243 protein-coding genes, 4 pseudogenes and 1 other annotated feature (1 of these 248 cut by a window edge) are annotated in these 230,686 nt (G+C 43.0%); of the genes and pseudogenes, 13 read left to right on the forward strand and 234 right to left on the reverse strand.

The features are described 5' to 3' along the window. The 7 genes and pseudogenes from HNR63_RS08125 to HNR63_RS08155 form a co-directional block, all read right to left on the reverse strand. On the reverse strand, nt 1–99 hold a 99-nt coding region (locus HNR63_RS08125; protein WP_181520408.1), incomplete at its 3' end, for a helix-turn-helix domain-containing protein. Between the two features lie 5 nt (nt 100–104). Then, nucleotides 105–506 (reverse strand): IS200/IS605 family transposase, encoded by a 402-nt coding sequence (tnpA, locus tag HNR63_RS08130; RefSeq protein WP_181520409.1) that lies wholly within the window; start codon nt 504–506, stop codon nt 105–107. Nucleotides 507–625: 119 nt separating this feature from the next. Beyond that, nucleotides 626–931: pseudogene (locus HNR63_RS08135) on the reverse strand (DUF817 family protein); the annotation flags it as partial. A gap of 15 nt (nt 932–946) precedes the next feature. Then, on the reverse strand, nt 947–1,162 hold the full coding sequence (locus tag HNR63_RS08140; protein WP_181520410.1) for a helix-turn-helix domain-containing protein: 216 nt from the start codon (nt 1,160–1,162) through the stop codon (nt 947–949). 10 nt (nt 1,163–1,172) lie between these two features. Continuing rightward, nucleotides 1,173–1,592 (reverse strand): DUF2975 domain-containing protein, encoded by a 420-nt coding sequence (locus HNR63_RS08145; protein WP_220127470.1) that lies wholly within the window; start codon nt 1,590–1,592, stop codon nt 1,173–1,175. A gap of 429 nt (nt 1,593–2,021) precedes the next feature. Beyond that, nucleotides 2,022–2,411 carry a type II toxin-antitoxin system death-on-curing family toxin gene (locus HNR63_RS08150; RefSeq protein ID WP_181520412.1) on the reverse strand — a complete coding sequence of 130 codons (390 nt, stop codon included), beginning with the start codon at nt 2,409–2,411 and terminating at the stop codon, nt 2,022–2,024. Then, nucleotides 2,408–2,659 (reverse strand): AbrB/MazE/SpoVT family DNA-binding domain-containing protein, encoded by a 252-nt coding sequence (locus HNR63_RS08155; RefSeq protein WP_181520413.1) that lies wholly within the window; start codon nt 2,657–2,659, stop codon nt 2,408–2,410. Before HNR63_RS08155 ends, HNR63_RS08150 begins: the two co-directional genes overlap by 4 nt. 177 nt (nt 2,660–2,836) lie before the next feature. On the opposite strand from HNR63_RS08155, the gene HNR63_RS08160 reads away from it, so the two are divergent. Next, nucleotides 2,837–3,334 carry a ParA family protein gene (locus tag HNR63_RS08160; protein WP_281363187.1) on the forward strand — a complete coding sequence of 166 codons (498 nt, stop codon included), beginning with the start codon at nt 2,837–2,839 and terminating at the stop codon, nt 3,332–3,334. 119 nt (nt 3,335–3,453) lie between these two features. Here the strand turns inward: HNR63_RS08160 and HNR63_RS08165 are convergent, their stop codons facing one another. The 9 genes and pseudogenes from HNR63_RS08165 to HNR63_RS08200 form a co-directional block, all read right to left on the reverse strand. After that, nucleotides 3,454–4,437 carry a peroxiredoxin family protein gene (locus tag HNR63_RS08165; protein WP_181520414.1) on the reverse strand — a complete coding sequence of 328 codons (984 nt, stop codon included), beginning with the start codon at nt 4,435–4,437 and terminating at the stop codon, nt 3,454–3,456. A gap of 28 nt (nt 4,438–4,465) precedes the next feature. Then, complete coding sequence (locus HNR63_RS08170) at nt 4,466–4,894, reverse strand: thiol-disulfide oxidoreductase DCC family protein (protein ID WP_181520415.1); 429 nt, start codon at nt 4,892–4,894, stop codon at nt 4,466–4,468. Between the two features lie 73 nt (nt 4,895–4,967). Next, entirely contained in the window at nt 4,968–5,747 is a 780-nt protein-coding gene (locus tag HNR63_RS08175) for a GNAT family N-acetyltransferase (RefSeq protein WP_181520416.1), read from the reverse strand. A gap of 88 nt (nt 5,748–5,835) precedes the next feature. Further along, nucleotides 5,836–6,141, reverse strand: a complete 306-nt coding sequence (locus HNR63_RS08180) for an NUDIX domain-containing protein (RefSeq protein ID WP_255350580.1) — start codon at nt 6,139–6,141, stop codon at nt 5,836–5,838. Beyond that, nucleotides 6,095–6,271 (reverse strand): NUDIX hydrolase, encoded by a 177-nt coding sequence (locus HNR63_RS13930; RefSeq protein WP_255350581.1) that lies wholly within the window; start codon nt 6,269–6,271, stop codon nt 6,095–6,097. Before HNR63_RS13930 ends, HNR63_RS08180 begins: the two co-directional genes overlap by 47 nt. Nucleotides 6,272–6,344: 73 nt before the next feature. Further along, a complete protein-coding gene (locus HNR63_RS08185; protein ID WP_181520527.1) occupies nt 6,345–6,770 on the reverse strand; it encodes an NUDIX domain-containing protein in 426 nt (141 codons plus the stop codon). Between the two features lie 444 nt (nt 6,771–7,214). Next, nucleotides 7,215–7,586 carry a VOC family protein gene (locus tag HNR63_RS08190; RefSeq protein WP_181520417.1) on the reverse strand — a complete coding sequence of 124 codons (372 nt, stop codon included), beginning with the start codon at nt 7,584–7,586 and terminating at the stop codon, nt 7,215–7,217. Between the two features lie 44 nt (nt 7,587–7,630). Beyond that, on the reverse strand, nt 7,631–8,770 hold the full coding sequence (locus tag HNR63_RS08195; protein ID WP_181520418.1) for a conserved virulence factor C family protein: 1,140 nt from the start codon (nt 8,768–8,770) through the stop codon (nt 7,631–7,633). Between the two features lie 434 nt (nt 8,771–9,204). Then, nucleotides 9,205–10,071: pseudogene (locus HNR63_RS08200) on the reverse strand (Rpn family recombination-promoting nuclease/putative transposase). 274 nt (nt 10,072–10,345) lie between these two features. Here HNR63_RS08200 and HNR63_RS08205 point away from each other — a divergent pair. Further along, nucleotides 10,346–10,822 (forward strand): ribonucleoside-triphosphate reductase, encoded by a 477-nt coding sequence (locus HNR63_RS08205; RefSeq protein ID WP_181520419.1) that lies wholly within the window; start codon nt 10,346–10,348, stop codon nt 10,820–10,822. Between the two features lie 67 nt (nt 10,823–10,889). On the opposite strand, the gene HNR63_RS08210 is transcribed toward HNR63_RS08205, so the two are convergent. From HNR63_RS08210 to HNR63_RS08305, 21 genes and pseudogenes are all read right to left on the reverse strand, one after another. Then, nucleotides 10,890–11,642 carry a CPBP family intramembrane glutamic endopeptidase gene (locus tag HNR63_RS08210; protein ID WP_181520420.1) on the reverse strand — a complete coding sequence of 251 codons (753 nt, stop codon included), beginning with the start codon at nt 11,640–11,642 and terminating at the stop codon, nt 10,890–10,892. Between the two features lie 106 nt (nt 11,643–11,748). Next, entirely contained in the window at nt 11,749–12,684 is a 936-nt protein-coding gene (locus HNR63_RS08215) for an RNA-guided endonuclease InsQ/TnpB family protein (protein WP_246316772.1), read from the reverse strand. After that, nucleotides 12,681–12,959, reverse strand: coding sequence for a hypothetical protein (locus HNR63_RS13880; RefSeq protein ID WP_246316773.1), 279 nt, complete (start codon nt 12,957–12,959; stop codon nt 12,681–12,683). Before HNR63_RS13880 ends, HNR63_RS08215 begins: the two co-directional genes overlap by 4 nt. 331 nt (nt 12,960–13,290) lie before the next feature. Next, a complete protein-coding gene (locus tag HNR63_RS08220; protein ID WP_181520421.1) occupies nt 13,291–13,692 on the reverse strand; it encodes a gamma-glutamylcyclotransferase in 402 nt (133 codons plus the stop codon). A 166-nt stretch (nt 13,693–13,858) separates the two neighbouring features. Further along, nucleotides 13,859–14,617, reverse strand: coding sequence for a 5-oxoprolinase subunit PxpA (gene pxpA / locus HNR63_RS08225; protein ID WP_181520422.1), 759 nt, complete (start codon nt 14,615–14,617; stop codon nt 13,859–13,861). Between the two features lie 2 nt (nt 14,618–14,619). Then, entirely contained in the window at nt 14,620–15,624 is a 1,005-nt protein-coding gene (locus tag HNR63_RS08230; protein WP_181520423.1) for a 5-oxoprolinase subunit C family protein, read from the reverse strand. Next, nucleotides 15,602–16,348 (reverse strand): 5-oxoprolinase subunit PxpB, encoded by a 747-nt coding sequence (pxpB, locus tag HNR63_RS08235; protein WP_181520424.1) that lies wholly within the window; start codon nt 16,346–16,348, stop codon nt 15,602–15,604. The genes HNR63_RS08230 and pxpB overlap by 23 nt, the downstream gene beginning before the upstream one ends. Next, on the reverse strand, nt 16,335–17,096 hold the full coding sequence (locus tag HNR63_RS08240) for an IclR family transcriptional regulator (RefSeq protein WP_181520425.1): 762 nt from the start codon (nt 17,094–17,096) through the stop codon (nt 16,335–16,337). The genes pxpB and HNR63_RS08240 overlap by 14 nt, the downstream gene beginning before the upstream one ends. A gap of 283 nt (nt 17,097–17,379) precedes the next feature. Continuing rightward, nucleotides 17,380–18,271: pseudogene (locus HNR63_RS08245) on the reverse strand (Rpn family recombination-promoting nuclease/putative transposase). A gap of 136 nt (nt 18,272–18,407) precedes the next feature. Further along, nucleotides 18,408–20,105 carry a DUF262 domain-containing protein gene (locus HNR63_RS08250; protein ID WP_181520426.1) on the reverse strand — a complete coding sequence of 566 codons (1,698 nt, stop codon included), beginning with the start codon at nt 20,103–20,105 and terminating at the stop codon, nt 18,408–18,410. Between the two features lie 587 nt (nt 20,106–20,692). Continuing rightward, nucleotides 20,693–21,226 carry a hypothetical protein gene (locus HNR63_RS08255; protein WP_181520427.1) on the reverse strand — a complete coding sequence of 178 codons (534 nt, stop codon included), beginning with the start codon at nt 21,224–21,226 and terminating at the stop codon, nt 20,693–20,695. Nucleotides 21,227–21,319: 93 nt separating this feature from the next. Next, nucleotides 21,320–21,790 carry a DUF2357 domain-containing protein gene (locus HNR63_RS08260; protein WP_181520428.1) on the reverse strand — a complete coding sequence of 157 codons (471 nt, stop codon included), beginning with the start codon at nt 21,788–21,790 and terminating at the stop codon, nt 21,320–21,322. Nucleotides 21,791–22,195: 405 nt separating this feature from the next. Then, a complete protein-coding gene (locus HNR63_RS08265; protein WP_181520429.1) occupies nt 22,196–22,351 on the reverse strand; it encodes a hypothetical protein in 156 nt (51 codons plus the stop codon). Nucleotides 22,352–22,366: 15 nt separating this feature from the next. Continuing rightward, entirely contained in the window at nt 22,367–23,227 is an 861-nt protein-coding gene (locus HNR63_RS08270; protein WP_220127463.1) for a permease, read from the reverse strand. 67 nt (nt 23,228–23,294) lie between these two features. Further along, nucleotides 23,295–23,741 (reverse strand): MarR family winged helix-turn-helix transcriptional regulator, encoded by a 447-nt coding sequence (locus HNR63_RS08275; RefSeq protein ID WP_181520430.1) that lies wholly within the window; start codon nt 23,739–23,741, stop codon nt 23,295–23,297. Between the two features lie 400 nt (nt 23,742–24,141). Next, nucleotides 24,142–25,926: an oligopeptide ABC transporter substrate-binding protein gene (gene opp4A / locus HNR63_RS08280; RefSeq protein WP_181520431.1), complete on the reverse strand. Its 1,785-nt coding sequence runs from the start codon at nt 25,924–25,926 to the stop codon at nt 24,142–24,144. A 9-nt stretch (nt 25,927–25,935) separates the two neighbouring features. After that, nucleotides 25,936–26,805: an ABC transporter permease gene (locus HNR63_RS08285; protein WP_085789632.1), complete on the reverse strand. Its 870-nt coding sequence runs from the start codon at nt 26,803–26,805 to the stop codon at nt 25,936–25,938. 13 nt (nt 26,806–26,818) lie between these two features. Next, nucleotides 26,819–27,787 (reverse strand): oligopeptide ABC transporter permease, encoded by a 969-nt coding sequence (gene opp4B, locus HNR63_RS08290; RefSeq protein ID WP_021095396.1) that lies wholly within the window; start codon nt 27,785–27,787, stop codon nt 26,819–26,821. A gap of 17 nt (nt 27,788–27,804) precedes the next feature. Continuing rightward, nucleotides 27,805–28,731 (reverse strand): ABC transporter ATP-binding protein, encoded by a 927-nt coding sequence (locus HNR63_RS08295; protein WP_021095397.1) that lies wholly within the window; start codon nt 28,729–28,731, stop codon nt 27,805–27,807. Then, the gene (locus HNR63_RS08300) at nt 28,728–29,732 is read right to left on the reverse strand and encodes an ABC transporter ATP-binding protein (RefSeq protein ID WP_181520432.1); all 1,005 of its coding nucleotides are present in this window, start codon (nt 29,730–29,732) and stop codon (nt 28,728–28,730) included. The genes HNR63_RS08295 and HNR63_RS08300 overlap by 4 nt, the downstream gene beginning before the upstream one ends. A 305-nt stretch (nt 29,733–30,037) precedes the next feature. After that, complete coding sequence (locus HNR63_RS08305; protein ID WP_085789519.1) at nt 30,038–31,528, reverse strand: malate:quinone oxidoreductase; 1,491 nt, start codon at nt 31,526–31,528, stop codon at nt 30,038–30,040. Nucleotides 31,529–31,876: 348 nt separating this feature from the next. On the opposite strand from HNR63_RS08305, the gene HNR63_RS08310 reads away from it, so the two are divergent. Beyond that, on the forward strand, nt 31,877–32,974 hold the full coding sequence (locus tag HNR63_RS08310) for a GGDEF domain-containing protein (RefSeq protein ID WP_181520433.1): 1,098 nt from the start codon (nt 31,877–31,879) through the stop codon (nt 32,972–32,974). A gap of 29 nt (nt 32,975–33,003) precedes the next feature. Here HNR63_RS08310 and HNR63_RS08315 read toward each other — a convergent pair whose 3' ends face one another. Continuing rightward, entirely contained in the window at nt 33,004–33,666 is a 663-nt protein-coding gene (locus HNR63_RS08315; protein ID WP_181520434.1) for a DUF975 family protein, read from the reverse strand. Between the two features lie 159 nt (nt 33,667–33,825). Between HNR63_RS08315 and HNR63_RS08320 the strand changes: the two genes are divergently transcribed. Next, complete coding sequence (locus HNR63_RS08320) at nt 33,826–34,200, forward strand: zinc ribbon domain-containing protein (RefSeq protein WP_042894122.1); 375 nt, start codon at nt 33,826–33,828, stop codon at nt 34,198–34,200. Nucleotides 34,201–34,393: 193 nt separating this feature from the next. On the opposite strand, the gene HNR63_RS08325 is transcribed toward HNR63_RS08320, so the two are convergent. Then, complete coding sequence (locus tag HNR63_RS08325) at nt 34,394–35,389, reverse strand: CapA family protein (protein ID WP_425485170.1); 996 nt, start codon at nt 35,387–35,389, stop codon at nt 34,394–34,396. Nucleotides 35,390–35,755: 366 nt separating this feature from the next. Here HNR63_RS08325 and HNR63_RS08330 point away from each other — a divergent pair, with 366 nt between their 5' ends. After that, nucleotides 35,756–37,024 (forward strand): methyl-accepting chemotaxis protein, encoded by a 1,269-nt coding sequence (locus HNR63_RS08330; protein WP_181520436.1) that lies wholly within the window; start codon nt 35,756–35,758, stop codon nt 37,022–37,024. 28 nt (nt 37,025–37,052) lie between these two features. Here HNR63_RS08330 and putP read toward each other — a convergent pair whose 3' ends face one another. The 112 genes from putP to HNR63_RS08890 all read right to left on the reverse strand — a co-directional run bounded on the left by putP (nt 37,053) and on the right by HNR63_RS08890 (nt 145,371). After that, nucleotides 37,053–38,510: a sodium/proline symporter PutP gene (gene putP, locus HNR63_RS08335; protein WP_181520437.1), complete on the reverse strand. Its 1,458-nt coding sequence runs from the start codon at nt 38,508–38,510 to the stop codon at nt 37,053–37,055. A gap of 85 nt (nt 38,511–38,595) precedes the next feature. Further along, a complete protein-coding gene (locus tag HNR63_RS08340; RefSeq protein ID WP_181520438.1) occupies nt 38,596–39,510 on the reverse strand; it encodes a proline dehydrogenase family protein in 915 nt (304 codons plus the stop codon). A 14-nt stretch (nt 39,511–39,524) separates the two neighbouring features. After that, nucleotides 39,525–41,072: an L-glutamate gamma-semialdehyde dehydrogenase gene (gene pruA / locus HNR63_RS08345; protein WP_181520529.1), complete on the reverse strand. Its 1,548-nt coding sequence runs from the start codon at nt 41,070–41,072 to the stop codon at nt 39,525–39,527. A 98-nt stretch (nt 41,073–41,170) separates the two neighbouring features. Next, nucleotides 41,171–42,373: a PucR family transcriptional regulator gene (locus HNR63_RS08350; protein WP_181520439.1), complete on the reverse strand. Its 1,203-nt coding sequence runs from the start codon at nt 42,371–42,373 to the stop codon at nt 41,171–41,173. A gap of 81 nt (nt 42,374–42,454) precedes the next feature. Further along, entirely contained in the window at nt 42,455–43,408 is a 954-nt protein-coding gene (locus tag HNR63_RS08355; protein ID WP_181520440.1) for an ABC transporter permease, read from the reverse strand. Continuing rightward, entirely contained in the window at nt 43,409–44,455 is a 1,047-nt protein-coding gene (locus HNR63_RS08360) for an ABC transporter permease (protein WP_181520441.1), read from the reverse strand. Continuing rightward, nucleotides 44,452–45,981 carry an ABC transporter ATP-binding protein gene (locus HNR63_RS08365; RefSeq protein ID WP_043967723.1) on the reverse strand — a complete coding sequence of 510 codons (1,530 nt, stop codon included), beginning with the start codon at nt 45,979–45,981 and terminating at the stop codon, nt 44,452–44,454. The genes HNR63_RS08360 and HNR63_RS08365 overlap by 4 nt, the downstream gene beginning before the upstream one ends. A gap of 119 nt (nt 45,982–46,100) precedes the next feature. After that, nucleotides 46,101–47,174, reverse strand: coding sequence for a BMP family lipoprotein (locus HNR63_RS08370; protein ID WP_181520442.1), 1,074 nt, complete (start codon nt 47,172–47,174; stop codon nt 46,101–46,103). A 107-nt stretch (nt 47,175–47,281) separates the two neighbouring features. After that, entirely contained in the window at nt 47,282–48,007 is a 726-nt protein-coding gene (locus tag HNR63_RS08375) for a GntR family transcriptional regulator (RefSeq protein WP_021095412.1), read from the reverse strand. Between the two features lie 202 nt (nt 48,008–48,209). After that, nucleotides 48,210–50,450 carry a DNA translocase FtsK gene (locus HNR63_RS08380; RefSeq protein WP_181520443.1) on the reverse strand — a complete coding sequence of 747 codons (2,241 nt, stop codon included), beginning with the start codon at nt 50,448–50,450 and terminating at the stop codon, nt 48,210–48,212. Between the two features lie 64 nt (nt 50,451–50,514). Continuing rightward, nucleotides 50,515–50,739, reverse strand: coding sequence for a YlzJ-like family protein (locus HNR63_RS08385; RefSeq protein WP_021095414.1), 225 nt, complete (start codon nt 50,737–50,739; stop codon nt 50,515–50,517). Beyond that, nucleotides 50,736–51,449, reverse strand: a complete 714-nt coding sequence (locus HNR63_RS08390) for a ClpP family protease (protein WP_085788897.1) — start codon at nt 51,447–51,449, stop codon at nt 50,736–50,738. The genes HNR63_RS08385 and HNR63_RS08390 overlap by 4 nt, the downstream gene beginning before the upstream one ends. 110 nt (nt 51,450–51,559) lie before the next feature. Further along, on the reverse strand, nt 51,560–53,227 hold the full coding sequence (locus HNR63_RS08395; protein ID WP_042533911.1) for a ribonuclease J: 1,668 nt from the start codon (nt 53,225–53,227) through the stop codon (nt 51,560–51,562). 97 nt (nt 53,228–53,324) lie between these two features. Next, a complete protein-coding gene (gene dapA, locus HNR63_RS08400) occupies nt 53,325–54,194 on the reverse strand; it encodes a 4-hydroxy-tetrahydrodipicolinate synthase (protein ID WP_085788896.1) in 870 nt (289 codons plus the stop codon). 12 nt (nt 54,195–54,206) lie between these two features. After that, nucleotides 54,207–55,436 (reverse strand): aspartate kinase, encoded by a 1,230-nt coding sequence (gene dapG, locus HNR63_RS08405; protein WP_021095418.1) that lies wholly within the window; start codon nt 55,434–55,436, stop codon nt 54,207–54,209. A gap of 22 nt (nt 55,437–55,458) precedes the next feature. After that, nucleotides 55,459–56,508, reverse strand: a complete 1,050-nt coding sequence (gene asd, locus HNR63_RS08410) for an aspartate-semialdehyde dehydrogenase (RefSeq protein WP_181520444.1) — start codon at nt 56,506–56,508, stop codon at nt 55,459–55,461. 105 nt (nt 56,509–56,613) lie between these two features. Then, the gene (gene dpaB / locus HNR63_RS08415) at nt 56,614–57,207 is read right to left on the reverse strand and encodes a dipicolinate synthase subunit B (protein ID WP_042533907.1); all 594 of its coding nucleotides are present in this window, start codon (nt 57,205–57,207) and stop codon (nt 56,614–56,616) included. After that, the gene (gene dpaA / locus HNR63_RS08420; protein ID WP_223249792.1) at nt 57,204–58,106 is read right to left on the reverse strand and encodes a dipicolinic acid synthetase subunit A; all 903 of its coding nucleotides are present in this window, start codon (nt 58,104–58,106) and stop codon (nt 57,204–57,206) included. The genes dpaB and dpaA overlap by 4 nt, the downstream gene beginning before the upstream one ends. Nucleotides 58,107–58,221: 115 nt before the next feature. Then, nucleotides 58,222–58,458: a YlmC/YmxH family sporulation protein gene (locus tag HNR63_RS08425; protein ID WP_042533903.1), complete on the reverse strand. Its 237-nt coding sequence runs from the start codon at nt 58,456–58,458 to the stop codon at nt 58,222–58,224. A 60-nt stretch (nt 58,459–58,518) separates the two neighbouring features. Further along, nucleotides 58,519–59,760 carry a M16 family metallopeptidase gene (locus HNR63_RS08430; RefSeq protein WP_085788893.1) on the reverse strand — a complete coding sequence of 414 codons (1,242 nt, stop codon included), beginning with the start codon at nt 59,758–59,760 and terminating at the stop codon, nt 58,519–58,521. Continuing rightward, entirely contained in the window at nt 59,753–60,715 is a 963-nt protein-coding gene (locus tag HNR63_RS08435; RefSeq protein ID WP_085788892.1) for a polysaccharide deacetylase family protein, read from the reverse strand. The genes HNR63_RS08430 and HNR63_RS08435 overlap by 8 nt, the downstream gene beginning before the upstream one ends. Nucleotides 60,716–60,835: 120 nt before the next feature. After that, nucleotides 60,836–62,944, reverse strand: coding sequence for a polyribonucleotide nucleotidyltransferase (gene pnp, locus HNR63_RS08440; protein WP_009732932.1), 2,109 nt, complete (start codon nt 62,942–62,944; stop codon nt 60,836–60,838). 109 nt (nt 62,945–63,053) lie between these two features. Next, the gene (gene rpsO, locus HNR63_RS08445) at nt 63,054–63,323 is read right to left on the reverse strand and encodes a 30S ribosomal protein S15 (RefSeq protein ID WP_003394805.1); all 270 of its coding nucleotides are present in this window, start codon (nt 63,321–63,323) and stop codon (nt 63,054–63,056) included. Between the two features lie 82 nt (nt 63,324–63,405). Further along, nucleotides 63,406–64,377, reverse strand: coding sequence for a bifunctional riboflavin kinase/FAD synthetase (ribF, locus tag HNR63_RS08450; protein ID WP_181520445.1), 972 nt, complete (start codon nt 64,375–64,377; stop codon nt 63,406–63,408). Between the two features lie 9 nt (nt 64,378–64,386). Continuing rightward, the gene (gene truB, locus HNR63_RS08455) at nt 64,387–65,283 is read right to left on the reverse strand and encodes a tRNA pseudouridine(55) synthase TruB (protein ID WP_181520446.1); all 897 of its coding nucleotides are present in this window, start codon (nt 65,281–65,283) and stop codon (nt 64,387–64,389) included. Between the two features lie 47 nt (nt 65,284–65,330). After that, nucleotides 65,331–65,690, reverse strand: coding sequence for a 30S ribosome-binding factor RbfA (gene rbfA / locus HNR63_RS08460; RefSeq protein WP_003394813.1), 360 nt, complete (start codon nt 65,688–65,690; stop codon nt 65,331–65,333). Nucleotides 65,691–65,704: 14 nt separating this feature from the next. Then, nucleotides 65,705–65,983: a DUF503 domain-containing protein gene (locus tag HNR63_RS08465; protein WP_003394815.1), complete on the reverse strand. Its 279-nt coding sequence runs from the start codon at nt 65,981–65,983 to the stop codon at nt 65,705–65,707. After that, nucleotides 65,980–68,151 carry a translation initiation factor IF-2 gene (infB, locus tag HNR63_RS08470; RefSeq protein ID WP_181520447.1) on the reverse strand — a complete coding sequence of 724 codons (2,172 nt, stop codon included), beginning with the start codon at nt 68,149–68,151 and terminating at the stop codon, nt 65,980–65,982. Before infB ends, HNR63_RS08465 begins: the two co-directional genes overlap by 4 nt. Nucleotides 68,152–68,169: 18 nt before the next feature. Further along, nucleotides 68,170–68,469, reverse strand: a complete 300-nt coding sequence (locus tag HNR63_RS08475; RefSeq protein ID WP_021094175.1) for a YlxQ family RNA-binding protein — start codon at nt 68,467–68,469, stop codon at nt 68,170–68,172. Beyond that, a complete protein-coding gene (gene rnpM, locus HNR63_RS08480) occupies nt 68,459–68,749 on the reverse strand; it encodes an RNase P modulator RnpM (protein WP_181520530.1) in 291 nt (96 codons plus the stop codon). Before rnpM ends, HNR63_RS08475 begins: the two co-directional genes overlap by 11 nt. Continuing rightward, nucleotides 68,746–69,849 (reverse strand): transcription termination factor NusA, encoded by a 1,104-nt coding sequence (gene nusA, locus HNR63_RS08485; protein ID WP_006322329.1) that lies wholly within the window; start codon nt 69,847–69,849, stop codon nt 68,746–68,748. The genes rnpM and nusA overlap by 4 nt, the downstream gene beginning before the upstream one ends. Before the next feature lie 27 nt (nt 69,850–69,876). After that, entirely contained in the window at nt 69,877–70,347 is a 471-nt protein-coding gene (rimP, locus tag HNR63_RS08490) for a ribosome maturation factor RimP (RefSeq protein WP_021094177.1), read from the reverse strand. A gap of 149 nt (nt 70,348–70,496) precedes the next feature. After that, nucleotides 70,497–74,786: a PolC-type DNA polymerase III gene (locus tag HNR63_RS08495; protein ID WP_085788887.1), complete on the reverse strand. Its 4,290-nt coding sequence runs from the start codon at nt 74,784–74,786 to the stop codon at nt 70,497–70,499. Between the two features lie 101 nt (nt 74,787–74,887). Further along, complete coding sequence (locus HNR63_RS08500) at nt 74,888–76,582, reverse strand: proline--tRNA ligase (RefSeq protein ID WP_181520448.1); 1,695 nt, start codon at nt 76,580–76,582, stop codon at nt 74,888–74,890. A 28-nt stretch (nt 76,583–76,610) separates the two neighbouring features. Beyond that, the gene (gene rseP, locus HNR63_RS08505; RefSeq protein ID WP_042533887.1) at nt 76,611–77,867 is read right to left on the reverse strand and encodes an RIP metalloprotease RseP; all 1,257 of its coding nucleotides are present in this window, start codon (nt 77,865–77,867) and stop codon (nt 76,611–76,613) included. Between the two features lie 15 nt (nt 77,868–77,882). Continuing rightward, on the reverse strand, nt 77,883–79,028 hold the full coding sequence (dxr, locus tag HNR63_RS08510; RefSeq protein ID WP_220127464.1) for a 1-deoxy-D-xylulose-5-phosphate reductoisomerase: 1,146 nt from the start codon (nt 79,026–79,028) through the stop codon (nt 77,883–77,885). A 15-nt stretch (nt 79,029–79,043) separates the two neighbouring features. Continuing rightward, nucleotides 79,044–79,811 (reverse strand): phosphatidate cytidylyltransferase, encoded by a 768-nt coding sequence (locus tag HNR63_RS08515; RefSeq protein WP_181520450.1) that lies wholly within the window; start codon nt 79,809–79,811, stop codon nt 79,044–79,046. A 6-nt stretch (nt 79,812–79,817) separates the two neighbouring features. After that, nucleotides 79,818–80,582 (reverse strand): undecaprenyl pyrophosphate synthase, encoded by a 765-nt coding sequence (gene uppS, locus HNR63_RS08520; protein WP_181520451.1) that lies wholly within the window; start codon nt 80,580–80,582, stop codon nt 79,818–79,820. Between the two features lie 93 nt (nt 80,583–80,675). Further along, a complete protein-coding gene (gene frr, locus HNR63_RS08525) occupies nt 80,676–81,227 on the reverse strand; it encodes a ribosome recycling factor (protein ID WP_009732918.1) in 552 nt (183 codons plus the stop codon). Between the two features lies 1 nt (nt 81,228). Then, nucleotides 81,229–81,951 (reverse strand): UMP kinase, encoded by a 723-nt coding sequence (gene pyrH / locus HNR63_RS08530; protein ID WP_021094184.1) that lies wholly within the window; start codon nt 81,949–81,951, stop codon nt 81,229–81,231. A gap of 62 nt (nt 81,952–82,013) precedes the next feature. Beyond that, the gene (gene tsf, locus HNR63_RS08535; protein ID WP_021094185.1) at nt 82,014–82,895 is read right to left on the reverse strand and encodes a translation elongation factor Ts; all 882 of its coding nucleotides are present in this window, start codon (nt 82,893–82,895) and stop codon (nt 82,014–82,016) included. A gap of 130 nt (nt 82,896–83,025) precedes the next feature. Then, on the reverse strand, nt 83,026–83,733 hold the full coding sequence (gene rpsB, locus HNR63_RS08540) for a 30S ribosomal protein S2 (protein ID WP_021094186.1): 708 nt from the start codon (nt 83,731–83,733) through the stop codon (nt 83,026–83,028). Nucleotides 83,734–83,872: 139 nt separating this feature from the next. After that, nucleotides 83,873–84,328: a hypothetical protein gene (locus tag HNR63_RS08545; protein WP_021094187.1), complete on the reverse strand. Its 456-nt coding sequence runs from the start codon at nt 84,326–84,328 to the stop codon at nt 83,873–83,875. A 10-nt stretch (nt 84,329–84,338) separates the two neighbouring features. Continuing rightward, nucleotides 84,339–84,596 (reverse strand): hypothetical protein, encoded by a 258-nt coding sequence (locus tag HNR63_RS08550; protein WP_021094188.1) that lies wholly within the window; start codon nt 84,594–84,596, stop codon nt 84,339–84,341. Between the two features lie 34 nt (nt 84,597–84,630). Continuing rightward, nucleotides 84,631–85,371: a FliA/WhiG family RNA polymerase sigma factor gene (locus tag HNR63_RS08555; protein ID WP_042533880.1), complete on the reverse strand. Its 741-nt coding sequence runs from the start codon at nt 85,369–85,371 to the stop codon at nt 84,631–84,633. Nucleotides 85,372–85,399: 28 nt separating this feature from the next. Continuing rightward, nucleotides 85,400–85,714: a hypothetical protein gene (locus tag HNR63_RS08560; protein WP_021094190.1), complete on the reverse strand. Its 315-nt coding sequence runs from the start codon at nt 85,712–85,714 to the stop codon at nt 85,400–85,402. Further along, nucleotides 85,714–86,214, reverse strand: coding sequence for a chemotaxis protein CheD (locus HNR63_RS08565; RefSeq protein WP_035062979.1), 501 nt, complete (start codon nt 86,212–86,214; stop codon nt 85,714–85,716). The genes HNR63_RS08560 and HNR63_RS08565 overlap by 1 nt, the downstream gene beginning before the upstream one ends. Then, nucleotides 86,207–86,842 carry a chemotaxis protein CheC gene (locus HNR63_RS08570; protein WP_042894103.1) on the reverse strand — a complete coding sequence of 212 codons (636 nt, stop codon included), beginning with the start codon at nt 86,840–86,842 and terminating at the stop codon, nt 86,207–86,209. The genes HNR63_RS08565 and HNR63_RS08570 overlap by 8 nt, the downstream gene beginning before the upstream one ends. Nucleotides 86,843–86,849: 7 nt before the next feature. Continuing rightward, nucleotides 86,850–87,281: a chemotaxis protein CheW gene (locus HNR63_RS08575; RefSeq protein WP_085789629.1), complete on the reverse strand. Its 432-nt coding sequence runs from the start codon at nt 87,279–87,281 to the stop codon at nt 86,850–86,852. Nucleotides 87,282–87,306: 25 nt separating this feature from the next. Then, nucleotides 87,307–89,319: a chemotaxis protein CheA gene (locus HNR63_RS08580; RefSeq protein ID WP_042894100.1), complete on the reverse strand. Its 2,013-nt coding sequence runs from the start codon at nt 89,317–89,319 to the stop codon at nt 87,307–87,309. Nucleotides 89,320–89,333: 14 nt separating this feature from the next. Continuing rightward, complete coding sequence (locus HNR63_RS08585) at nt 89,334–90,404, reverse strand: protein-glutamate methylesterase/protein-glutamine glutaminase (RefSeq protein ID WP_085788787.1); 1,071 nt, start codon at nt 90,402–90,404, stop codon at nt 89,334–89,336. A gap of 12 nt (nt 90,405–90,416) precedes the next feature. Next, a complete protein-coding gene (locus HNR63_RS08590) occupies nt 90,417–91,286 on the reverse strand; it encodes a MinD/ParA family protein (RefSeq protein ID WP_181520452.1) in 870 nt (289 codons plus the stop codon). After that, complete coding sequence (gene flhF, locus HNR63_RS08595; protein WP_181520453.1) at nt 91,283–92,389, reverse strand: flagellar biosynthesis GTPase FlhF; 1,107 nt, start codon at nt 92,387–92,389, stop codon at nt 91,283–91,285. Before flhF ends, HNR63_RS08590 begins: the two co-directional genes overlap by 4 nt. Further along, nucleotides 92,386–94,422 (reverse strand): flagellar biosynthesis protein FlhA, encoded by a 2,037-nt coding sequence (gene flhA / locus HNR63_RS08600; protein WP_181520454.1) that lies wholly within the window; start codon nt 94,420–94,422, stop codon nt 92,386–92,388. Before flhA ends, flhF begins: the two co-directional genes overlap by 4 nt. A 31-nt stretch (nt 94,423–94,453) precedes the next feature. Then, nucleotides 94,454–95,536, reverse strand: a complete 1,083-nt coding sequence (gene flhB, locus HNR63_RS08605) for a flagellar biosynthesis protein FlhB (RefSeq protein WP_021094199.1) — start codon at nt 95,534–95,536, stop codon at nt 94,454–94,456. 1 nt (nt 95,537) lies between these two features. Then, nucleotides 95,538–96,317: a flagellar biosynthetic protein FliR gene (fliR, locus tag HNR63_RS08610; protein WP_081977232.1), complete on the reverse strand. Its 780-nt coding sequence runs from the start codon at nt 96,315–96,317 to the stop codon at nt 95,538–95,540. Then, nucleotides 96,314–96,583 (reverse strand): flagellar biosynthesis protein FliQ, encoded by a 270-nt coding sequence (gene fliQ, locus HNR63_RS08615; RefSeq protein WP_009732900.1) that lies wholly within the window; start codon nt 96,581–96,583, stop codon nt 96,314–96,316. The genes fliR and fliQ overlap by 4 nt, the downstream gene beginning before the upstream one ends. Before the next feature lie 14 nt (nt 96,584–96,597). Continuing rightward, nucleotides 96,598–97,263 carry a flagellar type III secretion system pore protein FliP gene (fliP, locus tag HNR63_RS08620; protein ID WP_021094202.1) on the reverse strand — a complete coding sequence of 222 codons (666 nt, stop codon included), beginning with the start codon at nt 97,261–97,263 and terminating at the stop codon, nt 96,598–96,600. Continuing rightward, entirely contained in the window at nt 97,256–97,882 is a 627-nt protein-coding gene (fliZ, locus tag HNR63_RS08625; RefSeq protein WP_181520455.1) for a flagella biosynthesis regulatory protein FliZ, read from the reverse strand. The genes fliP and fliZ overlap by 8 nt, the downstream gene beginning before the upstream one ends. A gap of 12 nt (nt 97,883–97,894) precedes the next feature. Continuing rightward, nucleotides 97,895–98,254, reverse strand: a complete 360-nt coding sequence (cheY, locus tag HNR63_RS08630) for a chemotaxis protein CheY (protein WP_003394872.1) — start codon at nt 98,252–98,254, stop codon at nt 97,895–97,897. Between the two features lie 19 nt (nt 98,255–98,273). Further along, nucleotides 98,274–99,425 (reverse strand): flagellar motor switch phosphatase FliY, encoded by a 1,152-nt coding sequence (gene fliY / locus HNR63_RS08635; protein ID WP_181520456.1) that lies wholly within the window; start codon nt 99,423–99,425, stop codon nt 98,274–98,276. Continuing rightward, the gene (fliM, locus tag HNR63_RS08640; RefSeq protein ID WP_009732896.1) at nt 99,415–100,413 is read right to left on the reverse strand and encodes a flagellar motor switch protein FliM; all 999 of its coding nucleotides are present in this window, start codon (nt 100,411–100,413) and stop codon (nt 99,415–99,417) included. The genes fliY and fliM overlap by 11 nt, the downstream gene beginning before the upstream one ends. A 31-nt stretch (nt 100,414–100,444) precedes the next feature. Next, nucleotides 100,445–100,858, reverse strand: coding sequence for a flagellar basal body-associated protein FliL (gene fliL / locus HNR63_RS08645; protein ID WP_181520457.1), 414 nt, complete (start codon nt 100,856–100,858; stop codon nt 100,445–100,447). Between the two features lies 1 nt (nt 100,859). After that, on the reverse strand, nt 100,860–101,087 hold the full coding sequence (locus tag HNR63_RS08650; protein ID WP_021094206.1) for a flagellar FlbD family protein: 228 nt from the start codon (nt 101,085–101,087) through the stop codon (nt 100,860–100,862). A gap of 40 nt (nt 101,088–101,127) precedes the next feature. After that, a complete protein-coding gene (locus tag HNR63_RS08655; RefSeq protein ID WP_181520458.1) occupies nt 101,128–102,447 on the reverse strand; it encodes a flagellar hook-basal body complex protein in 1,320 nt (439 codons plus the stop codon). A gap of 76 nt (nt 102,448–102,523) precedes the next feature. Further along, on the reverse strand, nt 102,524–102,886 hold the full coding sequence (locus HNR63_RS08660) for a TIGR02530 family flagellar biosynthesis protein (RefSeq protein WP_181520459.1): 363 nt from the start codon (nt 102,884–102,886) through the stop codon (nt 102,524–102,526). Nucleotides 102,887–102,899: 13 nt separating this feature from the next. Beyond that, on the reverse strand, nt 102,900–103,367 hold the full coding sequence (locus HNR63_RS08665) for a flagellar hook capping FlgD N-terminal domain-containing protein (protein WP_181520531.1): 468 nt from the start codon (nt 103,365–103,367) through the stop codon (nt 102,900–102,902). An 11-nt stretch (nt 103,368–103,378) separates the two neighbouring features. Further along, nucleotides 103,379–104,722 carry a flagellar hook-length control protein FliK gene (locus HNR63_RS08670; RefSeq protein WP_181520460.1) on the reverse strand — a complete coding sequence of 448 codons (1,344 nt, stop codon included), beginning with the start codon at nt 104,720–104,722 and terminating at the stop codon, nt 103,379–103,381. A 14-nt stretch (nt 104,723–104,736) separates the two neighbouring features. Further along, nucleotides 104,737–105,345, reverse strand: a complete 609-nt coding sequence (locus tag HNR63_RS08675) for a MotE family protein (RefSeq protein WP_181520461.1) — start codon at nt 105,343–105,345, stop codon at nt 104,737–104,739. 6 nt (nt 105,346–105,351) lie between these two features. Beyond that, nucleotides 105,352–105,795, reverse strand: a complete 444-nt coding sequence (gene fliJ / locus HNR63_RS08680; RefSeq protein ID WP_085788774.1) for a flagellar export protein FliJ — start codon at nt 105,793–105,795, stop codon at nt 105,352–105,354. A gap of 7 nt (nt 105,796–105,802) precedes the next feature. Continuing rightward, nucleotides 105,803–107,116 (reverse strand): flagellar protein export ATPase FliI, encoded by a 1,314-nt coding sequence (gene fliI / locus HNR63_RS08685; protein ID WP_085788773.1) that lies wholly within the window; start codon nt 107,114–107,116, stop codon nt 105,803–105,805. Then, a complete protein-coding gene (gene fliH, locus HNR63_RS08690) occupies nt 107,113–107,892 on the reverse strand; it encodes a flagellar assembly protein FliH (RefSeq protein ID WP_181520462.1) in 780 nt (259 codons plus the stop codon). Before fliH ends, fliI begins: the two co-directional genes overlap by 4 nt. Next, on the reverse strand, nt 107,876–108,892 hold the full coding sequence (gene fliG / locus HNR63_RS08695) for a flagellar motor switch protein FliG (RefSeq protein WP_009732885.1): 1,017 nt from the start codon (nt 108,890–108,892) through the stop codon (nt 107,876–107,878). Before fliG ends, fliH begins: the two co-directional genes overlap by 17 nt. A 13-nt stretch (nt 108,893–108,905) precedes the next feature. After that, nucleotides 108,906–110,492, reverse strand: coding sequence for a flagellar basal-body MS-ring/collar protein FliF (gene fliF / locus HNR63_RS08700; RefSeq protein ID WP_181520463.1), 1,587 nt, complete (start codon nt 110,490–110,492; stop codon nt 108,906–108,908). A 29-nt stretch (nt 110,493–110,521) separates the two neighbouring features. Next, complete coding sequence (gene fliE, locus HNR63_RS08705; RefSeq protein WP_021094216.1) at nt 110,522–110,812, reverse strand: flagellar hook-basal body complex protein FliE; 291 nt, start codon at nt 110,810–110,812, stop codon at nt 110,522–110,524. 11 nt (nt 110,813–110,823) lie between these two features. Beyond that, nucleotides 110,824–111,261 (reverse strand): flagellar basal body rod protein FlgC, encoded by a 438-nt coding sequence (gene flgC, locus HNR63_RS08710; RefSeq protein ID WP_009732882.1) that lies wholly within the window; start codon nt 111,259–111,261, stop codon nt 110,824–110,826. A 3-nt stretch (nt 111,262–111,264) separates the two neighbouring features. Beyond that, nucleotides 111,265–111,645 carry a flagellar basal body rod protein FlgB gene (gene flgB / locus HNR63_RS08715; RefSeq protein WP_009732881.1) on the reverse strand — a complete coding sequence of 127 codons (381 nt, stop codon included), beginning with the start codon at nt 111,643–111,645 and terminating at the stop codon, nt 111,265–111,267. Nucleotides 111,646–111,790: 145 nt separating this feature from the next. Beyond that, nucleotides 111,791–112,570: a GTP-sensing pleiotropic transcriptional regulator CodY gene (codY, locus tag HNR63_RS08720; RefSeq protein ID WP_021094217.1), complete on the reverse strand. Its 780-nt coding sequence runs from the start codon at nt 112,568–112,570 to the stop codon at nt 111,791–111,793. 12 nt (nt 112,571–112,582) lie between these two features. Then, nucleotides 112,583–113,965 (reverse strand): ATP-dependent protease ATPase subunit HslU, encoded by a 1,383-nt coding sequence (gene hslU, locus HNR63_RS08725; protein ID WP_021094218.1) that lies wholly within the window; start codon nt 113,963–113,965, stop codon nt 112,583–112,585. Nucleotides 113,966–113,978: 13 nt separating this feature from the next. Then, entirely contained in the window at nt 113,979–114,521 is a 543-nt protein-coding gene (hslV, locus tag HNR63_RS08730) for an ATP-dependent protease subunit HslV (RefSeq protein ID WP_021094219.1), read from the reverse strand. A 14-nt stretch (nt 114,522–114,535) separates the two neighbouring features. Further along, nucleotides 114,536–115,438 carry a tyrosine recombinase XerC gene (xerC, locus tag HNR63_RS08735; protein ID WP_085788771.1) on the reverse strand — a complete coding sequence of 301 codons (903 nt, stop codon included), beginning with the start codon at nt 115,436–115,438 and terminating at the stop codon, nt 114,536–114,538. A gap of 60 nt (nt 115,439–115,498) precedes the next feature. Continuing rightward, a complete protein-coding gene (gene trmFO / locus HNR63_RS08740) occupies nt 115,499–116,797 on the reverse strand; it encodes an FADH(2)-oxidizing methylenetetrahydrofolate--tRNA-(uracil(54)-C(5))-methyltransferase TrmFO (protein WP_181520464.1) in 1,299 nt (432 codons plus the stop codon). Nucleotides 116,798–116,842: 45 nt separating this feature from the next. Beyond that, complete coding sequence (gene topA / locus HNR63_RS08745; protein WP_181520532.1) at nt 116,843–118,912, reverse strand: type I DNA topoisomerase; 2,070 nt, start codon at nt 118,910–118,912, stop codon at nt 116,843–116,845. Between the two features lie 104 nt (nt 118,913–119,016). After that, nucleotides 119,017–119,904, reverse strand: a complete 888-nt coding sequence (dprA, locus tag HNR63_RS08750; RefSeq protein ID WP_085788768.1) for a DNA-processing protein DprA — start codon at nt 119,902–119,904, stop codon at nt 119,017–119,019. A 58-nt stretch (nt 119,905–119,962) separates the two neighbouring features. Next, nucleotides 119,963–120,865, reverse strand: a complete 903-nt coding sequence (sucD, locus tag HNR63_RS08755; RefSeq protein WP_009732873.1) for a succinate--CoA ligase subunit alpha — start codon at nt 120,863–120,865, stop codon at nt 119,963–119,965. Between the two features lie 19 nt (nt 120,866–120,884). Further along, a complete protein-coding gene (gene sucC / locus HNR63_RS08760) occupies nt 120,885–122,045 on the reverse strand; it encodes an ADP-forming succinate--CoA ligase subunit beta (RefSeq protein ID WP_021094224.1) in 1,161 nt (386 codons plus the stop codon). A 118-nt stretch (nt 122,046–122,163) separates the two neighbouring features. Beyond that, complete coding sequence (locus HNR63_RS08765) at nt 122,164–122,430, reverse strand: EscU/YscU/HrcU family type III secretion system export apparatus switch protein (RefSeq protein ID WP_042894093.1); 267 nt, start codon at nt 122,428–122,430, stop codon at nt 122,164–122,166. After that, complete coding sequence (locus tag HNR63_RS08770; protein WP_181520465.1) at nt 122,427–123,593, reverse strand: hypothetical protein; 1,167 nt, start codon at nt 123,591–123,593, stop codon at nt 122,427–122,429. The genes HNR63_RS08765 and HNR63_RS08770 overlap by 4 nt, the downstream gene beginning before the upstream one ends. Before the next feature lies 1 nt (nt 123,594). Continuing rightward, nucleotides 123,595–124,359 (reverse strand): ribonuclease HII, encoded by a 765-nt coding sequence (locus HNR63_RS08775; protein WP_181520533.1) that lies wholly within the window; start codon nt 124,357–124,359, stop codon nt 123,595–123,597. Between the two features lie 73 nt (nt 124,360–124,432). After that, a complete protein-coding gene (ylqF, locus tag HNR63_RS08780; RefSeq protein WP_181520466.1) occupies nt 124,433–125,287 on the reverse strand; it encodes a ribosome biogenesis GTPase YlqF in 855 nt (284 codons plus the stop codon). 15 nt (nt 125,288–125,302) lie between these two features. Continuing rightward, nucleotides 125,303–125,854 carry a signal peptidase I gene (lepB, locus tag HNR63_RS08785; RefSeq protein ID WP_021094229.1) on the reverse strand — a complete coding sequence of 184 codons (552 nt, stop codon included), beginning with the start codon at nt 125,852–125,854 and terminating at the stop codon, nt 125,303–125,305. A gap of 221 nt (nt 125,855–126,075) precedes the next feature. Beyond that, the gene (gene rplS / locus HNR63_RS08790; protein WP_003394943.1) at nt 126,076–126,420 is read right to left on the reverse strand and encodes a 50S ribosomal protein L19; all 345 of its coding nucleotides are present in this window, start codon (nt 126,418–126,420) and stop codon (nt 126,076–126,078) included. Nucleotides 126,421–126,545: 125 nt separating this feature from the next. After that, on the reverse strand, nt 126,546–127,283 hold the full coding sequence (trmD, locus tag HNR63_RS08795; RefSeq protein WP_181520467.1) for a tRNA (guanosine(37)-N1)-methyltransferase TrmD: 738 nt from the start codon (nt 127,281–127,283) through the stop codon (nt 126,546–126,548). Beyond that, nucleotides 127,280–127,801: a ribosome maturation factor RimM gene (gene rimM / locus HNR63_RS08800; protein ID WP_343047701.1), complete on the reverse strand. Its 522-nt coding sequence runs from the start codon at nt 127,799–127,801 to the stop codon at nt 127,280–127,282. Before rimM ends, trmD begins: the two co-directional genes overlap by 4 nt. Further along, complete coding sequence (locus tag HNR63_RS08805; RefSeq protein WP_021094232.1) at nt 127,801–128,184, reverse strand: YlqD family protein; 384 nt, start codon at nt 128,182–128,184, stop codon at nt 127,801–127,803. Before HNR63_RS08805 ends, rimM begins: the two co-directional genes overlap by 1 nt. A 48-nt stretch (nt 128,185–128,232) precedes the next feature. Continuing rightward, nucleotides 128,233–128,460, reverse strand: a complete 228-nt coding sequence (locus tag HNR63_RS08810; RefSeq protein ID WP_009732863.1) for a KH domain-containing protein — start codon at nt 128,458–128,460, stop codon at nt 128,233–128,235. A 3-nt stretch (nt 128,461–128,463) separates the two neighbouring features. Beyond that, a complete protein-coding gene (gene rpsP, locus HNR63_RS08815; protein WP_004891099.1) occupies nt 128,464–128,736 on the reverse strand; it encodes a 30S ribosomal protein S16 in 273 nt (90 codons plus the stop codon). Nucleotides 128,737–128,831: 95 nt separating this feature from the next. Beyond that, complete coding sequence (gene ffh, locus HNR63_RS08820; RefSeq protein ID WP_181520469.1) at nt 128,832–130,172, reverse strand: signal recognition particle protein; 1,341 nt, start codon at nt 130,170–130,172, stop codon at nt 128,832–128,834. Between the two features lie 12 nt (nt 130,173–130,184). Further along, entirely contained in the window at nt 130,185–130,517 is a 333-nt protein-coding gene (locus HNR63_RS08825) for a putative DNA-binding protein (protein WP_085788763.1), read from the reverse strand. A gap of 71 nt (nt 130,518–130,588) precedes the next feature. Beyond that, nucleotides 130,589–131,587: a signal recognition particle-docking protein FtsY gene (gene ftsY / locus HNR63_RS08830; protein ID WP_021094236.1), complete on the reverse strand. Its 999-nt coding sequence runs from the start codon at nt 131,585–131,587 to the stop codon at nt 130,589–130,591. A gap of 6 nt (nt 131,588–131,593) precedes the next feature. Then, nucleotides 131,594–135,154, reverse strand: a complete 3,561-nt coding sequence (smc, locus tag HNR63_RS08835) for a chromosome segregation protein SMC (RefSeq protein WP_181520470.1) — start codon at nt 135,152–135,154, stop codon at nt 131,594–131,596. Between the two features lie 59 nt (nt 135,155–135,213). Continuing rightward, nucleotides 135,214–135,930: a ribonuclease III gene (rnc, locus tag HNR63_RS08840; protein ID WP_075039029.1), complete on the reverse strand. Its 717-nt coding sequence runs from the start codon at nt 135,928–135,930 to the stop codon at nt 135,214–135,216. Nucleotides 135,931–135,999: 69 nt separating this feature from the next. Then, complete coding sequence (acpP, locus tag HNR63_RS08845; RefSeq protein ID WP_003394967.1) at nt 136,000–136,236, reverse strand: acyl carrier protein; 237 nt, start codon at nt 136,234–136,236, stop codon at nt 136,000–136,002. A gap of 58 nt (nt 136,237–136,294) precedes the next feature. Next, complete coding sequence (gene fabG, locus HNR63_RS08850) at nt 136,295–137,038, reverse strand: 3-oxoacyl-[acyl-carrier-protein] reductase (RefSeq protein WP_181520471.1); 744 nt, start codon at nt 137,036–137,038, stop codon at nt 136,295–136,297. Further along, on the reverse strand, nt 137,035–137,976 hold the full coding sequence (fabD, locus tag HNR63_RS08855) for an ACP S-malonyltransferase (protein ID WP_085788758.1): 942 nt from the start codon (nt 137,974–137,976) through the stop codon (nt 137,035–137,037). Before fabD ends, fabG begins: the two co-directional genes overlap by 4 nt. An 11-nt stretch (nt 137,977–137,987) precedes the next feature. Continuing rightward, nucleotides 137,988–138,977, reverse strand: a complete 990-nt coding sequence (gene plsX, locus HNR63_RS08860; RefSeq protein ID WP_181520472.1) for a phosphate acyltransferase PlsX — start codon at nt 138,975–138,977, stop codon at nt 137,988–137,990. Further along, nucleotides 138,974–139,558, reverse strand: coding sequence for a transcription factor FapR (gene fapR, locus HNR63_RS08865; RefSeq protein ID WP_042533842.1), 585 nt, complete (start codon nt 139,556–139,558; stop codon nt 138,974–138,976). Before fapR ends, plsX begins: the two co-directional genes overlap by 4 nt. A 75-nt stretch (nt 139,559–139,633) precedes the next feature. Continuing rightward, nucleotides 139,634–141,682 (reverse strand): ATP-dependent DNA helicase RecG, encoded by a 2,049-nt coding sequence (recG, locus tag HNR63_RS08870; protein ID WP_181520473.1) that lies wholly within the window; start codon nt 141,680–141,682, stop codon nt 139,634–139,636. Continuing rightward, nucleotides 141,675–142,562, reverse strand: coding sequence for an L-serine ammonia-lyase, iron-sulfur-dependent, subunit alpha (gene sdaAA / locus HNR63_RS08875; protein ID WP_085788754.1), 888 nt, complete (start codon nt 142,560–142,562; stop codon nt 141,675–141,677). The genes recG and sdaAA overlap by 8 nt, the downstream gene beginning before the upstream one ends. Nucleotides 142,563–142,585: 23 nt before the next feature. Beyond that, nucleotides 142,586–143,248, reverse strand: coding sequence for an L-serine ammonia-lyase, iron-sulfur-dependent subunit beta (gene sdaAB / locus HNR63_RS08880; protein WP_042533836.1), 663 nt, complete (start codon nt 143,246–143,248; stop codon nt 142,586–142,588). Between the two features lie 84 nt (nt 143,249–143,332). Then, the gene (locus tag HNR63_RS08885) at nt 143,333–144,991 is read right to left on the reverse strand and encodes a DAK2 domain-containing protein (RefSeq protein ID WP_181520474.1); all 1,659 of its coding nucleotides are present in this window, start codon (nt 144,989–144,991) and stop codon (nt 143,333–143,335) included. 17 nt (nt 144,992–145,008) lie between these two features. Further along, entirely contained in the window at nt 145,009–145,371 is a 363-nt protein-coding gene (locus tag HNR63_RS08890) for an Asp23/Gls24 family envelope stress response protein (protein ID WP_006323120.1), read from the reverse strand. Between the two features lie 220 nt (nt 145,372–145,591). Between HNR63_RS08890 and rpmB the strand changes: the two genes are divergently transcribed. Beyond that, complete coding sequence (rpmB, locus tag HNR63_RS08895) at nt 145,592–145,777, forward strand: 50S ribosomal protein L28 (protein WP_003394988.1); 186 nt, start codon at nt 145,592–145,594, stop codon at nt 145,775–145,777. A gap of 29 nt (nt 145,778–145,806) precedes the next feature. Here the strand turns inward: rpmB and spoVM are convergent, their stop codons facing one another. The 16 genes from spoVM to HNR63_RS08975 form a co-directional block, all read right to left on the reverse strand. Next, a complete protein-coding gene (gene spoVM, locus HNR63_RS08900; RefSeq protein ID WP_003394991.1) occupies nt 145,807–145,887 on the reverse strand; it encodes a stage V sporulation protein SpoVM in 81 nt (26 codons plus the stop codon). Between the two features lie 74 nt (nt 145,888–145,961). Beyond that, nucleotides 145,962–146,600, reverse strand: coding sequence for a thiamine diphosphokinase (locus HNR63_RS08905; RefSeq protein ID WP_181520475.1), 639 nt, complete (start codon nt 146,598–146,600; stop codon nt 145,962–145,964). A 33-nt stretch (nt 146,601–146,633) separates the two neighbouring features. Further along, nucleotides 146,634–147,290, reverse strand: coding sequence for a ribulose-phosphate 3-epimerase (gene rpe / locus HNR63_RS08910; protein WP_042533830.1), 657 nt, complete (start codon nt 147,288–147,290; stop codon nt 146,634–146,636). Between the two features lie 2 nt (nt 147,291–147,292). Further along, nucleotides 147,293–148,174 carry a ribosome small subunit-dependent GTPase A gene (gene rsgA, locus HNR63_RS08915; RefSeq protein ID WP_021094251.1) on the reverse strand — a complete coding sequence of 294 codons (882 nt, stop codon included), beginning with the start codon at nt 148,172–148,174 and terminating at the stop codon, nt 147,293–147,295. A 12-nt stretch (nt 148,175–148,186) separates the two neighbouring features. Further along, nucleotides 148,187–150,115, reverse strand: a complete 1,929-nt coding sequence (pknB, locus tag HNR63_RS08920) for a Stk1 family PASTA domain-containing Ser/Thr kinase (protein ID WP_085789434.1) — start codon at nt 150,113–150,115, stop codon at nt 148,187–148,189. A gap of 6 nt (nt 150,116–150,121) precedes the next feature. Next, a complete protein-coding gene (locus HNR63_RS08925) occupies nt 150,122–150,871 on the reverse strand; it encodes a Stp1/IreP family PP2C-type Ser/Thr phosphatase (protein WP_085789433.1) in 750 nt (249 codons plus the stop codon). 41 nt (nt 150,872–150,912) lie between these two features. Continuing rightward, nucleotides 150,913–151,962, reverse strand: coding sequence for a dual-specificity RNA methyltransferase RlmN (gene rlmN, locus HNR63_RS08930; protein ID WP_021094254.1), 1,050 nt, complete (start codon nt 151,960–151,962; stop codon nt 150,913–150,915). Further along, nucleotides 151,959–153,305 (reverse strand): 16S rRNA (cytosine(967)-C(5))-methyltransferase RsmB, encoded by a 1,347-nt coding sequence (gene rsmB, locus HNR63_RS08935; protein WP_085789432.1) that lies wholly within the window; start codon nt 153,303–153,305, stop codon nt 151,959–151,961. Before rsmB ends, rlmN begins: the two co-directional genes overlap by 4 nt. Next, nucleotides 153,298–154,242, reverse strand: a complete 945-nt coding sequence (gene fmt, locus HNR63_RS08940; protein ID WP_181520476.1) for a methionyl-tRNA formyltransferase — start codon at nt 154,240–154,242, stop codon at nt 153,298–153,300. Before fmt ends, rsmB begins: the two co-directional genes overlap by 8 nt. Continuing rightward, entirely contained in the window at nt 154,239–154,712 is a 474-nt protein-coding gene (gene def / locus HNR63_RS08945; protein ID WP_019418376.1) for a peptide deformylase, read from the reverse strand. Before def ends, fmt begins: the two co-directional genes overlap by 4 nt. Before the next feature lie 17 nt (nt 154,713–154,729). Next, nucleotides 154,730–157,144, reverse strand: coding sequence for a primosomal protein N' (priA, locus tag HNR63_RS08950; protein ID WP_181520477.1), 2,415 nt, complete (start codon nt 157,142–157,144; stop codon nt 154,730–154,732). Then, nucleotides 157,141–158,343, reverse strand: coding sequence for a bifunctional phosphopantothenoylcysteine decarboxylase/phosphopantothenate--cysteine ligase CoaBC (coaBC, locus tag HNR63_RS08955; RefSeq protein WP_181520478.1), 1,203 nt, complete (start codon nt 158,341–158,343; stop codon nt 157,141–157,143). The genes priA and coaBC overlap by 4 nt, the downstream gene beginning before the upstream one ends. A gap of 69 nt (nt 158,344–158,412) precedes the next feature. After that, nucleotides 158,413–158,622 carry a DNA-directed RNA polymerase subunit omega gene (rpoZ, locus tag HNR63_RS08960; protein WP_021094260.1) on the reverse strand — a complete coding sequence of 70 codons (210 nt, stop codon included), beginning with the start codon at nt 158,620–158,622 and terminating at the stop codon, nt 158,413–158,415. Between the two features lies 1 nt (nt 158,623). Then, entirely contained in the window at nt 158,624–159,244 is a 621-nt protein-coding gene (gene gmk / locus HNR63_RS08965) for a guanylate kinase (RefSeq protein WP_181520479.1), read from the reverse strand. A gap of 24 nt (nt 159,245–159,268) precedes the next feature. Next, entirely contained in the window at nt 159,269–160,147 is an 879-nt protein-coding gene (locus HNR63_RS08970) for a YicC/YloC family endoribonuclease (protein ID WP_181520480.1), read from the reverse strand. 102 nt (nt 160,148–160,249) lie between these two features. Then, entirely contained in the window at nt 160,250–162,919 is a 2,670-nt protein-coding gene (locus HNR63_RS08975) for a calcium-transporting P-type ATPase, PMR1-type (protein WP_181520481.1), read from the reverse strand. A gap of 101 nt (nt 162,920–163,020) precedes the next feature. On the opposite strand from HNR63_RS08975, the gene HNR63_RS08980 reads away from it, so the two are divergent. Together HNR63_RS08980 and HNR63_RS08985 are read left to right on the forward strand one after the other, a co-directional pair. After that, the gene (locus tag HNR63_RS08980) at nt 163,021–164,733 is read left to right on the forward strand and encodes an Rqc2 family fibronectin-binding protein (protein ID WP_181520482.1); all 1,713 of its coding nucleotides are present in this window, start codon (nt 163,021–163,023) and stop codon (nt 164,731–164,733) included. Between the two features lie 105 nt (nt 164,734–164,838). After that, nucleotides 164,839–165,312, forward strand: coding sequence for a hypothetical protein (locus HNR63_RS08985; protein WP_181520483.1), 474 nt, complete (start codon nt 164,839–164,841; stop codon nt 165,310–165,312). A gap of 78 nt (nt 165,313–165,390) precedes the next feature. On the opposite strand, the gene HNR63_RS08990 is transcribed toward HNR63_RS08985, so the two are convergent. The 47 genes from HNR63_RS08990 to HNR63_RS09220 all read right to left on the reverse strand — a co-directional run bounded on the left by HNR63_RS08990 (nt 165,391) and on the right by HNR63_RS09220 (nt 211,838). Then, nucleotides 165,391–165,534, reverse strand: coding sequence for a hypothetical protein (locus HNR63_RS08990; RefSeq protein ID WP_019418370.1), 144 nt, complete (start codon nt 165,532–165,534; stop codon nt 165,391–165,393). A gap of 63 nt (nt 165,535–165,597) precedes the next feature. After that, nucleotides 165,598–166,212, reverse strand: a complete 615-nt coding sequence (gene pyrE / locus HNR63_RS08995; RefSeq protein ID WP_181520484.1) for an orotate phosphoribosyltransferase — start codon at nt 166,210–166,212, stop codon at nt 165,598–165,600. Then, nucleotides 166,212–166,925, reverse strand: a complete 714-nt coding sequence (pyrF, locus tag HNR63_RS09000; protein WP_181520485.1) for an orotidine-5'-phosphate decarboxylase — start codon at nt 166,923–166,925, stop codon at nt 166,212–166,214. Before pyrF ends, pyrE begins: the two co-directional genes overlap by 1 nt. Continuing rightward, nucleotides 166,897–167,835: a dihydroorotate dehydrogenase gene (locus HNR63_RS09005; RefSeq protein WP_181520486.1), complete on the reverse strand. Its 939-nt coding sequence runs from the start codon at nt 167,833–167,835 to the stop codon at nt 166,897–166,899. Before HNR63_RS09005 ends, pyrF begins: the two co-directional genes overlap by 29 nt. Then, nucleotides 167,832–168,596 (reverse strand): dihydroorotate dehydrogenase electron transfer subunit, encoded by a 765-nt coding sequence (locus tag HNR63_RS09010; RefSeq protein WP_181520487.1) that lies wholly within the window; start codon nt 168,594–168,596, stop codon nt 167,832–167,834. Before HNR63_RS09010 ends, HNR63_RS09005 begins: the two co-directional genes overlap by 4 nt. After that, the gene (gene carB / locus HNR63_RS09015; protein WP_181520488.1) at nt 168,593–171,784 is read right to left on the reverse strand and encodes a carbamoyl-phosphate synthase large subunit; all 3,192 of its coding nucleotides are present in this window, start codon (nt 171,782–171,784) and stop codon (nt 168,593–168,595) included. The genes HNR63_RS09010 and carB overlap by 4 nt, the downstream gene beginning before the upstream one ends. Further along, entirely contained in the window at nt 171,777–172,871 is a 1,095-nt protein-coding gene (locus tag HNR63_RS09020) for a carbamoyl phosphate synthase small subunit (RefSeq protein ID WP_181520489.1), read from the reverse strand. Before HNR63_RS09020 ends, carB begins: the two co-directional genes overlap by 8 nt. After that, nucleotides 172,871–174,154 (reverse strand): dihydroorotase, encoded by a 1,284-nt coding sequence (locus tag HNR63_RS09025; protein WP_181520490.1) that lies wholly within the window; start codon nt 174,152–174,154, stop codon nt 172,871–172,873. Before HNR63_RS09025 ends, HNR63_RS09020 begins: the two co-directional genes overlap by 1 nt. After that, nucleotides 174,120–175,046 (reverse strand): aspartate carbamoyltransferase catalytic subunit, encoded by a 927-nt coding sequence (locus tag HNR63_RS09030; RefSeq protein WP_181520491.1) that lies wholly within the window; start codon nt 175,044–175,046, stop codon nt 174,120–174,122. Before HNR63_RS09030 ends, HNR63_RS09025 begins: the two co-directional genes overlap by 35 nt. A gap of 142 nt (nt 175,047–175,188) precedes the next feature. Beyond that, nucleotides 175,189–176,481, reverse strand: coding sequence for a solute carrier family 23 protein (locus HNR63_RS09035; protein WP_181520492.1), 1,293 nt, complete (start codon nt 176,479–176,481; stop codon nt 175,189–175,191). 119 nt (nt 176,482–176,600) lie between these two features. Next, a complete protein-coding gene (gene pyrR / locus HNR63_RS09040) occupies nt 176,601–177,137 on the reverse strand; it encodes a bifunctional pyr operon transcriptional regulator/uracil phosphoribosyltransferase PyrR (RefSeq protein WP_021094892.1) in 537 nt (178 codons plus the stop codon). 153 nt (nt 177,138–177,290) lie between these two features. Beyond that, nucleotides 177,291–178,202, reverse strand: a complete 912-nt coding sequence (locus tag HNR63_RS09045) for an RluA family pseudouridine synthase (protein ID WP_085788137.1) — start codon at nt 178,200–178,202, stop codon at nt 177,291–177,293. After that, on the reverse strand, nt 178,177–178,668 hold the full coding sequence (lspA, locus tag HNR63_RS09050; RefSeq protein WP_281363182.1) for a signal peptidase II: 492 nt from the start codon (nt 178,666–178,668) through the stop codon (nt 178,177–178,179). The genes HNR63_RS09045 and lspA overlap by 26 nt, the downstream gene beginning before the upstream one ends. Before the next feature lie 72 nt (nt 178,669–178,740). Then, nucleotides 178,741–181,494: an isoleucine--tRNA ligase gene (ileS, locus tag HNR63_RS09055; RefSeq protein ID WP_181520493.1), complete on the reverse strand. Its 2,754-nt coding sequence runs from the start codon at nt 181,492–181,494 to the stop codon at nt 178,741–178,743. A gap of 47 nt (nt 181,495–181,541) precedes the next feature. Further along, nucleotides 181,542–181,757 (reverse strand) — a binding site (T-box leader). 45 nt (nt 181,758–181,802) lie between these two features. Beyond that, a complete protein-coding gene (locus HNR63_RS09060; protein WP_009373553.1) occupies nt 181,803–182,306 on the reverse strand; it encodes a DivIVA domain-containing protein in 504 nt (167 codons plus the stop codon). A 62-nt stretch (nt 182,307–182,368) separates the two neighbouring features. Next, nucleotides 182,369–183,142 (reverse strand): YlmH family RNA-binding protein, encoded by a 774-nt coding sequence (locus HNR63_RS09065; RefSeq protein WP_181520494.1) that lies wholly within the window; start codon nt 183,140–183,142, stop codon nt 182,369–182,371. Next, a complete protein-coding gene (locus HNR63_RS09070) occupies nt 183,142–183,414 on the reverse strand; it encodes a YggT family protein (protein WP_181520495.1) in 273 nt (90 codons plus the stop codon). The genes HNR63_RS09065 and HNR63_RS09070 overlap by 1 nt, the downstream gene beginning before the upstream one ends. A gap of 2 nt (nt 183,415–183,416) precedes the next feature. Further along, the gene (locus tag HNR63_RS09075) at nt 183,417–183,839 is read right to left on the reverse strand and encodes a cell division protein SepF (protein ID WP_021094886.1); all 423 of its coding nucleotides are present in this window, start codon (nt 183,837–183,839) and stop codon (nt 183,417–183,419) included. Between the two features lies 1 nt (nt 183,840). After that, a complete protein-coding gene (locus tag HNR63_RS09080; protein WP_181520496.1) occupies nt 183,841–184,524 on the reverse strand; it encodes a YggS family pyridoxal phosphate-dependent enzyme in 684 nt (227 codons plus the stop codon). Between the two features lie 4 nt (nt 184,525–184,528). Continuing rightward, entirely contained in the window at nt 184,529–185,332 is an 804-nt protein-coding gene (gene pgeF / locus HNR63_RS09085) for a peptidoglycan editing factor PgeF (RefSeq protein WP_220127467.1), read from the reverse strand. 69 nt (nt 185,333–185,401) lie between these two features. After that, the gene (locus HNR63_RS09090) at nt 185,402–185,644 is read right to left on the reverse strand and encodes a YlmC/YmxH family sporulation protein (RefSeq protein ID WP_021094883.1); all 243 of its coding nucleotides are present in this window, start codon (nt 185,642–185,644) and stop codon (nt 185,402–185,404) included. Between the two features lie 374 nt (nt 185,645–186,018). Next, nucleotides 186,019–186,798: an RNA polymerase sporulation sigma factor SigG gene (gene sigG / locus HNR63_RS09095; RefSeq protein ID WP_021094882.1), complete on the reverse strand. Its 780-nt coding sequence runs from the start codon at nt 186,796–186,798 to the stop codon at nt 186,019–186,021. Between the two features lie 65 nt (nt 186,799–186,863). Continuing rightward, nucleotides 186,864–187,583 (reverse strand): RNA polymerase sporulation sigma factor SigE, encoded by a 720-nt coding sequence (sigE, locus tag HNR63_RS09100; protein ID WP_009373545.1) that lies wholly within the window; start codon nt 187,581–187,583, stop codon nt 186,864–186,866. Nucleotides 187,584–187,631: 48 nt separating this feature from the next. Beyond that, the gene (gene spoIIGA, locus HNR63_RS09105; protein WP_085788145.1) at nt 187,632–188,525 is read right to left on the reverse strand and encodes a sigma-E processing peptidase SpoIIGA; all 894 of its coding nucleotides are present in this window, start codon (nt 188,523–188,525) and stop codon (nt 187,632–187,634) included. A gap of 138 nt (nt 188,526–188,663) precedes the next feature. Beyond that, nucleotides 188,664–189,785: a cell division protein FtsZ gene (gene ftsZ / locus HNR63_RS09110; protein WP_043963600.1), complete on the reverse strand. Its 1,122-nt coding sequence runs from the start codon at nt 189,783–189,785 to the stop codon at nt 188,664–188,666. A 28-nt stretch (nt 189,786–189,813) separates the two neighbouring features. Continuing rightward, nucleotides 189,814–191,094, reverse strand: coding sequence for a cell division protein FtsA (gene ftsA, locus HNR63_RS09115; RefSeq protein WP_181520498.1), 1,281 nt, complete (start codon nt 191,092–191,094; stop codon nt 189,814–189,816). An 80-nt stretch (nt 191,095–191,174) separates the two neighbouring features. Then, nucleotides 191,175–191,534 carry a small basic family protein gene (locus HNR63_RS09120; protein ID WP_021094878.1) on the reverse strand — a complete coding sequence of 120 codons (360 nt, stop codon included), beginning with the start codon at nt 191,532–191,534 and terminating at the stop codon, nt 191,175–191,177. A gap of 5 nt (nt 191,535–191,539) precedes the next feature. Next, nucleotides 191,540–192,256, reverse strand: a complete 717-nt coding sequence (locus HNR63_RS09125; RefSeq protein WP_181520535.1) for a DUF881 domain-containing protein — start codon at nt 192,254–192,256, stop codon at nt 191,540–191,542. 11 nt (nt 192,257–192,267) lie between these two features. Next, the gene (locus HNR63_RS09130; RefSeq protein ID WP_246316774.1) at nt 192,268–192,960 is read right to left on the reverse strand and encodes a DUF881 domain-containing protein; all 693 of its coding nucleotides are present in this window, start codon (nt 192,958–192,960) and stop codon (nt 192,268–192,270) included. Further along, nucleotides 192,944–193,723, reverse strand: coding sequence for a cell division protein FtsQ/DivIB (locus tag HNR63_RS09135; protein ID WP_085788149.1), 780 nt, complete (start codon nt 193,721–193,723; stop codon nt 192,944–192,946). The genes HNR63_RS09130 and HNR63_RS09135 overlap by 17 nt, the downstream gene beginning before the upstream one ends. A 131-nt stretch (nt 193,724–193,854) precedes the next feature. Then, on the reverse strand, nt 193,855–194,763 hold the full coding sequence (gene murB, locus HNR63_RS09140) for a UDP-N-acetylmuramate dehydrogenase (RefSeq protein ID WP_042533800.1): 909 nt from the start codon (nt 194,761–194,763) through the stop codon (nt 193,855–193,857). Between the two features lie 40 nt (nt 194,764–194,803). Continuing rightward, nucleotides 194,804–195,895 carry an undecaprenyldiphospho-muramoylpentapeptide beta-N-acetylglucosaminyltransferase gene (gene murG / locus HNR63_RS09145; protein ID WP_181520500.1) on the reverse strand — a complete coding sequence of 364 codons (1,092 nt, stop codon included), beginning with the start codon at nt 195,893–195,895 and terminating at the stop codon, nt 194,804–194,806. Nucleotides 195,896–195,951: 56 nt separating this feature from the next. Next, nucleotides 195,952–197,052, reverse strand: a complete 1,101-nt coding sequence (spoVE, locus tag HNR63_RS09150; RefSeq protein ID WP_143249209.1) for a stage V sporulation protein E — start codon at nt 197,050–197,052, stop codon at nt 195,952–195,954. A 32-nt stretch (nt 197,053–197,084) separates the two neighbouring features. Beyond that, the gene (gene murD / locus HNR63_RS09155) at nt 197,085–198,419 is read right to left on the reverse strand and encodes a UDP-N-acetylmuramoyl-L-alanine--D-glutamate ligase (RefSeq protein WP_181520501.1); all 1,335 of its coding nucleotides are present in this window, start codon (nt 198,417–198,419) and stop codon (nt 197,085–197,087) included. Continuing rightward, entirely contained in the window at nt 198,419–199,393 is a 975-nt protein-coding gene (gene mraY, locus HNR63_RS09160; protein WP_085788152.1) for a phospho-N-acetylmuramoyl-pentapeptide-transferase, read from the reverse strand. Before mraY ends, murD begins: the two co-directional genes overlap by 1 nt. 23 nt (nt 199,394–199,416) lie before the next feature. Continuing rightward, complete coding sequence (locus HNR63_RS09165; RefSeq protein ID WP_181520502.1) at nt 199,417–200,883, reverse strand: UDP-N-acetylmuramoyl-L-alanyl-D-glutamate--2,6-diaminopimelate ligase; 1,467 nt, start codon at nt 200,881–200,883, stop codon at nt 199,417–199,419. Between the two features lie 69 nt (nt 200,884–200,952). Continuing rightward, nucleotides 200,953–202,869: a stage V sporulation protein D gene (locus tag HNR63_RS09170; protein ID WP_181520503.1), complete on the reverse strand. Its 1,917-nt coding sequence runs from the start codon at nt 202,867–202,869 to the stop codon at nt 200,953–200,955. Between the two features lie 64 nt (nt 202,870–202,933). Further along, entirely contained in the window at nt 202,934–205,108 is a 2,175-nt protein-coding gene (locus HNR63_RS09175) for a penicillin-binding protein (RefSeq protein WP_181520504.1), read from the reverse strand. A gap of 6 nt (nt 205,109–205,114) precedes the next feature. Then, nucleotides 205,115–205,477 (reverse strand): cell division protein FtsL, encoded by a 363-nt coding sequence (gene ftsL, locus HNR63_RS09180; RefSeq protein ID WP_181520505.1) that lies wholly within the window; start codon nt 205,475–205,477, stop codon nt 205,115–205,117. Nucleotides 205,478–205,494: 17 nt separating this feature from the next. After that, nucleotides 205,495–206,427 carry a 16S rRNA (cytosine(1402)-N(4))-methyltransferase RsmH gene (gene rsmH / locus HNR63_RS09185; protein ID WP_181520506.1) on the reverse strand — a complete coding sequence of 311 codons (933 nt, stop codon included), beginning with the start codon at nt 206,425–206,427 and terminating at the stop codon, nt 205,495–205,497. Between the two features lie 312 nt (nt 206,428–206,739). Further along, the gene (bshC, locus tag HNR63_RS09190; RefSeq protein WP_181520507.1) at nt 206,740–208,350 is read right to left on the reverse strand and encodes a bacillithiol biosynthesis cysteine-adding enzyme BshC; all 1,611 of its coding nucleotides are present in this window, start codon (nt 208,348–208,350) and stop codon (nt 206,740–206,742) included. Nucleotides 208,351–208,369: 19 nt separating this feature from the next. Continuing rightward, nucleotides 208,370–208,765 (reverse strand): DUF3397 domain-containing protein, encoded by a 396-nt coding sequence (locus tag HNR63_RS09195; RefSeq protein WP_021094865.1) that lies wholly within the window; start codon nt 208,763–208,765, stop codon nt 208,370–208,372. Continuing rightward, entirely contained in the window at nt 208,762–209,655 is an 894-nt protein-coding gene (locus tag HNR63_RS09200) for a 2-dehydropantoate 2-reductase (protein WP_021094864.1), read from the reverse strand. The genes HNR63_RS09195 and HNR63_RS09200 overlap by 4 nt, the downstream gene beginning before the upstream one ends. A 67-nt stretch (nt 209,656–209,722) precedes the next feature. Then, complete coding sequence (locus HNR63_RS09205; protein WP_021094863.1) at nt 209,723–210,169, reverse strand: RsfA family transcriptional regulator; 447 nt, start codon at nt 210,167–210,169, stop codon at nt 209,723–209,725. Nucleotides 210,170–210,229: 60 nt separating this feature from the next. Continuing rightward, nucleotides 210,230–210,982, reverse strand: coding sequence for an enoyl-CoA hydratase/isomerase family protein (locus HNR63_RS09210; RefSeq protein WP_181520508.1), 753 nt, complete (start codon nt 210,980–210,982; stop codon nt 210,230–210,232). Nucleotides 210,983–211,085: 103 nt separating this feature from the next. Further along, on the reverse strand, nt 211,086–211,259 hold the full coding sequence (gene rpmF / locus HNR63_RS09215) for a 50S ribosomal protein L32 (protein WP_003395111.1): 174 nt from the start codon (nt 211,257–211,259) through the stop codon (nt 211,086–211,088). 63 nt (nt 211,260–211,322) lie between these two features. Then, nucleotides 211,323–211,838 (reverse strand): YceD family protein, encoded by a 516-nt coding sequence (locus HNR63_RS09220; RefSeq protein ID WP_181520509.1) that lies wholly within the window; start codon nt 211,836–211,838, stop codon nt 211,323–211,325. Between the two features lie 141 nt (nt 211,839–211,979). Between HNR63_RS09220 and HNR63_RS09225 the strand changes: the two genes are divergently transcribed. Continuing rightward, nucleotides 211,980–213,185 (forward strand): nucleotidyltransferase, encoded by a 1,206-nt coding sequence (locus tag HNR63_RS09225; protein ID WP_181520510.1) that lies wholly within the window; start codon nt 211,980–211,982, stop codon nt 213,183–213,185. Here HNR63_RS09225 and HNR63_RS09230 read toward each other — a convergent pair. Both HNR63_RS09230 and HNR63_RS09235 read right to left on the reverse strand, forming a co-directional pair. Continuing rightward, nucleotides 213,177–214,190 carry a SepM family pheromone-processing serine protease gene (locus HNR63_RS09230; RefSeq protein WP_181520511.1) on the reverse strand — a complete coding sequence of 338 codons (1,014 nt, stop codon included), beginning with the start codon at nt 214,188–214,190 and terminating at the stop codon, nt 213,177–213,179. The two genes, HNR63_RS09225 and HNR63_RS09230, sit on opposite strands and share 9 nt — an antisense overlap. Further along, a complete protein-coding gene (locus HNR63_RS09235) occupies nt 214,187–214,963 on the reverse strand; it encodes a patatin-like phospholipase family protein (RefSeq protein WP_181520512.1) in 777 nt (258 codons plus the stop codon). The genes HNR63_RS09230 and HNR63_RS09235 overlap by 4 nt, the downstream gene beginning before the upstream one ends. 100 nt (nt 214,964–215,063) lie before the next feature. Here HNR63_RS09235 and ylbJ point away from each other — a divergent pair, with 100 nt between their 5' ends. Further along, a complete protein-coding gene (ylbJ, locus tag HNR63_RS09240) occupies nt 215,064–216,269 on the forward strand; it encodes a sporulation integral membrane protein YlbJ (protein WP_181520513.1) in 1,206 nt (401 codons plus the stop codon). On the opposite strand, the gene coaD is transcribed toward ylbJ, so the two are convergent. From coaD to HNR63_RS09255, 3 genes are all read right to left on the reverse strand, one after another. After that, nucleotides 216,266–216,763 carry a pantetheine-phosphate adenylyltransferase gene (gene coaD / locus HNR63_RS09245; protein WP_021094856.1) on the reverse strand — a complete coding sequence of 166 codons (498 nt, stop codon included), beginning with the start codon at nt 216,761–216,763 and terminating at the stop codon, nt 216,266–216,268. The genes ylbJ and coaD overlap by 4 nt on opposite strands. A gap of 2 nt (nt 216,764–216,765) precedes the next feature. Further along, entirely contained in the window at nt 216,766–217,332 is a 567-nt protein-coding gene (rsmD, locus tag HNR63_RS09250) for a 16S rRNA (guanine(966)-N(2))-methyltransferase RsmD (protein ID WP_181520536.1), read from the reverse strand. Nucleotides 217,333–217,607: 275 nt separating this feature from the next. Next, nucleotides 217,608–218,936, reverse strand: coding sequence for a hypothetical protein (locus HNR63_RS09255; protein ID WP_181520514.1), 1,329 nt, complete (start codon nt 218,934–218,936; stop codon nt 217,608–217,610). 143 nt (nt 218,937–219,079) lie between these two features. Here HNR63_RS09255 and HNR63_RS09260 point away from each other — a divergent pair, with 143 nt between their 5' ends. After that, nucleotides 219,080–219,469 carry a DUF7147 family protein gene (locus tag HNR63_RS09260; RefSeq protein ID WP_009373497.1) on the forward strand — a complete coding sequence of 130 codons (390 nt, stop codon included), beginning with the start codon at nt 219,080–219,082 and terminating at the stop codon, nt 219,467–219,469. 34 nt (nt 219,470–219,503) lie between these two features. On the opposite strand, the gene HNR63_RS09265 is transcribed toward HNR63_RS09260, so the two are convergent. From HNR63_RS09265 to HNR63_RS09295, 7 genes are all read right to left on the reverse strand, one after another. Further along, a complete protein-coding gene (locus HNR63_RS09265) occupies nt 219,504–219,770 on the reverse strand; it encodes a YlbG family protein (RefSeq protein WP_085788167.1) in 267 nt (88 codons plus the stop codon). An 18-nt stretch (nt 219,771–219,788) separates the two neighbouring features. Beyond that, a complete protein-coding gene (locus tag HNR63_RS09270) occupies nt 219,789–220,238 on the reverse strand; it encodes a YlbF family regulator (protein WP_181520515.1) in 450 nt (149 codons plus the stop codon). Between the two features lie 71 nt (nt 220,239–220,309). Then, nucleotides 220,310–220,675: a hypothetical protein gene (locus HNR63_RS09275; protein ID WP_220127469.1), complete on the reverse strand. Its 366-nt coding sequence runs from the start codon at nt 220,673–220,675 to the stop codon at nt 220,310–220,312. A 32-nt stretch (nt 220,676–220,707) separates the two neighbouring features. Next, a complete protein-coding gene (locus HNR63_RS09280) occupies nt 220,708–220,950 on the reverse strand; it encodes a YlbE-like family protein (protein WP_042533787.1) in 243 nt (80 codons plus the stop codon). 11 nt (nt 220,951–220,961) lie between these two features. Next, nucleotides 220,962–221,291, reverse strand: coding sequence for a YlbD family protein (locus HNR63_RS09285; RefSeq protein WP_021096017.1), 330 nt, complete (start codon nt 221,289–221,291; stop codon nt 220,962–220,964). Nucleotides 221,292–221,356: 65 nt separating this feature from the next. Next, nucleotides 221,357–222,367: a CAP domain-containing protein gene (locus tag HNR63_RS09290; protein WP_181520517.1), complete on the reverse strand. Its 1,011-nt coding sequence runs from the start codon at nt 222,365–222,367 to the stop codon at nt 221,357–221,359. Between the two features lie 108 nt (nt 222,368–222,475). Beyond that, nucleotides 222,476–222,892: a CBS domain-containing protein gene (locus HNR63_RS09295; protein ID WP_009373488.1), complete on the reverse strand. Its 417-nt coding sequence runs from the start codon at nt 222,890–222,892 to the stop codon at nt 222,476–222,478. 131 nt (nt 222,893–223,023) lie between these two features. On the opposite strand from HNR63_RS09295, the gene HNR63_RS09300 reads away from it, so the two are divergent. Next, the gene (locus HNR63_RS09300; RefSeq protein WP_181520518.1) at nt 223,024–223,383 is read left to right on the forward strand and encodes a YugN family protein; all 360 of its coding nucleotides are present in this window, start codon (nt 223,024–223,026) and stop codon (nt 223,381–223,383) included. A 6-nt stretch (nt 223,384–223,389) separates the two neighbouring features. On the opposite strand, the gene HNR63_RS09305 is transcribed toward HNR63_RS09300, so the two are convergent. Continuing rightward, complete coding sequence (locus HNR63_RS09305) at nt 223,390–223,650, reverse strand: hypothetical protein (protein WP_021094426.1); 261 nt, start codon at nt 223,648–223,650, stop codon at nt 223,390–223,392. On the opposite strand from HNR63_RS09305, the gene ytvI reads away from it, so the two are divergent. Continuing rightward, nucleotides 223,637–224,755 carry a sporulation integral membrane protein YtvI gene (gene ytvI, locus HNR63_RS09310; protein ID WP_181520519.1) on the forward strand — a complete coding sequence of 373 codons (1,119 nt, stop codon included), beginning with the start codon at nt 223,637–223,639 and terminating at the stop codon, nt 224,753–224,755. The genes HNR63_RS09305 and ytvI overlap by 14 nt on opposite strands. A gap of 24 nt (nt 224,756–224,779) precedes the next feature. Here ytvI and HNR63_RS09315 read toward each other — a convergent pair whose 3' ends face one another. The 7 genes and pseudogenes from HNR63_RS09315 to cyoE form a co-directional block, all read right to left on the reverse strand. Next, nucleotides 224,780–225,238, reverse strand: coding sequence for a DUF420 domain-containing protein (locus HNR63_RS09315; protein ID WP_181520520.1), 459 nt, complete (start codon nt 225,236–225,238; stop codon nt 224,780–224,782). 15 nt (nt 225,239–225,253) lie between these two features. Then, nucleotides 225,254–226,123 carry a cytochrome c oxidase assembly factor CtaG gene (ctaG, locus tag HNR63_RS09320; RefSeq protein ID WP_181520521.1) on the reverse strand — a complete coding sequence of 290 codons (870 nt, stop codon included), beginning with the start codon at nt 226,121–226,123 and terminating at the stop codon, nt 225,254–225,256. A gap of 83 nt (nt 226,124–226,206) precedes the next feature. Continuing rightward, nucleotides 226,207–226,539: a cytochrome c oxidase subunit IVB gene (gene ctaF, locus HNR63_RS09325; RefSeq protein ID WP_009373480.1), complete on the reverse strand. Its 333-nt coding sequence runs from the start codon at nt 226,537–226,539 to the stop codon at nt 226,207–226,209. Between the two features lie 4 nt (nt 226,540–226,543). Continuing rightward, nucleotides 226,544–227,164 carry a cytochrome c oxidase subunit III gene (gene ctaE / locus HNR63_RS09330; RefSeq protein ID WP_181520522.1) on the reverse strand — a complete coding sequence of 207 codons (621 nt, stop codon included), beginning with the start codon at nt 227,162–227,164 and terminating at the stop codon, nt 226,544–226,546. Beyond that, nucleotides 227,164–229,032: a cytochrome c oxidase subunit I gene (ctaD, locus tag HNR63_RS09335; protein WP_009373478.1), complete on the reverse strand. Its 1,869-nt coding sequence runs from the start codon at nt 229,030–229,032 to the stop codon at nt 227,164–227,166. Before ctaD ends, ctaE begins: the two co-directional genes overlap by 1 nt. A 29-nt stretch (nt 229,033–229,061) precedes the next feature. Next, nucleotides 229,062–230,126, reverse strand: a complete 1,065-nt coding sequence (gene coxB, locus HNR63_RS09340) for a cytochrome c oxidase subunit II (protein WP_181520523.1) — start codon at nt 230,124–230,126, stop codon at nt 229,062–229,064. 118 nt (nt 230,127–230,244) lie between these two features. Further along, nucleotides 230,245–230,686: pseudogene (gene cyoE, locus HNR63_RS09345) on the reverse strand (heme o synthase); its annotated part runs 410 nt beyond the window's last position; the annotation flags it as partial.

Below are 230,686 nucleotides of genomic sequence, written 5' to 3' on the forward strand. Positions count from 1 at the left end.
ATTGAATACAAAACGAGCACAACCGAATGTTTTGGCAATGAGGATTTCCTGTTGTTTGGTTGGATAAATCCGAAATTTATATGCTTTATGGACGAACATCGCTTTCACCTCGCTTTCTGATTTTGGATATACTGTCGTATTTGCGCTTCGGTGTGTTCACTTACGGTTGCAACAAAATAAGAAGGATTCCACAAATTCCCTCCCCCCAATTTCTCTTTTAGTTGGGGGAACTCTTTAAACAGCAACCTTGCACTCACACCTTTTAATGCTTTGATGATATTCGGAATAGAGTGTTGTGGCGTGCAGTCAATCAATAGATGGACATGGTCGCCATCACTTTCTACTTGTAAAATCGTAAAACCATGTTCTTCCGCAATTTGATGCAAGATTTCTTTTAGCCTTGTATCGATGTCGCCAATCAACACCTTGTGACGATATTTCACACACCATACCATATGATATTGAATGGAGTACACATATCCTCTGCCACGTTTCACTTCCGACATGTGGTTCACCTCAATGATAGGATAACATATGTCAGAGGATTTTTGGACTCATTTTAAATACGAGTATTTTAAATCAAATCATATATTGATATATGTCGAGTATTCAAACAAAAAACCTAGCCGAGAATTTTAGAATACCCTTCTTCTGGGTAAGCCCAAGACTCCATATGCACTTTAAACAATTCAAGCGCAAGCCCAATGAGGTGAAACATCGTAATCACTTTTAGTTCATCTCGCGTTTCTAGCCCCGTACGCACCATCCACCATTGCATCAAAAGGTAAATAATGAGCAGCCAATCATATCGCGGTAAGAAAGGAAGCGACACCATTTTTGTTACGGCTAACGAGGCAAAAATGACAACGGGAAACAAGCAAGATAACGCTTGTTCCCAACCAAAATGAACGAGTTGAATGAACGCTCTCATCTCTTTTGCCTCCCGTTACACTTCGTCATCGCTTCGATATTCTAAAATATCTCCCGGTTGGCATTCTAATGCTTTACAAATGGCATCTAACGTCGACAACCGAATCGCTTTTGCTTTACCGTTTTTTAAGATTGATAAATTCGCCATCGTTATTCCTACTTTTTCTGACAGCTCGGTCACGCTCATTTTCCTTTTCGCCAACATGACATCTAGATTCACAATAATCGCCATGTGATTCACCTCAAACGGTTAAGTCATTTTCCGACTTGATCTCGATTGCCTTTTGTAAAAGCTTCTGCAGCACTGCGGCAAAAACCGCGACGACCATCGCCCCAAACACAACCATCAATCCGATGATGATAATCCCTGGGGCGTCATCTAAATCAGCAGTAAGATAAAAAAACGGCATACCTGCGATATACAACAAACTAATGGCAGTTGCACAATTTTTTATATACTTTAACGCTTTTACTGATAAATCGGAAAACCCTTCGTTTTTGTCAATATAAGTTAAAATGTTGAACGCTTGATACAACGCAAAGAAAAACGGAATCGCGGTAACATAAAAAAAGATCGTGATCGGATAGCGCAAATACGCTAATTCCGGCAACCACTCGGCATAAAAGTTAGGAAACTTCGGCAAGACAAATACACATAACATAACAACGGGAGCACCGATAATAAAAATAGCGCTTTTTAAAAAAAGTGTCTCTCGTTTCACAACAAGCACCTCACTTCGATCATTTCCATTCCATTTTAATACGTTGTTTATCGTTTTACAATAAATAATTATTGTTTTAGTTTATTTTTTTGTTTTAAAACATAAAAAGCATTCCTCTTTTTGAGAAATGCTTATTTCCATTACTTTGGCGCGAAGGTGCACGAGAAACCCTTTTGTATGCAAGACACGACTTTAGTCGTTAGAAGATTCCGTTATTCAATCGAGCAAAAAAACTTCCGAAATAGCCCTATGTGTCTCCTAAATGCTTTAAAATGTGTGATGATTTTCTGCTAGCGGTAATAATACTTTAAAAATCCTATATGTTGTAAAGATAAAAACTCATTCATTTCACTTCGCAGAATACCAAAACTAGCACTTCAATGTGTATTCTTTAATTATAGCAACAATTTCGTTAAAGGAATATCGATGGTTCACTACATCAACAACAAATTCAATTGCCTCATCTTGTGGCATCACAAGTCGATAGTCGTTGTATTTCAAAAATTGAATAAGAGCAACAAAAGCTGTTCGTTTGTTTGCGTTATGGAAACAATGGTTTTTTGCCAAAGACTCGAACAATGCGGCTACTTTTTCAAAAATAGTGGGGTAAGCATCTTCACCAAACACGCTTTGTTGTGGACGATACACGGCAGATTCCAATAATGATTGTTCTTTTACACCTTTCATTTCACGAGGCGAGTATTTCTCAATAATGAAGAAGTTTATCGCAATGATTTCCTCCACTGTTAAATACCTCACCGATCAACAAGCCCCTTAATCGTTTCGTCATACTCCTCGAGCGTTTCATTTAACACGTCAAAAAAGTCTTTCGAAATGCCTTTTGGCAAGTTCACTTTGTTACTTTTCTTTATCACAATTTGGTTATCTTTAAACTCCATCTGTACTTCGTCACCTTGATGGATATCAAGCTTTTGAAGGAATTCCACAGGAAAAGTAACTCCTAGTGAGTTTCCTATTTTCAACACTTTCCGATCGGCATGTAGCATATGGCTCACCTCTTCGTTACAATTGTTATAACAATTATAACATAAAACAACCGTTCAAACTAGTTGGACAATATACAAATTTTCCATCAACAGCACGCACTTCCATCCCAACCTATCAATCATCATGACATTGCTATAGAAAAAATCCGTCATAACCTTTCCCTCTTTCTCATACAATTGAACCTCCCACGGCTGAAGCCACGAGATTCCTGCGCTGTCACTTCTAATGATGAGTATGATTTTATTTTTATCGATTGCCCGCCAAATTTAAATTACATTACGCAAAATGCCTTGTACGCAAGCGATTACTATTTAATTCCCGCGATTCCTGATCGTCTCTCTTCATATGGTATTTCAGCAATTAAAAATAAAGTAGATGAATTAAACGAAAGATTTCAATCGAGTTCAAAAGAATATAGCGATACAAAACTCATTGGCATCGTCCTCAATTTCATTCGAGAGTACGGAAACCAACCAAAACATACACAAACGAATATGATCAATACATTAAAACATACCCTTTCACCTGATATGATATTTAACAACTATTTACCATACGGTGATGCCATCACAAAAGCATCTGCGCTCAGCTATCCTGTATTTGCCGTTACTTCAGATCGGATTACAAATGAATATGAAATTACAAAAGAGAGACACGAAACAAATATTAATTGAATCAATTGTATCTCATTGCAGCTTTCCTGAACTATATGCTCAAATGGCAAATAGAAAATCGCAAAAGCAAATGAGCGAACAGATATAACAGCTGTTCGCCCATGTTTGATACCGCAACATCATTCCGACAACATCGCTCGTTTCATTGCATCGTATGAAAGTGGACCGACATGTTTGCTTCGAATGACCCCTTTTTCATCGATAATATACGAAGTCGGAATGGTGATAACTTTATATGTTTTACTAACTGTTCCTTTCTCATCAAGCATGATATCAAACGTCAATCCTTTTTTGTTCACGAACATTTCGACGACGTGACGATTTTTTTCTTTATTCGTCAAATTGACCGCTACAATCGCGACATGTTGTCCATACTGCTCATAAAATCGTTGCATCTCTGGCATTTCCGCGCGGCACGGAGGACACCATGATGCCCAGAAATTTAAAACTACTTTTTTTCCTCGAAACTGAGACAGCTTCATTTTTTCGCCCTGCAATGTCATCAACTCGAAATCAGGGGCAATCTCTCCTACATCAATTCCAATGTTCGAACTCGATTGCTGTGAAGTTGTTTCTTTTGTCATATCCGATATAGATGAGAAGATGAAGAAGAGAATATGGAACGAAACAAGCAGTTGCCATAGCTTTCTCGTCGTTTTTATACGTGAAGAGACGATGAAAAAAACAGCAGCGACGACAGCTTGTAGCCAAATGAAGCGATTTTCTGGAAATCCACTTCCCTTCCATACGAGAAATACAATCCAATATCCAAAATATATCGGGCTAGCTACACGTATATAAGCATCGAACGGAATTTGTTGTTTTTTCAACTGCCAATATGTATACACGACAATGAATACCCCAGCTAAAACAAGTCCAACAACGCCACCGTTAAAATAAAGAAGCGTTAACGGATTTGCTAGCACCATGTTCGGATGTACAATGCCGTAGCTTAATTTCCATATGATCAAACCATACAAGGAACTATTAAAAATCATATCCATCATGCGTCGATCTGCTTTTAAAACGAACACACCATAATAAAAAAACAAATATGTCATAACTAGACTTGCTACAAGCAACAAATTTTCTCCTTGAATCATTTCTTCCTCCTTCACTGACAACGTTTCCCTATAAAAAGCGCTTTTTTATATCCTCTGTCGGAACAAAGCAACAATTCGCCTTTCCGAACCAACGATACCTATTTTTCGCGATCCAATCATATATTCGATCGCGAATAGGAAAAGGAATAAGAATAAACCAATATAAGTACTTCCAAAACCCTTGCAAATGTTTGCATACACGTAACGCTGCAGTAGATTTAACATAGTATGTAGATTCATCGATGAATACAAAACTATCGAGTTGTTGAGGAATATGATATTTCTTAAGCAACGCTTGACCTGCTTCACTTTGCAACGAAGCAAAACGAAAATAAGCTTTTTCGTCTCTTTCAATAATAAACCGAACCGTTGCACTACAAAAATGACAAACGCCATCAAACAATATGATGTGCATGACCGACCAATCCTTCCCCTTCGGTTCATCTGACCTCTTCATTATAGCTCACCTATGCAACAAAAGAAAAACGTGAAGTCCGTCAACTTCACGTTTTCCATATTATATCCAAAAATTATCCGTACATCGTCCACATCCCGATATCATAAAAACCAAGTCTTTTATAAATACGGCCCGCATTCGGATTGTCATAAAACAAGCATAACGTTTTTTCAGCGCGAACGTAATCTTGAATGACGCGCTTCATGATTTCGCTTGCATATCCTTTGTGGCGACGATTCGGATCTGTACACACGCCGACAACCATCGCAGATAGCGTATTTTCCGCAGTTGTTGCAACAGACGACACCATGCGACCATCTTCCTCGATATAGTACACACGCCCTGTATTTGTTTCTAACGATTTGACAAGCATATCTCGCGATGACGGCAGTACCGAAAACTCCGTGATGCGGCGACGCAGTCCAAGTATGCGATCGACATCATCGATCGTTGCTTGCTTAATTTCATAACGATTTTGCTCTTCTGGAAATGTGATTTCGTTACATTCACAAAAATACGTGACTCGCTTTTTTCCGAGTGATAAAAGGGGTTCAAATTTTGCAACAAGCTCCGTTTTCCCCGAAAGACGAACAGGATGAGAAGCGTTTCGCATCACTTCCGCAAATCCGTCAATATCAAAATCCCCCGGAGCATAAGGAATATACGAATCATAAAATCGCAACAATACGGCTCTCAGTCTACCATTCTCATCAAAATCGCCCCACAGCTCTTGAAATTCCTGCTCATAACCGAACGCTTCAATATCACCAATAATAAAAAGATTCAATGAAGGCTCCTGCTTTAAAAAAGAAAACACAACATCATGATCTGCTTCGCCCAATTTACGAATCATCCCCATCCCCCTTGCCGATACATGTTCAAAAATACATGTGCCTTCCACGAACGATCGCAATAACAATGATTACGATGTGCTTTTTGTGCTAGCGCTTGTTTTCGTTGAACACTTTTTCTAAAAGAATGTATCGTATGTCATCATGAAGCGTTTCATACTTTGGATCGTTCAAATCTTCTTTCGCGACCCAAGCGAACTCGGAATGTTCATCGTTTAATGTGAGAGAAGAAATATCATCATTTTTTGGTTTGACGAGATACGTAAAAACAACGCAATATATATCTTCATCTCCACTTTTGCTTTTTAAGTTCCGAACAGACAGCTCTTCTAACAATTCTACATCTAAATTAATTTCCTCTTTCGCTTCTCGAAACAAACCTTGCAATTTCTTCATATTTAATTTTTCCTGCCGGAACGTTCCATACATTCGGAGCTACCTTACAATGCTCTGCGCGTTTCGTTAAAAGGACTTTTTCATCGTGCCATACAATGACTTCAACAGAAATTCGATAATTCGGATACATGCAATTTTTCCTCCACATTATTGAAAGGTAAAGTTCGTTACTTTTTTACAAGAGGTAGCTACTAATAATAAACTTAAAAATAGTTCAATATTTCACGTGGCGCAAAGTTTTCGAGTTTCTTCAACTGTGCTTTACTCCACCACTTTAAATCCATAAACGTATTTTTCTCTTTTTCAGTCATGTTCTCCATAGAAAATACAGTATTAGATTGAGTCGTTATCTTATAGTAAATCTCACGGCTTATAAAAGAACCGTTTTTTCCTTCAATGAGTATATCAATGTCAAATAATGGATCACCATGAATGTCAACAGCAATGTTAAGTTCTTCACGCAATTCTCTTTTTAAAGCTTCGATTGGAGTTTCATTTTCCTTGACGCCACCGCCAGGCGTTACCCATAACACGACGTTTCCTACGACATCCGAAAATTCAAATTTTTGAAGAAGAATTTCATGACATTCATTGACGATTACTGCTCTAGCGCATTTGCGTATTCGCATCATGTTTCTCTTTTTATTTTTGTTACGCAGTAAATCCATAATTAATGTATACGCCGATATGCTTTCCGACATTGTCGGCAATACTTCACTTTCTGAAATGTTGAACGATCTTCTGGATGTAAAACTTTAAACGCCTCTAACTCTCCGTCGGCAAACGCTCTTTGATTGCGATCAACATAAAAATCCAGTAGCTTTCCACCACATTTTGGACAATAGTCCCGTTCTCTCCGTATAACATAAATCAGTCCAAATGCACTTATTGTCATAATAAAAAGCAGGAATGAAAAAATTAATCCTCAACTAAAATGACTACCCTTATCTTACACAAAAACGAAGAAAAACAATGTCGAATTTTGTCACAAAAGCAAAAAAAGACAGAAGTTTTCTCCACTTCTGTCTCAATTTATTGTCAACAAAGTCAAACGAAGACTGTTGCCCACGCTTTTATTGCTGTTTCTCCAAAAATTCTATTCGGTTGTGAAACGGATCGTGAAAGGAGAAGCGAGTCACACCTGGAATGGTTTTTTCGTCTTGTGTCAATACTCCCTTTTCTTCCAAGTAGCGCCGCACTGCTTCGATATTTTCCACTTCAAACGCCGGATGGCTTTTGCTTCGATATCCTTCGCGGTTTTCAACACCGATATGCAATTCAATATCGCCAATTTTATACCAAAGCCCGCCGTTTGCTTTCAGCGTTTCCGGTTTTTCAATTTCGGTAAAACCGAGCACGCCCGTATAAAAAGCCCGCACTTCGTCCTCTGCACCGATTGGGATGCAAATTTGTATATGATCGAGCCGTTTGATAACAATGTTCATGCTGCTTCTCCTCTCTATCTTCTTTTCAACATTCTAAGGGTGGCTCAATATTTCCCTTCCTCTCTCTTTCTACTCTCCGTCATTTGCTTCCAAACAGATCCTTTCGCCTCTTCGCCACCTTCGATTCGTTCGATGGCCATTTTTACTTGCATGCTTACTTCAAATTCCGGATCGTTTTCGGCCGCTTTTAAAGCAGGCAGGACGGTTTCATCTCCATTTTCATATAAAAACATCGCTGCACGCCAGCGAACTAACTTGCTTGCATCTTTTAGTGCTTCGACCATAACAGGGATCGATTCAACGTCACCAATGTCAGATAAACAGTCACCAGCGGTACGCCGCACAGAAACGGCTGGATCTTTTAGTGCTTCATACAAATACGGAAGTACGCTTTTTCCACCAATCATTCCTAAGTAAGCAGTCGCTAAACGGCGAATCGCCACTTTCTCATCTTTTAACGCCTTTGCCAATACGGACAAATCGTTTTCCGTCGGCTCTACCATCTGTTCCAACGCTGCATATCGTTTCGTCCAATCTGGATCATCTAGCATTTGTTCGGTCACTTGAACGCTTGTTCGTTTTTGCGTTTTCGACTGCTCGCCTTGTTTAAACATGTGTACAAATCGCTCGAGCCGTTCTGGCGGATAAGCAGCAGACAACTCCTCGACAATTTCAGCGCCGATTTCTTCAAATGTTCCGTACCGAACGCCCTTTTCGACCCATTTCCGCTCCACGACAATATTCCCCGCATGTTTTTGCGCTTCTAGCACCGCATCGACAAACGGTTGCGGCAACCCCACTCGTCTCTCTTCGTGACCGTCCGTTAACTTCACTTGCATTGGTAAGCCATAAAGCATTTGCACATACACTTTTACTTCGCCGAAATGATCGGTGTGCACTGCCCTATTTTCTTGAAGCTGTTCCACCTGTTCACCAAACACTTCGCGAACCTTTGTTAAGATCGGTTTCCAATCATATTTCGCATGCCGTTCCACAGCTAAAAAGTCAGCGACATGGTAAATGCCTTTCACCCCTTCGATTTTCAATAACTGCTTAATGATTTCAGGAGCTTGTTCAGCCTGCGTTGGCTTATAGTTGTAGCTTGTTCCGAATGGAAGCTCTTCATCAAGCAACACTTTCATCGTATTGGGGCTTGGTGTCGGTTCAATTGATCGAATCTTCATCCGCTTCTCTCCTATTCACGATAACATCACGATAACATTCCAATATATTCATACGCCAAAAAATCATATAACTTTATTGAAAAGGAAGAAACAAAGAAAAGCAAACATTTCGCTGAATGAAAATGTGACAAGCATAAGCAAAAACGGATAGAGGCATAGAACAAATCATAGGCAAACGGTTAACAAATGCGGTTCATTTATTTGTTCGAACCACCAACAACAAAACACACTCGCCACGATCGCGACATTGACATTGCTTTCTCGAGCGATGAACGATTATTAGACTATCGCAACAATTGACAAATAGGCGGTGCGAACATGCACCGCCTAAGCTATTCCTCAAGCTTTTTCATCTCTCCTAATCTTCTTTCCACTCGTCTAAAAAAACAGAAATGCGCTGTGGATGAGAAATGGTAAAAATTTAAAACAGCATATCACTTCAGCTTCTCAATCTCCTCCAAAGACAACTCCGTCAGTTCATGAATCGTCTGTACATCGTAGCCTTTCGCTAGCATCTTTTTTGCAATCTGGCGTTTTTCTTGTTGCAACCCTCGTTCTACGCCTTCTTTCAAGCCTTTTTCTAACGCTTTTTTCTCATATGAAATAATTAACTCCAGCACTTTCTCCTTTTCTTTCGTTTCCATTTCATTCACCTCGTTTCGCAATTGTTGTTCTTCCTCATCCGACAGCTTCACATATGTTTCAAAAAAGCCGATTAACAATCGCTGCTTTGCTTCGTCTAATTCCATTCGTACGATCATGCGTAAAAACTGCTTTTTTAGTTCTACCCGTTCACTTTCAGTATACCCCATTTTACTTAACAACGCAGCGGCAATTGGGTTGTCGTGGCGAATGTAATCACGCCAGTTTTGTTTGCGTAACTCAACAGTAAGAAATTAAAAATGAAGCACATCGAAAAAAGGAAATTGGAGCGTAAACGATGAAGGCTCATGTCGAAGAGAATCATAGCTAAATACCGCAATCGGCAACATGCGCTTTCGGTATTTTTCAAACAAGCGGCTAAAGTAAATAAACATTCGTTCGGGAAACGATGGCTGCACGTAGCTTTGATTTTCGATATGGACGATAATAAGGCTATCCTCCCCTTTCAACTTCGTCTCAACAAGCAAATCGACGCGATACTTCTCCCCCGCCGTCACATCCGTAAACAGCTCCTCCGATAAAAACGACACGTGCTGAAAGTCGATATGCTCATGCACATGCGGGAAAAAGAGAAGAAGAAACTCTTCAAAAAATGTTGTAATCAACTCTTTAAACAACCGATCATGGTCAATGGACATATATACACCTCGCTTTCTGTTTTGTTGTGTATTTTCGATAAAAGCGAGGAGATTCCTGCTTTGGGAATGAAAAAAACAGAGAGGCGTGGCTCTCTGTTTTGGTGAAAATTCGATAACCTTTAGGCGTACAAAACTTCTTTCTATTTTACTGATTTAACTCTGAATAATCAGCGCATAAGTAAAAAAATTGTTCCAATAACAGAAAATATAGTGGTAATTAAACTCTACAGATAGGGCAGTAGCGAAAAAGTAAAAAGAGTTACGGAGGGTACACATGTCTATCAAAATTTTATTAGAAGACTGGGAAGATGACTGGAAAGAGACGCTCAAAAGTGAGAACCTCAATAGCTTTTTTAGTTGCGAAATGTATATGATTGTTCATAACGGTATTGAGCAAATGACGATCAATATTGCAACGCTTTACGGCACAGCTTTGTTAAGTATAGCTGCTAGTGTGATAGATATGATCGCTAATAAAGAGAATAAAACATTCCGTATCTCCGGCTTTGGTTCTGCCTATGATTACTTTTTCATCGTGAAAGGACGCGAAATCAAAATTGAAGCTGTAAATGTTACAAATGATCGTGTAGAGTTCTTTCTTTTTTATGATAAAACGAAATTCGCTCATGATTTTGTAAAAGCATTGAAAAAACATTTACAACAAATTACTCAAATGAACAATCGAATTAGAGAACAAGAAACATATAAGCTTCTAGAACAAAAACTGCACGCTCTCAACGCTATGATTTAGAGTTATTACTTCGAGGCGTGACAGACACTGTATCAAAAGAAATGGTTACATGGATGTAAGGGCAAAACTAGATGGGAAGAGTGTGACGGTTACTTTTATACATAATCAAACCATAAATAGCAAATAAAATGGTCAAGAATAAGAAAATTGTTAAAGTCATTGTTGAAAATTCAAGTTCATGTACACCATTTTCACCTGTTGCGAAATACTCTGTAGTATCTAATATAAAGTGAAACGCAATAGCAGGTAAAATGCTTTTGTTTCGAAGAACCAAAGCTGTATAGGCTATTCCTGCGGCTGTTGTCCAAAGGGCTTGAAATATACCGAATTTTATATCTCCGCCAACTAAAATATTCCCTAAATGAATAAGACCAAAAATGATAGAAGGTACAAAAAGCGTGATTTTTGTACCAAAGCGAAGGAAGCCTTTTATCAATACCCCCCTAAATACAATTTCTTCGTTTATCGCTACGCACAACGCCGAAATCATTAAAACGAAAATGCTTGAAAATCCATTTACATTAAAGCCAAGAATAATCAAAATGTAAATTGGAAGAACGAGCGGCGGTATCCATAATAACCATTCTTTTTTGGATACAGGCTTAGTTAAACCATTACCTTTCATGTCTCCTGACCAATAAACAAGTGCAACCGAAGTGGTAGCGAAAAGCATTTGGATAAGCCAACCAAGTTCTTTTATGATATCGATGTCTGGTTGAAACAATTTAATTAAGCTCACTACCCCCAAACCTACAATTCGCGATGCAATCAAAATAAAGATCGCAAATAGTATCGGATGATTCCTAAAAAAGTTTTTCATTTCTTATTCCCCCTATTGTAGATAGTTACTTATAGGTTATCAATTTTATTAAAACCTATAAAATATATGGTAAATTTTAATAAAGTTGTTTATCAGTCCACGTCGTTTAAGCGACATGTACTCGGATGGGGTGTAACCCCACACCCGCTATCCCATTGGCGAACGCCTTTGGGAATACTTTTCTCATGATGTTGTATGCTCCATTGACATCTGCGTGGATGAGCGTTCCGTTTTCAGATTGAAACAGTCCACGCTTGATTCGTTTTCCTTTGTATTGTTTTTGTTTCTTCATTTCTTCCATGTCTAAAAAACTGCATTTGGATGTATAGCTTTCTTCTGTCACGATGACACGAATCCCATGCTGTTTTGCTTTGTACTGCAACTGATGAAGAAACGTTTGATACGGAATGTGAACGAACGCTTGATTTGTGCGCTTTCTGAGATTAAATTCACGCTTCCAATCTTTATTCATCCCCACTACAATCGTATCGCAGTTCAAAGACAACGCATGTTTCATGACAAAGGCACTCGCTTGGTGCATAAAGTTTTCCACGATGCGGTTTCGTTTTTCTGTCATTTTGCTCATTCGTTTTGTCCAATCAAGTCCATTCATCTGTTTCGCTACTTTGCGATAGTGGCTCATCTGTTTGTTGTAGTATTGATTGACGGATTTTAGACCTTTACCATTGATGACGATCGGTTGTTTGTCCACATTGTTAACAATGGTTGCGAAGTTATCTAAACCTAAATCAATACTGATGTATCTGTTGTTATCCTGTTTTTGCGCTGGAACACGGATTTTGTAAACGACTTCGACGATGATATGGCGGTGTTTAGGAATAAATCGGACTTGTTGAAGCTTCCCTTTCATGTTTGTCCTTAACCGAAACCCTTGAAAACAGGCAGGAAACGTCATATGATCATCGACGACTTTGCATGATTGATTCATTAGCACAAGTACATACCGTCCGTCTTTTTTGAGATATTTGGGCGGTTTCGGTCTGCCTGTATATTTTTCTTTGTTTTTTGCCCAATCTTTCATCGAAATGACTTCCAATTTTGATGCAACATTCTTAACGTTTGTTGGGCGGATTGAGCCATTGGCATCGCCCGATAGTCTGCATCCATCCCTTCTGTTTTAAGCAGCTTGTCTAGCTCGTTGTAAGAAAGATACGTGCCGTATTGGAAAAACGTTTGCCTCACTTGATAGTTGGCGAAGTTGTACAAATTTTTTGATCGAAAACAATACTCGTCGAGCATCGGATAATAGGGATGAGCGGCGCAAATCATATGCCTTTCCACTCGATTCACCATCATGATGGTTGTTCCCCTCACTTTATGGATGATATTTCGAGCAACCGCCCTTTCCGAAATTTTAAGAAGCCTATCTCTGAACTTCATAAAGTTGTACTTGATTTTTTCATAACATGCTCTATTTATATTTCCAAGAGAAAACTATTTTTTTGCATATAATAGGCGTGATGAATTCACTTTTCTTGCGTCATAATTTGTTTGTTCGGATCAGATGACGGACGAAGGCGACAGCTATCAATAATTGGGAAGTAATTACGCAAAAACTTCCCTTCTGCACGCGCCGTTAACGCAATCGAGCTGCGTCGCGATAAAAAACACTGGACTTAAAACATGATCACTTGAAGCCACGCTCATATGACTGCTTGTATGCTCTCCACGAAGTGCCTATTCGTGGTAAATGTCTCGCCCGTTCGCTTGAGTATACGTACACAAATCCTGCCTTTTTTCCATCTACATCTGTCACAAATACTCGCTCATAATCATTACGTTTTCCCTCCCCATAATATCCTTCAAGCCGATCCATCGCCTGTAGTCCTTTTTCGTTTACCGTCAACCATTCGCCTTCTACTGGAGGGGCAGATGAATCGAGCACTAAAGCTGGATACAAGTCGGCAACGCTATGAAGCCAACCGCATACAGCACCTGTTTCTATATGTGTGACGTACGGAGCAACAACATGATGATTTTGCTCTCCTTGAAGCAATGTCCCGTACACAAACACTTGAAATAACGTCACGTTTTCTCCTCCTAACATTCGACGATATTATAAATATATCCCTTTCCTTTTTTCATGCACATGACCATAAAAAACTTACCGTCTTCACTGTTGACAAGATAATCGACGTAACAGCGTACACAATGATCTGAAACAAAGGAAGGAGTGGAAAACTCGTTACCTCGATTTAAAATAAAGATTTAATAACAATGCCTTCTTTTTTTAACGCTTCAAAAATTTTTTTAGCAAATGTTAACGCGTGTACCCCATCACCGTGAATACAAATCGTATCTGCCTTGATTTCCACATCAGTTCCTTGTTGTGACCGCAATTTTCCCTCTTTTACCATTCGAATCACTTGCTGTATAGCTTCTTGTTCGTCATGAATTAAGGCGTTAGGTTTATGTCGTGGTGTTAACGAACCATCCTGCTCATATGTCCGATCAGCAAACACTTCATTTGCTGTTTTTAAGCCTATACGATCTCCCGCCTTAATTAGTTCACTTCCTGCTAATCCAAACAATACTAATGATGGATCAATGTCATACACTGCTTTTGCAATCGCTTCTGAAAGTGCACAGTCTTTTGCAGCCATGTTGTACAAAGCTCCGTGCGGTTTCACATGTTGCATCTTTCCACCAGCAGCCTTTACAAAACCATATAACGCCCCCACTTGATAAACGACGAGATCATACACTTCTTCCGGAGTAATTGCCATATTTCTTCTTCCAAATCCAATTAAATCAGGCAACCCCGGGTGTGCACCAATACTCACCCCCTTTTCAAACGCCAACTGAACCGTCTTTCGCATCGTAGATGGATCTCCCGCATGAAACCCGCAAGCAATATTCGCTGATGTCACGTAATTCAAAATCTCCTCATCGTTTCCCATTCGATATACTCCAAAACTTTCTCCCATATCACAATTCAGATCGATGCGGTACATCTTTATCCTCCCATTTTCGACATCATTACTTTTTCGCATTGCTTCATGCTAAGCTCATGTTGAATATATAATCGTTGCGCTTCCTCAAATGAAATGTCGTGAAATACAATCTGCTCTCCTGGTTTGGTTTGTGCTAAAATGGGTAAATCAACGGCAATGACTTGCGCGATTTTCGGATACCCTCCTGTCGTTTGACGATCTGCCATTAATATAATTGGCTTTCCTTCGTTCGGCACTTGAATTGTGCCGAACGTAACCGCTTCCGAAACCATTTCTGCTGAATGTTTTCTTTGAAGCAAAGGTCCTTCTAAACGATAACCCATTCGATTCGATTGAGGGGTGACTTCATATGGTTGAGTGAAAAAACGTTTTTGGCTTTGTGTCGTAAAATGAGCAAATTGTGCCCCCTGAATGACGCGAATCGTTTTTGGAGATTTATAAAAATATGCACGAAACTGAAATGAAATTCCCCAACTCATCGTTATAAAAGGAAGGGATGTTTTTTTCTTATGTAATCGCAACAGCTCAAACTTTCGCCTCGATTCTCGAAGTAAAAGCACATCGTCTTTTTGTAACGCTCTTCCTTGAAAACCACCGATACGTGCAAGTAAATACGTTGATTGACTGTTCATTATCTTAGGAATATGAAAACCTCCAGACACAGCTAAATATGCTCGACATCCTGCACGACAATGACCGATCGTAAGTATACTCCCCTGTTTAACGAAAACAGGGCGCCATAGGGGCACTTCTTGCCCATCGATGCTCGCTTCAAACTCCCCGCCACATATCGCAACTAATGCATCTTCCTCAAAAGAAAGCGTTGGACCAATGAATGTCATCTCGAGCGTGCCTTCGGATTCCTCATTTCCGACAAGAATGTTAGCGATACGATGCGCAAATTGATCCATAGCGCCGCCCACAGTGACGCCATCCTTTTGAAAACCGAATCGACCTAAATCTTGAACCGTCGTTAGTAAACCACTACGAATCACACGAATACTCATTGTTCTCCTCCTGAAGCTGCTTATATTCTTCCCGCGTTATCGGTTGAAAGCGAACGCGATCCCCAACTTGTAATAAACTTGGTTGAGGATGGTGGGGGCGGAACAATTGGAGCGGTGTTCTCCCGATGAGTTGCCACCCCCCTGGGCTTTCAATCGGATATATTCCTGTTTGCATACCGGCGATGCCCACAGAACCTGCTGGAATACGCAATCGTGGCGATTGTTTTCGCGGCGTAGCAATCCTTTCTGACATACCACCTAAATAAGCAAATCCAGGCGCAAATCCAATCATATGCACAACGTAATGACCGTTCGTATGAATATTCACTACTTCTTCAAGTGTCAATTCATTTTTTTTAGCCACTTCTTCTAAATCAGGTCCAAACTCCCCTCCATAACAAACCGGAATCACAACTTCATTTCCTTGAGGAATATGGGTGGATTGTAGTGACGAAAGAACATTTTTTAATACGGTACAAACTCTTTCAAAAGGAAGAACCTCGATATGCGTTTTTCGGTTTAGATTCTTTACAAACTGGATCGGATCATAATAGACGGTAACCGTTGTATAAGCAGGAACAACTTCAATAATTCCTTCTATATGATGATCTGTAAAATAATTAATAAATTGACGAACTCGTCGATGAATGTCGTAATTAATTTGGTCGCCAAACTTAATAATTAGCGCATTCTCACTAAGCGGTATAAACTCATAATTCAACATTTTTTCCCCCAATAAAACCAAGTGCTTTTGAAATTTGTTCTGCAGCATACTTTAATTTTGGAACTAATTGTTGAATGTAAGAAGGCTGAAAGCGATTTTCCGGTCCGACGACACTTAATTCTGCTACAACCTTTCCTTCGTGATTAAAAATCTGAACAGCAACAGCAGAAGAATAGTCGGCTAATTCCGAATGACTCACCGTATATCCTTTTTTCTTTGCCTCATTTATCACAGTCTTTAATTGCTCACGATCAACAATCGTTTTTGAGGCAATTGGGATCAACTTGACACGATCAATATATTTCTTTTGCTCTTCACTTGGCATGAAAGCAAGTAACACGCGTGGACAAGCTCCAGCATAAAGAGGTGCCCTTCTTCCTACCCTTGTATACACTCGAATCGGCTCTGACGTTTCTACTTTTTCTACATAAATTGCCTCATCACCATCCTTAACAACTAAGTTCACTGCTTCATTCGTTTCTTCTTTTAATTTCTTCATAATCGGCAGTGCTACTTTTCGAACATCCAATCGCTCTGCAACTAAACATCCCAACTGCAATAAGGACAATCCAAGCTCATAGGCTTCCTCATCTTTTTTTAAAAAGCCGCTTATCTCCAACGACTGAACCATTCGAAAAACCGTTGTTTTTGGCAGTTTCATCAACTTTACCATTTCTTGTAGTGTCAACCATTCATATGTCATAAACAACTGCAATAGTTCGAGCGTTTTGATCACTGTTTTGTTCATAAAACATCTCCCTTTGTTCCGAATAACGGAATTTATATTCCGAATTTTCATATTTAAAATAATTATGTTTCTATACAGAAGCAAAATCAATAAAATTGTCTTTAAATTCAAAAATTTAAAAAATACTTATAATAAAAACATTCTCAAATAAAAAACGCTCAAGACACACCTGAGCGTTTCCTTAAATTATTCTTTTATCTCTTTTCCAACTATCTTCACTGGTATTTCTTCGTCCCCACGTTTTTGCTCTTTGTTCTACAGGCAACAGGCACAACACAAAATATCATTTTAGCTTCTCAATCTCTTTCAAAGGCAACTCCGTCAGTTCATGGATTGTCTGTACGTCGTAGCCTTTCGCGAGCATCTTTTTCGCGATCTGGCGTTTTTCTTGCTGCAGACCTTGTTGTAATCCTTGTTGTAACCCCTCGTTCCACTCCTTCTTTCAAGCCTTTTTCTAACGCTTTTTTCTCATATGAAATAATTAACTCTAACACTTGTTCTTTTTCTTTCGTTTCCATTTCATTCACCTCGTTTCGCAACTGTTGTTCTTCCTCATCCGACAGGTTCACATATGTTTCAAAAAAGCCGATTAATAATCGCTGCTTTGCTTCGTCTAATTCCATGCGCACAATCATTCGTAAAAACTGCTTCTTTAACTCTATTCGTTCACTTTCAGTATACCCCATTTTGCTTAACAACGCAGCGGCGATTGGGTTGTCGTGGCGAATGTAATCACGCCAGTTTTGTTTGCGCAACTCAACAGTAAGAAATCGAAATTGAAGCACATCGAAAAATGGAAATTGGAGCGTAAACGAGGAGGGCTCATTGCGAAGAGAGTCGTAGCTAAATACCGCAATCGGCAACATGCGCTTTCGGTATTTTTCAAACAAGCGGCTAAAGTAAATAAACATCCGTTCGGGAAACAATGGCTGCACGTAGCTTTGGTTTTCGATATGGACGATAATGAAGCTATCCTCTCCTTTCAAATTCGTCTGAACAAGCAGACCGACGCGATACTTCTCCCCTGCCGGCACATCGGTGAACAATTCCTCTGACAAAAACGACATGTGCTGAAAGTCAATATGCTCATGCACATGCGGGAAAAAGAGAAGAAGAAACTCTTCAAAAAACGTCGTAATCAGCTCCTTAAACAACCGATCATGGTCAACCGCCATATATGCACCTCGCTTTCTGTTTTGTTGCATATTTTCGACAAAAGTAGCGATGTTAAATGGAAAAGCAGAGAGAAAAACTATCACTCTCTGCTTCTACAAATCTCGACAATCCTTGGGGAATAACGGCATCGTACAATTACAAAGAAAGCCTTTCCTTAATTTTTGATACGATCAGTTCTTCCCGAGCTTTTAGAAAATCTCTGTAATTAGATGCTTCCCACAAAGTTTCATCGGCAGGTATTAAATGCCTGCGTAAATAAGCGTCTTTATCACTCACGTCATTCTTTATCCATTGAATTAAAGGTTTTCCGCTTTTCACAAATCTATTTGTCACGTTATCAAGTAGTTGATAATTTCCCACACGATTTATCTCGTATTCATCGTACCCATAAGATTTCAAGATATTCACAGGATGTATATGGTCTATATCATTCTCGCGAATATTCGGTAGTTCGTCATAAATCATATGGAACACAATCTCTTTGTCAAATTCGTTTAAATGGGCAGTATGAATTTCGTAAAAACGCAATGGATGATCCCTGTATATCTTAAACAACTCATCTGCAGGAAAATCTTTTAGTTTATGCTCTCTAACAACATTAGATATTTTTCGAACCCCTGTTTTATAAGGAATCCATCCACACCCTCTGCTAAATACGCCGTTTAATAAAGATTTGTACAACCACTCACGCATTTTTTTGAAATCACCATTATTTGTATCGAAAGTATCGAACATTTTTTCATCTAGCGGTTGCTCCAATGGAGTTCTATAAAAAATATTATAAGCGATGAAATACAAAGGGATAAAAGATCGGTTTTTCTCTTTTAAATAATAGTTATAAAGTCCAGCTGCTTTCAAAAAGTTCTTTAACAGCTTGATTGTTTGTTGTATTCTTGAAAAATGCTTAGTCGCAAATTCGGCATCTTCTATACTAATCTCGGTCATTTGCTTCATTGGCGTATCACGCAAAACGAACAGCAAATTAATTAACGTATCTTGTGTTAAACCAATGTCATCGTTTTCTTTTAAAATACCATCTAAAAATCTTTCCATTTTCCAGTCGAAACCTTTCAGAATGGAAGCCACTAAATCGTATGAAGATAGTTTTGTTCCACCATCGTTTAGTCTTCTAAATAGTTCGACCACTCTCTGCCGATTTTCGTTCAAATTTAAGGATTTATTGACCGTAATTTTTGACACGCCGATATTCGTAGCAGAAAAAATATTTTTATAAAACACTCGTACATTTCGAAATACATGGTTCTTTTCCGTTTCATCCACTATATTTTTCAAGCGTATAATCTCATCCGCTACTTGATCCTCATCTTGTGTTTCCTTCAACCTTTTAAAAAGATCCTTTGCACTATACCACATATGTTCTTTAATTCCTGCTTTTTCCCGATCGTATTTAGGTAATTTAGACTCGTCATTTTCAAATTTAAACGAGTATTCTAAGTTAGCAAAATCACTAAACAAATCAAAATACATTTGCCGCCCTTCATAGCTACCAAGCAAACCAATGTAAAAAGTTTGCAGCCTTTGCTGACCATCTATCACAAGCATATGACCTTTATTTAAAAGTTCCCGCTGTACTGAATCAAGAGGCTGACCATCTTTCGAAAAAGGTCGGAATGCAAAAAGCGGTTCAGATCCTTTTTCTTCCTCAATACAAATAATCCCTCCAAAAGAATTCCCTTTTAACAAAGTATCAAATAGCAGTTCCATTTTTTCTTCATTCCAAACCATCCTTCTTTGGATCACAGGTAATACAAACTCTTCATCTGAAATTTTTTTCACAACATCTGATACCCTAAAGGCTTCCCAATTAGCCATGAATTCCTACTCTCCTTCCTCTTCTATAGCATGTTCCCCCATATGGAATATATGAGCCATTCTAAAAAAATTGCCATTATTTTCGTGAAACTTTACTTACTTTCAAAAGCATTTGCAATGGGAAAAGATAAATTTTCTTTAGTCTATCACCCAATAAAGAGTTTCTCCATTCCGTGGATGTATTTGGTAAGTAAAAAATACACAATATGGCGGTGAATTTTTGCACAACCTTGCCTCAGGCATGACAGCCACAGCATCAAAAAAACTGTCGAGCTTGGGTTGCTTGTACCCATTGTACAACTTCTTCTTTAAGCATGTCATAACCAATTATATTTAGCTCATCGTCACTTAAAGAAGGAAAAAGTCTATAAAATTTTCCTCTTCTCCCCTTAGTTTCGAGTGGATCTTCTTTCGTACCTGAAAAAACACAGAGTACATGATTTACAGCAGAGCGCTCTCTTAAGTCTTGATTAGCATTTTCTCTTAAATATATAAGATATTTCGGTATTTGCCAAGCTGTGCTTCTGTACTCGAGTAACTGTTTGGAAGATACAAATCTCTCAACTTCCTATGTTTACATTCAATTATTAGAGAGCCCATAAATTCCTCATCTTTTTCATTTTTTTGTAGTAACCCACTCGAATATCAGGACAAACAACGCCACTACGATCATCTACCCAAAATGCTTCTCCTTGTTTTTCTGCAATTTCGATAATAGTTACTTGTTTCTCATACCAAATTTCAATAAACGATGTTTCATTTTCCAATACAAAGAATTCCCCGTCATCAAATGCACCAATAAATTCGCGTTTTGGTGTAAACTGATCTTGTAAATTTGTTTTCAGAGTATAACCGATTTCTTTAAATATTCTAATAACATTGAATAAAACATATAACTCGAATAACTGCCATGTTGGTTTTAAGACAGGCACAAGAGTATTCCCTTTATTTTCCAAACCTCTAAGTTTTATCTGTCCTTTCTCAAACAGATCTATGAAAAGATGAGCGGTATAATCTTTTATAACCGGACGCTTTGTTCCTCGTTCAATGAACCGGTAGTCTGTTTGCGTTAATACATATGAAAATTGGTAATATACTCTTTGGGCGATGTTAATAGACATATACAAATATTGTGCAAATTTCTCTGATTCTTTTTCTTTCGAGATAAATCTGTTATACGAGTCTGATAAGCTTCTTTTACTGATAAAGCAATATTACGTCGCTTCTTTATTTGCATTTTCCTCTTGCAGCAACTGTTCTAGTTTTGCAATATTATTTTTTTGTTCATTGTATTTCTGTTGCATTTGACGCACAGCTTCTTTAATTAACGAAGCCCATGAAACCATAGTGTTTTTAACCCATCGATTCTCAGCTGTATTAATATCTAATTCTTTTTGTTTGTTTAGGTAAAAAATCATTGGATGGTTTCCCTTATTCACAGAAATACCTTTTGTTGTGTATTGCCAACGTGTAGTTTTATGATCCTGCTTTCTTATCATCGGTTGTTCTAGGTATGTTGTTTTAGTATAACCTTTTACATTTCGGCACAATTGCATTAACAATTGATATATTAAATCTTCATGTCTTTTTAGCCATTTTGTATAAATAAAATACCATTCTGTGCGTTCATCTAAAAAATGATCAATCGATTGAGAATGATTAGAAAACACTAAATCGTAACACAAACTGTCTAGTTCCTATTTTAGGAAATTATGAATACGTGTAACTTGTTGCTTATTTAAATGTATAGGGTTCAAACCAAAAAATGTGTAATAGGTTGTCCCTTCGTAAATTAACGTCACTCGATAGATTCCAAGTCTCCACGGGAATTCTTCATTTCGATTATATTGGAATAACCACGTTATACAATTTTCAAATTGTATCAAGGTGTTAAGAAAGTATGTTACCAAGAAAAAGTTCACGAGAGAAGTGAACTTTTTCTCTGGGTTGTTAAACAAACCTCATCCCTTTTTTGACCGCTTATCTTCCAAATAAAAACACGATTTTCTCCCTTACTTCGTCATCCTCACTAAAAATCCTGTCACATGTATAACATGCAAAAAGCACCAGGCTCCCCTGGTGCTCTGGTGCTAGCAACATGTTTGTTTGTTCTCTTTCTCTTCGCAGCAATCTTCCTTTTCTTCACAACAATCTTCTTTCTCCTCGCAACATGCGTCGTCTTTGACCTCAATGATTTGCACATTGCAACAATCTTTTTCTTTTTGCTCAAATAATTTTTTAAACATATGAATCTCCTCCATTTATATGATGTAAAACAAAAATCCTGATAAGGTCGCCATCGAGATGACCGAGGCGATGAACGCCCAAACGAGTTTCTTATGAAAAATGCTATGCAGTAGTGTAATCTCTGGTAAGCTTGCGCCCGCGGAGCTAATCATAAGCGCCATCATCGGACCGAGCGCCATCCCTTTCGCAAGAAGCATTTGCGAAATAGGTATCATCGTAGAGAGACGGATGTATAGAGGAATGCCGATGATTGCCGCAAGCGGAACAAGCCACCATGTATCACCTCCCATATAGGTTGAAATCCATTCCGTCGGCACAACGCCATGGATGAATGCGCCAATTCCGGCTCCTAACAATAAATACGGATATACCGTTTTCATGAGATGAAGCGTCTCATGCCACGCTTCTTTGAACGTCCGTTTTTTCCCGATATCCACGTTTCCTTTCACAATCACGCGTTTGACTGCACGTTCAAATCCGAACACTTCTAGCATAAAACCGATGAGAATCGAAAGTATCGCCGTCAATAGTGTATATACGGCGGCTACTTTGATGCCAAGCAATGCGGTCATTATCGTTAAAATCGTCGGGTCAAGTACAGGAGAAGCGAACAAAAAAATCATGACAAGCCCGAACCGAACGTTTTTGTTTAAGAGCGACACGACGACCGGGATGGTCGAACATGAACAAAATGGAGTCACAAATGCAAACATGACAGCAATGATTGCGCCAATGAGCGGATGGCGCTCTGCCAACAGCTGTTGCATGCGATCGTAAGGAATGTATCCCTCAATGAATTGAATAAAAAACGAAATAGCGAGAAAAAGCAACGTAAGCTCTAACGCTAAAAAGAAAAACGATTGTATCGTTTCCAAACGAATTCTCCCCTTTATTTGCAAAATGCAAGTATTTGTTCAAGCAATAGGCAAGATTTCTCTTGCCTTAAAACAACGGTTTGCAACAGACTGTTGATTTCGCCATGCATTCGTTCAACAACCGAATGGAGCGAAGAACCGTTTCACGTTCAAACTCGCTCATATGCGAAAATACTTCACCTAAATATTCGTTCACTTCTGCGTCAATTTTTGCTGTGACGTATTTTCCTTCGGGCGTTAACGATAAAATATAGACGCGTCGGTCTTGGGAATAAGGTGTTTTTTTCACTAAGTTCATTTTGACAAGCGTTTGAATTTGCCGGCTAAATGTTGTAATATCGATCGCTAACGCATCAGCCACTTGTTGCATCGATGGTTCGTTCATTCGGTCAATTTCGTATAAAATATAGCTTTGCACAAGCGATAATTCAACCCCACCAACAGTGCAACAATTTCGGTCTAACAACCCGAGACGTTTTGTCATCGTGTGGAATAGTTCGCGAACATTTTCCATTTCCTCACCTCTTGGCTTTATTATACGTTATTATTTGCATTTTGCAAATAAAAATTAAAAAATATTTTTCTCTTCGTTCATAATCCACCAGTTCGAACTAACATAAAGAGAAAAATAAAATATAGATAAATAAGATTAACGGAATAATTAAATTTTTTTGTGAAAACAGTTATTTTTGATTTGACAATATGTTCTTAATCATATTGCGAAATGATGAGAAAGTATTCGCAAAGGCGTTTGGCATGGATCAGAGTACATGTCGCATAAATGGCATGGACTGATAAACAATTTTATGAAAATCTTTATCGTTATTTGATGATTTTAATAAAATTGATAACCTAGTGTCACACGCTAGATAAATGAACAGAGCGGTTCTTTTCTCGAACCGCCCCTTCATTTATTATTCTACTTCTGGTTTTTCTGCTGTCACACCGACATCTTTCCACGTCAACTGCGAGCTTGGATCGACCGTGAAGTTTTTCACCCGATTGTTTACTGCATAAAGCGCCGAACGGTATAGTGTCGGAATTACCGGGACTTCCTCGTTCATTAATGCTTGCCATTCGTTGTAAATCTTTTTCCGGTATTCTTTATCAAACGCTTGTTCCGAATGCCCTTTTTCGAGTAGCTCATCATTTTTCTCGTTCACCCAACGCGAGTAGTTGAACATGACGTTTCGTCCATACAGTCCGTATGGGTCAACATCTGTTCCTGTTCCCCAAGCAGCAGCAAACACATCGACTTTCGGGTCGTCTTTTTCAACCATATCATAGAACGAGTTAAACTCCGCTAAGCGTCCGTCGACTAATTGAACGTCCAATCCGACATCTTTCCAACATTGCATATAAAATTTCGCTAACGGTTCGGCCACATCGGAGCCGCTCATCGCAAGGAAATGAATCGTAAGTTTCTTTCCGTTTGGATCTTCGCGAAGCCCATCGCCATCTTTATCTTTATACCCTGCCTCATCTAACAGCTTTTTCGCTTTTTCTGGGTCATACGAATAGCCTTTTGCCTCTTTATTATGGTAGCCAGGAAACGATGGTGGAATGAGCGTTGTCGCAGGGAAGCGCAGCCCATGATAAAGTTTCTCGCCGACTGACTTGTTATCAATCGCATATGCCATCGCTTGGCGCAATCGTTTGTCTTGGAATTTTGGATTGTCCATGACGTTTTCTTGCTTTTTCGCATCCCAATGCCCGAGCTTGAAGCCGATATAGTTGTAAGCTAAGTCGATTTTGCCAACGAATTGAATATTTTTCGTTCCTTTCGCACCTACATACTGATCGGTTGGAAATTCTGCAATGTCAATTTCGCCTTTTTTCAACGACTGAAGAACGACTTTCGGGCTGACGACTTTTACAATGACCCCTTTTAAGTTCGGCTTTCCGCCATAATAGTCATCGTTGCGCACCATTTCCACCGATTCTCCTGGGACAATTTTCTTCACTTTGAACGGTCCGAAACCGATCGGATTTTTACGAATTTTGTCTGATTGAGCCAATTGGTCAATTGGAATATCTTTCAAGTAATGTTTCGGCAGCGGATATGCCCAAATTCCGGTTAACACGGATGGATTCGCCTGTTTCCACGTAATCGTAAGCGTTTTTTCATCGACTACTTTAATGCCAGAAATCGTTGACGCTTTTCCGCTATGGTACTCCTCCATGCCGACAATACCTTGTATAAGCGCATCGCCATAACGCACCCCTGTATAATCTTTATGTCCGATGACTAAATACGCATACTCTAAATCTTCTGCCTTTACTGGCTCCCCGTCATGCCACTTCACGTTGTCTTTAATTTTAATTGTCATCGTTTTTTTGTCTGCGGAAAGCTCGTACGTGGCTGCCCCATCATTCGTAATCTCATAGTCTCCGTTTGTACGAAATAGCGCTTCATCAAAAAACTGCAAAATTTCCGCATCTGGCTGCCCTGTGTAAAATGCATAGTTGAGCGTCCCCTCAAATGGTGTATCTGACACTAACCCATAAGTAAGTACGCCGTCGACAATTTCCCCATCGTTTTTGACCGTCATCGGAAAATTGCTGATGTCTTCTTTTGGTGCAGTTTGCTCCGTCGGTTTTTTTGGATCGCTACTTGTCGAGTCGGTGCATGCGGACAATACGAGTGCCAGTCCAGCGAGCACGCTAAAAAACTTCCAATACCTTTTTTTCAATTCCATCTCCCCCTTTTATCCTAATCGTTGTCTTGCATCAGCCGCACGTTTTAACGCTTGGCCGATAAAATTTATACACAACATCATTACTAAAATAAGTACTGATGCTGGTAACCAAACCCACCATTTGTTTTGCAATACATCCGGATTTGTCGCATAGCTGACTAATGTCCCTAAGCTTGGCGTGCTTTCTGGGAGACCAAATCCTAAATAGCTTAGTCCTGACTCAATTCCGATATTGCCTGCAAGATTCAATGTTAAATTCACGATAATGATCGAGCTTAAGTTCGGTAATATTTCCCGAATGATAATTTTCCAATCGGGCGTGCCGAGCGTTTTTGAGGCGCTCACATAGTCCAACTCTCGTTCCGCTAACGTCTTTGCCCGAATGAGCCGCGCTTTACCTGTCCATAGAAAGGCACTCATAATCAAAATAAACGTAAACACGTTATATTTCGGAACGATTGCCACGAAAACAATAACTAGCATTAAAAAAGGCAAAATAAGGATAAAATCAATAATACGCATAATGATGTTATCAATTACTCCACCAAAATAACCTGCAATTAATCCGATTGTTAATCCGATTAATCCTGTCAGCAACGTAATGGCTAAACCGATCGTAAAAGAATTTCTCGCCCCAATAATGAGTTGTCCTAAAATATCCCTTCCACCATAGTCTGTTCCTAGCCAATGCTCGGCAGACGGCGGGGAGTAGATGGACAAAAGATCGACTTTGACGATTTCTTCTTGATCTAGTACAATGGAAGCCCCGTATACAATGAATAGAATGAGTGAAAGAAGCAAAAGAGAGCTAAGCGCTAGTTTATCTTTCACTACTTCCCGCCACAGAACAGAAAAGGGTGAATATTCTGTCTTTTTCATTTTTCCCCCTCCTCTAATCGATTCTTATCCGCGGATCAACAACACTTAAAATGATGTCCGATAACAATGTCCCGATTAATGTTGCAAGTCCTGAAATCATCACAAGTGCTGTCACGACGCTATAATCCCGCTGCATAATCGACTGAAGAAAAAGCTGACCGATACCTGGATAACTAAAAATAGATTCTAAAAAAACAGATCCGCCAATTAATCCGGTAATTTCATAGCCTAAAAAAGCGGCAATCGGTAAAAATGAGTTACGCAAAATATGACGCGAATAAATTTTCGCTTCTGGCACTCCTTTTGCCCGTGCCGTGCGGACAAAATCTTTTACTTTTGTGTCAATAATTTCACTACGCAAATATTGAATGATTCCGACCGTACTAATTAACGCACCAGATAAAGACGGCAATAAAAGATGATTAAGCTTACTTATGTAATAATCAAATGTCCCTTCTTCTAGCTGAATATCAACGCTACCGCCCGTTGGAAACCATCCGAGCTTAAACCCGAACAAAAAAAGCATGATGAGCGCAAAAATAAATAACGGGGTGGCAAAGCTAACATAGCTATATCCGACAATCAACTTATCTGCCCACGAATCTTGCCAACGACCGGAAATTACTCCTAGGGGGACGGCAATGGCGTATGTTAGCACTAAAATACACAACGAAAGCAAAATCGTATTCCACATTCTCCCTGCTAACAAGTCTGTCACAGGCTGTTGATGAACATATGATAATCCTAAATCTCCATGGAGTAAATTTTTTATCCAACGCGTATATTGAACATACAGAGGGTCGTTTAGCCCTAGTTTTTCTCTCATCTCTGCTAACGTTTGCGCATCCATTTTTGGATTGTTCGCTAGCTGGCCTGTTAAAGCGTCACCAGGCATCGCTTTGGCAAGCAGAAAAATAAGCACACTTAAAACAAATAGTTGTGGAATCATCATCATGATACGTCGCAATATAAATTTGACCATCCTCTCGACTTCCTCTCTTACGGGATCGCAACCGAATGAGTTTCGGAAATGCGTTTCAGTGGATATACTCTTCCTTCCGCATCAAAATAACGAGAATACAATTGTTCATAGTCTTTTTCGATTTGTTGTCGTAGTTTTTGCTGCTCTTGCCGTCTTAACGGGTCGGCGTTAGGAATAGACGCCAATAACCTTTTTGTATAAATATGTTTCGGATCGTGAAATATTTCGTCCTTCGTCCCTTCTTCGACAAATTGCCCGCGGTACATAATACCAATGCGATCACACATATGGCGAATAATTCCTAAATCATGGCTGATGAACAAATACGTCAGCTGAAACTCTTTTTGAATATCTTTCATGAAATTCAATACTTGCGCTTGAACAGACACGTCAAGCGCCGATACCGGTTCGTCAGCAATGATTAGCTTTGGATTGAGCGTGAGGGCACGGGCAATGCCAATACGCTGCCGTTGTCCGCCGGAAAATTCATGAGGATATTTATAGACGGAGTCCGAATGCAGCCCTACTTTTTCAATGAGACCTTGTACTTTTCGTTTTTCTTCTTGCGGAGATAGTTTTTCAAAATTACGCAACGGCTCCGCAACAATATCTAATACTCGTTTTCTTGGGTTAAGCGAAGAGTACGGGTCTTGGAAAATCATTTGTATGTCTTTTCGATATTGGACAAATTCACGGCGACTTAGTTTCGTCAAATCTTTCCCATCAAACAAAATTTCTCCTGCTGTCGCTTTCACTAGGCCAATAATTGTTCGCCCCGTTGTCGTTTTCCCGCATCCCGACTCCCCGACTAGTCCGTACGTTTCCCCTTTTTTCAATTCAAAGCTAATCCCATCGACCGCTTTTACATGCCCGATGACCTTACGAAAAAACCCACCGCGCACCGGATAATGCACTTTTAGTTGATTGACTCGGAGAAATGTCATGCCTTTTCCCCCCCATCGGGAAAGTAAAAATGTTGGTAACACGTGCAACGAACCCAATGGTTTGGTTCGACTTCGCGCAATATAGGATGTGGCTCATGTTTTGATTCATGAATCCAACTAATTCTGGATCGAAATCTGCAGCCAGTTCTCGGAAGTTTCGTCAATGGTGGAACAATCCCCTGAATCACATGAAGCGTTTCTTTTGGAGTTTGCAAGGAAGGGATGGACTGCAGTAACGAACGGGTATACGGGTGCAACGGGCGGGTAAATAGCGTATGTACATCCGCAAGCTCGACAATTTCGCCTGCATACATGACGGCGACCCGATCTGCCATTTCGGCAACTACCCCTAAGTCATGAGTAATTAAAAGAATGCCTGTGTTGAGTTGTTGCTGTAAGTTTTTTAATAGGCGAATAATTTGTGCTTGAATCGTGACATCTAACGCCGTCGTCGGTTCATCGGCGATGAGTAGCGCGGGATTACAAGCAATCGCAATGGCAATGACTATACGTTGTCTCATTCCTCCTGATAATTCATGAGGATAACGGTCATACGTTTGTGACGGATTTGAAATGCCAACTTGTTCAAGCAACTCTAGCGTCCGATTTCGTTTCTCAGCAGTAGATAGTGTGGTGTGATAGTCCATGCTTTCTTCAATTTGTTTGCCAACAGTCATAAGCGGATTTAACGCCGTCAGCGGATCTTGAAAAATCATGCCGATATCTTTTCCACGAATTTGATTTAATGCTTGTACCGATTGTGTTAAAAGATTTTTTCCTTTAAATACTACAGTTCCTTCTAATTTCGTCCGTTCCGGCGGATGTAATCCGATAATCGAAAGAGCGAGCGCGCTTTTTCCACATCCGGACTCTCCGACAATGGCAAGCACCTCGTTTTCGTGAACAGTTAGCGAAACATCATCCACCGCTGCATAATACTCATCTTGAATCCTGAAAGAAACTCGCAAACTTTCTATTTGTAACACTGATCGTTTCAACAAGCAGTCACCTCCTATTAGATAAACTGAAAATTATGTATTTTTATATAAAAATATATTATTACAATCTTTTTGTTATTTCAACATTTTTTGGATTTCCACCATAAGTTGTACTTGATAAGTAAAAACGACCATGGTCATGAAACGAAAAACTCTACTTTACTTCCACATTACTTTTTTTATATTGTTAAAAAAGAAGTACATATTTTGATGATAAAACTAAAAACAGAACTCCTTTTTTCTCGTTACAACAAATGCATGATCGCTACGAAAAAAGACAGAAGTCCACCGACTTCTGCCTTTCGTATTTATGCAATTTGGAGCGGCATGTTTTCTTTTAGGCCAAGCGTTTGAGCAGCGAGTGTTTGTACGTCGCGTAAAAGTGTTTCGTTTTTCATCAGCGACACGCCGTATGAAGGAATCATTTCTTTAATTTTTGGTTCCCATTGTTTCATCTCATTTGGGAAGCATTTTTCAATGACTTCAAGCATGACATGAACAGCCGTTGAAGCGCCTGGCGATGCACCGAGTAAAGCGGCAACGGAGCCGTCATGTGCGGCAACAACTTCCGTACCGAATTGAAGTGTTCCTTTGCCACCTGCTTCTGTATCTTTAATGACTTGCACGCGCTGACCAGCGATAATAACATCCCAATCTTCGCTTTTCGCATTCGGGATAAATTCGCGCAATTCTTCCATGCGTTGTTCTTTTGATAACATGACTTGTTCGATTAAATATTTTGTAAGCGCCATATTTTTCGCCCCTGCTGCAAGCATTGTCAGCACGTTGTGCGGTTTGACAGACGTAATTAAGTCGAATATCGAACCGTTCTTTAAAAACTTCGGTGAAAACCCAGCGAACGGTCCAAATAATAGCATTTTCTCATTGCCTATGAATCTCGTATCTAAATGCGGGACAGACATCGGCGGTGCACCAACTTTCGCTTTTCCGTACACTTTCGCATGATGTTGGGCAATGATATCCGGATTGTTGCACACCATAAATAGCCCGCTTACCGGGAATCCACCGATTCCTTTTCCTTCAGGGATGCCGGATTTTTGTAGTAAATGTAAGCTTCCGCCACCTGCACCGATAAAGACGAACTTCGCTGTATGGACTTCGACTTCGCCGGATGTGAGATTGCGTACCTTCACTTCCCATAAATTGTCGCTTGTCCGTTTCATATCCTCAACGTGATGTTTATAATATAAATTGACATGCTTATGTTCTAAATGTTCAAATAACATGCGCGTTAAAGCGCCAAAGTTCACATCGGTCCCTGACTCTATGCGCGTGGCAGCAATCGGTTCTGTGACGATGCGGTCTTCCATCATCAGCGGAATCCACTCTTCTAATTTTTGCGGATCATCAGAAAACTCCATCCCTTTAAATAACGGATGATTAGCCATCTGTTCAAAGCGCTTTCTCAAAAACGCGACGTTTTCTTCCCCTTGTACGAAACTCATATGTGGAATAGGCATAATAAAGTCCTTCGGGTCGCGAATGCGCTTGTTTTGAACAAGATAAGACCAAAATTGTAGCGACTCTTGAAATTGTTCGTTAATTTTAATCGCTTTGCTTATATCAATTGATCCGTCCGCTTTTTCTACTGTGTAGTTTAGTTCACAAAGTGCGGCATGACCGGTTCCGGCATTGTTCCATTCGTTCGAACTTTCATCTGCTGGTTGGTCTAACCTTTCAAATACCGCAATATCCCACTCTGGTGCTAATTCTTTTAACAATGTCCCTAAAGTCGCACTCATAATCCCCGCACCAATTAAAATGACATCTGTTTTCATCACTGGACCCCCTAAATCCCATCAATTCGATCAAAAACTTCTCCGCATTTATTATAACACATTTCAATTATAGTATGTCACTATTATTGTTTATTTTACAAACGTGGTTATATCGTTAAATCAAAAAGACTCTGCACTTTTATCTGTTCGACGAAAAGAAACAATATTCTTTTTTTAATGATTTTACAAAACAATTTGATATTTTACTAGCTTTATTTTTAAATCAAGCAACATCTCGCCAAAAATTTTTTCAGAAAATAAAAACACGAACTCAATGTCTCGTGTTATAATGAGTGAACAATATATTCGACATCTCTCGACATATATCGCCATAAGGAGATGAAAGAGATGATTTTTAATGATCATTTACTCAAAGTCGCAAGCAAGACGAACATCGATCGCTTGTACAAATTAAGTTGGGCAATCACGATCATAACGATCATATATTTTTTCCTTTCATTCATTGGGAGACTTGAAAACAAGCTTGTTTACAGTTATAACTCACTTCTTTTCATCATCATAGCAAACATATGCTTTGGAATGTTGTTTCTTTATATAAGTAGACAAAAAGCTGAGGGAACAAAAAAAGCATATGTCATCCAAGCGGCTTACTTCATGCTCCATCTCTTCCTTGGTGTTTTACTGAGCATACATGATCAATATATGAATGTACTTTGGATCAGTTGCATTGGAATGGGCGTGCTATTTCTCATCCCTCCACTAGTCGGGGGAATTATGTATGTACTAACATTTGTCTTATCCTCCATTGTCCTCTCTTCTCATGACGCGCCTACACTACTTGAATGGATCACACATGTTCCAATCCATATCGTCATTCCAGAAGGATTAGGTTTTGGAGTCTCCCTTATCGTTTGGAGGAATTACACAAAAAACTACAAACAACAACTACTGACAAATATAGAACAACAACAACTAGCAGAAAAAAACGCATCCCTTCAAGCTTTAGCTATCCAAGATCGCCTGACGGGTTTATTTAACCGTACTCACTTTGTAGATCTCGTTAATGCCTACTTAAAGGAATCAGATCACGAAGAAGCAACCATCTTAATCATCGACATTGATTTTTTTAAACATGTCAACGACCATTTCGGTCACCCTGCAGGAGATCAAGTACTAAAAGCTCTATCTGTCATCATTAAACAATATTTTCAACATCCAAATCTTTCAGCACGACTTGGCGGGGAAGAATTTATTGTTTTTCTACCTGAAACAAGCACAGAAAAAGCCCGAGACCTTTCTGAAACGTTGCGCGAAAACATCGAAAAGTGTCCATTTCAATACAAAGAACATACGATTCATATCACGGCAAGCTTCGGTATTGCTCAAGCCATTCATTCTTTCCAACATTGTTATCCGAAAGCCGATCAAGCACTTTATCTAGCAAAACAACTCGGAAGAAATCGTGTCGTTGTTTCAGTAATATAATAAAACGAACAAGGGCGCCCTTGTTCGTTTTATTCAGCCGGTGCTTCTTGCGTACGAATAAATTGATCGTAAAACGCAGCAAGCGATGTGTAGATGTATGGGACGAGCCATAAAAATCCGATACCAAACGTGAGGATTGAGAGAAGTCCCCAACCGACAAAGCTCAAATATAGTAAAAATAGCTTTCCTTTATACCCTTTCATTCGTTTTTTACTTTCGCTAATCGCTTGAAGTGCACTGTACTCTGGATGATCTTTTAATAAAAAGAACGTTTGTGAGTAAGATAACGATTTAATAATTCCCGGGATGATGAGCAATAAACTCCATAAAAAGACGAAAAGCCCGAATAAAAGCGAAGTACCAATCAGCTTTAAAGCTAATTTTCCGTTTTGATAAACAGTAAATAGCGGAGCGATACGAATAGGCTCATTGCGATACGCATCTAAAAACACCCAATACAAGACGACACTAAGCGGAATGAGTGCAAACGAAACGAACATGCTTACAATCGAGGCTGATGCCGGTACAGTTTCTTGGTAAAGCCACGCTTCCCACCCTCCACTAAACACAACCTCAACACCGAAAGGAACAACCATCGTTACAAGGGCATAAACAAGTATGAGAAGCACCGCACTACCCCATTTTCCTTTCAATGCTTTCCTTGCCTCACGCCTTAATGATGATAATGACATATAATAAAACCCTCCTCCTGTTCCATGATGCTTACCATATATTTTATGGCATCAATACTCATTCTAGCATACCTTCTACTCCTTTTATTTAAAAACAACATGAACTTCCTCTATTTCTTGTATATAATGGATGTATCAAACAAATTGGAGGGAATACACATGAAAAGTATAAAGCCTGGCCGTGGACCGTCCATGCAAGGATTTATTGGCAGTATCGCCACCATTTTATTCGGCATATTTTGGACGTTTATGACTTTTTCCATTACAAAAGAATCTCCAATTGCAGGAACACAAATCTTTCCTTTTTTCGGATTGATCGTTATTGGTATCGGTATTTTTCAGGCGGTATATCATTATAAAAACGCTACAGGGAAAGAACGGATGTCCATCGTCGATATCGTTGACGAAAATGAAGAAAAAGATCCGCTAAATGCTCGCTTCGCCCATCATGAAGAGGGGAAGTTTTGCCCTTACTGCGGAACAAACGTACAAACCGATTTTCGCTTTTGTCCATCTTGCGGAAAGGCATTATAAAACCGAGCATATCGCTCGGTTTTAATCATCTAAAATAAAAATTTTACCCTCTTTTTCCCTTTATAGACCGCATCAACCATACAGCACCAAAAACGAATACAGCAAAAACCCCAAGCAACGTGCCGAGCATCACGAGTTGAAATACAATGTCTCCAATGTACATAAAATCAACTCCTTTTCTTTCTATTATATTTTATTTTTCATATACGAGCCATGTTGGTTTGTTAATTTTTGCTGATAAATTGACGATTTTTTCTTTTACGCGACTTGCTTCTTTTCCTTGAAGCGGAATCGGCTGATAGTTGTTTCGCGTCGTGACAGATGAGATGCGAAATGGAATGATGCGAACCGTTGTTTTCGGCTGTTTTTGGCCGTTAACAAAATAAAATGTTTGTTGATAAACGAACGTATCTTTATCGCTCGGATTTTTATTGCCTCCAAACATAAAATTGCCCAAGCTATAAACGATCATTTTTCCTTTATATTGCTCTATTCCTTGAATGACGTGCGGATGATGACCAACGACAAGATCTGCTCCGCTATCGATCGCAAATCTCCCTAACGCTTTTTGCGTGTTATTTGGCACATAGCTTCGCTCGTCACCCCAATGGAAATGAACGAGAATGATTTGGACTCCTTGTTTTCGTAGGGAATTTATGTCGTTTGCAATTTGCTTTCGTACCGCTTTCGTATCGCTCCATCCTTTATAGCCGAGCGCACCAATTTTTACTCCTTTAACGGTCTTCACAAGCTGTACTCCGTTCCCAAAATATCCGACATTCGCTCGTTTTAACGTAGCAATCGTATCTATATATCCTTTTTGTCCATAGTCTAACGTATGATTATTCGCAAGATTGACCCCTTCAATGCTCGCGCGCGTTAAAACGTTGACATACGACGGATCGCCTCGAAAACGAAACTTTTTCTCCGCTTTTTGCGTTGCGTTTGTTAACGTTGTTTCCAAATTGACGGTTGTAAAATCATCTTGCTTAAAAATCGGTTCAATATATTTTGTAAAAAAAGCAAGGCCATTTTTTTTCGCTTCATGATCAAACGAGTATGTATAGCCATAGTTTTCATCGCGACCAAGCGTCACATCGCCAGCGGCGCTTAATGTAATGCTCGTTTCTCCTTGCGCCCAAGCTGGTTGGGCAAATAAAAACAGATAGACACATACAAAAATATATATGTTTCTCACTTCCCCACTCCCCTTTCATGTATTTCTTTTCTACAAATAGACGAAAAATCCTTTTTTATTTTGTTTTTTGATGATTCAGAACATAGTTTTATGAAAAAACAATAGACGGAATCATTTCTTTTGCCCTATCCGTCATGAAACGAACTAAGCACCACTAAGTAAAGCGCCAATAAACGCCCCAAACATCCAATCTATAACCATATCATATGTCATGATATCGTCACTTTTTTGTAAATATATCATAAGAAAACATAAATACTGTGTAAAAAATTCAAAAAAATACATACACATGTATTGTCACACATACACAGTTATAGTATTTTTGTAATAGTCTTTTTGTCGGGGGTGACATATGTATTGTCAAGTGTAACAGGTCGTTTTTTACTTATTTCTATTGGAACAGGTATTGTGATGGGACTCGCTTTTCCGATCGTTGCTAGTTTTTTTACAGTATATAAACAGCCATCATACGCTACATATTTCACACTTCTTTGCGTCGGAGCAGGTATCATCGTTGGACTCATTAGTTTTTTTGTCGGAAAAGTGACATTAATTCGCGCAATGAAAGAAATGAACAAACAGTTTGAAACGATTGTACAACGTGGAGATTTAACTGCACGACTCACATTAAAAAGCAACGATGAAGTTGGTCGTATCGTTGATAACTTTAACAGTGTGTTGGATACGCTAGCAACGATGATTTGGCGCATTCAGCACGAGGCTCACGAGCTTGATGGAATCGTTTCCACCGTCTATAGTGATATTCGTCATTTAAGTGGTCATCTTGCACATATTTCATCGTCTACGAAAAACGTGTCTGGAAATGTCGAAGAAACTGCAGCGTTTGCGGAGCAAATGTCTGCAACATCAAAAGAAATTGGGCACGCTGTTCAGCGAATGATTCACAAAATGAATGAAGGCGAACAAAATGCTTCAGCTATTCGCCAACAAGCGATCCATACGGACCATATCGTCACGTCTTCATCGGAAAAAGCAAGTGAACTGTTAGCAGAAACGAAAAGAAAGCTGGAAAAAGCAATTGAGGCTTCACAAGTTGTAACGGATATTGAACTATTTACAAATACCATTATGAATATTGCAAAACAAACAAATTTATTAGCACTCAACGCTTCTATTGAAGCTTCACGGGTTGGAGAACAAGGAAAAGGGTTTGCGGTCGTTGCTGAAGAAATTCGTAAATTGGCTGAACAATCACAACAAGCAGTTGAAAATATTCAACACGTTGCGAAACAGTTAACATCCGCTGTAGAACAGTTGTCCATGAGCGCTTCAGCTGCAATATCATACATCTCAACAGACGTCCAACGCGATTACGAACAAATGAAAACGGTGACAAAACAATACGAACAAACGGCTTCGTTCATTGAAGAGGTTGTTGTTCAATTTAGCCAAACTGCTACCGAGTTAAATCGTGCTTTACATGAGATCATTCACTCCATTCATGAAGTATCTACAGCGACAGCAAACAGCGCTCAAGAAGTAAATGAATTATCTAGCCGATTAATTGAAACAAATGAAATTGTCGAGCAAATCGCAACATCTGCTTCAAAATCAGAACATATTTCAAATGAAATGAAACGGGCGATCCGACAGTTTTCAACGTAAAAAGGTGCCCTGTTCGGACACCTTTTTCTTATGATGAAATCGTACGTTTAAACGTATCAAATTGCTCTGTCACGCGCTTTTCAGGTGTAACTGTCAATAAGCTGACGATAATTACGGCAATAAAACTAGCGATAAAGCCCGGCACCATTTCGTACATGACGCTTGCATATGAAGAGTTTGCCCAGATGATGACTGTCGTTGCCCCTGCAATCATCCCCGCAAGCGCTCCCCATTTTGTCATACGGCGCCAGTATAAACTTAATATAATCACAGGACCGAATGAAGCCCCAAATCCTGCCCATGCATAACCGACAAGATTTAAAATTGTATTATTTTGCTCGTATGCGAGCAACAAGGCAACAATCGATACAAGTAGGACAGATAAGCGACCGACAAATACAAGCTCTTTATCAGACGCTGAGCGACGGAATAAAATTTTATATAAATCTTCCGTTAGTGAACTAGATGTCACTAGCAATTGAGATGAAATCGTACTCATAATTGCCGCTAAAATCGCTGCAAGTAAAAATCCTGTAATAAGCGGATGGAATAAAATTTCCCCGAGTTTAATAAATACTGTTTCTGGGTCTTCTAACGTCATGCCTGCTTGTTTAAAGTAAGCGATTCCAAAAAGACCTGTTAACATCGCACCGACAGACGAAAAGATCATCCAGCCCATTCCAATGCGGCGCGCTTGTTTCATTTCTTTCACCGAGGAGATCGCCATAAAACGAACAATAATGTGCGGCTGGCCGAAATAGCCAAGCCCCCATGCAAATAGCGAGATGATACCGACAACGCTCGTCCCTTTAAACAAATCAAGCAAGTTCGGATCTATATCGCGAATCGTTGTCGTTGTCTCCGTAATTCCCCCAATGTGCATAAGCGTCACAACCGGCACGAGAATAAGCGCAATAAACATAATGAGTCCTTGCACAAAGTCCGTCCAACTGACCGCTAAAAATCCCCCGAATAATGTGTACGCGACAACAACACCAGCTACAATCCATAATCCTGTATGATAATCTGTACCAAACGAATTTTTAAACATGACCCCACCAGAAACGAGACCAGAAGAAACGTAAAACGTAAAGAAAATCATAATGACGAATCCGGAAACGAGACGCAATAACTTCGATGTATCACCGAAACGGTTTTCTAAAAACGACGGAATCGTAATCGAATCGTTCGCTACTTCCGTATATACTCGTAAACGTGGAGCAACGTATAACCAGTTCGCGTACGCTCCAAGAGCTAATCCGATCACAATCCATGAAGCGCTCAACCCTTGCGCATACATCGCTCCCGGCAATCCGAGCAACAACCAACCGCTCATATCCGATGCTCCCGCGCTTAACGCGGTCACTGCTGGACCGAGCGTTCGTCCGCCTAACATATAATCAGACAAGTTCGATGTCCGTTTATACGCCCAATACCCGATCAATAACATCCCTACCATATACACAACGACAGATGTAATAACCAAAACAATCTCCCCTTCCTTTGTTGTCTATAAAAACCCCTTTGTACGTATCATTATACTAAAATATGTTCACAATTTGTACAAAAAATTATTTTCCAAAAAAGCCTTTTAATGCGAACGCCACGTTTTGTGGACGTTCTGCTAATCGGCGCATGAAATAGCCAAACCAATCGTTTCCGAATGGAACGTATACACGCATTGTATAGCCTTCTTTCGCAAGCTGTTGTTGCATATCTGTTCGAAAGCCATATAACATTTGAAACTCAAATTGATTACGCGGAATATTATTTTCCTTAGCAAACTTTTTTACTTTTTCAATAATATGATGATCGTGTGTAGCAATCGCTGTATAACTTCCGCTTAATAAATGAAGACGAATAATATTCATGTAGTTTTCATCAATTTGTTGTTTCTCTTGAAACGCCACTTCTGGCGGCTCTTTATACGCTCCTTTCACTAAACGAAGCGATACTCCTTTTAAATCTTTTACATCTTGTTCAGCGCGATATAAATATGCTTGAATGACAGTTCCAACGTTGTCGTACGTGCGGCGTAGTTCGTGTAATAAATCGAGCGTCGCTTGGCAATGCGCTGAATCTTCCATATCGATGCGCACGAAGTTGTTGTACCGTTTCGCCGTTTCAACAATTTGGCGCATATTGTTTAAACAAAAATCAAAGTCAATATCAAGCCCAAGCTGCGTCAATTTGACGGACAAGTTGCTTTGAACACCTGCGCGATGAATAGCTTCTAACGTGCGGATGTTATATTGTGTCGCTTCAATAGCTTCTTCGCGACTTGAAACGAACTCTCCTAAATGATCGAGCGTACAAACGAGCCCTTTTTCATTTAGTTCACGTACTTTTTTGATAGCGCTTTCAATCGTCTCCCCTGCAACAACTTGGGAAGCTCCGAAACGGAGCCCCCATTTTTTCGCCGCTTGATTTAACATTTTACTTTGTGAAGCGTATAAAAAAATGTTTTTCGATAGTTGTGCAAACATGGCCATTCCCCCTTTTAAAACATTTCACTGACTGTTTTTGCTTGCATATGAAGCAATAAATAGTCTGGACCACCTGCTTTAGAATCTGTTCCTGACATGTTAAACCCACCAAACGGATGATAGCCGACAATCGCTCCGGTACAACCGCGATTAAAATATAAATTCCCAACATGAAACTGTTCGCGCGCTTTTTCTAAATGAGCACGATTGTTTGAAATGACTGCCCCTGTTAATCCGTAATCTGTGTTGTTCGCCACGTCAAGCGCTTCATCAAACGTACGCACTTTCGTAAACGCAACGACCGGACCAAAAATTTCTTCTTGCATAATTCGCGCAGTTGGTGCGACATCTGCAAACACGGTTGGCTGAATAAAAAATCCTGTCGTATCGTCTCCTTCGCCCCCTGTCATGAGCTTCCCTTCCTGCTTGCCAATTTCGATATAGCCCATAATTTTATCGTACGATACTTGATCAATGACAGGTCCCATAAACGTGCTTTGCTCTTGTGGATTGCCGACCTTTAATTGCTTTGTTAACTCAACGACACGCGCAAGCACTTCGTCATATACATCTTCAAGAACGATGGCACGCGAGCATGCCGAGCATTTTTGTCCGGAAAAACCGAAGGCGGAAGCAACGATCGATTGCGCTGCTAATTCAAGATCCGCATCCCGATCAACGATAATCGCATCTTTTCCACCCATTTCTGCGATGACACGCTTCAACCATTTTTGTCCTGGTTGAACGATCGCTGCTCGTTCATAAATGCGACATCCAACGGCGCGCGATCCTGTAAAAGAAATGAAGCGCGTTTGTGGATGTTCAACAATATATTCTCCGACTTCTGCTTCCCCGCCCGGCAAATAGTTTAATACTCCTTGAGGGAGACCGGCCTCTTCCATGAGCTCAACAAACTTTGCTGCAACAATTGGTGCGCGATCGGATGGTCGCAAAATAACCGTGTTTCCTGTCACAATGGCAGCAACCGTCGTTCCAGCCATAATCGCAAGCGGGAAATTAAACGGTGAAATAATTAATCCGACACCAAGCGGCACATAAAAAAATCGGTTTGACTCTCCGGAACGGCTGAGCACAGGTACACCTTCCGCAAGAGAAATCATTTGTCTCGCGTAATATTCTAAAAAGTCAATCGCTTCCGCTGTATCGGCATCTGCTTCTTTCCACGGCTTGCCGACTTCTTTCACTAGCCATGCAGAAAATTCATGTTTTCTTCTTCTTAACATCGCTGCTGCGCGCAGCAACACATCGGCGCGCGCCTTTGGCGATACGCGCTTCCACGTTTCAAATGCAGAAAGTGCCGCTTGCATTGCTTCATCAGCAAGCGCTTTCGTCGCTTTTGATGCGACGCCAACCACTTGTTGTTTATTCGCTGGATTCACTGACACAACTTTCTCTTCCGTAACGATTCGTTTTCCTCCAATAATGATTGGATACGCTTGTCCAAGCTGTGTTTCAACATAAGCAAGCGCTTGACGAAACACATCTGCTTCTTGCTCAATTGCAAAGTTTGTAAACGGTTCATGTTTGTATGGTACAGTCACATGCATCGATCCTTTCACGATTTTGTCACATATTCTACGATTCATTATAATTTATACTTTCTGAAAATTGTTTGTCGTCAATATATAATCATTTCTACTTATTTTTGTTGCTCATCCACAATACTTTCCTTATATTTGTATAAAAGGAGATCGATATATAACATCATTCGTTGTTCAAAATCGTGCAGCGGGAGCGTGGTGATCGACTGCATGCGCTTTAATCGATAATGTAACGTATTCGGATGAATGTATAAACTTTCAGCTGTTTGTTTCATATTGCAGTCGTGTTGAATGTACGTACGAAGCGTATGTAAAAAATCGGTTCCATGTTGTTCATCGTGCTTTTTTAGTTTCATAATCGCTTCGTTTTTATAGCGACGTTGTTTGTATTGTTCGTATATGAATGGAACGATGCGATAAATACCTAAATCGCAATAAGCATGTGGTAACGGCTCATCCATATTCTTTTTCAAATGAATGACTTCCATCGCCTCTTTATAACTGTCGCGCAGTTTTTGCAGCCCGTTATATTCATTGCCAATGCCAACGAGAACATCGTGATCAATCCGACAATGAAAATCTTGTTGCAATTTTGTAATCATCATGTTCACTACATCGATCGGACGTTGCGTCGGTGTTTCCCCAACAATAAGCAAAAACGGATGATTGTGATAAATAAAAAAGATTGGGGCATGTGTTGCTTTTGTCATCCATGTCATATATTGCCGAATGTCATCTTTTCTCCTGTCATTTTCGACATAAACAACAACAACAGCAAATCGTGAAGGAAACGTTACCCCAAGCAACTGTAGTTCCATTTGAACGTCTCGTTCGCTCATATCACGATATTGAATAAAGCGAAGGAAAAGGTCATGAACTTCTTCTTGCCGTTTGTATGTTTTCCCCATTTGCTCGTGTAATATTTGAGCGGCCTCTTTTGCTACTTCTTCGATCCGTCTCCGTTGCTCGTCTGTTAAATCATGAAACGCAGCTTGTACCCAAAGATAGCCATATACTTTCCCAGCATGTTTTAAGCAAACGACAGCGCGTGCGCCAAGATCAATCTCAGGAAGTGGAGGAATGCTAACGACTCCGTCTGCTTGTTCAATTTTTTGCATCCATCCATGTTCATGCAAATAATGAAAAACGTGAGCGGATGCTCGTTTGCTTAAAATGGTGCGCATGCGCACTTCATCCGTTTCATCGTGATGACCGCTATATGCAAGCAATTCAAAATCGCGCGATTCAATCGTTACGGGACGTTGCAGTTCAAAAAATAATTGATCAACTAATTTATGCAATGAAATCGCCTCCTTGCTTTTATTATGCGTGATCAAAAGCGTGAAAAAAAGACTTCGGGCTGTCCCGAAGTCTTTTTCCTATTAACGTTTTCCTTTTACGTACGGCGTACCGAGCGCTTTTGGCGCATCTGCACGTCCGATAAACCCAGTTAACGCTAAAATGGTTAAAGCATATGGCAAAATGAGCAAGTAAACGGTTGGTACGTTTTTCAAAAACGGAATCGCCTGTCCAACGATACTTAAACTTTGCGCAAATCCGAAGAAAAGCGCTGCTCCCATCGCACCAAGCGGATGCCATTTTCCGAAAATCATCGCCGCAAGCGCCATAAACCCTTGTCCAGAAATCGTCGCATGGCTAAAATCGCGTGAAATAATCGTTGCATAAATCGAACCGCCAATCCCTGCAAGCGCACCGCTTAACATCACTGCAATATACCGCATTTTTGCGACGTTAATTCCCATCGTATCCGCCGCCATCGGATGTTCTCCAACAGCACGAAGACGAAGGCCAAACGGCGTTTTATAAATGACGTACCATACGACAAATGCTAATACAATCGCTAAGTAAGATGGGATATATCCGTTTGAAAATAAAATCGGACCGAGAATCGGAATTTTGCTTAAAATTGGAATATCGATTTTATCGAAACCGACTTGCACTTGGTCAGTTTGACCTTTTCCGTACCACATTTTTACAAGGAACAACGATAATCCTAACGCTAAAAAGTTGATCGCCACCCCGCTAACGACTTGGTCCGCGCGAAGTGAAATAGCCGCGACCGCATGCATAAGCGAGAAAATCGAAGCAACAACCATCGCGACAAGCATCGCAAGCCATGGTGTGAATTCACCAAATTGATCGGCAAACGTCAAGTTAAACACGACACCGGTAAATGCACCGATGACCATCAATCCTTCTAATCCGATATTGACAACGCCGGAACGTTCGCTAAATACGCCACCAAGCGCCGTAAAAATAAGAGGTGCCGCAAAGAAAATCGCGGAAGGAATAATAATTTCAAGGATGTGTAACATTTATTTTCCCTCCTTTTTGAAGCGCGTAAGCACAAGACGAATTAAGTAGCTTGAAGCAACGAAGAAAATAATCAACGCGATGACGATGTCAACAAGTTCTGTCGGCACGTCGGCTGCTGATGGCATTTCAAGCGCTCCGACTTTTAACGCTCCAAATAAGATCGCTGCTAAAATAATTCCGAATGCGTTATTTCCACCAAGGAGGGCAACCGCAATTCCATCGAATCCGACTCCAGTAAATCCAGCTTTGACCGAGACGTTTTCAAACGTTCCTAGCCCTTCCATCGCACCAGCAATCCCTGCAAATGCTCCTGAAATGACCATCGCTAATATAATATTGCGGTTGACATTCATCCCTGCATAATGAGACGCATGTTGGTTAAAACCGACGGCACGAAGCTCGTATCCTGTCGTCGTTTTTTCAAGCAAGAACCACATGACAACAGCCGCAATTAACGAAATAATAATACCGTAATGAAGCGTGGAGTAATCAGTTAAAGACTGTAAAAACTCTGAACGTAACGATGCTGACGGATGAATTTTTTCCGATTTAAAACCTTGATCGGATAAAACGGAACGAATGACCGCATTCGATACGTATAGCGCAATATAGTTCATCATAATCGTCACGATGACTTCATGGACGCGGAAACGTGCTTTTAAAAAGCCGGGAATAAATCCCCAAAGCGCGCCTGCAAGTGCTGCCGCAACAATTGCTAACGGCAAATGAATGACTTTTGGGAGCTCAAAGGAAACGCCAACCCAAACAGCTGCAAGCCAACCGACGATGAGTTGCCCTTCTACCCCGATGTTAAATAGCCCTGTACGAAACGCAAAGGCAACCGCTAACCCCGCTAAAATATATGGTGTCACTTGACGAATCGTTTCCCCAATATAATATCGATCACCAAAAGCCCCATACAACAAAGCAGAATATCCGGCAATTGGGTCATAACCACTGACAAGCATGACAATGGCGCCCGCAATAATTCCAAGAATAACTGCAAAAACAGGGACGAGAATGTTCGTTAAACGATTTTCACTCATGATGATACACCTGCTTCCTTCCGTTTGCTTCCTGCCATCAACAAGCCAAGCTCTTGTTCTGTCGTTTCTTTCGGATCGACAATAGCTACAATTTTTCCTTCATAAATAACGGCAATGCGGTCGCTGACGTTCATAATTTCATCTAATTCGAATGAAACGAGCAATACCGCTTTTCCTTTATCGCGCTGTTCGATGAGACGTTTATGAATGAATTCGATCGCTCCAACGTCAAGTCCGCGTGTCGGTTGGGCGGCGATGAGTAAATCTGGGTCGCGGTCTACTTCGCGTCCGATGATCGCTTTTTGTTGGTTTCCTCCTGATAAAGCCCGCGCTTTCGTATATTCGTCTGGCGTACGAACGTCAAATTCTTGAATAAGCTGACGTGCTTTATCGTAAATCGCTTTAAAGTTTAAAATGCCACGTTTTGAGTACGGCTCTTTATAATACGTTTGGAGCACCATGTTTTCCCCGATTGGGAAGTCTAGCACAAGACCATGTTTATGGCGGTCTTGTGGGATATGGCCTACACCCGTTTCTGTAATTTGTCTAGGTGTTAAATTGCGAATCTCTTTTCCATTTAAACGAATGGAACCCGATTCTGACTTCATTAAACCGGTAATCGCTTCAATTAACTCCGTCTGTCCGTTTCCGTCCACCCCTGCGATTCCGACAATTTCTCCTGCATGGACAGTTAAATGTAAATGGTCGACTGCCGTAATACCACGTGAATCTTTCACGACTAAATCTTCAATTTCAAGAACAGGTTTTCCGACTTTCGGAGGCTGTTTTTCTGTTTTGAAATGCACTTCACGTCCAACCATGAGTGCAGCGAGTTCGTTCGGATTTGTTTCCGATACGTTTAATGTGCCGATGCCTTTTCCGCGTCGAATGACGGTCACGCGATCGCACACTTCCATAATTTCTTTTAATTTGTGCGTAATTAAAATAATCGATTTTCCTTCACGTACAAGCGCTTTCATAATTTGGATAAGTTCTTGAATTTCTTGTGGCGTTAACACTGCTGTTGGTTCGTCAAAAATTAAAATATCTGCCCCACGATATAACGTTTTTAAAATTTCTACACGTTGCTGCATCCCGACAGAAATGTCTGCAATTTTTGCTTTCGGATCAACTGCCAAACCGTAACGTTCCGACAGCTCGCGCACTTCTTTTTCTGCGCGCTCAATATCGATTTGTCCACCTTTTTTCGGTTCGCTTCCTAAAATGATATTTTCCGTTACTGTAAATGTATCAACGAGCATAAAGTGTTGATGCACCATTCCGATCCCTAAGTCATTGGCGACGTTCGGATTGGCGATATTTACTTTTTTCCCTTTGACACGAATTTCCCCACCGTCCGGCTGATATAAACCGAATAGCACGTTCATTAACGTCGATTTTCCTGCGCCGTTTTCACCTAATAGCGCATGAATTTCCCCTTTTTTCAATTGCAACGTAATGTTATCGTTTGCCACAAAATTCCCGAAAACTTTGCGGATATTTAGCATCTCAATTACGTATTCCAAACGTGATCCACTCCTTATGTGAGCTTGTTAAAATCACTAAATGAAAAGCTGCAACATGTTGCAACCCTTCATTTAGTGGTTCTCCGAAGAAACGCATTCTTCGGAGAACAGTTATTTGCTTATTTCAACTCAGCGCGAGTTGTAGGTACTTTCACTTCGCCGTTAATAATTTTTTGTTTCCACTCATCCACTTTTTTCAATACGTCTTCAGGAACGTTGTTTTTCGTTGTTGGCGCAATACCTACACCATCTTCTTTTAAGCCGTACTCCACAGCTTGACCACCAGGGAAGTTGCCGTTTTTCGTTTTTGTTGCTAAGTCGTATACTGCAACGTCAACACGTTTTACCATTGATGTTAATGTTACGCTTTTATCTGTTCCAGGCACTTTTCCTTCTTCGTATTGGTCGCGGTCAACACCGATGACCCAAATTTCTTTGTTCGGATCTTGTTTTTTCAAGTCGATCGCTTCAGAAAATACACCGTTTCCTGTCGCACCAGCTGCATGATAAATGATGTCAATACCAGAAGCGTACATGCTTGAAGCAATGGCCTTTCCTTTATCCGCTTTATCAAACGCACCGGCATATTGCACTTCAACTGTCGCATTTGGGTTTACCGCTTTTACCCCTGCGATGAAGCCGCTTTCGAATTTTTCAATTAACGGAATTTCCATACCGCCAACGAAACCGATTTTGTTTGTTTTTGTCATTAAACCAGCGACAACACCGACAAGGAATGAACCTTCATGCTCTTTAAATGTAATGCTTGCGACATTCGGTTTTTCAACAACGCTGTCGACGATCGCAAACTTATTGTCCGGTTTTTGGTCTGCAATTTCTGAAACGGCATCTGTCATTAAGAAACCGATACCGTAAATGAGGTCAAAATCGTTACGTACAAGTTTATTTAAGTTTGTTGCGTAATCCGCATCGCTTTGTGACTGTAAATAGTCATAGCCACCTTTTCCTTTTTTCAAGCCGTTTTCTTCACCAAATTTTTGCAACCCTTCCCATGCTGATTGGTTGAACGACTTATCGTCAATTCCACCAACGTCTGTAACCATCGCTACGCTAAACTCAGACGCTTTTCCTTCTTCTTTTTTCGGCTCTTCTTTCGCCTGTCCGCAGCCGCCAAGAAGCATGCCGGCAGTCAATAATAAAGACATCGACAATCCAAAACGCTTTTTCTTCATCAATCATTACCCCCTTAAATGAAATATGGATTAGTAAAAAGTGAAATGCACAAAATATCCTTCTCCCTCCAACGTCACCTCCTTAACAGGGTAAGCGCTTTTATAAGCTACACGCGTTTTCTTAACACGTGGAAACTAAACTTATCTGATTTGAAGTAGTCGATTGAGTATAAAATCGGCTCGTCATTTTCGTCAAAATGCATTTGTTTTAAAACTAAAAGCGCTGTTTCCGGCTCGCATTGTAAAATCGGTGACACTTTTTCGTGATAGCCAAGCGGTTCAATGTGTGTAACAGCATATGCGATATACCGATTCGCTTCATTATGTAATATTTCTAATAACGACTCATTTTCATAAGCAATTCCTTTAGGTAAATATTTACACGGAACTTTATCAATACAATAAACGACCGGTTCGTTATTCGCTGTTCGTACCCGCTCAACAACAAGTAAATCTTCCTCTTTATGACATTGAAAGCGCTTTATATCATCTTCAGTCGGTTTTTGAATAGAAGAAGATAAAAAAATCGTCCCCGGTTTACGCCCGGCTTGGCGAATCATCTCCGTCACGCTACTTAGTTGTTCAATACCTGAGGTGAACATCGGGCGGGAACTAACGAACGTCCCGACACCGTGGCGGCGGATGATGACATTTTCTTCTTCTAATACGCGTAATGCTTCCCGCAATGTCGCTCGACTTACTCCTAACTGTCTTGCTAGCTCAAACTCAGAAGGGAGTTTTTCTTTTTCCTTATATACCCCTTTTTCAATATCTTTTTTAATACGATCAATCACTTGTAAATATAAGTGTCGATGATCAGATTTAACAGACATTCACCATCCCCCACCTTAGATATCAGACATCTGATGTTAGACAAATTTCTTATTAATAATATAACATTTTTTCGTTCATAAATAAATAGCGAATAAAAAAAATGTCGAAAAAAGTCGTATGAAATCATATGTAAGCGATTTTAATAATATATCATTATTATGCCCCATTTATACAAAAAAGAGGCTTGTTTTTCAGCCTCTTTCATGACGTTTTTGCTTGATCGTTTGACGATACGAGCACAGCGCGCGGTTTACTTCCTTCATAAGGTCCAACAATGCCGCGAGCTTCCATCGCATCAATTAAACGTGCTGCTCGGTTATAACCGATACGAAATCGTCGCTGCAACATCGAAACAGATGCACTTTGCATATCAATAACGAGCTGAACCGCTTCATCAAACAACTCATCATCAAACGCTTCTGTCGGTTCATCATCTTGCGCGATCATCGTTTCTTCGTATTGTGCTTTTTGTTGTGAAATGACATATTGTACGACATTTTCTACTTCTTGATCGGATACAAAAGCTCCTTGGACACGAACTGGTTTAGACGCACCGACAGGTAAAAAGAGCATGTCACCTCGCCCAAGCAATTTTTCAGCTCCACCCATGTCTAAAATCGTTCGGGAGTCCGTTTGTGATGATACGCTAAATGCGATGCGAGACGGGATGTTTGCTTTAATGACGCCCGTAATGACATCAACAGATGGACGCTGCGTGGCAATAATTAAATGAATGCCTGCTGCGCGCGCCATTTGAGCAAGACGAGTGATGGAATCTTCTACATCGCTTGAAGCAACCATCATTAAGTCGGCTAGTTCGTCAACGATGACGACAATGTACGGTAAAAGCGGTTGCTTGACTTCTGCTGTTTCATTATGACGATCGATATATTCGTTATATCCTTCAATATTGCGCGTGCCCGTATGCGAAAAGAGCTCATATCGTCGCTCCATTTCGCTCACTACTTTTTTTAACGCTTGAGACGCTTTTTTCGGATCGGTTACGACCGGAGAAAGCAAATGCGGAATGCCGTTATATACACTTAACTCCACCATTTTCGGATCAATCATCATCATTTTCACTTCATGCGGTTTCGTGCGCATAAGCAAGCTAACGATAATGGCGTTAATACATACACTTTTCCCGCTTCCCGTCGCACCAGCAACAAGTAAATGAGGCATTTTATTTAGTTCAGCAAGCACGGCTTGTCCCGATATATCGCGCCCAAGTCCGATTAACAGTTTCGCCTCTCGTTTATCGGCTTCTTTCGCTTCTAATACTTCGCGTAAAGAAACCATCGCAATTTCTTCATTTGGCACTTCAATGCCGATCGCTGATTTTCCGGGAATCGGTGCTTCAATGCGAATGTCTTTTGCCGCTAGAGCGAGCGCTAAATCGTCACTTAAACTAACGATTTTACTTACTTTCACACCGACATCTGGATATACTTCGTATCTTGTGACAGCTGGACCGATATGCACTTTCGTTACCTTTGCCTTTACACCGAAGCTTTGAAACGTTTTTTCAAGCTTGCGGGCATTTTCATAAATACTTTCTTTTTCCCGCGATTGATCAACCGCCTTCGGAGGAGAAAGTAAATCAATGGGTGGCAACGCGTAATCTGTTTCATGTGTTTGCGTAAATACGATCGGCTTTTCTTCTTCCGCTCCTTCATTGAAGTTGGAAATGACAGGACCTTCCACAACGATCGTTTCGTCTTCCTCTTCCTCTTTCTCTTTTTCCTCCAGCGCTGTCACTACTTCAATATGTGGCTGCTGTTGCTTTTCTTTTTTCGGACGATTGAAAAATGAACGAACATCGGAGATAACCGCTTTCGTTTGCTTCCGCATAAACGAAACAAACCATTCAATTCCTTTTCCTGCTGTATCACGTAACGTTTTTCCTGTCAAAAGCAACACGCCAAGTATCATCAACAGCGAAGCAATCCATTTTGTTCCTAATTGATCAAATAAATAATAGCTAATTGTGTACAATAAAGCGCCAAGCATACCTCCGCCTAAATCAGAAAAAGACCCGTTTTCCCCACGCACATCTTTCCAAAATAACTCCCACGTCGTTTGAATAATGCTCGGGTTCACCAATTTTCCATTTCTTGATAAAATATGAAATAGCGCCTCGTGACTAAACAACAATAACGAAAGAACGATCAAGTACAATCCAACGAGGACGCGTTGAAAAAACGGAGGCCATGCCCTTTTCCAAATCACGTATAGCGATATAACAAGCGCCCCTAATAATGCAACGATATACCACTCTCCCATAAAAAAGCGGGTGGCAAAAACGAGTGAACGCCCGACAGCTCCGACGTTCGCCATCGCAATGACTGTGCATGCTAGCATCGTTAATCCGATGAATTCAAAACGCAATGTTTTTTTCCATTGATCTTGTTTGTTTGTGCGACGCTTATTTTTCTTTCCCATTTCGCCCACTCCAACATATAAGATGAAAAAGCAGCCAACAGTGAAGCGTGGCTGCTTGTTCTTATTATACCATAAATTGTAGTGATGTCGCATAAAGTTTTGTGCCTGGTTCATACGTTAAATAATGTTGTGGATCGCTGCTTAGCACCCGCACAATTTCATACTCATTCGTTTCTGTTTGTTGCACAAGTAAAGACACCCCATTATATTGAACAGTGCGTTGTTTTTTATACTCCGCCTCATTCGTTTGAAAAACGATAAATTCCGGAACGATCGTATGTAAAATCATTGTAACATCGCCCCTTGTTGCTTAGAATGATCAATGAATTCCCGCAATTTGCACATCGCTTGCGATAGCCCTCCGACCTCGTCAATTAAACCGTACTTTACCGCATCGGTTCCCACCACATTCGTTCCGATATCGCGTGTTAAATTTCCTTTAGAAAACATGAGTTCTTTAAACTTTTCTTCACTAATGTTTGAATGTTTCACAACAAAATTGACGACACGCTCTTGCATTTTATCTAAATACTCAAACGTTTGCGGGACACCGATGACAAGACCCGTCAAACGAATCGGGTGAATCGTCATCGTCGCCGTTTCTGCGATAAACGAATAGTCGCACGATACCGCAATTGGCACTCCGATCGAATGTCCTCCACCAAGCACAATAGAAACAGTCGGCTTGGACATCGATGCTAACATTTCTGCAATGGCTAGCCCCGCTTCAACATCTCCCCCAACTGTATTTAATACGACAAGCAATCCTTCAATATTCGGATTTTGTTCGATTGCTACAATTTGCGGAATAATGTGTTCATATTTTGTCGTTTTGTTTTGCGGTGGTAATTGAATATGTCCTTCAATTTGTCCGACAATCGTTAAACAATGGACCGTTGAATCGGAAGAAAGCTGCGGGACATTTGTTTGACCGAGCTGAACAATATTTTCTGCCGGAGATGGTTTTGTTTCCTCTTGAGGTACATCTCGTTCTTCCATCATAATCCCCTTTCTGTTACATGATGTCGTTAGTATACGTGAACATCGTCTTGTTCATACAAAAAACACCTGCGAAATGCAGGTGTTTTCTTGACTTTGAGCATGTTGTTTTACACTTCCATAATAATTGGTAAAATCATTGGCTTTCGTTTTGTTTTCTCAAATAAATATTGGCTCAATGCGTCACGAATGTTTGTTTTTAATGAAGACCATTCAACAACATAATCTTCCATACTTTTTTCAACAATTTCTTTTACAATTTTAACAGATTCTTCAAAAAGCGTTTCTGATTCACGCACGTATACAAAACCGCGAGAAATCATTTCCGGACCGGCAACAACGCGCTTATCTTGTTTACTTAATGTAACAACAACAATCATAATTCCGTCTTGTGAAAGTAAGCGGCGATCGCGCAACACGATATTTCCTACATCGCCAACACCTAATCCGTCAATTAAAATTTGACCGCTCGGCACTTTTCCACCAAAACGGGCGTGACCGTTACGGAACTCAATCACTTCTCCTTTTTCAATTAAGAAGATTGCATCTTGGCGAATGCCGACCGCTTGGGCAATTTTCCCGTGCGCCTTTTGCATGCGAAATTCTCCATGTACCGGAATAAAATATTTTGGCTTCATGAAATTAATCATTAACTTTAATTCTTCTTGGTATCCGTGTCCAGACACATGCACTTGACGTTGACCGTACACGACATTCGCTCCTGCACGGTATAACGCATCAATCGTTCGAGCAATAAACAATTCATGTCCCGGCATTGGAGAAGAAGCGACAATCACTGTGTCTCCTTCTTTAATATTGATGTATTTGTGCGCCTGTTTCGCCATACGTGCAAGCGCCGCCATTGGTTCTCCTTGGTTGCCTGTCGTTAAAATGACTAAATCGCGATCATTGTAGCGACCTACTTCGTTCATCGGAATGATCATATTTTCATCAAATTTCAAATACCCTAGACGCACGGCAATATCAATCACTTTATGCATATGACGGCTCATAATAACGACTTTTCGTCTATGATCGCGTGCAGCATTTAACACTTGTTGAATGCGCGTAATGTTTGATGCAAAGCAAGCAACGATAATGCGTCCATCTGCATTGTAAATGACATCAGAAATTTCTTGTCCAACAACCGCTTCAGAACCCGTATATCCCGGTTTTTCCGCATTCGTGCTATCGGATAGTAAGCAAAGCACGCCTTGCGCTCCGATTTGTGCCATTTTACCAAAATCAGTACGACATATGCCAACAGGCGTTTGATCAAATTTAAAATCGCTCGTATATACAATGGCACCTTGTGACGTATGAATGCTTACACCGAGACAATCCGGAATGCTATGGTTTGTTTGAAAAAACGATACGACCGCCTTATCAAATACAATTTCACTATTCGCGTTTATTTCGATGCGCTTTGCTTTCGATGTAATCCCTTGCTCTTTTAATTTTTCTTCCACGAGCGCAAGCGTCAATTTTGCTCCGTACACAGGTACAGTAATTTTTCGTAACACATACGCAATTGCTCCAATATGATCGTCATGGCCGTGCGTTAAAAAAATGCCGCGAATGCGCTCTTGTTGCTCCACTAAATACGTAATATCAGGAATGACCATATCAATGCCGAACATTTCGTCCTCTGGAAACATGAGTCCCGCATCTAAGACAAAAATGTCTTCGTCCACCTCGACGACATACATATTTTTTCCTACCTCTCCCACGCCGCCGAGGGCAAATACACGAATTTTCTCTGCTTGTTTCATCTTCAAAGCCTCCTACAGTCAAACAAACTCACCCGCTCAAAGTCACTTACATCCATTATAACTGATTCAACAATAAAAAAGAAAGGGATGAATTCCCTTTCTTTTAACCTTGTAACACATGCATGAGCTGCAAACGTTCTTGCTCAGTTAGTGGCACAAGCGGAAGACGGACGGAACCGACATCTAACCCTTTCATCTGTAAAGCCGTTTTTACTGGGACAGGGCTTGGGGCGGCAAATAATGCTTTCATGATCGGCAATAGACGCTGATGCAACTTTGCTGCCTCCTTATTGTCTCCGCGCATAAAGGCTTGAATCATTTCTTTCATTTCGTTTCCGATAATGTGCGAGGCGACGGAAACGACACCGCTTCCTCCAATAGCTAATACAGGAAGTGTCAATCCGTCATCTCCGCTATACAACATAAAATCGTCACGCGTTTTTGCGATAATTTCTGTCATCGCGTCTAAATTGCCGCTTGCGTCTTTCACAGCGACAACGTTTGGAATTTGCGAGAGGCGGACAATCGTTTCAACAGAAATATTCACAACCGCCCGTCCCGGAATGTTATACACCATCACAGGCAATGACGTGCTCTCTGCAATAGCTTTATAATGTTGATAAATTCCTTCTTGATTTGGCTTATTGTAATAAGGTGCAACGATCATGACCGCATCGACACCAATTTCTTCTGCCTTTTTCGTCAATTCAATCGATGCGCGTGTGTTATTGCTTCCCGTTCCGGCAATGACCGGCACACGTCCGTCAACGACTTCGACCACGTGGCGAAAAAGTGCCAATTTTTCCTCCGTCGTTAACGTTGGAGATTCTCCAGTCGTGCCAGCAACAACGAGTGAATCCGTGCCGTTTTCAATTAAATAATTCACTAATTGCGTCGTTTTCGCAAAATCAATGTTCCCTTTATTGTCAAATGGGGTAACCATTGCTGTGGCAATTTGACCAAATTGAACCACAATGTTTCACTCCTAACTAAAGTCGTATTGTTTCTGTTCTGCAAGTTGAAACGCATCATGCAATGCATTGACCGCTTCTTTTAAATGTTCTTCCTTCACTAGCACCCAAATCGTTGTATGGCTATCAGCCGATTGCAAAATTTGAATGCCGCGTTCCGATAATGCTGTAACAATTTTTGCTGTCACACCCGGAACACCTGCGATCCCTGCACCAACAGTCGACACTTTTGCGCAACCGCGTGTGACGATTGGCTCATAACCGAGCTTTTGTAGCGTAGCAATCGCTCGATCCGCCATGTCGCTCGATACCGTATACACGACACCATTTGGCGAAATGTTAATGAAGTCGACACTAATTCCTTCATTCGCCATCGCCTTAAATACTTCCGCTTGTAAATCGTAATGTCCCTCTTTTGCTGGCACTTTAATTTGTGTAATATTTGAAACATGGGCAATCCCTGTCACTAACCGTTCTTTTACATCGCTTCCTTTTTTCGCAATCGATGTGACAAGCGTCCCTGGCGCATCAGAATACGTAGAGCGAATGCGGAGTGGGACTTTTGCTTGCATCGCAATCTCGACCGCACGTGGATGGATCACTTTCGCTCCTTGATACGCCATATTGCAAATTTCTGTATATGTCACGACATCAAGCGGTCGCGCGTTTTCTACAATGCGCGGGTCTGCAGTCATCACGCCTTCCACATCGGTAAAAATGTCGATCCATTCCGCACCGAGTGCGGCACCAAGCGCAGCCGCAGACGTGTCGCTTCCCCCGCGTCCAATTGTTGTCACATCTCCGTTTTCAGCAACGCCTTGAAAACCTGCGACAACGACAACATCGTGCTCTTTTAAGGCACGCAACAAACGCTCGCAACGCATATCAATAATTTTCGCGTTCGTATGGTCGTTGTTCGTACGAAAGCCTGCTTGCCCTCCGGTAAAGGCTGTCGCTTTTACCCCACACTTATTTAACATGTTTGTAAACACGACGCTTGAAATGATTTCACCACACGCCATCAATAAATCTTTTTCACGGTTTGTCACATGCGCATTCGCCCCGTCAATGAGGCTAAGGAGCGTATCCGTTGCATACGGATCTCCTTTTCGCCCCATGGCTGAAACGACGACAACCACTTTATAACCGTCTTGCAGCGCTTTTTCAATATGTTTGCGCGCTAAATTTCGGCCGTGTTCATCACGAACGGACGTGCCGCCAAACTTTTGAACGATTATTTTCAACGTCAACACCTCGATGATGATTTTACGCTTTTACAAGCCCTAATTTTAAAAGACTTTCAGCGATTTGAACAGAGTTCCACGCCGCGCCCTTTAACAAGTTATCAGAAACGATCCATAAATGGAACCCTGTGTCGCGATTTAAATCTTTACGAATACGACCGACAAATACGTCGTTTTGTCCCGTTGCATATAGCGGCATCGGATACAACTGTTCACTTGGGTCATCCTGCAATACGACGCCAGGCGCTTCTCTTAATGATGCTTTCAACTCATCAACCGTTACGCCCTCTTGTTCAACTTCAATATACACAGATTCGGAATGTCCCGTCATGACTGGAATGCGCACGCACGTTGCTGCTACTTCTAACTCAGGCATATGCATAATTTTTTTCGTTTCATTAATCATTTTCATTTCTTCAAATGTAAATCCGTTATCTTGAAACTTATCAATTTGTGGAATGGCGTTAAATGCGATCGGATAATGTTTACGATCCGATTTAACCGGTAAAATTTCCGGTGTGACTTCCTCACCATTTAACATGTTCGACGTTTGTGTTTTTAACTCTTCTACCGCTTGCGCTCCTGCTCCTGACACCGCTTGGTATGTTGAGACGATGACGCGCTTTAATCCGAACGCTTGGCGAATCGGTTCAAGCGCAACGACCATTTGAATCGTTGAGCAGTTTGGATTTGCGATAATTCCGTTGTGCCAATGTAAATCGGCTTCATTCACTTCAGGAACAACGAGCGGCACGTTTTCGTCCATACGAAACGCGCTCGTATTATCAACAACGATCGCTCCGCGTTTCACCGCTTCCGGAGCGAGCTGTTTAGATACTGCTCCCCCTGCGCTAAATAACGCGATATGCACCCCTTCAAAGCTTTCTGGCTTTGCTGCTTGCACTTCAATTTCTTCACCTTTAAACATCACTTTTTTCCCAGCTGAACGTTCCGATGAAAGTAAAGATAGTTTAGCAATTGGGAAATTTCTTTTTTCTAACGTTTGAATCATTTGTTGTCCGACAGCTCCCGTTGCACCGACAACTGCGACATGCAATCCTTTTTGCTCCATTTCTCCTTCTCCTTCCAACTCATAGACAATTTTAATATCATTTATTTTAGCACATTCATTCATAAAGGAGAGACGTTTTTTATAAATTTTCTTTCAACTGTTTATTTATGAACGGCGATATTCGACGATGACCGGTTGAATTTGCCGACCTTCTAGCGCGGCTTCTACCGTATCAAGCAACAATGGCATATGAGCGACCATCGAATTTGGCTTTTTAAACGGGTCGTCTTGACCGAACGGAATAAAGTAAATATTTTTTGCCGCCATTAATCGCATTAAATTCACGCCATTTAAACCGAGCGCGTCGTTTGTCGAAATGCCGACAACAACCGGACGATGATTGCGCATCGTCGCTTTCGCTGCCATTAATACAGGGGAATCTGTCATCGCATTCGCTAATTTGCTCATTGAATTTCCTGTTAACGGGGCAATAACCATACAATCAAGCGGCAATTTCGGTCCTAACGGCTCCGCCTTTACAATTGTATCAATGACTTGATGGCCTGTCATCTCTTCAAGCTTTTTTACCCATTCTTCTCCTTTGCCAAACCGCGTATTTGTCGATTGCACCGTATACGAAACGATCGGTATGACGTCTGCCCCTTTGGCAATTAATTTTTCAATTTCCGGCATGACCGCATCATATGTGCAATGTGAACCTGTTAAACCGAAGCCAATGCGCTTTCCTTGTACGTTCATTTTTTATTCTCCTTTCGTTTTTTCAAATCTGCAGAAAGAAGTTGCGACAATACGTTCGCGACAATTTGCCCCGCCGTTTTTGGAGCGACAATGCCAGGAAGCCCCGGCGCTAGTAATGCCTGAATGCCTCTTTTTTCAGCATATCGAAAGTCAGTGCCACCCGGTTTTGAAGCTAAATCAATAATGAGCGTGTGGGCAGGCATTTTCGCAATGACACTGGCGGTCACAATGAGATGAGGAATCGTATTAATGCAAACATCAATATCTTTCACGTGTTGTTCTAAATCGTTTAAATGAAACGGTTCTAGCGCCATCTCTGCAATGCGCGCTAAATGTTCAGAGCGGCGAGCCCCTACTTTTACTCGGGCACCTAAAGCCGCAAACGTCCGTGCTACCGTCATGCCTACACGTCCTAACCCTAAAACAGCGATGCGCGATCCATGAATCGTCACATCTGTATGTTGAATCACCATCATGACCGTTCCCTCTGCCGTTGGAATCGAGTTATAAATTGCCACATCATCCCGTTCAAATAGTTGAACATGTTTTCGCCCAACCGACTTGACGACACGATCTAAATAGTCATTTGTAATTCCTGAATAAACGGTGCAGTGCGCTGGTGTTTGGCGAAGCAACTCCTCTGTAAATGTCATTTTTTCATTTGAAAACACCGTTTGAATTTCACCGTCCATGTTCGTTCCGTGGACAGGTAAAACAATGGCGTCTACATCATGGAAATCGACTTCATGAATTTTCATTTTTGTTACTCCAGCAAAGCCATGGTCTAATTGATCGAAGCCAACGAGTGACAATTTCGCGTCAAGTTCCATCAATTTCCGAATGACTTCAAGCTGCCGAGCGTCCCCACCGATGATCGCAACGTGCATTCCTGTCAGCATGAGTTCATTCACCCTCTTATACATCTAGTTTTTTGCCCATCGTTACTTTCACATCTTATGATGCCGGTTATCAAACGGTGAGCGTAAAATGAAAAAAGACACCCGCTTGAGGTGTCTAGTCATCAATATCAATTAAAATCATATCAGAGCCAATTTTTTTTACGCGGCTCCACGGTACACGTATATCTGTCCCTTCTTTCCGAAAGCCAAACCATTTTGTTGTTGGAATAAGGAGCGCTTGAATTTGCCCTGTTCGCTCATTAATTTCTAAATCGGTCTGTCCTAAAATGCCGAGCCGCTCTGCCCTTTTCATATCGACAATTTCTTTTCCGCTCAGTTCACTTAGTCGCACATGTTGCCCCCCCTTTCTTTATCATTGTAGAAAAAAAGGCATAAAAAAATGCCTGCAAGTTTATTGTTGCAGGCTTTTTGGCAATGTTCCTTCTGGACTGATAAGGGCAACGGAGAAGTCGTCTGTAAAAATCGTTTGCGCCATCCGATCAACGCTTTCCTTCGTCACGCGATCGATGCTTTCAATGATTTCATCAAGCGAGCGATGACGACCTAACAACAACTCATTTTTTCCGTTTCGGCTCATGCGGCTATTTGTGCTTTCTAAACTTAACATTAAGTTCCCTTTCATTTGTTCCTTGCTATTTTCTAGCTCTTTTTCAGTAATGCCATCTTGTTTTAATTGTTCGATCGTTTGTTGAATCGTATCGAATAAAAGATCGAGCTGTTGGCTTCCTGTGCCTCCGTAAATCGTTACCATTCCTCCGTCGCGATATGCAGAATGGTAAGAGAAAATGGAATAAGCTAATCCACGTTGCTCACGTACTTCTTGGAAAAGGCGACTGCTCATACTTCCGCCTAAAATGTTGTTTAAAATAATTAAGCTATACACATCTTCATGACCAATTGGCAATCCGTTAAATCCGATACATACGTGCGCTTGCTCTGTCTCTTTTTTGCGCGCGATTTTATTTGGATAAAACGTTGGTGTGATATGCGCATCGTCACCTTTTTGTCTTGTAAATGATCCGAAATAAGCTTCTACTTGTTGAATAAACGAATCGTCAACATTACCCGCAACTGAGATGACAACTCGATCTGGCGTATACGTTTCATGCATATATTGTCGCAACGTCTCACCTGTAAATGTCGCTAACGTGTCCTCCGTTCCTAAAATCGGATAACCGAGCGGATGATTGCCATAACTTGCTTTGCTCAGTAAGTCGTGAACGAGGTCATCGGGTGTATCTTCATACATTTTAATTTCTTCAAATACGACATTTTTTTCTTTTTGTAATTCTTCATCTACAAACGTTGAATGGAAAAACATGTCCGCCAATATATCTAACGCAAATGATGCATGCGTATCTAATACTTTTGCGTAATAGCACGTATACTCTTTCGACGTAAACGCGTTCACTTGACCGCCGATGCGATCAAACGATTCTGCAATCTCCCGCGCTGTACGCGTCTTTGTTCCTTTGAAAAACATATGCTCAAGGAAGTGTGAAATGCCGTTATTTCGTTCGTTTTCATTGCGTGATCCTGTACCGATCCAAATTCCGATCGCCACAGATCGAACAGTTGGAATGTGCTCGAGTACAACTCTTACCCCATTTTGACATGTATATGTTTTAATCAATTCCCTTCCTCCTACTTTTTACAATTCTTTCCTCGCTTAATAATGTGGACACATTGTCAATGACATATTCTCGTTTTTGTAATGATTGAATTAACGGCTCTAACGCCTGTACCGTCGATACGGTTGGGTGCATTAAAATCATCGCCCCATTATGAACTTTAGACGTTACTCGTTCCACTATAACAGACGGGGACGGTTTTTGCCAATCAATTGTATCGACCGTCCATAAAATTGTGTACATCCCGAGCTCATGAGCGATATATACGACATCGTCGCGATAGCTACCGCTTGGCGGAGCGAATAAGCGAGGTTTCACTCCCGTCGCTGCTTCAATGGCATCGTTTGTTTTGACAATTTGTTCACGAATCGCTTGTTTACTCATCATTTTTAAATCTGGATGGTTGTATGAATGATTGCCAATTTCATGACCGGCGTCTGCAATCATTTTCGCGAGTTGTGGATGTTCTTTTACCCAGCGACCTTCCAAAAAAAATGTCGCGCGAACGTTGTATTTTTCAAGAATATGTAACATGTTTGGGATATGTTCGCTTCCCCATGCGACATTAATTAAAAAAGAGACTATCGGTTTATCTGGATGTCCCCGATAAATCGGTGATGGAGGCAAATCATGCAAGTGAATGGTCGGTGATACTTGTTTGTATACAAGCTGTTGTTCGGAAAATGTTCCGTTCTGTTTCATTTGTTTATATGATGCCTCAACGTCTACTTCTAATCCGTTGTAGCCAGGAATCGCCTTCCAAACGCGATCGACTTTTGCATTTTGTGCAGGAATATTGTATTGTTTTGCCCGTTCCATAATTTGAATGTATAACGGATCGCTTTGTTTCGCTGCTGTCATATGCCGTAATTCGTGAATATACGTCGTCGTCCACGGATTTTGCACGATGATCGCCGCCATACATATGATGATAATTAAAAAGAGCGCTCGCCGCATGCTTCGTCCCCTCCTTTTCTAATAAAGAGGGTATGTGCAAGACGGACAAGGTAGAACGGGCGCAAAAAAAATTTACACACAGCAAAGAAGCCAAGGGGATGTGAACCCAAGGCTCCGTTTTTATTGCTCGGCTTCTTTTTGATCGCGCAATACCGCTTTTCGCGATAAATTTACACGGCCTTGTTTATCGATTTCCGTTACTTTCACTAAAATTTCATCGCCGATAGAAACGACATCTTCCACTTTTCCGACGCGTTCCTCCGCCAATTCTGAAATGTGTACGAGACCGTCTTTTCCGCTAAACAATTCAACAAATGCACCAAATTTTTCAATTCGTTTCACTTTTCCTAAGTACACTTGTCCAACTTCTACTTCACGAACGATATCTTCAATGATCTTTTTCGCCTTTTGATTCATATCTTCGTTTACAGATGAAATGAAGATCGTTCCGTCTTGTTCAATATCAATTTTTACGCCAGTTTCTTCAATAATTTTGTTAATTTGTTTTCCGCTCGGACCGATGACGTCACGAATTTTATCCGGATTAATTTGCATCGTTAAAATTTTCGGTGCATATTTCGATAGCTCTTTGCGCGGTTCGCTAATCGTTTGCATCATATGTTTTAAAATTTCAAGGCGACCTTTGCGCGCTTGTTGCAACGCTTCTTCTAAAATTTCACGCGATAAACCTTTAATTTTAATATCCATCTGTAAAGCAGTGACTCCTTTTTCTGTCCCCGCTACTTTAAAGTCCATATCACCGAGATGATCTTCCATGCCTTGAATATCTGTTAAAATCGTATAGTGTTCACCGCTTTTCACAAGCCCCATCGCAATACCAGCCACTGGCGCTTTAATCGGCACCCCCGCATCCATCATCGCCAATGTGCTCGCACAAATGCTCGCTTGAGATGTCGAACCGTTTGATTCTAACACTTCTGATACGAGGCGAATCGTATATGGAAACTCTTTTTCAGATGGAATGACCGGTTCAAGCGCGCGTTCACCAAGCGCTCCGTGACCGATTTCGCGACGTCCTGGTCCGCGCATCGCTCCTGTTTCTCCGACTGAAAATGGCGGGAAGTTGTAATGATGCATAAACCGTTTTGTTTCTTCGATACCAAGTCCATCTAAAATTTGTACATCACCAAGTGCACCGAGTGTGCATACGCTAAGCGCTTGTGTTTGTCCTCGTGTAAACAAGCCTGATCCGTGCGTGCGTGGTAAAAGTCCAACCGCTGATGAAAGCGGACGAATTTCATCTACTTTTCGTCCGTCTGGACGCACTTTTTCTTCCGTAATTAAGCGACGCACTTCTTCTTTAACAAGTTTATGTAAAATTTCTTTTACTTGCTTTATTGTTTCTTCATCTGCTTCTTGTTGTTCGTACGCCGCTACAACTTCTGCTTTTAATTGTTCAATGGCTGCTTCGCGCGCTAATTTTTCAGGGACTTGAACCGCACGTTTCACTTCTCCTTCCACGCGAGCACGAATGTCCGCTTCAAGCTGGGCATCGAGTTCATACAGAACGACTTCCATCTTCTCTTTACCAACTTTTGCGGCAATGTCTTCTTGGAATGCGATAAGCCGCTTAATTTCTTCATGCCCAAACATAATCGCTTCAAGCATAACTTCTTCTGGTACTTCATTCGCCCCTGCTTCAACCATATTAATCGCATCTTTCGTTCCGGCAACGACAAGATGCATATCGCTTTGTTCCATTTGTGCGACAGACGGGTTAATCACAAATTCACCGTTCACACGGCCAACTGTTACCCCTGCGATCGGCCCTTCAAATGGGATATCAGAAATCGTTAACGCAAGCGAAGAGCCAAACATCGCCGCCATTTCTGGTGAGCAGTCTTGATCAACGCTCATCACCATGCTGACAACTTGCACTTCGTTTCGGAATCCCTCAGCAAATAATGGCCGAATCGGACGGTCGATGAGACGGCTAGCTAAAATAGCTTTTTCACTTGGACGCCCTTCACGTTTAATGAATCCCCCTGGAATTTTACCAACAGCGTATAAACGCTCTTCGTAATTGACTGTTAGTGGGAAAAAGTCGACGCTTTTTGGTTCTTTCGATGCTGTCGCTGTACTTAATACGACCGTATCACCGTATCGCACTAATACAGCGCCGTTTGCTTGTTTGGCTAATTCGCCAATTTCAACGGTCAACGGCCGACCTGCCCAGTCGATCGAAAACACATGTTTTTCTTGTTCCATATAAACCGAGTACCCCTCTCTATGTACAAATAAAAAATCGTATTTGTTTTAGTATAAGCAAATATCGGCGCAAATACTAATAAAAAGCGGGAATGCTCCCGCTTTTTACTTATCGGCGTAATCCGAGTTTGTTAATCAATTCACGATAACGGTTGATGTCTTTGTTACGTAAATACGTAAGTAAGTTACGACGACGACCAACCATTTTCAAAAGACCACGACGAGAATGATGGTCTTTACGATGAACACGTAAATGTTCGTTCAAGTTGTTAATTTGCTCTGTAAGGATAGCAACTTGTACTTCTGGAGAACCTGTGTCAGTTTCGTGAATTTTGAACTGGTTGATGATCTCGTTTTTACGCTCTTGTGTTAATGCCATCCTTGTTCACCTCCTCTTTTTTCAACCCCAGTTACCAAGCAAACGGCGGTGACTCGTTTTGCCCAGCAATGGTTAACATACATTAAATAGAATACATGTTTTTCCGATAAAATGCAAGGGGATTTTGAAAATATTCACGCGCCGCTTGAGCATCACGATGAATTTGTTCAACGAGCTCGTCAACGGAAGAAAATGCTCGTTCATCACGCAATCGTTTATGCCATTGAATACATACATGTGCACCGTAAATGTCTGATGAAAAGTCAAACAAATGCACTTCGATCGACGGATCTTTTTGTTGTTGGGCGTGGAATGTCGGCTTATACCCGACGTTGCATACTCCCGTCCACATGTTGTCGTCTATCGTTACCGTGACAGCATATACACCAATGCGCGGGATCATATAGTCATCGTCAAGCGCAACGTTTGCTGTTGGAAATCCGATCGTCCGTCCCCGTTTATCCCCATGAATGACTGTGCCTGTTACTTCATACCATCTTCCGAGTAAATGAGGTAACTGTTCAACGTCCCCTTCAGCTAATCGCTGCCGAATATATGTGGAGCTAATTTTTTCTTCCCCAAACGTCTGTTTTGGAATGACCGTTTGCGTAAATTGTTCACGAGAATGAAACGGCAATGTTTCCATCGTCCCTTTTCCTAAGCGGCCGTACGTAAAATCAAAGCCTGCCACGACATGCTTTACACCCAGTTCAATGATGTATTCGTCAACAAATTGTTGCGGCAACAAATAAGCAAATTCAGGCGTAAATTCAACAACGTATAAATAATCAACGCCAAGTTTTGCAATTTGTTTTTCTTTTTCTTTTAATGGTGTAATAAATCGAACATGTTGTTGTGAGCGTCCGAGCACGACCGACGGATGTGGATGGAACGTCATGACCGCGCTTTTGTATCCATATTGATCAGCGATTTGTTTTGCCGTTCGAATGACTTTTTGATGTCCAAGATGAACGCCGTCAAAATAACCGAGCGCCATAACAAGTGGTTCATCATTTTTTTTGTTGAACGGATGGGACAGCCAAATGGTTTTCATCGTTTTCACCTACAATACTTTTAAAGGTTTCATATAGCTTTGCTTTGTCGGATGAGGCATATAAATCGCTAACGCTTCACCTTGTTCATTAACCATTAACAGACGCTCTGGCATAGAGGATAGAATAGGCAAAAGCGCTCCATGTTTTACTTTTTCCTCTTCTTCCTTACTCATGACATACGTCGGGAAATGAACTAACGCTCGTTCAATCGGTAAAAGTAACGTATGCGCTGTACCAGATGCGACATGCTGTTCAATGTCAGCAAACGCCACGCATTGATCGAGCGTAAACGGTCCTGACGCTGTGCGAACAAGATGTGACATGTGCGCCGGATACCCAAGTCGCTCGCCGATTTGAACAACGAGTGTACGCACGTATGTCCCTTTACTACATGTCACACGAAAACGAAACGATATCCTTTCACCTGTAAATACTTGTCTATCATCTAGAAGGAGCAGTTCAAAAATGTGGACGTTTCGTTTCGGCCGTTCCACGTCAATACCTGCGCGTGCATACTCATATAGTTTTTTTCCATTTACTTTTACTGCGGAATACATCGGTGGAACTTGTTCAATGTCCCCTGTGAGATTAGCAAATACTCGCTCAATGTCATGTCGGAAAATCGGCTGTTCGATCGGTTTTACTGAAACGATGTCACCTGATGCATCTTCTGTTGTCGTCGCTATGCCTAACGTCACTTCCCCTTCATAAGTTTTTCTCTCCGCTGTTAATAGTTCAACGATTTTTGTTGCTTTGCCGATGCAAATGGGCAATACACCACTTACGTCAGGATCAAGCGTTCCTGTATGACCAACTTTTTTCGTTTGGAATAACTTACGAATGCGCATGACGCAGTCGTGTGACGTCATGCCTGCAGGTTTATGTAACAATAACACTCCGTCCATCGCTTCACCTCTAAAATAGCGGAAATGGATAGACGCACGTCTATCCATTATTCTTCTTTATGTTCTTTTTCTTCGGAAATTTGTTTAATTAAACTTTCAATTCGTTGACCGTAATCGATCGTTTCATCAATTTCAAAGTAAATTTCCGGCGTCTTGCGCAAACGAATACGCTGACCAATTTCTGAACGAATAAAGCCCGTTGCTTTCGCTAACCCTTTTAGCGTATTTTTCTTTTGTTCTTCGTCACCAAGAACAGAAATATACACTTTTGCTTGTTGCAAATCACCCGTTACACGAACATCTGTTACGGTAACGAAACCGATGCGTGGGTCTTTTAGTTTGCGTCCGATAATATCGCTTAATTCTTTTTTCATTTGTTCGCCTACACGTGTGGCTCGCAAACTCATTGTCATCACCTCGATTAAAACCACTCGAATGTTGTAACCGTTCGTTCGATTTCTGGAAACGAATCGATAAATTGTAACGCCCGATGTAGCTCTTGTTCCGTCGCCGTTCGCTCGGCTGTAATCGCTACAATCCCTAGCTTCGTTCGTTGCCATACGTTTTGATAATCTACTTCGGCTACTGATATATTATATTTTTGTTTAAGCCGTGTGACAACGCGTTGCAACACGGCTCTTTTTTCTTTCAATGATTGGACGTCGTAAATGATGCATTCACATTCGACGTATCCGATCATTTGCGCTCCACTTCTTGCATCATATATGCTTCAATGACGTCGCCTTCTTTAATGTCATTAAAGTTTTTAATCGTGATCCCGCACTCGTACCCTTGTGCGACTTCTTTTACATCGTCTTTGTAACGTTTTAACGTATCAATTTGTCCTTCGTAAACGACGATGCCTTGACGAATGAGACGGACGCTACTATCGCGCGTAATTTTTCCATCTGTCACATAGCATCCTGCAATTGTACCGACTTTTGATACTTTAAATGTTTGACGCACTTCCGCTTGACCGATCACTTTTTCTTCGTACTCTGGATCAAGCATCCCTTTCATCGCTGCTTCAATTTCTTCAATCACTTTGTAAATGATGCGATGGAGACGAATATCGACCTTTTCTGCTTCCGCGACACGTTTTGCGTTGGCATCTGGACGAACGTTAAAGCCGATGACAATCGCATTTGATGCAGATGCAAGCATAATGTCGTATTCTGTTACCGCGCCGACGCCAGAGTGAATAATCTTGACGCGCACTCCTTCAACTTCGATTTTTTGTAATGCCGCAACGAGCGCTTCTACGGAACCTTGTACGTCCGCTTTGACAATAATATTTAATTCTTTCATTTCGCCTTGCTTAATTTTTTCAAACAAGTCGTCTAAGCTAACGCGCGCTTTTACGCTTCGTTGTTGGGCAATTTGTTTTTGGGCGCGAGCTTCACCAATTTGACGTGCTTTTTTCTCGTCTTCAAACACCATGAAACGATCGCCTGCTTGCGGCACTTCGTTTAATCCAGTAATTTCAACTGGCGTCGATGGTCCCGCTTCTTTTACACGACGCCCAAGGTCGTTCGTCATCGCCCGTACGCGTCCGTACGTATAACCGACAACGATCGGATCACCAACGCGCAACGTTCCTGATTGAACGAGGAGAGTTGCCACCGGACCGCGACCTTTATCGAGCTTCGCTTCAATGACCGTTCCTGTCGCACGACGATTTGGATTTGCTTTTAACTCTTCCATTTCGCTCACAAGCAAAATCATTTCAAGCAAATTGTCAATCCCTTCGCCTGTTAACGCAGATAGTTTACAATAAATTGTATCGCCGCCCCATTCTTCTGGAACGAGCTCATATTCCATTAGCTCTTGCATGACGCGATCTGGATTCGCTGTTGGCTTATCGATTTTATTGACCGCAACAATAATTGGAACCTTTGCCGCTTTCGCATGGTTAATCGCTTCAACCGTTTGCGGCATCACTCCGTCATCTGCTGCGACAACGAGAATGACGATATCTGTCACTTGCGCACCGCGTGCACGCATCGTTGTAAACGCTTCGTGACCAGGTGTATCTAAAAATGTGATTTTTTTGCCGTTTACAACAACTTGATACGCACCGATATGTTGTGTAATACCGCCAGCTTCTTGTTCCGTTACTTTCGTATGGCGAATTGAGTCAAGCAACGTTGTTTTTCCGTGGTCAACGTGTCCCATAATCGTCACAACAGGCGGACGTTCAACTAAATCTTCTGGATGATCAACAATTTCGATCGTCTCAAATTCAGTTTCGTCAATCGTCACTTTTTCTTCTACTTCTACGCCGTAGTCAGAGCAAATGAGCTCGATCGCATCTTTGTCCAAATCTTTGTTAATTGTTGCAATGATGCCGAGCATAAATAGCTTTTTAATAATTTCAGAAGGCTCTTTCCCTAATTTTTTTGCTAACTCTGCGACCGTTAAAGAACCTTCAAATGTAATTTTTTTCGGAAGCTCTTTTTCTTTTTTCTTTTGCACTTCTTGTTGTGGAGCTTGCTGAGGTTTTTGTTTTTTATTTTTTTTGTTATTGAAAATTTTCTTTTCTTTTTGTTGAATTTGCAAGTCGTGTTTTTTCCCTTCGCGATTTTTTACTACTGCTTTTTTGATCGGCACTTTCGTTTGAATGACTTCATCCTCATCTTCTTCAAACTGTTCTAAAACAGGTTTTTTCACAGGTGCCGTCTTTTCTTCTTTTTTCGTTTCTTGTTTTTGTTCTTTTTTGAACGAACGATCTAGCTTTTCGACAACATCCGCTTCAATCATCGTCATATGGTTCGATACGTCGATGTTCATTTCTTTTAATTTATGGATGACATCTTTACTTGACACGTTATGTTTTTTGGCATATTCATATACACGCATTTTTGACATACATTCACCCCCAAAATGTTAGAGCATCGTTTTTAGCTTTTGTGCGAATCCTTCATCTGTAATTGCTACAACGACCCGTGCTCCTTTGCCAATCGCTCCACCTAATTCATAGCGATTGTCTACATAACAAAGCGGAACGCGATAAAACGTACATTTATCGGAAATTTTTTTTCTCGTATTTTCTGACGCATCTTCCGATAAAATGACAAGCTTCACGCGCTGACGCTGAATTTCTTTCACAACGAGCTCTTCTCCCGAAATAACTTTGCGCGCCCGATTCGCTAATCCGAGAAAAGAAGCCCACGGTTTATGATTCATTTGTTTCTCCATTCTCCTTCTCAGCGAGCTGTAATAGCTGTTCGTAAATCGAATCGTCAATAGTCGCTTTCAAATGATGCGCAAGCGTATTTTTCTTTTTCGCAAGCAAAATGCATTCTTTACTTAGCGTAATGTATGCACCGCGTCCCGCTTTTTTTCCTGTCGGGTCAATTGATACGTCGCCTTCTTTTGAACGAACGATGCGAATAAGCTCTTTTTTCGGCTTCATTTCCCCTGTGACAACACATTTGCGCATCGGAATTTTTTTTTGGCATATTATTCCACCTCACTAATCTCCTCTTCGTCAACTTGGAACGATGATGAAGAACGAGGGTAAATACCTAATTGCTCCGCTTCAGACTGACTTTTAATATCAATTTTCCAATTTGTTAATTTCGCTGCTAAACGAGCGTTTTGCCCACGTTTCCCAATGGCAAGCGAAAGTTGATAATCTGGTACGATGACCGTTGTTGCTTTTTCTTCTTCGTTGACGATGACATCAAGCACTTTAGATGGGCTTAACGCATTAGCGACAAATTCAACTGGATCCGCTGACCAACGAACGATGTCGATTTTTTCGCCTTTTAACTCGTTTACGATCGCTTGTACCCGTTGTCCTTTAGGTCCAACACACGCACCAACCGGATCGACTTCTGGGTTATCGGAATGAACAGAAATTTTTGAGCGATCTCCTGCTTCGCGTGCAACCGATTTAATTTCTACCGTACCGTCATAAATTTCTGGTACTTCTAATTCAAACAATCGCTTTAATAAACCTGGATGCGTGCGAGATACGTAAATTTGTGGACCTTTTGTCGTTTTTTCGACTTTTGTAATGTACACTTTAATGCGATCATGTGGCTTATACGTTTCATTCGGCATTTGTTCGCTTACCGGAAGCAACGCCTCAATTTTGCCGAGGCTGACGTAAATAAATTTCGAATCCGTCCGCTGAACAATACCTGTCATAATATCTTCTTCTCGGTCAACAAATTCGGCATAAATGACGCCGCGCTCTGCTTCGCGAACGCGTTGCGTGACGACTTGCTTTGCTGTTTGCGCAGCGATGCGTCCGAAGTTTTTCGGCGTCACTTCAATTTCAACGACATCGCCTACTTGATAATTTGGATTGATTCGCTTCGCTTCATCAAGCGAAATTTCTAAGCGTGAATCGTACACTTCATCGACTACTTCTTTCCGAGCAAATACGCGAATCGTTCCTGTCTCTTGATTAAAATCGACGCGAACGTTTTGCGCCTGATTAAAATTGCGTTTATAAGCGGACACAATAGCCGCCTCAATCGCTTCAATTAACACTTCTTTACTAATGCCTTTATCGCGCTCGAGCGCCGTTAGGGCATCCAACAACTCTGTATTCATGAACCGGTCGTCCCCCTTTAATGTGAATTAAGAGAAAATGACAGCTAGCCGTGCACTAGCTACTTTTTCGTATGGAATGGTCACCATTTTTTTCTTTGTTTTGACTTTTACTTCTACGGTCACCGTTTGACCATCAAATGCAGTTAATAGTCCTTCAAATTCTTTTTGGCCATCGATTGGCTCATACGTTTTCACATAAACGTTTTTCCCAACGGCGCGTTCAAAATCTTTCGCCTTTTTAAGCGGACGTTCTGCTCCCGGTGACGATACTTCTAAAAAATAATTGTGCGGAATCGGATCGATTTCATCAAGCTTTTCACTTAATCGTTCGCTTACGACACCGCATTGATCGATATCAATTCCAGTTGGTGAATCAATAAAGACGCGCAAAAACCAATTCTTTCCTTCTTTCACATATTCAATGTCGACAAGTTCTAACCCCATATCTGTCACGATCGGGGTAACGAGCTCCTCAACGATGTGCGTCACTTTTTTCATGTTGGTCCTCCTAACTGCAAGAAAATCCCTTGCGGTTGGCAAGGAATCTCGAATCAATACGAAAGAGTGGGTTTCCCCACTCTTTTTGTCCATTATCTTTACCATTTCCACTAGAACTATAACATATTGGCAAAAAAATTGCAACTCATTCAAAAGAGTGATAATTGATTGTGATCCGGTAGCGACTGCAAACATCCACGGCTTTCGAGATATTCTAAAATCGTTTTCGATACTTTGCCGCGTTGTTGCAAATCTTCTTTCGATAAAAACTCGCCTTCTTCACGTGCGCGTACAATGCTTTGAGCCACGTTTGTCCCTAGTCCAGGAATCGCATTAAACGGCGGAATAAGCGAATTTCCGTCAATAATAAACTCTGTTGCTTGTGAACGATACAAATCAATATTTTTGAACGAAAATCCTCGTTCGCACATTTCAAGGGCAATTTCAAGCACAGTCAACAAGCTTTTTTCTTTCGGGGACGCATCGAGACCTTTTGCTTGAATTTCTTCAATTCGTTTACGAATCGCAGCAGACCCTTGAATCATCGCATCTAAATCAAAATCTTCTGCACGCACAGTAAAATACGATGCGTAATAAAGAAGCGGATGGTGGACTTTAAAGTACGCGATGCGAACAGCCATGAGCACGTAAGCAGCAGCATGCGCTTTTGGGAACATGTATTTAATTTTTTTACATGATTCAATGTACCATTCTGGCACATCATGTTTGCGCATTTCTTCTTCAAACTCAGGCGTTAACCCTTTCCCTTTTCGAACGGACTCCATAATTTTAAATGCTAACGACGGCTCTAACCCACGATAAATTAAATACACCATAATGTCGTCGCGACATCCAATCACTTCAGATAGCGTACATGTCCCATTTTGAATAAGCTCTTGTGCATTGCCGAGCCAAACGTCCGTTCCATGCGATAACCCGGAAATTTGTACAAGTTCTGAAAATGTTTTCGGTTTTGTTTCTTCTAACATTTGACGAACAAATCTTGTACCGAACTCTGGAATACCAAGCGTTCCGGTGTTACACATAATTTGTTCCGGCGTCACGCCAAGCGATTCCGTGCTACTAAAAATTTTCATCACTTCCGGATCGTCTGTCGGTATCGTCTTCGGATCAATGCCACTTAAATCTTGTAACATCCGAATGACCGTTGGATCATCGTGTCCGAGAATATCGAGTTTTAATAAGTTATCATGAATAGAGTGGAAGTCAAAATGCGTCGTGCGCCATTCCGCGCTCGTATCGTCGGCTGGATATTGAATTGGTGTAAAGTCATAAATATCCATGTAATCTGGCACGACAATAATCCCACCTGGATGTTGCCCTGTCGTTCGTTTCACTCCTGTACATCCTGCAGCTAAACGATCAATTTCCGCCCCGCGCACATGAAGGTTGTGATCGTTTATATACCCTTTGACGAATCCGTATGCCGTTTTGTCAGCGACAGTTCCGATCGTTCCTGCACGATATACGTTATCTTCGCCGAATAACACTTTCGTATAGTTATGCGCTTGCGGTTGATACTCACCCGAAAAGTTTAAATCGATATCTGGCACTTTATCTCCTTTAAACCCTAAAAACGTCTCGAACGGAATATCGTGACCGTCTTTATTGTACCGCGCACCACATTTCGGGCAGTTTTTATCCGGTAGGTCAAATCCTGAGCCGACCGAACCGTCATCGAAAAACTCGGAATGTTTACAGTTCGGACAAACATAATGCGGTGGAAGCGGGTTCACTTCCGTAATCTCCGTCATCGTTGCGACAAACGATGAGCCAACCGAGCCGCGTGAACCGACAAGATATCCGTCATCAAGCGATTTCTTTACAAGTTTATGAGAAATTAAATAAATGACTGCAAACCCGTGACCAATAATGCTTTTTAATTCTTTTTCTAACCGTTTTTCAACGATGTCTGGAAGCGGGTCACCATAAATACTTTTCGCCCGTTCATAGCTCATCCGACGAATTTCTTCGTCCGCTCCTTCAATTTTCGGTGTGTACAATTCATCTTTAATCGGTTTCACTTCTTCGATTAAATGAGCGATTTTTTTCGTATTTGTCACAACAATTTCTTTTGCTTTTTGTTCACCAAGAAACGAAAACGCTTCTAACATTTCGTTTGTCGTACGAAAATGAACGTTTGGCAATTCGTGTCGATTTAACGAATTTCCACCAGATTGTGAATGAATTAAAATTTTGCGATATATTTTATCTTCTCGATTGATGTAATGCACATTTCCAGTCGCGACAACCGGAATGCCGAGCCGTTCGCCAAGTTGCACAATGTTTGTAATAATTTCTTTGAGTGCTGCTTCATCGCGTACGTATTCCATCTCAATAAGCGGCGCATATACTTCTGGCGGATGTACTTCAAGAAAGTCGTAAAACGGTGCAATCGCCTCCGCTTCTTCGATTCCTTTTTGCATCATCGCTTCAAACAGTTCACCTTTATCGCAACCTGATCCGACTAAAATGCCTTCGCGATGTTGTTGCAATACGGAACGTGGGATGCGTGGCACGCGATAAAAATAGTTCACATGTGAAAACGATACGAGTTTAAATAAATTTTTTAAACCGACTTCATTTTGTACAAGCAACGTTGCATGAAACGGTCGGGAACGTTGGAACGCCCCTTGTTCTTTCGATGCTTCGTTTAATTGATCGAGATATTGAATTCCTTTTTCATCAAGTTCTTTCACCAAATGAATAAGTAAATATCCTGTCGCCTCTGCGTCATAAATCGCGCGATGGTGCTGGGTTAATTCAATATTAAATTTTTTACAAAGCGTATTTAAACGATGGTTTTTTAACTCTGGATATAAATAGCGAGCAAGTTCAAGTGTATCAATAACCGGATTCGTTACTTTACCTCGATTCATCTTTTTAAATCCTGCATTTAAAAAACCGATGTCAAACGTCGCATTATGAGCAACGAGCACACAATCATCGATCCAATGATAAAACTTTTCTAACACTTCTTCGACATCTGGCGCATCTTTTAACATGTCATCTGTAATTTTCGTTAATTCGATTGTCGTTGCGGAAAGCGGGTGATGCGGATTCGCAAACGACTCAAAACGGTCGATAATTTCCCCGTTTTTTACTTTGACCGCTGCTAATTCAATAATTGTATCATATACAGCAGAAAGCCCTGTCGTTTCCACGTCAAATACGACAAACGTATCGTCCATTAGCCGCCGATGCGCCTCATTATAAGCGATTGGTACCCCGTCATCGACAATATTTGCTTCTAGTCCATATAAAATTTTTACACCATATTTTTTTCCCGCACTATATGCTTCCGGAAACGATTGAACGACCGCATGATCCGTGACAGCAATTGCTTCATGCCCCCATTTTTTCGCTTGTTCGACAAGCTTTGTAATGGAAGCGACCGCATCCATTTGGCTCATTTGAGTATGAACGTGCAATTCTACCCGTTTTTCTTCCGCTGTATCTTGACGTTCATTCGGTTTCACTTCATTCAAATCGTTCGCAATAAGCACAAGATCGCGCACGAATGTGTCATTTTGCACGCTGCCGCGCACTTTTACCCACATTCCTTTTTTTACACGCTGCATAAGCTCGGCGTCTTCTTTATCGCGTGAGAACATTTTGACAAGAATCGAATTTGTATAGTCCGTTATTTTTAACGTCAATAACGTACGTCCGCTTTTTAGTTCTTTTGCTTCAGCATCAAAAATGTATCCTTGCACAGCGACGCGACGTTCTTCCTCTACAATTTGATCGAGCGGACGAATATGTTCGTCATCTTTAATTTGATAGCCGATCACAAGCGGACCGCTTGTGTCACTTACAGTAGGATCTTCTTGTTTCGGCATTGCTTCCATAAACGCGGCTAACGCTCGTTCTTCATCTTCTTTTTGTTTTTGCGCTAAAAATTGTTCAAACTGCTGCTCGTCGTGTTTTACACTCGCTTCTAACTGCAAGTGCGGAAATCCGAAAGAAACATACGTCGCAGCGAACATTTCCGCAAATCGCTTTTTCAACGCGATCGCTTCTGCTTCATTGCGCGCTTGTACAGTGACTTTCGTCCCTTTTACTTCCGGTTGCTGCTGTGTAAGTAGTGAAAAAAGCGGTGATGTTTGTTGAATCGTGTCAACAAATATTGGCCAGTACGACACGACATCTTCAGCAGTAAACGTTTGATCTTCTACTTCTATCGTGCATTGCACATCGGCAATATGGCGAAATTGTTCGATTAGTCGTTTACGAAACTCGGCATATACGTGCGCTCGTAAAATCGCAGGAAATCGAAAATAAAAGTGCCAACATTTCATTCGTTTATCAACAACAACTTTTTCAATCCGTCCATGCAATAAGTCATCTGCCATATGTGAAGAAAGCTGTAGCTGTTGTAGTAAAATCGAAAATCGTTCTTTTTGTTCTTCTCTCATCGTTGTTCGTTACAAAAAATGTAACGGTACACCTCCCTTTCTTTTTTATACATCGTTTGGGAGCGATAGACGACAGAAAGAGGGGGGATCCCCCTCTCTGCCTATAAGTAACGGCGCAACGTTTCGACTAATTGCGACACGTGTACTTCTTCTGTTTCACCTGTTTTTCGTACTTTTACTTCAACGATTCCTTCATTTGCACGTTTTCCGACCGTCACACGCACAGGTAACCCAATTAAATCGCTGTCAGCAAATTTGACTCCTGGGCGCTCGGCACGATCGTCATACAGCACTTCAAATCCTTCTTGTTGCAAACGTACATACCATTCATCGGCAAGCTCTCGTTGCTCGTCCACTTTTGGATTTACGGAAATTAAGTGAATGTGGAAAGGAGCAACGGCAGTTGGCCATATGAGTCCATGCTCATCGTTATATTGCTCAGCAATTGCCGCAAGCGTACGCGATACACCGATACCATAACAACCCATAATCATCGGTTGCGTACGTCCGTTTTCATCTAAATACGTCGCATTCATCGCTTCGCTATAACGAGTCCCAAGTTTAAATACGTGTCCAACTTCAATTCCGCGCGCAAAACGAATCGTCCCTTTTCCATCTGGTGACGGATCTCCTTCTTGAATGAAACGAACATCTGCGTATTGTGCAGCAAAATCACGATCTGGATTGACCCCTTTATAATGGTAGTGCGCTTCATTCGCTCCACACACACCGTTGACAACCGCTTTTACCGCATGGTCAGCTAAAACGAGGACACCATCACGAACACCAATCGGGCCAAGTGAACCAATCTCACAGTTCATCACGTGCTTCGTTTCTTCTGGCGTTGCCAATTCTACAACAGTTGCTTCTAATATATTTTTTACTTTTACATCATTGACTTCATGATCACCACGCACAAGAACGAGGACATAGCGATCGTCTACTTTAAATAATAACGACTTGATACATTTTTCTTTTGGTACTTGAAGAAATTGGCTCACTTCTTCAATCGAACGTTGTTCTGGTGTATGCACTTTCTCAAGCGGTGCATGCGGTTCATCACTTCGCTCATAAGTCGTAATCACCGGCGCCATTTCAATGTTTGCCGCATAATCAGACGAATCTGAATATGCGATCGTGTCTTCACCAACATCGGATAAAACCATAAATTCATGCGTATCTTTGCCACCCATTGCACCAGAGTCCGCAATGACGGCACGGAAATTTAATCCGCAGCGTCGGAACACGTTCGCATATGCTTCGTACATTTTATTGTACACTTCGTCTAAACTTTCTTGTGAAGCGTGGAATGAATACGCATCTTTCATAATAAATTCGCGACCGCGAAGCAAACCGAAGCGCGGACGTTTTTCATCGCGAAACTTCGTTTGAATTTGATAAAGCGTAAGCGGTAACCGTTTATACGATTTCACTTCATCACGAACGAGCGCCGTAATGACTTCTTCATGTGTCGCACCGAGCGCAAAGTCGCGATCGTGACGATCTTTTAAACGCATTAATTCTGGTCCGTATGAATACCAACGACCTGATTCTTGCCATAATTCCGCTTGTTGAAGCGCTGGCATCAACAGTTCAATAGCACCAGCACGCTCCATTTCCTCGCGAATGATCGCTTCAATTTTTTGCAGCACGCGCTTACCAAGCGGCAAAAAGCTATATACTCCGCTTGCATTTTGGCGAATAAAGCCGGCGCGAAGCAGCAGTTGATGGCTTTTAATTTCCGCATCTGCCGGCACTTCACGTAATGTAGGAATAAACGACATACTTTGTTTCATCTTTTTTAGCACCTCTTACTTCATTTAATTATAAGAAAAATTTTTGAATGTCATTCCATGTAACAACAAGCATAAGCAACATAAGAAGGGCAAAACCGATAAAGTGTACAATGCCTTCTTTTTGACGATCAATCGGTTTTCCACGCAACGCTTCAATCGCAAAAAACGTTAACCGTCCTCCATCGAGCGCCGGAAGTGGAAGCAAGTTGATAATGCCTAAGTTAATGCTTAAAATCGCTCCCCATTTCATTAAGTAATACACGCCGGATTGAGCGACTTTATGAGTCGAAACAGCAATGCCAACAGGTCCGGACAACATATCAAAAGAAAATTTCCCCGTCAATAAATGACCTAATCCAACGATGATTTCTTTTGTCCAATAGTACGTCTCTAACGCCCCTTGTTTGATCGCTCCGACAAACGACTTTTCCATCGGTCCATACACACCGATGAGACCGATCGTCTCACCTTCGATCGTTTTCTTTTCTGGTGTGACGGTGAGATCAATGATTTGACCGTTGCGATTTACTTGAAATTGAAGCGGTTTTTCTGGGCTTTTTCGAATGATTGTCACAACATCTGTCCAAGAAGACATCGGCTGTCCATTAATCGACATGACGACATCCCCTTGTTGTAGCCCAGCTTGACGTGCAGCACCATCCTCTGTCAATTCACCAATCACTGGTTTATCAACCGGATAACCTTGCAACAGTCCGATAAGAATGAAAATGACAAGCGCTAAAATAAAATTCATCAACGGACCAGCAAAAATGGCCATCGCGCGCTGTCCGAGCGTTTTAGAACCAAATTGACGATCGTACGGCGCAATTTGCACTTCTTCTCGATCGATGACGATGTAAGCAGGATCGCTTAATTCAAAGCGTTGTAAACGCTCATCATCGCCTTCATATCCTTCAATATATAACTCATGTTCAAAATCAGCGCGTTCTACTTCAATGATTTTCGCATCGGGATATTCGTCTTTATGATTGACGATCACTTTTTTCACTTTCCCGTCTTCATGAAACAATAAGCCGACAACTTGACCGCGCTTCACGTCAATCATTTCTGGATCTTCACCGGCCATGCGCACAAAACCGCCAAGCGGGAGCAAACGAATCGTATATGTCGTTTCTCCTTTTTTCATCGAAAACACTTTCGGACCGAATCCAATCGCAAATTCGCGACATAAAATACCTGCTCGCTTTGCGAAAATGAAGTGCCCTAATTCATGAAAAAACACAAGCGCACCAAAAATGACAATAAAAGCAATAACCGTTTCCAACGTTTCAACCACCTTTTACATGTGTAGTGATTTTACATATTGTCTCGTTTCACGATCGACTTCGCGAATCGTCTCAAGATCTGGATGAGCAATCGGCACGTGCCGCTCCATCGCTTGTTCAATGCATTGTTCAATCGCTAAAAACGATATTCGTCCAGCTAAAAAGGCTGCCACCGCTTCTTCATTCGCTGCATTTAATACGGTCGGCATCGTTCCACCTATGTTTCCTGCCTCATAAGCAAATTGTAAACAACGGAACCGGTTCATGTCCACTTTTTGAAAATGCAACGTGGCTACTTGTGCTAAGTTCAGTCGTTCGATATGTAGCGGAAAACGATCCGGATACGTTAGCGCATATTGAATCGGTACGCGCATATCTGGCGTTCCAAGCTGAGCAATCACGCTTCCGTCATGAAATTGCACCATAGAATGAATGATGCTTTCTTTATGTAAAAGAACGTCAATTTGTTCGTACGGTAGGTGGAACAACCAATGTGCTTCGATCACTTCAAGCCCTTTATTCATCATCGTTGCGGAGTCGATCGTAATTTTTGCTCCCATCGACCAATTCGGATGTTTTAGCGCTTCTTCCACCGTGACATGTTCTAGCTGCTCGCGCGTGCGATCGCGAAAACTGCCGCCGGATGCCGTCAAAATAATACATTCGATATTTTTTTGTTGCTCTCCTTGTAAACATTGGAAAATAGCGGAATGTTCACTGTCCACAGGCAAAATCGACACACCGTAATCGATCGCGTGCTTCATAACGAGATGGCCTGCGGTAACTAACGTTTCTTTATTAGCTAGCGCAATTGTTTTTTTCGCCTCAATCGCTTTTAACGTAGGCACTAGTCCAACGCTTCCTACTACCGCATTGACGACAATGTCAGCTTCTTGAACGGTCGCCACTTCAATGAGCCCATCTTCACCTGAAACGATGCGCACTCGCCCAATATATTCGCTCTGCAACATGTCGGCATCTTCTTTTTGGGCAACACATACAACTTTTGGTGAAAATTGTTCAATGATCATTCTTGCCTGTTCTATATTTCGTCCAGCTGAAAAAGCAACGAGACGAAACGCATCGCGATGAGCACGAATGACTTCTAACGTTTGCATTCCAATCGAGCCCGTCGCACCTAATAAACTAATTGCTCGCAAGCTGTCCACTCCTTTTTAAACAATGAGGTAAAACAAATATAAAATTGGTAAAATAAACAACAAACTATCAAAGCGATCTAAAATGCCGCCATGCCCCGGCAAAATAGCACCTGAATCTTTTACTCCATAATGCCGTTTAAACGCCGACTCCACTAAGTCACCGAGTTGACCGAAAACGGACAAAACGACTGTCGCGATCAGTAACATCGGAAAAGATGGAGCAAACGGTGATAACCACTCATAAGCACTGACAACAAAAAGTGCACATAAAATGCCTCCAACAGCACCTTCAACTGTTTTGTTCGGGCTAATGTGCTCCCACAGTTTTCGTTTTCCAAGCGCTCGACCAATAAAGTACGCTCCGCTATCCGTTGCCCAAATTAAAAAGAGCGCATAAAAAATATACGACAACCCTGCTTCGCGCACGTGAAAAAACGAATAAAACCCAACCCCTACATATAGTAAAGAAGCAATCATAAACCCAACATCATCAAACGTAAACGCATTTTTGGATATGACCGTATAAATGAGCAACAAAAAGAGTCCGATGATGAGGATCCATATGTTTATCATATGTTCATACGGATATAAAAAGAGCCATAATACAAGAAAACTAACGATGCTTGGAAACGAAAAAAGCGACATTTTTTTCATGCGAATAAGTTCAAATAAACCAACCGTAGCGAGTATATACGTTAAGACTAAAAATGGCCATCCGCCATATATGACGATCGGTAAAAAGACTGAAGCTGCAATAATTGCTGTCACAATTCTTTGTTTCATATGAAATTATACGCCTCCAAATCGGCGGCTACGTTGCTGAAATTCATGTACCGCCTGTAAAAAGTGTTGTTCTGTGAAGTCTGGCCATAATACATCTGTAAACCAAAACTCTGTATATGCTAATTGCCAAAGCATAAAGTTACTTAAACGAATTTCCCCGCTTGTGCGAATAAGCAAATCAGGATCAGGCAAATCGTTTGTCATTAAATAAGAATGAAACAACTGTTCATCGACATCGTTTGCTTGAATCGCTCCGTTTTGTACATCGTCAACAAGTTTTTGAACCGCATGTACAATTTCTGCACGGCTTCCGTAGTTTAAGGCAAAGTTTAAAATTAAACCGGTATTTTGTTTCGTCTGTTCGATCGCCTGATCGACTGCACGTAACGTATGTAAAGGTAGTTGGTCTTTATGTCCCATGACGCGCACTTGTACATTTTCTGCAATTAACTCGGGCAAAAATGTCGTTAAAAACTGTTCAGGAAGCTGCATTAAATAATCTACTTCTGTTTTCGGTCGTTTCCAATTTTCTGTTGAAAATGCATATAACGTTAACACTTTCACACCTAGTTCGTTGGCAAAGCGCGTAATTTTTCGCACCGTTTGCATACCTTCGTAATGTCCAGCCATCCGTGGCAATGCACGTCTTTTCGCCCATCGTCCGTTTCCGTCCATAATGATCGCCACATGCGCAGGAATCGGTCCTTGTAAAACGGTTTCTTTTGAATACGCTTCTTCTTTGTTTTTCCATCTTTTCATCTTTTCAAACATAAGCGCATGTCCTCCAGCTTTGATCGATCGTAATTAGGCTGTGCGCCCTATTTCGTAATTATAACAAAAAACCCTCTATAAACATAGAGGGACTTATACTTCCATTACTTCTTTCTCTTTTTCTTTCGTAATCGCATCGATTTTTGCGATATGATCGTCTGTTAGTTTTTGAATATCTTCTGTATAACCGCGCAATTCATCTTCAGTAATTTCACCGTTTTTCTCTAGCTTTTTCAACTCGTCGTTTGCATCGCGACGAATGTTGCGCACAGCGACTTTTGCTTCTTCAGCATATTTTTTCACAAGCTTAACGAGTTCACGGCGGCGCTCTTCAGTAAGCGGTGGAATCGCAATGCGAATGACTGAACCGTCGTTTGAAGGTGTTAAACCTAAATCTGATGCTAAAATCGCCTTTTCGATTTCTTTCAATACAGATTTGTCATACGGTTGAATGACAAGCAGGCGCGCTTCAGGCACTTGAATGCCGGCTAATTGAATAATTGGAGTTGGCATGCCGTAGTAATCGACTGTAATTTTTTCTAATAATGCAGGATTCGCACGACCTGCACGAATCGTTGCAAGTTCACGTGAAAAAGCTTGAACCGCTTTATCCATCTTTTCTTTCGCGTTCGTTAATACTTGCATGTTATTTCCCCCTTACAATTGTTCCGATATTTTCACCTAATACAGCACGTTTAATATTTCCTTCTTCCATAATGGAGAAAACAATGAGTGGAATATCGTTATCCATACATAGCGATGAAGCAGTCGAGTCCATGACGCCTAATCCTTGTTTAATGACATCTAAATAAGAGAGTTCATCATATTTGACTGCGTTTTTGTCCACTTTTGGATCGGCGCTATATACACCGTCTACGTTGTTTTTCGCCATTAAAATGACATCCGCTTCAATTTCTGCAGCACGAAGCGCGGCTGTCGTATCTGTTGAAAAGTACGGGTTTCCTGTTCCTGCTGCAAAAATGACGACACGTTTTTTCTCTAAGTGACGAATCGCTCTTCTTCGAATGTACGGCTCGGCTACTTGGCGCATTTCAATCGACGTTTGCACACGCGTTTGTACACCGAGCTGCTCTAAGCTATCTTGCAGCGCGAGCGAGTTCATCACCGTTGCTAACATTCCCATGTAATCAGCTGTGGCGCGGTCCATCCCCATTTCGCTACCAATTTTTCCACGCCAAATGTTTCCGCCCCCAACGACAACGGCAACTTCGACTCCTAGTTCTGCCACTTCTTTTACTTGTTGAGCGATCGATTTAATGACAGACGGATTAATTCCAAATCCTTGCTCTCCCGCTAACGCTTCACCGCTTAGTTTTAAAACGACACGTTTATACTTTGGACTTTCCATTGTAAACCTCCATACCGTTCTTTAAAAATAGGGAACACATATGTGTTCCCTATTTGTCTTCATTACTTACGAACTTGGCTCATAACTTCTTCAGCAAAGTTATCTTGGCGCTTTTCAATACCTTCGCCTACTTCGTAACGGATGAAGCTTTTCACAGTTGCACCATTAGACTCTACAAATTGACGCACTTTCACATCTGGATTTTTCACGAAGCTTTGCTCAAGTAAGCAAATGTCTTCAAAGAATTTGCCTAAACGGCCTTCAACCATTTTTTCAACGATATTTTCAGGCTTTCCTTCATTTAATGCTTGTTGTTTTAACACTTCGCGCTCGCGAGCGATTTCATCTGCAGATACTTCATCGCGAGAAACGTATTTTGGATTAATTGCCGCGATGTGCATCGCTACATCTTTCGCAACGTCGCTATTTGTTGTACCTTCTAATACAGTTAATACAGCAATGCGACCACCCATGTGTAAGTACGCACCGAATGCAGCGTTGTCTCCTTTTTCAACAACCGCAAAGCGACGTAATGTAATTTTTTCACCAATTTTAGCGATCGCTGCATTAATGTGTTCTTCTACTGTCGCACCGTTATCCATTTTTTGTTGTAAAGCTTCTTCGACTGTTGCAGGTTTATGTTTTAATAAATGGTCAGCTAATTCTTTTACTAATGTTTTAAACCCTTCGTTTTTCGCAACGAAGTCTGTTTCAGAGTTTACTTCTAAAATCACTGCTGTATTTTCATCTACTTCGATTAACGTTGTTCCTTCCGCTGCGATACGATCTGCTTTCTTCGCTGCTTTCGCCATTCCTTTTTCACGAAGCCAGTCGATCGCTTTTTCCATATCACCGTTTGTTTCTGTTAATGCTTTTTTGCAGTCCATCATTCCTGCACCTGTTTTTTCGCGCAATTCTTTTACCATTTGAGCAGTAATTGCCATGTCAAACATCCTCCTTTTTTATGTGCGAAATCGTATGTACACAAACCGAAACGGTTTGTATGCTTAGTATGCCCGATTTTCTTAAAAAAAGGTGATAAAAGGCTTCCCCCTCTTATCACCTTTCACATGTTTACTCAGCTGTGACAACCGCTTCTTCGCCTTGTTTTGCTTCTAAAATCGCATCCGCAATTTTAGCTGTAAGAAGCTTCACAGCGCGAATCGCATCGTCGTTCGCAGGAATGACGTAGTCGATTTCGTCTGGATCGCAGTTTGTATCCACGATTCCGATGATCGGAATGTTTAATTTACGAGCTTCTGCAACGGCAATGCGCTCTTTGCGTGGGTCGATAACAAATAACGCATCTGGCAATTCTTTCATTTCTTTAATACCGCCTAAAAACTTTTCAAGACGCTCTAATTCTTTCTTTAGTTTTACCACTTCTTTTTTAGGCAATACATCGAATGTGCCGTCTTCAGCCATTCTTTCGATCTCTTTTAAACGTTTAATACGTTTTTGGATCGTTGCAAAGTTTGTTAACGTCCCACCTAACCAACGTTGGTTTACGTAGAACATGCCAGAACGTTCTGCTTCTTCTTTCACAGAATCTTGCGCTTGTTTTTTCGTACCAACGAATAAAATTTTGCCGCCGTTTGCCGCAAGTTCTTTGACGAAGTTGTACGCTTCTTCTACTTTTTTCACTGTTTTTTGCAAGTCAATGATGTAAATACCATTGCGCTCAGTGAAAATGTATTTTTTCATTTTTGGGTTCCAACGACGTGTTTGATGCCCGAAGTGAACCCCTGCTTCAAGCAACTGTTTCATTGAAATAACAGACATCTTTCATCCTCCTAGATGGTTTTTTTCCTCCGCTCACGTCATTTTTAAGCAAGACTGCAAAGCAGCACCGTTGCTTAAATCGATGAGCGTGTGTATTCACACCAAATAGAACTATATCATAATTAAAAAGCACATTCAACTACTTTTGGTGAAATTTAAGCAAAAGCTCTATTTCTGTCTTCCCACGCTTCAATGCTTTCGCGATTTCATCCATTGTTTTTCCTTGTTGTTGAAGTTTTAACGCTTCTGAAATGAGCGACTCGAGCGACGGCTCTTCCTTCGGCGAAGTTGTTGATAATTCCACTCGGTCAACAACGTCGTCAACTGGAAGTCGCACTTGTTCGTCTCGAAATAGGGGAGAGGCTTCTTTTTTCTTTTGACGAACGGCCGATGATGTCATTTGTTTAACAAATCGTTCGTTTTCCTCTTTAAACTGCATTAAATATGTCGTCATCATCGTTTCCATTTCGCGAATTAGCTCCGCTTGCTCTCTTTCTGTCTCTTTAATTTTTGCCCATTTTAATGATAAAAGAATAATGAGAAAAAGCGAGACACCATGCAGAACGAAGCTGATCAACCATAAAAACGTCGTCATATCATCCCTCTTATCCGATAAAATCAATATGTGTTCCTTTGTAAGGATGTTTACTTTTTTCTTTTTTCTCAGACTGTTTTTTCCACTTCGCGCGTTCGCTTTGTTCCGCTCTCGTCACTTGTTGCCGAATGCGCTCATCTTGTTTTTTCATTTCTGTTGCAAGCTGTTGCTGAGCAAGCTGTCCGTATTGTTGCATATGTTCTTGCCATTTTCCGAGCTCATGCGTTTTCGGCAACGCCACTTGTAACTCGACTAATTTTAAACTCATGTTCTCACTTCCTTCATAAAGTGATGAAGGACTGTCATATCGCTTGCTCAATCAGTTTGCGCATTTTAAATAAGGCTTTTGCGTGAATTTGGGAAATTCGTGACGTGGACAGTCCCATAATATGTCCGATTTCTGTAAACGTCAATTCTTCTTTGTAAAATAAACTAATGACTAGCTGTTCTTTTTCATTTAGCTGTTGAATGATATTCGCTAATTGCGCAATTTGTTCTTCACGCAACATATGTTCTTCGGGCGACAGAGATCGATCATCGCGAATCGTAAATGACGGTTGATCGTCGTCATCATCAAACGGTCGCTCATCTAAAGATAAAACATTGGCGAAAAACTGTTCGCTCATCACCGCATACACTTCATCTTCTGAAATGTTTAATGCTTCCGCCACTTCTTTAGCGCTGACATCACGCATGTAAGTTTGTTGCAACTGCTCAATTGTTGCTTCTATTTTTTTCGCCTTGTCTCGTACGCTGCGCGGAAGCCAATCTTCTTTGCGCAATCCGTCTAAAATCGCGCCACGAATGCGAAAGGAAGCATACGTATCAAATTTTAAATCGCGTGAAGGATCGAACTTTTCTAGCGCATCATATAAGCCAAGTAGCGCTAAACTTTTTAAATCTTCTCTTTTCACGCTTTTCGGAAGGGATGAAGCAATACGTTGCACATGATAATCGACAAGTGGCATATATTTTTCAATCAGTTGATCGCAAGCCTCGCGATCGCGAGCATCAATCCACTTTTGCCAGCATTGCTCAATCATATCATCCCCCCTAAATGTTAACGTTCATTTACTTTTCTTCCTGCCTCAATAGTTGCCGAATATACTCTGCTACTTTTTGTTGCTCTTCTTCGTTTAAATTTTCAATCATCTGTTCCACTTCGATTTCATCTGATGATGTGAACGACATGTTTTGTGTCGATACATCTTTTTGAATAAACGCCATCATCCAACGAATGATAAATGCAAAAACAAAGAAAATAACAAATGCGATCAACGCACGTATCATAGATGTCGATACACTATTTTGCAATAATGAAGAAAAAAAAGCGACGATACAGCCAAATAAGGCAAACATCACGTTAAATTTCCATGTACTAGCCATTACATTTCCCGTACCCCTTGATTTACTGTTCGAATGAGCAACATGCCTGTTTTCGGATGAAATTCAATCGTTCGTCCACTACTCCCTCCGACGTCTTCAGCAACGATTGGGATGCGAAAACGTTGAAGCTGCTCACGAACAGCCTCAACGTTGCGCGGTCCGATGCGCATCATATCTGTCGTACCTGTACGAAACTGAAACATTTGCGCACCGCCAGCCATTTTTGCCTTCAAATGACCATTTCTTCCCCCCGCCCCAATGACTCGGCGCACTAACTCTTCAATCGCAGTGTCGGCATATTTTGCTACATTCATGTTTTCGGATTTTGCTAACGATGAGTCAGGGAGCATGACATGCGCCATCCCTGCCACTTCTTTTGCTAAATCATACACAACGACACCGACGCAAGAGCCAAGTCCACATGTACGAATGACATGTGGTGCCTTTACTACATTCATGTCAGCAATTCCTACTTTTACTACTTGAACAATTTCACTCATCATGTTCCACACCTAAAGCCCGAAAAATAATGTGAAATGATTCAGGGTCAGGGAGTAGGAAAAAGTGTCCGTTTACACGGTCATCAGGCTGATGTTCTTCATGAATGGCTGTATCAACGACAATGACATGATCGCCAACGCGCGACATTTCAATTAATCCATAGCTTAAAATCGCACCAATCATATCAATGCTAAGCGCCGGAACAGATGGATATAAATTTAAATGAGTAAAATCTGACAAAGACGATAAATACGAACCGGCTAAAATGTTGCCTAGCTCTTGCAACGCAGATAGCGACAATTCGGAACAATCTTGCTCTAGTTTAAACTGTTCATCGCCAATCATTTGCTGAATAAACCGCTCCGCTTGTTCAATAGATAATACGAAAAACATATTCCCTGGCGCATCTCCTTCAATGCGCAAGAAAACAGCGGCGACGACATTGTCAGCTCCTCCAACAATATCCATCATTTCATCAAATGAAATGATGCGCACATCCGGAATCGTCATTTCAATTTTTTTATTTAACAGCTTTGATAACGCTGTCGCTGCGTGACCCGCACCAATATTTCCAATCTCTTTTAGTATGTCCATATGGACGGCATCCATCCGTTCAAAATATGACATGGACGATTTATCCTTTCTCTGTTTTTAATACTTTTTCTAAGTTTAATAAAATGAATAGTCGTTTTCCAATTTTCACGACACCGTTAATATATTCCGCTGTTGTTGTATCCACTACCTCTGGTGGCGGTTCAATCGCTTCTGTTGAAATATCAACGACATCGTTTGCCGCATCAACAATTAAACCGACTTCCATATCATCGAGCGCAACGATAATGACGCGCGTATGGTCAGAAAACTCGGCTTCCTCTAAACCGAAACGCATGCGCAAGTCAATAATCGGTGTTACAACGCCGCGCAAATTAATGACGCCTTTCACATACTTCGGAACGCGAGGAACGCGCGTAATATGTTGAATTTTTTCAATTGAACGTACTTGTTGAACTGGAATGGCATATTCTTCGTCTTTTAATTGAAATACAATCACTTTCAGCTCAGCCACATTATATTCCCCCTCTCGCTTGTCCCTACTTAATGAGCGCATTGCAGTCAATAATGAGCGCCACTTGTCCGTCACCTAAAATGGTCGCTCCAGAAATCGCAAACACGGACGTTAAGTAGTTGCCAAGCGATTTTAACACCACTTCTTGTTGACCAATAAACGAATCGACGACAAGTCCAGCCATTTTTTCACCTTTCCGCACCATGACGACCGATAAGAAATCGTCTTCTTCCTTGACGACAGGCACTTCAAAAATATCTTTTAAGAATAAAAGCGGAACAACTTTTCCACGGAAATCAATGACTTTTTGGTTATGAGCATGTAAAATATCTTCTTTCTTCACAATAGCCGTTTCGATAATAGATGACAGTGGAATTGCATATTTTTCCTTTTGAATTTCAACTAACATGACAGAAATAATAGATAGTGTAAGCGGTAGTTGAATCGAAAAGACGGAGCCGACTCCTTCCTCTGAATCAATTGATACCGAACCACCAAGCGATTCGATCGTGCTTTTGACAACATCTAAGCCGACACCACGCCCAGAAATATCAGATACTTTATCTGCTGTCGAAAAACCTGACGCAAAAATAAGCTCATATACTTGTTTATCCGTTAAATTCGCCGCATTTTGTTCGGAGATAATCCCTTTACTAATCGCTTTTCTCAACACTTTTTCACGGCTAATGCCTGCACCGTCATCTTCAATTTCAATAAATACATGGTTGCCGCTATGATACGCTTTTAACTTGACTGTCCCCTCTTCCGGCTTTCCTTTCGCACGGCGCACATCTGGCGTTTCAATACCGTGGTCGATTGCATTGCGCAATAAGTGAACGAGCGGATCGCCGATCTCATCAATCACCGTGCGATCAAGCTCCGTTTCTGCTCCGATAATTTCAAGGTTAATTTTCTTTCCTAAATCGCGAGCTAATTGACGAACCATGCGCGGGAAGCGGTTAAATACCGTTTCAACAGGGACCATGCGCATATTTAAAATGATGTTTTGCAAATCGCCTGAAATGCGTGACATACGTTCAACCGTTTCGTGTAATTCTGGGTTGTTTAGCTCGCGTGAAATTTGTTCCAATCGACCGCGATCAATGACGAGCTCTTCGAACAAATTCATTAATATATCGAGCCGCTCAATATTTACGCGAATCGTTTTATTACTCACTTGCTTTCCCGTTTGCTTTTCTTCTTGTGCTTCTTGTTTTTTCTCGACTGTTTGTTCAACCGTTTTTGTTTCTTCTTTTTGTTCCTTTTTCTGCTCTTCTTTTTGTTCGACCGTGTTTTCAGATCTATGTAAATCAACCGGCTGAACGTTTACTTCTTCTACCTCGGACACTTTCATAATGCGTTTTTGTAACTCATCTTGTGATACTTTTGTCACAACTGTCACGACAAATTGATCGTCAAATTGTTCCGCTTCAAGCATTTCTACTGACGGAACAGATTTGATTACTTCACCAATTTGTTCAATGACTTCAAAAATCATAAATACACGAGCGGCCTTTAATAAGCAGTCGGAACGCAATTTTACGCTCACTTCGTAGCTATGAAATCCTTGCTCAGCTGACTGTTTTAAAATGGTGTATTCAAATTCATCGTACGTTTGTTCTTGGATTGCATTGCTTTTTTGTGGAGCGACAACGACTTCTCCTTTTTCGATTTGTTTTAACTGCGCAACAACGGCTGTAACGTCACGCTTTCCATCCCCACCTTCTGCAATGGAAACAACCATCGCTTCTAAATCGTCAACGGCACGGAAAATGACATCAAGCAACTCAGGTGTCACCGCAATTTTCCCATTGCGAATGCCATCAAGCACATTTTCCATTTGGTGTGTTAAATTCGCTAAGTCCTCAAATCCCATCGTCGCTGACATCCCTTTTAACGTGTGGGCAGAACGGAAAATTTCATTGACGATCGACACGTCATCTGGATTTTTTTCAAGCTCTAACAATTGTTCGTTAATCGTTTGTAAATGTTCTTTACTTTCATCAATAAACACTTCGAGGTATTGATTCATGTCCATTGTTCCTATCCCCCTCAAACTTGTACGTGCTTCATTACCGCTTCAGCAATATCATCAACATGAACAATTTCATCAACGACGTTCGCAGCAATGGCCGATTTTGGCATGCCGAATACGACTGAAGATTCAGCAGATTCTGCAATAACAAACGTTTTACCAGACATTTTTAACTGTTTTAATCCTGCTGTGCCGTCTGAACCCATTCCCGTCATAACGACGGCAATTTTTTCGTAATCTGTTAGAGCGCTTAACGACTCAAACATGACGTCAACCGAAGGGCGATGTCCGTTGCGCGGTGCTGCTTCATCAAGATGAATGGCAAGCGATGTACCGACACGTTTGACATATAAATGTTTTCCACCCGGTGCGATATATGCCGTCCCTTTTTGAATAACTTCACCGTCTTCTGCTTCTTTCACCCGAATATCGCATAACGAATCGAGGCGGTTCGCTAACGATTTTGTAAATCCTTTTGGCATATGTTGCACAACTAAAATAGGTGCATCAATGGTCGCTGGAAATTTCGTTAACACGTGCTGAAGCGCACGCGGTCCACCCGTCGATGTGCCGATGGCGATGATTTTTTTGTTTCCGCTCACATGTTGTCGTTCGCTTACCTCTATTTTACTATATTGCTTTTGTGGCAACATAGACATTTTTTGCTTTGTCTTTACCGTTCGCAAATTCGCTTCGCTCGCTAAAAGCACCTTTTCGATCATTTTATCTTTAATTTTATATAAATCTAGCGAGATGGCACCTGAGGGCTTAGCAATAAAATCAACGGCACCGTATTGCAACGCTAAAATTGTATTTTCCGCTCCTTCTGTCGTCGTGCTTGAAATCATGACAACAGGAAGCGGACGTTTCTGCATAATATGCTTTAGCGTCTCAAGCCCGTTCATGACAGGCATCTCAACATCTAACGTGACAACATCAGGTTGTAATTGCTCAATTTTTTGTAGCGCTTCTTGTCCATCACGTGCTGTACCGACAACGTGCAAGCGGGGATGTTCTGACAAAAAGTCGCTAATTAATTTTCGCATAAAAGCAGAGTCATCAACGACAAGCACTTTTGCTTTCTTCACGGCGATGATAACCTACCTTTCTAAAAAGTATTGACGCAGCTTGGCAAAAAAGTGAAACGGGCGCTTCTCTTTCCCCTCATGCTCTTCATCTGCTAAATAGCGATCTGTCATTTGTACTACCGCCTTGCTCGCCTTCGCACTCGGATCAAACAAAAGAAAAGGTGTTTGACGAATAACAGCTGTGCTTACTGTTCGATCTTCTGGCACATATCCTAAGGCATGTAACTCTTTTCCTAAAAAACGTTTCGCCACTTGTTTTAAACGTTGTAACGTTTCGATTCCTTCTTTATCCGAACGCACACGATTCACTAGCACATAAACCGGAAGGTGTGGGTCCGCTAAATGAATGTATTTCATCGTTGCGTATGCATCAGTTAAAGCGGTTGGTTCAGGGGTTGTTACGATGAAAATATCATCAACCGCCTTTAACAATTGAAGACGATCTTCGGACATCCCCGCTCCCATATCAAAAATGATGTAATCATATTGCACAGAAACGTGTTGTAACTGTTCAATAAAATATTCCACTTGTTGTTCATCCATATGAAAAATTTCGGTAAATCCCGTTCCCCCTGCAATAAACGCCAACTCATTCGGTCCTGTCTTTATAATATCATGAATGGTGACATTTGGACGAAAAATATCGATGATCGTATGGGATGACGTTTGTCCAAGTAAAATGTCGATATTTCCCATTCCGATATCCATATCAAACAACAATACATGTTTTCCCCGCTGACGTAGCGCTAATGAAAAGTTTAGCGAAACGTTCGACTTTCCAACGCCACCTTTTCCACTTAACACAGCAATCGCTTTCGTTTCTGAACCGTGTTGCATTTTTTTTACACGTAAACGTAAGCTTTCCGCTTGATCTCTCATCATTGTTGCTCGACCCCGGTAATCATATTTGCCACAAGCTGTGGAGTAGCTTCAACGATATCGTCTGGCACGTTTTGCCCGTGCGTCATATACGCTGTACCGATACCGCATTGAACCATCATATTTAACATCGCCCCATGCCGACTCGTTTCGTCCATTTTCGTGAAAATAAATTTATGAATCGGAATCAGGGAAAACTGTGTATAAATTTCTTTCATATCTCGCCATTTCGCTGTTAACGATAAGACGAGAAATGTTTCCATTTCTTCATTAAAATCGATCATTTCTTTTAAATCGTTCACATATTGGACGTTGCGAAAATTTCTTCCGGCCGTATCAATAAAAACAATATCGTACGATGTAAGCTTCTCTTTTGCTTGGCGAAAATCGTCAAGATTGTAACATACTTCAATTGGCACATTTAAAATTTTTGCATATGTTTTTAGCTGATCAATTGCTGCGATGCGATACGTATCGGTCGTAATAAATGCTACTTTTTTTCTATGTTTAATGACGCAATCGGCTGCCATTTTCGCCAGTGTCGTCGTTTTTCCAACCCCCGTTGGTCCAACAACGTTAACGAATTTTTTTCGAAAAGAAATACCGCCGAACGAAAGAGAAGATAATGTGTTTACAATTTCCTCATAAAGCCATTTCTTTACTTCGTCATACGATCCGTTCGCTCCCGACGTGTACCATCGTTGCAACAAAGTAGACATGAACATCGCTCGCACATCATCGCTTACTTCTTGATCAATTAAATGGGCATCTATCGCTTTTAACGGAGCGGGGTAATGCTCAACTCCCCCTCCTTGTGACAACTGACGGATCGTCGCTTTTAATTCATGAATTTCTTTTAATAGCTGTTCATCACGCAACGGTTCTGTGCGCTCTTTTCGTTTTTCTTTCATTTTTTGAACAGGCGGAGTGGTTGGCTTTGGATCAACGGCAGCAATCACTTCAATATTTTTTCGGGAAAATAGACCAAGAAAGCCCTTTTTTTGTACGACTTTCGAGTTTAAAATAACAGCATCATTTCCAAGTTCCGCACGAATCATTTTCATCGCTTCTGGCATAGACGAAGCAACAAACTTTTTTACTTTCATTCCACATTCACCACCCCAACACTTTGAACTTCCACATTGGCTTCAAGTTCATTATACGACAAGACCGGAACGTGACGGAAATATCGTTCGGTTAATTGTCTAACATACATGCGCACAGCCGGCGAGCAAAGTAAAATCGGCGATTGATCTTGAAACGGAAATTGCTCAATTTGCATAGCAATCGCTTCAATAATCGCTTGTGAAACAACGGGATCAAGCGCCAAGTAATTGCCGTGTTCCGTTTGTTGTACGCCTTCGGCAATCATTTTTTCAACTTTTCCTGATAATGTAATAACACGCAACGGCTGACCTTCAACAACATACTGGCTCGTAATTTGACGCGCGAGCGCTTGACGCACATATTCTGTTAAAAGATCTGGATCTGTTGTCATTCGTCCAAAATCTGCAAGCGTTTCAAAAATAACCGGCAAATTGCGGATCGATACTTTTTCACGTAATAAATTCGCAAGCACTTTTTGAATGTCGCCAACCGATAGTGGATTTGGCGTCACTTCTTCAACTAAAATTGGATACGATTCTTTTACATGATCGATTAACTGCTTCGTTTCTTGTCGACCGAGCAACTCATGCGCATGCGCTTTTAACAGCTCAGTGATATGCGTCGATACGACAGATGGCGGATCAACGACCGTATATCCAAACATTTCAGCTCGCTCTTTCATTTCTTCGGAAATCCATTTTGCTGGCAAACCGAAAGCCGGCTCAATCGTATCGATTCCTTCAATGGAATCATCATCAACGCCAGGGCTCATCGCTAAATAATGATCAAGCAACAACTCGCCACGCGCCACTTCATTTCCTTTAATTTTTAGTCGATACTCATTCGGCTGCAGTTGAATGTTATCACGAATGCGAACAACAGGAATGACGACACCAAGCTCTAAAGCAAGTTGGCGACGAATCATGACGATACGATCTAATAAATCTCCGCCTTGATTAGCGTCAGCAAGCGGAATGAGTCCGTACCCAAACTCAAATTCAATCGGATCGACACTTAATAAACTAACAACACTTTCTGGACTTTTCATTTGATCGGTTTCGATTTCCTCTTCTGTCTCTTCTGTTGTCGTTTCTGCCACACGAGCTTGTTTTGTCAATTGATATGCGCCGAAAGCAAGCAAAGAAGCAATCGGAATCGTTAACAAATCATTAATTGGGGTAAACAACCCGAGTAAAAAAATGGTCCCCGCTGTGACGTATAACATTTTCGGATACGCAAACAGCTGCCGCATAATGTCGGCACCTAAATTATCATCAGAGGCTGCACGGGTGACGACAATACCAGTGGCCGTTGAAATTAATAACGCTGGAATTTGGCTAACAATTCCGTCCCCAACGGTTAATAGCGTATATCTTCTTGCCGCTTCCCCAATGTCCATCCCTTGTTGCACCATGCCGATGACGATTCCAAATAACATGTTAATTAATACAATAATAATTCCTGCGATCGCGTCACCTTTTACGAATTTACTTGCTCCGTCCATCGCACCGTAAAAATCCGCTTCTTGCGCAATTTTTTCACGTCGTTCTCTCGCTTGTTGTTCGGAGATAATGCCGGCATTTAAATCGGCATCAATGCTCATTTGTTTTCCCGGCATCGCATCGAGCGTAAAACGAGCCGCAACTTCTGATACGCGCTCCGCCCCTTTTGTAATGACGACAAATTGAATAATAATTAAAATTAAAAAGACAACAAAACCAACAACAACATTCCCACCGATGACGAACGTTCCAAACGTTTCAACGACTCCTCCTGCTTCTCCTCTGCTCAAAATCGAGCGAGTCGTTGAAACGTTCAAACCGAGGCGAAATAATGTAAGCAAAAGGAGAAGCGAAGGGAAGATCGAAAATTGAAGCGGTTCGCGCATATTCATCGATGTTAAGAGAACGAGCAACGCAAGAGAAATATTCATAATAATGAGGATGCTAAGCAACCATGATGGTAGAGGGATGATGAGCATCGCTACAATTAATACAACCATAAGTAATACAGATAAGTCCCTTGCCGACATAAACGTTCTCTCCTGTTCACATACATAAAAATTAAAGTTTATTTTTCGTTTTATAAACGTACGCTAAAATTTCTGCTACCGCTTTGAAAAAAGCTTCCGGAATAACCATACCGATATCTGTTTGATCGTATAGTGCGCGCGCAAGCGGACGATTTTCAACGATCATCACATCGTTTTTTTTAGCGATATCTTTTATTTTTTGTGCCATATAGTCTGCCCCTTTGGCGACAACGATCGGGGCATCCGCTTGTTGTTCATCATACTTTAACGCAACGGCAAAATGCGTCGGGTTTGTAATAACAACATCCGCTTTCGGCACTTCTTGCATCATGCGGCGCATCGCCATTTCTCGCTGCTTTTGCTTAATGCGCGATTTAATGAGCGGATCTCCTTCTGTCTTTTTATATTCATCTTTAATATCTTGCTTTGACATACGAATATTTTTTTCAAAATCGTACCGTTGATACAAATAATCGAATATCGAAAGAAACAGTAAAGCGACAGAAGCGACGATCCCCATTTGAATCGTTAAACGTCCAAGCGTGATCGCACTAGCACCAATTGATTTATGGGATAGCGATAAAATATCACCCATGTGCAACCATAAAACTGAAAATGTCACAACGCCAACAAACAGCACTTTTAAAATCGACTTTAACAATTCTACAAGTGAACGAAGGGAAAAGATGCGCTTGAATCCTTGAATCGGATCGAGTTTACTTAGTTTCATTTGCAACGGTTCTGTCGTAAACAAAAAGCCAACTTGCACAAAATTAACAAATAGCGCTGCGGCAATCGCGGCTAAAAAAATCGGTCCAACAAGCATCGCAAGCTGGCGAAGAAGGTCAACGAAAATCAGCTGCACAGAATCAACCGTCACATCCATGAAAAAATAATGTTGAAAAGATTGACGAAACAGTCGTACAATCGCATCTCCCCACACGCCCGAAGAAAACGAAAGAGTAAGAAAAACGACGAGCATTAAAAAAGCTGCAGTCGCATCAGCACTTTTCGCTACTTGCCCTTTTTTGCGCACTTCTTGCCGTTTTCTCGGCGTTGCTTTTTCTGTTTTTTCTCCGGCGAAAAACTGCAAATCAACCGACAGCCAGCTCACGTTACGCGCCCCCTAACAGCTTCATCATGCCGCGCATCGACGTAAAAGTGAATTCAAACAGTTGTTTTGTTACGACAAACATGCTTGAAAATACAATGACAAACAAAACAAAACTAACGATAATTTTTACAGGCAATCCAATAACAAAAATGTTCATTTGAGGAACGGTGCGTGCGACAATGCCAAGCGCTACATCCACTAAAAATAAACAGCCGACAATGGGAATGGCCATTTGTAACGCAATGACAAACATCGCTTGAAATAAACGAACGACTTGTTCTGCGATTTGTCCATTTCCGAAAGAAATGAGGCGCTCGAGCGGAATGAACTGATAACTATAAAAAATACCGTCTAACAACAAATGATGTCCATTGACGGCAAGTAAAAAAAACAAAGCGATCGTATACAAATATTGTCCCATTAATGGGCTTTGTGCGCCTGTTTGTGGATCGATGACGTTTGCGATCGCAAAGCCCATTTGAAAATCAATGAGTCCGCCCGCAATTTGAATCGCTGACATGATAATAAACGCAACAAGCCCAATCAACAGCCCGACAAGCACTTCTTTAATTAGCAACATCATATACGTTCCGTCAACATCGATCGGTTTCGGATCAAGGGAAAAAAACATGATCCAACTAATGAAAAAGGCAAAACCGATTTTATGAACGTTCGGCACATTTCGATAAGAGAAAAGCGGCATCGTCGCAAAAAAGGAAGCGACGCGCGCAAAAATAAGCAAAAACGTTGGTACATACGTGTATAACTCCATACGCTTCATCCTACAAATTTACTTAAGTTACTAAAAATATTGTATGCATACGAAATCATGCGCGAAAGCATCCACGGTCCGAAAAAAACGAGACCGATGAGAACAGCGACAATTTTTGGAACGAACGCTAACGTCTGTTCTTGAATTTGTGTCGTTGCCTGCAAAATGCTGACAAATAATCCGACCGCAAGCGCAAGCAACATGAGCGGCCCACATATGACGAGCACCATATATACACCGCGTTCTGCCACTTGAATGACAAAATCGGGACTCATTTTTCCCACCTACTTTAAAAGCTTTCTAATAATGATTTCACAACTAAATACCAACCGTCCACGAGAACAAATAATAAAATTTTAAACGGCAACGAAATCATGACCGGCGGCAACATCATCATCCCCATCGACATTAATACGCTTGCAACAATCATATCAATCACTAAAAACGGGATGAATAACATAAAGCCGATTTGAAAAGCCGTTTTTAATTCGCTAATCGCAAATGCAGGGACGAGTGCTGACATCGGAATATCTTGCACCGTTTTTGGCTGTTCAGCTCCTGCATAGCTTAAAAATAAAGCTAAATCTTTTTGCCGCGTATGTTTGCTCATAAACTCTTTCAACGGCACTTCGGCTCGTTCATATGCTTGCTCTAAGTTAATTTTTTCATCAAATAACGGTTGTAAAGCGTCACGGTTAATTTGTTGAAATGTCGGTGCCATAATAAAAAATGTTAAAAATAGCGATAGCCCGATGATCACTTGGTTTGGCGGCATTTGTTGCGTGCCGAGCGCTGTTCTGACAAACGATAAGACGATGACGATGCGCGTAAACGATGTCACCATAATTAAAATGCCAGGTGCAATCGACAACACGGTTAACAACAATAACAGCTTCACAGATGTCGCTACATTGTCAGGGGCGCTATTGTTAAAAAACTGCATCACTTCATTCATGTGGATCCCTTTCTTTTTCTAGCGCTCTCATCGCTTTTTTTCGCTCTTCAGCTAACCGTTGTAACTCGCGATCAAACAACTGACGAAAACGAGGTTCGCTCGCTTTTCGCTGCCAAAGCGATTGGAGCGATTTCCATACGCTCGTATCAAGCAATGAATCAAGCCGCGCTTCATGTTGCTTCAGCAGCTCTTCAATTTCTTGTTCGTCCGTAATTTCTTTCAATAAATGGATCGATTCCCCCACACCGACGACAAACACACGTCGACCAACTTTCACAATTTGAATCGTTCGATTCGTTCCTAAACTTGTCCCGCCTAAATGTTGAATGAGCCCTTTTCGCTCATAAAATTGGTTTTGTTTATTTAGCCATTTTAAAAGGGTATATAACAAAAACACAACAAAAGCCGTCGCAGCGATTAGTTTCGCAAAATCCCAAAGCGTAATCGGATCCGGTTGGGCAACCGTTTCCGCTTTCGTTGCCTCGTTCACTTGTTGTTCTTTACACTTTTCTGGATGCTCTACACATTCTTTGACGCTATTCGTTTGTTCTGCAAAAGCAGGGGAAACTGCTTGCAGAACAACGAACGCGCACAACATGATGATGCGAATATAGCGCAATGAATTCCACCTCTAACCGAGCGTTTTATTAATGGCTTCAATGACGCGATCTGCTTGGAACGGCTTGACGATAAAGTCTTTTGCCCCTGCTTGAATGGCATCAATGACCATCGCTTGTTGTCCCATGGCCGAACACATAATGACTTTTGCGTTGCTATCAATTTTTTTAATTTCTTTCAACGCTGTAATGCCGTCCATTTCTGGCATCGTAATGTCCATCGTGACTAAGTCTGGACGAAACTCTTTATATTTTTCTACCGCTTGCGCTCCATCAGCTGCCTCAGCAACGACTTCATGTCCGTTTTTCGTTAAAATATCTTTAATCATCATTCGCATAAATGCTGCATCATCAACAATTAAAATTCTCGCCATTCTCCAAAAACCTCCCAAATTATCGTAATTTGTTTAATCGATCGCTCTGGCTAATAATGCTTGTCACGCGCACGCCAAAATTTTCATCAATGACAACGACTTCACCTTTGGCGATCAATTTATTGTTTACTAAAATGTCAACCGGTTCACCAGCCAGCTTATCGAGTTCGATAATGGACCCTGACGATAAACTTAAAATATCTTGAACAGAGCGCTTCGTTCGCCCGAGCTCTACCGTCACTTGCAACGGAATATCGAGCAACATGTCGAGATTGCGCGATTCCGTCTCTGGCAACGGCGCTGGTTCAAAACTTGCAAAAGCAACAGGCTGAACGTTGACAGGCTGCTGCACAGCTCCGGTTCCTACATGTTGAGGAGCTTCTTTTTGCGTTTGTTGAGCCGGTGAAGGCGCTTGTTGTGTTTGTGCGGATGGCGCGGTTTGACGTGGCTCATTCGTATTTATTGTAGCTGATGTTTGTGCCTTTGTACTAGACGGATTTAATAAATTTTCGACTAATTCTTTCGCAAAATGAATCGGCAACAGTTGCATAATGTTCGAATCAATTAAGTTACCTACTTTTAAACGAAACGATACTTTTACAAGCACATCATCCGGTGGTAAATATTCAAACCCTTCTCCTTCTGATAAATCAAGCAAATGTAAACTCGGCGGAGAAATATCGACTTTTTTACTAAAAATCGTCGACATCGATGTGGCAGCGGAACCCATCATTTGGTTCATCGCTTCTTGCACGGCACTTAGCTGAATTTCATCCATGAATGCTGGCGGATTTGTTCCGTCTCCACCCATCATCAAATCAGCAATAATGGCCGCGTCAGACTGCTTAATCACAAGCAAATTCGTTCCTAAAAATCCTTCCGTATAGCTCACTTGAATCGCCACATACGGATGTGGAAACTCCTCTGCCACGCGTGCACGCTCAATGAGCGAAACGTTCGGTGTTGTAATTTCCACTTTTTGATTTAATAACATCGAGAGCGCTGTCGCTGAACTACCAAACGAAATGTTTCCAATTTCACCAAGTGCATCTTGTTCGATCGGTGTTAACACTTCATCGATCGACATTGTGCTAGACGGCATCGGGTCTTCGTCAATTCCTCGCAACAACGCATCAATCTCGTCTTGAGATAACATATCGTCACTCATCATCGCCGTCTTCCCCCTTTATCACATCTAAAATTTGTACGGCTAATCGTTTATTCATTTTTCCGGGCTGTCCAATAAATTTCGGCACATCCCCTACTTTGATCACAAGCGGATCGCGCACGGTTTGATCTAGTTGAATGACATCGCCAACGGAAAGTTGTAAAAATTCTTGGATAGAAATGGTCGATGTGCCAAGTTCTGCGATCATCGGCACTTTCGTTTGTTTTAGTCGCTTTTGTAACGTCGCCACTTCTTCTGGTTCGCGCGCTTTTTTTTGCGTTTGCATCCAATAATGAACCGATAGTTTCGGAATAATTGGTTCTAACACAACATGCGGAATACAAATATTAATCATGCCACTCGTATCACCAATTTGCGTATTTAATGAAATAACAACAACCGTCTCATTTGGTGATACCATTTGTAAAAATTGTGGGTTTACTTCAAAATCTGTTAACATCGGATCGATATCCGCTACCGACTCCCACGCTTCACGCAAGTTGCTAAACGCTTTTTCAAACAAATTTGACATAATTTTCGTTTCGATTTCTGTTAAGTTTTCAATTTTGTTCAAACTTACCCCTCTGCCGCCTAATACGCGATCAAGCATCGCATAAGCGATATTTGGGTTCACTTCTAACAGCACGCGTCCATCAAGTGGAGGGACTTCAAACACTGTTAAAATCGTCATTTTCGGAATGGAACGAATAAATTCCTCATACGGCAATTGGTCAGCTGATGCGACAGAAATTTGTACATATGTTCGCAACTGCGCTGAAAAAAATGTCGTTAATAATCGGGCAAAGTTTTCGTGTATGCGCGTTAAACTACGAATTTGATCTTTTGAAAACCGCAATGCCCGTTTAAAGTCATACACTTTTACTTTTTTCTCTGCTTCTTCCTTTTTCAATTCATCGGCGCTCATCTCTCCAGCAGATAGCGCCGCCAGCAACGCATCTATTTCACTTTGCGATAAAACTTCTCCTGACACCGTTCTCACCTCCTACTCCTATTCATTTTATTTACTGGAGAATAAAGGAGGTTATATAAATTTTCTCAACTTTTCCTTCTTGCATGACCTCATTGATACGCTCACGCAACTTTTTCTCTAAAAGCAGTTTTCCTTGTTTTCCTTTAAACTGTTCGGCTGTCATTTCTGACAATTCTTCAATAATGATATTTTTAATTTGAAAATCGCGTTTTTCTGCTTCTTCTTTTGCTTTTTCGCTATCTGTTTGAATTTTAAACGCAATTTTAATAAAGCTGCCATCCATTAAATTCGTCATCATTTCCGGTACATCAAATGAGCTTGCAACAATTTCATCGACCGTCGGTTCTTTCGGCTCATCGTTTCCCATAAACTTCATGACAACAACAAGGGCGACAACACTAATAAGCGTAATAACCCCCATCACAATAAGCATGATTTTTAACATTTTATTGTCCTTCAACGTCGGATCCCTCCGCATCTCTCCTTAATCCGAGAACAGAAATGTTACGATAAAACGTTTCTACCAATAACATAACATCTTCAACAGACTCCCGCACGACAAACTTTTTACCATTCGTTAACGTAATTGTCGTATCTGGGAATGCTTCCACTTGCTCTATGTAAATGGCGTTTAGCGTAAAAGGTTTGCCGTTTAACCGCGTTAATTGAATCATTATGTATCGGGGGCAAACGCCCCCGTCCCCCCTTTATTTATTATTTCTTCAAGTTAACAAGCTCTTGTAAAATTTCGTCCGACGTTGTAATAATGCGCGTATTTGCCTGGAATCCGCGTTGTGCGACGATCATTTCCGTAAATTCTTCAGATAAGTCTACGTTCGACATTTCTAAAGCACCGGAAATAATTTCGCCCGCGCCGTTTAAACCAGGGCGCGATAACTCATTAATCGTCAAACCGTTCGCATTTCGGTCAAGCTTACCGGAGTTGTTTGTTTCTTTAAACGTATTGCCACCCATTTTTTCTAAACCGCTTGGGTTTGGAAATTGCGCCAACAAAATTTGTCCTGCAATTTTTAACTGCCCTGAGCTATCGATGAATGTCACTTTTCCGTCCGCCGTAATTCCAAAGCTTTTCGCTGTTTTCGGAATTTGAATTAGCCCTGGTTCAAAACTTGTCACGTTTCCGTATTTTGGCTCGCTATAATCTTGCAACACTTGCTGGACGCTTTCTACGAAACCGCTAAGTTGTTCTAGGTAAGGTCCCATCATTTTCTCAGCCATTTCTAATGTTGATGGCCATCCTGTATTTGGGATCGTATTTGCTGAACCCAGACTAGCTTTTGGAGTAACACTGGTGTTAAAGTTATTTACTTCTGTATTAATAGTATTAATCGGACCATTATTAAAACTATTTATAAAATTAGTAAATGAAGTGAAATTAGGTGGATCAAAATTGTTTTTCCAATTTTGAACAAAGTTAACTAACCCCCCATTTCCATTTATAAAGTCGTCGAGCTTCGTTCTTAAATTATTTACTTGATTCAAGTTCGCTTGGGAAGGTAATGTTTTAATGGCTGCTTCGCCAATTAAATATTGTCCGTCCGAGTTGACGATATAACCGTACTCATCTAAATAAAAGTTTCCAGCACGTGTAAAGCTTAAGTTAAAGACACGGTCGATCGGTACACCTGTATTTACTTTATTTGTTCCTAATTTCCCAGCCGGTCCATCCATACTAATTAACGTTACATCGTTAATCGAACCGACGACGAAAAATCCGTCGCCGCCGAGCGCTAAGTCTAATGGACGAGATGTTGTTTGCGTCGAACCTTGCGTATGAATCGTTTCGATTGAACCGAGGCCGCTTCCTAGTCCGATTTGTTTGCCGTTAATTCCCCCACGCGTTCCTGTTGATGATGTCGCTGCGGAAATTTGTTGGGAAACGAGATCTTTAAATGTGACGCGCGCTTTTTTATAGCCATACGTATTGACGTTAGAAATATTGTTACCAATCACGTCTAATTTATATTGAAAGTTGCGAATACCACCAATGCCTGTAAACATGGAACGTAACATATAATCCTCTCCTTTTCATCATTTGAGCGGCTTCTGTCATTCCGCACGCTCGAAGGCTTCCAATGAAGGTCCAGCCTTATATAATAATCGCACCATTGATGTTTGTGAACAGTTGCGTTTGCGCTTCTTCACGATGCATTGCTGTAATGACCGTTTGATTCACAGCGCTGACAATGAGTGCCGCTTCATCTGTAATGACGAGCGAATCGCGCACCCCTTTTTGTTTCGCTTCGACAATTTTCTGTCCGATCATTTCCCATTGTTCATCGTTAATATGAATATTTCGTTCTTGCAATCGTTGTTGAGCATGTTTGCTTATTTTTAACGTTTGTTCGGCCTTCGTAAGCTCATCTCGAAACGATTGTCGCTCTGTTGCAACGACCGCTTGTTTTTTTGTCGGAATAAGCGGAGTGTGCGGGAAAAATTGAATGCGATTCATTCACTCACCTCCTTTATTGCGACACTTTTGTGACGCGAGAGGCTAAAACAGTTTCCCCTTGTTCAAGCTCTAACCATACTTCCGTTCCTTTTTGAACGACCGCTTTCACAACGCCGCTTTGTTCATCCCATGTGACCGTTTTGCCAATCCATTCGCTATATTGAGCAAGCGATGGCGTCGATTGTTGTTGAATTGACTTTTGTAACAAATCTAGCGTCGTCACAAGTTTTTCTGATGTGCTTGTTTGTGTCTCGATAAATTTGCTCATCATATTTGACATATTTACCATTTGTTCAAGCGATGAAAAATTCGCCATTTGCGAAATAAATTCACGGTCTTCCATCGGATTTAACGGATCTTGATGCTGCAATTGGGCAATTAAAATTTTTAAAAAATCATCTTTTCCTAATGAGCTTTTTCCTGTTTCTCTCTGTTGTGTTTGACGCTGTGATAAAAGCAAGCTCGGATCGATAGCTGTCACGTTCATCACCTCTATTCAAAATCAAACCATTTTTTCAACCACTCATCAAAAGATTCGTCATGTTGTTTCTTTTGTTCTTTTTGTTGTTCTTGTTGCTGCTGTTTTTGTTGTTGGAATGAATGGTCGCGAAATTTTGCTTCATCAAATACATGAAACTTCTCAACGGTAATATGATCAACAATATGTGACAGCTGATGAATATGTTGTTCAACTAACTGTTTCGCCGCATCGGTTGATGTAATCATTTTTGCCGTCAATTTTCCTTTTTGTTGAATGAGCTTAATTGTGACATACCCTAAATGTTCAGGATGCAAACGAATAAGCATTTGTGTATTACCATTTTTCCATTGCGTCAGTTTACTTGTTCGCAAAATGCGTTCAAACTGCGTAACAAAAGGCGTATCTTTTGTTGTATCGATCGTTTTGAGCTCCATCGGTGCATGTTCATTTGTTTGCTGCCCAACATGTAAAATATGTTCATACACGCGAGCAATCGGTTGTTTGCGATCTTGTGATAATGATGTAGGTTCTTTTTGGGCAAGTAGCTGTGCTTGTGATAACGATGTAAATTGTTTTTGGACAGCTTGTTTCTCTTGCGTTAATGAGCCAACATCTTTGGAATCCACTCGTTCCCCTTGTAATAATGCAAAGCCTTTGGAATCCACTCGTTCCCCTTGTAATAATGCAGCGCCCTTTAAATCAAATCGTTGTTCTTGCAAACGTGATGTGAATGGCGCATCTTTCAACAGATTTTCGAGCGTGCGATCGTCTGGCGTGTGGGACGTAGCAGTCGCTCGTTTGTCACTCTCGTTCATTTCTTTTATTACATTTTGCAACATCGCTGTCATCGTGCTACTTTGCTCATCACCCATGCTAAACATCGTGCTTAGCGTTTTGCGTACTTGTTCGATGATCGGCTCTGGAATCGTCTGCTGCTTTTGTTCGAGTTGAAACAATACCATCATAAGCGCAAGTTCATCTTCTTCATCTCGATCATCTTGCGACGCAAACATCGTTTCAAACGGTTGGTTTGTTGAAAAACGATCGACCATTTTCTCTTTTACTTCTTCTGGTAAAAAAGAAAGGAACGACTGTATCATTTCGTTTGACAACATGTCGGCATCTGCATACGTGACATCGTCCGGTAGTTGCGTCAACCATTGTTGCAATGCTTCCCAATCGATTGATTGCACCATATGTTGCTCAGGCTGTTGCTCAGGCGATGGTTGTAGTGCCGACTGTTGCCGTAGCGACAAAAGCAAATGAGCAAATGCGTTGCCATCATTCGTTTGGACCGTTGTTTGTGCCTGTTGCCCTCGAAACGAAGTCAACGAGAAAATCGGCGCGATATTCATGTTTTCACCTCCTTTCAATTGTTCGCTTTTTTCGCAAGCAAGCTCGTATATTTTGCAGCGTTTGCTGCATCCATTTTTTCTAAAATGGCCGCCACTTTATCTGTTTTTAGTTGCGAAAGCAAATCGACAGCTTCTCGGTCCGACATTTGCGGAATAATTTCTGCTGCTTTTTTTGGAGACATCGTTTCATACATTTTCACAACGTCCACACGTGAAGTGTTTGTTTGTTCTGTTGGTGGCGTTGTCGGCTCCTGAGCTTGTTCTTTCTCTGCTTTCAGGCGCGCAATTTCTTGTTTCAACGCATCAATTTCCCCTTCTTTTTCTTTGAGCGCATCGTTTGCTTTTGTTAGTCGTTTCTCTTTTTCGACAATCGTTGCTTTTAGCTCAACGATTTGTTCTTGTAGTTTCTTTTTTTCGTTTGCTTCCGTTCCTTCAATCCATTGTGATACGAACGGCAATTGACTCGCATATTTTTTCCCTTGTTCAAATACGTTAATACCGGAGAATGTTAAAATAAGCAAAACAACCGAGATTGTAAATAAAAGTGGAATAAAAACGACAAAGAGAAACCATTGAAACTTACTTGTTTTTTTCGTTTCTTCTTCTTTTTCAAACTGTTCCATTGACGCTCACCTTGTCTCTCGATAGCAATATTGCTGTATTGAAATATCGTCCATCTGCTTTTGTTCTGCGATTCGCATTTGTGTTGCAATCATATCGTCATATTTTTCTTTTATTTTTTCGTATTTTTTCACTTCTACATTCAATTCAACTAACTTCAGTTGTTTCAACTCCATTTGTTGTCGGGCTTGCATGACAAGATGTTGATAATGGTCGATAACGCGTTGTAAATTGCTCATAAATTGTTGAAACGAACGAATATGTTGAATCGCTACCCCTGATTGTAGTTGTTGTTTATGTTGTTCTTCATAATCTTCTTTTTGCTTTAAAAAGTGATATAGTTTTTCCGCCACTTCTTCAAATCGGTTGCGCGCTTCTTCATATTCGTGCAACGCTTTTTGTTTTTCATGTTCTTTTAAGTTTAAAATTTTTGTTAATTTAAATGGTGTCATCGTTTATTCACCCTTGTTCAATAAGTTGAAACAACTGTTGAACGCTTTCGTTTATTGTGTACGATTCATGAACATCTTGCTTTAAAAACGAAATAATTTTTGGATAATAACGAATCGCTTCGTCGATTTCTCGCGACGATCCTCGTTTGTATGCACCAATTTGAATTAAATCTTCAGACTGAACGTATGTCGCTAACAACTCACGCAACTTTTCCGCCATTTTGCGATGTTCTGGCGTTACGATGTAGTTCATGACACGGCTGACGCTTTTTAATACGTTAATTGCCGGATATTGACCTTTGTTTGCTAGTTGTCGTTCTAATACGAAATGACCGTCTAAAATACCACGAACTGTATCGGCAATCGGTTCGTTCATATCATCACCGTCAACGAGCACCGTATAAAAAGCAGTAATCGTTCCGTGTTCATTCGTTCCCGTCCGCTCAAGCAGTTTTGGTAACATAGCAAAAACAGACGGCGTATACCCTTTCGTCGTCGGTGGTTCTCCGACGGCTAATCCGACTTCACGCTGCGCCATTGCTACGCGCGTGACGGAATCCATCATAAACATGACGTTCAACCCTTGATCCCGAAAATATTCGGCAATAGCTGTCGCTGTATACGCCCCTTTAATGCGCATGAGCGCTGGTTGATCGGACGTCGCAACAACGACAATGGAACGTTTTAATCCTTCTGAGCCAAGGTCACGTTCAATAAACTCTCGCACTTCTCGTCCGCGTTCTCCAATGAGAGCAATGACGTTTAAATCGGCGTTTGTGTTGCGGGCAATCATTCCCATCAACGTACTTTTTCCAACGCCAGACCCAGCAAAAATGCCAACGCGTTGTCCCTTTCCAACCGTAAGCAAACTGTCGATCATTTTCACGCCGACTTCAATGGGCTCCGCAATCGGTGGACGCGTCATCGGATTTGGTGGTTGACGATCGATCGGAACAGCCGTCAGTCCTTTCGGAAGCGGCTGATCATCGAGCGGAGCACCTAACGCGTCAATGACACGTCCGACAAGCGCAGTACCTACTTTGATTTCAAGAGGGGCGCCCGTTGCTTCAACAATGCACCCTGGGGCGATGTCTTGCACGGTTGCGTACGGCATTAAAAGCACATATTCGTCACGAAATCCGACAACTTCGGCTTGAATTTTTTTCTTTTTTTTATGACCAATATGAATGTAGCATACATCTCCGATGGAACTTTCCGGTCCTTTCGCTTCAATCATTAAGCCGATGACGCGCGTCACTTTACCAAATCGTTTATACGGGTCGAGCAGTTCGATTTCATTAATGAGTGCTTGCCAGTTCATTCACTTGCCCCCTCGATTCGCTCGAGCAATTGTAACTTCAGTTGCTCAAGTTGCGTGTCAACGCTTGCATCAATACGACCAAACGGCGATTCAACAATACAACTTGTTTCAGCCAATGTGTCATCTGGGTAAATAAATAAATGAACGTCTTGACTAAATAGCGCTTTCAGCTCATCTTTTTGGCGAATGACGACATCATAGTAAGTCGGGTGAACATACATTTTCACTTCTTCATGTTCACGAACTTCTTTAATGACTTGCTTCACAAGACCGAGAAAATGTTCTTTATTTTCAGCGAGACGTTCACCGATAATTCGTTCCGCCACTTTGCACGCGATAAGCAAAATCGTTTCATCAGCCGACTGCAACATGTGATAAAATTGTTCATTTGCTGACTGCACGATTTGTTTCGCTTCTTGGATCGTTTCCATGTATTGTTGAAATCCGTCTTGGCGCCCTTGTTCTAAGCCGATGGCATATCCTTCTTGACGCGCTTCGTTCACCCATCGGTTTCGTTCTTCTTCCCATTGTCTCCGCTCTTCTTCCATTTGTTGTTGAACAGATGCGTAATACATATCCGCTTCTTGACGAATGTTTGCCGCTTCCTGTTCTGCTTGTTCAATGATCATTTGTGCGTGTGCTGTCATCGCTTCGTCATGTTGCTCGTGTTCTTCTTGTTGCACGTCTGGCAACACTTTTTTTACTTGAATGACGGCTCGTTGTTCCGTACACGTTCTAGCAAATGGGGCTTTAATTAATTTAGACAATAATATCATCTCCTCCACCGCGAGCGACGACAATTTCACCCGCTTCTTCGAGACGACGAATAACCGCAACAATACGCGATTGCGCCTCCTCTACGTCGCGAAGGCGAACAGGACCCATAAACTCCATTTCTTCTTTAAACGTTTCCGCCATGCGTGAAGACATGTTGCGGAACACGACTTCTTTCACTTCATCGCTAGACACTTTCAACGCAAGCAACAAGTCGGCATTGTCCACTTCGCGAATGACACGTTGAATCGCGCGATTATCAAGCGTAACGATATCTTCAAAGACAAACATGCGCTTTTTAATTTCTTCTGCTAATTCTGGGTCTTGAATTTCAAGCGCATCTAAAATTGTTCGTTCTGTTGCGCGATCGACACCGTTTAACACTTCGACAACCGCTTCAATACCACCCGTTTGCGTATAATCTTGCACAACTGTCGTCGATAGTTTCCGTTCGAGCACTTGCTCAACTTCATTAATCATTTCTGGTGATGTGCGATCCATTAACGCGATGCGACGCGCGACATCCGCTTGCATTTCTTGTGGTAACGCGGACAAAATTTGCCCCGCTTGCGCAGGGTCTAAATACGACAGCACGAGCGCAATCGTTTGTGGATGTTCGTTTTGCAAAAAGTTTAAAATTTGCGCAGGGTCCGCCTTGCGTGCAAAATCAAACGGGCGCACTTGCAACGCGGACGTTAGACGATTAATAATGTTCATCGCTTGCTCTGGCCCTAGCGCTTTTTCAAGCACTTGTTTCGCGTAAGCAATACCGCCTTGTGAAATGTAATCTTGTGCTAAGGCGATTTGGTGAAACTCTTCTAAAATCATTTCTTTTTTCTCACCATCAACTTGACGAACGTTAGAAATTTCAAGTGTGAGCTTTTCGATTTCTTCTTCCGATAAATGTTTATATACCGATGCTGAAACGTCTGGTCCTAATGAAATGAGGAGAATGGCTGCTTTTTGTTTTCCTGTTAATTCTTTTGGATCGCGTTTTGCCATACAATCCCCTCCTTTACTCCTCTGCAAGCCATGTTCTTAACAGTTTCGCAAATTCTTCTGGCTTTTCTTTTGCGAGCTTTTCAAGCTGCTTCCGTCGCAATGTAGCCTCCGTTTCTACTTCTTCGTTTACATCTGGAATTTGTACGGCCACTTGCTCTTCTTGCAATGGTCGTTCGTCCATTTCTTCTTTCTTCCGTTTGCGCAACCATAAAAAGACGATCAAAGCAAGCAACAACACGATGACTCCGCCACCAACAATATATGCCCACGTCGGAATGGCTGATGTTTGTTCGTCAAACTGCACTTTTCCATTAAACGGTTGTACTGAAACGACGACGCGGTTTTGTAAATCTGCATCTGTCCATTGTCCAGCGATCTCTTTATCAACGGACGTCCGCACAATCGTACCTAAAATTTTTGTAATGTCATCAACCGTTTGGGCAGGAAGTGAATTTGGATCGTTTCGTTTTGGTGGCTCAACCATTACTTGAATGCCTAAATCTTTTATTTTATAAGGACTTGCTACAATTTCTCTTTTTATTCTATTAACCTCGTTATTAATTGTTTCTTCAATTCGTTCATAATCACCGTTTGTCTCGCCGTTGGCACCTTCATATCCTGGTATAGCGTTCTCGCCCGTTCCTACTGTACCACCTGCTTGAGCTCCTTTGCCGGAAAACGTTTCAGTAATGCGCTGGACGCTTACTGCGATGCCTTCCATATTTTCTTTATCGACTGGCTCAACAAGCTCTTCTTGACGGTTTTCTTGCGTAAAATCAACGTCTGCTGTAACGGAAACGACAACTTTATCTTGTCCGATCATCGTTCCTAACATTTGTTGAACGCGGCGTTGAATGTCGCGCTCAATTTGTTGTTTTACTTCGTATTGTTCAGCAAACGTTTTGCCTGACGAAAAATTTTCTTCATTTTTTAAATCAAAGTACTCAAAATATTGATTCATAATGACGATATTTTCAGTAGGAAGGTTCGGCACGCTTTTGGAAACAAGGTGATATAGCGATTTAATTTGCTGTTCATTAAACTTATATCCTGCCTTCGTTTTCAAAACGATGGATGCAGATGCCTCTTCCTGTTGGTCACCAACAAAGATGGTCGGCTGGGGTAGATTAATCATCACCTTTGCATCTTCTACCCCGTCGATACTTTTTATTAAATTGGCGAGCTCTGTTTGCATCGCCTCAATTTTCAACACGTTAAATTCATTATCCGTCATCCCGAAACCAGAGTTTTTTCCGAAAAACGAATAATCAATACTTCCGCTATCCGGAATGCCTTCCGCAGCTAACTCCACTTTTAATGTGTTCACAAGCTGTTCAGGCACTAAAATCGTCGTGCCGTTATCCGTAATTTGCGACTTAATTCCCCGCTGATCAAGCGTCGCTTTAATTTGTCCTGCTTCTTGCGGCGATAAATTGCTGTAGAGAGGAACAAAATTCGTTCGCGTCGCAAAAAAAGCAGTAAGCGCAACAGCGACGACCAACAGCCCGACAAGTCCTAGTGCCATCATTTTTTGCTGTTTTGTTCTCTCGCTCCAAAACAATTGAAATCGTTCTATCGCTTGTTTTAATCGCTCGTTCATACGCTTCCTCCGCTATCTCTTGAGGTCCATTATACTTGCATTCTCATCACTTCTTGATATGCTTCAATGACTTTATTGCGCACTTCAATCGCTAATTGAAGCGACACGCTCGCTTTTTGCGAAGCGATCATCACGTTGTGTAAGTCAACGTTTTCTCCTTTCGCTAACTTTGTCGTGAGCAAATCTGACTCGATTTGCTGTTTATTTACTTCATTTATCGCTTCTTTTAAAAATTGTGAAAATGCCCGTTGTGCTTCCACAGGCTTTATCGTTTGCTGCTGTACAGCTGATGGTAATGTACGTTGAATGCGATCAATCATCATTTATCCCCCTATTTTCCGATTTCTAGCGCCTTCATTAACATTCCTTTCGTCGCGTTTAACACCGTCACATTCGCCTCATACGAGCGCGTAGCGCTCATTAAATCAACCATTTCTTTTAACGGATCGACGTTTGGTAGCTGCACATATCCATTTTCATCTGCATCGGGATGAGATGGATCGTACACAAGTTTAAATGGGGTTTGATCTTCGACAATTTTCGTCACTTTCACCCCACCTGTTGACCGCTCGTTCATCGCTTGATTCAAAAAAGAAGAAAACGATTCGTTCGGTTGCATGACAACCATTTTTCGGCGATATGGCTGCCACTTTCCATCGACCATTTTGGCGCGAGTCGTATCGACGTTCGCCATGTTTGCTGAAATGACATCCATGCGTAACCGTTGAGCAGTTAACGCAGAGGCAGACACATTGAAACTTTGAAACATGTATTATTTTCCTCCCTTAATGACCGTTTTTAAGGAGTTAAACTTTCCGTTTAAACGTTCAACTAACGCGTTGTAGTAAATTTGGTTTTGCGCTAAATCCGACATTTCTTTATCTAGATCGACATTATTCTTATTATGATTGTAAACGAGATCGTTTTTAGTTGTCACGAAAAATTTGTTAGTACTTCCTTTAAACTCAAAATGGCGTGGATCGGTACGATACGCTTGCAACGCTTGCTGAAATTCAGTGCGAAACTGAACATCTTTCGCTTGAAAGTTTGGTGTATCGACATTCGCAATATTGTTTGCGATCACTTTTTGCTTCAATGATGAATAATTTAATCCTTGTTCTAGTATTTGGAATGTATTTGAAAACAATTTCACGGCATATTCCTCCTTGTAAAGACACCGTTCGACAACACACCTCTATTGTAAAAAATTATTTATGTTATGTATATAGGGAACATTGGACTATTTTTCACATACTTTAACAAAAGAGGCATCTTCACGAGAAAGATGCCTTTTTGTTTTAATGATGTTTTAACTTCTCGAGTTCCGTTAAAAACTTATCGTTTAATACTTTAATATACGTTCCTTTCATTCCGAGCGAGCGAGATTCGATGACTCCGGCACTTTCTAGTTTACGAAGCGCGTTGACAATGACGGAACGCGTAATGCCGACACGATCGGCAATTTTACTCGCAACGAGCAAGCCTTCTGTCCCATCTAATTCTTCAAAAATATGCTCGATTGCTTCTAATTCACTATATGAAAGAGAGCTGATCGCCATTTGCACGACCGCCTTGCTGCGCGCTTCTTCTTCAATTTCTTCCGCTTTTTCACGCAAAATTTCCATTCCGACAACTGTCGCTCCGTATTCAGCTAAAATTAAATCATCATCGTGAAACTCTTTATCTAATCGAGATAAAATGAGCGTTCCAAGGCGTTCCCCGCCACCGATAATCGGCACGATCGTCGTTAAGCCATTTTTAAATAAGTCTTTATTTTCAATTGGAAATGCCGTATACTCGCTATTAATATCAAGATTTGGCGATGTTTCTGTAATATGAAATAAGTTTTTCGTATACTCTTCTGGAAATTGACGGTCCGCTAACATTTTTTTCATTCGTTCATTTTCAATCGTTTGTTTAATCGCAAAGCCGAGCAACTTTCCGCGACGGCTTACAACGAAAATGTTTGCTTCAATAACTTCGCAAAGCGTTTCTGCCATCTCTTTAAAGTTCACAGGCTTTCCAGCCGCGTTTTGCAACATCGCATTAATTTTTCTCGTTTTTTCAAGTAAATTCATATCGCATCCTCCTTATAAAATAAACTGACTTAAATCTTTATTTCTTACAATGTTCCCTAGTTTTTGCTCCACATATTGTGGGGTGATAACTACCTTTTCAAGATGTACGTCTGGCGCTTCATACAATAAATCTTCTAACAATTTTTCCATAATCGTATGAAGGCGGCGCGCACCAATGTTATCCGTTTGTTGATTCACTTCAAAAGCGACTTCTGCGATTTTACGAATAGCATCGTCAGAAAATTCAAGTTGTATACCTTCTGTAGCAAGTAAAGCGATATACTGTTTTAAAAGTGCATTGTTCGGTTCAACTAATATTTTTACGAAATCATCTACTGTCAGTTTCGTCAATTCAACGCGAATCGGAAAACGCCCTTGCAATTCTGGGATTAAGTCGGACGGTTTCGCCATATGAAACGCCCCAGCAGCAATAAATAAAATATAGTCCGTTTTGACCGGTCCGTATTTCGTCATGACAGTTGAACCTTCCACAATCGGTAAAATGTCGCGTTGCACCCCTTCACGCGAAACGTCAGCTGATGAACCGACCTGCCCTTTCCGAGCAATTTTATCAATTTCGTCAATAAAAATAATACCTGATTGTTCTGCGAGTCGAATCGCTTCTTGCGTGACTTCGTCCATATCGATCAACTTTTGCGCTTCTTCGTTGGCAAGGACGTGGCGCGCTTCTTTTACTTTTAATTTTCGTTTTTTCCGCTTTTTCGGCATAAAGCTACTTAACATATCTTGCATATTTACGCCCATTTGCTCCAGACCAGCGCCTTGAAATAAGTCAAACATCATCGGTTGTTGCTCTTCGATTTCAACCGTCACTACTTCGTTTTCTAACTGCCCATTTGCCAATTGCCAAGCGACTTGTCTTCGTCTTTCGGCAAGTTGTTGATCGTCGCTTCCGTTTGTCGTTTGTTGTTCCGCTGCACCGCCAAACAAAAGTTCAAACGGATTTTTCATCGGTTGTTTCGTTTTCCCTGGTACAAGCAGTTCAACAAGCCGTTTGTTCGCCAATTGTTCCGCTTGTTCTTTTACCTCGTTCATTTTTTTCTCTTTCACGATGCGCACAGACGTTTCCACGAGATCGCGCACCATCGACTCTACGTCGCGACCGACATAACCGACTTCCGTAAATTTCGTTGCCTCTACTTTTACGAATGGAGCGCCAACAAGTTTCGCTAATCGCCGTGCAATTTCTGTTTTTCCAACACCAGTCGGTCCAATCATTAAAATGTTTTTCGGCACGACTTCATCGCGCAACTTTTCATCTAATAAACTACGGCGATAACGATTTCTCAATGCGATCGCAACCGCTTTTTTCGCTTCATGCTGACCGACGATAAACTGATCAAGCTTTTCAACAATTTGTTTTGGCGTTAACATGCCGCTCCCTCCTCTACAGCTCTTCAACGATAATGGAATCGTTTGTGTACACGCAAATATCGCTCGCTACTTTTAATGCCGCTTCCGCAATTTGCTTCGCTGTGAAATGTTCACCTGCATACGTCTTCAATGCCCGACCAGCTGCTAACGCATAGTTACCACCGGAGCCAATCGCTAACATGCCATCGTCCGGTTCAATGACTTCGCCTGTTCCAGAAATGAGCAAAAGATGTGTTTCATCCATGACAATTAACATCGCTTCTAATCGGCGCAACACTTTGTCGCTCCGCCACTCTTTTGCTAGCTCAACCGCCGCCCGTTGCAAATTTCCGTTATATTCTTCTAACTTCCCTTCAAACATCTCAAATAGCGTAAACGCATCAGCTACCGCCCCTGCAAAACCAGCTAACACTTTGCCATGAAAAAGTTTACGAATTTTCCGCGCTGTATGTTTCATCACTACGGCATTGCCGAACGTCACTTGACCATCGCCCGCCATCGCTCCTTTTCCTTGATGGCGAATCGCAAAAATCGTCGTCGCATGAAATTGACTCATAACCCATCCTCCTTTTATGCACGCGGGTGAGAATGTAAATAAACGTGGCGCAAATGATCTTTCGTTACATGTGTATACACTTGTGTCGACGAAAGATGCGCATGACCTAACAATTCTTGCACAGAACGTAAATCAGCACCTTCATTTAATAAATGCGTCGCAAACGTATGGCGAAACACATGGGGACTGACTTTCAAAGAAAGGGCCGCTTGTTCAACGATGTCATTTAAAATGTGCCGTACCCCTCTTGGCGTTAATGCTCCACCACGCGCATTTAAAAAAAGCACATCCGTCTGCGCTTTCGCCTTACTTACAAGTTGCTGACGTCCATCTTGTATATATCGTTCAAGCGCTTCTTTTGCATACGTGCCAAACGGGACATATCGTTGCTTGTTTCCCTTTCCGTAAATTAAAATCGTACATACAGAGAAATCAATGTGCGATAAGCGAATGTTACAACATTCACTTACACGAACGCCTGTCGCGTACAACAGTTCGATGATCGCTTGGTTTCGTTGACCGATCGCTGTATTCAAATCATTGACAACAAACAGCTGTTCTAATTCATCGGGATACAAAAAATGTGGAATTTTCTGTTCTTTTTTCGGCAACGATGCAAGCGCGAACGGATTTTCAGAGACGATTTTCTCCCGAACTAAAAATTTATAAAAGCTGCGCAAGCTCGACATTTTTCGGGCAATCGAACGGCTTGATTGCTGACGCTTATGAAGCTCTGTTAAAAACAGGCGAACGTCGCTATAAGACACTTGTTGCAACTGTTTCATTTGTTCGCGCTCCATAAATTCAAAAAATTCGCCAATATCATGCTTATAACACGCAATTGTATATTCTGAATAATTTTTTTCTATTTGTAAATATTCAATGAACAAATTTAACGTAAAATTCACATTTTCCATTCGATCACCTCACAAGAGCTACTAAATAGTAGCATAATTTAGTAGCTCTTGCAACGAATTTCACCATTTTTTTAAAAAATTCTGAATCGTTTCTAATGCCCGTTGTGCATATCGTTCATTTTTTTTCTTTTTATCTTTAATCGGTTCATCGAGCGGTGCGAATAAGCCGAAATTCGCATTCATCGGTTGGAAATGTTTCGGATTCGCCGATGTAATATAATGCGCCATGCTGCCAATAGCCGTTTCTTGTGGAAATACGACAAGTTCTTTCCCAAGCATATAGTGCGCAGCATTAATCCCCGCCACAAGTCCTGATGCTGCTGACTCAACATACCCTTCGACCCCGGTCATTTGTCCTGCAAAAAATAAATCTTCTCTTTCTTTATATTGATATGTCGGTTTTAATAGCTTTGGCGAATTAATAAACGTATTGCGGTGCATGACACCATATCGTACAATTTCTGCTTGCTCAAGCCCTGGGATCAAGCGAATGACTTCTTTTTGCGCACCCCATTTTAAATGCGTTTGAAACCCGACAATATTGTACAACGTTCCTGCCGCATCATCTTGGCGAAGTTGGACGACGGCAAAAGGACGTTTCCCTGTACGCGGATCTTCTAAGCCGACAGGTTTCATTGGTCCAAACAACAACGTCTTTTTGCCGCGCCGCGCCATCACTTCAATTGGCATACATCCTTCAAAATAAATTTCTTTTTCAAACTCTTTTAAAGGCACTGTTTCAGCAGAAATGAGCGCATCATAAAATCGTTCAAACTCCTCTTCTGTCATCGGGCAGTTAATGTATGCTGCTTCCCCTTTGTCGTAGCGAGACTTGATATACACTTTTTCCATATCAATGCTTTCTTTCTCAACAATCGGTGCAGCCGCATCGTAAAAATATAAATATTCTTCCCCTGTCAACGCTTGAAGCTGTTCCGAAAGCGGCTGCGATGTTAACGGACCTGTCGCAATAATCGTTGGGCCTGTTGGAATTGTTGTTACTTCTTCGCGCACAACCGTCACATTCGGATGATTCGCTACCATGTCTGTGACTTTCGCTGCAAATTCGTGACGGTCGACAGCTAAAGCTCCACCAGCTGGCACGGAACAAGAGTCCGCTGCTTTCATAATGACGGAATCTAACCGACGCATTTCTTCTTTCAACACACCAACTGCATTCGTTAACGTATTTGCGCGAAGGGAGTTGCTGCATACGAGTTCTGCGAATTTGTCCGTATGATGCGCAGGTGTTTGTTTCACCGGGCGCATTTCATATAATTTGACGCGAATGCCGCGCTTCGCGAGTTGCCATGCCGCCTCACTTCCTGCTAATCCTGCTCCAATGACTGTTACTTCCATTCATATTCCCTCCTCGATAAAATGGGTGAGGGTATTCGCCTCACCTTACTGTTGTTCGTTATATTCACATTGTGTACATTGAACGTGCACGGTCTTTTTCCCTTTTTTCTCAACGAGCATGCCCCCGCATTTTGGACACGGTCGATTGATCGGTTTATCCCATGAAACGAAATCGCACGTTGGGAAACGATCGCAACCATAAAACATGCGCTTCTTTTTGCTTTTTCGTTCGACGATGTTTCCTTCATGACAGCGCGGACATGTCACACCAATATGTTTGACGATCGCTTTTGTATTGCGGCATTGTGGGAAATTTGAACAAGCGATAAACTTTCCGAAACGCCCCATTTTATATACCATTGGGCTTCCGCATACATCGCAATCGACACCGGCTGATTCATCTGCTATTTCGACTTTTTCCATTTCAACTTCAGCCACTTTTAACCGTTTTTCAAACTCGCGATAAAATTCATCAATGATGCGTACCCATTCGACTTTCCCTTCTTCAATGTCGTCTAAGTTTTTTTCCATTTTTGCTGTAAACTCGACGTCTAAAATTTCCGGGAAAAATTGCATCATTAAATCAAGGACAATTTCCCCAAGCTCTGTTGGGACGAATCGTTTGTTCTCAAGCGTCACATAATTGCGCTTTTGAATCGTATCGAGCGTCGGGGCATATGTCGATGGACGACCGATGCCGAGCTCTTCTAACGTCTTGACAAGGCGCGCTTCCGTATAACGCGGTGGCGGCTGTGTAAAATGTTGCTTTCCTTCAATATCTTTACCAAATACGCGCTCCCCTTCAACAAAGTCTGGCAATAATCGTTGCTGTTCATCTTTCGGATCGTCTGTTCCTTCCACATATACTTTCATAAATCCTGGAAATTTGACTGTCGAGCCAGTCGCACGAAAGACGACTGAACCGTTTGAAAGTTCGACCGCGACCGTATCTAGCAAAGCAGGGGCCATTTGACTGGCGATAAAGCGCTCCCAAATGAGTTTGTACAGCTGATATTGATCGCGTGTCACATGCGGCTTAATGGCGCTCGGATGACGCCAGACGGACGTTGGGCGAATCGCTTCGTGCGCATCTTGCGCGTTCGCCTTTTGTTTTTCTTTTCTTTTTTCTGTTGCTACATATGATGTACCGAACGTCTGTTCAATATACTGAATCGCCTCTTGTTGAGCGCTCTCGGATACACGCGTCGAGTCTGTACGCATATATGTAATTAAACCGACAGTTCCTTCGCTTCCTAGATCAATTCCTTCGTATAGCTGTTGTGCGACCATCATCGTCTTTTTCGTGCGAAAATTCAACTTCCGTGCCGCCTCTTGTTGCAATGACGATGTAATGAATGGTGCAACCGGATTGCGCTTTCGCTCTTTTTTCGTTACCGATGTGACGACAAATTCATTGCCTTGCATATGGCTTAACACATGTTGTACATCTTGTTCTGTTTTTAAATCGAACGTTTCGTTATCTAGACGATAAAATTGCGCTTCAAATGTGTCATTGCCTTTGACAAACGTCCCTTGAATCGTCCAATATTCTTCTGGTTGAAACGATTGAATTTCTTTTTCACGATCAATAATTAAGCGAAGCGCAACAGATTGCACACGCCCTGCGCTCAACCCTTTTTTTACTTTTTTCCAAAGCAACGGGCTAATGTTGTAGCCGACAAGGCGATCGAGCACGCGCCGCGCTTGTTGTGCATGAACTAAATGCATATTAATGGCGCGCGGTTGTTCAAACGACTGTTTAATCGCATCTTTTGTAATTTCGTTAAATACAACGCGACATGGGGAGTCCGTATTTAAATCAAGCAAATGTGCCAAGTGCCAAGCGATCGCTTCCCCTTCGCGATCCGGGTCGGCGGCAAGGAATACTTTTTTTGCCTTTTTCGCTGCTGTTTTTAACTCTTTAATGACCGAACCTTTGCCACGAATCGTAATATACTTCGGTTCATAATCGTTTTGTATATCAACGCCCATTTGACTTTTTGGCAAATCGCGCACATGCCCCATCGATGCTTTTACTTTATACTTTTTTCCTAAGTATCTTTCAATCGTTTTCGCCTTTGCTGGCGACTCTACAATGACTAAGTAGTCTGACATCATTTTGTCCTCCCTTAAGAGGTAATTCGTAAAATAAAATCTTCATTATTATTAATGATGATTCGTTCATTTGTCAAACATCATTTTTCGATTTTTTCTTTCGCTCATGTAAAAAGATGTCGAAATTCCTCTTCGATATCGTCGCTTGATAAGATTAATTTCGCTCCTTGTTGGATTAACCGGTTCGTTCCGTGCGCTTCTTTCGTCGTGATGTCACCTGGGATCGCAAACACGTCTCTTCCTTGTTGGAGCGCAAAATGAGCAGTGATGAGCGAGCCGCTTCGTTCTTTCGCCTGTACGACAAGCGTGCCAACAGACAAACCGCTAATGATCCGGTTGCGCATCGGAAAATGCCATGTTTGTGGGCGAACAAACGGCGGATACTCAGAAATAACGAGTTGTGTTGTCGCTAATTGTCGAAATAATGATTCGTTTTCAGGAGGATATATATAACGCAATCCCCCCGCCATGACCGCAATGGTTTCACCGTTATGGCGTAAACATAAACGATGCGCTTCAGCATCGACACCTTTCGCTAATCCGCTCACAATGACCCACCCGTGTTGGATGAGCGGCGGAAGAACGATGTGCATCGCTGCCATTCCTTGACGAGTTGGTGTTCGTGTCCCGACGACGCTTATTAATTTTTTCCGCTTCAACAATTGCACGTTTCCTTTCGCATATAGTACCCAAGGCGGATCGTATATATGTTTAAGCCACTCTGGGTATTCATCGTCCTTAATTGTTACAATATGAATGTTTTGCTCCTCATATGTTTTTATCATACGTTTCAATTTGTGACAATGCAAATCATGGAAAAAAGCAGCGAAATGTTTTTCGGGGATGGCGAGTAATCGTTGAAGTTGATGAGAAGAAAGATGAAAAATCGAGGTAAGGGATGGATCAACATCAAGCAAGCGCGCGATGCTTTTCCATCCGATCCCACGACAATGATGCAAATGAATAAGCCTTTCGCGATCTGTATCGTACATCATACCCCTCCTTTGATAAAAATCGTCCTAAGGTCTGCTCCTTAGGACGATTGAACGATTAATGTGTTTTACACTTCTCGTATAAACCGCGTTCTTTTAATACAGAGATGAGCGTTTCGCCGATCACAGATGGCGTTTCAGCCACTTTAATGCCGCATGCTGTCATCGTTTGAATTTTTTCTGCGGCTGTTCCTTTGCCACCAGAAATAATCGCACCCGCATGTCCCATGCGCTTTCCTGGAGGAGCTGTTTGTCCACCAATAAAACCGACAACCGGTTTTGTCATGTTCGCTTTGACCCATTCTGCCGCTTCTTCTTCTGCTGTTCCACCAATTTCACCGATCATAATGACCGCATATGTGTCTTCATCTTCGTTAAACGCCTTTAATACGTCGATAAAGTTTGTACCGTTCACTGGGTCACCACCAATGCCAACCGCTGTCGATTGACCGATGCCTGCTTGTGTTAATTGGTGAACAGCTTCATACGTTAACGTACCAGAGCGCGAAACGATACCGACGTGACCTTTTTTATGAATGTAACCTGGCATAATGCCGATTTTACATTCTTCCGGCGTAATGACGCCAGGGCAGTTCGGACCGATGAGACGCGTTTTCTTTCCTTCCATATAGCGCTTCACTTTCACCATATCCAATACAGGAATGCCTTCTGTAATACAAACAACTAAGTCGATTTCTGCATCGACAGCTTCCATAATGGCATCCGCAGCAAATGCCGGCGGAACATAGATGACAGAAGCGTTCGCTCCTGTTTTTTCAACCGCTTCGGAAACCGTATCAAATACAGGCACACCTTCTACTTCTGTTCCACCTTTTCCTGGTGTGACACCGCCAACGATGTTTGTGCCGTATTCGATCATTTGTTTTGTATGGAACAATCCTTGTGAACCTGTAATTCCTTGCACGATTACTTTCGTATCTTTATTAACAAAAACGCTCACGTTTCTCCCATCCCTTCTATTAGCTTACTAGCGAAACGATTTTTTGCGCGCCGTCTGCCATCGATTCAGCGGCTGTAATGTTTAGTCCAGACTGTTCTAAAATCTTTTTCCCTAATTCGACGTTTGTTCCTTCTAAACGAACGACGAGCGGAAGGTTTAAACCGACTTGTTTTGTCGCTTCAACAATCCCGTTTGCGATCACGTCGCATTTCATAATGCCCCCGAAAATGTTCACGAAAATGCCTTTTACTTTCGGATCAGATAAAATGATTTTAAATGCTTCCGTTACTTTTTCTGTCGTCGCACCGCCACCAACATCTAAAAAGTTTGCTGGCTCGCCGCCATAATATTTAATAATGTCCATTGTCGCCATCGCTAAGCCTGCACCATTAACCATGCAACCGATGTTTCCGTCAAGCGAAATGTAGTTTAAATCATATTTTGATGCTTCAATTTCTTTCGGATCTTCTTCGTCTAAATCGCGATATTCTAAAATGTCTTTATGGCGATATAACGCGTTAGAATCAAAGTTTAACTTCGCATCGAGCGCCATCACTTTTCCGTCTCCTGTAACAACGAGCGGGTTAATTTCAGCGATCGAGCAATCTTTTTCGACGAATACTTGATATAAGCCTAACATAAATTTGACCGCTTGGTTGACAAGCTCTTTCGGAATGTTGATGTTAAACGCCATGCGGCGCGCTTGAAACGCTTGTAAGCCGACAGCTGGGTCAATGTACTCTTTAAAAATTTTCTCTGGCGTTTTTGCTGCTACTTCTTCAATTTCTGTTCCGCCTTCTTCAGATCCCATTAAAACAACGCGGGATGTCGCACGGTCAACAACAAGGCCGATGTAATATTCTTTTTTAATGTCGCATCCTTCTTCGATCAAAAGACGTTTCACTTCTTTTCCTTCTGGACCTGTTTGGTGCGTAACGAGCACTTTTCCTAATAGCTCACTCGCGTATGTACGAACTTCTTCTAAACTTTTTGCGACTTTTACACCCCCTGCTTTTCCGCGACCGCCGGCATGAATTTGCGCCTTGACGACACAAACGCTACTGCCAAGCGCTTTCGCTGCCTCGACCGCTTCTTCAACCGTAAACGCCACACGGCCGTTCGGTACGCTCACTCCGTAGCTTCTGAGGATCTCTTTTCCTTGATACTCATGAATATTCATACCCCATCCTCCTATGTATAAAAATAAAAGTACTAGCGCTTTCATTGTATAATGATACTTTGTCAGTTGTCTACCATTTAGACAGAAAATTCTTTAACAAAAGAAAAAGAAGCGACGGTCACGAGCGCTCCTCCACCTTTTTTTCTATTTGATAAATAAATGCAAATACTTCAGCAACGACTTTGTACAGCTCCTCTGGAATCGTTTCGTTCAATTGTAATTGACTAAGCATTGTCGCGAGCGTTTGATCTTCGTAAATCGGGACGTCGTATTGTTTCGCGCGTTCAATGATACGCTCGGCAACCATTCCTTCCCCTTTTGCCACAACGACGGGGGCAATATGTTGTTCGTTGTACGACAAAGCAACGGCACGTTTTCGTTTCATACGCGGTAATCGACTCCTTTATAAGAAAATGGTTCAACAAGTAACCGTTCGCTTCGCTTGTTCATCGGCGGTTTAACGGAAACGGCAGAAAGCGTGTAGCCATGTTCAGCGAGCTTCTCCTTTAGTGACGGCTCAAGGGCGGATGCGTACAGTTCTACATGGGGCGTGTCGTTGATGATTGAAATATGAACGATGCGTTGTTGAATGTGAACGTCTACAATCGTTTCTTTTAACGTCGCCATCGTCAAATAAAATAAAATGCGACAATAGTCTGTATCCATTTTTCCGTTTTCTCTTTGTTTTCCGCGCCATTGAATCGTCACATCCGTTGCATGCGTCCCGATGAGTAACGGAAATTGCGTAAATATATGTTGAAGCGAATTGCTGTTTGTTGATAACAACTGATATGCTTTCATCCGATCAAGTAATGAGGTGATCTCCGCTTTCAACTCACCTGTTGCTTCTTCTGCTGCTGTTTGCAATAAAACGAGCCATTCGTCTTGTTGTTTCATCGTTTCTTCAAACAATCGTTGCATATGTTCAGGCGAAAAAGAGGAAAGCGTTGGTATATGACGCAAATGAGCAGAAAGCGTCGCTAACGTTCCTTTCGGATGAGCGCGATCAATGAGCGACGCAAGCATAAGCCGTTGTTCATATAACGGCTGATCATGTTGTAAAGTAACGAGCGCACGAAACACATCGTCATGAAGCGGCAAATCGTGCATCAATAGCCATTTGATTGCTTGCACCTCTTTTTCACCGCCTGTTCGCAACCATTGCCGAATGAGCGCCATGTCGTTCTTTTTAAACGAAAATGATTCATTCATCATCCAACGAACGAGCGCTTTCGTTTGTTCATTCTCGGGTAGACGGAAATGGCGAATGACGCTTTCTTCATCTGTCAGCTTTGCTGGACGCGGCAATATGTTCAGCTCAAGCGGCGTCGTCTTTTGCACTTGAAACGTATATGTTCTACCTTCTTTGACAGGTGAATGCAATTCCGCTGTCACCGTATAACCCCCGATGCGAACGAGCGCCGTTTGATCTTCATTGATTTTTTCGATTTTTCCGTAAATCATGTCGCCAACTTGAAACGTCGGTCCTTTCGGCAAGCGGACCGTTTGCCTATCGTCAAATAACGTGCGCATCCATTGGACGTTCATTTCATTCCCCTCGTTTCATTCGCTCACGAATTGGTGCAAAAGAACGACGATGTTCTTCCATGACACCATATCGTTCAATCGCTTGGATATGCGCTTTCGTTCCGTATCCCATATGTTTTTCAAATCCATATTGTGGATATTTCTCACCTAGCTGTTTCATCATCCGATCGCGCGTCACTTTCGCTATAATGGAGCTTGCCGCAATAGATGCACTATGCGCATCTCCTTTAATGATAGATGTTTGCGGAATAGATAGCGGAATGTGCATCGCATCAATAAGCAAATGTTCGGGAGCGATCGCAAGCGCTTGGACGGCTTGCACCATCGCTTTTTTCGTCGCTTCGTAAATGTTTAGCTCATCAATTTCACGGGCGCTCACTATGCCGATGCCGATCGCAAGCGCCGTTTGCTGAATAATAGAAAACAATTGCTCTCGCTTCGTTTCCGATAGTTTTTTTGAATCGTCCAAATGAGGTAAAAACACGTCTTTCGGCAAAATGACCGCAGCGGCAACAACTGGGCCCGCGAGCGGACCGCGTCCCACTTCATCTACGCCAGCAATGTAGCGCATTCCTTTTTCATATAGCGCCTGTTCATATTGCAACATATGCGAAAAACGTTCCCTTTCGCGTTTTTCTGCTTCTTTTTTTTTATACCATTGTTGAACGAGACGTTGGACACCTTTTCGCTCATCATGTAATAGTTGTTGAAACCATTCATCTGTTTCATCATGAATCGTTTGTAGTCGTTGTTTAATCTCTTGCATATTCACGCTCGATCACTCCTTACATGTTATATCGGCAAATTGGCAAAAAAATAAAGGCCCGCTTATGCGAACCTTACAGGCGATCAAAACTGAGCCGTCCTAATTTTTCTGTGCGAATATCGCGCAACACAAGCTCAGCTACTTTATCGTAATCTACGACGCCTCCAGCAGCTAAACAGCCTCGTCTTTTTCCGATTTCATCAAACAATACAACGATGTCTTCTGGAATATCTGAAAGCGCGTACCGTTCTTTTAAACGGTCAGGATAATGGGCAGCTAAAAAGCGCAACGCATATACGGCAACATCTTGTAAATTTAAAATCGTATCTTTGATTGCCCCTGTTGTCGCAAGCTTCAATCCGACTTCTTCGTCTTCAAACTTCGGCCATAAAATCCCTGGCGTATCAAGCAGTTCAAGTTCTTTGCCGACTTTAATCCATTGTTGTGCTTTCGTCACTCCTGGTGTATCGCCCGTTTTGGCGATATGTTTTCCTGCCAGTCGGTTAATGAGCGTCGATTTTCCGACGTTTGGAATTCCGACAATTAACGCGCGCATCGCGCGAGGACGTTTAATTCCTTTAGCCATCATTTTTTCAAACTTTGGGCGCAACTTCTCTTTTGCGACCGTCACAATTTGCTTCACGCCCGTTCCGCTTTGCGAGTCGATCGCAATCGCTTCGATTTGTTGCGCGGCGAAAAAATCAATCCATTGCTTTGTAACATCTGGGTCAGCCATATCCGCTTTATTTAACAACATGATGCGCGGCTTATTTGCGACAATTTCATCAATTAACGGATTGCGGGATGACATCGGAATGCGCGCATCAACAAGTTCAAATACGATATCAATGAGCTTTAATTTTTCTGTTACTTCTCGTTTCGCCTTCGCCATATGGCCGGGAAACCATTGAATCGTCATTGCTGCCACCTACTTTGTATGATGTTATTCAACAATTCGCGCATCAGAAAGCGGCCAATAGACGACCGACGTTTTGCCTACGACTTTATCCATTGGAATAAAGCCGATATGACGGCTATCTTTGCTGTATCGACGATTATCTCCGAGCACGAATAAATGACCTTCTGGAACTGTTTTTTGTCCCCATAGTTCTTCTAGTGTAAACGACTCTGTTAGTGGGCCGTCAAATACTTGCTTTTTCTCTTCGTCTAAATAAGGCTCTTTATACGGCTTTCCGTTCACGTATAACGTATCATTTTTATATTCAATGCGATCGCCCGGCAGCCCAATGACGCGCTTAATATAGTCTTTTCCTTCTTCCGCATGGAACACAATAATATCAAATCGTTCTGGTTCGCCAATTTTGTATGCTATTTTATTGACAATCATACGATCTTGGTTATGTAACGTCGGCATCATCGATTCCCCTTCAACGATAATCGGGGCAAAAATGAAATAGCGAATGCCTCCTGCTAACGCCACCGCAATAACAATTGCTTTCAGCCATTCAAACCATTCGTTTTTTTGTTTTTCCATCCGTCTCCCACCTATATGATGAATGTTAAGAAAAGCGCAAAGCGCCCGCCTATCGGCGAAGAGCGCACAAGCCCCACCGAGGAGGCTGTCGCCGCCGCAGTGTGGGGCGAAGCGACTCGAGCCGATGGCGCTTGGAGCTAGACATGAATCTGAAATTTTGTACTTTCTTATCTTATGAAAAAGGAGCTTGATGATCAAGCTCCTCGCAATCATTTCTTTTGTTAGATGATTTCTTTGATGCGTGCTGCTTTACCGCGGAGTTGACGCAAGTAGTACAATTTCGCGCGACGAACTTTACCGCGACGAACAACTTCTAATTTCGCAATCTTCGGCGTGTGTAATGGGAATGTACGCTCAACACCTACACCGTAAGATACTTTACGTACTGTAAATGTTTCGCTAATTCCACCACCACGACGCTTGATGACAACGCCCTCAAATACTTGGATACGCTCACGGTTTCCTTCGACAACTTTTACGTGAACGCGCACTGTGTCACCAGGGCGGAATTCAGGAAGATCGTTACGTAGTTGTTCTTTTGTAATTTCTTGAATTAAATGATGCATCATATTCATCTCCTTCCAACAGATGCTCTTGCTTATGTTTATCGTTCATAGCAGCGGAACATCGTTTTACGTGCGACGTAAGTCACAACGTTTATACTAGCATAAAGATGTATCGGATGCAAGAGTTACCGCTCATTTTTTTTCCATTGTTCAATCCATTTTTTTTGCTGTTCTGTTAGTTCATACGTCTCAAGTAAATCTGGTCGTCGCAACCACGTACGACGCAACGATTCTTTTTGACGCCACTCTTCAATTAAACGATGGTTGCCAGAAAGAAGAACATCTGGTACTTTCATGCCTCGAAAATCCGCAGGACGCGTATAATGCGGATGTTCAAGTAAGCCAGAGCTATATGAATCATGGACAGAGGAATGTTCGTTGCCGAGCACGCCCGGAAGCAAGCGAACGACGCTATCAATGACGACCATCGCCGCCAGCTCTCCGCCTGTTAACACATAATCTCCAATTGAAATTTCATCCGTTACGACATGCTCACGAATGCGCTCATCATATCCTTCGTAATGGCCGCAAATGAAAATTAAATGTTGTTCTTTGGCGAGTTCCTCCGCCTTTTTTTGTGTGTAGCGTTCTCCTTGTGGGCAAAGTAAAATAATGCGCGGGCGATGTTCGCTCTGTTTCGTTAAATGATCGACCGCATCGAAAATCGGTTGTGGTTTTAATACCATCCCCGCGCCACCGCCATAAGGATAGTCATCTACCGTTTGGTGTTTATTATCGGCAAACTCGCGGAAATTGACGAGCTGAAACGTAACCGCTCCTTTTTCTTGCGCCCGTTTCAAAATCGACTCTTGAAGCACGCCAGTAAACATTGTTGGAAATAAAGTGAGCACGTCGATTTTCATTCGTCAAGCAATCCTTCCATAACATGAATGGTAATCGTTTTATTTTCGACATCGACTTGTTTGACGACATCGGCAATGTAAGGGATAAATACATCTCCGCCTTTTTTCCATTTCACGACCCATACATCGTTTGCCCCTGGCGTTAAAATTTCCTTTACTTCCCCAATCGTTTCGCCATCTTCGGTCACAACGGTGCATCCGATAATTTCGTGGAAATAATATTCTCCTTCATCAAGCGGTTGAAGTTGGCTTTCTGGCACTTTAATCATCGCACCTTTGAATTTTTCAACTAAATTGATGTTGTCATATCCTTCAAACGTCAATAAATCAAACGACTTATGAACTCGATGGCTCGCCACTTTCACTTCAATTGGCGGCTCGTTTTCCATAAAAATATATAGCACATTTCCGATTTTATACCGTTCTTGCGCAAAATCTGTGCGTGAAATGACGCGCACTTCACCGCGAATGCCGTGCGTATTGACAATTTTTCCGACATTAAACCATTTCACAACGATCACCCCTCGCGTATGTCAACAACAATTCCATCTTCAATAATAATCGTTTTTTGAGGCGACCAACGATCACCGATGTGAACGTCGATAATCGCTTCCACCTCTCGTTCTTTTATTTCGCTTCCTATCGGTAATATGTGCAATTGTTCGAGAAGGAAGTCAAGTTCCGCTATTTTTTGACGTCGAACTTGCATTTCTCGCTCAAATTTTTCTTTAATTTGTTTCGGTGGAAACGATGTTTGCTTTTCCATTCGTTTTTGTTCAAAAATAAGCTGTTCACATTGTTGTTCAAGCTGTCGTTTTTGTGCCGTCAATTGTTGAATAAGTTGTTGCTTACTTTTTTCCGTCAATCGTTGTCTTACTTCAACCGTTTGAATAATTTTCATGGCGCACCGCCTTTCTGAACGAAAAAAGGGGAGGTATCTCCCTCTCCCTTACTCTTCGATGCGTACGTCTATTCGCTTCTTCGACTCGTTTGCTGCTTGAACAACGGTGCGAATCGCTTGAATGATTCGTCCGTTTTTTCCGATCACTTTCCCAACGTCTTCGTGATGAAGGGCAATCGAATATGTGATCGATTGTTGCTGTTCCGTTTCGCGAATGACGACGCATTCCGGATGATCGACAAGTGACCGAACAATCGTCTCAAGCAACGTTTTCATACATTACTTTCCGTACTTTAAGTTGTGGAATTTTTCTAAAATTCCTTGTTTTGAAAGCAAGTTGCGCACCGTGTCAGATGGTTTCGCACCGTTTTGCAACCATTTTAATGCAAGTTCTTCGTTAATTTTAATTTCTGCAGGCTCTGTTAACGGGTTGTATGTGCCGATTGTTTCGATGAAACGACCGTCACGTGGAGAACGAGAGTCTGCAACAACGATACGATAAAATGGTGATTTTTTTGCACCCATACGTTTTAAACGAATTTTTACTGCCATAATTGTAGCACCTCCGAAAATATTTCACACAAGATAGTATATTAGCAATAAACGTTTTGTTTGTAAAGTGTTTTTTCTTAACACTATCATTTTGTTTACATGAACGGGAAACGGAACCCTTTCTTTTTCCCTTTTGGCATAGTTGTCATTATTTTCATCATTTTTTTCATTTCGTCAAACTGTTTCAACAAGCGGTTGACGTCTTGAACCGTCGTTCCGCTTCCTTTGGCGATTCGCTTTTTGCGGCTTGAGTTAATGATGTCTGGGTTCATTTTTTCTTCTTTTGTCATTGAGCGAATAATCGCTTCGACGCGGCTAATTTGTTTTTCATCAATTTGTAAGTTGTTGAGCCCTTTCACTTTGTTCGCACCCGGCAACATTTTTAAAATTTCATCAAGCGGACCAAGTTTGCGCACTTGTCCAAGCTGTTCTAAAAAGTCGTCAAGGGTAAATGATGCGGTGCGCATTTTTTGTTCGAGCTCTTTTGCTTTTTCTTCATCGACGGCGGCTTGCGCTTTTTCAATGAGCGTCAGTACGTCGCCCATGCCTAAAATGCGCGATGCCATCCGCTCTGGATGAAACGGTTCAAGCGCATCGAGCTTTTCGCCCATACCGACGAATTTAATTGGCGTGTTTGTGACCGCTTTAATCGACAACGCCGCTCCGCCACGCGTATCGCCATCGAGCTTCGTCAAAATGACGCCTGTTAAGCCAAGCTGTTCGTTAAAGCTTTGCGCGACGTTTACCGCATCTTGTCCTGTCATCGCATCGACGACGAGGAAAATTTCATCCGGTTTCGTCACTTCTTTGATTTGTTTTAATTCGTCCATGAGCGCTTCGTCGATGTGCAGTCGCCCTGCGGTATCGATTAACACATAATCGTGGTGTTCTTCTTTCGCTTTTGCGATCGCTTGCTTTGCGATTTCAACTGGGCTTACTTGATCACCGAGCGAAAACACAGGGATGTTCAATTGTTTACCTAGCGTTTCAAGCTGTTTGATCGCCGCTGGACGATAAATGTCAGCGGCGACGAGCAACGGTTTGCGATTATGTTTTTTGCGCAGTAAGTTCGCTAATTTCCCCGTCGTCGTCGTTTTTCCTGCCCCTTGCAAGCCGACCATCATAACGACGGTTGGCGGACGGCTTGCGACAGCAATTTTGCTATTTTCTCCTCCCATCAATTCCGTCAATTCTTCTTTGACGACTTTGATGACTTGCTGCCCCGGGGTCAAACTTTTTAACACTTCTTGTCCGACAGCTCGCTCGCTTACTTTTTTCACAAAGTCTTTGACGACTTTAAAATTGACGTCAGCTTCTAATAACGCTAGCCGCACTTCGCGCATCATTTCTTTTACATCGGCTTCCGTGACTTTGCCTTTGCCACGAATTTTATTCATGACATGTTGCAGACGGTCGGCCAATCCTTCAAATGCCATCGTTACCGCCCCCTACTCTAATTTCTCCAACTCCGCAACGAGCTTTACCAGCTCTTCATCGTTCGGATAGCGTTCGGCAATATGCGTTTTTAACGAATGCAATAGCTTTTGCCGCTGTTGAAACTTTTGAAACAGCAATAGTTTTTGCTCATAATCCTCTAGCATCGCTTCCGTCCGTTTAATGTTATCGTATACAGCTTGACGACTCACTTCGTACTCTTCGGCAATTTCACCGAGGGAGTAATCGTCTAAGTAATAAAGGGACATATAGTTCCGCTGCTTCGGTGTCAACAACGATTGGTAAAAGTCATATAAGTAGTTCATTCTCGTTGTTTTTTCTAGCATGAAACTCCCCCCTGTTAAGTGAAACGCCTTTACATGACTTTAGTGTATATGTTTTAACCGATGCTGTCAAGTTATTCTCCTTGCGCTTCTTCACGTTCCATAAACGATGAAAATAGTCCGTAAACGAATTGTTCTGCTTGAAACGGCTCTAAATCGTCCATTTTCTCTCCTAACCCGACAAATTTCACCGGGATGTTTAGCTCGTGGCGGATCGCTAACACGATGCCCCCTTTTGCTGTTCCGTCAAGCTTTGTTAACACGATGCCGGTCACATTCGTCGCTTCTTTAAACGTCTTCGCTTGGCTCATCGCATTTTGTCCCGTCGTTGCATCTAACACGAGCAACACTTCATGCGGTGCACCTGGTACTTCTCGTTCAATGACGCGTTTCACTTTTTCAAGCTCTTTCATTAAGTTCACTTTATTTTGCAAGCGACCAGCTGTATCACACAACAAAATGTCAACGTTGCGCGATTTCGCCGCTTGAATCGCATCGTACATCACCGCAGCCGGATCGGAGCCTGCTGACTGTTTAATCACTTCGACGCCTACTCGCTCTCCCCATACTTCTAACTGTTCAATCGCCCCAGCACGGAACGTATCGCCTGCCGCAAGCATCACTTTTTTTCCTTCGTTTTTTAATTTATACGCGAGCTTTCCGATCGTCGTCGTTTTTCCGACACCGTTGACACCGACAAATAAAATGACCGTTAAACCGTTTGGCTGAATGTTTAATTCTGTCGTTTCATCGCCGCTCGCTTGATATATATCGATGAGTTTTTCGGAAATGACGCTATACATTTCTTTCGGGTCTTGAATGTTGCGGCGCTTCACTTCCATTTTCAACTCATCAATAAAATCCATGACCGTTGCCACACCAACGTCTGACGCAATTAAAATTTCTTCTAGTTCTTCAAAAAACTCTTCATCCACTTTTCGATAGCGGGCAATTAAGTCATTCACTTTTCCTGCAAAAGAGTCGCGCGTTTTTTCTAAGCCGCGCTTAAACTTTTCCGTCACTGTATCCGCTTGTTTTGCAATTTTTTCTTTTAACTTTTTAAAAAAGCTCACCGTTTCTCATCCTTTCTTTCCAGCTGCTTCTTCCAATCGAACAGAAACAAGTTTCGATACGCCTGATTGTTGCATCGTTACTCCGTACAATACGTCCGCTTCTTCCATCGTTCCTTTTCGATGAGTAATGACGATAAATTGCGTTTCGTTGCTAAATTTCTTTAAATATTTCGCATATCGTTGCACGTTTGCTTCATCTAGTGCAGCTTCCACTTCATCGAGCACGCAAAACGGAACAGGTCGAACGTTTAAAATAGCAAATAAAAGCGCAATCGCAGTAAGGGCTCGTTCCCCGCCTGATAATAAACTTAAATGTTGCAGTTTTTTGCCCGGCGGCTGTGCGACGATATCGACACCTGTATGAAGTAAATCGTTCGGATCGGTCAGCTTTAAATCCGCTTTTCCCCCTCCAAACAATTCGACGAACACGCGCCCAAATTGGGCACGAATTTGTTCAAACGTCGCCGCAAATCTTCGTTTCATTTCATCGTCCATTTCGTCAATTACTTGATAAAGTGTATCTTTCGCGCGTTGTAAATCTTCTTTTTGTTCCGTTAAAAAGCGATGGCGCTCGAATACACGTTCATATTCTTCAATGGCGCCAAGGTTCACCGTCCCAAGCTCATCAATCGCCAGTTGAATGAGCTTTACTTTTTTCCGGGCTTCTTGCGCTGGGATGTGGAGCGGGAACGCTTCTTTTGCCGCTTCAAACGATAGTTTATATTCTTCACGAAGTCGGTTCAACAAATGATCTAACTCCATATCAAAACGTGCAAGTTTCACTTCTTCGTCTTTTAACGTATCCGTTAACTGTTTATGTTGACGTTTCAGCTCTTTTATTTCTTTTTCGAGCTGTTCAAGCTTCGTTTGGTATTGTAGTCGCTGTTCACGCCGACTTGCGATCAGTTGAATCGTTTCTTCTTTTTGCTTCGTTTTTTCTTGGCATATTCGTTCGAGCTGTTGTTCATCTTCCGTTTGCTCGTTCATATGATGGATGAGTTGATGCCGCTCCTCTTCCATTTTTGCGCGCGTTCGTTTCGTTTCTTCCCATTCTTCGACAAGTCGACGCACATGTTGTTCTTCATTTCTTACGTGTTCTTGCTTTTCTGCGAGCGCGACTTTTAAAGCGGTCAGCTGTTCTTGCATTTGTTCTTTTGATTGTTGTTCGAGCTGTTTTTTTTCTGTCCATCGCTGTACTTGTTCGTCAATATGAGCGATTTTTTTCTCTAGCTTATCAAGCTGTTGTATGACATCGTGAAGTCGAGCGGTCAGCTGTTGTTTTTCTTCTTCGAGCGTTTGTCGTTCATAGCGATATACAGCTAGTCGCTCATCCATATGTTTTTTCCGGAGATCTAGTTCCGTCCATGCGCTTTTTTCTTCTTGCAGCGCCATGCGGTTTGCTTCTAGTTCCGCATAAAGATGTTCCCGTTGCTGTTCTGCTTGGGCAATCGCCTCTTTTTCACGCTGGATGCGCTGTTCGAGTTCAATCGTTTTTCGTTCGATTTCGCGAAAACTTGCTGTCACTTCTTCAAGTTCACGCGTACGACTTAATAATGAACTCGTCTGTTTGTTTACCGTTCCTCCCGTCATCGCTCCACCAGGATTCACGACATCCCCGTCAAGCGTGACGAAACGATAGCGATATTGCAGTTGGCGAGCGAGCTCATTCGCCCCTTTTAAGTCCCGCGTAATAATGACCGTTCCAAGAATGTTTGTCATCACTTGCGCGTACGTTGCTTCAAACGTAATTAATTCGGAAGCGACGCCAACATACGCTGGATGTTTCGCCATATCCGCTCGCACAGATGGAGGAAGCGATTTTCCTTGAATGACGTTGAGCGGTAAAAAAGTAGCTCGTCCGTACGCCTGTCGCTTTAAAAACTGAATCGCTTCGCGTGCGCTTTGTTCGTTTTCTACAACGATATGTTGCGCTGCTCCGCCGAGCGCCACTTCGATCGCCGTCTCTAGCTCAGACGGCACCGTCATCAGTTCAACGACAGCCCCATGAATGCCTTGAAGGCGATCTTTTGCTTTTAATACTTCTTTTACACCTTGGAAAAATCCAGCATATTCTTGCTGCATCGCTTCAAGCATTTCTTTTTTTGATTTCATCTTTTGCACGTATTGATACGCTTCATATAACGTCGCTTCTTTTTTGCGATATTGTTCTTTTTGCGCCGTTAATTGTTGTTCTTTTGCTTTCATTGCTTCTTCTTGCTCGGCGATGCGCTGTTGTAATTTGTGAACAAGCTGTTGCTTTTGTTCCCATTGTTGAACGATTTGCTCGTATGCCTGAATATGCTCGTCGTTTGCAGCGATCAGCTGTCGTTGTTTCTCTTCGTTTTTTTGCAACTGTGCTTCCGTGTGCGTCCGTTCGTTTTTTAACGTCGCTTGTTCATGGACGAGATCGATATATTCACTTTTGAGCCGTTCAATTTCTGCCTCCGCTTTCGGACCGTAAGCAGAAAGCACGTTGTTTTTTTCTTTTAATTCCGCTTGAAGCGCTTGCACATTTGTTTGAAGCTGTTGAAGCAACTTCTTTTTTTCTGCAATAGTCGCTTCCAGTACACGTTCGCGCTCAGCCAATTGGGCCATCGTTTGTTCAATTTGGTTTTGTTGCTTATGAGCGTTGTTTTTTCGCTCTTTTAATACTTGCTTTTTTCCTTCCATTTTTTCGAGCTCTTCGCTCACAAGCAATAACACTTGTTGTAGGCCGTCAATCGACTCATCAAGCGCCGTCAGTTCATGACGCAATTCAGCGATGTGCGCTTCTTCTTTTTGTAACGTCGTTGCTAATTCGATCTCGCTTTGTTCATGTAAAGCGAGCTGTTCTTTTAACGCTTCCCATTTTTCGTGTAGCTGTTCAATTTCATAGACGATTAGCCCGACTTCGTACGTTTGTAATTGTTCTTTTTTCTCGATATATTCTTTCGCAATGGACGCTTGTTGTTTCAACGGTTCTAGTTGTTGGTTTAATTCATGTAAAATATCTTGCACGCGCTGTAAATGATCTTCTGTTTCGTTCAACTTGTGTTCAGCCTTTTTTTTCCTCATTTTATATTTTAACACACCGGCTGCATCTTCAAAAATCATGCGACGATCTTCCGGTTTACTGCTTAAAATTTCTTCGACTTTTCCTTGGCTAATGATCGAAAACGCTTCACGACCAACGCCTGAATCCATAAATAAATCGACAATATCTTTTAAGCGACACGGCTGTTTATTAATAAAAAATTCGCTATCTCCAGAGCGATACACACGTCTTGTTACACTGACTTCTTCGTATTCAAGCGGCAAAAATTGATCGCTATTATCAAGCGTTAATGTCACTTCCGCAACGTTTAACGGCTTGCGCGATTCGCTCCCTGAAAAGATAACGTCTTCCATTTTTGCTCCACGAAGCGACTTCGCTGATTGCTCCCCGAGCACCCAACGAATCGCATCTGTAATGTTGCTTTTTCCGCTTCCGTTCGGACCGACGATGGCCGTCATCCCCGGAACAAAATCGATTGAAATGCGATCTGCAAAAGATTTAAATCCGATAGCTTCTAATCGTTTGAGGAACACTTGTATCCCCCTTTATCTTAAAGATGTAACAACAAGCAAGGCTGTCCTTTCGCACCGGATCAGCCTTGTTTTGATTGTTTTAGCTTAGCTAATGCCATTTGTGCGGCGCGTTGTTCTGCCTCTTTTTTCGAGCGACCAATGCCAACGCCAAGCTCTTCCCCGTTTAACGATACGCGCGATACGAACTCTTTATTATGTGCAGGACCTCGTTCTTGTAAAATTTTATATTCTAAAACACCATTGCCATCACGTTGTACGAGCTCTTGTAGTTGACTTTTGTAATCCATCACATGAGAAAAAGCACCTTCGCGAATTTTCGGGAACATCGTTTTCCCTAAAAATTGTACAACTGCCTCGATCCCTTGATCTAAATAAAGCGCTCCAATAAAAGCTTCAAACACGTCCGCTAACAACGATGGACGCATTCGTCCCCCCGTTAGTTCTTCTCCTTTGCCAAGCAAAACGAGATCGCCAAACGATAGCGCATGAGCGAACGTAACAAGCGACGGTTCGCAAACGATCGCCGCCCGCAGTTTTGTTAATTCCCCTTCGCTCATTTGCGGAAACTGTTCAAATAAATATTGCGAAACGGTTAATTCAAGGACGGCATCTCCTAAAAATTCAAGGCGCTCGTTATCTTCGTGTAGCCGCTTTCGATGCTCATTCACATATGATGAATGGGTAAATGCTTGGATGAGCAATTTTTCATCGCGAAAAAAAATGCCTATTTGCTCTTGAAACTGTTTAAACTTCATGTACGGTCGTTGCTTCGACATGCATATGAACCCCCAACTATAAACGTAAAAAGCATAGAAAGCCCCGCTTACAAAACGGGACTTTGCTTATTATGATAGACGGCTTTTTATGTAGTTTACTGCGTCACCGACAGTAACAATTTTCTCCGCCTCTTCATCTGAAATTTCCATATCAAATTCGTCTTCTAACTCCATAACAAGCTCAACGACATCAAGCGAATCTGCTCCTAAATCTTCTTTGAATGAAGATTCAAGCGTCACTTGTGACTCCTCGACACCAAGGCGATCTACGATAATTTTCGTTACACGCTCTAATACGTCTGCCATTTTATTCACCTCCCCTCAAGCCATTATACTGAATTATATCAGAAAATAAAACGAATTTTTACATGACCATGCCGCCATCGACGTGAATCGTTTGCCCTGTCATATAGCTTGCCCCATCTGAAACAAGAAACGCGACGACACGGGCGATATCTTCTGGATTTCCGAAGCGCGCGAGCGGAATTTGTTGCAACATCGCTTGGCGCACATCTTCGCTTAATTGGTCTGTCATATCTGTCGTAATAAATCCAGGCGCAACAGCGTTCACCGTAATGTTTCGGCTCGCGAGTTCTTTTGCTGCCGTTTTCGTCAGACCAATGACGCCTGCTTTCGCTGCAACGTAGTTTGCTTGACCAGGGTTGCCGCTCACGCCAACGATCGATGCGACGTTTACAATTCTTCCGTAACGTTGTTTCATCATCGGACGGGTGACAGCTTTCGTACATAAAAAGACGCCTTTTAAGTTTGTGTTAATGACTGCATCCCATTCTTCTTCTTTCATGCGCATAAGCAAATTGTCGCGCGTAATGCCTGCGTTGTTTACTAAAATGTCAACGCGCCCCCAGCGTTCAAGCACTTCTTTCACCATGCGCTCGACCGCTTCGCCATTTGCCACATCGGCTTGCACAGCGAACGCTTCGCCACCATGTTCAACAATTTGGGCAACAACTTCATTCGCTTTCGCTTCGCTCCCTGCATAATTGACCGCTACTTTTGCACCGAGGCGAGCGAGATGTAAAGCAATTTCACGTCCGATTCCACGTGACGCCCCTGTCACAATCGCTACTTTTCCTTCCATCTTCATTCTCCTTTCAACGCAGTCACCGTCGCTGCAAACGAAGCTTCATCAAAAATCGAATAGACGTTGACATGACGGTTTATTTTTTTCACTAGACCGCTTAATACTTTTCCAGGACCGATTTCGATGAACGTATGTACACCAAGATCGATCATCGTTTGAATCGATTGCTCCCAACGAACAGGCGAATACAATTGTTCAACAAGACGTTGTTTTATTTCCGTTGCATTTGTCATCGGCTCAGCTGTCACGTTTGAAATGACTGGCACAGCACTTTCTTGAAACGACAGCGTATCGAGCACAGATGAAAACTGCTCTGCCGCTGGCTTCATTAAAATGGAGTGAAACGGTCCGCTTACTTCAAGTGGAATGACTCGTTTTGCCCCTTTTTCTTTTGCAAGTTGTGACGCTCGCTCAACCGCTTCTTTTGCTCCGGAAATGACAATTTGTCCCGGGCAGTTTAAGTTGGCTAATTGAACAGGCGATGATTGTGTCGTCACTTCATCAACGACTTGCTGTAACGTCGCCTCATCCATGCCAAGCACCGCCGCCATCGTTCCTTGTCGTGCTGGAACGGCTTTTTCCATTAATTCCCCACGCTTCCGCACCGCATGTACCGCATCAGAAAACGACAGCACAGACGCTGCAACGAGCGCGCTATATTCTCCGAGGCTATGTCCTGCTACATAATGCGGATGAATGCCCGCTTCTTTTACTTTTTGAAAAAATGCGATGCTTGTCGTGAGCAATGCTGGCTGAGCGTTTTCTGTTTTTGTTAATACGTCTTGTGGTCCTTCAAAAATAAGTTGTGACAAAGACATTTGCAATCGTTCATCTGCTTGGCGAAAAATCGATGCTACCTTCTCATCTTTTTCCGCCCATTCTTTTCCCATCCCGACTGTTTGTGAACCTTGTCCTGGAAAAATAAATGCGATTTTCCCCATCACAGCACCTCTTATTTTGTAATTTCCGCGATCGATTGTTTCACCGTTTGTACGACTTCGTTGGCGACCATATCACGCGCTTGGCGTACGGCATGAAAAATAGCGTGGGCATCCGATGAACCGTGCGCTTTAATGACAGGTGCACGTAAACCGAACAGCGCTGCCCCACCATATTCAGCGTAATCCATCTTTTTCTTCAATTGCATGAGTTGCGGCTTTAAAGCAAGCGCCGCTATTTTACTTACTACTCCGCTTGTCAGCGCCGATTTTAACATCGAAAAAACAGCGATCGCCGTTCCTTCGATTGTTTTTAACGCCACGTTGCCGGTAAACCCATCCGTGACGACAACGTCAGCGACTCCTTCTAATAAATCGCGCGCTTCCACGTTGCCGATAAAGTTTAGCGGCGTCTCTTGTATAAGTTGAAACGCTTTTTTTGCTAATTCATTTCCTTTTTGATCTTCTGTTCCTACGTTTAATAAACCGACGCGCGGGCGAGCAACACCGCGCACTTTTTCGGCATATGCTGCGCCCATCAACGCATATTGCAATATATGTTCTGGGCGAGCATCAACGTTTGCGCCAACGTCTAACAACACAAATCCTTTGCCATCAATCGTTGGCAACGTCGGAGCTAAGGCAGGACGATCAATGCCGTCTATGCGGCCGACGATAAACAGCCCTGCTGCCATTAAAGCTCCTGTATTGCCTGCCGAAATGCACGCATGAGCGCGCCCTTCGCTCACTTCATTGGCCATTAATACCATGGACGCCTCTTTTTTACGGCGAACGGCACGAACGGGTTCATCTGTTGCTTCAATCGCTTGTTCCGTATGAATGATCGATAGTCGTTCATCGTTTGTGATGTATGGGCGAATGAGCGTCTCATTCCCGACAAGCGTAATTTCAATATCGTGAAAATGCTCAATCGCCTTTTGTGCACCGATCACGACTTCTTTTGGTGCGTGATCGCCTCCCATGGCATCGATTGCGATTTTCATTTTTCTTCTCCATCCTTTTTGACAACATTTGAACGATACATGTGAAATTCTCCTTGAAAGACAAGCTCTTGACCAACGTAGCTATTCACTTCAACGACTGTGCGCCCATTTTCATTTAAGTTTGTTACTTTCGCTTTCGCGACGACCCGTTCTCCTTCTTTGACGGGACGCATAAAACGAATGTGTGCTTTTGCCGTTAAAGCTAATTCATCGTTAATGACCGCTACCGCAAGCGAATTGGCTTGTGCGAATAAATGATGTCCTCGCGCAATTTGATTTCGTTGAAATACATGTTCTTTTTTTACATCAAAAATTGAAATGGCACTTTCATCTAACTGTATATCAATGATTTCTCCGATCACTTCTTCAATAGGCAACGACTTTACTTCGTCAGCAAATGTGCGCTCAGCTACATGTTTAATGCGCTCGCGCAACTCCGGAATCGACAGTTCTAGGCGATCGAGGCGGATCGTTTGAATGCTGACTGAAAATTTTTCGGCAAGCTGTTCGTCTGTAATAAATGGATTTTCTTCAATCGTTGCTTGCAGTAATCGTTGCCGTTCTCGTTTATTTCTTCTCATTTTCGATCCACCATCCGAATTATTACTAGGTACTAATAGTAGTATATAACACCCAAAATGACATTTCAACCACTTTTAATCTAATTTTTCACCGCTTAAAATGCCTGATTGCTGTAAATGTTCACGAAGAAGGGCGTATTTTTCGTCCCGCCAAAAGGCAGGAGAATCGATGAGGCGTGCTGCATCTTGTCGTGCCACTTCTAAAATGCGATAGTCGTGGACGAGATCGCCGAGACGAAACTCAGGCATGCCGCTTTGTTTCGTGCCAAAAAAGTCGCCCGGCCCGCGCAGTTCTAAATCTTTTTCAGACAACACAAATCCGTCGTTCGTTTCCGTCATAATGCGCATGCGCTCTTTTCCCGTTTCCGACTTTGGATCGGCAACTAAAATACAATACGATTGAGCTTGTCCGCGCCCCACTCGCCCGCGCAACTGATGGAGCTGGGCAAGACCGAATCGATCGGCATCGTAAATGACCATGACCGTCGCGTTCGGGACGTTTACCCCAACTTCCACAACAGTTGTAGATACTAAAATATGAATATCATTTGTACTAAACGCACGCATCACTTCTTCTTTTTCTTCTGAAGATAACCGGCCGTGCATCAATCCGATGCGATACCGCCCTTTATAATAGTGCGTTAACATCGCATGAACGTCGATTGCGTTTTGAACATCAAGCTTTTCCGACTCTTCAATGAGCGGACAAATCACGTATGCTTGATGTCCTGCCTCAACTTGTTTGGCGATAAACTGAAAGACGCGCTCAAGCATGTCGTGCTTAACCCAATACGTTTCAATTTTTTTTCTTCCTTTCGGCATTTCATCAATGACGGAAACGTCCATTTCTCCAAATGCAGTAATCGCAAGGGTGCGCGGAATCGGTGTTGCCGTCATAAACAATACATCAGGCGATTGTCCTTTTTCACGTAAAATGCGCCGTTGTTCGACACCGAAACGATGTTGCTCGTCTGTAATGACTACTCCAAGCTGAGCAAAATTAACGTCATCTTGAATGAGCGCATGTGTGCCAACAACAACATGAACGTCTCCCGCTGCTAATTGTTCAAGTAACTGTTTTCGCCTTTTTCCTTTCACAGAACTCGTCAATAGCTCGACGCGAATGCCCATCGGTTCAAGGAGCGCACGAAGCGATTCGGCGTGCTGTTCGGCTAAAATTTCGGTCGGCACCATTAATGCCCCTTGATATCCTGAAACATATACTGCATACAATACAATAGCCGCAACGACGGTTTTTCCTGACCCGACATCACCTTGTAATAGCCGATTCATCCGATATGGCGATTTTAAATCTTGAACAATTTCACGGACAACCCGCTGTTGTGCGTTCGTGAGCGGAAATGGAAGCGACTGAATAAACGTTTGAAGCTGTTCATCTGAAAAGCGATGTGCAATGCCTGGTGACTGTTCACGGCGATATTTTTTTAACGCTTGCATTTTTAATTGAAAAAGTAAAAATTCTTCATAAACGAGCCGCCGTCGCGCTTGTTTCAGCTGCTCATGCGAAAGCGGCATATGAATCGCTCGTATCGCGTCACGTTTCGATACGAGTCGATATGTTTGCAACAATTCGCAAGGCAACGGGTCGACAATCGCATGACCGTATTGTTGTAACGCAAGGGCAATAAAGCGGCGCATCCCTTTCACCGTTAAGTCGCCACGTGTCGAATAGACCGGTTCAATTTCCTTTTTTTGTTTTATTTCACCGATATGAAGCTGTTGTACGGTTATCGTTTGGCGATGTTTATCCCACTTTCCTGTCATCGTCACCGTCTCATGCAAAGATAGTTTCTTTTTTAAATAAGGTTGGTTAAAGCAAATAGCCGTCACTAAAAAACGGTCCACAAGCACACGAAACGTTAATCGCGACTTTTTGCGTTGATAATACGTAACGGTAGGCTCGCTGTACACTTTGCCGACAATCGTTATTTTTTCATCATGCTTTGCTTCTTCTAATGCACATATGCGATAATCTTCATAACGAAAAGGGAAGTGATACAACAGTTGTTCAATCGTATCAATTCCCATGTCATGAAGCGCTATGGCCGTTTCTTCTCCAATTCCTTTAATCGCTGTGACTGGTTGTTGTAATACGTCACTCACGTTTCTCATTCGGCTTGCCGAAAATGCGCGCTTCTAATTTGCGAGCAGTCGGCGTGGCCGCTAACCCTCCTTGTGCTGTTTCTTTTAATGCAATCGGCATTGTTTGACCGATGCGAAACATCGCTTCAATGACCTCATCGCACGGAATGCGGCTTTGTATGCCAGCAAGCGCCATATCGGCAGCAATCATCGCATTGGCCGCTCCGATCGCGTTTCGTTTTACGCACGGTACCTCAACTAAACCTGCGACCGGATCACAGACGAGTCCGAGCATATTTTTTAAAGCGATAGCCATCGCCTCTGCCGCTTGTCTCGGCGTGCCACCAGCCATCTCGACGAGCGCTGCTGCCGCCATGCCTGCCGCTGATCCAACTTCTGCTTGGCAACCGCCCGCCGCACCAGAAATGGAGGCATTGTTTGCGACTACAAACCCGAATGCGCCAGCTGTAAATAAAAATTCAACCATTTGTTCGCGTGTCGGTTGCAGTTTTTCTTTCACCGCAAATAATGTGCCTGGGACGACACCAGCTGATCCTGCTGTTGGTGTCGCGCAAATCATCCCCATCGCCGCGTTCACTTCGTTCGTTGCCATCGCCTTGCTGACGGCATCTAAAATCGTTTCCCCTGATAAAAATTGCCCACGCGCAATATATTGTTGTAAGCGTGTCGCATCGCCACCTGTTAACCCAGAATGAGAGCGAACGCCCGCTAATCCGCGCATAACGGCTTGTTCCATCACTTGTAAGTTTTTCGCCATTTGTGCCACAATATCCTCTCGGCTACGCTCGGTCACTTCCATTTCTTGACGAATCATCACTTCTGCAATTTTTATTTGCTCGCGTTCTGCTCGTTCCACAAGTTCTGCTACATTTCGAAACATCGTTGTCTCCCCTTTGCGCCGCTTTACTCCACAATTTTTGTTACGTCAATAATATGTGGCAACGTTTTTAATTGCTCCACAATCGCGTCGTCAATGTTTTGATCTACTTCAATTGTCATCAGCGCTTGTTTTCCTTTTTCTTTCCGCGATACTTCCATATGGCCGATATTGATGGCGTATTTCGCTAATACGTTCGCAACGCCTGCAATCGCCCCGTAACGATCGTTATGCATAATTAAAAGTGCAGGGTGATGGCCAGAAAGCTTAAGCTCAAAGCCGTTCAGCTCGATGATTTCAATTTTTCCACCGCCAATAGAAATGCCGACAAGCTCGAGCTCCCCTTTTTCATCGCCGATGCGAATTTTTGCTGTATTTGGATGAGGCGGAATCGCTTCTTCTTCATGAAACGTAATGCGGATCCCTTCTTGTTTGGCGATGTGTAACGATGTTTTCATTCGCTCATCAAACGTATCAAAGTTTAATAACCCGCCGACGATGGCGACATCTGTTCCGTGTCCTTTGTACGTCTCAGCGAATGAACCGTAAAAGAAAATATCCGCCCATGCTGGCTTTCTTCCGAATAAGTTACGCGCGACTTTGCCAATGCGCACCGCCCCAGCTGTATGCGAACTCGACGGGCCAATCATAATCGGGCCAATGATGTCAAATACACTCCGATATTTCACGCTTTGTTCTCCCCTTTGTCATCTTCATGAAAAAGAAGGGGAACGTTCCCCTTCTTTATCGTATGTCAATTGCAACAATACGCTTTATTCAATCGCAAAAATAAACGGATATAACGGTTGTCCGCCGTGATGTGTTTCTACTTCAACGTCCGGGAATTGTTTTTCAATCCATTGAACGACATGTGCGGTTTGCTCATCCGTCGCATCTTCACCAGAAAGAATCGTAACAATTTCATCTTCTTCGCTAATGATATGGGAAAGTAACGTTTCAACGACATGCGTCAGATCTTTATGGGAGACGACAATTTTCCCGTCCGCAATGCCCATATAATCGTCTTTCGCAATTTCGACACCGTCAATATTTGTATCGCGAACAGCAAACGTCACTTGACCCGTTTTTACACGATGAAGCGCCTCTGTCATCGCTTGTTCGTTTTCTTCTTTTGTTGCGGAAGGATTAAATGAAAGCAACGCAGTCATTCCTTGTGGCACCGTTTTGGACGGAATGACGACAACATCACACGAAGCGACAGAAGCGGCTTGTTGAGCTGCTAAAATAATATTTTTATTATTTGGCAAAACAAATACCGTTTGGGCATTTACTTCTTCAATCGCCTTCACGATGTCTTCCGTGCTCGGATTCATCGTTTGTCCACCTTCAATGACCGCATGCGCACCGATGCTTTTAAACAATTCAGCAATGCCATCCCCCATCGCTACCGTAACGATGCCGTATGGGAGACGTTCTTGCTTTTTCGGTTGCGGTATGTTTTCGTGGACAATATTCGCATGCTGTTCGCGCATGTTTTCGATTTTAATGTTAATTAAACTTCCGTAACGTTGCGCATACGTGAGCACTTCTCCCGGCTGTTCTGCATGAATGTGTACTTTTACTAATTCATCGTCTGCGATGACAAGAAGCGAATCACCGAAGCGGCTTAAATCTTGGCGAAACGTTTCTTCTTGAAACGGATGTTTCGCTACTTTTTCTTGCTCAAATTTCACCATAAATTCTGTACAATATCCAAACTCAATGTCATCTGCGCTCAAATGACTTTGCACGTTGCGGTGATGTTCGGTACGGACGAGTTGTTCCATCGGCAACGCTTCCGATTCCGCAATCGTTTCCCCTTTTAATGCCGCTAAAAATCCTTCGTATACAAACACAAGACCTTGTCCACCGCTGTCCACAACACCTACTTCTTTTAATACAGGAAGTAAATCTGGCGTCCGCTTTAGCGATGCTTTCGCTTCTTTTAATACTTCCGTCATGACGACGATAATGTCTGTTTCTTTTTTCGCAACAGTGACAGCGCGTTTCGCCGCATCTTTGGCGACGGTTAAAATCGTTCCTTCAACGGGCTTCATCACGGCTTTATATGCCGTTTGTACGCCCGCTTCAAGCGCGGCAGCAAACTCTTTGCTATTAATTTCACTTTTTTGTTCAATTGCTTTCGCAAATCCGCGGAATAGTTGCGATAAAATAACGCCTGAGTTTCCGCGTGCCCCCATTAATAGTCCTTTCGCTAATGCGCTTGCCACTTTTCCGATATGGTCAGATACGTGATTTTTCACTTCTTTCGCACCAGACGTCATCGACAAGTTCATGTTTGTCCCTGTATCCCCATCTGGCACAGGAAAGACGTTTAATGCGTCTACTGTTTTTGCATTGTTCGCTAAATGTGTCGCGCCTTGCAATATCATTTGTGCAAAGCGCTTTCCATCTAATGTTGTCACTCCCACAGACTTGTTCCTCCTCACTACGGATTCGTCACACGAACCCCTTGAACATAGATGTTGATTGACTGAACAGATAAACCTAACGTTTGATCTAACGTATACTTCACTTTCGTTTGTACGTTATGAGCCACTTCAGAAATTTTCGTACCGTAGCTAACGATAACGTATAAATCAATGTGCACTTCGTCGTTTTCTTGACGGACAACAATTCCTTTGGCAAAATTTTCACGACGTAAAATTTCAGCAATGCCGTCTTTTAATTGATTTTTTGATGCCATGCCGACAATCCCATAACAATCGACTGCCGCTCCTCCAGCAATCGCTGCAATGACATCGTTACTAATTTCAACACGACCGTATTTCGTTTGTAATTCAATGGACATCGCTCAAGTCCCCTTTCTGATTAGGTAGCTAACGCCATTGTACTATACTCGGCTTATTTTTGAAAGCTTCTCCCCATAGTATATTTACCTGAAACAGAAAACAGATGTCAAGGTTATTTTCTTGAAAGAGTATGTCAGAAGTATTGCAATCCGTTTTTATGTATGATAAATTATAGTAGTGTTTTGAGCACGTAGTTTGGCAAGTGAGGAGGGAAACAAAATGGCAAAATGCTTTGTGACTGGTAAGAAAAAGTCTTTCGGAAACGCTCGTTCTCATGCAATGAATGCGAGCCGCCGCACATGGAAAGCAAACCTTCAAAAAGTTCGCATTTTAGTTGACGGAAAACCAAAGCGCGTTTGGGTTTCTGCTCGCGCATTAAAATCCGGAAAAGTAGAACGTGTGTAATAGAAAAAAGCACCAATCATTTGGTGCTTTTATCCTTTTTTAAATGAATTCAACATTGCTCGAACAATTCCACCTAAAAACTTCGGCAACTTAATCGTATAAAATTTCACGATCATTCCCTCCCCTACTGTGCACACTCTTCCACTAATATATTCATCTCCGCACAAATCGTACCTCGAAGCGTTTATTTTTCATCCTTGCTTCTTATCATCATTAATATGCCTTCAGCGAATGAAAAAGTACCAAAATGATGGATGAGTTCGTTGCTTACGCATAATGTTGATCCGAGCGGCACATCGCATGCATCGAGCGGATACTTAAATCCACGAAGCGTTAAGGCGCGAATTGGAGTCAAAGGAATAAATGAAATATACGTGTATTCATCTCGTTTTTCAACGATATGCTCCCCGTTGCGATATAGCGTCACAACATTTTGACGATCAATTAACTCAATTTGCCCATCTTTTCCTTTAAACAAAAGCTGAACGTTTCCGAATAAATGATCAAGTCGGCCGCCTGTCGCTCCAAACAAACGAATTTTTGTCGCTTGTTGTTCAAGCGCCCACTCAAGTGCAATGTCTGTATCGGTTTGATCTTTTTCCGCCGGCCATATATCGATATGCGGTAATTTCATTTTTAATTGTTGTAACTCTTGTTCGTTGATGGAATCAAAATCTCCGAACGCCCGTTTTGGCATGATGCCAGCATGAAGCAACGCGAGCACCCCTCGATCTACCCCTACCCAATATACGTCCTCCCCATCATACGCCTGTAAATGTGGCAAAAAGTTTGTCGGACCACCTGCAACAACATGAATAATCAACCGATATCCCCCCCTTTATAAAAGAAGGATGTGTCAAGATGACACACCCTCACGAATGGCGCGAATCGCTTGAGCGCGATCAGCTTGATTATAAATGGCTGATCCCGCCACGAGAACGTTCGCTCCGGCTTGTACACAAAGCTTTGCGGTTTCAGCGTGAATGCCACCGTCTACTTCAATTTCAACGGAAAGTCCTCGTTCGCGAACGAGTGTCGAAAACGCACGAATTTTTGGTAGCACAGCCGGGATAAACGATTGTCCGCCAAAGCCTGGATTGACCGTCATAAATAAAACTAAGTCGATATCTTCTATGATGTGTTCAATCATCGCTATCGGCGTATGTGGGTTTAGCGCTACCCCTGCTTTCACACCGTGTTCTTTTATTAAATGAATCGTGCGATGTAAATGCGGGCAAGCTTCGACATGCACCGTTAAATAATCTGCCCCCGCTTTCGCAAACGTCGGAATATAGCGATCAGGTTGTTCAATCATTAAATGAACGTCAAGCGGGAGTGTCGTCACCGGACGAATCGCTTCCACGATCAGCGGTCCGATGGTAATGTTCGGAACGAAATGACCGTCCATCACATCGACATGAATGTAATCCGCTCCTCCCCGTTCTACGTCTACAATTTCTTCGCCAAGTTTGGCGAAATTCGCAGATAAAATCGATGGCGCAATTTTAATCATGTTCAATACCTCGGCTTTCGTTCTTTTATTTCCTCGATAAAGCTCACGTAATGTTCATAACGGTAAGAAGGAATGTCTCCCGATGCGAACGCCTCTTTCACCGCGCATTTCGGCTCCGCTGTATGCGTACAACCGCGGAATTTACAACCGCCGCTTCTAGCAACAAACTCAGGAAAACAAAGTGGCAATTGTTCGAGTTCGATTTCATCAAATTCTAGCGCACTAAAGCCCGGCGTATCTGCGACGAAACCGCCTCCGATTTCAATTAATTCAACATGTCTTGTCGTATGTTTTCCTCGTCCAAGATGGTGGGAAATATCGCCCGTTTTTAACTGTAAGTCCGGACGTAACGCATTTAATAAAGACGACTTTCCGACACCTGACTGCCCTGCAAAGACGGATACGTTTCCTTCAAAGTAAGGGAGTAATGATTCAACCCCTGCCCGCGTTTTCGTCGACACTTCTAACACATCGTATCCGATTTGACGATAATCGCGAATATATTGTTCGATGCGTGGTTTTGTCTCATCGTCTACTAAATCCATTTTACTCACAACAATAATTGGGCGAATGTGCTTTGCTTCAATTAAGACGAGAAATCGATCGAGCAATGCTGGGTTAAAATCTGGCTCTACCGCTGAAAACACTAAAATCGCTTGGTCGATATTCGCAATCGGCGGGCGAACAAGTTCATTTTTCCGCTCAAATACGTCTAATATATACCCTTCTCGTTCATTTTCCGCCTGAAAGGAAACGTAGTCGCCGACAAGCGGCGTCACTTTCCGCTTGCGAAACACCCCGCGACCACGACATTGATACACTCGACCGTCGCTTAACACGTAATAAAAACCGCTTAACGCTTTAATAATTTTTCCTTCCGCCATGCCTTCCCTCCTTTAAGGTGTTGTTGGATATGGCACGATGCCTTCACGCACCGTCGTGCCGTTGACGACGACGCGATAACGCCCTTGTTTTCCTTGTTGAATGACAAATTCTACACGCTCTTTCACATCACTTGTTAAACGATAACGTTTGTACGGTTGAGCAAACGAATAGTTTTCGTCTTCTATATATAATTCTGCCATGACTGGTTCGTTTACATCAACAGGCGGTTCGTACGGAATGCTAATTTCTTGGATGACTTTCTTTGTTAATACTGGTTCTTTTCCAAGAGAAATGACGACCGTTACAGTTGCTCCTTTGTCTAATTTTGCGTTCGCTTGTGGCGTTTGAGAAATGACGAGCCCTTTTTCGACCGTATCTGAATATTGCTGTTTGACGATGACGTACAGTTGTTGGTCTGCAGCATAATCGCGCACACTTTTTTCCGTATATCCTGTTAAATCTTTTAAAACAATTTTTTCTGGCCCAAGGCTGACGGTAAAACGCACTTCTGTTTCTTCCGGTACAACTTTTTCGCCTGGAAGCGGGAATTGTTCGATAATCGTACCTGCTGGTTCGTCACTATACACTTGTTTTTTATCGATGAGTAAATAGTTTGCCGATCGCAATTGTCGCTCAACGTCATCGATTGGCTCGCCAACATAATTTTGAAACTCCACTTTTTTCTTCCCTATACTTTTATAAATCGTTACCGCTGTACCTGCTTTCACGACTTTTCCGGCTTGCGGATTCGTACGAATGACAAATCCTTCTGCGATGTCATCATGTTCTTCCTCGACCGTTTTTTCGATTTTTAAACCTAACGACGTTAATTCCGTCACCGCATCTGTATAATTTTTGTTTGTCACATCAGGCACCGTCACATCTTTTGGGAAAAATAAATCAGGAATCCATGTGACTGCGCTCACCCCAGCGCCGACGAGCAAGAAAAGAAATGTCGCCCATAAAATGAGCCATTTTTTTGAACGCTTTTCTTTTGGAGGAGGCACGTCCTCTTTCTTTTCTGACGGTGCAGAAGCGGTCGGCTTCACAATCGGGATAATTTTCGTTTCTTCGTCGTCATCTTCGGTCGGCAACGTAAATTTTTGTTCGTTTATGCGCTCAGGCAAAAGAGCGGTGCGAATATGTTTTTGCATATCTAATGCGCTATTGTAACGATGCAACGGATTTTTTGCTGTCGCTTTTAACACAATATTTTCTACGCTTTGAGGAATGTTCGGGTTCCATCGTCGCACAGACGGCGTCTCCGTTTGCAAATGTTTTAACACAATCGCTACGGCAGATTCACCAGAGAACGGCAATTGTCCCGTTAACAACTCAAACATGACAATGCCGAGCGAATAAATATCCGATTTTTCTGTCGCCATTCCGCCTTTTGCTTGTTCAGGCGATAAATAATGAACAGATCCTAAAACAGAATTCGTTTGCGTAATCGTTGTCGAGCTTAACGCGACAGCTATACCGAAATCTGTAATTTTAATCGTTCCGTCTTCTGCGACTAAAATGTTTTGTGGCTTAATGTCGCGATGAATGACTCCGTTTTGATGAGCGTGAGCAATCGCTCCTGTTAATTCATCCATCATGCGCAACGCTTCTTGAACAGGAAGCGGGGCACGTTGTTGAATGTATTGTTTTAACGTGCAGCCACGCACATATTCCATGACCATGTAGTAAATGCCGTCGTCCTCTCCAACATCGTAAATCGTGACAATATTTTCATGGTTTAAACTTGTCGCGGCTTGTGCTTCACGTCGAAACCGTTTAATAAATAATTCATCGTTTACAAAATCTAAACGCAACACTTTTACGGCAACGTCGCGGTCTAAAATCATATCCCTAGCTAAGTAAACGTTCGCCATTCCGCCGCCGCCAATGAGCTGTAATATTTTATAGCGACCGTTTAATCGTTTGCCGATGAGCACGAGCGATCACCTACTTTCACTCACATCTAAAAATTGTACGATCGCTAACGTAATGTTATCTTCCCCACCGTGCTCGTTTGCCACATCAATTAACGCTTGCGCTTTTTCTTCAAGCGGGCGATCAGACGTTAATACGTCTACCATCGTCTGTTCAGGCACTTTATTCGAAAGGCCGTCAGAGCAAAGCAATAACATATCTCCTTCATCGACAGCGACCGTTTTTACATCGAGTTCAATTACTTGCTCTGTTCCGAGCGCGCGCAATAGCACATGTTTACGCGGATGATATTCCGCATCTTCTTTTGATAGTTGTCCGCTTTTCACTAATTCATTGACAAGGGAATGGTCTTCTGTCATTTGTTGAAATCCGTTTGCGTTTAGTAAATAACAACGGCTATCACCGATGTGGCCGATCGTCGCAAACTGTTTTGTACAAATGGCGGCAACGATCGTCGTGCCCATCCCTTGACAATGATCGTTCGTTTGAGAGTGTTGAAAAAGCGATTCGTTCACTTTCATAATATGTTCTTTTAACCACGTCTCCGCTTGCTGTGGGGACGTCATTTCTTCCGTCTCTTCCCAAAACTGTTTTAACTGCGTCATCGTCATTTCACTTGCCACATCACCAGCAAGATGACCGCCCATCCCATCAGCGACAACAGCTAAATAATCGCCTGTTTGATTGATAAAAACCCCACCGTTATCTTCGTTATGTGACCTTATTTTCCCGACATCCGTCTGAAATACCGCCTTCATATACGTATCCCTTCCTTACTTCGATATGTGTGTCCACATCGTTACGCTTTCGTTTCTTCTTTCCGCTCCTTCGCGCGTAGTTGACCGCATGCTGCATCAATATCGTGCCCTTGTTCGCGGCGAATCGTTACGTTAATGCCATGTTTTTTCAACGTTTTCTCAAACGCAAAAATTTGCTCGCGCGGCGTGCGCACGTAGTTGCGTTCAGGAACATAGTTGACCGGGATTAAATTGACGTGACATTTTAATCCTTTAATCAGCTCAGCAAGCTCTTCGGCATGTTCAATTTGATCGTTCACACCGCCAAATAAGCCGTATTCAAATGTTACGCGCCGTCCTGTTTTTTCAATGTAATAGCGTACCGCTTCCATCAGCTCTGGCAATTTATAAGCGCGGTTAATCGGCATTAACTTCGAGCGCAATTCCGTATTTGGCGCATGAAGCGAAATCGCGAAGTTAATTTGCATATTTTCATCGGCAAATTGATAAATTTTTGGGATGATGCCGCTCGTTGATACGGTGATGTGACGCGCGCCAATATGCAGCCCTTTTGGATGGTTCACGATTTTTAAAAATTTGATAAGCTCATCGTAGTTATCAAACGGTTCCCCAATTCCCATGACGACGATGCTGCTCACTCGTTCGTTCGTTTCATCGAGCGCTTTTTGTACTTTGACGACTTGGGCAACAATTTCACCTGCTTGTAAGTTGCGCTTTAAACCGCCTAACGTTGAAGCGCAAAACGTACAGCCGATTCGGCAGCCGACTTGTGTCGTCACACAAATCGAATTACCGTAGTCATGGCGCATAAGTACCGTTTCAATCGAATAGCCGTCATGAAGCTCAAATAAAAACTTCATCGTTCCGTCTTTTGACGTTTGTTGTACGAGCGTTTTTAATGTCGTGATGACGAAATGTTCATCTAACTGTTCGCGCAACGCTTTTGGAATATTTGTCATCTCTTCAAATGACGTCACTCGTTTTTTATATAACCATTCAAAAATTTGTGTGGCGCGAAACGGCTTTTCCCCTTGCTGTTCCACCCAACTTTGCAAGTCTTCTAAACGCAGCGAGTAAATGGATGGTTTCATATCATTTCACCTTTCTTTTTCAATGTTGCGATAAAAAATCCGTCGCTATATACGTGATGTGGAAGCAGTTGCAACATGCCGTGACGCACGTATGGCGCCACCGATGATGGCAGGCGCGAAGCAAGCGTCTCATCGAGCTCATATTGTGGATGTTCGTCTAAAAACGTCGCAATCACTTGTTCGTTTTCTTCCCGATCGACCGTACATGTGCTATATACGAGCGTTCCACCTCGTTTTACAAGCGGGGCGACCGCCCGCAAAATATTTCGTTGAATATCGGCAAGTTGTGCGATATCCTTTTCGTTTTTCGCATATTTAATTTCCGGCTTCCGCCGAATGACGCCAAGTCCTGAGCACGGGGCATCAACTAATATGCGATCAAACGTTTCAGCAGCAAATTGCGTATGTGCTTGACGGCTATCGAGTTGTTTCGCTTCAATATTCGACAAGCCTAGGCGTTTTGCCTGCTGCTCAATCAGCTTTACTTTATGATCGTGAATATCTAACGCAACGACACGGCCTTTATTGTTCATTCGTTCAGCCATATGCGTCGTCTTTCCACCTGGTGCCGCGCAACAATCTAAAACAACGTCTGTTTCGGTTGGAGAAAGAGCGTAAGCAACAAGCATCGAGCTTTCGTCTTGAATCGTAAGAAGCCCTTCTTGAAACACGCTCGTTTTCGCTGCATTTCCCTTGACCATTTTTATCCCAACCGGCACGACAGAAGAAGGAACGGCTTCAATCCCTTCTTCTTTTAAGCGGGCGATCGCTTCTTCAACCGTTACACGCATCGCGTTTACCCGCGCCGTTTGTTCTGGTGGCAAATTGTTTGCTTCGCACATTCGTTTTGTTTCTTCTAAGCCAAACTGCGCCACCCATCGACGCACGAGCCAAAGCGGGTGGCTTGTCGCAACGGCTAGACGTTCAATGTCGTCTTTTATTTCATCAAACGAGCGCAACCCTTGGCGCTGAATGGAGCGCAATACACCGTTTACGAGCGAGGCGATGCCGCGATGACCGCGACGTTTTGCTATTTCTACCGCTTCAAATAACACCGCGCGATCAGGAATCCGGTCTAAAAATACCATTTGATAAAGCGACATTCGGAGCAACAGGCGCACCCACGGCTCAATTTTTCCTTTCACAAACGGCTGTAAATAGTAATCAAGCGTATCGCGTCGTTGGATCGTGCCGTACACTATCTCTGTTAAAAGCGCAACGTCTTGGGCGGATAATTCGTTCGTTTCGATCACATGATGTAATGATAAATTGCTATATGCTCGTTTTTTTTCGATATCGATTAGCACATCTAACGCTAAGTTTCGGACGTTTTTTTTACTCATTCTTTCCTCCTAATACTGTCCCGATTTCAATCGTTGCACCGCGTAAAAAGTCAGTAGCGCTCATTTTCCGCTTTCCTGCTGGTTGCAATTCAGTGATTTTGATCGCTGTTTCGTTGCCGGTTGCAACGACAATGCCATCGCGTTCAACGGCAACAATGGTGCCTGGCTTCGCTTGGGAAGACGCTCGTACTTTTTCTCCCCACCAAATTTTCCAACGTTCATCGCCATGCGTCGTATAAGCGACAGGCCACGGATTCATACCGCGAATATGGTTATAAATGTCTTCGCCCGCTTTTGTCCAATCGATTCGTTCTTGTTCTGGTTTAATGTTGTATGCAAACGTTGCTTGTTCATCATCTTGTTTTATCGGTGTAATGTCGCCACGAAGCAGTTTCGGAAGCGTTTCAGAAAGTAGTTTCGCCCCCGCTTCGCTAAGTTTGTCGTGCAACGTCCCGACTGTATCGCGTTCATCAATCGGCACTTCCACTTGCGTTAATATGTCGCCTGCATCTAGTTTTTCAACCATGTACATCATTGTAATGCCTGTTTTTTCTTTTCCTTGCAAAATGGCGTAATGGATAGGAGCTCCTCCGCGCAACTCTGGCAAAAGCGAGGCATGCACGTTAATGCACCCATACTTTGGCGCTTCAAGAAGCGGTTTCGGTAAAATTTGTCCAAACGCAGCTGTCACAATCAAATCTGGTTGCAAGGCGATCACTTGTTCATATTGATCTTTTTCACGAATTTTTGTCGGCTGCAATATCGGGATGTTGTACGATTGTGCAGTCACTTTGACTGGCGGTGGGGTTAATTGTTGTTTCCGTCCTTTCGGTTTGTCCGGTTGTGTTACGACGCCGACGACGTTGTATCCGTCTTTGATCAACTGTTCTAAAATCGGAACAGCAAAGTCAGGTGTTCCCATAAATACAATGTTCATTGTTCGAACTCCCCTTCTTCATAATAACGAATCACTTTTGACGTAAATAATATGCCGTGTAAATGGTCGATTTCATGTTGTAACGCGCGAGCTAAAAAGCCTGTCGCTTCGATTTCAAACGGGCGACCGCGACGATTTTGCGCGCGTACTTTCACATATTGAGAACGTTTCACTTCTCCAAATAACCCCGGAAAACTTAAGCATCCTTCTGGCCCAATTTGTTCACCGCTTTGGGCAACGATGACGGGATTCACTAACTCGATGCGCCCATGACGGTCGCCAATATCAACAATCGCAATTTGTTGGTCAATGCCGACTTGTGGGGCGGCTAATCCGACCCCATCGGCCGCAATCATCGTATCGTACATGTCGTTTAATATTTTCGTCAGCTTCCGGTCAAAAACGGTGACGGGCTGGCAAACGGTTTCTAAAATCGGGGCAGGATATGTTACAATCGGTAAAATAGCCAAAACGGTTCCTCCCTTATTTACATCATCATATATGGATTTAAATCAATCGTAATCGTCACATCACCGCGCGTCATCTCGCGCTGATAATGTTCCATAATGGTGCGGAGCGCTGTCGTTAAGTTCGCTTCCCGCTTGTATTTTATCATGCATTGGTAACGATATCTATCGTTCATGCGCGCAATCGGAGAAGCAACAGGCCCGAGTACAACCGCTTCAGCCGACAAATGTTTTTTCACATGTGCAGCAATTTTTTCAGCGATGCTTATTCCTTTCAGCGCATCGACATGCGACACCGTAATGAGCGTTAAATAGTAAAACGGTGGATACCCGTGTTTTTTTCGGTTCATCATTTCACGTTCATAAAACGCCTCATAATGATGTTTGCTTGCGAATTGAATGCTGTAATGTTCAGGTGTATACGTTTGAATGACGACTTCACCCGGCAAATGATGCCGCCCCGCTCGGCCGCTTACTTGCGTCAGCAATTGGAACGTTTTTTCTGCTGCGCGAAAATCAGGGACGTGAAGCATCGTGTCTGCTGCTAATACGCCAACTAACGTGACGTTTGGAAAATCGAGCCCTTTGGCAATCATTTGCGTGCCGAGTAAAATGTCAGCCTTTCCTTCTCCGAATTCCCGAAGCAGTCGTTCATGTGCTCCTTTTCGGCTCGTTGTATCGACGTCCATCCGAATGACGCGCGCTTCTGGAAGCAGCTTTGTTAATTCTTCTTCTACCTTTTGCGTTCCCGTTCCGAAAAAGCGAATATGTTCGCTTTGACAAGCAGGACAATGCGACGACATTCGCTGTTCGTATCCACAATAATGACATTTCAATTGTTGTTGGACGCGATGATACGTGAGCGAAATATCGCAATGTGGACATTGAATGACGTGACCGCAATCGCGACACATGACGAAAGAAGAATAACCACGACGATTTAAAAATAAAACAGATTGTTCTCCTTTTTGTAAACGCTCCGTTAATTTTTCAAATAAAAGGCGGGAAAACATCGAGCGGTTTCCTGCGCGCAGTTCTTCGCGCATATCAACAATGTCTACAGGCGGCATCGCGTGATCGTTCATTCGCTTCGTTAACGTGACTTGTTTATATACCCCTTTTTGAGCGCGCGCAAACGACTCAAGCGATGGCGTAGCGCTGCCAAGCACAACAGGACAACGATGGTAACGACCTCGGAAAATCGCCACATCGCGCGCATGATAGCGGGGCGCTTCTTCTTGTTTGTAGCTCGTTTCATGTTCTTCATCAATAATGATGATGCCGATGTTTTCAAACGGTGCAAAAATGGCAGAACGAGCTCCAACGACGAGCTGTACTTCTTTTCGTTGAATTTTTCGCCACTCGTCATACTTTTCTCCGAGCGATAAGCCGCTATGAAGAACAGCTACTTTCGAACCGAATCGTTCTTTAAACCGCTTCACCATTTGAGGCGTCAGCGAAATTTCAGGCACGAGCACAATCGCCTCTTTTCCCTTTTTTAAGACGAGATCAATCGCTTGCATATACACTTCTGTTTTTCCGCTTCCTGTGACGCCGTACATTAAAAAAACGTCATGCACATCTTCGTCAATCGTTTGTCCGATCGCCTGTAACGCTTGGCGTTGTTCGTCTGTTAAAGGGAGCGGTTTTGTTTTTGTAAACGAGCGGTTAGCATACGGATCGCGATATATTTCTTTTTCTGTCACAGTGACGAGCTGTTTTTTCATGAGCGCTTGAACAGTAGCAAACGTGCTATTTGTTTCACTTAACAATTGTTTCAAAGGAAGAGAGCGGGCTGTAAGCAAGCGCTCAAGCACTTGTTTTTGTTTTATGGCGCGCTGCGGGAGAGATGCAAGCGCATGTGTGACATCGTCATCACTCGTGCACCGTTCGACCCACTTTTCTGTTTTTATTTTTCCTTTTTCTTCAACTCGGTAAACGACTTCCATATGGCCTCTTGCGATTTCTTTTTGCAACAGCGGCACATATGGCGTTTGTGCCACTTCCCTCCACGGAATGACGAGACGGTCGCGAAACAACACGCGTACTTTTTCGTGTATGAACGGCATATGTTGTTCGATGAGCCGAATATCTTTTTCATATTTCGCTTTCATTGCGGCAGGTAACATCGCTTGAAACGCCGATACCATGAAACAAAGCGTCGTTTCAGCTAGCCATTTTCCAAGTCGCAACAATTCTTCATTAAATACAGGAACAACGTCAAAAAGAGAATGAATGGGCTTTAATTGTTCGAGTGGCATATCCGTCGTTTCTTTCAGTTCAATCACAAATCCTTGTAAAAAACGTGTGCCAAATGGTACGACAACGCGCATGCCTGGTTGTACAACACCGACAAGTTCAGGTGGGATCGCGTAATCAAACGGGCGATCCGTTTGACTCGTAGGAATATCAACGATGACAGAAGCAACCGTCATAGGCGTCCCTCAATTTCATCATGAATTTCACGTAAAATTTGTTTTGCCACTTCCGATTTTGGCAAGAGTGGAAGTTGCTTTGCCGTTCCGTCTCGTTTAAATATCGTCACAATATTTGTATCCGTGCCGAACCCTGCTCCTTCTTGGACGACGTTATTTGCGACAATCATATCGGCATTTTTGCGCGCGAGCTTTTCTTTCGCATATCGTTCCACATCGTTCGTTTCTGCCGCAAAGCCAACTAAAAATTGGTGCGTTTTTTGTTCGCCGAGCGTTTGTAAAATGTCGATCGTTCGCTCAAGAACGACGGTGTAGTCTCCTTGCTGTTTTTTTATTTTATTGTCGGCCACATATTTCGGACGATAGTCTGCTACTGCCGCTGTTTTAATGACGATATCGCTATGTTGAAAATGCTTCATGACCGCTTCATACATGTCTTGCGCACTTTCTACTTGAATCGTCTGTATTCCTTCCGGACGAACAAGCGACGTCGGACCGGAAATGAGGGTGACGTCAGCTCCAAAATCGCGCGCCGCCTCTGCGATGGCATATCCCATTTTTCCTGTCGAATGATTGCTGAAAAAGCGGACAGGGTCTAATTTTTCACGCGTCGGACCGGCTGTCACTAACACTTTTTTTCCTTTTAACAGTTCGTTTGATGCAACATGTTGTTCAAGCAAAGCGACGATCGTTTCTGGTTCTTCTAATCGCCCTTTTCCAACGTAACCGCACGCAAGCATCCCTTCCGCTGGCTCAATAAAGCGATAGCCATATGACTGCAATGTGCGCATATTTTGTTGTACCGCTGGATGTTCGTACATATGGACGTTCATCGCAGGCGCAAGCCAAACCGGTGCTTTCGTCGCAAGTAAAATCGTTGTCACCATGTTATCAGCTAAACCATAGGCGAGCTTTGCGATCGTGTTTGCGGTCGCAGGGGCAACGAGTACGATATGTGCCCAATCAGCTAAGTCAATATGTGCAATGACGTTCGGTTTTTTTTCATCGAATGTATCGACGTACACTTCGTTTTTTGATAACGCTTGAAACGTAAGCGGTGTAACGAATTGACAAGCAGCTTCCGTCATGACGACTTTGACATTCGCCCCTGCTTGCACAAGTTTGCTTGTGAGTGCCGCTGCTTTATATACAGCAATGCCCCCTGTGACACATAATAAAATGTTTTTTTGCTGAAGCATCGACGTTGCCCCTTTCGTTCGGTATTTGTAAAAAAATAACAACCTAAAAACTAGGTTGTCGTAAATAGTTTATTGCGCTGCTTCTTCTTCGCTAACGACTTCAATATGACCCGCTGCAATTTCCTCTAACGCTTTGCCGACAAATTTTTTCGACACAGGTTTTTCGATCGTTAAGTCATTTTTTACTTGCAATTGGCGGGCGCGCTTCGCCGCAACTGTGACGAGCGTATATTTTGAATCGAGTTTTGTAATAAGTAAGTCAATGGAAGGATATAACATATTACTCCACCTCCAACATCCTTTTATATCGTTGTGCCACGCGTTCACGTCGGCAATGTTCCGCCATGACAATCGCTTTAATGCGCTCGCATGCCAGTTCTACTTGATCGTTTTCGACAACGTAATCGTATGCATCCATCATTTCTAATTCTTCTTTCGCCGCTTGTAAACGATCGCGAATTAAGTCTTCTGATTCCGTTCCGCGCATTTCAATTCGTTTGCGCAATTCGCTTAAGCTTGGCGGAGCGAGGAAAATAAAGAGCGCCTCTGGGAACACTTTGCGAACTTGCATCGCTCCTTGCACTTCAATTTCTAAAAACACGTCTTTTCCTTCTTGCAATGTTTTTTCTACATAATCAATTGGCGTGCCGTAGTAGTTCCCGACATATTCTGCCCACTCTAATAGCTCATTTTGGCGAATCATTTGTTCAAACTGCTCGCGCGTTTTAAAAAAGTAATCGACGCCATCGACTTCCCCTTCACGTGGTTTGCGCGTCGTCACAGAAATCGAATATTGCAATTGAATATCTGGCTGTGAAAATAATGCTTTTCGTACCGTCCCTTTACCGACGCCAGACGGTCCTGATAAAACGATTAATAACCCTCGTTCTTTCACGCTCATCCCTGCCTTTCTATCATAAACAAACTACTCTACATTTTGCACTTGTTCTTTAATTTTTTCAAGGGCGCTTTTCATTTCGACAACTTCAGAAGCAATGTGGCGATCGTTTGCTTTTGAACCGATCGTATTCATTTCACGATTGAGCTCTTGAACGAGAAAATCGAGCTTTCGTCCGACCGCTCCCCCTTCAGAAACGATGCGACGAAATTGTTCAATATGGCTATATATGCGTTTTAATTCTTCATGAATATCGACTTTTTCCGCAAATAGAGCAACTTCCGTCAATAGCCGTTGTTCGTCAACGACGCCCTGTACAAATTCACTCACTCGTTTATGTATGCGTTCGCGATAAGAAGCGACGACCGTTGGCGCCAGTTGTTCAACGCGATGTGCGCTTTTCTCAATCGTCTCCAGCTGCATCAGCATGTCTGCTAATAGCGCGTTTCCTTCTTGTTCGCGCATCTGTTTCAATTGCTCGACCGCTTCTTTTGTCGCTTCTAAAAGGAGAGAAAGAAGCGCATCGTTTTCGATCGGCTGTTCCGTCATTTCAACCGCATCCGATAGCATATGTACAACATCTCGAAGCGATACATCATCGGCAAAATGAAAGCGACGACGCACATCGGTAAGCATCCGGTAATACGCATCAACAAGCTGCCAATCGACATGAAGCGTTCGTTCAACGAGCTGTTCTCCTTCAATTGTAATAAACACTTCGACACGTCCACGGGCAATATGTTCTGTAATTACTTTTTTTATTTTATCTTCAAACATCACCCACTGTCTAGGCATGCGGATCGAAATTTCACAAAAACGGTGATTGACTGATTTCATTTCCACCGTAACGCTCACGTTTTCATCTTCTTTTTTTCCTCGACCAAATCCTGTCATACTTACGATCATACTCTCACATCCATTATGTGTTATCGACAATAAAAGAAGGTAATAGATTCACTCCATTACCTTCTCTCATTATAGCACATATCGCTATATAGCGAAAACATTTCATGAACGACGGCGTGTAAATAACGAGCCAGCAAGTAAAAACGTCGGAATAGACGATAAGCCAACAATAAGCAGCCAATCCGTAAGCGGCAACGAAACGGTATGGAAAATCGGTTGTAGCGGCGGATAGTAAATGACGACAAGCAACAATACAAGCGACGACAAAACAGCGAGCACTAAATACATATTTTCAAACGGATTTCGGTCAAACACCGACCGTTCGCTTCGGCAATCAAATACGTGAATGAGTTGAGCGAGCACGAGCGTCGCAAAGGCAACCGTCTGGGCATACGTTAAGTTTTCCGGGTGTCGCGTATGCACGACGAGAAAAGCGATCAACGTCACCATGCCGATGAGAAAGCCGCGACTAATGATTTTCCAGCCGAGCCCTCTGGCGAAAACCCCCTCTTTCGGATGACGCGGCGGCCGTTTCATGACGTTTTCTTCGGCTGGGTCTAATCCGAGCGCCATGGCAGGTAGTCCGTCTGTGACGAGATTCACCCATAAAATTTGAATCGGTACAAGCGGAAGAGGGAGCGCCAATATCATCGCAAATAACATGACTAAAATTTCCCCGACGTTTGATGCAAGTAAGTAGCGAATAAATTTACGAATGTTTTCATAAATGTTTCGCCCTTCTTCGATCGCCGCTTTAATCGTCGCAAAGTTATCATCTAACAAAACGAGCGATGCGGCTTCTTTTGATACGTCTGTTCCTGTCACTCCCATCGCGATCCCGATGTTTGCTGTTTTAATGGCCGGAGCATCGTTCACGCCATCGCCTGTCATCGCGACAATATGCCCTCTTTTTTGTAACGCTTGCACAATTTTTAATTTATGTTCGGGCGATACGCGCGCAAAAACGTACACATCTTCAACAACGTCTTCTAATTCATCGACAGATAACGTCGCTAACGTCTTACCGTCCATCACTTTGCCGTTTGGCGGCATCATGTGCAGTTGTTGGGCAATCGCTTTCGCCGTTAACACATGATCTCCTGTAATCATCACTGTTTTAATGCCTGCTTTTTTACATTCCGCAATGGCTTGTTTTACTTCTTTCCGCGGCGGATCAATCATTCCTTGTAAACCGATGAACGTCAAGTCGCTTTCCGCTTTCGTTTCATCGTTCATTGTTTCCGTCAAAGAAAGCGGCCGATAGGCGATGGCAATCGTTCGCAACGCTTGGGAGGCGAGCGTATTGACGGTTTGTTGCACCAGTTTCCGCTCTTGGTCGCGCATAAGTTTCGCCTGACCTTCGATATATATGAAACGACAACGTTCTAGCAACATATCTGGCGCACCTTTTGTGACAATAAAGCGCCGATTCGCGCGATCTTTCACGATGACCGTCATCATTTTTCGCGTCGAATCAAACGGAAATTCATGTTCAATCGTAAATTCAGCGGCAATTTTTTCTTTCGTCCATCCTGCTTTCGCCGCCGCAACAACGAGGGCGCCTTCGGTCGGATCGCCATCAATCATATATGTTTTTCCTTTTTTCTTTATATCGGCATGATTGCATAGCGCCCCAAATAATAATATTTGCTGTAAGGCAGCATCTACTTTTTCTTGTTTGCCGTTATATAAAAACGTTCCTTTCGGTTCATAGCCCGTCCCGCTTACTGTCCATAACCGGTTATTCACCCATACGTGCGTGACGGTCATTTGATTTTCCGTCATCGTTCCTGTTTTATCAGAACAAATGACAGAGGCACAACCGAGCGTTTCAACGGCCGGCAGTTTGCGCACGATGGCGTTTCGCTTCATCATTCGTTGGACACCGAGCGCCAATACAACGGTGACGATCGCTGGCAACCCTTCTGGAATGGCGGCGACCGCAAGCGACACACCGGCTAAAAACATGTCGTATACCGCATGTCCTTGCCATACGCCAAGCACGACAACGAGCGCTGTGAGCGCTAAAGCGATGACGATTAAAATTTTTCCGAGCTGTTCGAGCTTCCGCTGCAACGGTGTCGTCATCGTTGGCGCTGACTGAATTAAATGGGCAATTTGTCCCATCGCTGTATGCATGCCTGTCGCTACGACAATCCCTACGCCGCTCCCTTTCGTCACGAGCGTTCCCATAAACGCCATATTTGTACGATCACCTAATGAAACATCTTCTATTAGTGGCGCTGTTTGTTTTTCGACGGGAAGCGACTCGCCCGTCAACGACGACTCCTCAATATATAACCCTTTCGCTTCAACGATGCGCACGTCCGCCCCGATGCGATCGCCGCTTGCAAATTTGACAATATCGCCAACGACTAACTGAGCAGACGGCACTTTTCCCCATTCGCCGTCTCGCAAAACGAGCGATTCTGGTGCCGACAATTTTTTTAATGCTTCTAGCGACTTTTCCGCTCGGCGCTCTTGTATAAATCCTAAAAAAGCATTGATGATGACAATCGCCACGATCGCGACCGCATCAATGTATTCGCCTAATACAGCGGAAATCGCGGTTGCCGCCAATAGAACGAGCACCATAAAATCTTGAAACTGACTAAAAAATTGTTTTAGCGCAGACGGTTTTTTTTCTTCCGATAGCTCATTTTTTCCAAATTGTTTTAGCCGTCTTTTCGCTTCTTTTTCCGTTAATCCAAAGTCAATTTTTGTATTTACTTGTTGTTCCACCTGCTCGATACGCAGTCCGTGCCAGCTCATTTCTCTCCCCCTTCCGCTTGTCTTATCTATGACAGCTTATTCAGGCATGTACAAAAAAATGATATGGTATAATGAAAAGAAAAAAGAGAAAGGTGTTTTTTATGTCGTTTGACGGAGTATTTACATATGCGATGACAAAAGAATTACAGCGCACGCTTGTCGGGGGGCGCATTTCAAAAATTTATCAGCCATTTCCATCCGAATTAGTGCTTCATATTCGTTCGCACGGAAGCAATTATAAATTGTTATTATCTGCCCATCCGACGTATGCGCGCGTCCATTTGACGAACGAGACGTACGATAATCCTCATGAGCCGCCGATGTTTTGTATGCTTCTGCGCAAACATATTGAAGGAGGCGTCATTGAAGCGATTACGCAAGTCGATTTTGATCGCATCATCATCATTCATGTCAAAGGAAGAAATGAGCTCGGCGATGTATGTACGAAACAACTCATCGTTGAATTAATGGGCCGCCACAGCAACATCGTTCTCGTCGATGAACAGACGAATACGATCATCGATAGCGTTAAACATCTCTCGCCTGCTGTGAACCGATATCGAACGGTGCTGCCTGGGGCGCCTTACATATTTCCGCCATCGCACGACAAAATCAATCCGCTTGATGCAACGGAAGAGACGGTGTTAAAAAAGATCGATTTTCTCGCAGGAAAATTAGCCGATCAACTCGTCGCCACATTTACGGGCATTTCACCCCTTTTTGCGCGCGAGGTCATCTATCGCGCAGGGCTTGCTAACCGAGCGACGTTGCCGAAAAGTTTTATCACGCTTATGGAAGATGTGCGAAACGAGAAATTTGCTCCGTGTATATATACAAACGGGACAAAAGACGTATTTTATGCGTTGCCGCTTACCCATATCGAAGGGGAAGGAAAACATTTTGCTACGTTAAGCGAGATGCTTGACCGTTTTTATTTCGGCAAAGCAGAACGCGATCGCGTGAAACAACAAGCGCACGATTTAGAACGATTTGTCGCGAATGAAAAAGCGAAAAATGAAAAAAAGCTGTTGAAACTTCAACAAACGCTTGAAGAAGCAAAACAGGCGGAACAATATCGGCTATATGGGGAATTGTTGACCGCAAATCTTTATGCGCTCAAGCGAGGAATGAGCGAAATCGAAGTCGTCAACTATTATGACGAAAACGGTGCCACAATCACCATTCCGCTTGATCAACAAAAATCGCCGTCAGAAAATGCACAAAGCTATTTTCAAAAATACCAAAAAGCGAAAAATTCGCTTTCCATCGTGCAGGAACAAATCGAGCAGACGAAAGAAGAAATCATATATTTCGATACGCTTTTGCAACAGCTTGAAACGGCATCACCGAAAGACATTGACGACATTCGCGACGAGTTAATCGAACAAGGCTATTTGCGCGCCAAAGCGACAAAACAGAAAAAACAAAAGGTGCGCACAATCGAACTCGAACGCTACGTATCAAGCGACGGCACCGACATTTTCGTCGGCAAAAACAACAAACAAAACGACTATTTAACAAACAAATTCGCAAGCAAAGACGACATTTGGCTTCATACGAAAGACATCCCAGGCTCACACGTCGTCATTAAAAGCAAAAACCCATCAGAACAGACGATCATCGAAGCTGCCCACTTAGCCGCTTACTTCAGCAAAGCGCGCCACTCAAGCTCCGTTCCGGTCGACTACACGCGCGTTCGCTATGTCAAAAAACCGAGCGGCGCCAAACCCGGCTTCGTCATTTACGAAAACCAGCAGACGATTTACGTCACGCCGGATGAGGAGATGGCAGTGAGGATGAAAAAACCCGTCTAGGTAGGCGGGTTTTTTCATTTTCGTCAAAATATTTTGTTATTTTTTCATTCTCTTCTTTCTGTCGAATGGTGGTATAATAGAATCGGAAAAAAGGAGGTGAACGTGATGGAGCAGCTGTTGCAACGCATTTTTGACGAGTTGGCATTTTTGCGCGCGAACATGGCAACAAAAGATGATGTCGCCGCGTTAAAAGATGATATTCGAGCGTTAGAAAGTCGCGTCAGTCATATTGAACAGACGATGGCGACAAAAGATGATATCGCTAGCATCGAGCAACGTATGGCCACGAAAGATGACATCATCAGCATCGAACAGCGTATGGCGACGAAAGAGGATGTGGCGCTTGTGCCAGTGATTCGTGAAATGGTTGGACAATTAATGGAACGAATCACTGTTGTTGAGTTGCACGTACAAGAAATTCCAATGATGAAACAACAAATCGAACAGTTGTCGCAACAAATGCAAGAAGGGTTTGAAAAGTTAGATCGTCAAGAAACTGTCCTGCAAGCACTTTCACTCCGTTCGATTCAACAAGCAAACGATATCCACTATTTAAAAACAAGCATGATCTCGAGATGATCCAATTTACATTTCATCTATAAAATTTCAAAAGTTTAAGGGTACCAAAATAAGTCTGGTACCCTTTCGTTTAAACATTTACGATTCCTTTTTATTTTTTATCTCCTTTAATAACTCGATAATTGTATCATTTTGGCTTTTTATTGTTTTAAGAGTTTTTTCTATTGTACTAGTTGAAAAAAAAATGATAATAATTAAAGCTATCCCGACAATCCAGTCCATTAAATCCCTCCTCCAATTTTATTTAAATTATCCAAATAAAATGATTCTTTTAAAAACATGATATCATTTCGTTAGCTGTTCACGCCAATGGTGCAGCGTTGTTTGCTCTTCTTTGGTGATGATGCCAAGTTCCGTCGCTGTTTCCATGAGCGTATCGTAGTCGGTGACGGTATAGTATGGGACTTGTTCTTGTTGAAATGCTCGTTTTCCTTTTTCTAATCCGTATGTAAAAATTGCAACGACACCGAGCACGTTGCATCCCGCTTCACGCAAGGCGCGCACCGCATGCAATGAGCTGCCGCCTGTTGAAATTAAATCTTCGACGACGACGACGTGTTGCCCTTGTTCTACTTTCCCTTCAATTTGCTTTCCTTTTCCGTGTCCTTTCGCTTGACTGCGAACGTAACACATCGGCATATTCAACCGCTCGCTCACCCATGCGGCATGGGGAATGCCTGCCGTCGCTGTGCCAGCGATGACTTCTACATTTGGAAAATGCGTGCGAATGAGTGATGTCAGTTCGTCGGCAATGGCCTGTCTAACGGCGGGGTACGCTAACGTCAAGCGATTGTCGCAATAAATGGGCGATTGTATGCCTGAGGCCCACGTAAACGGTTCGTTTGGACGCAACGATACAGCACCGATCGAAAGAAGTTGTTTTGCGATTTCTTTTTTCATTATTGTCCACCATCCCATTCTCGTTTTAGACGCTCATATGCTGCATATGGATCATATGCTTTTGTAACGCTTCGTCCGATGACGATATAATTTGTTCCAAGCTGTTTCGCCTCATACGGCGTGACGATGCGCACTTGGTCGTCCGCGTTGTCGCCCGCAAAGCGAATGCCTGGCGTGACGGTAATAAACGATGTGCCAAACGACGCGCGAAGAAGCGGCACTTCTTTGGCGGAACAAACAACGCCGTCAAGCCCGCTACGGTATGCGAGCGTGGCATAATGAACGACCGTTTCTTTCATCGGGCGATCGATGAGCAGTTCATCACGGAGAACTTGCTCGCTTGTGCTCGTCAATTGCGTAACGGCAATGCAACGTGGCCGGCTCATCCCGTGTGGTGTTCCTTCTTCTAATCCTTCGATCGCCGCGCGCATCATCGCACTTCCTCCTGAAGCATGAACGTTTACTAAATCAACGCCTAGTTTTGCCAACCCTTTCATCGCTCGTTTTACTGTATGTGGAATATCATGAAGCTTTAAATCTAAAAAAATATGATGACCTTTCTGTTTCAGTTCGTCAATCATCGCTGGACCTTCTTGAAAATATAGCTCCATGCCGACTTTTAAAAAGAGCGACGTATCGGAAAATAGTTGTAAAAACGTCCGTACTTCTTCTTTTGATGCAAAATCAAGTGCCACAATAAACGGTTTGTCCATTGTTCCATCCCCTTCCCGTACATTGTGAAATATGATCGATACGAAGTTCATCTAAAACATTTGGCAAGTCGCGAATAATGTTTGGACAAACGTACGGGTCGATGAAATTGGCTGTACCGATCGCGACCGCGCTCGCACCGGCATAAAAAAATTCGATGACGTCTTCCGCGCTTTCAATGCCGCCCATGCCGATAATCGGAATCGATACCGCTTGACTCACTTCATAAATCATTCGAATCGCAATCGGCTTAATCGCTGGGCCAGATAACCCGCCTGTTCGGTTCGCTAAAATCGGCTTCGCTGTTTTCACATCGATACGCATGCCTAATAACGTATTAATCATCGTCAATCCGTCCGCCCCTGCTTGTTCAACCGCTTTCGCCATCGCGACAATGTTTGTGACATTCGGGGATAGTTTCACATAAACAGGAACGTCCGACACTTCTTTTACCGCCCGCGTCAGCTCGGCAGCGATTTCTGGAACGGTTCCGAATGCGATGCCGCCCTTTTTCACGTTCGGGCATGAAATGTTTAACTCAAGCGCATGAACGTTTGGCGCTTTTGAAATGCGCCGAGCGACTTCTACATATTCTTCTACGGTCGAGCCGGCCACGTTGGCGATAATCGGCACGTCATATTGCGCTAACCACGGCAATTCTTCAGCGAGCACCACATCGACACCTGGATTTTGCAATCCGATCGCATTTAACATGCCGCTTGGCGTTTCCGCTACGCGCGGCGTCGGATTGCCGAAGCGCGCGTCAAGCGTCGTCGCTTTAATCATAATCGCCCCAAGCACGCTTAAATCGTAAAATTTCGCGTATTCTCGTCCAAATCCGAAACAGCCGGAGGCAGGCATAATCGGATTTTTTAATGAAAGCCCTGGCAACTCCACTGCTAATCGATTCATAACACGACCTCCCCCGCTCGAAATACCGGACCGTCGCTACATACTTTTTTATATGCCGTTTCGCTATGCGGCACGCGGCATACGCAGGCAAAACAAGCACCGACACCGCATCCCATTCGTTCTTCAAGCGACAAATATACGTCTTGATGCGGAAACTCGTTTGCGAGCGCCCGTAGCATCGGCTTCGGTCCGCATGCGTATAACACATGAAACGAAAGGCGATGGTGATGAATGACGTCGGTGACAAATCCTTTCATGCCGTACGAGCCGTCTACGGTCGCAACGTACGTCTCGCCAAACGATGCGAAGCGCTCCTCGTAAAATACGACATCTTTCGTTTGAAAGCCGAGCACAATCGTCACAAATACTCCTTTGTTCACTAGTTGTTTTGCTAATTCATATAACGGTGGCACACCGATTCCCCCACCGACAAGAAGTGCGCGTTGTCCGCTTGACAGCGCAGAAACCGAGAAACCGTTTCCGAGCGGACCGAGCACATCGACCGTGTCTCCGGGCAATTTTTGCGAAAGGAGCGTCGTTCCTGCCCCTTCCGCGCGGTAAATAATTGTACATTCATTCGCTTCTTGATTGATGTCGCAAAGGCTGAGCGGACGTCTAAGTAGCGGTCCGCTGTTTGCCACCTTCATGTGCACAAACTGTCCTGGTGTACGCATGCGCTGAACGAGCGAACCTGCGAGCGTCAACTCATAAATGTCTTTGGCGATTTGGCGGTTAGCGATGATCGTCATATTCTCCTTCATACGCCCACCTTCTTTTCTGTCATCGCCATTGTCGAAAACGTCATCGCTTCTAAAACGAGAAGCATCGCTTTCGCCGTATCGAGCGACGTTAAACACGGAATGCCGTTTTCGACTGCTTCGCGACGAATGCGGAAGCCGTCGCTTTCCGTTTCTTTTCCTTTTGTTAATGTGTTAATGACGACTTGCGCTTTGCCTTGACGAATCACATCAAGAATGTTTGGTGAACCGGTATGAATTTTATTGACGACGGTTACCGGAATGTTCGCTTCCCGTAACGTTTGTGCTGTGCCGTTTGTCGCAAGCAGCTGGTAACCGATATGGTAAAACCGGCGGGCGATGTCGATCGCTTCTTCTTTATCTTTGTCGGCGATCGTCAACAACACAGCACCGTATGGACGAATGTGAATGCCGGAAGCGACGAGTCCTTTATAAAGCGCCTTCGCAAACGTTTCATCTTTTCCGATCACTTCCCCTGTCGATTTCATTTCTGGTCCGAGCGAAATATCGACGTTGCGCAACTTCGCAAACGAAAAGACAGGAGCTTTCACATATACACCGTCGCTTTCTTCTTTTAATCCGGTGTTGTATCCGAGCGCTTGCAACGTTTCTCCTAAAATGACTTTTGTTGCTATGTTGGCCATCGGCACGTTCGTAATTTTACTTAAAAACGGAACGGTTCGGCTCGAACGTGGATTCACTTCTAGTACGTACACCTCGCCGTCATACAATACAAACTGAATGTTCAACAGTCCGACGATGCGCAATCCTTTCGCGAGCGCAATCGTATAGTCGACAATTTTTTGTTGAATGTCTTTTGATAACGTTTGTGGCGGATATACGGCAATCGAATCGCCAGAGTGGACGCCCGCGCGCTCAATATGTTCCATAATGCCTGGAATAAACACGTCTTCTCCGTCCGAAATCGCATCGACTTCGATTTCTTTTCCGATTAAATAACGGTCGATGAGTACTGGATGTTGCGGATTTACTTTGACCGCATGTTCCATATAATGAAGCAATTCTTCTTTCTTATACACGATTTCCATCGCCCGACCGCCAAGAACGTACGATGGTCGAACGAGAACAGGGTAACCGATTTCGTTCGCAATATGGACTGCTTCTTGTACGGAACATGCTGTTTTTCCTTTCGGTTGCGGAATGCCGAGTTGCGCAAGCGTCCGTTCAAATTTGTCGCGGTTTTCCGCACGATCTAAATCTTCAAGCGATGTACCGAGAATGCGCACGCCGCGCGCCGCTAATTCCGCCGCTAAGTTAATCGCCGTTTGTCCGCCGAATTGGACGATGACGCCAATCGGCTGTTCTAAATCGATGACGTGCATCACATCTTCAATCGTTAACGGTTCAAAGTACAACTTGTCGGAAATGCTAAAGTCGGTTGACACCGTTTCTGGATTGTTGTTAATGATGATGGCTTCGTATCCTGCTTCTTTAATCGCCCATACACAATGAACGGTCGCGTAGTCAAACTCAATTCCTTGCCCGATCCGAATCGGACCAGAGCCGAGAACGACGACACTTTCCCGCGCGGTCACGATCGATTCGTTTTCTTCTTCGTACGTGCTGTAATAATACGGTGTTTCGGATTCAAATTCCGCCGCACACGTATCGACCATTTTATATACAGGTGTGATTTTGGCGCGTTTCCGCATTTCATATACGTCGCGTTCAGCCATATGCCAAAGTTTAGCGATCGCCACATCAGAAAAGCCCATTTCTTTTGCTTGTTGAAGAACAGTCATATCGCCAACATGGTCGCGTAAAACCGTTTCGAAGGCGACGATACGGGCGATTTTCGTTAAAAAGAACGGGTCGATTTGGCTCCATGCATGCACTTGTTCGACCGTTATGCCGCGGCGAAACGCTTCGGCGATGTAAAATAGACGCTCATCGCCCGCTTTTCGAATGCGTTTTTGCAGCAAGGTGTCATCGACTTGTTCTTTTAACTCGAGATGATAGACGTTCGTTTCGAGCGAGCGTACCGCTTTTAATAGCGACTCTTCAAACGTGCGCCCGATCGCCATCACTTCTCCTGTCGCTTTCATTTGCGTGCCGAGATGGCGGTTCGCTGATTCGAATTTGTCGAACGGAAAGCGCGGAATTTTTGTCACGACGTAATCGAGCGTTGGCTCAAAGCAAGCATACGTTTTTCCTGTGACCGGATTCATCATTTCATCAAGCGTTAAGCCAACCGCAATTTTTGCGGCTAGTTTCGCAATCGGATATCCGGTCGCTTTAGATGCAAGCGCCGATGAGCGGCTGACGCGCGGATTTACTTCAATGACATAATATTGAAAACTGTGCGGATCAAGAGCGAGCTGGACGTTGCATCCCCCTTCGATGCCGAGCGCGCGAATAATGCGAAGCGAGGCGTTTCGCAACAGTTGATATTCGCGATCGCTTAACGTTTGGCTCGGAGCGACGACGATCGAATCGCCCGTATGAATGCCGACAGGATCGATATTTTCCATATTGCAAACGACGATCGCGTTGTCTTTTGCATCGCGCATCACTTCATACTCAATTTCTTTATAGCCTGCGATACTTTTTTCTAATAAACATTGATGAACTGGGCTCATTTTTAAGCCGCTAGAAACGATGTCGACAAGCTCTTCTTCGTTCGTACAAATGCCGCCGCCTGTTCCACCGAGCGTAAATGCCGGGCGGACGATGACCGGATAACCAATTTGTTCAACGAACGCATACGCTTCTTGCAAACTATGAACGATGGCGCTTTCCGGCACCGGCTCGCCAAGTTCGTTCATGAGCGCGCGAAATTGTTCGCGGTCTTCTGCTTTTTCAATCGCTTCTAGTTTCGTGCCGAGAATTTCAACGCCACATTCCTCAAGCACCCCTGCTTTCGCTAATTCGACCGCTAAATTTAGCCCCGTTTGCCCGCCAAGCGTCGGCAAAATGGCATCCGGGCGCTCTTTTCGAATGACGCGCGCGACAAATTCAAGCGTTAACGGCTCCATATACACTTTGTCAGCAATTTCTGTATCGGTCATAATCGTTGCTGGATTGGAGTTGACGAGAATGACTTTATACCCTTCTTCTTTTAATGCTAAACAGGCTTGCGTTCCTGCGTAATCAAACTCTGCTGCCTGACCGATGACGATCGGCCCTGAACCGATGACAAGAATCGTTTCAATATCTTGGCGTTTAGGCATGAACGACCCCTCTTTCTTTTTTAAACTGTTCAATCATCGCCATAAAATCATCGAATAAATCGTTTGCATCTTCTGGTCCCGGTGACGCTTCTGGATGGTATTGCACCGTAAATGCCGGAACGTCGCGATGACGAAGCCCTTCAATCGTTCCGTCGTTTAAAGCGATGTGCGTCACTTCTAATCTCGTATGAGCAAGCGACTGCTCCGTGACGGTGTAGCCATGGTTTTGTGAAGTAATCGCGACTTTTCCTGTTTCGATCTGTTTTACTGGATGATTCGAGCCGCGATGACCGAACTTCATTTTTTCTGTGTTCGCTCCGCATGCGAGCGCAAACAGTTGATGGCCGAGACAAATCCCGAAAAGTGGAACGTGACCGAGTATGCCTTGAATCATATGAATCGCCTCTGGCACATCTTTCGGATCCCCCGGCCCGTTCGATAACATGACCCCATCAGGATGCAACTGCAACACTTCTTCTGCCGTCGCATTGTATGGGAGCACAATGACGTCGCAATGACGTTTATTTAACTCGCGCAAAATGCCGTGCTTCATGCCGAAGTCAATTAAAACGACGCGATGACCGCGCCCCGGACTAGCGTACGCACTTTTTGTCGATACGCGCTTCACTTGATCGCGTATAAGCTCCGTTTCTTTTAAGTACGCGAGCGCCTCTGTCACCGAAACGTCCATGTCGCAAATCATTCCTTTTAACGTGCCGTGTTGACGAATAATGCGCGTCAACTTGCGCGTATCAACCCCTGCTAACCCCGGAATGTTTTTTATGCGCAAATATTCGTCAATCGTCATTTCGCTTCGCCAATTGGACGGAGATAGGCACGCTTCTTTTACAACAAACCCGAACACGTGCGGTTCGATCGATTCAAAATCGTCCCGATTGACGCCGTAGTTGCCGATCAACGGATATGTCATCGTTACAATTTGTCCGCAATACGACGGATCGGTTAAAATTTCTTGATATCCTGTCATCCCTGTGTTAAAAACGACTTCACCAACTGTTTGCCTTTTACTTCCGAACGCTTCTCCAACAAAACGTGTACCATCTTCTAAAATGAGTTGTCGTTTCATCACTCTCTCCCTTTCTGCCAAACAATGTTTCCATCGACGACCGTCATCGTCGGCCATCCTTTACACGTCCAGCCTGCAAATGGCGTATTTTTTCCCTTTGAAACAAACGTCGCCGGATCAATCACTTGTGTTGCATGTAAATCGATGACCACGAAATCTGCTTTTGCGCCAACTTTTAATTGCCCGCCGTCAAGGCGAAACGTCTCCGCTGGTTTTTTCGACAACCAATCGACAAGCTGTTTTAACGTACATACTCCTTTTTCAACAAAATGTGTATATAAAAGCGGGAAGGCCGTTTCTAATCCGACAATTCCAAATGGGGCAAGCACCATTCCTTCACTTTTTTCTTCTTCCGTATGCGGTGCATGGTCGGTCGCAATGAAATCAATCGTTCCATCAAGCAATCCTTCGATTAACGCTTGTTGATCTTCTTTCGTTCGCAATGGTGGATTCATTTTAAAGTTTGCATCGAGCGAAGGAATGTCTTCCTCGCAAAGCAACAAATGGTGCGGCGTTACTTCGGCGGTGACGCGAATGCCTGCCCGCTTCGCCTCGCGCACGATGCGTACCGACTGTTTCGTACTAATATGGCAAACGTGATAATGACAGCCGGTTGCCTCCGCCAGTAACACATCGCGCGCAATATGTACAGCTTCGCAAACGGAAGGAATGCCGGAAAGCCCGTGTCGTTTCGCAAACGCCCCATCGTGCACGCACCCTTTATACGTCAACGTTTCATCTTCGCAATGCGCGACGATCGGCATCTCAAGAGCGGCGGCTTGTTGCATCGCTTCATACATCATGCGTGCACTTTGCACGCCAACGCCATCGTCTGTAAACGCAAACGCCCCTGCTTCTTTTAATGCGGCAAAATCGACGAGCTGTTTTCCTGCTTGACGTACAGTAATCGCCGCATACGGCAAAACGCGCACGTGCGCTGTTTCGCGAATGCGATTGACGAGCCATTCCATTTGTTGTTTCGTATCTGGCACAGGTTTTGTATTTGGCATCGCTGCAATTGTTGTAAATCCGCCTTTCGCCGCAGCGAGCGTACCGGTCGCAATCGTTTCTTTATGCTCTCCACCCGGTTCGCGCAAATGAACGTGGACGTCAATAAACCCCGGGGCGACAAATTGACCGTTTACATCAATTACTTCATCATGATCGTCCACATCCATATGAGAAGCGATATGAGCAATACGACCTTCATCGATTTTTATATCGGCCGAGATGAACTCACCTTGTTCATTAAGCAAGCGCGCACGTTTGAATATGGTAGCCATTTTGTGTCCCTCCTTTTTGTAATGCGCGTTTCAATACAGCCATGCGCACGTATACGCCGTTTTCCATTTGTTTAAAAATGCGAGACCGTTCGCATTCCACAAGTTCGCTTGCGATTTCTACATCGCGATTCACTGGGGCAGGATGTAAAATGATGCTCGTTTGTTTCATTTGTTTTTCCCGTTCAATCGTTAAGCCATATTGTTCATGGTATTGCTCTTTCGTCCAGCCCATTTTTTCGTCGTGGCGCTCGTGTTGAATGCGAAGAAACATCACGACATCCGCCTCTTTCACTGCCGTATCAAAATCGACGTATGTGCCATAACGGTTTTCTGTATCTTGCCATTCCGGCGGGCTGCAAAATAAGACGTTTGCACCTAGCCTTGTTAATATTTCAGCATTCGAACGCGCCACTCGGCTATGACGAATGTCACCAACGATCGCTACATCGAGCCCAATAAATGTGCCAAATTGTTGACGAATCGTCATTAAGTCGAGCAACGATTGTGTCGGATGATGACCGCACCCATCACCTGCGTTAATGATCGGAATGTCAATCGCATGACGGAGCGGTTCAAAGTAATGATCGGATGGGTGGCGAATGACAACGGCTTCTACGCCGATTGCTTGCAACGTCCGAATCGTATCATACAACGTTTCTCCTTTTTGGACGCTCGACATCTCTGCATCAAACGGAATGACTTCAAGTCCAAGTTTTCGTTCCGCCATTTCAAAGCTGCAACGCGTTCGCGTGCTCGGCTCAAAAAATAAGTTGGCGACGAACGTTTGTTTATTCACTTTCCACGTTTCCCCGTTCGCAAATCGTTCCGCTTCATGCAAAATGGCAAGCACATCATCAACCGATAACTCTGCTAACGTTAGTAAATGATTCATGAAATATTCCTCCTTTTTAGTAAAAAACACCTTGCCAAGCGAGGCAAGGTGTTTGAAAGCATGAGGAAAGAGACCGTTTTAGTAAACGGATTTCCTCGTTCACACCTTTGTAAGCCTCGCTGGACTTCTTTTAAAAGGTGTGTTATGCAACATCATGTGTTTGTTCAAATACACTATCGCTAACTTTCGGACGGCCTGGCAAGATGAGGTTTAAGACGATGCCTGTTATCGCTGCAAGCGCCATGCCGTGCACTTCAAATTGTTCCGATACTTTCACGACCGCATCGCCAATTCCAATGACGAGAATGACTGATGAAATCACTAAGTTTCGCTTGTCGCCAAAGTCGATGTTGCTGTCGACAAGCATGCGCAACCCAGAAGAGGCGATAATGCCGAACAATAAGATCGACACGCCGCCCATGACTGGTGTCGGAATCGAGCTAATGAGCGCCGTCACTTTTCCTAAAAATCCGAAGGCGATGGCGAGCACAGCTGCGCCAGCTAACACATATACGCTATATACACGCGTAATCGCTAATACACCGATGTTTTCTCCGTATGTCGTCTTCGGTGGACCGCCGATGAGAGCTGAAATCATCGTCGCTAATCCGTCACCGAGAATCGAGCGGTGTAACCCCGGTTCTTTAATGTAGTCGCGGCCGACCACTTTACTTAACACAAGCTGGTGACCGATATGTTCAGATAACGTGACGATGGCGACAGGGACCATCAAAAGCACAATATCGAGCGTCACGCGCACATCGTAATGAACGAACGGCAATAAGAAATCTGGCATTTCAATCCATTTTGCTTTCGCAACGCCGGATAAATCTACAACGCCAATGGCTAACGCGTACACGTAACCGACGATAATTCCCATGAGTACAGGGACGAGGCTAAACATTCCTCTTGATAAAATCGAAAACATAATTGTTGCGGCAAGCGTAACAACTGCAACAGAAAAGTGCGTTAAACTATATTTTCCATCTGGACCGTTCATCGCCATGCTGACAGCGACGTTTGCTAATCCTAATCCGATGACGATAATGACCGGGCCGACGACGATCGGCGGAAGTAAATTCATAATCCAACGATAACCTGCTTTTTTAATCGCTAAAGCGACGATGCCGTATACAAGCCCTGCTAAAAAGCTTCCGATCATCGCTGCTCCCGGTCCGCCTGTTGCTTTCGCCGCAATAATTGGCGTAATGAACGCAAACGATGAACCGAGGTAAGCAGGCACTTGCCATTTTGTAACGATTAAAAAGGCGATTGTGCCAAGTCCGCTTGAAATAAGCGCCATCGCTGGACTTAATCCGACTAAGTATGGCACTAAAATCGTGGCGCCAAACATCGCAAATAAATGTTGTAAGCTAAGTGTCATGAGCTGTCCAAAAGAAGGGACATCTTTCACATCTAAAACCGGTTTGTTCATTTTCTCTCTCCCTTTCTATTTTAATAAAAAACCCTCTTTGTCCGTACGAAGGCACAAAGAGGGTATAGGAAACGAATCCCCTTTGTCAGCCTCGCTGGACTGCCTTTAAAAAGGGTGCTTTATTCATGTATGCTCACTTGATCGATGTCATCGACTTCTTTTAATTCGACGACGATCATTTCGGCGCTCGATGTCGGAATGTTTTTGCCGACGAAATCGGCGCGAATCGGTAGCTCGCGATGACCGCGGTCAACGAGAACGGCTAGTTGAATTTGCGCCGGGCGACCGAGATCCATGACGGCATCCATCGCTGCGCGCACCGTTCGTCCTGTAAATAACACATCATCGACTAAAATGACTTTTTGATTTGTAACGGAAAACGGGACGTCCGTTCCTTTCACAAGCGGTTCACGGTCTTCTGTTTTGACCGTTAAATCGTCCCGGTATAATGTAATATCTAACTCACCGACCGGAATCGATGTTCCTTCAATTTGTTCAATGCGTTCGGCTAATCGTTTCGCTAAGTAAATGCCGCGCGTTTTAATGCCGACAAGCACGCAGCCATCAATGCCTTTATTGCGCTCAATAATTTCGTGAGCAATGCGCGTTAACGCGCGCCGAATCGCTTGTTCATCAAGGACAACTGCCTTTTGCATCGTCTCACCTCCATACAAAAAACCCTCTCACCGCTTGGCGAGAGGGTACATGTAGGCATACGTCACCTAAATCCGACACCTTCTCAGCCTCACGGGACTGAATTTAAAGGTCTTGTTCACTTGAACTCATTGTACGTTTCTTTTTTTGTTTTGTCAACGATTATTTCGCAACATATCGAGCAATCGTTCAAATTCATGAGGAAGCGGCGCTTCAAACTGCAAATATTCGCCTGTGCGTGGGTGATGAAACCCTAATACGCCAGCATGAAGCGCTTGTCCGTCAATCGGCAACGTTTTGCGCGGACCGTATTTCGGATCTCCAGCAAGCGGATAGCCGATATATTTCATATGAACGCGAATTTGATGCGTTCGCCCTGTTTCGAGTTGACATTCGACGTACGTATAATGTTCAAACCGTTCGAGGACGCGAAAATGCGTCACCGCTTCTTTCCCGTTTTCAACGACGGCCATGCTTTGTCGGTCGCGCGGGTCGCGTCCAATGGGCGCATCAATCGTTCCGTAATCGTGAGGGATGACGCCATGAACGATCGCATGATATTTCCGCGTCACCGTTTTATTAACAAGCTGATTGACGAGCGATTCGTGCGCGAGATCGTTTTTAGCGACCATTAATAAGCCGGACGTATCTTTATCGATGCGATGAACGATGCCCGGGCGCAATACGCCGTTAATCCCTGAAAGATCTTGACAATGAGCAAGCAACGCATTGACGAGCGTTCCGCGCATATGACCGGGCGCTGGATGAACGACCATGCCGCGCGGCTTATTGACGACTAATACATCAGCATCTTCGTAATAAATGTCGAGCGGAATCGGCTCAGGCTCGACATCTAACGGCTCGGGATTTGGAATGGAAATGACGACTTCATCATCGACATGGCATTTGTAGTTCGGTTTTACTGCTTTTCCGTTGACGAGCACGTGTCCTTCTTTTAGCCATTGTTGCACTTGGGAACGCGACCATTGTTCATTTAATCCAGCGATAATTTTATCAATGCGTTCCCCGTCATGTTGTTCTTCAATCGTTAGTTGAATTTGCTCCATCGCTCATTCCCTTTCGTTTTTTTTCTTCCATCCATGTTTGGATAAACAAAAGCGCCACGCCAACCGTTAATGCGGCATCGGCGACGTTAAAAATCGGAAAGCTGTAATCGAAAATATACGTATGTACAAAATCGACGACTTCTTTTCGAAACACGCGATCAATAAAGTTACCGATCGCTCCGCCAAGCATAAGCCCAAGAGCAACGCCAAATAGCCGCTCCGTCGGCTGCAAACGCTGAATATATACGATAATCCCAATGACGACGACAATCGTAATCAAGTAAAATAACCAAAATTGTCCTTGCAACATGCCCCATGCCGCCCCGCGATTGCGATGAGACGTCATATATAACACGTTTTCGATGATCGGAATGCTTTCCCCTAATTCCATATAGCGAACGACGAGCCATTTCGTCCATTGATCGATGACAATGACGACAAAAGCAAGCAAATAATATAGCATCATACCCCTCCAAAGCAAAATTCTTTTTCATTTTATCATAAACAATCCCCCCTTAAAAGAGAGGGGGGATGTCGGTTATTGCTTGACAATTGCCGCACAACGTGGACATAGCTCTGGGTGGTTGGCATCTTCGCCGACCGTCGGTGTCACGACCCAGCAACGCGCGCACGTTTTTCCTTCTGCTTGTTTGACGACGATTGCTGTTTTTGTAAATGTTTGCGCCTCGCTCGGTGCGTCCGCAAACGTTCCACCGATCGAAAACGCGGAGACGATTAATAGCTGTTTCATATCTTCTTCAATCGAATCGATGAGCGCTTTCGTTTCGTCTGTTGGATATAAAATGACGTGCGCAGTGAGCGACTTACCGATGAGTTTTTCATTGCGCGCCACTTCTAACGCTTTTAACACTTCGTCGCGCAACTCCATAAACGCATCCCATTTTTTAACGATGCGATCTTCATCATCCATATGCACCGCTTCTGGCATATCGACAAGCTGCACACTTTCTTCTTTCACGTGCGGAATGTATGACCATACTTCATCTGCCGTATGCGGTAAAATTGGCGCAACAAGTTTCGTTAACGCCACAAGCGTTTCGTACAACACCGTTTGAATCGAGCGACGCTCATGGCTATTTGCCGCTTCAATGTACAACACGTCTTTCGAGAAATCGAAGTAAAACGCGCTTAAATCAACGGTACAGAAGTTGTTCACTTCATGGTAAATGGTCGCAAACTCATACGTTTCGTACGCTTGTTTTACTTTTTCAATTAAACGATTCAGTTTAATGAGCATATAGCGATCGACTTCGCGCAATTCATTTATCGCCACGCGCTCTGCCGGGTTGAAATCGAATAAGTTACCGAGCATAAAGCGGAATGTATTGCGAATTTTTCGATACACTTCGGCAACTTGTTTTAAAATGTTATCAGAAATACGCACGTCTGCTTGATAATCGACAGAAGCAACCCAAAGGCGCAAAATGTCCGCACCGAGCTGTTCCATCACTTTTGCCGGCACGACGACGTTGCCGAGCGATTTGCTCATTTTCCGCCCTTCGCCATCTAATACGAATCCGTGGCTTAAAACGCCTTTATACGGCGCTTTTCCTGTCACCGCCACCGCTGTGGAAAGCGATGAGTTAAACCAACCGCGATATTGGTCGGAACCTTCTAAATAAAGGTCAGCTGGGCGTTGTAAATCTGCGCGTTCTTCCAACACTGCTTGATGAGAAGAACCGGAGTCAAACCATACGTCCATAATGTCCGTTTCTTTCGTAAAGCGTCCGTTCGGGCTACCTGGATGCGTAAACCCTTCTGGAAGTAAATCTTTTGCTTCACGTTCAAACCAAACGTTAGAACCGTATTGGCGGAATAAGTTCGATACATGTTCAATCGTTTCGTCTGTAATAATTGGTTCGCCATTTTCCGCATAAAAGACAGGGATCGGCACACCCCATGCGCGTTGGCGCGAAATGCACCAGTCACCGCGATCGCGAATCATGTTGTGGATGCGAATTTCACCCCATGCTGGCACCCATTTCGTTTCTTCAACCGCTTGCAACAGTTGCTCGCGAATTTTATCGATGGATGCAAACCATTGCGCCGTCGCACGGAAAATGGTCGGTTGCTTCGTCCGCCAATCGTGCGGATACGAGTGTGTAATAAACGATAGTTTTAACAGGGCGCCTACTTCTTGTAGTTTTTCCGTAATCGCTTTGTTCGCCTCATCGTAAAACATGCCGGCAAATCCTGGAGCTTCTTCTGTCATATAGCCGCGCTCGTCAACTGGACAAAGCACACCTAAGCCGTATTTTTGCCCGACGATAAAGTCGTCTTCCCCGTGTCCTGGGGCCGTATGGACGCAACCTGTTCCAGCGTCCGTTGTGACGTGTTCACCACAAATGACGAGCGAATCGCGGTCGTAAAACGGATGTTTCGCCACGACGTACTCAAGCTCGCTTCCTTTGACTGTTTTTAATACTGTCACATGTTCCCAACCAATTTCTTTTTGCACCGATGAAAGCAACTCGGATGCGACGACATATTTACGACCGTCTGCTTCAACGACGCTATATTGCAGCTCTGGATGAACAGCGATGCCTAAGTTCGCAGGAATCGTCCATGGCGTCGTCGTCCAAATGACGATATGTTCATCGCCATCAAGCACACCTTTTCCGTCTTTCACAGGAAAAGCAACGTAAATAGACGGCGACCGTTTATCTTTATACTCAATTTCTGCTTCCGCAAGCGCGGATTCGCTTGATGGAGACCAATATACTGGCTTTAACCCTTTGTAAATTAACCCTTTTTTCGCCATCTCGCCAAACACTTTAATTTGTTGTGCCTCGTATTCTGGCGTTAACGTAATGTAAGGATTGTCCCAGTCGCCGCGCACGCCAAGTCGTTTAAATTGCTCGCGCTGACGGTCAATTTGCTCATATGCATATTGCTCACATAATTTTCGAAATTCAGCAACGCTCATTTCTTTTCGATTGATGCCTTTATTTTTCGTAAGCGCTGTTTCAATTGGCAATCCGTGCGTATCCCACCCCGGCACGTACGGTGCACAATAGCCGCTCATCGATTTATAGCGAACGATGAAATCTTTTAAAATTTTATTGAGCGCATGACCCATATGAATGTCACCGTTTGCATACGGCGGTCCGTCATGTAGCACAAACAACGGACGATCTTTCGTGCGCTCTTGCACTTTACGGTAAATGTCCATCTCTTCCCATTTTGCTTGTATTTGCGGTTCGCGTTGCGGAAGATTGCCACGCATCGGGAAATCAGTCTTTGGCATCAGTAACGTATCTTTGTAATCCATGATGTGAAAACCTCCTTTTATGTAAATAAAAAAACCTTCTCATGCCCAAAAGGGACGAGAAGGTCTCGCGGTACCACCCTTATTGACTATGTTTCCATAGTCCACTCGACATTCGTAACGGGAATGACGCGCCGTGTCCTACTACTCATTCGGCACGGAACTCCGGGGTGATTTTCATTCCTTCGCTTATGCCGAGCTTCCACCGCCCTCGACTCGCTGGAATAAGCTGTTGAAAGAACTACTGTCCCCTTCATCGTTTTTTCTTGTATAACTGTAATCGATATTATAGGCAATAACAACGCCGCTCGTCAAGACTCTGCTATTTCTTGTATTTCTTCATCATCGAGCTTATAATCTAATAAATGATCCCAGTCACCGTTGTTTAGCATATCAAGCTGTGCTTCAATTAACATTTTAAAACGATTGCGGAACACTTTCGCTTGACGCTTTAATTCTTCGACTTCCATCGCAATTTTCCGCGTTTTTGCAAGCGCTTCGCTAATGATGCGATCCGCGTTTTTCTCCGCTTCTTTAATGATGAGCTTCGCTTCTTTTTGGGCGTTTCGCTTCACTTCTTCCGCCGTTTCTTGCGCGATTAAAATCGATTTATTTAACGTTTCTTCAATATTTGTAAAATAGTTGAGCCTTTCTGTCAGCTCTCGTACTTTTTCTTCAAGCTGTTTTTTTTCACGCAAAATCATTTCGTAGTCTTTAATGACTTGATCTAAAAACTCGTTTACTTCATCTTCATCATATCCGCGAAAGCCTCGGCTAAATTCTTTATTATGAATATCTAACGGCGTTAACGGCATGTGGCCCACCTCCATCTTATGTACGTATGTGTCATTCGACATGTTTTGCGAAAATCCTGCTTTTATTTTGCTTTTTCGACAACGATGCGCCATTTTTCTTTTTTTGTTTGACCAGCAATCGCTTGTAGTCGGCAACGGCCGTGCCCGCGCAGCGACAATAAATCGCCTTCTCGGCATTCCATATGGGCTTGGTCAACCGTTTTCCAATTGACTTTCGCGAAGCTTTGTTCAATAAGCGCTTGTGCTTTTTGGCGCGATATGCGGAAACATTGCGCTAAAATGGCGTCCAGCCGCAAAGAAGAAACGGTCAACGTCTCTTCCTCCCATTCTTCTTTCACATCAAGAAGTTTGGAGAGCGGTTGTTCTTCTAACGATACTTTTGCTTTTCCGATCGAAGTGACGTTCATTTTTATAAATGGAGCAATTTCTTTGGCGACGACAAACTGAATGACATCTTCAACGATGACGATATCCCCAAACTTTTCACGCTTTACACCGAGCGACAACAGAGCACCGAGCACATCGCGATGCCCGAGCGTCACAAACTTTTTCGGGTAGCGAACGGAAAACAACGATAATTGAAAATCTTCTTCATTCGGTTGCAAGTACGGCGGGTATAGTAGTGCACGCTTTCGCTCTACCGACGATGAACCGCCAAAAAAAGCAACGTGCACTTCATCGTGATTGCCGACAATCGAGCGGACAATTTGTTGTTCACGCGGAGTTAAAAAATCTGTGAGTTTCGGAGCATATTGTTCCGTCACGAGCCGCTTCCATTCGCAAACGAGATCAATAAAATGATGCTCTTCCTTTCGAAAATGTTGATAAATGTCCATTACAACCCTCTACTTATCATATCGACTAATCCGTAAACACCTGCCGTCGCAAAGCGTAAAACGAGCAAGGCGACGATCGGAGAAATGTCGATCATCCCAATCGGCGGAATGAAGCGGCGAAACGGCTCTAAATACGGCTCGCAAATATTAGCGAAAAACTGTCCCACTTTCGTTTCGCGCGCATTCGGAAACCAAGACATTAAAATGTAAATGATAATCGCATACGAATATACTTCAATGATTGTTGCTAAAAAGTTTGCAATTTGATACAAATTTACCACCTCTTTATCGTCGGTTCATCGTCAGAAACAACGGAAATCGAGCCACTTACATCGACATTATCTGGCGTGCATAAAAAAATCGTAGATCCGACTTGTTGAATGTCTCCGCCAATCGCATATACCGTTCCGCTTAAAAAGTCAACGATGCGCCGCGCTTGGTCACGATCGACACGATGAACGTTGACAACAACGGCACGCCGATTTTTTAAATGGTCGGCAATTTCTTGTACTTCGGCATAAGCGCGCGGTTCAAATAAAACGAGCTTGGACGATTTTTGCACGCTTTGTAAACTGACGACGTTTTGCTTTTGTTCTACTTTCGGTTGCTGGGCGACTTCTTCTTGTTCATATTCATCTTCTTCCCATTTTTCTTCATCTAAATCAAAAAAGTCGCGAATTTTTTTCACAAATCCCATTTTACTCCACCTCCTCTTCACCAACAAGACATGTACCGAGTCGAAGAAACGTTGCTCCTTCTTCTACCGCAATGACATAATCGTTCGACATCCCCATTGACAATTGTGTACAAGGGGCGTGCGGCAGTTGTTTTTCTTGCACGCGTTCTTTCAGCTCACGTAGCGTCCGAAAACAACGGCGAATTGTCGCTTCATCATCCGTATACGGCGCCATCGTCATCAACCCGACAACTTGAATACGTGAAAAAGCAGATAATGTTTCAATAAACGGCAATACGTCTTCTGGCGCTAATCCGTGTTTTGACTGTTCGCCTGACACATTCACTTGCACGAAACATTTGATCGTCCGATTCGCTCGCTTGTCGATTTCTTCCGCTAACGACAGACGGTCAAGCGAATGAATGTAATCGACGTCATCAATGATTTGTTTCACTTTTCTCGATTGCAATGTGCCGATGAAATGCCACGTTGCTTCTTTTCCGATCGCTTCGTATTTGTGTAAAAAACCGTCGGCACGGCTTTCCCCTAAATGAACGATGCCCGCTTCGATCGCCTCTTTTGCCCGTGCGACGCTTACGTATTTTGTTACTGCCACAATTTGAACGTCTGATGCGTTTCGTCCTGTTTTTTCACACGCTTCCGCAATATGTTGTTGAATCGTTTGTAAACGTTGTTTAACCGTCATATGATCACCTCCAGCCAATAAGCGCCATCATTCTTCCTGTTTTTCCGCCGTCGCGACGGTGAGAGAAAAATAATGACTGCTCACAGCTTGTGCAATACGATGAAACCGCGATATGCTCGCTCGGAACACCTGCTTGTTGCAGGAGCTGTTTATTCATTTCTTTTAAATCGAGCGCATATTGTCCCTTACTTGTTTCATTATAAAGAGATTGAGGCGAGTTGACTAGCGCCTTTTGAACGAATTCAATGACGCGATCATCGACGACGTAACAACAACGGCCGATCGACGGACCGATGACAACGTGAATATCGCGCGCATCTACCCCTTCTTCGTTCCATCGCTTCACCATTTCTCCTGCGATGTTGTGAACGGTTCCTTTCCAGCCGGCGTGTGCTGCCCCAATTAGCTTTTTACTTGGCGCAAAAAAGTAAAGCGGAACACAATCCGCAAAACAAAGCGCCAACATGATGTCTCGCTCGCTCGTATACAGCCCATCTGTATGCGGCAAAGCGGTGTCGTACGTGCGCACGCCTTTTCCCGCATGCTCTTTTGTCACTTTTTCTATATGCACGCCATGCACTTGGTCGGCACATGCCCAGCGATCGAGCGAAACGTTCAGTTCGTCCGCTACTTTTTGTCGATTGTGATACACGACGGTTGGATCATCTTGCACGTGCATGCCGACGTTTAACGTCGCAAACGGTCCGGTGCTCACTCCCCCTCGCTTTGTTGTAAAGGCGACGACGACATGTTCCCATTGATCAAATAAAAGCAACGATTCGCTCGCTTGGCGAAATATATCATTCATGATTCGACATCCTTTGTACAATTTTATCACTTTTTTTCCTATTTTATCACAGCTTGCCGAAAACGTGAATTATTCATCGCTATCTAATCGAACGAGAATGACGTCAGCACCCACTTTCACAATATCGCGCCACGGAATGACCATTTCATCCGCCCGTCCAAATAAACCGAGCACTTTTCCCGTACCGATAATAATGATGGCTTCAATTTGACCGGTCGTTAAGTTAATATCGATGTCTCCGATATTTCCAAGCCGCTTGCCGTTTGCGACATTGACGACATCTTTTTGTTGTAATTCAGAAATTTTCACCATGTTTCTCCGCTCCTTTTTCATTTTATGTACTTATATGTATGCATGAGCGAGTTGTTGTAGTCACGACATAAGAAAAGCGTAAAGCGCCCCAATTTCGCCTAAAGGCAGCCCGCATCCTGCGGGCAACGGCGAAATGTCGCCATCCTTGGCTCCGCGAAGAGCGCACAAGCCCCACCGAGGAGAGCTCGAACCAAGCGATCGCTTGGTTCTGCGTGGGTAACATCACAGAAGTGTCTCAATGTGTCGCCGCCGCAGTGTGGGGCGGAGCGACTCGAGCCGATGGCGCTTGAAGCTAGACAGTTCCCTAAATCAGAAATTGTATACTTTCTTATCTTTATAAGAAAAGCCCCCACCGTTTTTGGTGGAGGCGTCGTTTACCATTGAATGTTTTTATTCATTTGTTTAATGGCGGCTTTTTCTAAACGGGATACTTGCGCTTGGGAAATGCCGATTTCTTCAGCCACTTCCATTTGCGTTTTTCCTTGAAAAAATCGTTTGCGAATAATCATTTTTTCGCGCTCGTTTAAACGGCGAAGCCCTTCTTTCAACGCAATTTCTTCAATCCAATTTGTATCGCGATTTTTCTCGTCGCTTAACTGATCCATCACATAAATCGGATCGCCGCCGTCGTTGTAGATCGGTTCAAAAAGCGAAACAGGATCTTGAATCGCATCTAACGCAAATACAACATCTTCATGAGGCACGTCTAGTATTTTCGCAATTTCTTCTGCCGTCGGTTCTTTTGCTGTTTCGCTCATGATTTTTTCGCGCACTTGAAGCGCTTTATACGCAATGTCGCGCAGTGAGCGGGACACGCGAATCGGATTATTGTCGCGTAAATATCGGCGAATTTCACCGATAATCATCGGCACGGCATACGTGGAAAACTTCACGTTTTGGCTTAAATCAAAGTTATCAATTGATTTCATAAGTCCGATACAGCCTACTTGAAACAAATCGTCGACATATTCACCACGATTGTTAAATCGCTGAATGACGCTTAATACGAGCCGCAAATTCCCATTAATTAATTTTTCGCGTGCCGATATGTCACCGGCTTGCATTTGCCGGAATAATTCACGCATTTCTTCATTTTTCAGTACGGGAAGTTTCGATGTATCAACGCCGCAAATTTCAACTTTGTTTCTTGCCATGTCTTTCCCTCCTTGCAGGAGATGCTGTCAGCTTTCAGTATCTCCTTCGAAGGGAAAAATATGCATTACATCATTTTGTTAAACTCTTTTCGCAATCGTTTAATAATTCGCTTTTCTAAACGGGAAATGTATGACTGGGAAATGCCTAATAAGTCCGCGACATCTTTTTGCGTTTTTTCTTCTCCTCCAGTTAAACCGAAGCGAAGTTCCATAATTTGTTTTTCTCTGTCGCTTAATTGATCGAGTGCGCGAAATAGTAAATTGCGATCAATATTTGCTTCTAAATCTTTCGTAATGACGTCATCTTCTGTCCCTAACACGTCCGACAACAACAATTCGTTGCCGTCCCAGTCAATGTTTAACGGTTCGTCAAATGACACTTCGGAGCGCACTTTATTGTTGCGCCGTAAATACATTAAAATTTCATTTTCAATACAGCGCGACGCATATGTAGCGAGTTTAATTTTTTTCTCCGGATTAAACGTATTGACCGCTTTAATTAATCCGATCGTACCGATGCTAATTAAATCTTCAATGTTAATGCCGGTATTTTCAAACTTTCGTGCAATGTAAACGACGAGACGAAGGTTTCGTTCAATAAGTAGCGAGCGCGCGGTTTCATCTCCAGAAGGAAGTTTTTGAAGCAACATTTCTTCTTCCTCTTTTGTAAGCGGCGGCGGCAACGCTTCACTTCCACCGATGTAATAAATTTCGTCCGCTTTCAGCCCTAATTTTTTTAATAGTTTGTACCATACATATGTGAGACGTAATTTGAATAACTTCATAAAAAACCTCCTTCTATTTCAGCACGATCGGCCGTATAATCATAATAATTACGAAGCTTGCGACATCACGATATGCGGATGAACGATGCAGTTGTACTCACCGTCCGCTGACAGCGATGACGGAGAAAAGCCAATGAGAGCTTTTTTGACAGATGTCCATTGTTTTCCGTCCGACCATTGCACTTCGTCTGGCTTGATCGCTACGAGTAGCTGTTGCTCGACGCCAACGGCACGATACGGGACGAAACGTATTCGGCTCACCCATTCGCTCGGGATGTCATCTGTGTACGTCCGTTTTTGAATCATTTGTAAAACAGCTGGAGGGAAGATGTGTGCGAACGGTTGCAATTCGACGATCATGACCGGTGTATTTGTTAACGGGTCACGCAATTGATTTCCGCTATCGACTAATCCTTTTAACGATACCGTTTGTCCAACACATGTCACACGCACATGAATGACATGTTCAAACCGCAACTTTTTTTCGCGAATCGTTCCCATTTGCACTTTTGATAGTAGCCATAAAATTGGAAACATGATGATAACAAACAACCAACTAATAGAAGTCGAATGTGTGAGCCATCCGGATGAATAAGGCGTCATTTCACTTTCTAGCAAAAAGTGAAAGGCGACCATCCCTCCGCCAAGCATAAACGTTGCAAAGTAAAAAGCGAGTACATTTTCGATAAAAAAACGAAACCGATGGAAACCGAAACAAATCCAAACGATGACAAAAGAGATGACGAGTTTCGTTACGAAATGAGACGTCATATAAGCAAAAGGAGTGAATACGAGCAAGACGAGCAGCGAACCGAACAACGCAGAAAGCATAAGGCGCCATAAGCGCACGCGACGCTTCAGCATGATCGCTGCAAGCCATAGCAACATCGCATCGAAACAAAAATTTAATAACCATACGACATCGGCATAAATCAGCGGCATCCCCTCCTTATCTTGAAACATCTTGAAACTAGTATATAGCACTTCCAATAGAAAAGTGTGTCAAACGATGACGTCATTTCTTTAGAGATTTTGTCAAATGATGAACAAAAAAAACGCCCACGAGTCGTGAGCGTTTTTTTAACGGCGACGATTGCGGTTGCGCAAAAAGGCCGGGATGTCGAGCGGATCTTCTACTTGTTGACCGCGCGTTGGCGGATAGTCGACAACTGGCTCTTCTTTTTTCTCGCGCTTGACGCCAACTGTTGGTTTGACAACGGCTTGTCGCGTTGCTTTTGCTTGGTTAACTTCTTCGTTAAATCCTGTCGCAATGACAGTAACGATAATTTCGTCTTTTAAGTTTTCGTTAATGACAGAACCGAAAATCATATTGACATCTTGGTCGGCAGCGGATGCGACGATGTCGGCTGCTTCTTGCACTTCGTACAAGCTTAAATTCGTGCCGCCCGTAATGTTCATTAACACCCCTTGCGCACCGTCGATCGACGTTTCTAATAGCGGGCTTGAAATCGCCTTTTTCGCAGCTTCTGCCGCGCGATTTTCCCCTGTTGCGACACCGATTCCCATCAGAGCGGAACCTTTATTTGACATAATTGTTTTCACATCAGCGAAGTCTAAGTTAATTAATCCCGGCACAGCAATTAAGTCGGAGATGCCTTGTACGCCTTGACGAAGCACGTTGTCTGCTTCACGGAACGCTTCTAACATCGGCGTATTTTTATCAACAATTTCTAATAAACGATCGTTCGGAATGACGATGAGCGTATCGACCGCTTCTTTCATCGCTGCTATACCGCTTGCCGCCTGCATCGCACGTTTTCTTCCTTCGAACGTAAACGGCCGCGTAACGACGCCGACTGTGAGCGCACCTAAATCGCGCGCAATTTGAGCGATGACTGGAGCTGCCCCTGTTCCTGTTCCTCCGCCCATGCCGGCTGTAACGAATACCATATCGGCCCCTTTGAGCGCTTCTTCAATTTGTTCTTTACTTTCTTCTGCCGCTTTTTTTCCTACTTCTGGATTTGCCCCCGCACCTAATCCGCGCGTCAATTTCGCTCCAATTTGCAGTTTCGTTGGCGCTTTGGATAAGTTTAACGCTTGGGCATCTGTATTGACCGCAATAAATTCAACACCTTGTACTCCATGTTCAATCATGCGGTTGACAGCGTTGTTTCCGCCGCCGCCGACACCGATTACTTTAATTGTCGCTAACTGATCAACAGTCGTGTCAAACTCCAACATGACATAATCCTCCTAGCCATTCAAATTGTCATTCAAAAAAGTATCCGAAAAATTTCTTTACTTTCTGTCCTAAATGTTCTTCTTTTTGTTTCGGTTTCGCTGGCGCTTTATGCACCTTTTTTTCCACTTGGAAATCGTTTGCCGCTCCGGAAGAAAGAACAGGGACGTCTCTTCCTTGCAACTTCGCATTTTTATAAGAGAATTGAATTAAACCGACACCGTTTGTATATTGCGGATCGCGCACGCCAATATAATCTGGCATCGCCACGCGAACGGTATGGTTAAATATCGCTTCCGCAAGTTCTAATACGCCCGGCATATTTGCTGTGCCACCAGTCAGCACATATCCGCCAGGCAAGTCGCGAAATCCGCGTCTCCGAATTTCTGCTTGTACCATTTGTAAAATTTCTTCTACCCGTGCCTCAATCATATCGGCAATTTCTAATTGAGTAAATTGTTGATGTTGATCGGTGCCGATAATCGGAACGCTGAATACTTCTTCATCAGAAGCGAGATCGTAAAACGCATGTCCATGTTTTAGTTTAATGCGTTCTGCATCTTCTGTCGACGTGCGCATGCCGATCGATAAGTCTTTTGTAATATGTTCGCCACCGATCGGAAGCACGGTCGTCGCCTGTAAAAATCCTTGTTCAAATACGGCAACTGTCGTCGAACCGCCACCGATATCAACGAGCGCAACACCTAAATTTTTCTCATCTTTCGATAGCGCAATCGACGCTGCTGCCAGCGGTTGAAGACATACGTCAAGCACTTGTAATCCCGCTCGTTCTACGCAACGAAGCACGTTATGTAAAGCCGTTTTTGATGCGGTAATCATCGTGCCTTCCATTTCTAAGCGAACGCCTAGCATGCCGCGCGGATCGTTAATTCCGTCAAGCCCATCGACGATAAACTGTTTCGGAATGACATCGATAATTTCGCGCTCTGGGGGAATGGAAACGACTTGTGCCGCTTCAATGACGCGCGTCACATCTTCATTTGTAATTTCTTTATTTTCGCTTGATACAGCAACAATCCCGTTGCACGGCTGAAGTTGAATATGATTGCCGTTCACTCCGACAATCGCGCCTTTAATCGTTACGCCAACCATCCGTTCTGCTTGTTCAACCGCTCGTTTAATTGATTGTACTGTTTCATCTATATCAATAATAGAGCCTTTTTTCAGCCCTTGCGATTTCACATTGCCGACACCGATAATGTTTAACTGATCATTGATCATTTCGCCAATGATCACTTTTACACTAGATGTACCGATGTCAAGACTAACATAAAAATCGTTGCTGTTCATTCTGGTGGCACCTCCTTTACAAAATGAACGTTGCTATGTATATCAACACTATATTCCACATTCGAACAGCATTCCCTTTTTTATAAGCGATTTTTTTGGCGGTTTTCTAACCATTTCGTCAGCAAAATTCGGCGGATGACAGCGATGTTTTGAAACAGGCGCACACCGAACGCAAATACAGCTGCTAAATACAAGTCTACACCAAGATGAACACCGAGAAAAGCTAAACTTGTTGCTAAAATAATATTAAAAAAAAATCCAGATACAAATACGTGCTCATCGTAAATATTTTGTAAATGGGCACGAATGCCGCCAATGAGCGTATCGAACGCCGCCAGCACAGCGATCGATAAGTAGCTCGAATATTCGCTCGGAATGCGCCAATCCGTCAACAATCCGAGCAGTATGCCGAGCAGTAAACCGAGCAATGGAAGCCACATCCTTTTCACCTCCTAGCCTCTTCGACCGCTTCCATTCGTTTCACACGCACTGTGCCATCGTATGGAGAGATGACGACCCGTTGTTGCGGCTCTGAAACGGTAAGGAGCAAATTTTCAAGCGCAAAATCATCGGCAATAGTTGATGCTTTTAGTCGGTTGTACATTTTTTCAGCATCAGGGGTAATCACTTTTATTTCAATTGGAAAGGAACGAAGCGGATACGAATCAACTTTCGTCACACCGTTAATGTCGCGAATGACCGTTGTGTTAACAAGGCGTTGATCGGCAATCGATATATGTTCAGCTCCGTACATATTTAATTCGTTAATTAGCCGGCGCAGTAAATCTGCGGATATCGTATCGCTAACCGGACCGACGTATGATTCGTCATACATTTGCTCAATATAAAGCACGACCCCTTCACCGACAACTTCTGTCAGTCCCGCTTCTTTTTTCAACTCCTCTACCGTTTGGCGCAAAATAGCCCCTTTATTTTCTGAACGTTGCTGTTCATATTTTTCTAACGTCTCTTCATATTTTCGAATTTCATTTAACAGCTGTTTATGTAACTCTTGTTCTTTTTGTAAATCTCGTCGTATTTCCCATATGTCACGCGTATCGCGCACATCAGGCTCTTGGCTCGTCTGAAATTGGACCGCTAACATAAAGCCGATAATAAGCGAAACAAACGTAAAATGCCATATCGTTTTTCGCGTCAACAGCGCCCCTCCTTTTATTTTTGCATAATCGGTTCCATCGTCACTTGTGACTTTTCTACAATATCCACAACAATATGATCGCTCGTCAATTGATCTTTGACGCCACCGGCAATCGTTAACGCTGGAATGAGCACGTTCGGATCGCCGATCGCTTGAATGACAAACGGAGCGGGATGCTGTGTCCCATCAATTTCAATGACCGGACCGTTACAAACGATGTACGAACGATGCGATAGTCGCTGCCCGTTAATCGCCACCGCCGATGCCCCTGCAATCCATAGTTCGTTTACAACTTGAAATACGTGTTGCTCATGAACAATATAGTTTGTCGCATTCGCTTCAGAAGGGATGTACGACGCGTCGGATAACGTCACTTCTACTCCTTTTCCTTTTACCTTTACTTTTCCGAGATACATACGCAATCGTTCTGCATCTTCGACGAGGTTAAAATACACTTGTTCTTCGTTTGCTAGCTCTTTTTCAATTTCACGCACGCGTTGTTGTTTGTTAAATAGTTCCGCTTGCAGTTTGCGATTTTGTTCTTGTTGCTCAATTAACTGCTCGCGATATTCGTACTCTTTATTCCATTGGCGTTCTAGTTGACGGTTAGCCGTTTCTTTTTTTGCCATTTGGTAGGAGAGAACTAACATAAAGCCTAAAACTAAGCAAACGAACGATAAAACGACGTGGTTACCGTTCATTTTCATCTTTTTCATTCCCTTCATCCGCTTCGTACGGCTTGAAATATGTGCTCATCTCTAGATGAAGAACACCTTTTATCCCCGGTTGCAACTGGCTGACAATCGAAGGATAGTGAACGATTTTTTCCGCAAAACGATCAATCGTCGCACTCACTTCTATGCCATCATTCATATAGACGGTAATATGTCTTCGGTCAGATGGGCTTGGGGTGTAATGAATTTCTGAAATGAGGTTTAAAATCGAACTTGGCGTATGGGCCAATTGGGCAGCCATATCTTGAATAGCCTCCCCTTCTTTCCATCCAATTAAGATGGGGGCATCGCTCGGAATCGCCCGTTTGACATCCGTTAACACTTTTCCATTCTCTAAAATCGGCAGAAACGAATGCTTGTCCAAAATGTAAGCGATGCGCTTTCGTTCGACGATCACGATGTCAATGCGATTCGGAATGCGTTTTTTCACGCTTACTTCTTTTACTTCTGGATGTTGTTGAATCCGCTGTTCGACGTCCTCTTTTTTTACTTTCCAAAAGCTTGTTTTTTTCGTCACACCGCTTAATTGAATGACATCTTGAGAAGGGATATGCCGATTCCCTTCCACGTGAATGACGGCGACATTGCTAAGCGGCGACTGGGCATAAATGACAGCTAACAAAAGCATAAAAAATAGAGCGATATATACAATGAGTAAGCGATTCGCGCGCTGTCTTCGCTGCTCTTTCAACTTCGGTACACGTTCTTCAAGAACAACAACTTTTCCTTTTTCCATTCACTCCACCTCGGTCGATGGACCAAATCAAAATAACAAGAAAACTAACGGTGCACGTCAGCAACCGTTAGTTCATTGTCTCAAACTTTATTATAGCATAATATAGAAAAAATTAGGATGGGGAAAATGTATTACTTCCGCCCAACAATTTCAACTTCTGTTTGTAACGAAACACCGTATAAATCGTAAATAGTTTTTTTCACGTAATCGATGAGCTCGAGCACATCTTTTGCTGTCGCTCCGCCCGCATTCACAATAAAATTCGCATGTTGTTCTGAAATTTTCGCTCCACCGATCGTATAGCCTTTTAATCCTGCTTTTTCAATTAACTGTCCGGCGTAGTGAGGGAGCGGATTGCGGAAAATACTTCCGGCGCACGGATAGTTCCACGGTTGAGTTTCGCGGCGATAATCTTTATTTTTTTGCATCGCTGCGACAATTTCGTCGCGGTTTCCTTTTTTCATTTCAAGTGTTGCTGCGACACAAATGCCTTTACGCTTTGTTTGTAAAACGGATGTGCGATACGAAAATTCCATTTCTTCATTCGTCAACCATTCGATCGTCCCATCTTCAAATAAAATTTGTGCTTTTTTGACGATGCGCGACATATCAGAACCGTGGGCACCTGCATTCATATATACCGCTCCGCCAACCGAGCCCGGAATACCGCCAGCAAACTCAAGTCCAGACAATCCTTGTTTACTAATGACTGTCGCCAGTTTAATAAGCGAATAGCCACCGCCAACCGTCACTTCTGTCCCATTGATTTGTAAGTCGTCTAATCCTTCGCCAAGTTTAATGACGACGCCTTCAATGCCTTCGTCTAGCACGAGCAAGTTCGAACCGCGGCCGATCGCACGCCAACGGACGTTATATTTTTTCACGATTTCCATCGTCTTTTTTAAACGATCTATATTTTTCGGCTCAACAAACAAGTCAGCTGGTCCGCCGATTTTCATCGTTGTATGATTTGCCATTCGTTCGTTCTCTTTCACCGTTCCAACGTTTGCTTCAAGCAGCTCTTCACGTAGTTTTTCCAATGGCCTACCTCCTCTACCTCTTTCCTATATCGTATGCAACTTATGAAATCATCTCCACCATGACGCGATATAAACGTTGTGCCGCATCGCGAATGCCTAATTGAAATGCCGCTTCTTTCATTTTTGTCAACGTTTGTTCGTCTAGCAATATGCGATCGATATCCTCAAGCAAGCGCACGCCCGTCAATTCGCCTTCTAAACGGACGATCGCTGCTCCTTTTTTTTCAAGCGCTCGGGCATTTTTTTCTTGATGATTATTTGTCACATATGGGCTTGGGATTAAAATGCTCGGGATGCCGAGCGCTGTAATTTCTGCTAGCGTCGTTGCGCCCGCACGCGCGACGATGACATCGACTCCGGCCAATACTTCTGGCATATTATGAATAAACGGACGAATGATGACGTTTGAAGGATTGCCGACATCGTTCACCGCCTTTATTACTTTATCATAATGAACGTCACCTGTAACATATAAAAATTGGTACGGTTTTTGTTCGACTTGTTGTAGCACTTGTAAAAACGCCTCGTTTATCGGGCGCGCCCCACGGCTGCCTCCAACAATAAGCACCGTCTTTTTTTTCTCATCTAACCCGAGCGATCGTTTCGCCTCTCGCCCATCTTTTCCTACGACTTCTGAAGCGCGCGGGTTTCCAGTTAACACGACTTTTTCATGTGGAAAATATTGTTTTGTTTCTTCAAAGCAAATAGCCACTTTATGAACATAACGGCTTAAAAATTTGTTCGTCAGTCCCGGAATGCTATTTTGTTCATGGATGATCGTTGGGATACCTAGTTTAGCTGCCGCATACACGACAGGTCCGCACACATATCCCCCCGTTCCGAGCACAACGTCTGGCTTATATTGTTTTAACAGTTTTTTACACGTACGCACACTTTTAATAAAGCGAGCGATTGTTTTGACGTTTTCAAAAGATAAACTACGCTTGAATCCGCTAATGTCAATCGCATAAAACGGAATGTTTTCTCTTGGAACGATCGTACTTTCTAATCCTTTTTTCGTCCCGATATATAATACATCAACGTTTGGGTGTTGTTTTTTTACTTCATGAATGAATGAAAGAGCAGGATAAATATGTCCGCCTGTTCCGCCACCACTAACTACAATTTTCATTGTTTTTCCCCCTCATCGAAAGTAACAGAAGAAGCTGACTTCCATGAAGTCAGCCTTTAATATCGCGCGTAACGGCTAATGTTTAACAAGACGCCAATCGCCATGAGCATAAGCGTCAAAGACGATCCACCATAGCTTAAAAACGGCAACGTAATGCCTGTCACCGGCATTAATCCGGTCACTACTCCGATATTAATCATCACTTGAATCGCAACCATCGCAATAATGCCGACAGCTAAAAAACTGCCGTACAAGTCCGGTGCTCCTAAAGCGATGCGAATGCCGCGCCAAAGCAATAAACTAAACAAAAGCAAAACGAGCGAACCGCCGATAAATCCGAGTTCTTCCGCTAAAATGGCAAAAATAAAGTCCGTTTGCGGCTCAGGTAAGTAAAAAAACTTTTGTCGGCTTTGTCCTAACCCGAGCCCAAATAGCCCGCCCGGTCCGATCGCATAAAGCGATTGAATGATTTGAAAACCGCTTCCTAACGGATCTTCCCACGGGTTTAAAAACGACGTAATGCGCTTCATGCGATACGGAGCAGATAACACGAGCCCGGCAAACCCTGCCAATCCGAGCAAACCGAGAACGACAAAATGACTCATGCGCGCGCCAGCGACAAAAATCATGACGACGCACGTGCCGACCATCACCGTTCCTGTTCCTAAATCGGGCTGCAACATAATCATGCCAAACGCGAGAAAAACGAGCGTCAATGATGGGAGTAACCCTTGTTTAAACGACGCGATTTTTTTTTGATTTTCAGATAAATATTTCGCTAAAAATGCGATCATCGCCATTTTCATAAATTCAGATGGCTGAATGGAAAACGCGCCAACGCCAATCCAGCTTCGCGAACCGTTGCGCACCATGCCGATGCCTGGAATTAAGACGAGAACGAGAAGAATGAAACAAACGATAAGCAACACTTTCGCCCACGTGCGCCACGTCCAATAGTCGATGTTCATGAAAAAAAACATCGCCACAATGCCAACCCCTGCAAACAACAGCTGGCGCTTGGCAAAGAAAAACGAATCATGAAACTTGTAGTCCGCCCAAATGGCGCTTGCGCTATACACCATAATGAGCCCGATCGCCAACAACGAAAACGTGATGATCATTAACAAAAAATCAGGTGCAGACTTTTTTCCATGCAATGCGGAACACCTCAATTTACTTAAAATTCGTCTTATTTAAGCTTATGCACCGCATGTACAAACATGTCCCCACGCTGTTCGAAAGTTTTATATTGATCCCAACTTGCACAAGCTGGGGAGAGTAAAATCACATCGCCCGGTGACGACCATTCATATGCGGCAAAAGCTGCTTGTTCCACATTATCGACACGTTTCACTTGCTGTATTCCTGCTTCGCGCGCAACACGTTCAATTTTCGGTGCTGTCTGTCCGAACGTAATGACCGCTTTTACATGGTTTAAATACGGCAATAGCTCATCAAATTCATTGCCGCGATCTAAGCCGCCCGCAAGTAAAATGACCGGCTCATGAAAAGCGCTTAACGCTTTTTGTGTCGCTAATATGTTTGTCGCTTTCGAATCGTTATAAAATTTTCGGCCGTTGATTTCAGCAACGAATTGCAATCGATGTGGTACACCTGTAAACGTCGTCAATACGCGGCAAATCGAATCGTTGTCTGCACCTGCTAGTTTTGTTGCCGCAACAGCTGCTAATATATTTTCGATGTTATGCGCCCCTCGTAACGCCACATCTTGAATATCGATAATTCGCTCGTCGTGAAAATAAATGGCTCCTTCTTTTACTGTCGCCCCGTATGATAATGGCGTTTTAGCGGAAAACGGCACTTTTTGCGCACGGCTTTTCTCCGCCAATTGCATCACAATCGGATCGTCGGCATTGACGACGGCGTAGTCGGTTTCTGTTTGGTTTTTAAAAATGTTTCCTTTCGCTTCCGCATACGCTTCTTTCGTCCCATGGTAGTCTAAATGCGCATCAAAAATGTTTAACAACACCGCGATGTGCGGGCGAAAGCGAATCGTCCCAAGAAGCTGGAACGAAGATAATTCCATGACGATGACGTCATCTTTTGTCGCTTGTTTTGCGACTTCGCACGCGACCGTTCCGATATTTCCAGCGATTAACGGACGCCGTTTCGCTTCTTGCAACATATGAAAAATGAGCGTCGTCGTCGTCGTTTTTCCGTTTGAACCTGTAATGCCGATAATCGGTGCTTCTGACGTTTCATAAGCCATTTCCACTTCGGTAATGACAGGGATATGTTTGTCAAGCGCTTTTTGTACAAGCTCGTTCGTGTACGGAATGCCTGGATTTTTTACAACGAAATCAAACGGCTCATCAAGCAATTCAAGCGGATGCCCGCCGCATACGAGGCGAATGCCAAGCGCTTCTAGCTCCCGTCTTTGTTGTTCACTCGGTTCATTTCGATCGTTGACGACGACATCGGCGCCGAGCTCGCGAAGCCGTTTTGCCGCTGCCCATCCGCTTTTTGCTAAACCTAATACAAACACTTTCTTTCCGTTATACATTATACCCACACCTCAATATAAATTCCTAAGATGGCAAATAGTAAGCCAACCGCCCAAAACGTCACAACAACGCGCCATTCAGACCAGCCGATTAATTCGTAATGATGATGAAGCGGGCTCATACGAAACACGCGTTTTCCTGTCGTTTTAAACGAAATGACTTGAATAATAACAGATAACGTTTCGATGACAAATACGCCACCGATAATAACTAATAATATTTCAAGCTTCGTTAAAATCGCAACGGTGACGATCGCCCCACCAAGCGCAAGTGAGCCGGTATCGCCCATAAACACTTTTGCAGGGTGCGCGTTAAATACGAGAAATCCAAGCACCGCCCCGACGACAGCGACGCTAAAAATGGCGATATCGTACTGCCCTTGATTCCACGCCAATACAGCATATGCACCAAACGCGATCGCTGCTGTTCCCGCAAGCAAGCCGTCTAAGCCGTCTGTTAAATTGACGGCATTCGAACCGCCAACGAGCATAAAAATAATGAGTAAAATATACGCAGCGCCTAAATCAATGGAAACGTTCGTACCTGGGATCGAAACGACCGTTGAAATGCTATAGTGTTGAAAGAAAAAGTAAAAGATGAGCGCAATGAGTAGTTGCCCTGCTAGTTTTTGTTTGCTCGTTAAGCCAAGGTTGCGCTTCATAACGACTTTAATGAAATCGTCAACAAAGCCGAGCAATCCGTAGCTAATCGTCACAAACAACAATAAGTACGTTTGTGCTGTCCGTTCAAAAAATAGATCGCTCATGACAAATGTCGTGATCGAAAGCGATAGTAAAATCATTAATCCGCCCATCGTTGGCGTCCCTGATTTTTTTTGATGTGATTTTGGTCCTTCTTCACGAATGCTTTGCCCAAATTTTAATCGCCTTAAAAACGGAATGAAAATAGGCGATAATACAACCGTAATAATAAAAGCAAGCCCTGCCGTAAACAAAATGACCTTCTCGTTCATGATCGTTGCCCCTTCCTCATCTCCTATTTATCTTTTCTTCGTTGAATAGCTTCGCGTGCGACGACACGATCATCGAAATATAACACGTCTTTGCCAATAATTTGATACGTTTCATGCCCTTTTCCTGCAATTAAAACGACATCGCCTTCTTCAGCTTGTTCAATCGCATATGTAATCGCCTCTTTTCGATCGACGATACATACGACATCTTCTGTTACCCCTTGCTTCATATCATTTAAAATGGCCATCGGGTCTTCTGAGCGCGGATTATCGGATGTAAAAATCGGCACATCGCTATATTGGACAGCGATTTGTGCCATCAATGGCCGCTTCGTCCGATCGCGATCTCCACCGCAGCCAACGACGACAAATACGCGCTTTTTCGCAAACTGTCGAATCGTTTGCAACACATTTTCTAAACTATCTGGCGTATGGGCGTAATCAACGATAACTGTAAACGGCTGACCGGCATCAACGACTTCAAAGCGGCCCGGAACGCCTTCCATATGAGCGATCGCTTCAACAATCGTCGCGAGCGGAATGTTTGAGACAAGACAAGCACCGACAGCGGCTAACATGTTATACACGTTAAACATGCCGATCAGTTTCGTTTTTATTTGTACCGTTTCGGTCGGTGTGACGAGTTGAAACGTCGTACCGCTCGTTGTCATTTCAATATTTTTCGCCATGATGTCGCTTTTTTGATAAATGCCGTACGTAACAACGTGAGCCGCTGTACTTTTTTTGTATTCTTCAGAAGCCGCATCGTCTGCATTCAATATCGCAAATTTTGGACGTTGATGGTCAAAACGGTTGCCGAGTTGCGCAAACAATAACCCTTTCGACCAACGATAATGGTCCATCGTTTGATGGTAATCTAAATGATCTTGCGTTAAATTCGTAAACACAGCGACATCAAAATCGCAACCATGCACCCTTCCCATATGTAGCGCATGTGAAGAGACTTCCATCGCAGCGACGTCCACATCGGCATCGACCATTTTACGAAACATTTTTTGCAAGACGAGCGATTCAGGTGTTGTATTGTTTACATCATACGTTTCATCGCCTATTTTCATGTTAATCGTGCCAATGAGACCCGTTTTTTTTCCCGCATGACGGCATATGCGTTCAATGAAATGCGTCGTCGACGTTTTTCCGTTCGTTCCCGTCACGCCGATTAAATGAAGATGATGCGTCGGCTGACCGTAAAACGCATCAGCTAACACCGCTAATGCTCGGCGGCTATCGTTCACATAAATGACCGGCACAGGCAATGTGAGCGGTCGTTCCGCAATGATCGCTACCGCTCCGCGCGCTACGGCTTGTTCAGCAAAATCGTGCCCGTCTACGGTAAATCCTTTGATACATACAAACAACGAGCCTTGTTTCACTTCTCTTGAGTCCATTTCAATCGATGTAATCGTTGGATTTTCTGTTACGTGTGGGGTAAAGTTATGTAAATGTTGAAGCAACGTTTGTAACTTCATGCCGATCGTTCCTTTCTTTTTTTCTTATATAAACAGAAAAAGAAGCCATGAGGATACTTCCTCTAGGCTTTACCGTTTCGTTCCAAAATAAACCCGGATCGTCGCTCCTTCTTTCACTTTGACTCCAGGCTTCGGCGCCTGTTCAATGACCGTATCACCTTCGCCACTACCATCTAATTTTAAGTGAAAAAGCTGTTGTTGCAAATCTTTTTTTGTTAAACCGATTAAATTCGGTACTTCTACATAGCGCACATCGAGCCACGTCGTTTCTTTTTCAATTTGTTGTTTACGTGGTTTTACACCAAGCGCCCGTAAACTATCTTCCATAATATTTCCAACAATCGGAGCAGCGACGACGCCCCCAAATTGCACCGTTCCTTTCGGATTATCGACAGCGACATATACAACAATTTGTGGATCGTCCGCCGGAGCAAATCCGATAAAGGAAACGATATGGTTATCTTTTAAATATTGACCGTCTTTCGCTTTTTGTGCCGTACCTGTTTTACCGCCAACGCGATATCCATCAACAAACGCCCCCTTACCTGTTCCTTGCGCCACAACGCTTTCAAGCGCATAGCGAATTTGCTTGGACGTTTCCTCGGAAATAACTCTCCGTTTTGCTTTCGGCGTTTGTCGGCGTACGACTTCCCCCGTGACCGGATCGAGCCATTCTTTTGCGATGTACGGTTGATATAAAATGCCACCGTTTACCGCCGCTGCGACCGCTGCGACTTGTTGAATCGGTGTAACAGCTACCCCTTGACCGAAAGCAGTCGTCGCTTGTTCGACCGGTCCGACGCGATGGAGCGGAAACAAAATGCCTTTTCCTTCTCCTTGCAAATCGATGCCTGTTTTTTCACCAAAACCGAACGCGCGAATATATTGAAATAGTTTTTCTTTGCCAAGCCGTTCACCGAGTTCAACGAATCCGGGGTTGCACGAGTTTTGCACAACTTCAAGAAACGTTTGGTCGCCATGACCGCCACGCTTCCAACAATGGAGCGTCGCCCCAGCTACTTTCACATATCCTGGATCGTAAAAATGTTCTTTCAATAAATCGACTTTTTTTTCTTCTAATGCCGCCGCAAGCGTAATAATTTTAAACGTCGATCCCGGTTCATACGTGCTCCAAATCGGCAAGTTACGGTTAAAAATTTCAGGAGGAACGTGTTGAAAGTCGGCAGGATCAAACGTCGGACGGCTTGCCATCCCTAAAATTTCTCCGTTGTTCGGGTTCATCGCAATCGCAATAATGCCATCTGGGCGATATGTCGCTTCGGCGATCGTCAGTTCCCGTTCTAAAATCGTTTGGACGCGCGTATCAATCGTCAATTTTAAGTCAAGACCGTCCACAGGCGGTGTGTATGCATCTGCCATTCCCGGCATGCGCTTTCCTTTCGCATCGGAATAAAATTGAACCGACCCCGGTTTGCCGCTTAACTGTTTATCGTAATAAAGTTCTAAACCCATTAATCCTTGGTTGTCAATGCCTGCAAATCCGAGCACGTGCGATAAATAGCTTCCAAACGGATAGTAACGTTTCGAGTCTTCCGCGATATATACCCCTTTCATCCCTAAATCGCGAATTTGTTTTGCTTGCTCATTTGAAATTTTTCGCCCTTCTGGATGAATGCGTTCAATAGACGTTTTTTTCGTCACATGTTTATATGCTTTTTCGACGGGCATATTTAATATGCGTGCCAGTTCATTCGCGACTTCAGATGGGTTTTCAATTTGTCTTGGAACGACGAGCACAGAAGGGGCGCTCACGTTTGTCGCTAAAGGCACCCCGTTGCGATCGACGATTTCTCCGCGCTCTGGCTCAAACGGAATATTCCGGCTCCATAAATCTTTCGCTCGTTCCGTTAACATATCTCCTAAAACGAATTGCACATAACCGAGACGTATATCAATAATCGCAAAAATGAGAAATCCGATCAACAAAACGGCCGTTAATCGTTTGCGAACGGTCACTGCGCGCATATAGTAGAACCTCCTTATATGTTTCAGCTCGTTCCACTATATGCTTGTACCGCTCTATATAGAACTAATCGACCGGACCGTCTACTTGTTGTTCGGTGTCTGCTTGTTGTTTTTCATCGATATGTGGCGGTTTTGCAAGCTCGACAATGATATAGTCGTGTTGTTTTACAACCGCTCCCGGAGAGATATTTTGTCTAAACACATATCCACTTCCGATAAAGCTCGGTTTTAACTGCAACAAATCAGCTAACTTCATAACATCGCGCAACGACCAGCCGGTCACATCTGGCATGATCGCTTGTCCGTCCGTTTGCAACAAAATGCGATCGGGTGCAACGACGTGTTCCCCTTCTTTCGGAAACTGCGCACGCACTTTTGTTCCTTTGCCGACGATCGTGACATTGAACCCTTGTTTTTTCAACGACTGTGCCGCCTGTTCAACCGATTGACCGACATACGAAGGAAGAGGGATGCTTTTGTCTTTTTTCCCCCGCTTTTTCTCAACAGTCGGTTGAATGTTTAAATATTGTAAACTATTTTTCATGACGGGATTAAAAATCATCGATACGGGCGCCGCCCCCGTTTCCGTATATGAAATGTTTGGCTGTTGCACAGCGACATACATAATTAAACGCGGATTTTCGCGCGGTGCCATGCCTAAAAATGAGAAAATATAGTTTTGGTGCCCTGTTAAATATCCACCTTTCGGATTTGGAATTTGCGCCGTTCCTGTTTTCCCTGCGACGCGATAACCTTCAATTTGGTACGGACGCCCTGTTCCTTTTTCAGATGTAACGACCGTTTCTAAAATGTCTAACACTTTTTCCGCTGTTTCTTTTGAAATCGGTGTATCGACAACGGTCGGTTCATGTTTTGCGACCGTTTTCCCGCTGTCTGGATCAACGATGCGATCAACAACATACGGTTTCATCATTTTTCCGCCGTTTGCGATCGCCGTAGCCGCCTGAATTTGTTGAATCGGTGTAACGGATGTTCCTTGCCCGAAACCTGTCGTCACTTTTTCGATCGGATAACGATATAAAATGTTTCCCGCCTTTTCGCCCGGCAATTCAATGCCTGTCGGCTCGTTAAAATGGAAGCGATGCAAATATTGTAAAAAGCGATCTTCCCCTAGTTTTTCGCGCACGATTTTTGCGAATGCCACGTTTGACGAACGTTGCACCCCTTCAAGAAACGTAATTTTCCCCCAACCGACTTTATTATGGTCGCGAATGCGATGGTTTCCAACTTGATAAGAACCGGATTGATACGTCTCGTTTGCGTGAAATACCCCTTCATTCACCGCAGCGGCAAGAGTAAAAATTTTCATTGTCGATCCCGGTTCGTACGGATATGCAATGGCATCGTTCAAGTAGTTTTCAATATTTCGTTTGTTCGGATTAAAGCTCGGGCGAGTGCTCATCGCTAAAATCGCCCCTGTTTTCGCATCTGCCACGATGGCGATTATTTTTTTCGGAGCATATTGTTTTTCCACCGCATTCATCGCATCTTCTAAAAACGTTTGGATTTTTTTATCAATCGTCAAATATACGTCTTTTCCGTTTTGCGGTGGAACGATGGTTTCATCCGAATGAGGTAGCTTAAACCCTTGTTGGTCACCTTTATAATAGACCTCGCCATCTTTTTCTTTTAACTGCTCATTGAACTGTTTTTCAATGCCCATTTTTCCGACAACTTCTTCCTTTTCCTCATCTTTTTGGGCATAACCGACGACGTATGATGCGAACGTACCGTTCGGATAAAATCGTTTTGAATCGCGTACAAACGTAATGCCTGGAAGCTGTAACGCCTCAATTTTTTGCTTAAGCGTTTGGCTAATGCCGCGACCGTTCGGGCCGAACTCGACTTGATGCGCCTTTTTTTTCAAAATACGCTCTACATCCGCTACATCCATCTTTAATAGCGGTGCGAGTTTACGAGCTGTTTCTTCCGGATCAGTCACGTGTTGCGGCATGTTCGGATCGAGGATGGCAGCGACCGTGTAAGAAGGAATGTCTTCTGCAATGACTTCACCGTGCCGATCAAAAATCGTTCCCCGCTTCGCTTCAAGCACTTGTTTTTTTAAATAACGCTTTTGCGCCTCAACAGCTAACGCTCTTCCATCCGCTTCCCCTGTTGCTTGTAAATAAACGAAACGCCCAAACAATGTAAAAAAGAGCAAGCTAAAAAAAATGAAACATATAGCTGCTCCTCTATGTGTATGTTTATGCTTTCTCATTTGGCATCAGTCCTGCACAACTTTTACGTTATTTTCGTTTAATGTTAAACCAAGTTCTTTCGCTTTCGCTAAAATGCGCTCATATGTGCTTAACTCTTGCACTTGTGCGTATAAATCGCGGTTTTGTTTTTGTTGCTCTTGAATGTCTGCTTGTAATTGTTGCACTTCTTTATTGATATGATAAATCGTGAACTGGTTAGAGATGATCGTGACGCTACTATATAACGCAAATGCAAGAAACGAAACAAACACCATTTTCTCCCAAAATGTCCAACGTATGCCCCGCTGTGCCTTTTTCTTCTTCTTCGGCTCGCGTTGGACGTGTTGTTCGCGTTGTTGTACTTTTTGTTGAATACGAACAGCAGCCATACTATGTTCTCCCCTTTTTACAGTTTTTCAGCGATGCGTAACTTCGCAGATCGTGCGCGATGATTATGTTGCAATTCTTCTTCTGACGGAACGATCGGTTTTTTTGTAATGATTTTTAATTTCGGCTTGTATTCATCAGGAATGATCGGCAATCCCGGCGGCAAGTGCGGCGTTTCACTTGCTTGTTTAAACGCGAGCTTACAAATGCGGTCTTCAAGCGAATGGAACGTAATGACGCTAATTCGTCCGCCCGGTTTTAATAAGTCGATCGCTTGTTCAATCGCTTCTTCAAACGCGCGCAACTCATCGTTGACCGCAATGCGAATCGCTTGAAACACCCGTTTGGCCGGATGTCCTCCTGTTCGACGCGCCGGTGCTGGAATGGCTTCTTTAATGATTTCGGCGAGCTCCGTCGTCGTTTCAATCGGCTTTTGCTTGCGCGTTTGCTCAATTTTACGGGCGATCGCTTTTGAAAATTTTTCTTCGCCATATTGAAAGAAAATTTTTACAAGCTGTTCATACGGCCATGTGTTCACGACGTCATACGCCGTTAACGTTTGTTCGCGATCCATGCGCATATCGAGCGGCGCTTCATGTTGATAACTAAACCCCCGCTCAGGCATATCTAACTGCGGAGATGATACGCCAAGATCAAACAAAATGCCGTCTACTTCATGCACACCGTAAAGGGCTAGCTGTTGTTTCATATAGCGAAAGTTACTTTTAATAATCGTAAACTGACCGCTATATCGTTCAAGTTTTTGCTGTGCATGACGAATCGCCACATCGTCTTGATCGAAGGCGAACAATCTTCCTTCTGGCGATAATTGCGATAATAAATATTCGCTATGTCCAGCTCCACCGAGCGTACAATCTACATATGTACCATCTTTTTTAATATTTAATCCGTCAACCGTTTCTTTTAATAATACCGTTACATGATGAAACAACGATGTCACCTACCTCGATTTCACGTGCTTTATAAGAAAAGCGCAAAGCGCCTGCCTATCGGCGAAGAGCGCACAAGCCCCACCGAGGAGGCTGTCGCCGCCACAGTGTGGGGCGGAGCGACTCGAGCCGATGGCGCTTGGAGCTAGACAGCTCCCTAAATCTGAAATTTTATTCTTTCTTAATCTGTTAAGAAAATGAGTACAATTGTATTGTACCATCATTTCACTAAATTCACTACTTACTTCCGAACTATTCTATTGTACATAAAAAAAATCCTGTACGCGACAGGATTTTTTTATCGACGAAAATAGTTAAAAATATACAATTTTATGCATCCCGTTCCAACGATAATCGACATGAAGAAGGCGGGAAACAAAGTCTAATCCATAGCGATTCATATAGTAAATGATGTTCCAGACGCGTTCTTGTGGCATATTGTTCGGGCGAAGCGACAGTTCAATGCGCTCATATTTGCGCACGTGCACATCATGTTTTTGCAACATGCGTCGTGTAATCAATTGTTGAAGATAATCGATTTGTGTCTCGATTCGTTCGGCATTTTTCAACATCACTCCCTCAAGGTGAGGATCAATTTGCATGCCGAGTTGACGCAGTTGTTTATGAATGTGCGCCATTTGTTTTTTCGCTTCATCAAACGTTTCATCGAATGGGGCAGGTTGATTTGTGCGCACCCATGTGTCTAGCGCCTCCTTCGTCCCTTTTGTTAACGCCTCTTCTACCGTCATGCGCACATCCGCTAAATCGGTAGCAATATGGCGCTCAACAAGCGTGAAAGAAAGGCGCGGTACAATGGGCGGCATATGGCAATGAAAATGCTCAAACACGCGTTTTAACTCTGCCCAATAAGCGATTTCGCCCGGACCAGCAATAAAGGCAAGCGTCGGAAATAGCCACTCTTGCATAAGCGGTCGTGTGACGACGTTGTTGCTAAATGATTGCGGCTCGCTTTCAATTCGTTGTCTTAATTCATCTGGCGTAAAACGATATGCCCCATCTTTCGTGTAAAAATGTTGCTTGTCATCGTCGTAATATAATAGCCGACGTTGACCGTCATCGTAAAACAAATGAGCGCACAATGGCGAGACATCAATGGCTCGTGCATAGCCTAGTTGTGCAAGGTGTCGTTGTTGGGTTTGAAGGGCGTTTGTAATCGCTTTATGTTCATAAGCAAGCGTCATAAACCATTCTCGCTCGATCGCCCGAAGCTGCGGATGAGCGGCATCAACGACGACGATGCCTTCTTTCGCAAACAACGTTAAAATGATTGCCGCAAAAAAGTCCGTCACCGTATCAGATTGCGCGATACATTCATGTATGTATGCGCGCAACTCGTTTGTCACGTCCGTTTCGCCATACGTTTTTAACACCTCGTCAATCCAATGCTTCAACGCATCCGCATCGATATGAATATGAGCAGCCATTCGCTTTTCTTTCGCTAATGGCGGATATACATATTTTTTTACTTTTCCATGTTCAGCGATATGTACATAATTTATTTCTGAAATATCATGGTCTTCAGAAGCCATCCAAAATATCGGCACGACAGGAACGCCAAGCTGTTTCTCTTGTTGCTTTGCTAATACGATAATCGAAATGATTTTATATATCGTATATAACGGACCCGTTAAAAGCCCTGCTTGTTGCCCACCGATGACAACGACGCTTTCTCGCTGACGTAGTTTTTCAATGTTTGCGATCGTTTCACGACTTGCTTGAAACTTTTGATGGTACGTTAATAAATGATCCGCAAGCGCTTCACGAGCATACGTTCGTTTTTGCAATTCACGCAAACGTTGTTCAAACGAACAAGGGTGAAACGCCTCGTTTACAGGAAACTTCCCCTCGATATATTCCGTTGCTAACCGGTTTGTTGCTGGTAACGACAGCTCAATTACTTCCATTGTAAACTTCCTTTCCCATTCATGATGAAAATGCGATCATGACACGATGAATAATCCCATATATGAACAATCCAATATAAGCGGTTGTAAATAATAAAAATTGCATTTTCCAATACAATTTAAACGTTCGTTGTAACGATACATCGCCTGTTTTTTTCCAATATAAAACGATCCCAATCATAAATGTAACGATAAAAAAAATAAGCAGTTCAACGATATACGATCGTTGAAAAATCGCTTGCAATAAGACGTGAACAGCGAAAATAAAAAAAATGGTCGAGCCGTTCACCGCGAGATGAAACGCACGCTTTCCTTTCCGCTTAAACACGGTTTTTGCGAGCGTAAATATAAAAAAAAACGAAAAAAACGGCATGACAATCATGATCGCAATGAAAGAGGCGAGTATATCTTTCATCTCTCCTTCTCCCCCTCTAATTGTTTCCCTTTCACAAGCGCATATAAAAATGTGCTAATTGGCGCTGGGACGCCTCGCTCGTTCGCCCGCTCGATTACATAACGTAAAATCGCATCTAATTCCGTCTTTCGCCCTGACTCGATGTCACGCAACATCGATGAACGATTGGCAGCTGTTTGACGACAGACCGTTTCAATATGTTTCCATATACGTTCTCGTTGTTCGAGTTGAAAAACGGACGCCACTTCTTGAAACAACTGCTTCATCGCTTGTCGATACGGCTCATGTGTCACTAACATGCCGTTTGGGACGCGCAATAAAGCGGTGAGCGGATTAATTGCTACGTTTACCATTAATTTTTCAAGCAACATCGCTTCCCAATCGTCCACATATTGAAACGGAAAGCGGTTGTTTGTCGATGATAAAAACGAAAACGCTTCTTTTTCCCCACGCCATACGCTCCACTTCGTTTGACCGACACCGGTATGAGAAACGGTCGTATCATCGATTTTTAAGGCACCATGTTCGACGACAGCGAGCGCAATATGATGATGCGGCACATGCGGCAAATACGACACATGTCCCATGCCGTTTTGTAAAAACATGATCGCGTTTGCTTGGAGCATATGTATGCGCGTTTGCAATATGTTTGCTAAATCGTATTGTTTCACTGCGATAAACAACATCTCTTCTTCGATTTCACGAACAAACGGTTCGGCATGTACGCGATGCGTCGTCCGTTCGTTTCCGCATATAACCGTCAGCCCATGGGTGCATAGCTTTTCTGCTTGCTCATTTCGACGTGTATAAATCGTGACGTCATGGTCGCCACAAAAATAAGCTGCGGTCAACAACCCAACTGCTCCGCCCCCTACAATTCCAATGCGCACCGCACGTCCTCCTCTTTTCTTACTATGTTTTATTGTATAAAAAAAAGTAGCTGTCGTCTATCAGCTACTACACAGACAATTGGCGGGCGCGCTCTAAAATGTGCATGACGGCTTGATATTCTTGTTGCACCGCTTGCAGTTGTTTTTCAAGCGCTTCTTTTTCTTTTTGGAGCGTCCATACTTGCTCTCGCAATCGTTCAATTTCTTGTTGCCCTTCTCCGCGCTGTTGCAACGTTTGTAAAAAAGAAATGACATCTTGTAACGTCATATCGCGCTCGGGCGTTTGCGGCTCTTTTTTCTTTTTCCGCTGCTGTTTGGCAAGCTCTAGTTCCTCTTCATATCGCTTGCGCACGTATGCGTTCCAACGAAATCCGCAAGCCGCTGCCGTTCGCGATAGTTTTTTCCCTACTTCTTCAAACGCTCGTAATTGTGTGCCACCTTCTCTCACAAAAGCTAACACCGTTTCCGCAAGCAACATATCTTCTTCTTCTGTCCACGCATCTTGACGCATCATTTCTATCCCTCCTCGCTGCATTTACTATATGCGTATGCAGCTAATAGAGAAGATAGAAGATTATTTGTTTCGTTTTGCTAAAAATGATTGCACCGCTCGATCGTGCTCTTCGCTCTCCCATAAATACGCACATCGTTCAATTTCAGCGAAAAAGCGTTGGCGAAACTCCTCTGTTTTCCAACGTCCCACCGCTGCTTCTTTATAGGCGCGCAATACCGCAGTCGGTTTATTCGTATAATAACTTAATTGTTTTTCGCATCGTTCGCGCAACGAGTCAGGAAAAATGCGGTGAACGAAACCGATGCGTTCCGCCTCCTCGGCTGTGATCGTTTGCGCATGTAACAATAAATCGAGCGCTTTGTCGTACGCCATTTTTTCAAATAACATTGCTGCGCCGCCCCAGCCTGTTGTAATGGCTAAATTCGCTTGGACAAATCCAAGGCGGGCACCGGCACGGGCGAAGCGAAAATCACACGCTGTCGCCAATTCACACCCTCCGCCGATCGCTGTACCGTTTATAAGCGCAACCGTTGGCTTCGGTAACGTCAATAATCGATATAAAATGTTCCCCATTTTCCATAGCATCGCATGCGCTTCATCTTTTGTCGTCAGCTGATGAAATACTTGTAAGTCCCCACCAGCGCAAAACGCTTCTTCCCCTTCGCCAGTAATGACGAGCACTTTCGCTTCATCATCGCATTCGACGAGCTGAAGCGCCTGTTCAAGTTCATCCATGACCGCATAATCAATCGCATTTCGTCTTGTCGGACGACAAATCGTAAACCAAACGATCCCATGTTGTTTTTCAATCATCTTCCCTCTCCCCTTTATTGTATGTACGTCATGTTTATTCGCTTTTTTATGCTTTTTTCCTTTTTAAAAAGAAAAGCGCAAGGGAACGACCCTTACGCTTCTCTTATTTGTTTACAACGTCTTTTCCTTTGTATGTTCCACAAACTTTACATACGCGATGAGCAAGTTTCATTTCACCGCAGTTTGGGCATTCTACCATACCAGGTACGCGCAATTTGAAGTGCGTACGACGTAGTCTCTTTTTCATTTTCGATGTTCTTCTAAAAGGTACTGCCATCATTTCCACCTCCTTAAAGAGATTTAGGCGAATATGGAGGCCGGTGTAGTTCCGGATCTTCCCTTAAGATTCGTGTTTGTTTTCGAAAAACTTCGCTAGCTTCGCAAGGCGCGGATCGATTTTATTTTCATGTTCTTCTTCCGAAATGACCGCCCAATCTTTTCCTGATTGCGGAACGGCATCGGGATGATCCGGCTGCTCGCTAAACACTTGCATCGGAATTTCAAGAAGAATAAGTTCTTTAATGATCGGCATTAAGTCGATCGCTTCTCCTTGAACAATGTGCGACTCTTCATCTGTTGCGTCATAGTCGTTTAGAAAAAACGTTTCTGTGCTTTCGATCGCGAATGGATACGATACGTCCACGAGCGTACGGGAACAAGGAAGCTTCATCGTTCCCTCGATCGTTAAGTGGAACGTAAATTTTTTCGCGCTTATATCTGCCCGTCCAGAAATATGAACAGGAGAAATGTCGCGAATGGAAGCGTCCACTTGTTTCAGGTCGGACACATCGGCCATTTCGTCAATCGTCAGCCCTTTATGCTGCAACTGATGAAGTTGATGAATAGACCATCTCAATGATAATCACCTCAAGACAACAAAGAAAATTATACGTTTGAACACCCGTTTTGTCAATATTTTTTCTTTACACTACTTCCATTATAATCGATTTATACTCACTGTATCACGTTTTAAACAAAAAAGAAAGGTGGACGACAAATGAAAGCGGTCGGCATCGTGGTAGAATACAATCCGTTTCATAACGGGCATTTATATCATGTGCAACAAACGCGAAAAAAAACGAAGGCGGATTGCATCATTGCCGTCATGAGCAGCTCGTTTACGCAAAGAGGAGAACCAGCCATCGTACCAAAATGGGAACGGGCTCGCATGGCGCTTGCAGGCGGTGTCGATCTCGTCGTTGAACTTCCTTATCCGTTTGCGGTACAAACGGCCGAATCGTTCGCTCATGGTGCCATTTCGATTCTCGATGCGCTTTTTTGCGAACAAGTATGTTTCGGGAGCGAACACGGAAACATCGATGCGTTTATCAAAACCGCTCAATTGCTGACAAATGAAAAAGAGCGACATGACGAAAAAGTGAAACATTATATGAAACAAGGGATGAGCTATGCGAAAGCATGCGCTTTAGCGCTGAATGATATCGGTCACGATATACTTGATATGTCGCAACCAAACAACATTTTAGGATTTCATTACGTCAAAGCAATTATCGAACAACAAAGCAAAATGACACCGGAGACGATTCAACGAACGGTAGCCCATTATCACGATGAGACGCTACCTGTGAATGAAAGCATTGCGAGCGCCACAAGCATTCGCCGTTTTTTACAATCCGGTCATGACGATGTCGCACGCTACGTTCCTAAAACGACATACGACACGTTACAAGCGTACCGTCATACATACACGACATGGCACGATTGGGAAACATATTTTCCGCTTTTAAAATATCGTTTATTGACGATGGAGCCAGATGACATTCGTTACATCGCTGAAGTCGAAGAAGGAATTGAACATCGGCTGAAAAAAGCGGTGGCACATGCCACGTCGTTTCACGATTTTCTTTCCGCGATCAAAACGAAACGATATACGTGGACGCGGTTGCAACGCATATGTACGCACATATTGACGAACGTCACGAAAAAAGAAATGGCAAAAGCGCTAAAAAATAAGCGTGCAACGTACATTCGACTACTAGCGATGAATGAAATAGGGAGAGCGTATGTGCGAAAAGTGAAAAAACAAACAACATTGCCGATCGTCACAAACGTAAAACATATACAAAATGATGCTGTATATCATATCGAAAAAAAAGCGGCGCAAGCATATATGTGTATATTGCCTGAGCCGCTTCGAACGGAAGCGTTGCAACATGAATACGCCACACCTCCGTTACGATAACTTTTGTAAAAATTGAACAGCATCATCGAACGTATCGACAGGAACAATTTTCATCTTCGTTCCGATGTCTTTTGCCGTTTTCACCGCTTCTTTATAGTTTGAGCGTTTCGCTCCGCGTTCGTTCGGAGCGAAAAAAATGTCCGCGCCTGCCTTATGGGCTGCGATCACCTTTTGAGAAATGCCGCCGATCGGTCCGACTTCTCCGTCGATGTTAATCGTTCCTGTCCCAGCAATGCGATAACCTTTTGTCAAATCTTCTGGAATGAGTTGGTTGTACACTTCGAGCGCGAACATCAAACCAGCTGACGGTCCACCAATTTTATCCGATTCAATGCGAACAGGTGGATCGGTCACAATATCGCGATCAGTCATGACCGAAACACCGAGACCGACGCGATTTTTTTCTTTCGGAAACGGCGCGAGCATCAATGTCGCCGTTTTTTCTTTTCCCGCTCGCTTATATGTGACGCGAACGCGATCCCCTTTTTTCTTTACGCTTACGTATTGAATAAACGCATCGGCTTCTTCAATTCGTTGTCCGTCAATGGCCACTAATTGATCACCGCTTTTCAAGACGTTAGCTGCGGGCATGCCGTCAACGACGTAAAGCACATACACCCCTTTATTTCGATACGAAAACGATCGATTTGCTTTTTTATATGCAACAGCAATCGCCGTTTCTTTTGAATTTTCCATCATTTTTAATTGCCGATGGGCATATTCTTCGTCGTTTTCCCCTTCTTGACGCACTTCATCTATCCGATATAGTTCGTTATATTTACTGATGTGCGCAAGCGCAAATGAAAAAACGTTTGCCTGCCCCATTCGAACGGTCGTTAACATAAATTTTCCTTTTTCTTTATAGCCGCCTTCGACTTCAACGAGCGGACGCAACGGTTCAGCCGTTCCGGGCATCGTGACGTAATACGGCAAGTGGAAAAACGTAGCAAAAGCGAATAGTAGTGCGATCATGATTGTCGTTGCAATATAGCGTTTTTTCTTCATTGTTCAAACCCCTTCTCTGCAAGCAGTTGACGGATAGCTGGAAGCTGTTGCCGCGCCGCTTCTTCACCGATTTGAATCATTTCTTTTGCATGGGTAAATGCATACGAACTATAACGTTCTAGCTGCGGACGAATGACGACATCCGCTTGGGCGATGCGGTGAGAAGCAAGTTCAGCTTGAATAATGTCTAAACTTTGTAAAATGACATCGAAAATCGATGAAATCGTATCGTTCTTTTTGACGGAAGCGACATCGACAGCGATGACAACGTCCGCGCCCATCTCCCGAACGACAGTGGCTGGCACGCGGTCGATCACCCCGCCATCGACGAGCAACCGTCCGTTCCATCGCTCCGGTACAAAAATGCCGGGAATCGAAATGCTTGCCCGCACCGCATCGGCTATTTTTCCTTCGCGAAACACAACTTTTTCTCCTTTTTGTAAATCCGTTGCGACAATCGCTAACGGAATACGAGTATGTTCGATTCGCATTTGTTTTGTCACGACAGCGATGAAATGCTTAATGTGTGCCCCCGAAATTAACCCCATTTTCGGCACTGTCCAATCAATATAATCGTTGCGTCGAAACGCCGTCGCTAACCGATATAATCGTTCCGTTGACATCCCCGATGCATATAACGCTCCAACGAGGGCGCCCATGCTGCTTCCTGCGATCATATGAATCGGGATATTTTCTTCTTCTAACACTTTAATAACCCCCGCATGCGCAAAGCCGCGCGCCCCGCCGGAGCCTAAGGCTAACCCGATTTTCATTCATGTTCACCCTTCCCTGTTCAATACTATGGTCTAAAATGTCCACATATACTCGTATATTAAAACGAGCACGATCGGCGAATGAGGAGGCCAACGAACGATGAAAGAAAAATGGAAAACGTTGATGCTATCGTCTATAATTATTTGTTTATGTATTGCATTGCTCCGCTATCCACAACAGTCGTTTGAAGCAGCAGTGCGCGGATTGCATATGTGGTGGGATGTCGTCTTCCCTTCCCTTCTCCCTTTTTTTATTGTATCAGAAATTTTAATTGGATTTGGTGTCGTTCATTTTCTCGGTGTATTGCTTGAACCATTCATGCGTCCGCTTTTTAAAGTGCCGGGCATCGGCGGGTTCGTTTGGGCGATGGGGATGGCTTCCGGCTACCCTGCTGGCGCAAAGCTGACCGCGCGCTTAAGACAGCAACAACAACTTTCCGCCATTGAAGCAGAACGGCTCGTTTCGTTTACAAACTCGTCTAATCCGCTCTTTATTTTTGGCGCGATTTCGGTCGGTTTTTTTCATAATCCGAACATCGGTATCGTTCTTGCTTTATCTCATTATCTTGGCAACATTTGCGTCGGATTGATCATGCGCTTTCACGGAAAAGACGAAGAATATGTTGTCCAAAAACAAAAAAAGAGCATTTTCCGTCAAGCGTTCCGCGCGATGCATGAAACGCGCTTAAAAAATAACCAAGCGATTGGAAAACTGCTCGGGGATGCCGTCCGCTCTTCCATTCAAACGCTTTTTATGATCGGCGGGTTTATTATTTTATTTTCCGTTTTCAATCGATTGCTTTATGTGACAAATATGACCGACATACTTGCCCATGTTGTGCAATACGTGCTAGCCATTTTTCATTTGCCGCGCGAATTAAGTGTTCCATTCATCGCAGGGGTGTTTGAAATTACGCTCGGCAGCCAAATGGCGAGCGAAGCAACAAATGCGACGTTGTTGGAAAAAGTGATTATTACAAGCTTTATTCTCGCTTTTGGCGGTTTTTCGGTACAAGCACAAGTAGCGAGCATTTTAGCGGAAGCAAATATTCGCTTTCAACCGTTTTTCATCGCCCGCATATTTCACGGGTTATTTGCTGCTTTTTTCGCTTCAATGCTTTGGAAGCCGCTATACGTTCAGCCGCTTGAATCGGCAGAAACGTTACCGGTATGGCTTCCGAAAGCGACGATCGATTGGCCTGTATTATACATACATTGGATCGAGCAATACGGCTTTATGATTACCGCAACAGCATGTTTGTTATATGTCGCCATCGCTTTTCGACGTGAAAAACCACCTGCTTAAAGGTGGTTTTTTGCATCAGAAAACTTTTTCCGAAGCGCTTCTTCCACAACTTTTGGCACGAGCTCGGAAATGTTGCCGTTATATTTCGCCACTTCTTTTACGATGCTTGAACTTAAAAAAGAGTATTGGTTGTTCGTCATCATAAAAAACGTTTCGATTTGTTCGTTTAAGATGCGGTTCATCGATGTAATTTGCATTTCGTATTCAAAATCGGAGACGGCACGCAACCCGCGCAAAATCGCGCTCGCCTGTTTACTTTTCGCATAGTCGACAAGCAGTCCTTGATAAGAGTCGACTACGACGTTATGTAAATCTTTCGTCACTTCCTTGAGCAGTTGCACCCGCTCTTCTGCGGAAAATAACGGTTTTTTCGATGAATTGTTTAATACGACAACATATACTTTGTCAAACACTTTTGCCCCGCGGCGAATAATATCTAAATGCCCGTATGTGACAGGATCAAAACTCCCTGGGCATACTGCGATACTTGCCATATTTATTCTCCTTCCTCATCGACATAGGCGTAAATCGATACAGCGGTGATGCCATACGTTTCATGTTTTACTTGCGTTAAGCGTCCAATTTGTTTGGCGAGTTGTTCTTCCGCCCCGTGCTCAGCGACGACAAAACCGTCTTTTTGTAACAGTTGATGACTATCGATGATCGCAATGAGCGCTTCAAGCTGCTTATTTTTATAAGGTGGATCAAGAAAAATGAGATGAAACGTCAAGCCCCGTTTTATGATTGCTTTTAATGCTCGTTCGGCATCGTTGCGATAAATTTCCGCTTGATCTGTTAGGCGACAAGCGGTGACGTTCTTTTTTATCGTTTGAACGGCTTTCGCGTCATGGTCAACGAAAATGACGCGATCTAAACCGCGACTGAGCGCTTCAATACCGAGTCCACCGCTTCCACCGAATAAATCGAGCCCAAGCCCTCCTGAAAAATACGGACCGATCATATTAAAGATTGCTTCTTTTACTTTATCTGTCGTCGGGCGCGTCGTCATCCCCGGCACAGCTTGAAGCGGTTTGCCCTTACATTTCCCTGATATGACTCGCATCATATTTCACCTCGCTTTTATGATCATAACATAACCGTCCAAAAGATGAACGATAGAAGGAAAAAATATGATAATTACGTATACAATGCAAAACAATGGTTATACTCATAGTAACAACATCGTTGATGATGTTGTTGCCAACCACGGAGAAGACTTACGTTCCCCATAAGTTCTTCCTCCGGTTTCTCCTCTCCCTTTTTTCCTTCTCTTTTTCGGCTCGTCCGAAAAAGAATGGAAGGGTCCCTGCGGCATATGCCACAGGGCATTTTTTTGCCTTATTGACCAATCACACGTATTTCTTCGCTCGTTTCACTAATGTAGACGGAAAACCATTTTGGAAATTCGGTTCGCTCGATGTATAACGTTCCGTCCCACTGTTGAACGACCGTCTTCGTGCCGTTGATAAAAAAGCGCCAACGTGCCCCATCTTTTTCAATAAATATCGCTTCTCCCGAACGTTGAACAGTATAGCCAAGCGTGCGCATGATCGGAACGAACGGAAACAGCTGCTGACCATCTTTTAATAACACATGAGCTGTCGGCAATTTTACTTCATTGACGACGAGCATTTTTCGTTCCGTGAATGTCATGTACGGCTCCTCATTTTGGAAAAACGTCGTATTCCCCCCATACGCCTTTCCTAGCCATTCATCTAACTTTTTCATCGTTAACGATTGACCATCGCTCGTTTGAACGAGCGTCCAAAACGTTTGTTGTTCCTCTTTCGTTAACGTTTGTTTCAATTGTTGCAACGCACGTTTTGCCTGTTTTGTGACCGGTTCTGTTTTCGTCATATACGAAACGAGCAAATCCCATATCCAATCGGGGACAGCGCTATTTGGAAACCGTTGCTCTAGCTGCACGCGAACGTAAGCGCGCTGCACGTCGGAAAAAGAAGACGTATCCGATATAATGACGAACGTCGGCGTCATGTACTGAAGACGAAATGAGGTGACGACAAGCGTCTGCACACCGTTTTGCCTCCAAAATGATCGCTCAGCATCGTTTAATGGCTTTGTCGTATAGATGCTAACATTTTCATCAAACGATGTGCGCAACGGCTTCGTTTGAAAATAAAGGGGAACGGTTTGTCCCCCTTCTTTCTCCCACATAAAAAACGAAAAAGACGGTTTATATACGTAGCCAACGAGCTTTCCGTCCGCCGCCCATATGCCTTTCGGATGAACGACATCGGTGAGCGATATATTCATTTGTTGCTGTTGTGTCGTATGAAAACGAATGAGCCATTCTTTTATGAACAGCGGCTCTTTTTGCGCAACCGTTACACGATAAGTGAGAGAAATCGTATGTGTATTTGGCACATGGACGATCGTCTTTCCGTTTTTTTGTTTCACGCATTGTTTTTGTTTTACACACGAAACATTTTTCACTTCTTTTGGCACAGTTACTTCGTATGTGTTCGTGACAGCCCCGCGTATATGATGAACGACTTCAATCGTTTTTCCAGTAAACGTTGCTTCAACGTCATGCTGGAGCACCGATTGTTTTGTCGCTTCCGTATGATATTCGTCCCATTGATAATATAAAGCTCCTGCGCTAACTCCAAAGAAAAGGAGCGTTGAAATGAAAGCTATTCTCCACATACAATGGCTCCTTCATTAGCAGTTTATATTATAACAATAGCAAAATTTCATTCCGTTGTCATACACCGTTTTCACTAATTGTCGAAAAAAGTTGAACGTGATAAAGTAATGATGGAATACATATAAAGTGAGGGAATGAACAGATGATTCAACGTTTTATTGAACTAGGAGAAGGATATTCTGATATTTATGAGCTCATCGAAATCGCGAAATCAAACCGTCACCGCTTATCTGGTTTGTTCGCCTTCCATACGATGAAAGATGGCAAAGCGCTCACATCGTTCGTCGTTGTGCTTCATCCGACCGATCCAGGTGATTTTCAACCGTTATACATTTGCCGCGAAGGCATTCCGCATCCGTCTGTCAAAGTGACAAAGCGATACGAGTTGTTCCTCGATTTAGCGAAAGAATTGAATCAAGAAATTATTCATTTAGATGTAAAGCCATCAACTTTTTTTGCTGACTTACAATTGTACTATCAACATTTAATCGGCATTATGCGCATGAATCGGTTCATTCCGCCTCTACAATAAGAAAAGCGAAAGGATGTCACGCGTGGACATCCTTTTATATTCCGTATTCATATTCTTTTTCTTTATCTGCTTTCGATTCGAATTCGACTTTAACATACGGGCGGTAAGACGGCTCCACTCGTTTCACAAACGGTAAAGAAGCGAGCTTTTTCATCACGCCTTCCGCTTCGTCCATATTGCAATATAAAACAGCATATTTTAATCGTTTCGATACGTAATGAACGTTTCCGTATTTTCGTAACTGTCTGCTATGTTTTAACGAATAAAGCCAAACGATAATGCCTTGACGCATTGGAAACATGCGCCCATCCCCCCTTTTTCATTTCGTCCGACAGCCACACGCTCCGCCAGATCCGCATCCTCCACCGCAAGATAAAGAATCAAAATACGGATTTCCGGTCGGCACTTTAATGTTTTCAGATACCGCACGACCGATCATCGTGCTAATTTCATCTAAAAGCGACTGCATCTCTTTTTCCGCTCGTTTAAACGCGGCAATCGGACCATATAAATCTAATTCACGCTTTGCCTCGCGCACTTGTTTTGTTACTTCTTTGTAGTCTGGATGATATTTCCCAAAGCGCTGCACGTCTTCGTATCGTTCTTTTAACTGAACGAAACGATGAATGAGCCGCTGCGCTTTCTCATCTTGTTGCATATGATAAAAACAGCGACGATATTCCTCCGCCACGTCTGATTCGACAATCATTTTGCCAAGTTGTTCAGCAACATCTAACAACTGCAATCGTTCGATCGTTGCTACAAGCACGAGCAACACCTCCACAACCGTATCATAACACGATTTTCTCCACAAAACAAATAAGTCTGGTTGCCCCAGACTTATGGAATCGTTACCGTAAATTCGTGCGAAACGTGATACTTACTTGCATCGTTATGCACAAGTTCTAGTCGAATCGTATGTTTCCCCACCGGCAAACCGCGAATAACGAAAGCAGCCGTTGTCGTTTCGCTCACCCTTTTTCCATTCACATAAATGTGAATGCGTCCTTGTCCGTTTTGTTTCGGACGTGTTCCTTTCGTAAACATAAATTGATCAACGATACATTCAACAAATACGTTATTTCCTTTGACATGATGTTTGACAAATAACGTTTGCTTTTGTTCAGCAAAAGCAGTGTCATCGTTCATATATGTGGAAAACAATAGCGCGATACATAAAAAAAAGAAGCGCAACACGTTCACCATCCTTTCGTAGTGATAGTGTTTGCGTTTCTCGTTTAATTATGAGTGTCCTTCATCAGTTTCATCATCGCCATCATCATTTTTGCCATTTCAATCGTTTGGACGACTTGTTCGACTTTATGTGGCAACGTTTGTTTATAATATTGGCGTGCCTCTTTTTCCATTTCTTTTATATCCATCGGTCGTCTCGCTAACCTTCGATACCATGACGGCTGTTCACGCAAAAATTGATGAAGCTTCGGCTTTGCAGCAATATATTCGTACACATCTTTTCTCATCCGTTATCTCCTTAATCTTTTCGAAACGAAAACGGGTCTTTTTTTGTATGTTGCATTTGACGGACGACTTCTTGAATGGACGCGATCGCTTGTTGAACGTTTGTAATGTACGTTTGAAGCTCGTTGACGTCAAGATGTTTTAAATAACTGGCTAACTTTTGGACGAGAGCTCCTTGTTCATCTTTCTCCGCTGTGGACCGATACTCATCCCACATATCATCGTCCTCGCCAAATACGTACCAATCGTTATATAGCTCTTTCCACGTTTTTTTTCCTTGACGCACCTCTTCAATGAGTTTCGGATGCTTTTTCACAAATTGTTTAAATTGTTCAATGGACATATCGGTCGCTCCTTTCTAGTTTGTTTGCCTACCATATATTACGACCGAATGGCCAATAGGTGCGCCTATTTTGGTTGGGAAAAAGGACGAATAAAGTTTTGTGTATAATGCCGCTTATACACGCCTACTCCTAAATGCGTCAATTCTTCATTTAACAACGTTTGGCGATGGCTTCGACTATTTAACCATGCTTCGACAACAGCAGGTGCATCAATATATTCTGACGCAATGTTTTCTCCTGCGACTTCAAATGGAATGTTTGCTTTTGTAAGCCGTTGTTGTAAATCACCGGTTGTTGGGGATTCGTGCGCAAAAAAATTGTTTTCTGCCATATCTTTACTATGTTCATATGCCACTTGCGCCACGCGCTCATCCCATGTCAACGGGGGGGCACCATGACGTGCACGCATTACGTTCGTTATGTCAAAAATTTGTTTCGCGTTCGCTTGTTCCACTTGTTTTTCCATCATTTCATCAAGCGCTACTTCCGGCAACGGTCCACGATATTCCAATTCGTACGGGCGAAGCTTCACTAACGTCTCCCCATCGATCCAGCGCACGCTTGATAAATGGCCGGTAAAACGGTCAATATATAACTGTACATATGCATCGCCAAACGAAAGAAGCGGTTGAATCATTAAATCTTCTTCAGTGAGTTGAAAGCGATACACCCCATCGTCAAGTTGCACGTGAATCGTATCGTGGAGCGGCATCGTTTGCAATAAGTCGTTAATAGAGCGATTTAATTGAAATGGAGCGACGTTTGCTTCAGGCCCGCACGCATAAATGGTGACGACTCGTCCATCAAGTATACCGACTTGCATATACGTTTTCGGATCGTTATACACCCACCAGACGTAGCCGTAAGCGGACGGATCGATACGAGCAGGTTGTCCGAACGTTTGTTTCACTTCTTCTTCTGTTTTTCCAATCCATGTACCGAGCCCTTCTGAAACGATTTTTTCGCTCGCTTGTTCACTCATGATCGACGTATCGTTTAATGGGGCTTGTTCGTTTGTTGGTGAAAAATAAAAAATGATCATAAAAATAAATATAAGGGCCACTATCCAACGCATGCATCATTCTCCCTCAGTTGTTGTATATACTTCCATTATATACAGCTTGCCCATGTCGCAACACTAAAAAATAAGGCTATGCGAACACATAGCCTCAGACTGATTTGATTAATGGTATTGTGATATTTCTGTTAATGCTTCGCCGGCTTGTTCGTCGCTTGCTTCATGGATCGCTAAATCGCCAAGCGACATCATTCCGACAAGCGTATCCCCTTCGACAACAGGTAAGCGGCGAATTTGATGTTTCGCCATTAAACGAGCCGCCTCGGTGACAGAAGCGTCCGGTGAAATCGTCACAAGCTGTTCACTCATCACTTCTGTGACAGCTGTTGAACCGGGCTTTTTCTCAGCAATGCCGCGCACGACTAAATCGCGGTCCGTCACAATACCAATGAGCCGATTTCCATCTGTAATTGGAATGGCACCGACGTTATAATCGCGCATTTTGACCGCTGCTTCGTACATATTATCGAGCGGCGTGCAACATTCGACTTCTGTCGTCATCATCTCTTTTACTTTTGGCATATTCATCTCTCCTTTCGCACATTAGTTTCACCAAAATCGGAACAATTATGAAGCTCGTCATTGAAAGTTATGCGCTTTCGTACTATTATTAATGGAGGAATGTTTTATTTTACATAAGGGGGATATGAACGATGCGCTTTGAAAATACAGGTATTGAAAATCAAACAGCGCCATTAACACGTTTAGACGAACTCATGGAAAGCCTCGGCTTCGTGCGTGCAGGTCAATGGGATTACGACCGTGTCACATATGACCGCAAATTCGAGATTAAAAACGATGTGTTTTATTTACGTGTGCAAGGCTATGCGATTGAAGGGGATGTTGGCGGCCGCCATGCAGTCATTAAGTTAATGAAGCCGCTACTTGGCAAACATTATTACCCACATGGTGTAGAATATGGAGAGGGAGAAAACTTCCCTTCGTCATTAGTGAGCCAATGTGAAGCAATTTTAGCGAAAGTAAAAGAAGGCCTTGCTAGCATAAACGCATGAGCACGCTCATGCGTTTTTTCCGTCAACGAGCCGACGAACGTACAGATGCACAGCAAAAACTTCTTTTCCTGTCATTTCGTATATGTCGTCAATGACTTGTTTTTGAATATGTTCACAGAAAGCGAGCATATTTTGTTTCATTTTGAACGAAACTGTCACATGAATCGTCAGTCGCTTTTGTTGCTCGTATACTTTCACATCTTCTAATATAACATCATCAAACGGTTGTACACTCATCGCAACAATCGTTATAATGGGTTTATGCATATACATCCTCCATACGATTTATGAAATGAAAGCAGGTGTCGTTTCGTTGTTTGAGAAAATTCCAAAGCGGTCCATATACATGATTGTTATTTTACTTGCGATCGTCTTATTGACATACTGGGTCGCCCCTATTGCCGTTCCGATTTTATTCGCATTAATTACTGCCGTTTTTTTAGAGCCAGCAGTGAAAGTAGCACAGCAACGGCTCGGGTTTAAGCGACAGTCCGCTACCCTTCTTGTGTTTAGTTTATTTACGTTATTTATGTGTTTAAGCGGTTACTTTATTATTACAAAAATTGTGACGGAAGCGTTTCACTTTTTTAGAAACTCGCCGCTATATTTGAATGAAATGATTGCGGGATGGAATGAACTTGTCGCTCGCTGGTACAAGCAGACAGAAAAATTGCCGCCGTTTGTTGTGGCGGAATTGAGCCACCAAGTCGATTTGTTTTTAACAAAATTAAAAACACAACTAACCGCTTCATTAAGCTTTAATAAAGTAAGCGCGCTTGTCGCAAACGTTCCAAAGTTTTTAATTAACTTTCTCGTTTATTTAATTACTTTATTTTTATTTATGCACGATTTACCGAAAATACGCGAAGCAATTTTTTCGCATTTAACAGACGAAACGAAAGAAAAAGTACATTTTATGATGTCGCGTCTATCGTATGTCGTCTTTGGCTTTTGGAAAGCGCAATTTCTCGTTAGCTTAATTATTTTTGCCGTATCTCTCGTCGGACTGTTGCTCATTACACCGAAAGTGGCGTTATTTACCGCATTTATTATTTGGGTGATCGATTTTATTCCAATTATCGGATCGATTGTCATTATGGCACCTTGGGCCATTTTCCACTTCGTCACAGGCGATACGGTATTGGCGACAAAACTATCGATTCTCGGTGTCATTTTATTAATTTTACGCCGAACGATTGAGCCGAAAGTGATGGGCGCGCATATCGGTTTATCGCCGCTCGCGACGCTCATTTCGATGTACTTAGGCGTGAAAGTGATGGGCGGACTCGGTCTCATTTTATTCCCGCTCTTACTCATTGCGATCAAATCAGCGAAAGAGGCAGGAATTATTAAATTTCACTTTAAACTGTAAAGAGGGTGAATGTTCACCCTCTTTTTAAAATCCTAAAATCGCTTTAATAACCGATGTCGTTTCACCGCCACGGTAAAATACGTATAACAATAAATAAACAGCAACTCCTGTTGTTGCGGTAAAAAACCATACGATACTCGTGATCGGGCCAATTTTTTTATGGCGCAACCAATTTTTTTTCACAGCGGAAAGCAACGTGACAATGCCGAAAACGGCGCCAGTAGTCGCTAAAAAAATGTGGAAAAACAAAAAGATCGTATAATATATTTTCATATCGTCTGGACCACCGAAGCTTGTATTGCCGATAAAAACCGTACGCGACACGTAAATGATGAAAAACGCGAGCGCAAAAGCAGCCGCAAGCCACATCGTCTTTTCATGCTTCTCGATTTGTTTTTGACGAATGAAATACCAGCCAACCGCAACGAGAATCGCACTAATGACGATAAAGCTTGTACTAATTGTAGGTAAAATCGGTACCATCGTTTCTCCCTCTCTTTATTTCGTTGTTTGAACAGCGACATGTTCTTCATTTCGTTCTTTTCGATACCATTCCATAAAAATGAAAAACAACATCACTCCGTATACAATTTCTTGAATGATTTTCATTAATACGCCACCAAGCTGCTGGTCGTGCAATAGCGACATCGAGCTAAACATTTCTGGTCCGCTTAATTCAAGCGACGCTAACGTCGTTTGTGGGACGCAAAGCGCTAAAGCGTTTATCCAAGCAGCTGGATCGTAATACGTCGCATATAGTGGGGTATCCGCGAAAATAATGAGCGCACATGCAGGCGTCAGCAACACCCCATCGGCAAAAATGTAACCGATTTTTTTCAAGCCAGATAAAGACGGAAACCCTCGCACGTCATTCACAAGCGGCCACCACATCATCATCGCCGCAATAAAAATAGCAATCGTCATGAGCGCATGCAACCACATGTTTGTTTTCACGACATCAAAAATCAACGGCACGTGGTATAACGAAAAAATACCATTAAACAAAAATAAAGCAATTAATGGTTTCGTGAAAAAGGCAAACGTCGATCGAATGATTTGAATGCGAAAAACGGCTTCAAACATCCATGATGGGATGCCTTTAATCAGGAGCGGCGGCACCATTAAATAAAGGACAGCCATTTGCGTCATATGGGCGCTAAACATTAAATGCCCTAACAAGTCAACTGGAGAACCTTTACAAATATAAAGCAAAACAATCGCAGTCACAAACAACGTTTTTTGCTTTGTCGTCGTTTGTTCTTTTGCACGGTTAACAAGCCAAAAATAAGCGATCGTCACAGCGACTAAAAAAATGAAAAAGTACGGACTCCACATCGCTTCAAAACCAAATATACTTAACGGCATCATATTCACCTCGCTTTTTTTCCGACTTTATTATACTACAAACGTAACAAACGTGAAAAGAAAAGAAGCTAGCCAACGCTAGCTTCTTAAATCCAAACGACCGTTAAAAACGCCCAAATCGTAACGAACGCCACAACGACACCGCCATAGATGAAAAGTGCTGGCAGTTCGTGTCCTTTATGGCTCATATGCATAAAGTAATACAGTTGGAAAATAACTTGCACGACCGCTAACAATAAAATGAACGGTACGGAAAACCAAGCAGAAAATCCTTCATATCCAACCGCAAAAAAGGCGATGAGCGTTAAGAAAATCATTAACGTAAATGAAACAATTTGATGTTTCATTTCTTCTGCATTTTTTTTCCGGCGATATTGTACATCTACTTTTGGGTTTTGTACATGTGTATGATTTGCCATACAATCACCCCACCATTCCCATTAAGTATACGACCGTGAAAATGAACACCCACACGACGTCGATAAAGTGCCAATATAAGCTGGCAACGTAAAACTTCGGTGCGTTATATAAGTTTAACCCACGTTTCGCATTGCGAATCATTAACGTTAAAATCCAGAGTAAACCGAATGCGACGTGGCCACCGTGCGTACCAACTAGCGTGTAAAACGATGAAGAAAACGCACTTGTTGAAAATTTAAATCCTTCATGTACGTACTCTGTAAACTCGTAAATTTCAAGCGCTAAGAAGCCTGCGCCAAGCAATACCGTAATGCCGAGCCAAAGCTGCATTTTTTTGAAGTCGAAGTTGCGCATATGATGCATTGCATATACGCTCGTTAAGCTGCTCGTTAGTAACAGCATCGTCGCTAAAAAGACGATCGGCATTTGGAACAATTCTTTCGCAGACGGACCGCCTGCAACGGAATCTCTTAACGCCAAAAATGTGGCGAAGAGAGAGGCGAACAATACCGTCTCTCCGCCGAGGAAAAACCAGAAACCTAAAAATTTATTTTTCCCTTCAAGGGTTGCTTTTTCAGGCTCTGCCGGAAACGTCTCTGCCGTTAATTTTTCTTCCACATGCATTATGCCCCAGCCCCCTTCTTCTCCGCTTCCATCACTTCTTCTTTATGAATATGGAAGCCGTGGTCATCAATAATTGAACGGAAGAACATCGCGCCGAGCGTAATGAGTAAGCCGACTACGCCAACTGGAGTTCCCCACGCATGATCTTGATGGAACAAGAAACCGAATGCGGCTACAAATAAGCCGAGTGAAATAACAAACGGTAAAATCGATGGATTCGGCATATGAATGTCACCTAGCGGTTCTGCTGGTGTTAATCCTTTTTTGCCTTCCATTTTTTCAATCCAATACGCATCTAAACCACGCACAAGTGGCGTTTGCGCAAAGTTGTACTCTGGCGCTGGCGAAGATACTGCCCATTCCAATGTGCGTCCATCTTCCCAAGGGTCGTTGCCAACGCGCTTTCCTTTTACTGTTGTAATAACAACGTTTGCTAATAATACGACTGTACCTGCTGCCATGAAAAATGCACCGACTGTACTAATCATGTTTCCTGTTTCAAATCCTTGGCCAGGCAAGAACGTGAATACACGGCGTGGCATACCCATTAAGCCAAGGAAATGTTGAATAAAGAACGTTAAATGGAAACCGATAAAGAACAACCAGAATGTCACTTTTCCTAATTTCTCATCTAACATTTTACCGAACATTTTTGGCCACCAATAGTGTGCCCCTGCAAGTAGCGCGAATACAACCCCACCGACGATAACGTAGTGGAAGTGCGCAACGACGAAATAGCTATCGTGATATTGATAGTCTGCCGCAGCGGTTGCGTTCATGACCCCTGTCACCCCACCGATAACGAACGATGGAATGAACGCTACCGCATACATCATTGGCGTTGTAAAGCGAATGCTTCCGCCCCACATCGTAAATAACCAGTTGAAAATTTTAATTCCTGTCGGAACGGCAATCGCCATTGTCGCAACTGCAAAGATGGCGTTTGCAATTGGGCCCATACCAACCGTAAACATATGGTGCGCCCATACCATGAATCCTAAAAATCCGATTAACACCGTCGCAAATACCATCGATGAATAACCGAATAAACGCTTACGCGAGAACGTCGCGAAAATTTCTGAGAAAATACCGAACGCTGGTAAGACGAGAATGTATACTTCTGGGTGACCGAAAATCCAGAACAAGTGCTCCCAAATGATCGTATTTCCACCAAGCGCTGGGTCAAAAAAGTTTCCACCAAACAAACGGTCCATCATCATGAAAATTAAACCGACTGTTAATGGCGGGAACGCGAATAAAATGAGCGCAGATGTGACAAACGTTGCCCATGTAAACATCGGCATGCGCATATATGTCATTCCCGGTGCGCGCATATTAATGATCGTCACAAGGAAGTTAATTCCACCAATTAACGTTCCGAAACCGGAAATTTGCAAACCTAATACGTAAAAGTCAATGCCGTGCGTTGGTGACGCAAGTGATAATGATGCGTACGATGTCCACCCTGCATCAGGTGCTCCACCTAAAAACCATGATAAGTTTAAAAATACACCACCGAAGAAAAATAACCAAAATCCAAGCGCGTTTAAAAACGGGAACGCTACGTCGCGCGCACCGATTTGAATCGGTACAACGGCGTTCATCATCGCAAACACGAGCGGCATCGCCGCAAGGAAAATCATCGTCGTCCCGTGCATCGTCAACACTTCATTGTAAAAACCTGCGCTAATGAAGTCGTTGTTTGGCACGGCGAGCTGAATGCGAATAATCATCGCTTCTAAACCGCCAAGCAAGAAGAAAACTCCGCCGGCGATCAAGTACAAAATCGCAATCTTCTTATGGTCTACTGTCGTTAAGTAGTCCCAAATGACTGCGCCGACACCTTTTTTCCGAGCTAACGTACTCACAGTTTAACCTCCCTTTATCGATAATCCCCTTACTCAACAGATAATGTCATTAAGTATTTTGTTAATGCTTCAAGTTCTTCATCAGATAATGCTGGATAAGTACCTGTCATTTTGTTGCCTGGCTTCACTTTCTCTGGATCTTTTAACCAAGCTTTTAAGTTTTCTTCGTTATGTTCTAAAATGCCGGCAATGCGTTCGCGATCCGCAAAGTTGCCTAAGTTTGGCGCAAGGCGAGCTTGCTCTGGACGACCATCAACCGGTGTGACGGCGTGACAGCCAATACAGCTTTTGTTGAAAATTTCTTCTCCTCGCTTCACAACAGGGTCTGTTGCTGCAACCGGTTTTGCATTTTTCATTTTTTCTACCCATTGATCAAATTCAGCCCGAGGAAGCGCCTTCACTTTAAAGTCCATTAATGCGTGTGACGGACCGCAAAGCTCCGCACATTTTCCGTAAAATAGACGTCCTGCTTCTTCGGCACGTTTGTCATCAAATGTGAGGAAAAATTGGTTCGTGTTATCTGTATTTGTATCCATTTTTCCTCCAACGGCAGGAATCCAGAACGAGTGTTTTACGTCAGATGCTTTTAAGTTAAAATACACGCGTTCACCTGTTGGAACGACTAAATCTTGGCTTGTAATAATGCCGTAATCTGGGTACTCAAACTCCCACCAGTACAAATTCGCGCGCACGTTGACGACAACAACGTCGCGTTCTTTTTTGTTCATCGGTTTTACATCCGCCAATTTAAACGTGTATAAAACCGTCGGAACAGCTAAGATGATTAGTAAAATAATCGGAATAACTGTCCAAATAATTTCAAGCGTATGGCTTCCTTCGACTTGTTTTGGAATTTTGTTTTCTTCCCCTTTACGACGACGGAAGCGAGTCACAACGTAAAGGAAGATGATCGTTACAACCGCAATGACGATGACCATAATGGCCGTGCTGAGCAGCATAAGCTTGTACTGCATGTCAGCTACTTCTCCTGCTGGCTGAAGCGTCGATAAAAACGGCTTACCGCAACCAGCTAGCAAAAGCGCCATGGCGGATACAAGAGAAACCAAGCGCCAATTTCGTAGCCACTTCTTCATAGCCTAATCAAACCCCTCTTTCGATTATGAAATAAAGTGAAATATATACATTCTTTCTTTACAAAAAGAAAGAATTGTAAACTTTTTTATTTTCGGAAGCGCCGTTGCAGGCGCTTCATTAGTCGATCGTGACAATTACCATCGTCACAAATAAAATCGTTAAATAGTTGAGCGAATAAATGAACATCCATTTCGCCCATTTCATATCGTCTTTCATTTTAAAGCCCGCCAGTCCGAGCGCTAACCAACCGACGTTCAACAACGTCGCGATCACTAAAAACGGCACGCCTAATGAAAATAAGTAAAACGGAAGTGGTAAAAGCGCCACAATCCAAATGACGATTTGCCGTTTTGTCATCGCAAATCCGTGAACGACAGGAAGCATCGGAATGCCTGCTGCGCGATACTCCTCACATCGCTTCATCGCCAGCGCTAAAAAGTGTGGCGGTTGCCATAAAAACATAAGCAAAAACAAAATGACTGGAACGATATGAAATCCGTCATCGACCGCTGTCCAACCGATGACCGGTGGAACGGCACCAGAAACGCTGCCGATCACC

Source organism: Anoxybacillus ayderensis, assembly GCF_013761015.1.
Taxonomy (GTDB): Bacteria; Bacillota; Bacilli; order Bacillales; family Anoxybacillaceae; genus Anoxybacillus; species Anoxybacillus ayderensis.

Bases quoted from the DNA above. Each gene is read 5' to 3' on its own strand.
- tnpA (WP_181520409.1), bottom strand. From the start codon at position 506: ATGTCGGAAGTGAAACGTGGCAGAGGATATGTGTACTCCATTCAATAT.
- HNR63_RS08140 (WP_181520410.1), bottom strand. From the start codon at position 1,162: ATGGCGATTATTGTGAATCTAGATGTCATGTTGGCGAAAAGGAAAATG.
- HNR63_RS08145 (WP_220127470.1), bottom strand. From the start codon at position 1,592: ATGTTATGTGTATTTGTCTTGCCGAAGTTTCCTAACTTTTATGCCGAG.
- HNR63_RS08155 (WP_181520413.1), bottom strand. From the start codon at position 2,659: ATGCTACATGCCGATCGGAAAGTGTTGAAAATAGGAAACTCACTAGGA.
- HNR63_RS08165 (WP_181520414.1), bottom strand. From the start codon at position 4,437: ATGATTCAAGGAGAAAATTTGTTGCTTGTAGCAAGTCTAGTTATGACA.
- HNR63_RS08170 (WP_181520415.1), bottom strand. From the start codon at position 4,894: ATGAAGAGGTCAGATGAACCGAAGGGGAAGGATTGGTCGGTCATGCAC.
- HNR63_RS08175 (WP_181520416.1), bottom strand. From the start codon at position 5,747: ATGATTCGTAAATTGGGCGAAGCAGATCATGATGTTGTGTTTTCTTTT.
- HNR63_RS08180 (WP_255350580.1), bottom strand. From the start codon at position 6,141: ATGAAGAAATTGCAAGGTTTGTTTCGAGAAGCGAAAGAGGAAATTAAT.
- HNR63_RS13930 (WP_255350581.1), bottom strand. From the start codon at position 6,271: ATGTATCCGAATTATCGAATTTCTGTTGAAGTCATTGTATGGCACGAT.
- HNR63_RS08185 (WP_181520527.1), bottom strand. From the start codon at position 6,770: ATGCGAATACGCAAATGCGCTAGAGCAGTAATCGTCAATGAATGTCAT.
- HNR63_RS08190 (WP_181520417.1), bottom strand. From the start codon at position 7,586: ATGAACATTGTTATCAAACGGCTCGATCATATACAAATTTGCATCCCA.
- HNR63_RS08195 (WP_181520418.1), bottom strand. From the start codon at position 8,770: ATGAAGATTCGATCAATTGAACCGACACCAAGCCCCAATACGATGAAA.
- HNR63_RS08205 (WP_181520419.1), top strand. From the start codon at position 10,346: ATGTCTATCAAAATTTTATTAGAAGACTGGGAAGATGACTGGAAAGAG.
- HNR63_RS08210 (WP_181520420.1), bottom strand. From the start codon at position 11,642: ATGAAAAACTTTTTTAGGAATCATCCGATACTATTTGCGATCTTTATT.
- HNR63_RS08215 (WP_246316772.1), bottom strand. From the start codon at position 12,684: ATGAAAGATTGGGCAAAAAACAAAGAAAAATATACAGGCAGACCGAAA.
- HNR63_RS13880 (WP_246316773.1), bottom strand. From the start codon at position 12,959: ATGATGGTGAATCGAGTGGAAAGGCATATGATTTGCGCCGCTCATCCC.
- pxpA (WP_181520422.1), bottom strand. From the start codon at position 14,617: ATGTACCGCATCGATCTGAATTGTGATATGGGAGAAAGTTTTGGAGTA.
- HNR63_RS08230 (WP_181520423.1), bottom strand. From the start codon at position 15,624: ATGAGTATTCGTGTGATTCGTAGTGGTTTACTAACGACGGTTCAAGAT.
- pxpB (WP_181520424.1), bottom strand. From the start codon at position 16,348: ATGTTGAATTATGAGTTTATACCGCTTAGTGAGAATGCGCTAATTATT.
- HNR63_RS08240 (WP_181520425.1), bottom strand. From the start codon at position 17,096: ATGAACAAAACAGTGATCAAAACGCTCGAACTATTGCAGTTGTTTATG.
- HNR63_RS08250 (WP_181520426.1), bottom strand. From the start codon at position 20,105: ATGGCTAATTGGGAAGCCTTTAGGGTATCAGATGTTGTGAAAAAAATT.
- HNR63_RS08255 (WP_181520427.1), bottom strand. From the start codon at position 21,226: ATGTCTATTAACATCGCCCAAAGAGTATATTACCAATTTTCATATGTA.
- HNR63_RS08265 (WP_181520429.1), bottom strand. From the start codon at position 22,351: ATGTTTAAAAAATTATTTGAGCAAAAAGAAAAAGATTGTTGCAATGTG.
- HNR63_RS08275 (WP_181520430.1), bottom strand. From the start codon at position 23,741: ATGGAAAATGTTCGCGAACTATTCCACACGATGACAAAACGTCTCGGG.
- opp4A (WP_181520431.1), bottom strand. From the start codon at position 25,926: ATGGAATTGAAAAAAAGGTATTGGAAGTTTTTTAGCGTGCTCGCTGGA.
- HNR63_RS08285 (WP_085789632.1), bottom strand. From the start codon at position 26,805: ATGAAAAAGACAGAATATTCACCCTTTTCTGTTCTGTGGCGGGAAGTA.
- opp4B (WP_021095396.1), bottom strand. From the start codon at position 27,787: ATGGTCAAATTTATATTGCGACGTATCATGATGATGATTCCACAACTA.
- HNR63_RS08295 (WP_021095397.1), bottom strand. From the start codon at position 28,731: ATGACATTTCTCCGAGTCAATCAACTAAAAGTGCATTATCCGGTGCGC.
- HNR63_RS08305 (WP_085789519.1), bottom strand. From the start codon at position 31,528: ATGAAAACAGATGTCATTTTAATTGGTGCGGGGATTATGAGTGCGACT.
- HNR63_RS08310 (WP_181520433.1), top strand. From the start codon at position 31,877: ATGATTTTTAATGATCATTTACTCAAAGTCGCAAGCAAGACGAACATC.
- HNR63_RS08315 (WP_181520434.1), bottom strand. From the start codon at position 33,666: ATGTCATTATCATCATTAAGGCGTGAGGCAAGGAAAGCATTGAAAGGA.
- HNR63_RS08320 (WP_042894122.1), top strand. From the start codon at position 33,826: ATGAAAAGTATAAAGCCTGGCCGTGGACCGTCCATGCAAGGATTTATT.
- HNR63_RS08340 (WP_181520438.1), bottom strand. From the start codon at position 39,510: ATGTTTGCACAACTATCGAAAAACATTTTTTTATACGCTTCACAAAGT.
- HNR63_RS08355 (WP_181520440.1), bottom strand. From the start codon at position 43,408: ATGTTACACATCCTTGAAATTATTATTCCTTCCGCGATTTTCTTTGCG.
- HNR63_RS08360 (WP_181520441.1), bottom strand. From the start codon at position 44,455: ATGAGTGAAAATCGTTTAACGAACATTCTCGTCCCTGTTTTTGCAGTT.
- HNR63_RS08370 (WP_181520442.1), bottom strand. From the start codon at position 47,174: ATGAAGAAAAAGCGTTTTGGATTGTCGATGTCTTTATTATTGACTGCC.
- HNR63_RS08375 (WP_021095412.1), bottom strand. From the start codon at position 48,007: ATGTCTGTTAAATCTGATCATCGACACTTATATTTACAAGTGATTGAT.
- HNR63_RS08380 (WP_181520443.1), bottom strand. From the start codon at position 50,450: ATGGGAAAGAAAAATAAGCGTCGCACAAACAAACAAGATCAATGGAAA.
- HNR63_RS08385 (WP_021095414.1), bottom strand. From the start codon at position 50,739: ATGATTTTACATACGATCGTTCCGGAATTTATCGTTTTTCAAACGAAT.
- HNR63_RS08390 (WP_085788897.1), bottom strand. From the start codon at position 51,449: ATGGAAGAACGAGATGTACCTCAAGAGGAAACAAAACCATCTCCGGCA.
- asd (WP_181520444.1), bottom strand. From the start codon at position 56,508: ATGGAGCAAAAAGGATTGCATGTCGCAGTTGTCGGTGCAACGGGAGCT.
- dpaB (WP_042533907.1), bottom strand. From the start codon at position 57,207: ATGAACGTACAAGGAAAGCGCATTGGCTTCGGTTTAACAGGTTCACAT.
- dpaA (WP_223249792.1), bottom strand. From the start codon at position 58,106: ATGCTGACAGGAATGCACGTTGCGATCATCGGTGGGGACGCTCGGCAG.
- HNR63_RS08435 (WP_085788892.1), bottom strand. From the start codon at position 60,715: ATGCGGCGAGCGCTCTTTTTAATTATCATCATATGTATGGCGGCGATC.
- pnp (WP_009732932.1), bottom strand. From the start codon at position 62,944: ATGGAACAAGAAAAACATGTGTTTTCGATCGACTGGGCAGGTCGGCCG.
- rpsO (WP_003394805.1), bottom strand. From the start codon at position 63,323: ATGGCATTAACACAAGAGCGTAAAAACGAGATCATCAACCAGTTCAAA.
- ribF (WP_181520445.1), bottom strand. From the start codon at position 64,377: ATGAAAACCATTTGGCTGTCCCATCCGTTCAACAAAAAAAATGATGAA.
- truB (WP_181520446.1), bottom strand. From the start codon at position 65,283: ATGGACGGAGTGTTATTGTTACATAAACCTGCAGGCATGACGTCACAC.
- rbfA (WP_003394813.1), bottom strand. From the start codon at position 65,690: ATGAGTTTGCGAGCCACACGTGTAGGCGAACAAATGAAAAAAGAATTA.
- HNR63_RS08465 (WP_003394815.1), bottom strand. From the start codon at position 65,983: ATGATCGGATACGTCGAATGTGAATGCATCATTTACGACGTCCAATCA.
- infB (WP_181520447.1), bottom strand. From the start codon at position 68,151: ATGTCAAAAATGCGTGTATATGAATATGCCAAAAAACATAACGTGTCA.
- HNR63_RS08475 (WP_021094175.1), bottom strand. From the start codon at position 68,469: ATGAATCATAAACCGTGGGCTTCTTTTCTCGGATTAGCGAATCGGGCG.
- nusA (WP_006322329.1), bottom strand. From the start codon at position 69,849: ATGAATACAGAGTTGTTGGATGCCCTAACGGCGCTCGAGCGCGATAAA.
- rimP (WP_021094177.1), bottom strand. From the start codon at position 70,347: ATGAAAAAAGTGACGCACATCGTTGAGGAGCTCGTTACCCCGATCGTG.
- HNR63_RS08495 (WP_085788887.1), bottom strand. From the start codon at position 74,786: ATGAGAGAAGAACAAAAAGAACGATTTTCGATTTTACTACAACAGCTA.
- HNR63_RS08500 (WP_181520448.1), bottom strand. From the start codon at position 76,582: ATGAAACAAAGTATGTCGTTTATTCCTACATTACGTGAAGTGCCGGCA.
- HNR63_RS08515 (WP_181520450.1), bottom strand. From the start codon at position 79,811: ATGAAACAAAGAATTGTGACAGCAATTATTGCAGCTTCAGTCTTTTTA.
- uppS (WP_181520451.1), bottom strand. From the start codon at position 80,582: ATGTTTGAAAAGATGAAAAGATGGAAAAACAAAGAAGAAGCGTATTCA.
- frr (WP_009732918.1), bottom strand. From the start codon at position 81,227: ATGCAAGTATTAACGAACGCGAAAGAAAAGATGGATAAAGCGGTTCAA.
- pyrH (WP_021094184.1), bottom strand. From the start codon at position 81,951: ATGGAAAGTCCAAAGTATAAACGTGTCGTTTTAAAACTAAGCGGTGAA.
- tsf (WP_021094185.1), bottom strand. From the start codon at position 82,895: ATGGCAATTACTGCTCAAATGGTAAAAGAATTGCGCGAAAAAACAGGT.
- rpsB (WP_021094186.1), bottom strand. From the start codon at position 83,733: ATGTCTGTTATTTCAATGAAACAGTTGCTTGAAGCAGGGGTTCACTTC.
- HNR63_RS08545 (WP_021094187.1), bottom strand. From the start codon at position 84,328: ATGACGACGTTTTTATGGTTGATCAGCTTCGTTCTGCATGGTGTCTCG.
- HNR63_RS08550 (WP_021094188.1), bottom strand. From the start codon at position 84,596: ATGAGTTTAAAATTAGTCGAGTTACAAGTGGCGTTGCCGAAAACGCAT.
- HNR63_RS08555 (WP_042533880.1), bottom strand. From the start codon at position 85,371: ATGATTGAGCAATGCTGGCAAAAGTGGATTGATGCTCGCGATCGCGAG.
- HNR63_RS08560 (WP_021094190.1), bottom strand. From the start codon at position 85,714: ATGGCTAGTACATGGAAATTTAACGTGATGTTTGCCTTATTTGGCTGT.
- HNR63_RS08565 (WP_035062979.1), bottom strand. From the start codon at position 86,214: ATGAGTGAAATTGTTCAAGTAGTAAAAGTAGGAATTGCTGACATGAAT.
- HNR63_RS08570 (WP_042894103.1), bottom strand. From the start codon at position 86,842: ATGTCATATTTTGAACGGATGGATGCCGTCCATATGGACATACTAAAA.
- HNR63_RS08580 (WP_042894100.1), bottom strand. From the start codon at position 89,319: ATGGACATGAATCAATACCTCGAAGTGTTTATTGATGAAAGTAAAGAA.
- HNR63_RS08590 (WP_181520452.1), bottom strand. From the start codon at position 91,286: ATGATGAGAGATCAAGCGGAAAGCTTACGTTTACGTGTAAAAAAAATG.
- flhF (WP_181520453.1), bottom strand. From the start codon at position 92,389: ATGAAAGTAAAAAAGTTTGTTGCTTCGTCTATGCCAGAAGCGATGAAA.
- flhA (WP_181520454.1), bottom strand. From the start codon at position 94,422: ATGTCGGCAAGGGACTTATCTGTATTACTTATGGTTGTATTAATTGTA.
- fliR (WP_081977232.1), bottom strand. From the start codon at position 96,317: ATGAAGCGTATGGAGTTATACACGTATGTACCAACGTTTTTGCTTATT.
- fliQ (WP_009732900.1), bottom strand. From the start codon at position 96,583: ATGAGTCCCGATTTTGTCATTCAAGTGGCAGAACGCGGTGTATATATG.
- fliP (WP_021094202.1), bottom strand. From the start codon at position 97,263: ATGAATGAAGTGATGCAGTTTTTTAACAATAGCGCCCCTGACAATGTA.
- cheY (WP_003394872.1), bottom strand. From the start codon at position 98,254: ATGGCGAGAATTTTAATTGTTGATGATGCAGCATTTATGCGAATGATG.
- fliY (WP_181520456.1), bottom strand. From the start codon at position 99,425: ATGATGAGTGACGATATGTTATCTCAAGACGAGATTGATGCGTTGTTG.
- fliL (WP_181520457.1), bottom strand. From the start codon at position 100,858: ATGTTAAAAATCATGCTTATTGTGATGGGGGTTATTACGCTTATTAGT.
- HNR63_RS08650 (WP_021094206.1), bottom strand. From the start codon at position 101,087: ATGATTCAATTAACGCGGTTAAACGGCAAACCTTTTACGCTAAACGCC.
- HNR63_RS08655 (WP_181520458.1), bottom strand. From the start codon at position 102,447: ATGTTACGTTCCATGTTTACAGGCATTGGTGGTATTCGCAACTTTCAA.
- HNR63_RS08660 (WP_181520459.1), bottom strand. From the start codon at position 102,886: ATGAATCGCATTCAATTTTTCCCGCACACTCCGCTTATTCCGACAAAA.
- HNR63_RS08670 (WP_181520460.1), bottom strand. From the start codon at position 104,722: ATGAATATCGCGCCGATTTTCTCGTTGACTTCGTTTCGAGGGCAACAG.
- HNR63_RS08675 (WP_181520461.1), bottom strand. From the start codon at position 105,345: ATGGAACAGTTTGAAAAAGAAGAAGAAACGAAAAAAACAAGTAAGTTT.
- fliJ (WP_085788774.1), bottom strand. From the start codon at position 105,795: ATGACACCATTTAAATTAACAAAAATTTTAAACTTAAAAGAACATGAA.
- fliI (WP_085788773.1), bottom strand. From the start codon at position 107,116: ATGAACTGGCAAGCACTCATTAATGAAATCGAACTGCTCGACCCGTAT.
- fliH (WP_181520462.1), bottom strand. From the start codon at position 107,892: ATGATATTATTGTCTAAATTAATTAAAGCCCCATTTGCTAGAACGTGT.
- fliG (WP_009732885.1), bottom strand. From the start codon at position 108,892: ATGGCAAAACGCGATCCAAAAGAATTAACAGGAAAACAAAAAGCAGCC.
- fliF (WP_181520463.1), bottom strand. From the start codon at position 110,492: ATGAACGAGCGATTAAAACAAGCGATAGAACGATTTCAATTGTTTTGG.
- fliE (WP_021094216.1), bottom strand. From the start codon at position 110,812: ATGATTGATCGCATTCAACGTACATTACCATCAGCTGTACAGCAGCAA.
- flgC (WP_009732882.1), bottom strand. From the start codon at position 111,261: ATGTTTCAAAGTTTCAATGTGTCTGCCTCTGCGTTAACTGCTCAACGG.
- codY (WP_021094217.1), bottom strand. From the start codon at position 112,570: ATGAATTTACTTGAAAAAACGAGAAAAATTAATGCGATGTTGCAAAAC.
- hslU (WP_021094218.1), bottom strand. From the start codon at position 113,965: ATGTTAACGCCAAAACAAATTGTTGAAAAGCTTGATCAGTTTATCGTC.
- hslV (WP_021094219.1), bottom strand. From the start codon at position 114,521: ATGAGTCAATTTCATGCGACGACGATTTTTGCGATTCGCCATCAAGGA.
- xerC (WP_085788771.1), bottom strand. From the start codon at position 115,438: ATGGAAAATGTGAATTTTACGTTAAATTTGTTCATTGAATATTTACAA.
- trmFO (WP_181520464.1), bottom strand. From the start codon at position 116,797: ATGGAAGTAACAGTCATTGGAGCAGGATTAGCAGGAAGTGAGGCGGCA.
- topA (WP_181520532.1), bottom strand. From the start codon at position 118,912: ATGTCAGACTACTTAGTCATTGTAGAGTCGCCAGCAAAGGCGAAAACG.
- dprA (WP_085788768.1), bottom strand. From the start codon at position 119,904: ATGTACGATACAGATCGCGAAAGGCTTATTCATTTGCATCATTGTCGT.
- sucC (WP_021094224.1), bottom strand. From the start codon at position 122,045: ATGAATATTCATGAGTATCAAGGAAAAGAGATCCTCAGAAGCTACGGA.
- HNR63_RS08765 (WP_042894093.1), bottom strand. From the start codon at position 122,430: ATGAAACGAAAACGTGCCGTTGCTTTGTCGTACAACGAACAACATATT.
- HNR63_RS08770 (WP_181520465.1), bottom strand. From the start codon at position 123,593: ATGAACGTCCAATGGATGCGCACGTTATTTGACGATAGGCAAACGGTC.
- HNR63_RS08775 (WP_181520533.1), bottom strand. From the start codon at position 124,359: ATGCAAGAGATTAAACAACGACTACAAACGATTCATGATGAAACAGAT.
- lepB (WP_021094229.1), bottom strand. From the start codon at position 125,854: ATGGAAAAACAAAAAAACGAATGGTTTGAATGGCTGAAAGCAATTGTT.
- rplS (WP_003394943.1), bottom strand. From the start codon at position 126,420: ATGCATCATTTAATTCAAGAAATTACAAAAGAACAACTACGTAACGAT.
- trmD (WP_181520467.1), bottom strand. From the start codon at position 127,283: ATGAAAATCGACGTGCTCACTTTATTTCCAACAATGTTTACTGGCGTG.
- HNR63_RS08805 (WP_021094232.1), bottom strand. From the start codon at position 128,184: ATGAAAATTATTCAAACGGTTGAAGTAAGACAACGATTGACGGAAAAA.
- HNR63_RS08810 (WP_009732863.1), bottom strand. From the start codon at position 128,460: ATGAAAACGTTGCTTGAGACGATTGTTCGGTCACTTGTCGATCATCCG.
- rpsP (WP_004891099.1), bottom strand. From the start codon at position 128,736: ATGGCAGTAAAAATTCGTTTAAAACGTATGGGTGCAAAAAAATCACCA.
- ffh (WP_181520469.1), bottom strand. From the start codon at position 130,172: ATGGCATTTGAAGGATTGGCCGACCGTCTGCAACATGTCATGAATAAA.
- HNR63_RS08825 (WP_085788763.1), bottom strand. From the start codon at position 130,517: ATGCTAGAAAAAACAACGAGAATGAACTACTTATATGACTTTTACCAA.
- rnc (WP_075039029.1), bottom strand. From the start codon at position 135,930: ATGTCGAAGCAACGACCGTACATGAAGTTTAAACAGTTTCAAGAGCAA.
- acpP (WP_003394967.1), bottom strand. From the start codon at position 136,236: ATGGCAGACGTATTAGAGCGTGTAACGAAAATTATCGTAGATCGCCTT.
- fabG (WP_181520471.1), bottom strand. From the start codon at position 137,038: ATGAAGATGGAAGGAAAAGTAGCGATTGTGACAGGGGCGTCACGTGGA.
- fabD (WP_085788758.1), bottom strand. From the start codon at position 137,976: ATGGGGAAAATCGCATTTATTTTTCCAGGACAAGGTTCACAAACAGTC.
- plsX (WP_181520472.1), bottom strand. From the start codon at position 138,977: ATGAAAATCGCAATCGATGCCATGGGAGGCGATCACGCACCAAAAGAA.
- fapR (WP_042533842.1), bottom strand. From the start codon at position 139,558: ATGAGAAGAAATAAACGAGAACGGCAACGATTACTGCAAGCAACGATT.
- sdaAA (WP_085788754.1), bottom strand. From the start codon at position 142,562: ATGTTTCGAAATGTAGCAGAACTTGTGGAACGAGCAGAACGCGAGCAA.
- HNR63_RS08890 (WP_006323120.1), bottom strand. From the start codon at position 145,371: ATGTCCATTGAATTACAAACGAAATACGGTCGTGTTGAAATTAGTAAC.
- rpmB (WP_003394988.1), top strand. From the start codon at position 145,592: ATGGCAAAATGCTTTGTGACTGGTAAGAAAAAGTCTTTCGGAAACGCT.
- rpe (WP_042533830.1), bottom strand. From the start codon at position 147,290: ATGATTAAAATTGCGCCATCGATTTTATCTGCGAATTTCGCCAAACTT.
- rsgA (WP_021094251.1), bottom strand. From the start codon at position 148,174: ATGGCGGAAGGAAAAATTATTAAAGCGTTAAGCGGTTTTTATTACGTG.
- HNR63_RS08925 (WP_085789433.1), bottom strand. From the start codon at position 150,871: ATGAAGGCGGTATTTCAGACGGATGTCGGGAAAATAAGGTCACATAAC.
- rlmN (WP_021094254.1), bottom strand. From the start codon at position 151,962: ATGAAACCATCCATTTACTCGCTGCGTTTAGAAGACTTGCAAAGTTGG.
- rsmB (WP_085789432.1), bottom strand. From the start codon at position 153,305: ATGAGTAAAAAAAACGTCCGAAACTTAGCGTTAGATGTGCTAATCGAT.
- fmt (WP_181520476.1), bottom strand. From the start codon at position 154,242: ATGAACATTGTATTTATGGGAACACCTGACTTTGCTGTTCCGATTTTA.
- priA (WP_181520477.1), bottom strand. From the start codon at position 157,144: ATGACGGTTGCTTCTGTCATCGTTGATATTCCTACGAGTCAAACGGAT.
- coaBC (WP_181520478.1), bottom strand. From the start codon at position 158,343: ATGCTTCAGCAAAAAAACATTTTATTATGTGTCACAGGGGGCATTGCT.
- rpoZ (WP_021094260.1), bottom strand. From the start codon at position 158,622: ATGTTATATCCTTCCATTGACTTACTTATTACAAAACTCGATTCAAAA.
- gmk (WP_181520479.1), bottom strand. From the start codon at position 159,244: ATGAGCGTGAAAGAACGAGGGTTATTAATCGTTTTATCAGGACCGTCT.
- HNR63_RS08970 (WP_181520480.1), bottom strand. From the start codon at position 160,147: ATGATCGTAAGTATGACAGGATTTGGTCGAGGAAAAAAAGAAGATGAA.
- HNR63_RS08975 (WP_181520481.1), bottom strand. From the start codon at position 162,919: ATGAGCTGGCACGGACTGCGTATCGAGCAGGTGGAACAACAAGTAAAT.
- HNR63_RS08980 (WP_181520482.1), top strand. From the start codon at position 163,021: ATGTCGTTTGACGGAGTATTTACATATGCGATGACAAAAGAATTACAG.
- HNR63_RS08985 (WP_181520483.1), top strand. From the start codon at position 164,839: ATGGAGCAGCTGTTGCAACGCATTTTTGACGAGTTGGCATTTTTGCGC.
- HNR63_RS08990 (WP_019418370.1), bottom strand. From the start codon at position 165,534: ATGGACTGGATTGTCGGGATAGCTTTAATTATTATCATTTTTTTTTCA.
- pyrE (WP_181520484.1), bottom strand. From the start codon at position 166,212: ATGAAAAAAGAAATCGCAAAACAACTTCTTTCGATCGGTGCTGTATCG.
- pyrF (WP_181520485.1), bottom strand. From the start codon at position 166,925: ATGGACAAACCGTTTATTGTGGCACTTGATTTTGCATCAAAAGAAGAA.
- HNR63_RS09005 (WP_181520486.1), bottom strand. From the start codon at position 167,835: ATGAATCGATTAGCAGTGGAGTTGCCAGGGCTTTCATTAAAAAATCCG.
- HNR63_RS09010 (WP_181520487.1), bottom strand. From the start codon at position 168,596: ATGAAGGAGAATATGACGATCATCGCTAACCGCCAAATCGCCAAAGAC.
- carB (WP_181520488.1), bottom strand. From the start codon at position 171,784: ATGCCTAAACGCCAAGATATTGAAACGATTCTTGTCATCGGTTCAGGG.
- HNR63_RS09020 (WP_181520489.1), bottom strand. From the start codon at position 172,871: ATGAAACGACAACTCATTTTAGAAGATGGTACACGTTTTGTTGGAGAA.
- HNR63_RS09025 (WP_181520490.1), bottom strand. From the start codon at position 174,154: ATGGCTACCATATTCAAACGTGCGCGCTTGCTTAATGAACAAGGTGAG.
- HNR63_RS09030 (WP_181520491.1), bottom strand. From the start codon at position 175,046: ATGAATCATTTACTAACGTTAGCAGAGTTATCGGTTGATGATGTGCTT.
- HNR63_RS09035 (WP_181520492.1), bottom strand. From the start codon at position 176,481: ATGAACAAACCGGTTTTAGATGTGAAAGATGTCCCTTCTTTTGGACAG.
- pyrR (WP_021094892.1), bottom strand. From the start codon at position 177,137: ATGCAAAAGGCAGTTGTCCTTGATGAACAAGCGATTCGGCGCGCGTTA.
- HNR63_RS09045 (WP_085788137.1), bottom strand. From the start codon at position 178,202: ATGGAGCAAATTCAACTAACGATTGAAGAACAACATGACGGGGAACGC.
- lspA (WP_281363182.1), bottom strand. From the start codon at position 178,668: ATGATGCTATATTATTTGCTTGCTTTTGTCGTCATTGTCATCGATCAA.
- ileS (WP_181520493.1), bottom strand. From the start codon at position 181,494: ATGGATTACAAAGATACGTTACTGATGCCAAAGACTGATTTCCCGATG.
- HNR63_RS09060 (WP_009373553.1), bottom strand. From the start codon at position 182,306: ATGCCGTTAACGCCGTTAGATATTCATAATAAAGAATTTAGCCGAGGC.
- HNR63_RS09065 (WP_181520494.1), bottom strand. From the start codon at position 183,142: ATGGACATTTATCAACATTTTCGAAAGGAAGAGCATCATTTTATTGAT.
- HNR63_RS09075 (WP_021094886.1), bottom strand. From the start codon at position 183,839: ATGGGATTTGTGAAAAAAATTCGCGACTTTTTTGATTTAGATGAAGAA.
- HNR63_RS09080 (WP_181520496.1), bottom strand. From the start codon at position 184,524: ATGACGGTTAAACAACGTTTACAAACGATTCAACAACATATTGCGGAA.
- pgeF (WP_220127467.1), bottom strand. From the start codon at position 185,332: ATGAATGATATATTTCGCCAAGCGAGCGAATCGTTGCTTTTATTTGAT.
- HNR63_RS09090 (WP_021094883.1), bottom strand. From the start codon at position 185,644: ATGGTGAAAATTTCTGAATTACAACAAAAAGATGTCGTCAATGTCGCA.
- sigG (WP_021094882.1), bottom strand. From the start codon at position 186,798: ATGGCAAGAAACAAAGTTGAAATTTGCGGCGTTGATACATCGAAACTT.
- sigE (WP_009373545.1), bottom strand. From the start codon at position 187,583: ATGAAGTTATTCAAATTACGTCTCACATATGTATGGTACAAACTATTA.
- spoIIGA (WP_085788145.1), bottom strand. From the start codon at position 188,525: ATGCCGCTGATTTATGCCGATGTCGTATGGTTATTAAATTTTTGTTTC.
- ftsZ (WP_043963600.1), bottom strand. From the start codon at position 189,785: ATGTTGGAGTTTGACACGACTGTTGATCAGTTAGCGACAATTAAAGTA.
- ftsA (WP_181520498.1), bottom strand. From the start codon at position 191,094: ATGAACAGCAACGATTTTTATGTTAGTCTTGACATCGGTACATCTAGT.
- HNR63_RS09120 (WP_021094878.1), bottom strand. From the start codon at position 191,534: ATGTGGCTTCCATTGCTCGGTTTACTGCTCGGCATACTGCTCGGATTG.
- HNR63_RS09130 (WP_246316774.1), bottom strand. From the start codon at position 192,960: ATGAAAATGAACGGTAACCACGTCGTTTTATCGTTCGTTTGCTTAGTT.
- HNR63_RS09135 (WP_085788149.1), bottom strand. From the start codon at position 193,723: ATGGAAAAAGGAAAAGTTGTTGTTCTTGAAGAACGTGTACCGAAGTTG.
- murG (WP_181520500.1), bottom strand. From the start codon at position 195,895: ATGAAAATTGTAGTTAGTGGTGGCGGAACAGGCGGACATATTTATCCT.
- murD (WP_181520501.1), bottom strand. From the start codon at position 198,419: ATGTATAACGGAAAGAAAGTGTTTGTATTAGGTTTAGCAAAAAGCGGA.
- mraY (WP_085788152.1), bottom strand. From the start codon at position 199,393: ATGAACGAGAAGGTCATTTTGTTTACGGCAGGGCTTGCTTTTATTATT.
- HNR63_RS09165 (WP_181520502.1), bottom strand. From the start codon at position 200,883: ATGAAGTTACAAACGTTGCTTCAACATTTACATAACTTTACCCCACAC.
- HNR63_RS09170 (WP_181520503.1), bottom strand. From the start codon at position 202,869: ATGCGCGCAGTGACCGTTCGCAAACGATTAACGGCCGTTTTGTTGATC.
- HNR63_RS09175 (WP_181520504.1), bottom strand. From the start codon at position 205,108: ATGAGAAAGCATAAACATACACATAGAGGAGCAGCTATATGTTTCATT.
- ftsL (WP_181520505.1), bottom strand. From the start codon at position 205,477: ATGGCTGCTGTTCGTATTCAACAAAAAGTACAACAACGCGAACAACAC.
- bshC (WP_181520507.1), bottom strand. From the start codon at position 208,350: ATGGAAGTAATTGAGCTGTCGTTACCAGCAACAAACCGGTTAGCAACG.
- HNR63_RS09195 (WP_021094865.1), bottom strand. From the start codon at position 208,765: ATGAAAGATATACTCGCCTCTTTCATTGCGATCATGATTGTCATGCCG.
- HNR63_RS09205 (WP_021094863.1), bottom strand. From the start codon at position 210,169: ATGATGCGTCAAGATGCGTGGACAGAAGAAGAAGATATGTTGCTTGCG.
- HNR63_RS09210 (WP_181520508.1), bottom strand. From the start codon at position 210,982: ATGATTGAAAAACAACATGGGATCGTTTGGTTTACGATTTGTCGTCCG.
- rpmF (WP_003395111.1), bottom strand. From the start codon at position 211,259: ATGGCAGTACCTTTTAGAAGAACATCGAAAATGAAAAAGAGACTACGT.
- HNR63_RS09225 (WP_181520510.1), top strand. From the start codon at position 211,980: ATGAAAGCGGTCGGCATCGTGGTAGAATACAATCCGTTTCATAACGGG.
- HNR63_RS09230 (WP_181520511.1), bottom strand. From the start codon at position 214,190: ATGAAGAAAAAACGCTATATTGCAACGACAATCATGATCGCACTACTA.
- HNR63_RS09235 (WP_181520512.1), bottom strand. From the start codon at position 214,963: ATGAAAATCGGGTTAGCCTTAGGCTCCGGCGGGGCGCGCGGCTTTGCG.
- ylbJ (WP_181520513.1), top strand. From the start codon at position 215,064: ATGAAAGAAAAATGGAAAACGTTGATGCTATCGTCTATAATTATTTGT.
- coaD (WP_021094856.1), bottom strand. From the start codon at position 216,763: ATGGCAAGTATCGCAGTATGCCCAGGGAGTTTTGATCCTGTCACATAC.
- rsmD (WP_181520536.1), bottom strand. From the start codon at position 217,332: ATGCGAGTCATATCAGGGAAATGTAAGGGCAAACCGCTTCAAGCTGTG.
- HNR63_RS09255 (WP_181520514.1), bottom strand. From the start codon at position 218,936: ATGTGGAGAATAGCTTTCATTTCAACGCTCCTTTTCTTTGGAGTTAGC.
- HNR63_RS09260 (WP_009373497.1), top strand. From the start codon at position 219,080: ATGATTCAACGTTTTATTGAACTAGGAGAAGGATATTCTGATATTTAT.
- HNR63_RS09265 (WP_085788167.1), bottom strand. From the start codon at position 219,770: ATGTTTCCAATGCGTCAAGGCATTATCGTTTGGCTTTATTCGTTAAAA.
- HNR63_RS09275 (WP_220127469.1), bottom strand. From the start codon at position 220,675: ATGGTGAACGTGTTGCGCTTCTTTTTTTTATGTATCGCGCTATTGTTT.
- HNR63_RS09280 (WP_042533787.1), bottom strand. From the start codon at position 220,950: ATGAGAAAAGATGTGTACGAATATATTGCTGCAAAGCCGAAGCTTCAT.
- HNR63_RS09285 (WP_021096017.1), bottom strand. From the start codon at position 221,291: ATGTCCATTGAACAATTTAAACAATTTGTGAAAAAGCATCCGAAACTC.
- HNR63_RS09290 (WP_181520517.1), bottom strand. From the start codon at position 222,367: ATGCGTTGGATAGTGGCCCTTATATTTATTTTTATGATCATTTTTTAT.
- HNR63_RS09295 (WP_009373488.1), bottom strand. From the start codon at position 222,892: ATGCCAAAAGTAAAAGAGATGATGACGACAGAAGTCGAATGTTGCACG.
- HNR63_RS09300 (WP_181520518.1), top strand. From the start codon at position 223,024: ATGCGCTTTGAAAATACAGGTATTGAAAATCAAACAGCGCCATTAACA.
- ytvI (WP_181520519.1), top strand. From the start codon at position 223,637: ATGGGTTTATGCATATACATCCTCCATACGATTTATGAAATGAAAGCA.
- HNR63_RS09305 (WP_021094426.1), bottom strand. From the start codon at position 223,650: ATGCATAAACCCATTATAACGATTGTTGCGATGAGTGTACAACCGTTT.
- HNR63_RS09315 (WP_181520520.1), bottom strand. From the start codon at position 225,238: ATGGTACCGATTTTACCTACAATTAGTACAAGCTTTATCGTCATTAGT.
- ctaG (WP_181520521.1), bottom strand. From the start codon at position 226,123: ATGATGCCGTTAAGTATATTTGGTTTTGAAGCGATGTGGAGTCCGTAC.
- ctaF (WP_009373480.1), bottom strand. From the start codon at position 226,539: ATGGCAAATCATACACATGTACAAAACCCAAAAGTAGATGTACAATAT.
- ctaE (WP_181520522.1), bottom strand. From the start codon at position 227,164: ATGCATGTGGAAGAAAAATTAACGGCAGAGACGTTTCCGGCAGAGCCT.
- coxB (WP_181520523.1), bottom strand. From the start codon at position 230,126: ATGAAGAAGTGGCTACGAAATTGGCGCTTGGTTTCTCTTGTATCCGCC.